At 35.8% G+C, this 230,686-nt stretch carries 220 protein-coding genes, 1 other RNA gene, 6 pseudogenes, 1 riboswitch and 1 other annotated feature (2 of these 229 cut by a window edge); of the genes and pseudogenes, 172 read left to right on the top strand and 55 right to left on the bottom strand.

What is annotated here, in order from left to right:
- The 6 genes from gap (BKP56_RS13555) to eno form a co-directional block, all read left to right on the top strand.
- Positions 1–479, top strand: the 3' end of a protein-coding gene (gap, locus tag BKP56_RS13555; RefSeq protein ID WP_072695861.1) for a type I glyceraldehyde-3-phosphate dehydrogenase. It extends 514 nt beyond the left edge of the window; the window shows 479 of its 993 coding nt (coding positions 515–993); its start codon lies off the left edge, out of view; it ends in the stop codon at positions 477–479.
- A gap of 100 nt (positions 480–579) precedes the next feature.
- On the top strand, positions 580–1,581 hold the full coding sequence (gene gap, locus BKP56_RS13550) for a type I glyceraldehyde-3-phosphate dehydrogenase (RefSeq protein ID WP_072695859.1): 1,002 nt from the start codon (positions 580–582) through the stop codon (positions 1,579–1,581).
- Positions 1,582–1,882: 301 nt separating this feature from the next.
- Positions 1,883–3,070: a phosphoglycerate kinase gene (locus BKP56_RS13545; RefSeq protein ID WP_072695857.1), complete on the top strand. Its 1,188-nt coding sequence runs from the start codon at positions 1,883–1,885 to the stop codon at positions 3,068–3,070.
- Between the two features lie 117 nt (positions 3,071–3,187).
- Entirely contained in the window at positions 3,188–3,943 is a 756-nt protein-coding gene (gene tpiA / locus BKP56_RS13540; RefSeq protein ID WP_072695855.1) for a triose-phosphate isomerase, read from the top strand.
- A gap of 1 nt (position 3,944) precedes the next feature.
- Positions 3,945–5,477, top strand: a complete 1,533-nt coding sequence (gene gpmI, locus BKP56_RS13535) for a 2,3-bisphosphoglycerate-independent phosphoglycerate mutase (protein WP_072695853.1) — start codon at positions 3,945–3,947, stop codon at positions 5,475–5,477.
- Between the two features lie 90 nt (positions 5,478–5,567).
- A complete protein-coding gene (gene eno, locus BKP56_RS13530) occupies positions 5,568–6,869 on the top strand; it encodes a phosphopyruvate hydratase (protein ID WP_072695851.1) in 1,302 nt (433 codons plus the stop codon).
- Between the two features lie 170 nt (positions 6,870–7,039).
- On the opposite strand, the gene BKP56_RS13525 is transcribed toward eno, so the two are convergent.
- Positions 7,040–7,945, bottom strand: coding sequence for a cation diffusion facilitator family transporter (locus BKP56_RS13525; RefSeq protein ID WP_083540593.1), 906 nt, complete (start codon positions 7,943–7,945; stop codon positions 7,040–7,042).
- 113 nt (positions 7,946–8,058) lie between these two features.
- Positions 8,059–9,777 (bottom strand): IS1634 family transposase, encoded by a 1,719-nt coding sequence (locus BKP56_RS13520; RefSeq protein WP_072693564.1) that lies wholly within the window; start codon positions 9,775–9,777, stop codon positions 8,059–8,061.
- Positions 9,778–10,090: 313 nt separating this feature from the next.
- Here BKP56_RS13520 and BKP56_RS13515 point away from each other — a divergent pair, with 313 nt between their 5' ends.
- The 7 genes from BKP56_RS13515 (at position 10,091) to BKP56_RS13485 (ending at position 16,649) form a co-directional block, all read left to right on the top strand.
- Positions 10,091–10,912: a ZIP family metal transporter gene (locus tag BKP56_RS13515; RefSeq protein ID WP_072695849.1), complete on the top strand. Its 822-nt coding sequence runs from the start codon at positions 10,091–10,093 to the stop codon at positions 10,910–10,912.
- Positions 10,913–11,035: 123 nt separating this feature from the next.
- Positions 11,036–11,266: a preprotein translocase subunit SecG gene (gene secG / locus BKP56_RS13510; protein WP_072695847.1), complete on the top strand. Its 231-nt coding sequence runs from the start codon at positions 11,036–11,038 to the stop codon at positions 11,264–11,266.
- A 205-nt stretch (positions 11,267–11,471) separates the two neighbouring features.
- On the top strand, positions 11,472–12,221 hold the full coding sequence (locus BKP56_RS13505; protein ID WP_072695845.1) for an alpha/beta hydrolase: 750 nt from the start codon (positions 11,472–11,474) through the stop codon (positions 12,219–12,221).
- Complete coding sequence (rnr, locus tag BKP56_RS13500; protein ID WP_232226904.1) at positions 12,218–14,521, top strand: ribonuclease R; 2,304 nt, start codon at positions 12,218–12,220, stop codon at positions 14,519–14,521. Before BKP56_RS13505 ends, rnr begins: the two co-directional genes overlap by 4 nt.
- Positions 14,522–14,547: 26 nt before the next feature.
- Positions 14,548–15,009, top strand: a complete 462-nt coding sequence (smpB, locus tag BKP56_RS13495) for an SsrA-binding protein SmpB (RefSeq protein ID WP_072695843.1) — start codon at positions 14,548–14,550, stop codon at positions 15,007–15,009.
- Between the two features lie 156 nt (positions 15,010–15,165).
- Positions 15,166–15,846 carry a histidine phosphatase family protein gene (locus BKP56_RS13490; RefSeq protein ID WP_072695841.1) on the top strand — a complete coding sequence of 227 codons (681 nt, stop codon included), beginning with the start codon at positions 15,166–15,168 and terminating at the stop codon, positions 15,844–15,846.
- A gap of 26 nt (positions 15,847–15,872) precedes the next feature.
- Positions 15,873–16,649 (top strand): Cof-type HAD-IIB family hydrolase, encoded by a 777-nt coding sequence (locus tag BKP56_RS13485; protein ID WP_072695839.1) that lies wholly within the window; start codon positions 15,873–15,875, stop codon positions 16,647–16,649.
- Between the two features lie 84 nt (positions 16,650–16,733).
- Here the strand turns inward: BKP56_RS13485 and BKP56_RS13480 are convergent, their stop codons facing one another.
- Both BKP56_RS13480 and BKP56_RS13475 read right to left on the bottom strand, forming a co-directional pair.
- Complete coding sequence (locus tag BKP56_RS13480) at positions 16,734–17,234, bottom strand: hypothetical protein (protein WP_072695837.1); 501 nt, start codon at positions 17,232–17,234, stop codon at positions 16,734–16,736.
- A gap of 115 nt (positions 17,235–17,349) precedes the next feature.
- Entirely contained in the window at positions 17,350–17,754 is a 405-nt protein-coding gene (locus BKP56_RS13475; protein ID WP_072695835.1) for a YolD-like family protein, read from the bottom strand.
- A 258-nt stretch (positions 17,755–18,012) separates the two neighbouring features.
- Between BKP56_RS13475 and BKP56_RS13470 the strand changes: the two genes are divergently transcribed.
- The 3 genes from BKP56_RS13470 (at position 18,013) to BKP56_RS13460 (ending at position 19,395) form a co-directional block, all read left to right on the top strand.
- The gene (locus BKP56_RS13470; RefSeq protein ID WP_072695833.1) at positions 18,013–18,450 is read left to right on the top strand and encodes a VOC family protein; all 438 of its coding nucleotides are present in this window, start codon (positions 18,013–18,015) and stop codon (positions 18,448–18,450) included.
- 36 nt (positions 18,451–18,486) lie between these two features.
- On the top strand, positions 18,487–18,909 hold the full coding sequence (locus BKP56_RS13465) for a GNAT family N-acetyltransferase (protein WP_072695831.1): 423 nt from the start codon (positions 18,487–18,489) through the stop codon (positions 18,907–18,909).
- Between the two features lie 228 nt (positions 18,910–19,137).
- Positions 19,138–19,395 carry a hypothetical protein gene (locus BKP56_RS13460; RefSeq protein WP_072695829.1) on the top strand — a complete coding sequence of 86 codons (258 nt, stop codon included), beginning with the start codon at positions 19,138–19,140 and terminating at the stop codon, positions 19,393–19,395.
- 340 nt (positions 19,396–19,735) lie between these two features.
- Here the strand turns inward: BKP56_RS13460 and ssrA are convergent.
- Positions 19,736–20,106, bottom strand: a transfer-messenger RNA (tmRNA) gene (gene ssrA / locus BKP56_RS13455).
- Between the two features lie 172 nt (positions 20,107–20,278).
- On the opposite strand from ssrA, the gene BKP56_RS13450 reads away from it, so the two are divergent.
- A complete protein-coding gene (locus tag BKP56_RS13450; RefSeq protein WP_072695827.1) occupies positions 20,279–21,010 on the top strand; it encodes an NAD-dependent protein deacylase in 732 nt (243 codons plus the stop codon).
- Between the two features lie 57 nt (positions 21,011–21,067).
- On the opposite strand, the gene BKP56_RS13445 is transcribed toward BKP56_RS13450, so the two are convergent.
- Positions 21,068–21,418: a hypothetical protein gene (locus tag BKP56_RS13445; RefSeq protein ID WP_072695825.1), complete on the bottom strand. Its 351-nt coding sequence runs from the start codon at positions 21,416–21,418 to the stop codon at positions 21,068–21,070.
- Between the two features lie 565 nt (positions 21,419–21,983).
- On the opposite strand from BKP56_RS13445, the gene BKP56_RS13440 reads away from it, so the two are divergent.
- The 9 genes from BKP56_RS13440 (at position 21,984) to BKP56_RS13400 (ending at position 33,312) form a co-directional block, all read left to right on the top strand.
- Positions 21,984–23,210, top strand: a complete 1,227-nt coding sequence (locus tag BKP56_RS13440) for an amidohydrolase (protein WP_072695823.1) — start codon at positions 21,984–21,986, stop codon at positions 23,208–23,210.
- 46 nt (positions 23,211–23,256) lie between these two features.
- The gene (locus BKP56_RS13435; protein WP_072695821.1) at positions 23,257–24,441 is read left to right on the top strand and encodes an amidohydrolase; all 1,185 of its coding nucleotides are present in this window, start codon (positions 23,257–23,259) and stop codon (positions 24,439–24,441) included.
- Between the two features lie 48 nt (positions 24,442–24,489).
- Positions 24,490–25,440 carry an ABC transporter permease gene (locus BKP56_RS13430; RefSeq protein WP_072695819.1) on the top strand — a complete coding sequence of 317 codons (951 nt, stop codon included), beginning with the start codon at positions 24,490–24,492 and terminating at the stop codon, positions 25,438–25,440.
- Between the two features lie 17 nt (positions 25,441–25,457).
- The gene (locus BKP56_RS13425; protein ID WP_083540592.1) at positions 25,458–26,414 is read left to right on the top strand and encodes an ABC transporter permease; all 957 of its coding nucleotides are present in this window, start codon (positions 25,458–25,460) and stop codon (positions 26,412–26,414) included.
- A gap of 149 nt (positions 26,415–26,563) precedes the next feature.
- A complete protein-coding gene (locus tag BKP56_RS13420; protein WP_072695817.1) occupies positions 26,564–28,237 on the top strand; it encodes an ABC transporter substrate-binding protein in 1,674 nt (557 codons plus the stop codon).
- A gap of 97 nt (positions 28,238–28,334) precedes the next feature.
- Positions 28,335–29,429, top strand: a complete 1,095-nt coding sequence (locus BKP56_RS13415; RefSeq protein WP_072695815.1) for an ABC transporter ATP-binding protein — start codon at positions 28,335–28,337, stop codon at positions 29,427–29,429.
- Positions 29,413–30,393 carry an ABC transporter ATP-binding protein gene (locus BKP56_RS13410; RefSeq protein WP_072695813.1) on the top strand — a complete coding sequence of 327 codons (981 nt, stop codon included), beginning with the start codon at positions 29,413–29,415 and terminating at the stop codon, positions 30,391–30,393. The genes BKP56_RS13415 and BKP56_RS13410 overlap by 17 nt, the downstream gene beginning before the upstream one ends.
- A gap of 174 nt (positions 30,394–30,567) precedes the next feature.
- Positions 30,568–31,935 carry a M20/M25/M40 family metallo-hydrolase gene (locus BKP56_RS13405; protein ID WP_072695811.1) on the top strand — a complete coding sequence of 456 codons (1,368 nt, stop codon included), beginning with the start codon at positions 30,568–30,570 and terminating at the stop codon, positions 31,933–31,935.
- A 12-nt stretch (positions 31,936–31,947) separates the two neighbouring features.
- A complete protein-coding gene (locus BKP56_RS13400) occupies positions 31,948–33,312 on the top strand; it encodes a M20/M25/M40 family metallo-hydrolase (protein ID WP_072695809.1) in 1,365 nt (454 codons plus the stop codon).
- A gap of 104 nt (positions 33,313–33,416) precedes the next feature.
- Here BKP56_RS13400 and BKP56_RS13395 read toward each other — a convergent pair whose 3' ends face one another.
- Positions 33,417–34,694 (bottom strand): MFS transporter, encoded by a 1,278-nt coding sequence (locus BKP56_RS13395; RefSeq protein WP_072695806.1) that lies wholly within the window; start codon positions 34,692–34,694, stop codon positions 33,417–33,419.
- 550 nt (positions 34,695–35,244) lie between these two features.
- On the opposite strand from BKP56_RS13395, the gene BKP56_RS13390 reads away from it, so the two are divergent.
- A complete protein-coding gene (locus BKP56_RS13390; RefSeq protein ID WP_072695804.1) occupies positions 35,245–36,969 on the top strand; it encodes a Na/Pi cotransporter family protein in 1,725 nt (574 codons plus the stop codon).
- Between the two features lie 55 nt (positions 36,970–37,024).
- Here BKP56_RS13390 and BKP56_RS13385 read toward each other — a convergent pair whose 3' ends face one another.
- Positions 37,025–37,924, bottom strand: a complete 900-nt coding sequence (locus BKP56_RS13385; protein ID WP_072695802.1) for a fumarylacetoacetate hydrolase family protein — start codon at positions 37,922–37,924, stop codon at positions 37,025–37,027.
- Positions 37,925–38,100: 176 nt separating this feature from the next.
- Between BKP56_RS13385 and BKP56_RS13380 the strand changes: the two genes are divergently transcribed.
- The 16 genes from BKP56_RS13380 (at position 38,101) to BKP56_RS13305 (ending at position 51,448) form a co-directional block, all read left to right on the top strand.
- The gene (locus tag BKP56_RS13380) at positions 38,101–38,331 is read left to right on the top strand and encodes a DUF2969 family protein (RefSeq protein ID WP_072695800.1); all 231 of its coding nucleotides are present in this window, start codon (positions 38,101–38,103) and stop codon (positions 38,329–38,331) included.
- A gap of 209 nt (positions 38,332–38,540) precedes the next feature.
- Positions 38,541–39,563 (top strand): YihY/virulence factor BrkB family protein, encoded by a 1,023-nt coding sequence (locus BKP56_RS13375; RefSeq protein WP_072695798.1) that lies wholly within the window; start codon positions 38,541–38,543, stop codon positions 39,561–39,563.
- 132 nt (positions 39,564–39,695) lie between these two features.
- The gene (locus BKP56_RS13370) at positions 39,696–40,070 is read left to right on the top strand and encodes an arsenate reductase family protein (protein WP_072695796.1); all 375 of its coding nucleotides are present in this window, start codon (positions 39,696–39,698) and stop codon (positions 40,068–40,070) included.
- The gene (locus BKP56_RS13365) at positions 40,067–40,426 is read left to right on the top strand and encodes a glycine cleavage system protein H (RefSeq protein ID WP_072695794.1); all 360 of its coding nucleotides are present in this window, start codon (positions 40,067–40,069) and stop codon (positions 40,424–40,426) included. Before BKP56_RS13370 ends, BKP56_RS13365 begins: the two co-directional genes overlap by 4 nt.
- 69 nt (positions 40,427–40,495) lie before the next feature.
- Positions 40,496–40,757, top strand: a binding site (T-box leader).
- A gap of 114 nt (positions 40,758–40,871) precedes the next feature.
- Positions 40,872–41,903 (top strand): methionine ABC transporter ATP-binding protein, encoded by a 1,032-nt coding sequence (locus tag BKP56_RS13360; protein ID WP_072695792.1) that lies wholly within the window; start codon positions 40,872–40,874, stop codon positions 41,901–41,903.
- The gene (locus BKP56_RS13355; RefSeq protein ID WP_072695790.1) at positions 41,896–42,597 is read left to right on the top strand and encodes a methionine ABC transporter permease; all 702 of its coding nucleotides are present in this window, start codon (positions 41,896–41,898) and stop codon (positions 42,595–42,597) included. The genes BKP56_RS13360 and BKP56_RS13355 overlap by 8 nt, the downstream gene beginning before the upstream one ends.
- 47 nt (positions 42,598–42,644) lie before the next feature.
- Complete coding sequence (locus BKP56_RS13350; protein ID WP_072695788.1) at positions 42,645–43,502, top strand: MetQ/NlpA family ABC transporter substrate-binding protein; 858 nt, start codon at positions 42,645–42,647, stop codon at positions 43,500–43,502.
- Between the two features lie 163 nt (positions 43,503–43,665).
- Complete coding sequence (locus BKP56_RS13345) at positions 43,666–43,845, top strand: 2-hydroxymuconate tautomerase (RefSeq protein WP_072695786.1); 180 nt, start codon at positions 43,666–43,668, stop codon at positions 43,843–43,845.
- A gap of 188 nt (positions 43,846–44,033) precedes the next feature.
- On the top strand, positions 44,034–45,455 hold the full coding sequence (locus BKP56_RS13340; RefSeq protein WP_072695784.1) for an SLC13 family permease: 1,422 nt from the start codon (positions 44,034–44,036) through the stop codon (positions 45,453–45,455).
- Positions 45,456–45,747: 292 nt separating this feature from the next.
- Positions 45,748–46,659, top strand: coding sequence for a substrate-binding domain-containing protein (locus tag BKP56_RS13335; RefSeq protein ID WP_072695782.1), 912 nt, complete (start codon positions 45,748–45,750; stop codon positions 46,657–46,659).
- A gap of 289 nt (positions 46,660–46,948) precedes the next feature.
- Entirely contained in the window at positions 46,949–47,788 is an 840-nt protein-coding gene (gene pstC, locus BKP56_RS13330; protein ID WP_072696214.1) for a phosphate ABC transporter permease subunit PstC, read from the top strand.
- 2 nt (positions 47,789–47,790) lie between these two features.
- Positions 47,791–48,606, top strand: a complete 816-nt coding sequence (pstA, locus tag BKP56_RS13325; protein ID WP_072695780.1) for a phosphate ABC transporter permease PstA — start codon at positions 47,791–47,793, stop codon at positions 48,604–48,606.
- Positions 48,607–49,371, top strand: coding sequence for a phosphate ABC transporter ATP-binding protein PstB (pstB, locus tag BKP56_RS13320; RefSeq protein WP_072695778.1), 765 nt, complete (start codon positions 48,607–48,609; stop codon positions 49,369–49,371).
- A gap of 40 nt (positions 49,372–49,411) precedes the next feature.
- On the top strand, positions 49,412–50,089 hold the full coding sequence (gene phoU, locus BKP56_RS13315; protein WP_072695776.1) for a phosphate signaling complex protein PhoU: 678 nt from the start codon (positions 49,412–49,414) through the stop codon (positions 50,087–50,089).
- Positions 50,090–50,206: 117 nt separating this feature from the next.
- Entirely contained in the window at positions 50,207–50,884 is a 678-nt protein-coding gene (locus BKP56_RS13310) for an alpha/beta fold hydrolase (RefSeq protein WP_072695773.1), read from the top strand.
- Positions 50,885–51,031: 147 nt separating this feature from the next.
- Positions 51,032–51,448 (top strand): GNAT family N-acetyltransferase, encoded by a 417-nt coding sequence (locus tag BKP56_RS13305; protein ID WP_072695771.1) that lies wholly within the window; start codon positions 51,032–51,034, stop codon positions 51,446–51,448.
- 101 nt (positions 51,449–51,549) lie between these two features.
- Here the strand turns inward: BKP56_RS13305 and BKP56_RS13300 are convergent, their stop codons facing one another.
- From BKP56_RS13300 to BKP56_RS13675, 3 genes are all read right to left on the bottom strand, one after another.
- Positions 51,550–52,299: a gamma-glutamyl-gamma-aminobutyrate hydrolase family protein gene (locus tag BKP56_RS13300; RefSeq protein ID WP_072695769.1), complete on the bottom strand. Its 750-nt coding sequence runs from the start codon at positions 52,297–52,299 to the stop codon at positions 51,550–51,552.
- Positions 52,300–52,431: 132 nt separating this feature from the next.
- Entirely contained in the window at positions 52,432–53,667 is a 1,236-nt protein-coding gene (locus BKP56_RS13295; RefSeq protein WP_232226903.1) for a cation:proton antiporter, read from the bottom strand.
- 44 nt (positions 53,668–53,711) lie between these two features.
- Positions 53,712–53,783, bottom strand: a riboswitch (Fluoride riboswitch).
- A 426-nt stretch (positions 53,784–54,209) separates the two neighbouring features.
- Positions 54,210–55,366 (bottom strand): IS3 family transposase gene (locus BKP56_RS13675; RefSeq protein ID WP_232226902.1). Its coding sequence is split into 2 segments (ribosomal slippage): positions 54,210–55,081 and positions 55,081–55,366, totalling 1,158 coding nucleotides; the frame shifts between segments, so codons are not numbered across the junction.
- 1,112 nt (positions 55,367–56,478) lie between these two features.
- On the opposite strand from BKP56_RS13675, the gene sufC reads away from it, so the two are divergent.
- The 19 genes and pseudogenes from sufC (at position 56,479) to BKP56_RS13185 (ending at position 78,997) form a co-directional block, all read left to right on the top strand.
- Positions 56,479–57,255, top strand: a complete 777-nt coding sequence (gene sufC / locus BKP56_RS13270) for a Fe-S cluster assembly ATPase SufC (protein ID WP_072695758.1) — start codon at positions 56,479–56,481, stop codon at positions 57,253–57,255.
- Positions 57,256–57,274: 19 nt separating this feature from the next.
- A complete protein-coding gene (gene sufD / locus BKP56_RS13265; protein WP_072695757.1) occupies positions 57,275–58,573 on the top strand; it encodes a Fe-S cluster assembly protein SufD in 1,299 nt (432 codons plus the stop codon).
- Positions 58,570–59,817 (top strand): cysteine desulfurase, encoded by a 1,248-nt coding sequence (locus tag BKP56_RS13260; RefSeq protein WP_072695755.1) that lies wholly within the window; start codon positions 58,570–58,572, stop codon positions 59,815–59,817. The genes sufD and BKP56_RS13260 overlap by 4 nt, the downstream gene beginning before the upstream one ends.
- The gene (sufU, locus tag BKP56_RS13255; protein ID WP_072695753.1) at positions 59,804–60,280 is read left to right on the top strand and encodes a Fe-S cluster assembly sulfur transfer protein SufU; all 477 of its coding nucleotides are present in this window, start codon (positions 59,804–59,806) and stop codon (positions 60,278–60,280) included. The genes BKP56_RS13260 and sufU overlap by 14 nt, the downstream gene beginning before the upstream one ends.
- Before the next feature lie 58 nt (positions 60,281–60,338).
- Positions 60,339–61,730, top strand: coding sequence for a Fe-S cluster assembly protein SufB (gene sufB, locus BKP56_RS13250; protein WP_269466213.1), 1,392 nt, complete (start codon positions 60,339–60,341; stop codon positions 61,728–61,730).
- A gap of 518 nt (positions 61,731–62,248) precedes the next feature.
- On the top strand, positions 62,249–63,178 hold the full coding sequence (locus BKP56_RS13245) for a hypothetical protein (RefSeq protein WP_072695749.1): 930 nt from the start codon (positions 62,249–62,251) through the stop codon (positions 63,176–63,178).
- A 173-nt stretch (positions 63,179–63,351) separates the two neighbouring features.
- On the top strand, positions 63,352–64,746 hold the full coding sequence (locus BKP56_RS13240; RefSeq protein ID WP_072695747.1) for a hypothetical protein: 1,395 nt from the start codon (positions 63,352–63,354) through the stop codon (positions 64,744–64,746).
- Between the two features lie 611 nt (positions 64,747–65,357).
- A complete protein-coding gene (locus BKP56_RS14075; protein WP_232226901.1) occupies positions 65,358–66,431 on the top strand; it encodes an SIR2 family protein in 1,074 nt (357 codons plus the stop codon).
- 131 nt (positions 66,432–66,562) lie between these two features.
- Positions 66,563–68,539: a hypothetical protein gene (locus BKP56_RS14070; RefSeq protein ID WP_232226900.1), complete on the top strand. Its 1,977-nt coding sequence runs from the start codon at positions 66,563–66,565 to the stop codon at positions 68,537–68,539.
- Between the two features lie 255 nt (positions 68,540–68,794).
- Positions 68,795–69,079 (top strand): annotated as a pseudogene (locus tag BKP56_RS13230) (SufD family Fe-S cluster assembly protein); the annotation flags it as partial.
- Positions 69,080–69,368: 289 nt separating this feature from the next.
- Positions 69,369–70,607, top strand: a complete 1,239-nt coding sequence (istA, locus tag BKP56_RS13225; protein ID WP_072695742.1) for an IS21 family transposase — start codon at positions 69,369–69,371, stop codon at positions 70,605–70,607.
- Positions 70,597–71,334 carry an IS21-like element helper ATPase IstB gene (gene istB, locus BKP56_RS13220; RefSeq protein WP_072693368.1) on the top strand — a complete coding sequence of 246 codons (738 nt, stop codon included), beginning with the start codon at positions 70,597–70,599 and terminating at the stop codon, positions 71,332–71,334. Before istA (BKP56_RS13225) ends, istB (BKP56_RS13220) begins: the two co-directional genes overlap by 11 nt.
- Positions 71,335–71,436: 102 nt before the next feature.
- Positions 71,437–72,051 carry a YdhK family protein gene (locus tag BKP56_RS13215; RefSeq protein WP_072695740.1) on the top strand — a complete coding sequence of 205 codons (615 nt, stop codon included), beginning with the start codon at positions 71,437–71,439 and terminating at the stop codon, positions 72,049–72,051.
- A gap of 319 nt (positions 72,052–72,370) precedes the next feature.
- Complete coding sequence (locus BKP56_RS13210) at positions 72,371–72,844, top strand: CopY/TcrY family copper transport repressor (RefSeq protein ID WP_029486057.1); 474 nt, start codon at positions 72,371–72,373, stop codon at positions 72,842–72,844.
- Positions 72,845–72,847: 3 nt separating this feature from the next.
- Positions 72,848–75,307, top strand: coding sequence for a heavy metal translocating P-type ATPase (locus tag BKP56_RS13205; protein ID WP_072695738.1), 2,460 nt, complete (start codon positions 72,848–72,850; stop codon positions 75,305–75,307).
- Positions 75,308–75,323: 16 nt separating this feature from the next.
- Positions 75,324–75,587, top strand: a complete 264-nt coding sequence (locus tag BKP56_RS13200; RefSeq protein ID WP_072695736.1) for a hypothetical protein — start codon at positions 75,324–75,326, stop codon at positions 75,585–75,587.
- A 75-nt stretch (positions 75,588–75,662) separates the two neighbouring features.
- Positions 75,663–75,866 carry a heavy-metal-associated domain-containing protein gene (locus tag BKP56_RS13195; RefSeq protein WP_072695734.1) on the top strand — a complete coding sequence of 68 codons (204 nt, stop codon included), beginning with the start codon at positions 75,663–75,665 and terminating at the stop codon, positions 75,864–75,866.
- A gap of 294 nt (positions 75,867–76,160) precedes the next feature.
- Positions 76,161–78,272 (top strand): annotated as a pseudogene (locus BKP56_RS13190) (copper-translocating P-type ATPase).
- Positions 78,273–78,505: 233 nt separating this feature from the next.
- Positions 78,506–78,997: a hypothetical protein gene (locus BKP56_RS13185; protein WP_072695732.1), complete on the top strand. Its 492-nt coding sequence runs from the start codon at positions 78,506–78,508 to the stop codon at positions 78,995–78,997.
- 72 nt (positions 78,998–79,069) lie between these two features.
- Here the strand turns inward: BKP56_RS13185 and BKP56_RS13180 are convergent, their stop codons facing one another.
- Positions 79,070–79,816, bottom strand: coding sequence for an ATP-binding protein (locus BKP56_RS13180; RefSeq protein ID WP_072693383.1), 747 nt, complete (start codon positions 79,814–79,816; stop codon positions 79,070–79,072).
- Positions 79,806–81,368, bottom strand: a complete 1,563-nt coding sequence (gene istA / locus BKP56_RS13175; protein WP_072694271.1) for an IS21 family transposase — start codon at positions 81,366–81,368, stop codon at positions 79,806–79,808. The genes BKP56_RS13180 and istA (BKP56_RS13175) overlap by 11 nt, the downstream gene beginning before the upstream one ends.
- Positions 81,369–81,509: 141 nt before the next feature.
- Between istA (BKP56_RS13175) and BKP56_RS13170 the strand changes: the two genes are divergently transcribed.
- On the top strand, positions 81,510–82,244 hold the full coding sequence (locus tag BKP56_RS13170; RefSeq protein WP_072695730.1) for an IS4 family transposase: 735 nt from the start codon (positions 81,510–81,512) through the stop codon (positions 82,242–82,244).
- A gap of 150 nt (positions 82,245–82,394) precedes the next feature.
- Here BKP56_RS13170 and BKP56_RS13165 read toward each other — a convergent pair whose 3' ends face one another.
- Together BKP56_RS13165 and BKP56_RS13160 are read right to left on the bottom strand one after the other, a co-directional pair.
- Complete coding sequence (locus tag BKP56_RS13165; protein ID WP_232226975.1) at positions 82,395–82,964, bottom strand: TIGR01906 family membrane protein; 570 nt, start codon at positions 82,962–82,964, stop codon at positions 82,395–82,397.
- A gap of 64 nt (positions 82,965–83,028) precedes the next feature.
- Entirely contained in the window at positions 83,029–83,238 is a 210-nt protein-coding gene (locus BKP56_RS13160; protein ID WP_072695728.1) for an adhesion protein, read from the bottom strand.
- 450 nt (positions 83,239–83,688) lie between these two features.
- Between BKP56_RS13160 and BKP56_RS13155 the strand changes: the two genes are divergently transcribed.
- From BKP56_RS13155 to BKP56_RS13140, 4 genes are all read left to right on the top strand, one after another.
- The gene (locus BKP56_RS13155; protein ID WP_198033957.1) at positions 83,689–84,765 is read left to right on the top strand and encodes a murein hydrolase activator EnvC family protein; all 1,077 of its coding nucleotides are present in this window, start codon (positions 83,689–83,691) and stop codon (positions 84,763–84,765) included.
- A 125-nt stretch (positions 84,766–84,890) separates the two neighbouring features.
- Complete coding sequence (lgt, locus tag BKP56_RS13150; RefSeq protein ID WP_072695724.1) at positions 84,891–85,730, top strand: prolipoprotein diacylglyceryl transferase; 840 nt, start codon at positions 84,891–84,893, stop codon at positions 85,728–85,730.
- Between the two features lie 47 nt (positions 85,731–85,777).
- Entirely contained in the window at positions 85,778–86,011 is a 234-nt protein-coding gene (locus tag BKP56_RS13145) for an amino acid acetyltransferase (protein ID WP_072695722.1), read from the top strand.
- Between the two features lie 59 nt (positions 86,012–86,070).
- The gene (locus BKP56_RS13140; RefSeq protein WP_232226899.1) at positions 86,071–86,466 is read left to right on the top strand and encodes a NusG domain II-containing protein; all 396 of its coding nucleotides are present in this window, start codon (positions 86,071–86,073) and stop codon (positions 86,464–86,466) included.
- 156 nt (positions 86,467–86,622) lie between these two features.
- Here the strand turns inward: BKP56_RS13140 and BKP56_RS13135 are convergent, their stop codons facing one another.
- The 5 genes from BKP56_RS13135 to BKP56_RS14095 all read right to left on the bottom strand — a co-directional run bounded on the left by BKP56_RS13135 (position 86,623) and on the right by BKP56_RS14095 (position 90,599).
- Positions 86,623–88,161 carry an IS1182 family transposase gene (locus BKP56_RS13135; RefSeq protein ID WP_072695719.1) on the bottom strand — a complete coding sequence of 513 codons (1,539 nt, stop codon included), beginning with the start codon at positions 88,159–88,161 and terminating at the stop codon, positions 86,623–86,625.
- 160 nt (positions 88,162–88,321) lie between these two features.
- Entirely contained in the window at positions 88,322–89,626 is a 1,305-nt protein-coding gene (locus BKP56_RS13130) for a sensor histidine kinase (RefSeq protein ID WP_232226897.1), read from the bottom strand.
- 88 nt (positions 89,627–89,714) lie between these two features.
- A complete protein-coding gene (locus tag BKP56_RS13125) occupies positions 89,715–89,999 on the bottom strand; it encodes a winged helix-turn-helix domain-containing protein (protein ID WP_232226896.1) in 285 nt (94 codons plus the stop codon).
- Positions 89,966–90,343 carry an ATP-binding cassette domain-containing protein gene (locus BKP56_RS14100; RefSeq protein ID WP_250637458.1) on the bottom strand — a complete coding sequence of 126 codons (378 nt, stop codon included), beginning with the start codon at positions 90,341–90,343 and terminating at the stop codon, positions 89,966–89,968. Before BKP56_RS14100 ends, BKP56_RS13125 begins: the two co-directional genes overlap by 34 nt.
- 43 nt (positions 90,344–90,386) lie before the next feature.
- On the bottom strand, positions 90,387–90,599 hold the full coding sequence (locus BKP56_RS14095; protein WP_198033956.1) for an ATP-binding cassette domain-containing protein: 213 nt from the start codon (positions 90,597–90,599) through the stop codon (positions 90,387–90,389).
- Positions 90,600–90,953: 354 nt separating this feature from the next.
- On the opposite strand from BKP56_RS14095, the pseudogene BKP56_RS13115 reads away from it, so the two are divergent.
- The 24 genes and pseudogenes from BKP56_RS13115 (at position 90,954) to BKP56_RS13820 (ending at position 112,548) form a co-directional block, all read left to right on the top strand.
- Positions 90,954–92,273: pseudogene (locus BKP56_RS13115) on the top strand (IS1380 family transposase).
- A gap of 1,079 nt (positions 92,274–93,352) precedes the next feature.
- Entirely contained in the window at positions 93,353–94,357 is a 1,005-nt protein-coding gene (gap, locus tag BKP56_RS13110) for a type I glyceraldehyde-3-phosphate dehydrogenase (RefSeq protein WP_072695717.1), read from the top strand.
- A 31-nt stretch (positions 94,358–94,388) separates the two neighbouring features.
- A complete protein-coding gene (locus BKP56_RS13105; RefSeq protein WP_072695715.1) occupies positions 94,389–94,583 on the top strand; it encodes a DUF308 domain-containing protein in 195 nt (64 codons plus the stop codon).
- A 268-nt stretch (positions 94,584–94,851) separates the two neighbouring features.
- Entirely contained in the window at positions 94,852–95,742 is an 891-nt protein-coding gene (locus BKP56_RS13100; protein ID WP_072695713.1) for a fructose bisphosphate aldolase, read from the top strand.
- A 560-nt stretch (positions 95,743–96,302) separates the two neighbouring features.
- Entirely contained in the window at positions 96,303–96,758 is a 456-nt protein-coding gene (gene tcrY, locus BKP56_RS13095) for a copper-responsive transcriptional repressor TcrY (RefSeq protein ID WP_072695711.1), read from the top strand.
- 12 nt (positions 96,759–96,770) lie between these two features.
- A complete protein-coding gene (locus BKP56_RS13090) occupies positions 96,771–99,239 on the top strand; it encodes a heavy metal translocating P-type ATPase (RefSeq protein ID WP_072695709.1) in 2,469 nt (822 codons plus the stop codon).
- 24 nt (positions 99,240–99,263) lie between these two features.
- Positions 99,264–99,527: a hypothetical protein gene (locus BKP56_RS13085; protein ID WP_072695707.1), complete on the top strand. Its 264-nt coding sequence runs from the start codon at positions 99,264–99,266 to the stop codon at positions 99,525–99,527.
- Positions 99,528–99,603: 76 nt separating this feature from the next.
- Positions 99,604–99,810 carry a copper chaperone TcrZ gene (tcrZ, locus tag BKP56_RS13080; protein WP_062532177.1) on the top strand — a complete coding sequence of 69 codons (207 nt, stop codon included), beginning with the start codon at positions 99,604–99,606 and terminating at the stop codon, positions 99,808–99,810.
- 138 nt (positions 99,811–99,948) lie between these two features.
- Positions 99,949–102,117, top strand: coding sequence for a heavy metal translocating P-type ATPase (locus BKP56_RS13075; protein WP_072695705.1), 2,169 nt, complete (start codon positions 99,949–99,951; stop codon positions 102,115–102,117).
- Between the two features lie 119 nt (positions 102,118–102,236).
- Positions 102,237–102,857, top strand: a complete 621-nt coding sequence (locus tag BKP56_RS13070) for an adenylate kinase (RefSeq protein WP_072695703.1) — start codon at positions 102,237–102,239, stop codon at positions 102,855–102,857.
- Between the two features lie 71 nt (positions 102,858–102,928).
- Positions 102,929–103,774 (top strand): prolipoprotein diacylglyceryl transferase, encoded by an 846-nt coding sequence (gene lgt / locus BKP56_RS13065; protein WP_072695701.1) that lies wholly within the window; start codon positions 102,929–102,931, stop codon positions 103,772–103,774.
- Positions 103,775–103,779: 5 nt separating this feature from the next.
- Positions 103,780–104,130, top strand: coding sequence for a hypothetical protein (locus tag BKP56_RS13060; RefSeq protein WP_083540588.1), 351 nt, complete (start codon positions 103,780–103,782; stop codon positions 104,128–104,130).
- A gap of 356 nt (positions 104,131–104,486) precedes the next feature.
- Positions 104,487–105,740 carry a murein hydrolase activator EnvC family protein gene (locus BKP56_RS13055; RefSeq protein WP_072695699.1) on the top strand — a complete coding sequence of 418 codons (1,254 nt, stop codon included), beginning with the start codon at positions 104,487–104,489 and terminating at the stop codon, positions 105,738–105,740.
- Positions 105,741–105,923: 183 nt separating this feature from the next.
- Positions 105,924–106,460 (top strand): hypothetical protein, encoded by a 537-nt coding sequence (locus BKP56_RS13050; protein ID WP_072695697.1) that lies wholly within the window; start codon positions 105,924–105,926, stop codon positions 106,458–106,460.
- A gap of 89 nt (positions 106,461–106,549) precedes the next feature.
- Positions 106,550–107,395 (top strand): prolipoprotein diacylglyceryl transferase, encoded by an 846-nt coding sequence (gene lgt / locus BKP56_RS13045; RefSeq protein WP_072695695.1) that lies wholly within the window; start codon positions 106,550–106,552, stop codon positions 107,393–107,395.
- Between the two features lie 16 nt (positions 107,396–107,411).
- Positions 107,412–107,621: an adhesion protein gene (locus tag BKP56_RS13040; protein WP_072695693.1), complete on the top strand. Its 210-nt coding sequence runs from the start codon at positions 107,412–107,414 to the stop codon at positions 107,619–107,621.
- A gap of 65 nt (positions 107,622–107,686) precedes the next feature.
- Entirely contained in the window at positions 107,687–108,280 is a 594-nt protein-coding gene (locus tag BKP56_RS13035; RefSeq protein WP_442914834.1) for a TIGR01906 family membrane protein, read from the top strand.
- A gap of 98 nt (positions 108,281–108,378) precedes the next feature.
- Positions 108,379–108,510 (top strand): glyceraldehyde 3-phosphate dehydrogenase NAD-binding domain-containing protein, encoded by a 132-nt coding sequence (locus BKP56_RS14065; protein ID WP_232226895.1) that lies wholly within the window; start codon positions 108,379–108,381, stop codon positions 108,508–108,510.
- Between the two features lie 166 nt (positions 108,511–108,676).
- Positions 108,677–108,805 carry a hypothetical protein gene (locus BKP56_RS14155; RefSeq protein WP_257786579.1) on the top strand — a complete coding sequence of 43 codons (129 nt, stop codon included), beginning with the start codon at positions 108,677–108,679 and terminating at the stop codon, positions 108,803–108,805.
- Between the two features lie 96 nt (positions 108,806–108,901).
- Positions 108,902–109,264, top strand: a pseudogene (locus BKP56_RS14060) (hypothetical protein).
- Positions 109,265–109,540: 276 nt separating this feature from the next.
- Positions 109,541–110,077, top strand: a complete 537-nt coding sequence (locus tag BKP56_RS13025; RefSeq protein WP_072695691.1) for an adenylate kinase family protein — start codon at positions 109,541–109,543, stop codon at positions 110,075–110,077.
- 69 nt (positions 110,078–110,146) lie between these two features.
- Positions 110,147–110,845 carry a response regulator transcription factor gene (locus tag BKP56_RS13020; RefSeq protein ID WP_072695689.1) on the top strand — a complete coding sequence of 233 codons (699 nt, stop codon included), beginning with the start codon at positions 110,147–110,149 and terminating at the stop codon, positions 110,843–110,845.
- Positions 110,846–110,903: 58 nt separating this feature from the next.
- Positions 110,904–112,202, top strand: a complete 1,299-nt coding sequence (locus BKP56_RS13015) for a sensor histidine kinase (RefSeq protein ID WP_198033955.1) — start codon at positions 110,904–110,906, stop codon at positions 112,200–112,202.
- A 181-nt stretch (positions 112,203–112,383) separates the two neighbouring features.
- On the top strand, positions 112,384–112,548 hold the full coding sequence (locus BKP56_RS13820; RefSeq protein WP_156849256.1) for a hypothetical protein: 165 nt from the start codon (positions 112,384–112,386) through the stop codon (positions 112,546–112,548).
- Positions 112,549–113,124: 576 nt separating this feature from the next.
- On the opposite strand, the gene tnpC is transcribed toward BKP56_RS13820, so the two are convergent.
- The 4 genes from tnpC to BKP56_RS12990 form a co-directional block, all read right to left on the bottom strand.
- Complete coding sequence (tnpC, locus tag BKP56_RS13010; protein WP_072695685.1) at positions 113,125–114,420, bottom strand: IS66 family transposase; 1,296 nt, start codon at positions 114,418–114,420, stop codon at positions 113,125–113,127.
- Between the two features lie 99 nt (positions 114,421–114,519).
- A complete protein-coding gene (gene tnpB / locus BKP56_RS13005; RefSeq protein WP_072695683.1) occupies positions 114,520–114,879 on the bottom strand; it encodes an IS66 family insertion sequence element accessory protein TnpB in 360 nt (119 codons plus the stop codon).
- A gap of 284 nt (positions 114,880–115,163) precedes the next feature.
- Positions 115,164–115,655 (bottom strand): DUF305 domain-containing protein, encoded by a 492-nt coding sequence (locus tag BKP56_RS12995; protein WP_072695679.1) that lies wholly within the window; start codon positions 115,653–115,655, stop codon positions 115,164–115,166.
- On the bottom strand, positions 115,656–116,180 hold the full coding sequence (locus BKP56_RS12990) for an O-acetyl-ADP-ribose deacetylase (RefSeq protein WP_072695677.1): 525 nt from the start codon (positions 116,178–116,180) through the stop codon (positions 115,656–115,658). It lies immediately after the preceding gene.
- Positions 116,181–116,704: 524 nt separating this feature from the next.
- Here BKP56_RS12990 and BKP56_RS12985 point away from each other — a divergent pair.
- The 9 genes and pseudogenes from BKP56_RS12985 to BKP56_RS12945 form a co-directional block, all read left to right on the top strand.
- Positions 116,705–117,403 (top strand): annotated as a pseudogene (locus tag BKP56_RS12985) (HAD-IC family P-type ATPase); the annotation flags it as partial.
- 113 nt (positions 117,404–117,516) lie between these two features.
- A complete protein-coding gene (locus tag BKP56_RS12980; RefSeq protein WP_072695675.1) occupies positions 117,517–118,518 on the top strand; it encodes a type I glyceraldehyde-3-phosphate dehydrogenase in 1,002 nt (333 codons plus the stop codon).
- A gap of 471 nt (positions 118,519–118,989) precedes the next feature.
- The gene (locus BKP56_RS12975) at positions 118,990–119,628 is read left to right on the top strand and encodes an IS4 family transposase (RefSeq protein WP_072695673.1); all 639 of its coding nucleotides are present in this window, start codon (positions 118,990–118,992) and stop codon (positions 119,626–119,628) included.
- A 259-nt stretch (positions 119,629–119,887) separates the two neighbouring features.
- Entirely contained in the window at positions 119,888–120,070 is a 183-nt protein-coding gene (locus tag BKP56_RS12970) for an SHOCT domain-containing protein (protein ID WP_072695671.1), read from the top strand.
- Positions 120,071–120,081: 11 nt separating this feature from the next.
- Complete coding sequence (locus tag BKP56_RS12965; protein WP_072695669.1) at positions 120,082–120,345, top strand: SHOCT domain-containing protein; 264 nt, start codon at positions 120,082–120,084, stop codon at positions 120,343–120,345.
- 37 nt (positions 120,346–120,382) lie between these two features.
- Positions 120,383–120,769, top strand: coding sequence for a DUF302 domain-containing protein (locus BKP56_RS12960; RefSeq protein WP_072695667.1), 387 nt, complete (start codon positions 120,383–120,385; stop codon positions 120,767–120,769).
- Positions 120,770–120,960: 191 nt separating this feature from the next.
- Entirely contained in the window at positions 120,961–122,340 is a 1,380-nt protein-coding gene (locus BKP56_RS12955) for a multicopper oxidase family protein (protein ID WP_232226894.1), read from the top strand.
- 31 nt (positions 122,341–122,371) lie between these two features.
- Positions 122,372–122,599 carry an SHOCT domain-containing protein gene (locus tag BKP56_RS13945; RefSeq protein ID WP_072695664.1) on the top strand — a complete coding sequence of 76 codons (228 nt, stop codon included), beginning with the start codon at positions 122,372–122,374 and terminating at the stop codon, positions 122,597–122,599.
- 91 nt (positions 122,600–122,690) lie between these two features.
- Complete coding sequence (locus tag BKP56_RS12945) at positions 122,691–123,320, top strand: class I SAM-dependent methyltransferase (protein WP_072695662.1); 630 nt, start codon at positions 122,691–122,693, stop codon at positions 123,318–123,320.
- A gap of 194 nt (positions 123,321–123,514) precedes the next feature.
- Here BKP56_RS12945 and BKP56_RS12940 read toward each other — a convergent pair whose 3' ends face one another.
- The 4 genes from BKP56_RS12940 to BKP56_RS12925 all read right to left on the bottom strand — a co-directional run bounded on the left by BKP56_RS12940 (position 123,515) and on the right by BKP56_RS12925 (position 127,215).
- Positions 123,515–124,834 (bottom strand): IS1380 family transposase, encoded by a 1,320-nt coding sequence (locus BKP56_RS12940; protein WP_056947192.1) that lies wholly within the window; start codon positions 124,832–124,834, stop codon positions 123,515–123,517.
- A gap of 120 nt (positions 124,835–124,954) precedes the next feature.
- Positions 124,955–125,524 carry a hypothetical protein gene (locus tag BKP56_RS12935; protein WP_072695660.1) on the bottom strand — a complete coding sequence of 190 codons (570 nt, stop codon included), beginning with the start codon at positions 125,522–125,524 and terminating at the stop codon, positions 124,955–124,957.
- A gap of 355 nt (positions 125,525–125,879) precedes the next feature.
- A complete protein-coding gene (locus BKP56_RS12930; RefSeq protein WP_072695658.1) occupies positions 125,880–126,740 on the bottom strand; it encodes a DUF6414 family protein in 861 nt (286 codons plus the stop codon).
- 253 nt (positions 126,741–126,993) lie between these two features.
- The gene (locus BKP56_RS12925; RefSeq protein WP_072695656.1) at positions 126,994–127,215 is read right to left on the bottom strand and encodes a hypothetical protein; all 222 of its coding nucleotides are present in this window, start codon (positions 127,213–127,215) and stop codon (positions 126,994–126,996) included.
- A gap of 307 nt (positions 127,216–127,522) precedes the next feature.
- Between BKP56_RS12925 and BKP56_RS12920 the strand changes: the two genes are divergently transcribed.
- The 13 genes from BKP56_RS12920 (at position 127,523) to BKP56_RS12855 (ending at position 139,713) form a co-directional block, all read left to right on the top strand.
- Complete coding sequence (locus BKP56_RS12920; protein WP_072695654.1) at positions 127,523–127,783, top strand: transposase; 261 nt, start codon at positions 127,523–127,525, stop codon at positions 127,781–127,783.
- A gap of 68 nt (positions 127,784–127,851) precedes the next feature.
- The gene (locus tag BKP56_RS12915; RefSeq protein WP_083540586.1) at positions 127,852–128,667 is read left to right on the top strand and encodes an IS3 family transposase; all 816 of its coding nucleotides are present in this window, start codon (positions 127,852–127,854) and stop codon (positions 128,665–128,667) included.
- A gap of 898 nt (positions 128,668–129,565) precedes the next feature.
- Positions 129,566–130,366, top strand: a complete 801-nt coding sequence (locus BKP56_RS12910; protein WP_072695650.1) for an SDR family oxidoreductase — start codon at positions 129,566–129,568, stop codon at positions 130,364–130,366.
- 11 nt (positions 130,367–130,377) lie between these two features.
- Positions 130,378–132,231: a BglG family transcription antiterminator gene (locus BKP56_RS12905; protein ID WP_072695648.1), complete on the top strand. Its 1,854-nt coding sequence runs from the start codon at positions 130,378–130,380 to the stop codon at positions 132,229–132,231.
- Entirely contained in the window at positions 132,231–132,713 is a 483-nt protein-coding gene (locus BKP56_RS12900) for a transcriptional regulator GutM (protein ID WP_072695646.1), read from the top strand. Before BKP56_RS12905 ends, BKP56_RS12900 begins: the two co-directional genes overlap by 1 nt.
- Positions 132,714–132,715: 2 nt before the next feature.
- Positions 132,716–133,267: a PTS glucitol/sorbitol transporter subunit IIC gene (gene srlA, locus BKP56_RS12895; RefSeq protein ID WP_072695644.1), complete on the top strand. Its 552-nt coding sequence runs from the start codon at positions 132,716–132,718 to the stop codon at positions 133,265–133,267.
- Between the two features lie 25 nt (positions 133,268–133,292).
- Positions 133,293–134,303: a PTS glucitol/sorbitol transporter subunit IIB gene (gene srlE, locus BKP56_RS12890; RefSeq protein ID WP_072695642.1), complete on the top strand. Its 1,011-nt coding sequence runs from the start codon at positions 133,293–133,295 to the stop codon at positions 134,301–134,303.
- A 36-nt stretch (positions 134,304–134,339) separates the two neighbouring features.
- Positions 134,340–134,696 (top strand): PTS glucitol/sorbitol transporter subunit IIA, encoded by a 357-nt coding sequence (locus BKP56_RS12885; RefSeq protein WP_072695641.1) that lies wholly within the window; start codon positions 134,340–134,342, stop codon positions 134,694–134,696.
- 56 nt (positions 134,697–134,752) lie between these two features.
- On the top strand, positions 134,753–135,400 hold the full coding sequence (locus BKP56_RS12880; protein ID WP_072695639.1) for an HAD family hydrolase: 648 nt from the start codon (positions 134,753–134,755) through the stop codon (positions 135,398–135,400).
- 14 nt (positions 135,401–135,414) lie between these two features.
- Positions 135,415–136,083 carry a fructose-6-phosphate aldolase gene (locus BKP56_RS12875; protein ID WP_072695637.1) on the top strand — a complete coding sequence of 223 codons (669 nt, stop codon included), beginning with the start codon at positions 135,415–135,417 and terminating at the stop codon, positions 136,081–136,083.
- A 668-nt stretch (positions 136,084–136,751) separates the two neighbouring features.
- The gene (locus tag BKP56_RS12865) at positions 136,752–137,060 is read left to right on the top strand and encodes a hypothetical protein (RefSeq protein ID WP_072695633.1); all 309 of its coding nucleotides are present in this window, start codon (positions 136,752–136,754) and stop codon (positions 137,058–137,060) included.
- A 119-nt stretch (positions 137,061–137,179) separates the two neighbouring features.
- Positions 137,180–138,616: a hypothetical protein gene (locus tag BKP56_RS12860; protein WP_072695631.1), complete on the top strand. Its 1,437-nt coding sequence runs from the start codon at positions 137,180–137,182 to the stop codon at positions 138,614–138,616.
- Positions 138,613–139,713: a hypothetical protein gene (locus tag BKP56_RS12855; protein ID WP_072695629.1), complete on the top strand. Its 1,101-nt coding sequence runs from the start codon at positions 138,613–138,615 to the stop codon at positions 139,711–139,713. Before BKP56_RS12860 ends, BKP56_RS12855 begins: the two co-directional genes overlap by 4 nt.
- 1,027 nt (positions 139,714–140,740) lie before the next feature.
- Here BKP56_RS12855 and istB (BKP56_RS12850) read toward each other — a convergent pair.
- Together istB (BKP56_RS12850) and BKP56_RS12845 are read right to left on the bottom strand one after the other, a co-directional pair.
- Positions 140,741–141,477 (bottom strand): annotated as a pseudogene (gene istB / locus BKP56_RS12850) (IS21-like element helper ATPase IstB).
- The gene (locus tag BKP56_RS12845; protein ID WP_072695627.1) at positions 141,467–141,655 is read right to left on the bottom strand and encodes a hypothetical protein; all 189 of its coding nucleotides are present in this window, start codon (positions 141,653–141,655) and stop codon (positions 141,467–141,469) included. Before BKP56_RS12845 ends, istB (BKP56_RS12850) begins: the two are co-directional and overlap by 11 nt.
- A 307-nt stretch (positions 141,656–141,962) precedes the next feature.
- Here BKP56_RS12845 and BKP56_RS12840 point away from each other — a divergent pair, with 307 nt between their 5' ends.
- From BKP56_RS12840 to BKP56_RS12830, 4 genes are all read left to right on the top strand, one after another.
- Entirely contained in the window at positions 141,963–143,222 is a 1,260-nt protein-coding gene (locus BKP56_RS12840; protein WP_198033954.1) for a chromosome partitioning protein ParB, read from the top strand.
- Positions 143,219–143,737, top strand: coding sequence for a phospholipase D-like domain-containing protein (locus BKP56_RS14055; RefSeq protein ID WP_232226893.1), 519 nt, complete (start codon positions 143,219–143,221; stop codon positions 143,735–143,737). Before BKP56_RS12840 ends, BKP56_RS14055 begins: the two co-directional genes overlap by 4 nt.
- A gap of 630 nt (positions 143,738–144,367) precedes the next feature.
- Positions 144,368–145,891, top strand: coding sequence for a DEAD/DEAH box helicase (locus BKP56_RS14050; RefSeq protein ID WP_232226892.1), 1,524 nt, complete (start codon positions 144,368–144,370; stop codon positions 145,889–145,891).
- A gap of 388 nt (positions 145,892–146,279) precedes the next feature.
- Positions 146,280–147,137, top strand: coding sequence for an HNH endonuclease (locus BKP56_RS12830; RefSeq protein WP_072695623.1), 858 nt, complete (start codon positions 146,280–146,282; stop codon positions 147,135–147,137).
- A 92-nt stretch (positions 147,138–147,229) separates the two neighbouring features.
- Here BKP56_RS12830 and dcm read toward each other — a convergent pair whose 3' ends face one another.
- The 3 genes from dcm to BKP56_RS12815 all read right to left on the bottom strand — a co-directional run bounded on the left by dcm (position 147,230) and on the right by BKP56_RS12815 (position 151,248).
- Positions 147,230–148,513, bottom strand: coding sequence for a DNA (cytosine-5-)-methyltransferase (gene dcm / locus BKP56_RS12825; RefSeq protein ID WP_442914821.1), 1,284 nt, complete (start codon positions 148,511–148,513; stop codon positions 147,230–147,232).
- A 644-nt stretch (positions 148,514–149,157) separates the two neighbouring features.
- Positions 149,158–150,669 (bottom strand): MutH/Sau3AI family endonuclease, encoded by a 1,512-nt coding sequence (locus BKP56_RS12820; protein ID WP_072695621.1) that lies wholly within the window; start codon positions 150,667–150,669, stop codon positions 149,158–149,160.
- A gap of 147 nt (positions 150,670–150,816) precedes the next feature.
- A complete protein-coding gene (locus tag BKP56_RS12815) occupies positions 150,817–151,248 on the bottom strand; it encodes a very short patch repair endonuclease (RefSeq protein ID WP_072695619.1) in 432 nt (143 codons plus the stop codon).
- Between the two features lie 537 nt (positions 151,249–151,785).
- Between BKP56_RS12815 and BKP56_RS12810 the strand changes: the two genes are divergently transcribed.
- The 5 genes from BKP56_RS12810 to BKP56_RS12790 all read left to right on the top strand — a co-directional run bounded on the left by BKP56_RS12810 (position 151,786) and on the right by BKP56_RS12790 (position 155,963).
- Positions 151,786–152,280 carry a hypothetical protein gene (locus BKP56_RS12810; RefSeq protein WP_072695617.1) on the top strand — a complete coding sequence of 165 codons (495 nt, stop codon included), beginning with the start codon at positions 151,786–151,788 and terminating at the stop codon, positions 152,278–152,280.
- Positions 152,281–152,355: 75 nt separating this feature from the next.
- On the top strand, positions 152,356–153,270 hold the full coding sequence (locus BKP56_RS12805) for a protein kinase domain-containing protein (protein ID WP_198033953.1): 915 nt from the start codon (positions 152,356–152,358) through the stop codon (positions 153,268–153,270).
- Between the two features lie 74 nt (positions 153,271–153,344).
- Positions 153,345–154,415, top strand: a complete 1,071-nt coding sequence (locus BKP56_RS12800; RefSeq protein WP_072695615.1) for a S66 family peptidase — start codon at positions 153,345–153,347, stop codon at positions 154,413–154,415.
- 339 nt (positions 154,416–154,754) lie between these two features.
- A complete protein-coding gene (locus tag BKP56_RS12795) occupies positions 154,755–155,159 on the top strand; it encodes an Rrf2 family transcriptional regulator (protein WP_072695613.1) in 405 nt (134 codons plus the stop codon).
- Between the two features lie 165 nt (positions 155,160–155,324).
- Positions 155,325–155,963, top strand: coding sequence for an NAD(P)-dependent oxidoreductase (locus BKP56_RS12790; protein WP_072695611.1), 639 nt, complete (start codon positions 155,325–155,327; stop codon positions 155,961–155,963).
- Positions 155,964–156,189: 226 nt separating this feature from the next.
- Here the strand turns inward: BKP56_RS12790 and BKP56_RS12785 are convergent, their stop codons facing one another.
- The gene (locus BKP56_RS12785; RefSeq protein WP_072695609.1) at positions 156,190–156,528 is read right to left on the bottom strand and encodes a transposase; all 339 of its coding nucleotides are present in this window, start codon (positions 156,526–156,528) and stop codon (positions 156,190–156,192) included.
- A gap of 200 nt (positions 156,529–156,728) precedes the next feature.
- Here BKP56_RS12785 and BKP56_RS12780 point away from each other — a divergent pair, with 200 nt between their 5' ends.
- A complete protein-coding gene (locus tag BKP56_RS12780) occupies positions 156,729–156,950 on the top strand; it encodes a hypothetical protein (protein WP_072695607.1) in 222 nt (73 codons plus the stop codon).
- Positions 156,951–156,952: 2 nt separating this feature from the next.
- Here the strand turns inward: BKP56_RS12780 and BKP56_RS12775 are convergent, their stop codons facing one another.
- Positions 156,953–157,150 carry an isochorismatase family protein gene (locus BKP56_RS12775; protein ID WP_072695605.1) on the bottom strand — a complete coding sequence of 66 codons (198 nt, stop codon included), beginning with the start codon at positions 157,148–157,150 and terminating at the stop codon, positions 156,953–156,955.
- Positions 157,151–157,824: 674 nt separating this feature from the next.
- Here BKP56_RS12775 and BKP56_RS12770 point away from each other — a divergent pair.
- Positions 157,825–158,007 (top strand): hypothetical protein, encoded by a 183-nt coding sequence (locus BKP56_RS12770; protein WP_072695600.1) that lies wholly within the window; start codon positions 157,825–157,827, stop codon positions 158,005–158,007.
- A 242-nt stretch (positions 158,008–158,249) separates the two neighbouring features.
- Here the strand turns inward: BKP56_RS12770 and BKP56_RS12765 are convergent, their stop codons facing one another.
- Positions 158,250–159,440, bottom strand: coding sequence for an IS256 family transposase (locus BKP56_RS12765; RefSeq protein ID WP_072695598.1), 1,191 nt, complete (start codon positions 159,438–159,440; stop codon positions 158,250–158,252).
- Positions 159,441–159,535: 95 nt separating this feature from the next.
- Here BKP56_RS12765 and BKP56_RS13940 point away from each other — a divergent pair, with 95 nt between their 5' ends.
- The 4 genes from BKP56_RS13940 (at position 159,536) to BKP56_RS12745 (ending at position 162,060) form a co-directional block, all read left to right on the top strand.
- Positions 159,536–159,784 (top strand): class I SAM-dependent methyltransferase, encoded by a 249-nt coding sequence (locus BKP56_RS13940; protein WP_232226891.1) that lies wholly within the window; start codon positions 159,536–159,538, stop codon positions 159,782–159,784.
- A 59-nt stretch (positions 159,785–159,843) separates the two neighbouring features.
- Positions 159,844–160,155: a hypothetical protein gene (locus BKP56_RS13935; RefSeq protein ID WP_232226890.1), complete on the top strand. Its 312-nt coding sequence runs from the start codon at positions 159,844–159,846 to the stop codon at positions 160,153–160,155.
- 199 nt (positions 160,156–160,354) lie between these two features.
- Positions 160,355–160,801, top strand: coding sequence for a hypothetical protein (locus BKP56_RS12750; protein WP_072695593.1), 447 nt, complete (start codon positions 160,355–160,357; stop codon positions 160,799–160,801).
- Positions 160,802–161,070: 269 nt separating this feature from the next.
- Positions 161,071–162,060, top strand: a complete 990-nt coding sequence (locus tag BKP56_RS12745; RefSeq protein WP_072695591.1) for a metallophosphoesterase — start codon at positions 161,071–161,073, stop codon at positions 162,058–162,060.
- A 62-nt stretch (positions 162,061–162,122) separates the two neighbouring features.
- Here BKP56_RS12745 and BKP56_RS12740 read toward each other — a convergent pair whose 3' ends face one another.
- Together BKP56_RS12740 and BKP56_RS12735 are read right to left on the bottom strand one after the other, a co-directional pair.
- Positions 162,123–162,956: a metallophosphoesterase gene (locus tag BKP56_RS12740; protein WP_198033951.1), complete on the bottom strand. Its 834-nt coding sequence runs from the start codon at positions 162,954–162,956 to the stop codon at positions 162,123–162,125.
- 102 nt (positions 162,957–163,058) lie between these two features.
- Positions 163,059–163,337 carry a DUF3884 family protein gene (locus tag BKP56_RS12735; protein WP_072695589.1) on the bottom strand — a complete coding sequence of 93 codons (279 nt, stop codon included), beginning with the start codon at positions 163,335–163,337 and terminating at the stop codon, positions 163,059–163,061.
- Positions 163,338–163,647: 310 nt separating this feature from the next.
- Here BKP56_RS12735 and BKP56_RS12730 point away from each other — a divergent pair, with 310 nt between their 5' ends.
- The 7 genes from BKP56_RS12730 (at position 163,648) to BKP56_RS12700 (ending at position 171,410) form a co-directional block, all read left to right on the top strand.
- A complete protein-coding gene (locus BKP56_RS12730; RefSeq protein ID WP_072695587.1) occupies positions 163,648–164,529 on the top strand; it encodes an ROK family protein in 882 nt (293 codons plus the stop codon).
- Between the two features lie 269 nt (positions 164,530–164,798).
- Positions 164,799–165,224, top strand: a complete 426-nt coding sequence (locus BKP56_RS12725) for a MarR family winged helix-turn-helix transcriptional regulator (protein WP_072696198.1) — start codon at positions 164,799–164,801, stop codon at positions 165,222–165,224.
- A 25-nt stretch (positions 165,225–165,249) separates the two neighbouring features.
- On the top strand, positions 165,250–166,962 hold the full coding sequence (locus BKP56_RS12720; protein WP_072695585.1) for an ABC transporter ATP-binding protein: 1,713 nt from the start codon (positions 165,250–165,252) through the stop codon (positions 166,960–166,962).
- Positions 166,886–168,760: an ABC transporter ATP-binding protein gene (locus tag BKP56_RS12715; protein ID WP_083540585.1), complete on the top strand. Its 1,875-nt coding sequence runs from the start codon at positions 166,886–166,888 to the stop codon at positions 168,758–168,760. Before BKP56_RS12720 ends, BKP56_RS12715 begins: the two co-directional genes overlap by 77 nt.
- Before the next feature lie 136 nt (positions 168,761–168,896).
- Positions 168,897–169,277 (top strand): PH domain-containing protein, encoded by a 381-nt coding sequence (locus BKP56_RS12710; RefSeq protein WP_072695583.1) that lies wholly within the window; start codon positions 168,897–168,899, stop codon positions 169,275–169,277.
- A 132-nt stretch (positions 169,278–169,409) separates the two neighbouring features.
- Entirely contained in the window at positions 169,410–170,132 is a 723-nt protein-coding gene (locus BKP56_RS12705) for a CBS domain-containing protein (protein ID WP_072695581.1), read from the top strand.
- 144 nt (positions 170,133–170,276) lie between these two features.
- A complete protein-coding gene (locus BKP56_RS12700; protein ID WP_177206385.1) occupies positions 170,277–171,410 on the top strand; it encodes a Fic family protein in 1,134 nt (377 codons plus the stop codon).
- A gap of 163 nt (positions 171,411–171,573) precedes the next feature.
- Here the strand turns inward: BKP56_RS12700 and BKP56_RS12695 are convergent, their stop codons facing one another.
- Entirely contained in the window at positions 171,574–173,061 is a 1,488-nt protein-coding gene (locus tag BKP56_RS12695) for a WD40/YVTN/BNR-like repeat-containing protein (protein WP_072695579.1), read from the bottom strand.
- Between the two features lie 129 nt (positions 173,062–173,190).
- On the opposite strand from BKP56_RS12695, the gene pgeF reads away from it, so the two are divergent.
- The 3 genes from pgeF (at position 173,191) to BKP56_RS12680 (ending at position 175,059) form a co-directional block, all read left to right on the top strand.
- A complete protein-coding gene (pgeF, locus tag BKP56_RS12690; protein WP_072695577.1) occupies positions 173,191–173,916 on the top strand; it encodes a peptidoglycan editing factor PgeF in 726 nt (241 codons plus the stop codon).
- 215 nt (positions 173,917–174,131) lie between these two features.
- A complete protein-coding gene (locus BKP56_RS12685) occupies positions 174,132–174,407 on the top strand; it encodes an autorepressor SdpR family transcription factor (RefSeq protein ID WP_072695575.1) in 276 nt (91 codons plus the stop codon).
- Positions 174,400–175,059 (top strand): SdpI family protein, encoded by a 660-nt coding sequence (locus BKP56_RS12680; protein ID WP_072695573.1) that lies wholly within the window; start codon positions 174,400–174,402, stop codon positions 175,057–175,059. The genes BKP56_RS12685 and BKP56_RS12680 overlap by 8 nt, the downstream gene beginning before the upstream one ends.
- A 45-nt stretch (positions 175,060–175,104) precedes the next feature.
- Here the strand turns inward: BKP56_RS12680 and BKP56_RS12675 are convergent, their stop codons facing one another.
- Entirely contained in the window at positions 175,105–175,935 is an 831-nt protein-coding gene (locus BKP56_RS12675; RefSeq protein WP_072695571.1) for a hypothetical protein, read from the bottom strand.
- Between the two features lie 208 nt (positions 175,936–176,143).
- Here BKP56_RS12675 and BKP56_RS12670 point away from each other — a divergent pair, with 208 nt between their 5' ends.
- The gene (locus BKP56_RS12670) at positions 176,144–176,416 is read left to right on the top strand and encodes a hypothetical protein (RefSeq protein ID WP_072695569.1); all 273 of its coding nucleotides are present in this window, start codon (positions 176,144–176,146) and stop codon (positions 176,414–176,416) included.
- Between the two features lie 49 nt (positions 176,417–176,465).
- Here BKP56_RS12670 and BKP56_RS12665 read toward each other — a convergent pair whose 3' ends face one another.
- Genes BKP56_RS12665 through BKP56_RS12655 form a run of 3 tightly spaced genes read right to left on the bottom strand, consistent with a single transcriptional unit; the run spans position 176,466 to position 178,933 of the window.
- Positions 176,466–176,936, bottom strand: coding sequence for a PH domain-containing protein (locus BKP56_RS12665; protein ID WP_198033950.1), 471 nt, complete (start codon positions 176,934–176,936; stop codon positions 176,466–176,468).
- 1 nt (position 176,937) lies between these two features.
- Positions 176,938–178,458 (bottom strand): PH domain-containing protein, encoded by a 1,521-nt coding sequence (locus BKP56_RS12660; RefSeq protein WP_072695565.1) that lies wholly within the window; start codon positions 178,456–178,458, stop codon positions 176,938–176,940.
- Positions 178,451–178,933 (bottom strand): PH domain-containing protein, encoded by a 483-nt coding sequence (locus BKP56_RS12655; RefSeq protein ID WP_072695563.1) that lies wholly within the window; start codon positions 178,931–178,933, stop codon positions 178,451–178,453. Before BKP56_RS12655 ends, BKP56_RS12660 begins: the two co-directional genes overlap by 8 nt.
- A 529-nt stretch (positions 178,934–179,462) precedes the next feature.
- Between BKP56_RS12655 and BKP56_RS12650 the strand changes: the two genes are divergently transcribed.
- The 3 genes from BKP56_RS12650 (at position 179,463) to BKP56_RS12640 (ending at position 183,276) form a co-directional block, all read left to right on the top strand.
- Entirely contained in the window at positions 179,463–180,842 is a 1,380-nt protein-coding gene (locus tag BKP56_RS12650) for an FAD-dependent oxidoreductase (protein WP_072695561.1), read from the top strand.
- A 315-nt stretch (positions 180,843–181,157) separates the two neighbouring features.
- On the top strand, positions 181,158–182,354 hold the full coding sequence (locus BKP56_RS12645) for an IS110 family transposase (protein WP_072693656.1): 1,197 nt from the start codon (positions 181,158–181,160) through the stop codon (positions 182,352–182,354).
- 502 nt (positions 182,355–182,856) lie between these two features.
- Positions 182,857–183,276, top strand: a complete 420-nt coding sequence (locus tag BKP56_RS12640; protein WP_072695559.1) for an RDD family protein — start codon at positions 182,857–182,859, stop codon at positions 183,274–183,276.
- A gap of 84 nt (positions 183,277–183,360) precedes the next feature.
- On the opposite strand, the gene BKP56_RS12635 is transcribed toward BKP56_RS12640, so the two are convergent.
- A complete protein-coding gene (locus tag BKP56_RS12635) occupies positions 183,361–183,912 on the bottom strand; it encodes an NADPH-dependent FMN reductase (RefSeq protein ID WP_072695557.1) in 552 nt (183 codons plus the stop codon).
- A gap of 139 nt (positions 183,913–184,051) precedes the next feature.
- On the opposite strand from BKP56_RS12635, the gene BKP56_RS12630 reads away from it, so the two are divergent.
- Together BKP56_RS12630 and BKP56_RS12625 are read left to right on the top strand one after the other, a co-directional pair.
- On the top strand, positions 184,052–184,651 hold the full coding sequence (locus BKP56_RS12630; RefSeq protein WP_083540582.1) for a TetR/AcrR family transcriptional regulator: 600 nt from the start codon (positions 184,052–184,054) through the stop codon (positions 184,649–184,651).
- 109 nt (positions 184,652–184,760) lie between these two features.
- Positions 184,761–185,714: a CorA family divalent cation transporter gene (locus BKP56_RS12625; protein WP_083540581.1), complete on the top strand. Its 954-nt coding sequence runs from the start codon at positions 184,761–184,763 to the stop codon at positions 185,712–185,714.
- Positions 185,715–185,756: 42 nt separating this feature from the next.
- Here the strand turns inward: BKP56_RS12625 and BKP56_RS12620 are convergent, their stop codons facing one another.
- Positions 185,757–186,701 (bottom strand): aldo/keto reductase, encoded by a 945-nt coding sequence (locus BKP56_RS12620; protein ID WP_072695553.1) that lies wholly within the window; start codon positions 186,699–186,701, stop codon positions 185,757–185,759.
- A 159-nt stretch (positions 186,702–186,860) separates the two neighbouring features.
- Between BKP56_RS12620 and BKP56_RS12615 the strand changes: the two genes are divergently transcribed.
- The 3 genes from BKP56_RS12615 (at position 186,861) to BKP56_RS12605 (ending at position 189,194) form a co-directional block, all read left to right on the top strand.
- Positions 186,861–187,034 (top strand): PspC domain-containing protein, encoded by a 174-nt coding sequence (locus BKP56_RS12615; RefSeq protein WP_072695551.1) that lies wholly within the window; start codon positions 186,861–186,863, stop codon positions 187,032–187,034.
- Between the two features lie 93 nt (positions 187,035–187,127).
- On the top strand, positions 187,128–187,568 hold the full coding sequence (locus BKP56_RS12610) for a GNAT family N-acetyltransferase (protein ID WP_072695549.1): 441 nt from the start codon (positions 187,128–187,130) through the stop codon (positions 187,566–187,568).
- A 303-nt stretch (positions 187,569–187,871) separates the two neighbouring features.
- Positions 187,872–189,194 carry a glycosyltransferase family 2 protein gene (locus BKP56_RS12605; protein WP_072695547.1) on the top strand — a complete coding sequence of 441 codons (1,323 nt, stop codon included), beginning with the start codon at positions 187,872–187,874 and terminating at the stop codon, positions 189,192–189,194.
- 75 nt (positions 189,195–189,269) lie between these two features.
- On the opposite strand, the gene BKP56_RS12600 is transcribed toward BKP56_RS12605, so the two are convergent.
- Together BKP56_RS12600 and BKP56_RS12595 are read right to left on the bottom strand one after the other, a co-directional pair.
- Positions 189,270–190,289 carry a 2-hydroxyacid dehydrogenase gene (locus BKP56_RS12600; RefSeq protein WP_072695545.1) on the bottom strand — a complete coding sequence of 340 codons (1,020 nt, stop codon included), beginning with the start codon at positions 190,287–190,289 and terminating at the stop codon, positions 189,270–189,272.
- Positions 190,290–190,338: 49 nt separating this feature from the next.
- Entirely contained in the window at positions 190,339–191,388 is a 1,050-nt protein-coding gene (locus tag BKP56_RS12595) for an AEC family transporter (protein WP_072695543.1), read from the bottom strand.
- A gap of 334 nt (positions 191,389–191,722) precedes the next feature.
- On the opposite strand from BKP56_RS12595, the gene BKP56_RS12590 reads away from it, so the two are divergent.
- From BKP56_RS12590 to BKP56_RS12570, 5 genes are all read left to right on the top strand, one after another.
- Entirely contained in the window at positions 191,723–192,919 is a 1,197-nt protein-coding gene (locus tag BKP56_RS12590; RefSeq protein ID WP_072695541.1) for a Spo0B domain-containing protein, read from the top strand.
- An 83-nt stretch (positions 192,920–193,002) separates the two neighbouring features.
- The gene (gene istA / locus BKP56_RS12585; RefSeq protein ID WP_072695539.1) at positions 193,003–194,241 is read left to right on the top strand and encodes an IS21 family transposase; all 1,239 of its coding nucleotides are present in this window, start codon (positions 193,003–193,005) and stop codon (positions 194,239–194,241) included.
- Positions 194,231–194,968, top strand: a complete 738-nt coding sequence (istB, locus tag BKP56_RS12580; protein WP_047927680.1) for an IS21-like element helper ATPase IstB — start codon at positions 194,231–194,233, stop codon at positions 194,966–194,968. Before istA (BKP56_RS12585) ends, istB (BKP56_RS12580) begins: the two co-directional genes overlap by 11 nt.
- 211 nt (positions 194,969–195,179) lie before the next feature.
- Entirely contained in the window at positions 195,180–195,527 is a 348-nt protein-coding gene (locus BKP56_RS12575; protein WP_072695537.1) for an ATP-binding protein, read from the top strand.
- Complete coding sequence (locus BKP56_RS12570; protein WP_072695536.1) at positions 195,520–196,263, top strand: response regulator; 744 nt, start codon at positions 195,520–195,522, stop codon at positions 196,261–196,263. Before BKP56_RS12575 ends, BKP56_RS12570 begins: the two co-directional genes overlap by 8 nt.
- A gap of 19 nt (positions 196,264–196,282) precedes the next feature.
- Here the strand turns inward: BKP56_RS12570 and BKP56_RS12565 are convergent, their stop codons facing one another.
- A complete protein-coding gene (locus tag BKP56_RS12565; protein WP_072695534.1) occupies positions 196,283–197,194 on the bottom strand; it encodes an AEC family transporter in 912 nt (303 codons plus the stop codon).
- A 131-nt stretch (positions 197,195–197,325) separates the two neighbouring features.
- Here BKP56_RS12565 and BKP56_RS13930 point away from each other — a divergent pair, with 131 nt between their 5' ends.
- Positions 197,326–197,526 (top strand): ClbS/DfsB family four-helix bundle protein, encoded by a 201-nt coding sequence (locus BKP56_RS13930; protein WP_072695532.1) that lies wholly within the window; start codon positions 197,326–197,328, stop codon positions 197,524–197,526.
- A 221-nt stretch (positions 197,527–197,747) separates the two neighbouring features.
- Here BKP56_RS13930 and BKP56_RS12555 read toward each other — a convergent pair whose 3' ends face one another.
- Positions 197,748–199,508, bottom strand: coding sequence for a methyl-accepting chemotaxis protein (locus tag BKP56_RS12555; protein ID WP_083540579.1), 1,761 nt, complete (start codon positions 199,506–199,508; stop codon positions 197,748–197,750).
- A 585-nt stretch (positions 199,509–200,093) separates the two neighbouring features.
- On the opposite strand from BKP56_RS12555, the gene BKP56_RS12550 reads away from it, so the two are divergent.
- The 10 genes from BKP56_RS12550 to BKP56_RS12505 all read left to right on the top strand — a co-directional run bounded on the left by BKP56_RS12550 (position 200,094) and on the right by BKP56_RS12505 (position 213,043).
- Positions 200,094–201,281: an L-lactate MFS transporter gene (locus BKP56_RS12550; protein WP_072695530.1), complete on the top strand. Its 1,188-nt coding sequence runs from the start codon at positions 200,094–200,096 to the stop codon at positions 201,279–201,281.
- 313 nt (positions 201,282–201,594) lie between these two features.
- Entirely contained in the window at positions 201,595–202,449 is an 855-nt protein-coding gene (locus BKP56_RS12545) for a phytoene/squalene synthase family protein (protein ID WP_232226889.1), read from the top strand.
- Positions 202,450–202,492: 43 nt separating this feature from the next.
- Positions 202,493–204,001 carry a phytoene desaturase family protein gene (locus BKP56_RS12540; protein WP_072695526.1) on the top strand — a complete coding sequence of 503 codons (1,509 nt, stop codon included), beginning with the start codon at positions 202,493–202,495 and terminating at the stop codon, positions 203,999–204,001.
- Positions 204,002–204,077: 76 nt separating this feature from the next.
- Positions 204,078–205,208 (top strand): glycosyltransferase family 2 protein, encoded by a 1,131-nt coding sequence (locus BKP56_RS12535; protein WP_072695524.1) that lies wholly within the window; start codon positions 204,078–204,080, stop codon positions 205,206–205,208.
- A gap of 17 nt (positions 205,209–205,225) precedes the next feature.
- Positions 205,226–205,720, top strand: coding sequence for a hypothetical protein (locus tag BKP56_RS12530; RefSeq protein ID WP_072695522.1), 495 nt, complete (start codon positions 205,226–205,228; stop codon positions 205,718–205,720).
- Between the two features lie 66 nt (positions 205,721–205,786).
- Positions 205,787–206,668, top strand: coding sequence for a VOC family protein (locus tag BKP56_RS12525; RefSeq protein ID WP_072695520.1), 882 nt, complete (start codon positions 205,787–205,789; stop codon positions 206,666–206,668).
- Positions 206,669–206,700: 32 nt separating this feature from the next.
- On the top strand, positions 206,701–207,165 hold the full coding sequence (locus BKP56_RS12520; RefSeq protein WP_072695518.1) for a glutathione peroxidase: 465 nt from the start codon (positions 206,701–206,703) through the stop codon (positions 207,163–207,165).
- A 164-nt stretch (positions 207,166–207,329) separates the two neighbouring features.
- Positions 207,330–208,739 (top strand): cryptochrome/photolyase family protein, encoded by a 1,410-nt coding sequence (locus BKP56_RS12515; protein ID WP_072695516.1) that lies wholly within the window; start codon positions 207,330–207,332, stop codon positions 208,737–208,739.
- A 785-nt stretch (positions 208,740–209,524) separates the two neighbouring features.
- Positions 209,525–212,389 carry a sigma 54-interacting transcriptional regulator gene (locus tag BKP56_RS12510; protein ID WP_072695514.1) on the top strand — a complete coding sequence of 955 codons (2,865 nt, stop codon included), beginning with the start codon at positions 209,525–209,527 and terminating at the stop codon, positions 212,387–212,389.
- Positions 212,390–212,557: 168 nt separating this feature from the next.
- On the top strand, positions 212,558–213,043 hold the full coding sequence (locus tag BKP56_RS12505; protein WP_072696188.1) for a mannose/fructose/sorbose PTS transporter subunit IIB: 486 nt from the start codon (positions 212,558–212,560) through the stop codon (positions 213,041–213,043).
- A 121-nt stretch (positions 213,044–213,164) separates the two neighbouring features.
- On the opposite strand, the gene rpoN is transcribed toward BKP56_RS12505, so the two are convergent.
- Together rpoN and BKP56_RS12495 are read right to left on the bottom strand one after the other, a co-directional pair.
- Positions 213,165–214,445 carry an RNA polymerase factor sigma-54 gene (gene rpoN, locus BKP56_RS12500; protein ID WP_072695512.1) on the bottom strand — a complete coding sequence of 427 codons (1,281 nt, stop codon included), beginning with the start codon at positions 214,443–214,445 and terminating at the stop codon, positions 213,165–213,167.
- Positions 214,446–214,721: 276 nt separating this feature from the next.
- Positions 214,722–216,185, bottom strand: a complete 1,464-nt coding sequence (locus BKP56_RS12495) for a PTS transporter subunit EIIC (RefSeq protein ID WP_072695510.1) — start codon at positions 216,183–216,185, stop codon at positions 214,722–214,724.
- A gap of 249 nt (positions 216,186–216,434) precedes the next feature.
- Here BKP56_RS12495 and BKP56_RS12490 point away from each other — a divergent pair, with 249 nt between their 5' ends.
- Positions 216,435–218,132, top strand: coding sequence for a M3 family oligoendopeptidase (locus tag BKP56_RS12490; protein WP_072695508.1), 1,698 nt, complete (start codon positions 216,435–216,437; stop codon positions 218,130–218,132).
- Between the two features lie 51 nt (positions 218,133–218,183).
- On the opposite strand, the gene BKP56_RS12485 is transcribed toward BKP56_RS12490, so the two are convergent.
- Both BKP56_RS12485 and BKP56_RS12480 read right to left on the bottom strand, forming a co-directional pair.
- The gene (locus tag BKP56_RS12485) at positions 218,184–219,230 is read right to left on the bottom strand and encodes a GNAT family N-acetyltransferase (RefSeq protein ID WP_072695507.1); all 1,047 of its coding nucleotides are present in this window, start codon (positions 219,228–219,230) and stop codon (positions 218,184–218,186) included.
- Positions 219,231–219,240: 10 nt separating this feature from the next.
- Positions 219,241–219,999, bottom strand: a complete 759-nt coding sequence (locus BKP56_RS12480) for a GNAT family N-acetyltransferase (RefSeq protein WP_072695506.1) — start codon at positions 219,997–219,999, stop codon at positions 219,241–219,243.
- A gap of 510 nt (positions 220,000–220,509) precedes the next feature.
- Between BKP56_RS12480 and BKP56_RS12475 the strand changes: the two genes are divergently transcribed.
- From BKP56_RS12475 to BKP56_RS12450, 6 genes are all read left to right on the top strand, one after another.
- Positions 220,510–221,820, top strand: coding sequence for an ABC transporter substrate-binding protein (locus BKP56_RS12475; protein ID WP_072695504.1), 1,311 nt, complete (start codon positions 220,510–220,512; stop codon positions 221,818–221,820).
- Positions 221,821–221,824: 4 nt separating this feature from the next.
- Entirely contained in the window at positions 221,825–222,691 is an 867-nt protein-coding gene (locus BKP56_RS12470; protein WP_072695502.1) for a carbohydrate ABC transporter permease, read from the top strand.
- The gene (locus BKP56_RS12465; protein ID WP_072695500.1) at positions 222,691–223,515 is read left to right on the top strand and encodes a carbohydrate ABC transporter permease; all 825 of its coding nucleotides are present in this window, start codon (positions 222,691–222,693) and stop codon (positions 223,513–223,515) included. The genes BKP56_RS12470 and BKP56_RS12465 overlap by 1 nt, the downstream gene beginning before the upstream one ends.
- A 459-nt stretch (positions 223,516–223,974) precedes the next feature.
- Positions 223,975–225,357, top strand: coding sequence for a M23 family metallopeptidase (locus tag BKP56_RS12460; protein ID WP_083540578.1), 1,383 nt, complete (start codon positions 223,975–223,977; stop codon positions 225,355–225,357).
- A gap of 108 nt (positions 225,358–225,465) precedes the next feature.
- Positions 225,466–226,224 carry a TrmH family RNA methyltransferase gene (locus tag BKP56_RS12455; RefSeq protein WP_072695498.1) on the top strand — a complete coding sequence of 253 codons (759 nt, stop codon included), beginning with the start codon at positions 225,466–225,468 and terminating at the stop codon, positions 226,222–226,224.
- A gap of 218 nt (positions 226,225–226,442) precedes the next feature.
- Positions 226,443–226,967, top strand: coding sequence for an HD domain-containing protein (locus BKP56_RS12450; protein ID WP_072695496.1), 525 nt, complete (start codon positions 226,443–226,445; stop codon positions 226,965–226,967).
- Between the two features lie 265 nt (positions 226,968–227,232).
- Here the strand turns inward: BKP56_RS12450 and BKP56_RS12445 are convergent, their stop codons facing one another.
- On the bottom strand, positions 227,233–228,099 hold the full coding sequence (locus BKP56_RS12445; RefSeq protein WP_072695494.1) for an SDR family oxidoreductase: 867 nt from the start codon (positions 228,097–228,099) through the stop codon (positions 227,233–227,235).
- A gap of 25 nt (positions 228,100–228,124) precedes the next feature.
- Positions 228,125–228,529 carry a hypothetical protein gene (locus tag BKP56_RS12440; RefSeq protein ID WP_072695492.1) on the bottom strand — a complete coding sequence of 135 codons (405 nt, stop codon included), beginning with the start codon at positions 228,527–228,529 and terminating at the stop codon, positions 228,125–228,127.
- Between the two features lie 580 nt (positions 228,530–229,109).
- Between BKP56_RS12440 and mgtE the strand changes: the two genes are divergently transcribed.
- Both mgtE and BKP56_RS12430 read left to right on the top strand, forming a co-directional pair.
- Entirely contained in the window at positions 229,110–230,471 is a 1,362-nt protein-coding gene (mgtE, locus tag BKP56_RS12435; RefSeq protein WP_072695490.1) for a magnesium transporter, read from the top strand.
- Positions 230,472–230,597: 126 nt separating this feature from the next.
- Positions 230,598–230,686 carry the 5' end (the start) of a winged helix-turn-helix transcriptional regulator gene (locus BKP56_RS12430; protein ID WP_072696184.1) on the top strand. Its footprint extends 253 nt past the window's final position, so the window shows 89 of its 342 coding nt (coding positions 1–89); its start codon is at positions 230,598–230,600; the stop codon falls past the right edge of the window.

Genomic DNA, 230,686 nt, shown 5'->3' with positions numbered 1-230,686 from the left:
ACGGATTGATGAGTACAGTACATGCTTATACTTCAACTCAGTCATTACAAGACTCACCAGGCGGACGTAAAAGTCGTGCCGGAGCACAAAATGCAATTCCTGCTTCAACTGGAGCGGCTAAAGCAGTAGGGAAAGTTATCCCAGAAGTTGACGGAAAAGTCGACGGAACAGCCGTCCGCATCCCAACAGTTACAGGATCAATGGTTGAATTATACTCTGTATTGAATAAAAAAGTTTCTGTTGATGACATCAACTCAGCAATGAAAGAGTACTCTTCAGATGCATACTTGTACAATGAAGATGAAATTGTTTCTTCTGATATCATCGGAATTCCTGCTGGATCAATCTTCGATGCAACTCAAACAAAAATCATCGAAGGCGAATCAGGCCAGTTAGTTAAAACTGTAGCTTGGTACGATAATGAATATGGCTTCACAGGAAACATGGTCAGAACGTTAGACTTTATGGCTAACCTATAAAAATCAACACCTAACTTAATGTATTTAAGACTTAATTGACTCGCTTCAGTTAAGATTTAAAATAAAAAAGTTTTCAATTTTCTAAGGAGGAAATTGTATTATGTCAGTAAAAGTAGCTATTAACGGATTTGGACGTATTGGACGTTTAGCATTCCGTCGTATTAACGATGTTGAAGGATTAGAAGTTGTTGCAGTAAACGACTTGACAGATCCAAATATGTTGGTTCACTTGCTTAAATACGATACAACTCAAGGACGCTTCAATGGTGAAGTATCTGTCGGCGACGGCAAATTCACTGTAGACGGACGTGACGTTAAAGTATTAAGCGAACGTAATCCTGAAGATCTTCCATGGGGAGAGCTTGGAGTAGATATCGTCCTTGAATGTACAGGATTCTTTACTTCTCAAGAAAAAGCTGGATTACACCTTAAAGCTGGAGCAAAACGTGTAGTTGTTTCTGCACCTGCAACTGGCGATGTTAAAACAATTGTTTATAACACAAACCACGAAACTTTAGATGGATCAGAAACAGTTATTTCTGGAGCTTCATGTACAACTAACTGTTTAGCTCCAATGGCTAAAGCGTTAAACGACAAGTTTGGAATCGAAACTGGTTTAATGACTACTATTCATGCTTACACTGGAGACCAAATGACTCTTGATGGACCACATCCTAAAGGAGACTTCCGTCGCGCTCGTGCAGCTGCTGCAAACATCGTGCCAAACTCTACTGGTGCTGCTAAAGCAATCGGTCTAGTATTACCTGAATTACAAGGTAAATTAGATGGAGCAGCTCAACGTGTACCAGTTCCAGCTGGATCATTAACTGAATTACAAGTTATTCTTTCTAAAGAAGTAACTGCTGAAGAAGTTAATGCTGCAATGAAAGAAGTAGCTAACGAGTCTTATGGCTATACTGAAGATCCAATTGTTTCTTCTGACATTTTAGGAATGACTTATGGTTCATTATTCGATGCAACACAAACAAAAGTTATTTCTGCTGGCGGAAAACAATTAGTTAAAACTGTTTCTTGGTATGACAATGAAATGTCATACACTGCTCAATTAGTTCGTACTCTTGAATACTTCGCTTCTTTATAAGAAGAAAAGTGTTAAGCTACACTAACTGATCATTAACTGAACAGAACATGAATGAATAAGCGGGGGAGCACTCACTCTATGCGATAAACTATGGTAAAGAAAATGTTTGACGATTTGAATCGTTTTAACTGAAATCTTTTCATAATCTATCGATTTAGTATCGCGCTTCCCTGCTTTTTATTTTGTTCAAATAAACTTTTAGAGTGGCTGCTAGTTTTATTGACGTAATCTACTATAGACTATTATAGTTTTTTATTTGAATTACCTGAAAATAATTTAATCAAAGGAAGGTAGACTATTAATGCCTAAAAAAACAGTAAAAGATCTAGCACTTAAAGGTAAAAAAGTATTAGTGCGTGCTGATTTTAACGTACCGATGAAAGACGGAAAAATCTCAAACGATAACCGTATCCAAGCAGCTTTACCTACCATCAAATATGTATTGGAACAAGGCGGAAAAGCTATCGTATTTTCTCACCTTGGCCGTGTGAAAACTGAAGAGGACAAGGCTGGTTTATCTCTAGCACCTGTTGCTGAGCGTCTAGGCGAATTATTAAACAAAGACGTTAAATTCGTAGCGCAAACTCGTGGAGAAGAATTAGAATCTGCTGTTGACGGACTTTCAGAAGGCGAAGTGTTAATGTTTGAAAATACTCGTTTTGAAGATGTAGACGGCAAAAAAGAAAGCAAAAATGATCCGGAATTAGGCAAATACTGGGCTAGCTTAGGTGACGTATTTGTAAATGATGCATTTGGTACAGCACACCGTGCTCATGCTTCTAACGTTGGAATTGCTTCTAACGTTGAATCAGCAGCTGGTTTCTTAGTAGAAAAAGAAATCAACTTCATTGGTGGAGCAGTTGATGAACCTAAACGTCCATTTGTTGCAATCTTAGGTGGCGCGAAAGTTTCAGATAAAATTGGTGTAATCGAAAACTTACTTTCTAAAGCTGACAAAGTACTGATTGGTGGCGGAATGACTTATACTTTCTATAAAGCTTTAGGGAAAGGTATCGGTAGTTCGCTTCTAGAAGAAGACAAAGTTTCTTTAGCAAAAGAACTGATCGAAAAAGCTGGAGACAAACTAGTACTTCCTGTTGATTCTGTTGTCGCTTCTGAGTTTTCTAACGATGTAGAAACTGAAGTAGTAGAAGGAGACGTTCCTGAAGGGAAAATGGGATTAGACGTTGGACCTAAAACAGTTGAACTATTCGCTAAAGAACTTGAAGGCGCAAAAACAGTTGTATGGAACGGGCCAATGGGCGTATTCGAAATGTCTAATTTCGCTAAAGGTACAAGTGATATCTGTGAAGTCTTAGCTAAACTGGATGATGCTACAACAATCATCGGTGGAGGAGATTCTGCAACTGCCGCTCAACAATTAGGATTTGAAGATGATTTCAGTCATATTTCTACTGGTGGAGGAGCTTCATTAGAATATCTAGAGGGCAAAGAATTACCAGGAATCGCTGCTATTTCAGATAAATAATTTAGTTTAAAATGGAACCATTAAAGAGTACAATAAGAGTAACTGCGGTAGTGAAAATTACCGCAACACTCTTTCTGATATTGATCAGAAAATACTAATCGAAAGAAGGAATGTAATATGCGTAAACCTATTATTGCTGGTAACTGGAAAATGAACAAAACGGCTACTGAAGCTGCATCATTCATCGAAGAGGTTAAAAATAATATCCCTTCTTCAGATAAAGTAGATGCTGTAATTGGTGCACCTAACTTATATACCCAAAGCTTACTTGATATGACTGCTGATTCAGAACTGAAAATTGCAGCTCAAAACTGCTATTTTGAAGATGAAGGTGCGTTCACTGGAGAAACTTCTCCTGCTGCCTTAGCTGATTTAGGTACTCAATATGTCATCATTGGACACTCTGAACGTCGTGAATATTTCGGCGAAACAGATGAAGATGTGAATAAAAAAGCTCATGCAATCTTTAACCATGGTATGATCCCGATTATCTGTGTTGGAGAAACATTAGAACAAAAAGAAGCTGGACAGACAAATGAACTGGTTTCTGGTCAAGTAACAAAAGCATTAGAAGGTTTATCTGATGAACAAGTTAAAACTTCTGTTATTGCTTATGAACCAATCTGGGCTATCGGAACAGGTAAAACAGCTACTGCAGAAGATGCGAACAGCACAATTTCTGTAGTCCGTCAAACTGTAGCAAAACTTTACAGTGATGAAGTAGCGGATGCAGTTCGTATTCAATATGGTGGTTCTGTAAAACCGGCTAATATTGCTGAATTGATGGCACAACCTGATATTGATGGTGCATTAGTTGGGGGAGCTAGTTTAGAAGCAGATTCATTCTTGAAATTATTGGAGGCGGCTAAGTAATATGAGTAAAGCACCTGTAGCAATCATCATCCTAGATGGATTTGGATGGAGAGAAGAGTCATACGGGAATGCTGTAATGCAAGCGAATAAGCCTAATTTTGATCGTTACTGGGAAACTTATCCACATTCTACTATGCAGGCATCTGGACTTGCTGTAGGACTTCCAGAAGGACAAATGGGGAATTCTGAGGTTGGACACACTAACATTGGTGCTGGCCGAATTGTATATCAAAGTATTACTCGTATCGACAAAGCGATCGAAGATAAAGAATTACAGACAAATGAAGCATTAAATGGTGCGTTCGATCATGTAAAAGAAAATGATTCAGCACTACACTTTTTTGGATTAATCTCAGACGGTGGTGTGCACAGTCATTCTCGTCATCTAACTGCTTTATTAAAAACAGCAAAAGAAAAAGGCATCAGCAAAGTATATGTTCATGCATTTACTGATGGACGAGATGTTGCCCCTGATTCAGGAGCTGGATTTATTCAGGATCTGCAAGATGTTATGTCAGAACTTGGCGTAGGTTCTGTAGCTTCTGTGTCTGGACGTTTTTATGCGATGGACCGCGATAATCGCTGGCCGCGTATTCAAAAAGCTTATGATGCAATTTTCAATGGTGAAGGTGTTAAAGCAACTGATCCAGTCGAAGCTGTTAAATCAAGCTATAAAAACGAAACAATGGATGAATTTATCGTGCCTACTGTTATCGAAAAAGATGGTAAACCAGTGGCAACTGTTCAAGATAACGATGCAATTGTGTTCTTCAACTTCCGTCCTGACCGTGCAAGCGAACTTTCACGTGCAATCACTGAACCGGACTTTGATGAGTTTGACCGTAAAAACACACCAAAAAATATCAAATTCATTACGATGACACAATACACTGCGGATATGAAAGCAGATGTTATGTTCCCACCAATACACTTGAAAAATGTTATTGGAGAAGTATTAGCTGATCATGGATTAACTCAACTTCGCATTGCTGAAACTGAGAAATATCCACACGTTACATTCTTCATGAATGGTGGTACAAATGATGAATTTCCAGGAGAAAATCGTATCTTGATTCCTTCTCCAAAAGTTGAAACTTATGATTTGAAACCAGAAATGAGTGCTTATGAAGTAACAGATGCATTAGTTGAAGATATTCAAAATGATAAGCACGATGCAATCATCTTGAATTTTGCAAACCCTGATATGGTAGGCCATTCTGGTATGTTAGAACCGACTATCAAAGCGATAGAAGCAGTTGATGAGAATCTTGGTAGAGTAGTAGACTTGATTTTAGAAAAAGGTGGATCAGCAATTATCTTTGCAGACCACGGAAATTCTGATACTGAGTTGACTCCAGAAGGTAAGCCCCATACAGCTCATACTACTGTACCAGTTCCAGTCATTGTAACTAAAAAAGGACTACACTTGCGTAATGACGGTAAGTTAGCAGATGTATCCCCTACAATGCTTGATTTATTAGGGATTGAAAAGCCTGAAGAGATGACAGGGGAAAGCTTAATCATTAACGATTAATATTTTCATCGTCTCGACATTAATGATGTATTTAACCACTTAAAAAGTGAGTATAAATAAAAAAACAAAAGTCAAAGGAGATAATTATAAATGCCATATATTACAGATGTACTAGCACGTGAAGTATTAGATTCTCGTGGTAACCCAACTATTGAGGTAGATGTATTTACAGAATCAGGCGCTTTCGGACGTGGAATGGTTCCTTCAGGTGCTTCAACTGGTGAACATGAAGCTGTTGAATTACGTGATGGAGACAAAGATCGTTATTTAGGTAAAGGTGTTACTAAAGCAGTTGAAAATGTAAACAATACAATCGCTGAAGCAATCATCGGCATGGATATCCGCGATCAAATGGGCGTTGATAAAGCGTTGATCGAATTAGACGGAACTCCAAACAAAGGTAAATTAGGCGCTAATGCTATCTTAGGCGTATCAATTGCTGTTGCTCGTGCAGCTGCTGATTATTTAGATCTTCCTCTATACAGATATTTAGGTGGAACGAACACTAAAGTGTTGCCAACACCAATGATGAATATCGTTAATGGTGGATCTCACTCTGACGCACCGATCGCATTCCAAGAATTCATGATCTTGCCTGTTGGAGCTCCAACATTCAAAGAAGCTTTACGTTGGGGAGCTGAAATCTTCCACGCACTTAAAGCCATCTTAAAAGACCGTGGACTAGAAACTTCAGTTGGTGACGAAGGTGGATTTGCTCCTCGTTTCGAAGGAACTGAAGACGGCGTTGAAACAATTCTTGAAGCAATCAAAAAAGTTGGTCTTGAGCCAGGTAAAGATGTATACCTTGGATTTGACTGTGCTGCTTCTGAATTCTACGAAGATGGCGTATACAACTATGCTAAATTCGAAGGTGAAGGCGGAGCAAAACGTTCTGCTGCTGAACAAGTGGATTACCTTGAAGAATTAGTAAACAAATATCCAATCCTTTCAATTGAAGATGGAATGGATGAAAATGACTGGGATGGTTTCAAACTATTAACTGAACGCTTAGGCGACAAAGTTCAATTAGTTGGAGATGACTTGTTCGTTACAAACACTGAGATCCTTAAACGTGGTATCGACAACAACATCAGTAACTCTATCTTAATCAAAGTTAACCAAATCGGTACATTGACTGAAACATTCAATGCAATCGAAATGGCTAAAAAAGCTGGTTACACTGCCGTAGTATCTCACCGTTCAGGTGAAACAGAAGATTCTACAATTTCTGATATCGCAGTTGCAACAAATGCTGGACAAATCAAAACTGGTTCATTAAGCCGTACTGACCGTATCGCTAAATACAACCAATTATTAAGAATCGAAGACCAATTAGGCGACTTAGCTGTATACGAAGGTCTAGATGCATTCTACAACCTAAAAAATAAATAATTTAATCTTCTGATCAACGGATCAAGAAAATTCGATAGCCGCTTACTGGAGACTCCAGTAAGCGGCTATTTTTTTAACTAAGCTAGTCGTTGAAATTTAACAGATGACTAAATAAAGAAATTTGCTTTACTATAGTAAAATAAATAGAGAAGCTTGTTTTCTCATATCTTTTAACTATGCTTTCGTAAATCTTCTTTGTCAGTTACAAGTTCGATTGTAGAGTGAGTTACATTATAATCCTGTAACTGGTTACGTACTTGTGTTTTGATTTTTGATGCATCTCCCATGTTTTCAGAAGAGACGAGTAAAGTTACTGAAAAAGCATTCTCTTGTCCATCAATAGACCAGAAATGAAAATGTGAAAAGTCATCAATCTCTTCGATGGCAAGAATATTTTTTTCTAATTCATTCAAATCTACTCCTTTTGGCACACTTTCTAGAAAAATCGTTAAAGTATTATAAAACTTTGGAACAGCTTGAACAAAAATGTAAATGGCAATACCAATGGATAGTATAGGATCTAATATATATAAGTTTGAAAACTCCATAATGATACTTGCAAGGAGAACACCTATCCAACCAAGAACATCTTCTAGCATATGCAGATTCAGAAAACTTTCATTTTTGGATTTTCCTTTGCTCATAAGCCAGGCAGCATATCCATTGATTGCAATCGCAAAAATTGAAATCCACAGCATTCCAGATGAATTGACAGGTTGCGGATCGAAGAGTAAAGGAATGCTCCTAAAAGCGACTAGAATGGATCCAGCTAGTAAAACGACTGCTGTAATCAAGGCTCCTAGTAAAGAAAACCGTTGATAACCGAAACTGAATTTATCATTGCTTTTTTTGGTAGAATATTTCTGGAAAAATAAGGCAAGCCCTACTGAAACAGAATCTCCTAGATCATGTACAGCATCCGATAAAATAGCTGAACTGTTGAAAATGAATCCAAAAATAAATTCTAGACCAGAAAATACAAGGTTTAAGATAAACACTATTCCAATGTTTTTGACAATTTTGTCATTTTTAGTAGTGAAATGGGAGTCATGGTTATTTTTATTTTGAATAGGCAATTTGATTCCTCCGATATATGATCTCGAGTTTGACACTTAATTAAAACAAAAACTCTCTAACCCCTTATTTTTCAGGGATTTAGAGAGTTTTTTTGCTTTTGAAAAAGTGAGTACTATTTTGCTTTTCTGGATAGCTTTAAATTATTTTTCATTTTTTTAATGGTATTGATTTCATAATCCGTTCGAAATCCAAATATCTCATGTAATTGATCTGTTAAATGTGTTCGTTCATAGAGCGGTATGTAGCCATCTCCCGATGTTTTCATCACATTCATTTCCCTTAAAGTTTTAATGATTTTTTGACAAGAAAAATTGTTATCCAGCTTTTGTTCTAAAATACGATAAATCAATAAAGAGAGAAAACAGGTTAAGAAATGGGCTTCAACCCTATCATCGTTTCTTACGTAGATTGGTCGCGATTTCAACTCTGTTTTCATAATTCTGAAGCTCTCTTCTATTTCCCAGCGCTGTTGATTCACACGAATCAACTCTAAAGGATCCGATGTCAGATTCGTACAAATACCGTAGAATCCATCATATTGTGCTTCCTTCTCTATAACGGACTCATCAAGCGTTACATGCATATTTTCGGCTATTTCTCCGTCTGTTGTTGCGTGTTTAACTGTAACGAATCGTAATGGATCATTGGCACGTTTCTTTTTTAATGATGAAGGATTTTCAACTTTCTTCAATGCGCGTTCTATTTGGCGCTTCCGAATAGTTTCTTGATAATGCTTATACTTCGGTGAGAATGTTACAAGTAGGCGTTGTTCTAAATCATTTTCCTTAATCCATCTTTCTTTGTAATAGGTTTCTTTGTTGTTTTCAATATTTTTAATACTTGTTAAATTAATGGGTTTATCACTTGCTTTTGTTCGCCATCCAGAAGGGTCTAGTGCCCATTCTTTGAGGTGCTTTTTTAATTTTTTGATGGATTGTGTGGTGATAAATCCGCGACTACCTAATGTATTGTAAATGCGATTATTTTTAGAAGATAAGCCTGCGTCTGTACAGACAACGATCTCAGACAACTCAAAATCCTTCAGGATTTTCTTTTCTAACGGTTTAAGAGATGTTTGTTCATTTTCATTCCCACCAAATATTGAAAAAGCAAGGGGAAGGCCGGAAGCATCCATAAATAAGCCCATTTGAACAATAGGATTTGGGCGATGTTCTTTTGACACTCCATACCTTTTCAAGCCTTCTTCCTGTTCCATTTCAAAATAGAAATTTGTGCAGTCGTAATACAAGATTTTCTTGTGTCGTTGAACTAATTTCAAACTGTTTTTGTAGACAGCAGATTGAATATTATCTGATTCTTTCTTAAGTATATCTAAAGCCCGGTACATTTGATGTGGCTCACATTGAATACCTTCGAGTAATTGTTTTGCTTGTTCGAACGAACTCCGCTTGGAGTTCGGGTGTAAAATGCGCATATAGATTAATTTAGATAATATTTCGTTTAAGTCATACTCGAATTTATATTTAGATTGAATATCTTGCGTAATTTTAGAGAGGCCAAGTTGATAATAAAGCGACTGTAAAAAGAGATAACCAACGTTGAATGAACGCTGTTCATCAGCGTCGATAAGTTTCTCTGCATTAAATTTTATGATGCTAGGTTCTCGTTGACTCTTTTGTTCTTCTGTTAGTTTCTTGGCGTATTGACGTGCCCATTCCTCAGGATCAACACCTGGGTGTTTTTTACGAATTTCTTGTTCATTTCCCAAGGCTTCTATAACGCGCGTGGTTGATTTGCCGTTAATATCTCGAACATTTTCAATGACAGAATAGGAAATGGAATTTTTAGAAACACTCTTTTTTATACGCATAATCAACGCCTCGATTCAGTATTAGTTACTCTTATTATAACATAGTACTAAATAGTACTCAATATTTAAAGTAGAAATTTGACAAAAAAATAAGCCATATCAAGGCTTAAGAGTGTTTTTAGAGAAATGAAGTGTCAAACTCCCAAAATGGGAGTCATGGTTATTTTTATTTTGAATAGGCAATTTGATTCCTCCGATATATGATGTATAGTATACTAGTAGTAACCAAATTCTTACATTAATTATACTGTTCCTTGATTGTGGAACAAAATTATAAGAACTACAGAAATTTATTTAAAAGGAGAAAAGTAGCATGCTTGAAACACTTAGTTCATTTCACCCGGTTCTACAAGCTTTATTAGCGGGACTTTTTACTTGGAGTTGTACAATATTCGGTTCTGCATTTGTTTTCTTATTTAAAGATATCAACCGAAAATTCTTAGATGTGATGAATGGTTTTGCAGCCGGAGTTATGATAGCAGCATCTTTCTGGTCTCTATTAGCTCCGTCGATTGCCAATGCGGAAGATAGTGGGTATGGGATCTGGGCTTTTGTACCAGCTGCTGTTGGATTTATGGTCGGAGGATTCTTCTTAAGACTAATTGATGTAGTGATTCCGCATTTACATTTGAATGAACCAGAAGAAAATAGTGAAGGACCAAAAACTAAAGCTTCAAAGAACTTGCTTCTTTTTCTAGCTATTACCATACATAATATACCAGAAGGTTTATCAGTTGGTGTTGCATTTGGAGCTATCGTGGCAGGTGCAGCTAACGGAGATGCTTTTTTAAGTGCTGTGGGATTAGCTATCGGGATCGGAATTCAAAATATACCAGAAGGATCTGCTTTGTCCATGCCGATTAGAGCGGCAGGCAGTAGTAGACTTAAAGCGTTCAATTATGGTCAACTTTCAGCAATCGTTGAACCAATTGCTGCAGTTATCGGGGCAGTTGCAGTTATTTCAATGGCAGCTATTTTACCGTATGCATTAGCATTTGCAGCCGGAGCTATGATTTTTGTCGTAGTAGAAGAGCTGATTCCAGAATCTCAGACGAACGGAAATAAAGATATTGCTACCTTATCACTAATGGTCGGCTTTGTGATTATGATGATCCTGGACGTTGCATTAGGGTAAGTTTAGAATATGTTGAGTAAAGAGGTATTCACAAATACGGATCTACTAATCCCTCTAGTAATACGAAAACGTTTGTGCTATATTAGGTAGTGAGAGACTTATGAAAGGGAGGTCAATTCCGAGATGTATGATATATTATTAGGATTTATGCTCGTATTATCAGTATTTATTATAATCGTAGTTGCAATGCAGCCAACAAAAACGCAGAATGCGTCTAATGCCTTTTTAGGTGGGGCAAGTCAATTATTTGGAAAACAAAAAGCACGAGGGTTTGAAGCCGTTTTGATTAAAACGACAATCGTCTGCATTGTACTTTTCTTTATTCTTGCAATAGCCCTGACTCGATTCTTTTAATTGATTTAAAATACAAACTGATCAAGGAGCAAATCCAAAGGACTTGAGCATAGCGATCCAGCATGCTTGAGTGAACAATGGGATTGCTCTTTTTATTTTGACTTATCAGCGGTGAAAGAGTGGCAATTTGGCAGGCATTGTATTTTGGTATTAAAAAAGAATCAAGTAAGGTAAAATAGAGGTATAGATTTAAGGAGTGAAAAGAATGAGAGATAGAACAATCTTTTTAGAAAAAGGACCGCGAGCCGTTTTGCTGTTTCACGCATTTACAAGTACGCCAAATGATGTGAGAAGTTTAGCACGTGCCTTAGAGCGGGCCGATTATACAGTTTATGCACCGACTTTATCTGGTCATGGAACAGAAAATCCAGATGATTTATTTAATTATGGAATTGAAGACTGGAAAGAAGACGGTGAAAAAGCTTATGAATTTTTAAAAGGAAAAGGATATGAAGAAATTACGGCTTTTGGACTTTCACTAGGAGGTGTTGTTGCTACACATCTTATGCTAACAAAAGATATCTTAGCGGCAGGAACTTTTTCTTCACCAGTGATTGACAATCAAGAGAGCCATGTGCCGAAGAACTTTATGATCTGGTATGAAAATATGAAGGAACAAGCAGGATATTCTAGAGAAGAAGTTGCTGGATTAAAAACAGCGGCAGAACCTCAATTGAAAATAATTCTAACAGGACTAAACGATTTTATTCAAACGATGGTACCGCAATATAAAAATGTCAAAGGAAATGTGTTTATAGGTCAAGGCGGAAGAGATGAAATGATTAATCCTCATCAATCTGGTGAGTATAGAGACGCCTTAATCAATGCAAATGTAGATTTTCATTGGTATGAAGAAGGTCCGCATAGTATTACAACGGGGCCAACAGGTAAACAATTACAAGTAGATTTATTATCATTCTTATCTACATTAGAATGGAATGGAGGCAATACATGAGTAAGGAAATGAACGAGGAAGTAAACGAAGAAATAGAACAATTAAAGCAAAAAGTTTTAACCTTTATTGAAAAAAGTGAATTAAACAGTGTGGAAGTCAATGATATCAGTGAAGGACTAAACAGTACGGGCTCTAAAGATTTTAAAAAACTGGTCAATGCCATAGCAGAATTAGAACGTGAAGGGAGAATTATACTGACACAGCAAGGGCGATTTAAACTTAAAGAGGCAGAACCAGTTATGCAAGGGGTATTTAGCGGAACAGATAAAGGTTTTGGATTTGTCCCTCTCGAAGAATTTGAAGAAGACATCTTTATTCCACCGCATGAGACAAATTCTGCCTTGAATGGCGATTTAGTTACGATTGAAGTGACCAAGGAAGCTGTTCCATGGAAAGGCAAAGGACCAGTCGGAAGGGTACTTGAAGTAGTTGAACGTGCGACGAAATCACTTGTTGGAGAATTTCATGCGTATACAGATGATGAAGTAGAAAAATTTGGTCTATTTGGATATGTTAAGACACAGAACAAAAAGCTGCCAAGTATGAAACTTCAGATTACTGCTAAAGGAATTCGACCGGTCGAAGGCAGTATCGTTCAAGTTGAAGTAACACAGTACCCGAGATCAAGCGAAGAAGACATGTACGGAATCATTATGCGTACAATCGGACATAAAGATGAACCAGGCATTGAAATTTTAACAATTGTAAACAAATATGGGATTCCATCTGAATTTCCAGAAGAAGTCATTGAAGAAGCGGAAGCTGTACCAGAAAAGATTGCAGAAGAAGACTTAGCGGGTAGAAGAGATCTGCGAGACGAAGTAATCGTAACGATTGATGGAGCAGATGCAAAAGATCTAGATGATGCAGTGGTCGTCAAGAGACTTGAAAATGGGCATTTCCACTTAGGCGTTCATATTGCAGATGTTTCTCATTATGTAAAAGAAGACAGTCCTATGGATCAAGAAGCATTTGAACGTGGTACTAGTGTCTATTTAACTGACAGAGTTATTCCAATGCTGCCACAGAGATTATCAAATGGAATCTGCTCCCTCCATCCAAATGTTGACAGATTGACACTTAGTTGTGAGATGGAAATTGATCGTTCAGGAGACGTTGTCAGCTATGAAATATTCCCAAGTGTGATTCGGTCTTATCGTCGGATGACTTATTCAGCTGTGAACGATATACTCATGGAAAAAGATCCTGCAGCAATGGAGGAACATGCTGACCTTGTAGACTTGTTTGAAACAATGGGAGAACTTCACCATATATTGGAGAAGAAAAGAGAACAACGAGGTTCCATTGATTTTGATTCGATAGAAGCAAAAATCGAAGTGGACTCTGAAGGGAATCCAACTGATATTGTTATTCGTGAACGTGGTGTGGGGGAACGATTGATTGAATCATTCATGCTTGCCGCAAATGAAACTGTATCAGAATATTACGCAAAACGAGATCTACCCATACTTTATCGTATCCATGCTCGTCCAGACGAAGCTAAAATGCAGCGATTCCTGGAATTCGTTACTAGTTTTGGAATCAATGTAAAAGGAACAAAAGACAGTGTTTCTCCTAAAGACTTACAAGCTGTAATGAAAGAAGTAAAAGGAAAACCGGAAGAAACGGTCATCAGTATGCTGATGCTGAGATCAATGCAGCAAGCTAAGTATGATGTAGATCCTATTGGACACTATGGATTAGCTGCTGATTATTATTCCCACTTTACTTCTCCAATCAGACGTTATCCAGATCTGATTTTACATCGTCTGATTCATTACTATGATGAAATAGCTAAAGATGAAAAAGCACGTAAGAGATGGGAGAAAAAACTCCCTGAAATCGCGGAACATAGTTCCAAAACGGAACGTCGTGCAGTAGATGCTGAAAGAGAAACAGACGAGTTGAAGAAAACAGAATTCATGGAAAGTAAGATTGGTGAAGAATTTGAAGGTCTGGTTACATCGGTTACAAACTTTGGAATGTTCGTCCAATTACCCAACTCTGTTGAAGGATTAGTTCATATTTCAAAAATGAATGATGACTATTATGAATTCAGCGAACGTGGACTTCTATTGATTGGACAACATACAGGTAAAATCTTCCGAATTGGAGAACCTGTAAAAGTCAAACTGGTAGCAGCGAATAAAGAAGGATATCAGATTGACTTTGAATTAGCTGATTTACCAGAAGGTGAAAAGCCCAAGAAAAAGAAACAAGATAAAAAAGCTGATCGTAAAAATCAGCATACACAAAGGCGGAAAACAAAGAAAAAGAGAACCGGCAAACGTAAGAAATAGCCTTAAATAGAAGGAGGGTGATATAGGTGCCTAAAGGAGAAGGCAAACTGATTGCTCAAAACAGGAAAGCTAGATATGAATATAGCATATTGGATACAGTTGAAGCTGGAATTGTACTCAACGGGACAGAAATAAAGTCTATCAGAGCTGGAAGAATCAATCTGAAAGATGGCTATGCAAGTATCCGAAATGGTGAGATGTTCTTATATAATGTGCATATTGCGCCATTTGAAAAAGGAAATCAGTTCAATCATGATCCATTAAGAACACGAAAGCTGCTGATGAAAAAGAAGCAGATCGACAAGTTCACTGGAGAGGTGAAGCAAGGTGGAGTGACGATCGTTCCACTAAAAGTCTATATTAAAAATGGATATGCTAAAGTACTCATCGGACTAGCTAAAGGGAAGAAACAATATGACAAACGCGAATCAATCAAACGCAAAGATCAGAAACGTCAAGTTGAACGTGCGTTGAAGGATTATCGTTAATTAAGGTTAAAAGCATCAGAACATAATTGTTCCGATGCTTTTTTATTCTAAATATACTCAACTTTAATATGAACTTTACCTCATTCTCTTAGCATCCGTCATATAAGTCTGTTACAATAAATAAGAAGACATAAATTGGAAGGAGCAACACTAATTATGACTACTAAAGGTGTCACGATTTATTTTGTTCGTCATGGAGAAACCTATTTGAACCATTACGGACGTATGCAAGGATGGAGCAATGCTCCATTAACGGATAACGGAATTGAAGATGTTCGCCGCTGTGGACGCGGATTATCTGATGTGAAATTTGATGCAGTATATACAAGTGATTTAACACGTACTCAAGATACAGCTTCTATTATTCTAGAGGAAAATAAACAGACTGATAAAATGGATATGGTTCAAATGCCTGAATTTAGAGAAGTGTTTTTTGGTTCATATGAAGGCATGCCCGGATCAGAAGCATGGGGGAAAGTCGCTGAACATATGGGATACGACACTTCACGCGATATGTTCTTAAATACAGAAATTCCTGATCGAATGAATGCATTTCGAGAAGCAGATCCTTATCATGATGCAGAAAACTTTATGATGTTCTGGAATCGTGTGGAAAAAGGCCTAATCAAATTGATTGATAAACATCGTGATACCGGAGAAACTTTGTTACTAGTTGCTCACGGCGGAACGATTCGTTATATCTTGCAGAATCTGATCCCGGATTTAACAGATACAAAAGCATTGCTGAACGCAAGTGTATCTGTAGCGGCTTATCACGATGGTAAATATCATCTTGACCGTTACAATGATGTTTCTCATTTTAGAGATGAAGAATAAAATTAGTTAGATTTGAGGATAAAGTATTGAAACCTAAAGCATTAGTATTTTTTGATCTAGATGGAACACTGTTAAATAATCAGTCAGAACTAGACCAGGATGTTATTGAAGCACTGGAAAAATTAAAAGTAAATGGTGGAGTGCCTTTTATTTCTACAGGTCGTAGCCATCTGCAAGTTGAACATGTTTTAAAAGAGACCGCTATTGATTCCTTTATTTCTTTAAATGGACATTATATTCAATATGAAGGTGAAGATGTCTATGAAGGCATTTTTGAGCAGAGTCTTTTAGATAGAATCCAATCTAAAGTTGATAAAACTGGTATTTCAGTTGCTTATTACAGTAAAAATGGATTCAGAGTTACTAGAAAAGACAAGAACTCCACTAAAGCATATGAATTTATTCACACTGAAGTTCCAGAAGTCGATCAAGAATATAAGGATCATCATGAAATTCTGATGGCTTTACTTTTTACAGAGCATACAGAGCTGGATTTAGAATTTCTAGAAGAGTTTCCGGAATTATCATTCTACCGGAATTCGCCTTTTTCTATCGATACAATCCTAAAGGAAAACTCAAAAGCAATTGGAATAAATCGTTTAGTTAAAAAATTAGGATTTGAAGATGTACCGACATATGCATTCGGAGATGGTCCAAACGATCTGGAGATGCTTAAAGAAGTTGATTACAGTGTAGCAATGGGAAATGGCACAACTGAAGTAAAAGCAGTTGCTGATTATATTGCAAAGAGTAATATAAATGGTGGCATCGTAGATGGATTGAAACATTTTGGATTAATTTGATTGTAAATAAAAAGCGCACATTCCAGTTTCATTTTTTGTTTAAATGAAATCGGGATGTGCGTTTTTGTTATTTAAGTATATGTTTCATTCATCGTCTTCTACTAAAGAAACAGGATGAAATTCTTTATCTTTGCAAAGTAGAAAATTCAATTCAAAATCATTATGGTATCCTTGAAGATTATATACGATATTTTCACCATTCTGCAGTCGATCTTTACGGAACAAAGAAGGATGCAACTTTTTAACCACATCAATCAGAGCAAGCAGCAGCATATCTGGTGTTTTTAATAAATTTCTAAAATCGTCATCGCTAAGTCGGTAACTTTTAAAGAATTCTTCGGTAAAGTCATTATCTGGTCGAAGAGCAGATACAAAGCGAAGGCTGGTGGGAGTCATATAACGTAACTTAAAGGAATCACTCTCACGATCATAAATAATAAAGTCAGCAGAATAAAGCTCCTGATCCATTTCAAAAAGCAACTTATATTTCTTGATATCAATATCATTTAACTTTGGATCTTCATCAATCATTGTGTTGAATTCTTTTAATAAACTATCCAGTATTCTCATCTGGTCAAAATTCATTTATCGCACCTCCTTTTTCAAATTCATTATAGCATTATCAAAATGCTTTCGCACATCAAACCCTATTTAATGAGAGAATCATAGAAGGCAAAGCCTATTGAATAGTAGAATAGAATTAATTCGTTCTTTTATTATGCCATTTTAATACATTAAAGACTTCCACATTTCTAATCAGATCTATACTAACTCTTTTAACTCGTCCATCTTTTAGTTTCAGTATGATCTTGTCACCTAAATATCCCATAACTAAGCAATTAACGTCCGGGTAGAATCGCCCGTTTCTTAGTACATTCGCTTGGATTGCAACGGGAGATTTTGTAAGATAAGCCTCATAAAGTACTGTAGAAATTTCTTCCATAGTCATTTCTTCTTTGGCTGGGATGTCGCTCTTCTCGTCTTCTGCTTTCATCTTTTTTAATGCCTCAGAGTGATCTGATAGCATCATGCCCATCCACTTCATTTTTCCTCTATCTTTATATCCTAATTTATCTGGATTGAGTAGAACTACTTCTTCCGCCATATTGATTCCTCCTGAAACGAATATATGTTTGTATATTTTAATAATAGGAACAAACGTTCCATAAGTCAAGTGGAATAATTTGAAATACTTTATATTTCTTAATAATGATTTAAACTATTCTACTAACCGCTAGAGTCCGTATGATGAGAATAAATCATTTTATAGTTTAGAAGAAGAGTTCCAAAGACAACAATTGTATTAAAATTATTGTTCCACTATACTATGGGTAAATGAAGACAGAATAAGGAGGAGTCTAAAATGAATAGAATTAATCTTATTGCAATAGGCGTTAAAAATATGGAAAAGGCACTAGCGTTTTACAAAGGAATAGGATTCAAATGTTATGATGATTCTCCAAATCCACCTATAGTATTTTTTGATAATCAGGGAACAAAATTAGAGTTATTCCCTTTAAACGAGTTGGCACAAGATATTAATGCGAAGAATCCACCTGCTATTACGAACCAGTGTTTTAGTGGAATCACTTTTGCTATTAATACGAAAGAAAAAGAAGAAGTAGATGAACTAATGGCATTAGTAAAAGAAAATGGCGGTGAAATTGCAAAAACACCTGAAACGGTATCGTGGGGTGGATATAGTGGTTACTTTCAAGATCCCGATGGTTATTATTGGGAAGTGGCCTATGCAGATAGCTGGAAGTTTGATAAGGACAATATGCTGGTGATCGAACCATAATGTATGGGGAAAATTTTTGATAGAAGGTGAATAGAAATGATAGAAATGAAAAGAGTAGAATCAGCAACGTTAGATGCAATGATTGAACAAGTTTTTGCTGAACAAGATATTAGTCACTTTGGAAATATAGTGGAAGAAAATAAAGAAAAAATAGCCATAGGTGCATACTTAGACAAGAAGTTAGTGGGAGGAATCGTTGCTGACAAAGAATACCAGACTATTCATGTTTCATTATTAGCGATTACCCAAGGCGCTAGAGGATTATCAATAGGCAGTAAATTACTGCGTGAAATTGAAATAATCGCAAAAGAAAAAGGCATTATCCATATCACCCTTACAACGAGAAGCTATCAGGCAGTCGACTTTTATAAAAAGAATGGCTATACAGTTTTTGCTGAATTAGAAGATATGCCTATAGAAGGCGTAACGAAATATTATTTTGATAAAAGACTAAACTAAACAAAGAGTCAGTTTTTTTTAATAGCTTCAATCTCTTCTGGTTGAACCTGTCAAAGTTCATATGTATATGATTTTGAGTGGGACAAATATGCTGGGTTTGCCGGAAATTGTGCAAAAGCTATGGAAACCGCTGGTTATATTAGACCTTACAATATTTATATTTCATATGTAATGAATTAACAACTCGTAAATCTTTAAAGAATAGGATTCAAAAAGAAGGTTAGAATTATGAAAACCAATGGCGATAAATTATTAATTATAGGCTTGATCGCTTCGATTTTAAGTATAATAATTGGCTATCTCCTTTGGGATATTTTGATACCTATCCAAGATTATAACTTATCGACTAAGGAGCAGTTGCTAGAAGCGCAAAAAGAAGCAGCTATAAATCCCACTTTAGGAAGATTTCTTCTATATTTTGGATTTGTCAGATTAGCGATTACAGCTATAGGATATATATGGATGTACATTCAATCTAAACGTTAAAAATAAAATTTTTAAATAAGATACAAGTATGCCGTAACCAAATGAGTTATGGTGTACTTGTATTTTGATCTATAGAAAAAATCAGCGATTCAGGATTGACCATTTATCATTATATTAAATCATACCTGAATTATAAATAAAATTAGATATTTTCTGCTTCTAACGCTTAATTCTATAAAGAATATATGGTAGACGCCTAAGAACAGAAAAATTGGTTTGCTCTTTTTTCGTTAGAATTTGATTCTCTTTCTCTTTAGCTTATAGCATTTATCATAAACAAAAGAAGAGGAATGCCAGTATATCGGCGTTCCTCTTCTTTATTCTTCCTATACGGATGTTTTAATGGAGTTGAGGGGAGTCGAACCCCTGTCCAGACACATTGGCACTCAAGCCTCTACGTTCATAGTTACACTATTAGATTTCGCTCAACACTAGCCGTATAACAGGCATCATGTGTCGCTAGTCTGATAATCTCTTCTTATTCTTACAGACGGAAAGAATAAGCGTATCCCACTTAATTATAGGACCCAAACGTGACACGTGGGCGATGCCAGTTCGGATCACGCTAATAAGCTGTTATTACGCAGCTAAAGCGTAAGTGTTATTGTTATTGTTTGCAGTTATATTTAACTGTGACGTTGATATGCAGTCTCGTCACCTGCAGAACGCAACTCAAGCTCAATCTATGCCTGTCGAATCCGTAACAACCCCGATATAGAGTATAACTTGATAGCAAATGGATTGTATAAACCATCCATTTCTAAAAATAGTATAGCACAAATGTCTCGAAAATGAAAGTCTGTTCGCTTATAGGACATTAACCGTGTGATTCAAATGACCACTTGTTATAATAGTTTAAAACAAGCGAAAGGTGTACAGAAAAATGGATTCAAAAATATTGCAATTAAAAGATTATATACACGAAGCAGAAATAGTCGTCTTTTTTGGTGGAGCGGGTGTTTCTACTGAAAGTGGTTTGCCAGACTATAGATCACGAAATGGTCAGTATACTGAAATGGAAGAACAGAATTTAGATCCTAAAGTAATCATGAGTCGTAAATATCTGATAGAGAATCCAGAAGCCTTCTTTAATAGACCTAAAAAAAGTGTGGCTATACCAGAACCAAATGATGCCCATAAAGCATTAGCGAAAATGGAACAAGCTGGGAAAGATACACGTGTGATTACACAGAATGTAGACGGTCTTCACCAGAAAGCAGGGCATCGATTTGTACTGGAATTACATGGGCATAATCGAACCTGGTACTGTATGGAATGTTCAAGAGTCTACGAGCCAGAAGAAGTTGAAAGAGATGAACGGCATATACCAAGATGTCCAATTGAACAGGGAATCGTCAGGCCAAGTATCGTATTATTTGGAGAGAACCCAGATAAAGGAGTATTAGAGAAAAGTAGAGAGACGATCCATAAAGCAGATCTACTGATTATTGCCGGGACTTCACTAACTGTAAATCCAGCTAAAAACTTAATCCATCGATTTAAGGGAAAACGAGTAGTAGTCATCAATAATGAAGAGATAGATACCGGAAAGTTAAAAGTTGACCTTTATATAGAAGGAAAAGTAGGAGAGACCCTTAAGGCTATAAATGAATAATAAAAAATACGTTCAATATATAGAGAATAAGCTTCTTTATATACTGAGCGTATTTTTTTAATAATTCATAATTCTATTTGAGCCTTCGTCAGAATCATACTGATAGTGTTCATACATTTGAGCTAACAGCATAGGGTCTGAACTGACCTTATAAAGAAGATTGGCAGCGGCCTGCAGCGACTGATCTTTCTTTGCGGCTCTAGCTGCATCTGCTTTTGTACATATAGTCAGATCATCTAATACATTATGAAAATCTTTAAGGAAATTCTTGAAGCCATGACTGTCTTCTAACAATACAGTCTTTACAGATTTATTTTTCCGATGAAGATAAACAAGATAGTCCTCTACCGTCATCCCCAAATTTTCAGCGAAGGTTATAATTTCTTTATATTCCATATTTTCATTCATCCAGATATACCTCTACATTCTTCCATTAATACATTGATAAAATATTAACGAATTTATATTCTCAGTATTAAATCTATTACAATTCTAAAAGGTCTGAGCCAGTTTGTAAATAAAAAAAGTGAATTATTAGAAATCTATAATAAATAACAGTAACAATTACACAGAAGTTGTTAAAAGTGAATATAAGTATAAAATGAGAAAATAATAATGTATAAAATGCTGAATAAAATTCCAATTAGTGAATAAATTCATTGAATATTCGATTAGAAGTAATATATGGAAAAAAGAGAGCGTAAGTTAAAAAAAAAGAAAAACCTTATTATTAATATAACTAAATTGTTCAAAAAGATGTCACAATTATTTGTAATCGATTCCAAACTCTAAATTATCAAATGCATAAATTATTAATTAATAACAATAAGTAAATTATTTTAAATTTACTGACAATTACCATTGACTTTATCATTTAATAAAGATAAGATTTGAAAAACATTATAAAAATGTGTTTATTCTAATTTTGAAAAAATGAGCACTTGATTCATTGGGTAGAAGGAGTGGATGATAAATGGGGTACAAAGTTTGGGAAGAAGCATTAGCAGCTAATTATGAGGCAACTGTTTCATGGAGAAGACATTTACATGAAAATCCAGAACCTTCTTTCGAAGAATATGAAACCCGTAAATATATTGCCGAGAAATTAAGATCATTTGGATATGAAGAAGTTGAAGAAGGAATTGGTGGTGGAGGAATTGTTGCTTACCTGAGAGGAAAGCATGATGGACCGACAATTGGATTTAGAGCTGATTTTGATGCTTTGAAGATCCAGGAAGCAACCGGATTATCTTTTTCATCTAAAAATCCCGGTGTTATGCATGCATGTGGACATGATGGGCATACAGCAACCTTGCTTAGTGTAGCCAAGGTAATGAAAGAATACCAGTCAAGTTTATCAGGTACAGTGAAATTTATATTTCAACATGCAGAAGAAGTTTTACCGGGTGGCGGCAAAGCAATGGTTGACGCAGGTGTACTGGACGATGTGGACTTTGTATATGGACTTCATCTGAGATCGCCACTTGAATACGGTAAGGTTACTTATTGTTCAGGCTATGCTATGGCAGCTCCAGATTTCTTTGAGATTAAGATTCAAGGTAAAGGTGGACATGCAGCACATCCTGATTCAACAGTGGATTCAGTTGTCGTAGCTTCTTATGTAGTGAACCAGCTTCAATCACTCATTAGCCGTAAAAAAGATCCTGCTAAATCAGGCGTACTGACATTCTCAACGTTTAAGGCGGGAGACGGAGCACATAATGTTATTGCAGATACTGCTTTGCTTAAAGGAACAGTTCGTACATTTGCTCCGGAAGTAAGAGATATGATAGAAGAAAAAATCAAATCCATGACAGAACAAATCTGTAAAGCACATGATGCAACGTGTGAAGTCAATTATGGACGTGGTTATCCAGCTCTTTATAATCATGAAAAAGAAACTGAACTAATTGCTGATATATTTAAAGAAACATTCGGAGATGAAACGGTCGAATCAACCCCGTTACGTATGGGTGGAGAAGATTTTGCTTATTTCTTGGAGGAAAAGCCTGGTTCATTTTTCTTCGTTAATTCAGGTAACGAAGAAAAGGGAATCATTTATCCTCATCATCATCCAAAATTTGACTTTGATGAACGTGCGCTCTTGTTAGGTGGCAAGTGCTTTTTAGCCATCATCGATCATTACTTGACCAAGAAAGAAATCAATAAAGTCAAAGAATCAGCAGTAGTTGGAGAATAGCTCACTTGTACTAAATGAATAAAGTATAGAAAGAAGGAGAAGGATCATGGCATACCAAACATGGGCAGATGAATTAAAACAAAATTTTGATGAAACCGTCAGCTGGAGAAGACATTTACATGAGCATCCAGAACCTTCATTTGAAGAAAAAGAAACAGCACAGTTTATTTTGACAAAATTAAAAGAATTCGGCGTAGAAGACATTCAAACGAATGTAGGGAATGGTTATGGAATCGTTGCAAAAATTAAAGGAGCCCATCCCGGACCTACTATTGCTTTACGCGCTGATTTTGATGCCTTAAGAATTAAAGAAGAAGCGGATGTCCCATTCAAATCAAAGAAAGAAGGATTCATGCATGCTTGTGGGCATGACGGACATACTGCTTCACTCTTAAGTGTCGCAAAAGTATTAGTCAATCATAGAGACGAATTAAAAGGCAATGTCGTGTTACTTCATCAGAATGCTGAAGAAGTATTACCTGGGGGAGCCAAGTCAATGGTAGAAGCAGGAGCCTTGAACGATGTGGATTATGTATTTGGAATACATTTGGGGGCAACGCAGGAATTAGGAAAGGTTTATTATAATTATAGTTTTGGCTCAGCAAATTCAGATACATTTACATTAAATATTCAAGGAAAAGGTGGTCACGGGGCAGCTCCACATGATACTCATGATGCCCTGACGATCGGAACACAAATCGTATCGAGCTTACAGCAGATTGTGAGTCGCCTGACTGATCCGGTTAAGCCGGCAGTTTTGACCTTTGCAGGGTTTAATGCGGGTGGAGAAGCATATAATATTATTGCAGACACAGCTGAGATTAAAGGAACGATTCGAACCATGCATAAAGAAATACAAGACCTGATGGAGAGCAAGTTAAAGTCTATCAGTGCCGGTATTGCAGAAGCCTTTGATGCTACCTTAGCTGTCGATTATGTTAGAGGTTATCCATCTATTCAAAATGATCCAGCACAAGTAGAAAGAATCAAACAAAAATTTTCAACCGTATTTGATGAAGATATTATGGAAGAAGTTGAAGGATCTATGGGCGGAGAGGATTTTGCTTACTTCTTAAAGGAAAAACCGGGGGCATTTTTAAGAGTAGGTGCACAGTTTCCTGATGATGATTCTCCATACCCGCATCATCATCCTAAATTTGTTATTCATGAAGATTCTTTATTAAGATCAGGAGAAGTATTTTTAGCCATTATAGATGAATATCTTAGTTGAAAATTCAAAGTATAAGGTGGACTTGTACGAAGCAAAGGGGAGGAAAATATGCAAAAATTTATCACGAAACGACTATTAACAGCTATTCCAGTGTTGATTATGATTTCGATGGCTGCATTTTTAATGGTGAATTTAACGCCTGGGAATCCAGCTGAATTATATGTTATGCCGGATGCTACTGCAGAACAGATTGCCGCAACTGAACGTGCTCTAGGGTTAGATCAACCAATGCCGATTCAATATATTCGCTGGTTAGGAAGAGCATTAACACTGGATTTAGGCAATTCATTTTCAACTAGATATCCAGTACTGCCCATTATCCTTTCTAGATTGATTCCGACAGTTGTTCTGATGGGTTCAACATTGTTGTTTTCATATATCATTGCGATTCCACTGGGGATTATCAGTGCTAGAAAACAGGGTACATGGATTGATAACCTGCTGACTGGTGGATCATTTATCGGTGTCTCAATTCCTAACTTTTTCTTGGGACTTGGACTGATCTATATCTTTGCTGTTCAGTTAGGATGGTTGCCGACTGGCGGGATGACAGAATTAGGTGGAGATGGTGGGTTCTTTGAAGTCATTAGACACCTCATACTACCTGTTATTGTACTTTCAGCATTTTATATAGCGAACATGTCAAGGTATATGCGTTCAACGATGATACAAGTTTATGGAGAAAACTATATGCGAACCGCTACAGCAAAAGGGTTAGCTTCAAAAACAATTTTAACAAAGCACGGATTAAGAAATGCAATGATTCCAGTTATTACAATTATTGGAACGGATCTGCCTAGATTGGTTGGGGGAGCAATCGTTACAGAGCAGATCTTCCAGTGGCCGGGTTTAGGACGATTAACAATAACAGCGATCCAGCAGCGGGATTATCCGATTTTGATGGCTGTTACGATGTTATCTGCTGTAGTCGTTTTAGTCGCGAACTTGTTAGTAGATATTATGTATGCTGTAGTCGATCCGCGAATCAAATATAACTAATGAAAGGGAGAGAGTAGATGGCTCAAAATGTAGGTAGAAATAGTAAGTCAGAGTCACTTTTTCACTTAGCAGATACTGCTGAACGTGCAAATTTCCCTGGAAGTTCGGCAGAACAGGTAGTTACTAATGGAGATAGTTACGTTAAGACAATTGCTAAGCGATTTTTCAAAAATAAAGTAGCTGTCGTAAGTTTGGGGATCTTTATAACCATGATTTTAATTGCAGTCTTTGCGAATCAGCTTGCACCGCATGCCAGAGACGCTTCTGTGGGAAGATTTCAAGCTGCTCCTTACGATAATTTCTTTTTAGGAACAGATGATATTGGTAGAGATACCTTGACCAGGTTGATTCACGGAACACAAGTATCTATGATTGTCGGGATTTGTTCGGTTGCTATCTATGTAGTAATTGGAACATCTCTAGGATTAGTGTCAGGTTACTTTGGTGGATTCATTGATGCCACAATCATGCGAGTGACAGAAGCCTTTATGTCGTTTCCGTTTTTCTTAGTCATTTTGACCTTGGTTTCACTCCTTGGCTCAGGAATATGGGTGGTAACGATTGTCTTAGGAGTGTTGAGTTGGCCACCGCTGTGTAGGCTGGTTCGTGGACAAGTGTTGACATTGAAAGAACAGGATTTTGTCTTGGCAGCAGAAGCTACAGGATATTCAACATTTGGAATTATGTTTGTACACATCTTGCCGAATGTTATTTCTCCTATTCTGGTTAATGCTACTTTTGGGATTGCTACAGCCATTCTAACTGAAGCATCACTTAGTTTCTTGGGGGTTGGAGTGCAGCCGCCTAGACCCAGCTGGGGGAATATCTTGTCTCAGGCACAATCCATTCGAGTATTGACTTCCGAACCATGGCGATGGGTACCAGCTGGTATTCTGATTTTCGTGGCAGTACTTTCTATCAACTTTATTGGAGAAGGTTTAAGAGAAGCAATCGAAGGAGAAAACAAAGGATAAGAGATAAGTTGATTTAGTGATTCAAAAGCTTTTATAAAAATAGATTTATACGGAATTCAGTTCATAGTAGAAAAAAGATTTATAGGCATTCAATTCATAGTAGAAAAAGATTTACACGGGGAAAGTCTATTTAAAAGGGGAGAAATTTCATGTCAAATTGGAAAACAAAATTAAAATTTGGAGCAACGATTTTTGCTTCAACGATGGTTCTTGCAGCGTGTGGGGATTCTGCAGTTCCTGGTCCAGAAGATGCAGCAGAAGGTGGAGCTGAAGGAGAAAGTAGTGTTCCGCAAGCAGAAGAAGGCGACACCAGTACACTAATGGTGGGGATGACCAATGCACCAGACAGTTTTAATCCGTTCTATGCTCCAGGTATTGCTGGGAAATGGATTCAACGTTTTATGTATGACAGCTTACTCGTCATGCCAGAAGCAGACTCATGGGAAAGTGCTTTGGCATCTAGCTTTGAAACTGAAGACAATCAAGTATTCAGCATTGAAATTGATCCTGATGCTAACTGGACAGATGGAGAACCTGTTACGGCAGATGACGTAGCTTTCACGTTGAATGCTATTGCTAATCCTGAAGTTGAAACATCTTTAGGTACACGTATCGCAATGATTGAAGGGACAGATGATTCAGGTGTCTTGGAAGAAGGCGCAGAAGAACTTTCAGGAGTAGAGGTAACAGGCGATAAGTCATTAACCATTACAACAAAAACTCCTGTCGATGTCGCTTTAATGAAAGAATTCGTAGGATTTGATGTTCTGATTGCACCGGAACATATTTTTGGAGAAATGGAACCATCAGAAATTTCAAACTCTGAAGCAGCAACACAACCCTCTGTATTTAGTGGACCATATAAATTCGTAGAATATGACAATGATAACTATGTTCAGCTCGAAGCAAACGAAGATTACTATAGAGGCGCACCGAAAATTGAAACAATCTATGGAAGAATCATGAATGGTACAGCGATGGTTACTGAATTCCAGGCAGGTAATTTACACATGGCTGCAGGTGGTGGTATCGGAATGGTTCCAATTCAAGATATTTCACTTTTAGAAGATATTGAAGGTTTAGAAGTACAAGAAAATCCAAGTTTCAATGGTCAATATATGATCATCAATAATGAAAAATTCCCGGATCCAGAAGTGCGTAAGGCATTCATTCACGCAATCGATCGTCAATTGACTGTAGATAACTTGCTAGAAGGACGGGGAGAAGTATTATCAAGTATGTATACTTCAGCTAGCCCTTACCATTCTGATGAGATCGAACCGTTGGAATATGATCCAGAATTAGCAAAACAAATGCTGGAAGATGCTGGTTTTGATTTCAGTCAGACACTTAAATTTGGTGTTCCAACTGGAAATGCCGTCAGAGAACAAAATGGTAACTTGATCCAACAAGCACTAACAGATATTGGAGTCAAAGTTGATCAACAGAATTATGACTTCCCGACATGGCTGCAAACAGCTCAAGACTTGGATTATGATATAGGTCTAATGGGATTTGGACATACAGTGGACCCAAATGTTTCAAGCTATATCCAAACGGGCGCCTCTTCCAATAATACAGCAACTGCTGACCCAGTGATTGATGACTTATTGGCTCAAGGTAATGAAGCAACAACCTTTGATGAAAGATATGAAATCTATCTAGAATTACAACAATATATGCAAGACCAGGCTGTAATCGTTCCGTTGTACTCTGATTCTCAATTCTCAGTTCAAGTGGACTACTTGAATGGTGGAATTAATGAGTACTGGGCAGGATCTCTATACAATGTCCATGAATGGACATTAGATCCACAAGAGTAATCGAATGTGAAAATAATTAGTGGTAATTATGATAGGGCGTAAAGAATGTCTGCGCCCTATTATAATAGTAGGAAAAGGAAAGATAGAGGTGAACAAAATGGATAACACAAATGTGCTGGAAATTAAGGATCTGGCTATTTCTTTTAAAACCTTTGAGGGGAAAGTCCAAGCTGTTCGAGGGGTGAATTTTGAACTGAAAAAAGGAGAAACATTAGCAATCGTTGGCGAGTCAGGTTCAGGTAAATCTGTTTCTACCAAAGCAGTTAACCGATTGTTACCTAAAAAAAATTCGATTATCGAAAGTGGTCAGATACTATTTGAAGGCAAAGATCTATTAACCATTTCAGATAAAGAAATGCAAGAGATTCGCGGTAATGATATAGCCATGATTTTCCAGGATCCAATGACCTCTTTAAATCCAACAATGCAAGTGGGTAGACAAATTGCTGAACCGATGATCAAGCATCAGCATTTATCAAGTGAAAAGGCTAGAAATAAAGCTATAGAATTAATGAGACTAGTAGGAATCAAGAATCCGGAACAAACACATAAACATTATCCGCATCAGTTTTCTGGTGGTATGAGACAGCGGGTTATGATCGCTATCTCGTTAGCTTGTGAACCTAAAATTTTAATTGCTGATGAACCAACTACAGCATTGGATGTAACGATACAAGCGCAGATTTTAAGCTTGATGAATAATCTGAAAAAGGAACTGGATACATCAATCATTTTTATTACGCATGATCTAGGGGTAGTAGCCCAGATGGCAGACCGAGTTGCGGTAATGTATGCAGGCCAAATTGTTGAGATCGGTACAGCAGATGAAATTTTTTATAATCCAATGCATCCTTATACTTGGGGCTTACTAGCATCTATGCCGACCTTGGATGTTAACCAGACGGATCTCTATAATATTCCAGGCTCACCACCGAACTTACTGCATCCACCAGTTGGAGATGCATTTGCTTCCAGGAATGAATTTGCTTTAGCCATTGATTTTGAACAAGAACCGGAAATGTTCAAAGTCACTGATACCCATTATGCAAAAACGTGGTTATTGCATAATGAGGCACCGGATGTAACCCCTCCAGCAGAAGTCGTTAGACGTAAAGCAAAATATCAGCGTTTATTTGCTGAAAAAAAGATCAATAATCAGGTAGGAGGTGAAGTAGTTGGTAGCAGAGGTTAAAGAAAAACAGTCGATTGTTGAAATTTCCGGATACAAGCAGTATTTTAACGAAGGCAAAAGAAATGAAGTTAGAGCCGTAAATGACGTTAGTTTTAATATATATAAAGGAGAAACTTTTGGATTAGTTGGAGAGTCTGGTAGCGGTAAATCAACAACTGGTCGAGCATTGATTAAGCTGGGAGATATTACTGGTGGACAAATTCTGTATAAAGGACAAGATATCACCAAGATCAAAGGACGACGGAATCTTTTAGATTTTCGTAAATCCATGCAGATGATTTTTCAAGATCCTTATGCATCACTTAATCCGAGAATTACAGTGAAAGATATTATTGGTGGCGCCCTAAAAGTTCATGGTCTCTACAAAAATAGTAGTGAACGCAATGAAAGAGTGTATGAATTGCTTGAACAAGTAGGCTTGAGTAAAGAATTTGCTAACCGCTATCCAAAAGAGTTTTCTGGAGGACAGTGTCAACGTGTAGGGATTGCCCGGGCACTAGCAGTAGAACCTGATTTTATTATAGCAGATGAAGCCATATCAGCTCTTGATGTATCGATTCAAGCCCAAGTAGTAAATCTATTAAAAGAACTGAAAAAGGAAAATAACTTAACTTACCTATTTATTGCGCATGATTTATCTATGGTGAAATATATTAGTGACCGGATAGGTGTAATGAATAGTGGTCGAATACTTGAAATTGCTGAGGCAGATGAATTGTATCAGGCGCCGCTTCATCCGTACACTGAATCTCTTTTATCAGCTATACCCACTCCTGATCCAGAATCGGAGCGAAATCGAATCAGAACAGAATATGATCCTAAGTATCATCAATACGAAGATCTGACTAAAGTTGGGTTACACGAAATTGCGCCAGAGCACTATATCTATTGTCATCAGGACGAAGTAGAATTGTATCGCAAAAAACGTGAAAAGTTACTAAGAGAAGGACAGAAATACGCATAAACATAATAATAAAAAATTATATGGAGGCTGATTTTAAGTAAAATCTTAATGAAATCTAGGTTTAATTCTAGAATTTAAAAGATTACTTAAAGTCAGCTTTTTTTGATATTGAGCAAGTCTTGGAACATATTTACTTTTACTATAAACATTATCAGAAAGTAGGAAGTAACACTCATGGATACATTAAAAATGAAATTGCAAGATGTGATTGATAGCAGGATGGATGAATTTTATGACTATCTGAGACTGGATTCAGTCTCAACCCAAGATAGAAAGATTCCTGAAACAGTGGAATATGTTAAAGGTATGCTGGAAAAAACTGGTGGAGAAGTACAAGTTTTAGATGATCTAGGTGGAAATCCAGTCGTATATGGATTCTTCCCAGCGGGTAAGGGAGGCAATAAAGATAAAACATTACTTTTTTACAATCATTATGATGTTCAACCAGAAGACCCAATTGATGAATGGGAAAGTGCACCTTTTGAGCCTACAGTAAAAGACGATATCCTTTATTGTCGTGGAGTAGCTGACAATAAAGCAAATTTGATGGTAAGACTGAATGCGATCCAGGCCTTACTGGATTCTGAAGAAGGTCTATCTTGTAACGTAAAATTTTTGATTGAAGGAGAAGAAGAGAATGGAAGCCCGTCTTTAGGCGGATACTTGGAAAAATATGCTGATTTATTCAAAAGTGATGCTTGTATCTGGGAGTTCGGTGGCAAAGATGAAGATGAAAATTATGTTATCGAAGCCGGGATTAAAGGAATGGCTTATTTTGATTTATATGTTGAAAGTGACGATGTTGATATTCACTCTTCAATTGGTGCGGTAGTAGATAATGCAGCATGGAGATTAACTCATGCATTGGCAAGTTTGAGAAATGCAGATAATCAAGTCTTAGTAGAAGGTTTTTATGATGATATTACACCGCCTACTGACTTTGAAAAAGAAGTCGTTGCCCGGAAACCATTTGATGAAGAAAAGACAAAGGAACTTTATGGATTAAAACATCCACTCATCACAAAAGATTTAGAATGGACACCAAATGAAGCTTTAGCCTTTTATCCGACAATGACAATCTGTGGATTTATTTCCGGTTATACTGGTCCTGGATCTAAAACTGTTTTACCTAGAGCTGCTTCAGCCAAGCTGGATTGCCGTATTGTTCCTGGTCAAGATCCAGAGAAGATCCATAAACTGATTAGAACTCACTTAGACAAAAATGGATTTGAGGATGTTAAATTAGATCTTATTAAAGCACAAAAAGCATTCCGATCAGATTTGAAAAACAATTTTGTCGATATAGTTGTTGAATCAGCCAAAAAAGCTTACGGAGAAGGAACAGATGTTGTATTGTCACCTAACAATGCGGGGACAGGACCGATGTATAATTTTGATAAATATCTGAACTTACCTGTTTTAAGCAGTGGCTGTGGTTGGGCTAATTCAAAAGCACACGCACCAAACGAATCTGTTCGTCTTAAAGATTTCTTTGAAGGAACGGCTCATATGGCGTATTTATTACAAGACTTTGGAAAGTAAAGGAGGAATATAGTGAAAGAGATACCGAAGACTAAGTTTAAGGAAACAGCTGAACAGAATCAGAAACAATTTTTTGACTATTTGAGATTAGAATCTGTCTCAACGCAGGGAAGAATGATTTCAGAGACAGCCGAATTTGTAAAAAGTTTAATTGAAGAATTTGGTGGTAAAGCTGAATTATTGAATGATCTTGGTGGTCATCCAATCGTTTATGGATTTTTTGAAGCAGGACAAAAAGGAAATGCTGAAAAAACGTTACTCTTTTACAATCACTATGATGTTCAGCCAGAAGACCCATTGGATGAATGGAAGACCACTCCTTTTGAGCCTACAATTATTGATGAGATCCTTTATTGCCGGGGAGTATCTGATAATAAAGCAAACTTTATGGCACGATTGAATGCTATCCAGTTGTTGAACGAATCAGAAGAAGGTCTGCCTTGTAAAGTGAAATTTCTAGTCGAGGGAGAAGAAGAAATTGGTAGTCCGAACATCGATTTGTATTTAGAGAAATATGCAGATTTATTCGAAGCTGATGCTTGTATCTGGGAATCTGGAAGCAAAGATAGTGAAGAACGTTTTACTATTGATGCCGGAATTAAAGGAATTGCTTATTTTGACGCCTGGGTAGAAAGTGCTGATGTTGACATTCACTCTTCAAAAGGTGCCGTAGTAGATAATGCAGCCTGGAGACTGACACACGCACTAAGTTCGCTCAGGACAAAAGATCATCAGGTCACCATTGACGGTTTCTATGAGATGATGAAACCACCGACCGAACTGGAAAGATCCTTTGTTGAAAAGATCCCTTTTAATGCGGATAAATTAAAAGAAAACTATGGGCTGAAAAATCCTTTGATTGTAGAAAAAATGGATAGAACACCTCAAGAAGCATTGATCTTATATCCGACCTTAACCATTTCTGGGTTATTATCTGGTTATATAGGTCCAGGATCCAAAACGGTATTACCAAGAAAAGCACAAGCTAAGATTGATGTGCGCTTAGTACCGGGAATGGATCCGAATGACGTTTATAAAGTCATTAGAAAACATTGGGATAAAAATGGGTTCAATGATGTTCAGCTAAAATTATTGACGGGAGAAAAATCTTTTCGAACGGACTTGAGTGATCCCTTTGTAGACATAGTACTTAATTCAGCAAAGAAAGTTTATGGTGAGGATGTTGTCTTAAATCCTAATTCTCCAGGAACTGGGCCAATGCATGGATTTGGAAAGTACTTAAAGGTTCCTATTCTTGGAAGCGGAACAGGATGGGCTAAATCAGGTGCACATGCTCCTAATGAAAATGTCAGGTTAAAAGACTTTTATCAGGGAATAGAACATATGGTAACTTTATTGAGCAATTTTGGCTCATAAAAATAAACAAAACGAAAAGACCCTTAGAGGCAGATAAAAATATCTGATCTTAAAGGTCTTTTTCGTTTCTATCAGACTAAATCATTTGAATAAAAAGCTTGAAATCAGATAGATTCTTGAATAGCATCGCTGTTGGTCTCTGATTCAGGAACTTGAGTTAAAACAAAGAACCCGACGAGGAATAAAATAATCAGACTAAATACTCCATAATTGGATTGTCCAGTGGCTTGCGTGATAACCGCAACTAATGCTGGGCCGATGATGGAAGCGAACCGACCGAAAATATCATAAAGTCCGAAAAATTCACTTGCTTTATGTTTAGGGATGATTCGTCCAAAATATGCTCGACTTAAAGCTTGGATTCCCCCTTGGGAAGTGGCGATCAACATAGCTAGAATCCAGAAATCTGTCAGTGTATTCATAAAGAAAGCATAAGTACAAACACCTATGTACACAATGATTGCTACATAGATCATCGTCTTTCCCGGGAAGCGGTCAGCTAACCGACCATAAAGAATAGCGAATGGAGCAGCTACGACTTGAACAGCGAACAAAACAACCAGTAAGTCAGTGGATGCCAAACCTAAATCTTTTCCATAAGCAGTAGACATTGAAATGATCGTTCCAACACCATCAATGTAGAACATATAGGCAATCAGAAAAGTGAAAGCTGCCCGGTAATGCTTAAGTTGTTGAAACGTACTGAATAATCTTTTAAAACTACTTTTGATTAATCGTGGTCTGCGTGGAACACCATGAATCTGTTCTACATTTCGAATCATTGGTAAACTGAACAATCCCCACCATAAGGCAGTCAAGACAAAAGCCAGACGAGTAGCATTGACAGTAGAAATAGGAATCACTTCATTCTGGGCAAGTAAAATAAATCCAATACTAATAATAAATGGAATACTACTTCCGATATAGCCTAAGCTGAATCCCCTTGAAGAAACGCGGTTCATCCTGTCAGGTTCGGTCACATCTACTAGAAAGCCATCATAAAAGACATTAGCCCCAGACGTTCCGATTGAAGCAATTGCATAACCAATCAGTAAAAATATCCATGATGTGTGAGGAACCAATGCAAGACTTAAAGTTCCTAATACTCCAAGTGAAAAGAAAGTAAGGAAAAAGCGTTTTTTGAAACCTTGAATATCTGCTATTGTGCCCAGCAAGGGCGAAAGAAGTGCTACGATAAAAGTGAAAATAGATATCGTATAGCCTAAATAGGCTGTAGAGTTTGCATCAGAAACTCCCGATAATTCTGCAGCGCTGCTGTAGTATATTGGAAACACAGCAGTCGTCACGATAATGGAAAAAGCTGAACCAGCCCAATCATAAAACATCCAGCTATGTTCAGCTTTTGTATATTTCATTTTCATAGTAGATCCACTCCTTTTGACGTAGTTAATTTATTCTACCAAAAATCGTTATTGAATATAGAAAATCAATCATTTTTTAGCTTGAAATTTACATAAGAAAGGTGTTTAAACAGAAAGAATAACAAGTGTAAAAGAGCAGCCATTAATGAACAAACTAAATTGTTAACTTTATGTGAACATTTTGTAAAGAACAGCGAAAATTGTTAGAATTCAGATGAGCGAATTTAAAGATAATGTAAGCGGAATCTTTTTGTCGTTTCCATGTGTTTTCCGAACAATAAAATAGCTGAATAATGGTTGGTTTCGGAAATAAGACATACTGAGGAAATTGAGATCAGTATCGAATGCAAAATACATTTTTTAAAGTCTATAAGTGAGATTAAAATACTCTAATTTGTAAATTTTTTGTTCATTTATTGTAAATTAACATTTAAGATAAGATTGGAAACTCTGAATTCGATTGTTACGGTACTGGTGAAATATACAGTATGTGTAGCTTCAAGTTATCCATAACCAAAATATGTAACGACTATACGGAGGGTATAAAATAGTGGATGTACAACAAATCATTTTTCAGTTCTTAGGCGGACTTGGTATTTTCCTTTTTGGATTAAAATATATGGGAGATGGCCTGCAAAGATCAGCTGGAGATAATTTGCGTGATATTTTAAATAAATTTACATCAACACCATTTCGAGCGGTTCTAGCTGGAATCGTTGTAACAGTCTTGATTCAAAGTAGTAGCGGAACTACTGTTTTGACAGTCGGTCTGGTAAGTGCCGGATTCATGAAGTTGAAACAGGCAATTGGAATCGTGATGGGCGCAAATATTGGAACGACAGTCACGGCTTTTATTATTGGGTTTGATATAGGAGCTTATGCTTTGCCAATTATCGCAGTAGGTGCGCTTTTACTCTTTTTCTTCAAACGACCGTTTATTAATAGCTTAGGACAAGTAATTTTCGGGTTCGGAGCATTATTTTATGGGTTGGAATTAATGGGAGACGGCTTACGTCCGCTTGAAGATTTAGAAGTCTTTACAAATGCGATGGTAACTTTATCGCATAATCCAATTCTAGGTGTAATTTCAGGGACGTTATTTACATTTATGCTGCAAAGCTCATCAGCAACAATTGGAATTCTTCAAGAGTTGTATAGCCAAGGAAGTATGAGCCTGGATGCAGCGCTGCCTATCTTATTCGGAAGCAACATCGGAACAACGATTACAGCAATTTTAGCCGCAATCGGAGCAAGTGTAGCTGCTAAACGGACATCAGCTTCTCATGTAATATTCAACTTGTCTGGAACGGCCATTATTCTATTGCTGCTCAGTCCATTTACAAGTCTAGTCAGTTTCTTATCCACTCAATTCAGCTTAAATGCAGCAATGCAGATTGCATTTGCGCATGGTATGTTCAATGTGTTCAATGTTCTCGTCCAAATGTGGTTTATCAGCCAGATTGCTGCTCTAGTGACTAAGCTTGTTCCAGGAGATGATGCATTGATTGAATATGATTCTTCTAATTTGGACTATTCAATTATTCAAACAGCTCCTTCAATTGCCTTGAATCAGGCAAAACTTGAAATTGAACAAATGGGTGAATTCGTTTCAGAAGAATTCAAATCTATGTTTGATTATTATAAAAATCAAGATGAGAAAAGTCGATTGAATACGTTGCAACTTGAGGAAGTTGTTAATAAAATAGATGGATATCTGACAGAATATCTGATGCTTATATCTGTTGAAGACCTTCCATTACAGAACTCAACGGAACATGCCAAATTAGTAGATGTGACTAAATATCTTGAACGTATTGGAGATCACTCTGAAAATGTCATTAAAAACATTCAAGAAGCTGTGAGGGCTAATAAAAAGCACAATAAAAATAATAAAGAAAAAGTTGATAAAGTCTTTTACGATGATGATTTGGTAAAATTATTCGAACTAGTTGAGCAAAACATTAAAGATGCAGTTGCCTCTTTCTCTAAGGATAGTTATTCACTAGCCGGAAAAGTGTTAAAACGGGAAAAAGATGTTAATAAACTTGAAGATGATATCCGCAGCAAATTTATTGAGCGATTGAATAAAGGCGTTGGTTTACCGTCAGATGGTATTCTTTTTGTAGATATTGTATCCAACTTGGAAAGAATGTCTGATCACTCAACAAAAATTGCCAAACATACTTTAGGCATGCGTTATCCATTCCAGAAACAATCAAAAATACCAAGACATGGCTATATAAAAGAAGTAGCAGAGCCAATCGAATTACCTTAATGTTATTAGAAAAAGCAATGTATTTCCTGAGAAGGAAGCATACATTGCTTTTTCGTTACTTTATCTGATTACGCAATGTACCAATATTGGATATGGTAGCTTCGACTAAATCATTTTGAGACAACCAATTTTGTTCATCAGCTGGCTTAGCTAAGATGACACCTTTTGGCGTTCCAGTAAAAATTAAATCCCCAGGTTTTAAGGTGAGATGTTTAGATAAATAACTAAGAATTGAGGGGATATCAAAAATCATATCTTTAGTATTTCCGTTTTGAACAATTTCGTTATTCACTTTCAAAGTAACATACAAATTATTTAGATTAGAAATTTCATCTTTTGTGACAACATTAGGTCCGATAGGCGCAAAATAATCTAACGTTTTCCCAAGCATCCATTGTGAAGATTTCTTTTGAAGTTTACGGTCAGTTAGATTATTTCCAACCGTATATCCCAATACGCAATCAAATACGTTTTCTTTCTGAACGTTTTTCATTATTTTTCCAATAACAACAACGAGTTCAGCAGAATAATCTACTTGTCTGGCTACAGGCGGAAGTGGAATATCCTGTTTGTGAGCAGCTAGTGTATTGTTAAATTTATTATACAAAATAGGATTTAAGGGAATTTGTCCATCCATTTCTTTCACATGATCCAAATAATTCATACTAACACAAATAATTTTCTCTGGATTTTGAATCACAGGAAGATAAGTTATTTGATCTTTTCGTTCAATAAACTTTTCAATTTTAATTTCTGAAGATTCTATTTTTTCGATCCATTTTTGTAACTGCTCTAATTGACCATCACTATCTATAATGACTGCTTCCATTGTGAATTCACGACTTTCTTTAAAATACTCACATAATAGTTTTACACTGACCAAACCATGAAGGGTCTCAATTCCAAGTCGTGTAGTTAGTGCAGAAGTTTTCTTATAATATTGAACAAGTTTCATTGATCTGCTCCTCCTGTGAAGCGTTTTTATGTTCTGTCAGATAATTATATCGAAAAGGATTCGAATATAAAATTATAATGAACTAGACATCGAATTTTTCTTGCTCATAGCCTTAGTTTGAAGTATGCTAAAGAGAAAGAATAAGTATAGGTAAGATTGAAAAACGGAGGATTCAAATGGCTAATAGAAATAAAAACATTGAAGTAGAAATCAAGGAAACCACTAATCAGTCAGACTCATTAACAGAACTTGAAGTATTAGTGAAAAATAAGGTTATCGGAACAGTTAGACAACTCTTAGATGAACAAGTAACTGTCTTGTACAAGGCAGAAAAAGAAATGACAGCTAAAACGATTGATGAAGGCATTCAAATGATTATTGCAGAATACAATTTACACGATCAGTAAAACAAGATATCAGCCTTTTAAGGAAGAGTCTGCTTGACCATGAACGGGTGTGGTTAGAGCACGAGGACCTTGCCTTGAGAAGGCTTTTTATTTTGCCCTCTTTTCTGTGTGTGGCTTTAATGCATTTCAATATTACTTAGAGGGCACTCTATGATATGATAATATAAAGAACTGTTGAGTACTTAACAGAATAAGGAAGTGAATTAAAAATGGAAAAGTTTGAAGAAAAGATTCCGCATAAACAAAAGCTGATTCGTTTGATCCATGTACTGCAGTCAAACTGGCAGCGAGCTGAAGTTACTCAGAGTGCCGCTGAAATGGCTTATTTTTTGCTATTATCTTTATTACCCGTTTTGCTGGTTATCGCAAATATTATTCCATTGCTGCCTATGGCAACTAGCGATGTTTTAAGTTTTATGTCTGATCTGATTCCTGCTGATATTTATAAGGTATTGGAACCGACGATTGAAAGTTATCTGCAGAGTGCTAGTGGAGGAGCCATTTCTTTTGGTTTGCTGGCAGCTATATGGTCATCTAGCCGAGTGATTAATACCTTAAGAAACAACTTGAATGATGTTTATGGTGTTGATCAAGAAAACAACTTTATTGTAGCTAGAATTATTTCCGTATTAGTCATGATGGCCATTTTAGTCGTCATTGGTTTGACCGTGTTTCTGTTTGTATTTGGAGAACAGATACTGAATCTTGTACAAGATTTTGTAGGAATAAGCATGCCGTTTATTCGGGAATTTTTAGTTTTAAGATATGTTGTTTTAATTGTTATTTTGTTTGCTGTTTTCTTCATAGTCTATCGATTTGTTCCGAATCATAGTTTATCTATCAAATATTCTTACCCGGGGGCGTTATTTACAACGATTGGCTGGTTAACTTTTGTACAAGGTTTTTCATTCTATCTTAATTTTGCTGGTGGAGATGCTGTAGCAAATGCAACGTTTGGAGCTTTCATCGCCCTAATGCTATTCTTGTATCTGTCTAGTATAATTATTTTATTGGGCGGGTTACTCAATGTGATTATTTTTGAATGGCAGCAGCATAAATCTGTACCAGAATATGAATCAGAGCTGAAACATCAAGAACAGCTCGAAGATACTTCTTGGGAAGGTTATCCTAATGAAGCAGATACAGTAATTATGAAAAGAAAGCTGTACAAAGTTAACCGTTTAAAAGAAGATGAATTAGAGGAAGTCTATGAAAAAAGAGAAACGGAATAAACTAATCGGTATTAAAAGAATGAAAATGAAGTGGCTGTCAGAGCTTGCTTCATTTTTGTTTGCCCTCTTTTTCTTTTAGATCAAATAGATTATAATAGTAAAAGACGATTTCAGCGGGAGGAACAATCTGTAATGAAGTTTTATTGTCATCCAACATGCACAACGTGTAAAAAAGCTCAAAAATGGTTAGAAAAACAGAATATTGCTTATGAATTTATCAATTTAAAAGAAACAGCTCCGGCAAAAGAAGAACTAATCAAACTGATGACACATTCAAACCGACCACTAAAACAATTTTTTAATACGAGTGGACAACTCTATCGAGAATATGAGCTAAAAGACAAAGTATCAGATATGTCGATAGAAGCAGCAGCAGAACTGCTTTCAGAAAACGGTATGTTGATCAAACGTCCCTTAGCTATAAAACAAGATAAATGCACAATTGGATTTAAAGAAAATGAATATGAAGAAGTATGGATATCAGGAGAAAAGGAGAACACAAAATGACAGTTAAATATCATGAGTCAGGGATATGGATCGAAAAAATAGGAGAAAATCATAGAATTGGTTTATCTGAAAAAGGACAAGATGATATTGGTGAGGTTATGTTTGTAGATCTTCCTGAATATGGTACAAAGTTAGAAGCGGGAGATGTGCTATTAGGCGTTGAGGGAGCTAAAGCTGTTACCGAACTGACCATACCAGTAGCTGGAGAAGTGAAGGCAGTTCATGAAGAAGTAGAAGATGAGCCGGAATTACTGAATTCACCTGAAAAAAAAGAGAATTGGATTATTGAATTAAGTGGAGTAGATCAAGCCTTTGTCGAAACATTTTCAAACGATCCCTGGGAAAGTAAAAAATAAGCTTGACATCTAAAGTACAGACTGATAATATAAAAATCACTTAAAACAAATAAATTATGTTAATAGAAGTTAAATGCGATGAAAAGAAGAGTACATCCAAGAAACATTCAAAGAGAGCTGTGATTTGGTGAAAAGCGGCAATGCAGGCGGGATGGAAAATGATCTTTGAGCAGATCAGGTGAATGATAACTCACAAGCTTGGTCCGGATGCATCCGATATCGTGCCGCAGTATACAGATTAAGGAATTGTCTAAGTACTGGATGAGGTGATATACGCGAGTATATGACGAATAAAGGTGGTAACACGAGAGCTGAAGCTTTTGTCCTTTGGAATCTATGATCAGATTCTATAGGACAGAAGCTTTTTTTTTCTGATTTTATAAGTTGAAAAGCAGACAAATGAATAATTTACTCGTTTATCACCACTTTTAAAGGAGGAAGCAGCATGATCGAATTAAAAGAAATCAAGAAAATCTATAAAACCAAACAAGCTGATGTTGCGGCATTAGACAATGTAAATATAGCTATTCAAGACGGAGAAGTTTATGGAATTGTGGGATACTCAGGTGCTGGAAAAAGTACTCTGCTCAGATTGCTGAATGGACTGGAAAAACCGACAAGCGGAGAAGTATCACTTGCAGGAAAAGCATTAAATACTTTGAAGAAATCCACATTACGTAAAGAAAGACAGAAAATCGGGATGATCTTCCAGCATTTCAATTTACTCTGGAGTCGAACGGTATTGGAAAACATTCTTTTTCCTCTGGAGATTGCGCGTGTACCTAAAGCAAAACGAAAACAACGCGCACTTGAATTGATCAGATTAGTTGGGCTCGAAGGAAGAGAACAGGCTTATCCTTCCGAGTTGTCTGGTGGTCAAAAGCAGCGTGTTGGAATTGCCAGGGCACTGGCCAATGACCCTACCGTACTCTTATGTGATGAAGCAACCAGTGCTTTAGATCCGAAAACGACAGAAGATGTCTTAGAGCTTTTGCTTGATATCAATAAAAAGTTGAATTTAACGATCGTATTGATTACTCATGAAATGCAAGTCATTAGAAGGATCTGCGACCGAGTAGCTGTAATGAGTGACGGTAAAGTAGTAGAAGAAGGTCAAGTAAAAGAAGTGTTCAAAAATCCTAGAGAAACGATTACGAAACAGTTCATTCGACAAGATACGAATATCGATTCAGAAGACACCATAACAATTTTACATGAACTGGCTCGGAAATACCCAGAAGGTAAAGTAGCCCGGCTGGTCTTTTTGGAAGATCAAGTCAGAAGTCCTTTTATTTCTAGAATATCAAGAGAATATGATGTGGACATCAATATCATCCAAGGAAGTGTCCAAGAGTCACAAGATACTTCATTAGGCTCATTATACGTGCAGATTACCGGTAGTACTGAATCAATAGAGCAGGCTTTGCAGAAAATTAAAGCGTACCATATAGAAATCGAGGTGATCGATTATGCGTAAAGAAGAGAGTTTTATAGAAATTATACAGTCCTATACGAACTGGGAAGAAGTGGAACCAGCTAAATTATGGACGAACACATTGGATACGCTATATATGACGTTCGCTTCCCTTGTTGCTGTATTGATTCTAGGGTTGATTTTAGGACTGATTCTATACGAGACAAATAAAAGAGAAGGCAAAGTTGCAAAAGCTATTTATTATATTACGACACTTCTTGTCAATGTATTTCGTTCTATTCCATTTATTATACTAATTGTTTTACTCATTCCATTTACACGGGCACTTTTAGATACAATGACTGGCCCTACTGCCGGCCTGCCGGCACTGATTTTATCGGCAGCGCCATTTTACGGCAGATTAGTTGAAACTAGCTTTAGAGATGTAGATAGAGGCGTTATTGAAGCAGCCGAGGCAATGGGTGCCAGTAAACTGGAAATTATCACTAAAGTGCTGATACCAGAAAGTTTGCCATCACTAATCTCAGGAATTACCGTAACAGCTATTTCGCTGATCGGGTTCTCAGCCATTGCAGGAATTATTGGTGCTGGCGGGTTAGGAAATATGGCTTATCTGGATGGATTCCAGCGAAGTCGTAATACGGTAACGCTAGTGGCAACAGTTACGATTGTAGCAATCGTTTTTGTACTTCAAGCTACAGGGGATTTCATCGTTAAGAAGATTGATAAAAGGTAATATCTAACTATTGGAAAAAACTAAAAAATTATTTGGAGGAAAATCAAATGTCAAAATCATTACTAAAGAAAGTTTTATTATCTGCAGGAGCGGTAGCGTTGTTAAGTGCTTGTGGAAACGAAAGTGATTCATCTAACGAGGAGTCTAGCGAAAGTTCAGGTTCAGAAGAAACAACAACTTTAACAGTAGGGGCAACGAACACACCTCATGGAGAGATTCTAGAGTTTGTTAAACCGACACTAGAAGAAGAGGGAGTAGACTTAGAGATTGTAACGTACACCGATTATCCGCTGATCAATCAGGCACTTGCAGATGGAGACTTAGATGCGAACTACTTCCAGCATGTTCCTTATTTTAATGCAGAAGTAGAAGAAAATGGGTATGACTTTGTGAATGCTGGTGGAATTCATATTGAACCAATCGCAGCTTATTCACAACGTTATGAAAGTCTGGAAGACCTTCCCGAAGGTGCAGAAATATTAGTCAGCAGCAACGCACCAGATTATGGACGTATTTTAGAAATTTTACAAGATCATGGGTTGATTACACTTAAAGAAGGTGTAGATATTACAGAAGCAACCTTTGATGATATCGCTGAAAACGAACGTAATCTTGAGTTCCAGTACGACTATGATCCAGCGCTTATGGTTCAATTATTGAATAGTGATGAAGGAGACGTTGTATTTATTAATTCAAACTTCGCAGTAGATAATGGCATCAACCCGGTAGAAGATTCTATCGCAATCCAAAGTGAAGATTCTCCTTATGCCAACATTATTGCCGTACGTTCAGAAGATGCTGATAGCGAAGCAGTTCAAAAATTAGTAGATGTTTTGCATAGTGAAGAAACACAAGATTATATTTTAGAAACATGGGGCGGAGCTGTTGTACCTGTTTCTGAATAATCAAAACAACATTTGGGAAGATGCAAAATATTAATTGTAATATTGAATGGTTCACTTTTTAAAATTAAGCATTTTGACAAAATACTTTTAAAATTTTAGCCAGCTGTTTTCCAAATATGAAGTATGCTATGATTGAGTGAATTAAACATAAGGAGTGAGTTCTATGCCAATCGTTCACGTGGATATGATCAAAGGGCGTACTGATGAACAAAAAAAGGGACTAGTAGAAGATATTGTTAAAGCTGTTGAAACGCATACAGGTGCTAGTAAAGATGCCATAACGGTCATTATTAACGATGTTGAGAAAAACAATATTGCAACTAAAGGCGAGTACCAAGGATAGTAGCTTAACCTTTTTGACTCGCTGGAAGTTGTTTCAATAAATATACTTGAGCTTAAACTCTGTTTAATAAGTAAATAAGGTAATTAAGAAATAGTGCATCTCAGAATGTTTATTCTGAACGTGCACTATTTCGTTGTTTAAGCAAGAGTGAAAAATCGTATGATAATCAGATTTAAGGAGTGGTTACAATGCAATTCAATTTAAAAAAAGCAGGCTTAATACTGGGACCATCATTATTTTTCCTATTATATTTTATACCTTCCATTACCGGTTTAGAGAATTCGCCGCGAGCAGTACTTGGCGTTACTGCATGGGTAGCAATCTGGTGGATTACTGAAGCTCTGCCTATACCAGCAACGTCACTTTTACCCATTATTTTACTCCCGTTGACAGGTGGAGCAGACCAGGCTACTGCAACAATGGCTTATGGAAACCCTATTGTATTTATGTATATGGGTGGCTTTACCATTGCAATAGCCATCGAGAAATGGAATTTACATAGAAGAATCGCCATGTCGATTATCTCTATTCTAGGAACAAGCAGCAACCGGATTATTTTAGGTGTAGGACTTGCAACAGCCTTTTTATCCATGTGGATCTCAAATGCAGCAACAGCTTTGATGATGCTGCCGATCGCGATTGCATTGATTACAGAAATCAAAGAGAAAAAATTCTTTAATGAAAAATCACTTCAGAACTTCTCAAAAGGATTATTACTGATGGTTGCCTATTCAGCGTCTATTGGCGGACTAGCTACCATCGTTGGTTCAGTTCCTAATGCCGCCTTCGTTGCGGTTGCAAACAGTATGCTTAACCAGGACATTACATTTTCTGATTGGTTTTTGTTTGGGATTATAGTGACAACAGTTTTAATGGTTGTATTATATTTTTACATTACAAAAATCAAGTTTCCAGTTGAACAAAATGGAGAAATTTCTTCGGATTTTGCCAGACAGCAGTTAAAAGATCTTGGACCAATGTCTATAGAAGAGAAAATGGTTTCAGTTATCTTTTGTCTGATTGGCTCTTTGTGGATTTTTGGCGGCTTTTTGCCTTTTGCATTATCTGATACGACGATATCTATGACTGGAGCAGTTCTGTTGTTTATGATTCCGAGTTCAAAAGGTGGCAGAATACTAGACTGGATCGATATGAAACATTTGTCTTGGGGATTACTATTATTGTTTGGTGGCGGCCTGTCATTAGCAGCAGCATTTGAATCTTCAGGGCTGACAAGCTGGTTCGGCGATGTCTTATCTAATCTGGAACAATTTAATTATCTGGTCATCTTAATTATCCTGACAGCTACGATTTTATTCATGACAGAAATCATGTCTAATACAGCAGTATCGAATATGCTGATGCCAATCAGTGTGGGGCTAGCTGCAGGTATTGGGGTAGCGCCTTATGGCATCATGGCAGTGGTAGCGCTGGCTTCTTCCTGTGCTTTCATGCTTCCGATCTCTACACCGCCTAATGCAGCAGTATTCAGTACCAATGAATTAAAAATAGAGGATATGGTTAAAGCTGGATTCTGGATGAATATAGTCAGTGTTGTAGTAATTGTACTGGCCGTTTATTTCCTGCAGCCTATCATACTGAATTTTTAAAAATAAACTATAGTAAAAGAGTTCTGAATATCTATCTTTACTTAAAAGGATTATTTGAGTAAAAAGATGTTCAGAGCTTTTATTTTTTACAAAGGAGATTTAGTCCAGATGCTTTTAGGTAAAGGGTTTTTAAAAGGTAAATAAGAAAGCGAATGATATATTTACAAAAAATTTACATAAGTTTACATTAAATACACATAAATTCAGTAATGAATCAACATTCAGCTTGTAATATAGGAACCGAGGACAAGATCGACTGTCTATCACATTATTAAATCAAAGGAGATTTAAAATGAAACTTAAGTACGCATCAAAATGGATTATGGCATTAAGCGCAACTGCACTACTGGCAGCATGTGCAGATGGAGGATCTGATTCAGAAGGTACTGGAACAGACGAAGCTTCAGGAGATTTCGATACTTCTGGAACAATTACTGTAGTAGCTCGTGATACAGCTTCAGGTACTCGTGGAGCATTCAACGAAATTACTGGAGTATTAGTAGAAGATGGCGACACTGAAACTGACAACACTGCTCAAAGCGCAATTATCCAAAGTGGTACTCAAGGCGTAATCACTGCCGTATCTGAAGATATTAACGGAATTGGTTATATCTCATTAGGTTCTTTAAATGATACAGTTAAAGGCGTAATGATTGATGATGTAGAACCAACACATGATACAGTAGCTGATGGCACTTATCCAATCGCTCGTCCATTCAACATGGCTTACGGGGAAGACTTAACTCCACAAGCACAAGAATTCTGGGACTTCATCTTTAGTGCGGAAGGTCAAGCACTTGTTGAAGAAGAAGGTTACATCCCTGTAGAACCTGATGCTGCTGCATACGAAGAAGCTGAAGGTATCGAAGGAACAATCAGTCTTGCAGGATCTACTTCAGTAGAACCCGTTGCTACAGTAATCTCTGAAGCATTCACAGAAATTTATCCAGATGTTACATTTGAAATCTCTGCTACTGGTTCAAGTGCTGGGGTAACTGCTGCACAAGACGCAACTGCAGATATTGGGATGGCATCTCGTGAATTGTCAGAAGAAGAAGCTGCTAGTTTAACTGTTGAAGCGATCGCTAATGATGGAATCGCAGTGGTTGTAAATAACGACAACCCTCTAGAAGGATTGACTTTAGATCAAGTTCGTCAAATCTTCGTTGGAGAAATCACAAATTGGGATGACGTAATGGAATAATCTTTATTCCTGCATTGATATGAGATTATCACTTAATAAGTCTCCCCTTGTTATCGATCTTATAAAGTGTGTAGTCAGTAGTCTACAATTAAATAATTTGAAATGAGTAATAGAGGGGTGGAACCGGATTGAGTTCAATTCGGTTCCATACCTTTTTTGCGTGTATATTGTACAGTTTAGATAAGTAAGTGTATAGCGTAGATTTTGTCGATCTTATTGGTTATTATGAACATAAACGTACTTATCTTTACTCTGGAAAGGATGCTTAATATTGAAAAATAGTAAAGAAATGGTTATGAAGGGAATCTTTTTTCTTTCGGCTTGTTTCTCTATAGTTGCACTATTATTAATTGTAATATTTATTTTTGCTAACGGTGTTCCGTTTATGCTTGATTATGGATTTTTCAATTTTATTTTTGGCATGGAGTGGACGCCTACTAATGCACCAGCTTCATATGGAATTTTTCCAATGATTATTGGATCTATCTATGTTACTATAGGCGCTGCAGTTGTCGGGGTGCCGATTGGAGTACTGACAGCAATTTTTATGGCAGAATTTTGCCCGTCGTTTTTATATAAAATATTAAAACCAGCTGTAAATTTAATGGCTGCCATTCCTTCAATTGTCTATGGATTCTTTGCTTTGCAGGTTTTCACACCACTGATTAGACAGTATTTTGGCGGAAATGGGTATAGCGTACTTACTGCCTCGATTCTACTAGGAATTATGATCCTGCCGACGGTAATCAGTCTTTCTGAGTCTGCTCTGCGTGCTGTACCGCGTACTTACTATACAGGTAGTGTAGCTTTAGGTGCTACCCATGAAAGAAGTATTTTCAGGGTGTTACTCCCTGCTGCCAAGTCTGGAATTATATCCAGTATCATTTTAGGAATCGGTCGTGCGATCGGGGAAACAATGGCTGTCGTGTTGATTGCCGGAAATCAGGCAATCATACCTGATAGTCTTCTTTCAGGCGTTCGAACCTTGACAACGAATATCGTTATTGAAATGGCATATGCAACTGGTGAACACAGAGAAGCACTAATTGCTACAGCTGTTGTATTATTCGGCTTTATTTTACTGATCAATTCAATTTTTCTTTACTTTAAAAATAAGGAGGCAAAATAGTTATGAGCGCAAAAATCATAAGAGGGTTCGTTTATCTTTCAGCGGCTATAACGTTTGGAATGCTGGGATATGTCATTATCTTTATTCTAATAAACGGAGTAAGATTTCTTACGCCTGACTTATTTGCCTGGAATTCCACTTCCCAAAACGTATCTATGATGCCGGCAATCATTACCACTTTATATGTAGTTGGAGGAACCTTGCTGGTTACAACTCCAATCGGTGTCTTTACAGGTTTTTATCTAGTTGAATATGCGAATCGTAAAAATCCTATTGTAAAAGCTGTTAGTATGGCGACAGACACATTAGCTGCTGTTCCTTCTATCGTATATGGTTTATTTGGTTTTTTATTCTTTGTAACTTTCTTGAGTTTCCGACTTTCTCTGATTGCAGGGATTTTGACATCAGTGATCATGTCGCTTCCTTTAATCATTCGAGCAACTGAAGAAGCCCTGATTTCTACTGGGCGCCCGATTAGAGAAGCTAGTTACGCTCTGGGTGCCGGCAAATTGAGAACGATCTTTACAGTTGTGCTTCCAGTTGCCATGCCGGGAATTCTATCAGGAATTATTTTAGCTACTGGACGTGTAATCGGTGAAACAGCAGCACTCCTTTATACATTAGGCTCTGCTTCTAATATTCCAGGCGGCTTGTTCAGTTCAGGTAGAACACTCGCACTGCACATGTTCGTATTGTCTAACGAAGGGTTCCATGTTGATCAAGCCTATGCTACAGCAGTTGTCTTATTACTGTTTGTCTTAATCCTGAATGGCTTATCTACATTAGTTAGTGCCCGTTTATCTAAAGGAGGAAAATAGATGTCTACACCAACATATAAAATGGAAGTAAAAGACTTGAAATTATGGTATGGAGATTTTCAAGCCTTACATGGATTGGACTTAGCCATTCCCGAGAAAAAAATCACAGCATTTATCGGACCATCCGGTTGTGGTAAATCTACTTTTATTAAATCACTAAATAGAATGAATGACTTGATCGAGACTTGTCGGATCGAAGGAACCATTGAGTTAGATGGTAAAAATATTTATGATCCTAAAACAGATGTCAACCAACTCCGTAAAAAGGTAGGAATGGTGTTCCAACAACCAAACCCCTTTCCAAAAAGTATTTATGATAATATAGCATATGGACCACGTACACATGGAATCAAAAACAAAAAAGAACTAGATGAAATTGTTGAGCGCAGCTTAAAACAAGCCGCAATATGGGATGAAGTGAAAGACTATTTAGATCGAAATGCCCTTTCTATCTCAGGAGGACAACAACAAAGAATCTGTATCGCTAGAGCCTTGGCAGTTGGACCAGAAGTCTTGTTAATGGACGAGCCCACTAGTGCCTTGGATCCAATTTCTACAGCTAAAATCGAAGAATTGGTTTCAGATTTGAAGTCAGAGTATACGATCGTTATGGTCACACATAATATGCAGCAAGCTTCCCGTGTCTCTGATGAAACAGCCTTTTTCTTGAATGGTCATATCATTGAACATGGTGATACCCGTAAAATCTTTACAAACCCAGATCAAGAAGAAACAGAAAATTATATTTCTGGTAGATTCGGATAATAGCAGGTAACAGCTTTTTATTAATAGGAGGGAATGGATTATGAGAAGAGCATATGATGAAGAATTAGAACAATTGCACCGTAAGTTTTATCAAATGGGATGCAAGGTAAATGAAGCAATTTATAAATCTATCAAAGCTTTTGTCAATCACGATAAAGAACTGGCTAAAGGCGTTATTGAAGAAGATAAAGAAATCAACCAGTTCGAACATGACTTGGAACAAGCTTGTATTGAATTAATTGCTTTGCAGCAGCCAGTAACGACGGACCTTAGAAAAATTATTACTGTAATGAAAGCTTCCGCAGACTTAGAACGTATGGGTGACCATGCTGTCAGTATTTCAAAATCTACTATCCGTGTTAAAGGAAACAAAAGAAACAGCATGATTGAAGGTATGATTTCAGATGCCGGAGAAAAAATCAAAAAAATGGGGGAAGAAGTGATCACTGCCTACATTGAATATGATACAGAGAAAGCTGTTGAAATTGCGAATTATGATTATCTAGTAGATAGTTTGACGCATGACATCAAAGAAGCTTGTATTTCAGAAATGAAAAAAGATCCTGAATTAGTGCTTGGAGCTACGGACTATATTATGGCAAGTACGTACATTGAAAGAATTGGAGACTACATCACAAACATTTCTGAGTGGATTGTATACTTCCAAACAGGTGAAATTCAAGAATTAAATACGCATCATAGTTATGATGAGCTCTAAGAAGTTTATTGAATCAGGTTATTTTTCTCTTAAAATAACCTGATTCTTTTTTTATTTCGAAAAAGCATTAAAATGGTTTATACTTAAAGAAATGAACTGAAAAAGGAAATAGAAATAATGCTGGTAAATATTAGAAATGGAATGGATTTAAATGTAGAAATTAGTGGTCAGGGACCGCCTATGCTTTTGTTGCACGGAAATGGAGAAGATCATCATATTTTTGATACAATTGCTGAAAAGTTACAACAGCAATTTACACTTTATGCGGTTGATAGCCGAGAGCATGGAAAAAGTACAAAAACAGGGACAACGTTTAATTATGATGATATGGCTGAAGATATTCATTTATTGATTAATCAGTTAGGACTAAAGGAAGTCAATATCGTTGGATTCAGTGATGGCGGGATTATCGCCCTCCTCTTAGGAATCAGACAAGAAGTGTATTTAAATAAAATAGCCAGCTTAAGCCCAAACCTGTCTCCAAAAGACTGGAAGAAAAAACCATTGCAGTATTTAGAACAGAAATATAAAGAAACTAAAGATCCAGCATTCTATCTGATGTTGAATGAACCAAATATTGATCCGAAAGCATTGAAAAAGATACGGATCCCCTCATTAATTACAGCAGGAGAAAATGATCTGTTCTATAGATCAGTGTACCGAACGATTGAAAAACAAATTCCAGATGCCACCTTGAAGATTATAAAAGAGCATGATCACAGTTCTTACATCATTGATACGGATCTCTTATATACTGATTTTATGCAGTTTTTTGAAGATGAAAAAAATAAGTAAGAAAAACGATTATGATAGTACAGGCTATAGGTCTATATAATCAAAGGCTCAATTTGAATTTTAGTTCAATAAATTTTATATGACAATATAATTTAAATCAGCTAGGATGCTTATAGTAAATAACTTAGTTTTGTGAGGAGTCAACCTATGTCAATTGAACAAGCACCTTATAAAGAAAATAGAGAAAAAACCTTAGCGGGTATTGAAGCATACACTAAAGAAAAAATGCCTGATCTGGATATGCGCTATGAAGAAGTTAGTTTTGTCTATAAAGAAGCGAATAAAGTATTGGGAAGAATCGTCGGTCATGTCCACTGGGATCATTTATCTGTTGAGCTCTTCTATATAGAAGCGAATACCAGAGGGAAAGGCGTAGGAACAAAATTATTAGAAGAAGTTGAAAAGATTGCTTTAGAAAAGCATTGTAAATATGCATTTCTAGAGACAATGAGTTTTAATGCCCCTGTGTTTTATCAAAAGAATGGATATAACATTCTGGCTCAAATTGAAAATTCTCCTGCTGAAGGAGAAACCAGATATTTCATGAAAAAAGATTTCTTATAGAGCCGCCGAGTACAATTATTAGCTTTTTAAAGTTGAAAAAAGAACAGTCAAGAGGGAAGATTAAATCTCCCTCTTGACTGTTCTTTTATAAATAATTATTTCTATAAATGTGATGCTTTTGTTTGTGACCAGTTCTTAACAGTTTCTACGTAAGCATCGAATAATCCTTGCGCCGATAGATTATGTCTGATCATCAATTCAGGATGCCATTGTACGCCAATGGTAATATGCTGATCGTCTTTGCTTTCAAAGGCTTCAATAAGCCCATCTTTCGACCAAGCTACTGGCTGTAAACTAGCTGCCAACTCTTTAATGGCTTGATGATGGTAGGAGTTGACGTTAGCTTGAGCTCCATATAATTGACCTAACCAAGAATCTTGCACGATATTGACAGAATGAGCAGCCGTTTCTGGCGTGGAGACTTGTACATGCTGGACAGCCAAGTCGGGATACATAGAGACATCTTGATAGAGTGTGCCACCAAGAGCCACGTTGAAAATCTGTAAGCCACGGCAGATAGCTAATACAGGTTTGTTTTCTGCCCAAGCTTCTTTAATGACGGCCATTTCAAAACGATCACGTTCGAGGTTGGTATCTTGCAATTTGATATGAGGTTCTTCACCGTAACTTAAAGGAGAGACATCTTGCCCACCAGCTAGAACAATGGCATCGACACTTTTGACATATTGTTTAGCATTCTCTTCATTTGAAATTGGGAAAACAATAGGCAAAGCACCAGCCCTATGGAGTCCTTCCACGAATCCTTGAGGCGTGTAAGTAATTGGAAAGCTCTCATACCGTGGACTGAAATTCGTCAATATATTTCCAGGAATTCCGATAACTGGTTTCATTTTGTCTCATCCTCTCAAAAACCATTCATAAGTGTATTTAGTATACCTTACTTATAAATTGTATGACAAATAGATTTTCCATAATAAATCGTTTTCTTGAGTAATGACAAATATTAAAAACAAATGATGGGTTTAGTTCAATTCCTTCCGTTCGAGAAACCTTTTAAAAGTATGTTCAATAATAAAAGCACCGATGGGAGCAGTAATCAAAATTGAAAGTACAGCTACCGTCACGATTAAATGCCCACTGGCTAGCCCCATGGCAAGAGGTACACCACCAATGGCAGCTTGTACAGTTGCTTTGGGGGTATAAGCAATCATCGTGAACAGTTTCTCTTTGTTGTTCAAAGTAGAAGGTGTCAAGCTGAGATAGACGCCAAGCATTCTGAAGACTAAAGCACCAAGAACCAAGATTATCGCAGCAACTCCAGCAGAAAGGGCGTAGCTTAAATCGACAGTTGTTCCGACTAATACAAACAAAAGGATTTCTGCGCCAATCCAAAGTTTTGAATACGTTCCAGATAGTCGCTTGGAGAGATCAGGGTACAATTGATTCAAGACAATCCCCATACTCATAATGCTAAGCAGTCCGGATAAAGGAATAGTACCTGCTAACCAGTCCTCTAAAGCCAACAAGAAAAACGAAGTGCTGAGCAGTACAAGAACTTTTACGGAATTATTCATTCGAATGAGCGTAAAGAACTTCCCAATGACAAAACCAGTCAAAACACCTACCAGAATACCGAGTACGATGGATACAGGAATCGTTAAAAAGTGTCCTGCAGATACAACGCCCCCAGAAGCCAGGGTCAAGAAGGAAGTGAACAGTACGATAACAAAAATATCATCTAAAGAAGCGCCAGCTAAAATAAGCTGGGGAATACCTCTTTTCTGTCCATAACCAGAATCTTTTATTCTTAACATTAAAGGCACAATAACAGCCGGTGATACAGCTGCAACAACTGATCCCATCAGCGCTGCCTCTATATAAGTCAGATTAAACAATAAAGGTGCTAGTAACGTAATGGCACCAATCTCAAATGATGCTGGAACAAAGCTCATGAGTATGGCAGGCCAGCCAATCTTTTTAAGTTCAGCCAAATTCAAAGAAAGTCCCGCACGGGTTAAAATAATAACTAAAGCAATTTCTCGTAAATCAGCTGAAATCGAAAGCAAAGAATCGTCCAGTATATCTAATGCATACGGGCCCATGATGACACCCGCAATAATCATTCCGATCAATGCTGGCAAAGCGATCTTCTTAAATATCCCTCCTAAAGCTAAACCAGCTATAAAAATTAAAGCAAAACTCGTTAACATGTTCTTCAATCCTCTCAGATAATATGATGAGATGAAAGTTCGATCCAATCTATCAAAGCATAGAAAAAAGCCGAGACTCCTGGATGAAGCATTTCATCACAGAAGTCATCAGCTTTTCAGCAGTTTAGGCTACGCCTTGGGAGACATTCATTCCCATATGAGACACTAGTATAGCATATAACGGGCGTCTTTTCTACATAGGATCATTTAATTCAAAAGAAAAAACTTAGTTCAAGTTTAATAAAAACTTGCTAGCTTTATTTTAAGGGAAGTAGTATTCTTTTCCTTAGAAGCGAGATATAAAAAGGTATCAGGAAGAGGATTTAATATCGGACTTCCATCAAAATGAAGAACAGGGAGAATAACTTGAAAAAATATATTAAATACTCAGGGGTAGCATTTATCGGGATAGCAGTGTTCACGGTATTGAACTTACCTAACATGATCTATCCAATAATTGATGATGGAGTAATGGATACAACACAATACAACCTTGAAGTGACGATAAATGTCATATGGTATGTCAACACTTTTTTGAACAAAAATTATAAGGTGTAAATGACCATTCAGTTTAAGTTCCTTTCCCTCACTCAACTGATCGGTGAAGGACATGTAAGCTTTCTTTCAGACTGTTCCTGTTCCCAACTTCTTCGATAATCGATAGGCGTTTCGTAGTCCAATGATCCATGTGGCCGGAAATGATTCCACCAATGAACATAGTCCATCAGTTGGACTTGCAGTTCATAGAGTGTATGGAATGTGTTCTCGTAGACAAATTCAAACTTAAACGATTTATACGTGGACTCCGCTACGGCATTGTCGTAAGGATTCCCTTTTCTACTTAACGAACGCACAATATCAAAGGTGTCCAGTAACTCATCAATGGTATGGTTGTCGAATTCCTTTCCCCGGTCAGTATGGGACACGTTGACCGTATGTAGATCTCCTTTAACTGTAGCGAGAGCCTGTAGGACCAAGTCAGCTGTTTTGTTCGGTCCTGCGGAATATCCAATAATCTCGCGGTTAAACAGGTCTAAAATAAAACAGACATAGAACCACTTGTTGGCAACTTTTACATAAGTCAAGTCCGTGACGATCGCTTTCATCGGCTGCTCTTGATCGAACTCTCGGTTCAATGTATTTTCAATCTTCGCTTGATTGACGCCACTCTTTTGCGGTTTGTATGACGGTTTATCATATTTGGATACTAGATGAAACTTTTTCATAATCCGTCCAATTCTACGACGGGATACGGTAAATGCCCGCTTCTTCAATCGGTTCTTCAGTTTACGTGTGCCATAAGTGTTTTTACTTTTGCTAAATTCTTCGATGATCGCTTGTTCAAGTTCCGCATCACTTTCTTTCTTTATTACTTCATAATAATAAGATCCTCTACTGATCTCAAGGGCACGGCACATCGCTGATATAGAATATTTATGTTTATTGCGTTTGATTACTTCGACTTTCGCCCGAATATCAGCGCCGCTTGCTTTAAAATATCATTTTCCATTTGAAGCTGGGTATTGGCTTTTCTTAATTCTTTCAATTCTTTCTGTTCCGGTGTTAAATTATCTTTTTCTTTGAATGACCCGGTTTGATTATGTTGACGTACCCATTTGTCAAAAGTAGATCCTGTAAGGTCATATTCTTCTATGATTTCTTTTCTTGATTTTCCTGCTTTGTGTAAATCAACAATTTGCTTCTTGAATGCTTCTGTATAAGTTCGACGTGGACGACGAGTAGACATGATCCATTCCTCCTGTGTATGTTGTGTTTAGTATACACACCTTATCTTTTCTGTCCAACTCAGTGTAACCTATCCAGTTTTTTTGGACTTGAAACCTGCATTTTTTGAATTTAAGCTCTAGATTTCTATATACGAATCATCTACATTGGATAGGAATTACTTAAAATAATAGAAAATAGATAAAAGTGAATATTACGGATGAATAGATCTGAAACCCCATGTAGCTAAGTATGTCCCACATAATCATAGATTGTATTTTCTTGCGTAGTTGCAAAAACACTTTATAAATAGCACTTTAATTTTTATTGTATTTTATGATACTATTTTAACTAATAAGTCATATGGATTGATGTATTGTTGTATATATTTTTTAAAAGGAGGTGTGAGATTAATGAAAGAGAATAAAGATACAAAGTTATTTATAATAACAATAATCTTACTGGTATTGTCGTACATTATTCCACTAGTAGGTGTCTTGTTTTCTATATTTATACTAGTACATTCTCAAATGAGAAAATATAATAAATGGGTTACTATACTTTCTATAATTGCTATAGTTTATCAAATTCCATTTATTTTGGGATGGATAACTTGGATAACAAATTAATTTAAAAAGGAAATTATCATCAAATACATAGATAATCATTTTCAGTTAGAATCTTGCCTCCATTTTAATGCTTTTTGATCTCTCCGTGTAAGACCCTACCGAAAATGAGACAATATGATTCCTTTTTCTTCATAATAAATTCTATACGAGTGGATTATAATAAACACGTCTTCAAGATTTCCTGATGCATAAGGGGGGTAAAGAGGCGTTTTTATTATGGAGTGAGATATGAATAGGACTTCAAATGAATAGTCGAAGGTGCAGTACATGAAGTGTATTGAAAAACATCTTAGCGAATATTTTTGTCCTATTTACTAGATAATAATTTTTATAATCTGAAAAAGCCTATACCGAAAACCTTTCTACATAGCTCCTCATTTTAAGAGACGTATTCGCCTTGATATGCATTCTCAATTACATTAAAATAAAGGAGTATATGTAACGGGTAAATACGTTTGCATAGTTCTATTCCTAATAAAAAACACATAGAAAAGGAAGGTACATAATGGCAGTATTAGAGATCAAGAACCTACATGTATCCATTGAAGGTAAAGAGATTTTAAAAGGTGTCAACTTAACAATGAAAACGGGAGAAATCCACGCGATCATGGGACCGAACGGAACAGGGAAATCAACACTTTCTGCAGCGATCATGGGGCATCCGACATATGAAGTGACGGAAGGGGAAGTTCTTTTAGATGGCGAAAACATCCTCGAAATGGAAGTGGATGAACGAGCTCGCGCCGGTCTGTTCTTAGCCGTTCAGTATCCAAGTGAAATCGCAGGGATTACCAATGCAGAATTTATGCGTGCCGCAATCAACTCAAGACGAGATGATGACAATAAAATGGGCGTAATGGAGTTCATCAAAAAGCTGGATGAAAAAATGGACTTACTAGATATGCCGGAAGAAATGGCAGAACGCTACTTGAATGAAGGTTTCTCAGGTGGAGAGAAAAAACGGAACGAGATTCTGCAATTATTGATGATCGAACCGACTTTTGCCATCTTGGATGAGATCGACTCAGGCCTAGATATCGATGCCCTTCAAGTCGTTTCTAAAGGGGTCAATGAAATGCGTGGAGATAACTTTGGCTCATTGATTATTACGCATTATCAAAGATTATTAAACTATATCACTCCAGATGTTGTCCACATTATGATGGATGGACATGTCGTGAAAACCGGCGGCGCAGAATTAGCACAACAATTAGAAGCAGAAGGTTATAAAGGTTTAATGGAAGAATTAGGAATTGAATATAACGTGGAAGAACACGAATAAAAAAGAGGAGGCAAACCATATGGTAACAAAAGAAAAGCAGTATGTAGAATATGCAGATGCCCTTACAGCCTTCTCAAAAGGACTAGGTGAACCAGAATGGATGACTCAGTTACGGTTAGATTCCTTAGATAAAATAGACGAATTAGACCTTCCTGTAATCGAACGTCTGCGGTATAATCGCTGGCCGATCTGGCAAGTCCCTGACCTGACAGGTGCGCCTGCTCAAAAAGCAATCGACATCACTGAATTTATAGAAGATAAATCAGATGCCGCAAGAGTCGTTCAAGCGGGAAATGAATCTGTAATTGAAACATTACCAGAATCGTTAAAAGAAAAAGGCGTCATTTTTACCGATATCAAGACTGCTTTAAAAGAACATCCTGATCTTGTCAAAGAAGCCTATATGCATCAGGCAGTGAAAGCAGATAAGAATAAAGTCACTGCTTTTCATGCGGCATTTATGAACTCGGGGTTATTCTTATATGTGCCAAAAAATGTAGTCGTTGAAGAACCATTAGAAGCCATCTTCATTCAAAATAGTTTAGTAGAAGACAGCTTTATCAAGCATGTTCTGATCTATGCGGATGTGAATTCAAATTTCAATTATGTAGAAAAATTCCTAACCGCCGGACAAGAGAAAAACGCAGCGAACATATTAGTCGAAGTCGTGGCCAAACAAGGGGCACAAGTCAAATTCTCCGCTGTGGACCAATTAGGCGAAAATACTACAACCTACTTTAACCGTGCCGGACATACTTTCCGGGATGCCTCAATCGACTGGGCACTCGGTGTAATGAATAATGGAAGTACCATTGCTGATTTTGATACGAATCTAGTTGGAGACGGTTCTCAGTCAGACTTGAAAGCTGTAGCAATCAGCAGCGGCAAACAAATACAAGTAGTCGATTCAAATATTGTCAGCTACGGAAGCCACACTACCGGGAATATCTTCCAGCATGGCGTAATCTTAGATCGTGCTACCTTAACCTTTAATGGGATCGGACATATCATCAAAGGCGCTAAAGGATCTGATGCGCAGCAAGAATCCCGTGTCCTCATGCTTTCAGATAAAGCACGCGGAGATGCAAATCCGATCTTATTAATCGATGAAAACGAAGTAACAGCGGGACACGCTGCTTCAGTTGGGCGAGTGGACCCAGAAGAAATGTACTATCTGATGAGTCGTGGAATCGCCAAAAGCGAAGCCGTAAGACTAGTCATAAGAGGATTCCTGGGATCAGTGATCTCAGCAATTCCACTGAAAGCCATCCGAGATGAATTGGTCGAAACAATCGAAAGGAAGCTGACCAGCAGATGACCGTTCCATTCGAACAGTTTGAACAGTTAAAAAATGATTTTGCCATCTTAAATCAAATCGTCAATGATGAACCATTAGTCTATCTGGACAATGCCGCAACGACGCAGAAACCAGAAGCTGTACTGCAGGCACTGGAGACCTACTATCATACCTCCAATGCCAATGTTCACCGGGGTGTGCATACACTAGCTGAACGCGCAACAAGTCAGTATGAAAGATCACGAGAAGTCGTTCGGGCATTCATCCATGCCAGTGAAACCGCTGAAGTCTTGTTCACTCGAGGCACAACGACTTCCTTGAACTGGGTAGCCAGAAGCTTTGGGGAAATGATCGTTGAACCAGAAGACGAGATTCTGATCTCTTATATGGAACATCACTCCAATATTATCCCTTGGCAACAGTTAGCCAAGAAAAAAAAGGCTAAACTTGTATATATTGAGTTAACGGAAGACGGACAGTTGGATCTGGAAGATGTTAAAAATAAAATCACTGATAAAACAAAGATTGTTTCCTTAACACACGTGTCAAATGTCCTCGGTGTCGTGAATCCGATCAAGCAAATTTCCGATTGGATTCATGAACAAAACGGCTATTTGGTCGTCGATGGTGCTCAAGCCGTTCCGCATATGCCAGTGGACGTACAAGCGCTGGATGCAGACTTTTATGCTTTCAGTGGGCATAAGATGCTGGGACCTACTGGCATTGGTGTATTATATGGGAAACGTGCATTACTCGAACAAATGGAGCCGATCGAATTCGGTGGTGAGATGATCGATTTCGTTGAAGAACAAGATAGTACATGGAAAGAACTACCCTGGAAATTTGAAGCGGGCACGCCTAATATCGCCGGCGCGATCGGATTAGCGGCAGCGATCCGTTACCTGAATAACATCGGTATGGACAACATCATGCAGCATGAACGGGAAATCGTAGAATACATTATACCGAAATTAGAAGCCATTGATGGGTTGACGCTTTTTGGACCCAAAGATGTTGCACACAGAACAGGTGTTATTTCATTCAATATTGATGGTATTCATCCCCATGATGTCGCAACGGCGATGGATATGGAAGGAGTCGCTGTCAGAACAGGACACCACTGTGCACAACCTTTGATGACGTATCTGAACCAGCCGGCAACAACCAGAGCGAGTTTTTACTTGTACAACACGAAAGCCGATGCAGACAAATTCGTAGAAGCGATTATTGCCACGAAGGAGTTTTTCTTAAATGGCCTTAACTAAACTAGATCAATTATATCGAGCAGTCATATTAGATCATTCTCAGTCACCGAGAAGAAGGGGCGTACTGGATGAAACGACCACCCAAATCGAACTGAGAAATCCGACTTGTGGAGATGTCATTCAAGTCCAGCTCAATGTCCAGGACGGTATCGTAAAAGATGTCCGTTTTGACGGCAGCGGCTGTACCATCTCCATGGCCAGTGCCAGTATGATGACCGAGGCAATTATTGGAAAGCCTGTTGAAGAAGCACTGAAGTTGTCAGAAGAGTTTTCGCAAGTCGTCCAAGGCAATGATGTCGAGCATGAACAAGAACTAGGAGACGCAATGATGCTGTCAGGCGTATCCAAATTCCCAGCCCGAATCAAATGTGCCACACTATCCTGGAAAGCCCTGGAAAAAGCCTTGGCAAACCAAGGTACTGGTGTGGACGGTCAGCTAAAGCACGAAGATATGACTGAATAAAACTGATGAACGAATACTTACAGAGAACAACCAATCACGAGAGGGGAACGCACACATGGTGAATGTACCAGAAAAAAGCGAATACCAATACGGGTTCCACGATGATATCGAGTCGATTTACGATACCGGTAAAGGACTGACCGAAGACATCATCAGAGACATTTCCAAACGGAAAGAAGAACCGCAATGGATGCTCGATTACCGTCTGAAATCCTATGACCACTTTTTGAAACGCCCAATGCCAGAATGGGGCGCAGATCTGTCAGAGGTGGATTTTGATAACATTACGTATTACCGCAAATCCAGTGAACGACCAGAACGCAGCTGGGATGATGTACCAGACAAAATCAAAGAAACTTTTGACCGTCTAGGCGTTCCTGAAGCTGAACGACAATTCCTAGCCGGATCCGGCGCACAGTATGAATCAGAAGTGGTTTACCACAACATGAAAGAAGAATATGAAAAACTGGGCATTGTTTTTACCGATACGGATTCAGCCTTAAAAGAATATCCGGAAATCTTCAAAGAACACTTTGGAACCGTTGTACCACCAACTGACAATAAACTGGCAGCACTGAACTCTGCTGTCTGGTCAGGTGGAACCTTCATCTATGTACCAAAAGGCGTGCGCTGTGACGTACCGCTGCAAATGTATTTCCGTATCAATGATGAAGCAATGGGGCAATTTGAACGGACGCTGATCGTCGTAGACGAAGGGGCAAGTGTGCATTATGTAGAAGGCTGTACTGCACCAACCTTTTCAGAAAGTTCCCTACATGCCGCAGTTGTTGAAATCATCGTTAAAAAAGATGCGTACTGCCGTTACACAACCATCCAGAACTGGTCAGATAACGTGTATAACCTGGTAACCAAACGGGCCACAGCCGCAGAAGGCGCAACGGTTGAATGGATCGATGGAAACCTGGGTGCCAAAACAACCATGAAATATCCAAGTATCCACCTAAACGGACGCGGCGCTCGTGGAACGACTATGTCTATCGCCATGGCAGGAGAAGGACAAGTCCAGGATACAGGCGCGAAAATGATTCATAATGCACCGAATACATCCAGCTCGATCGTATCAAAATCCATCGCCAAAGACGGCGGAGAAGTGAACTACCGTGGACAAGTGACCTTCGGAAAAAATTCCGGCGGATCAATCTCGCACATCGAGTGTGACACGATCATCATGGATGACAAGTCGAAATCTGACACCATTCCGTTCAACGAGATCCACAACGCAAACGTCGCCCTGGAACACGAAGCAAAAGTCTCTAAAATATCAGAAGAACAACTCTACTACCTCATGAGCCGCGGACTAGATGAAGAAACCGCCACAGAAATGATCGTCATGGGATTCGTAGAACCCTTCACCAAAGAACTTCCAATGGAATACGCAGTCGAATTGAATCGATTGATCAGTTATGAGATGGAAGGGTCAGTGGGGTAAGTCAAATGTTATAAGCTAGAAATACCTGTTTGGAGGTATTTCTAGCTTTTTTTGATTTTGCATGAGGAAAGTAACACCAAAAGTAGCACCAATGGGGAATAAATCCAATTTCGAAGAAAACTATTGATTAACGAATATTCTTGGATAAAATAGTATTATTAAGAGCTTTATCAAACAGATTTAATTAGAAAAGAAATTGGATGAACAGAATCGATTAGAGAGTTATAACTCAACAAAATCGGTATGACAAGAAAGCAATTGGTCGAAATTGTGGGAGGGAGGTAACATCTTAAGTTGAACCACCTAAAAATAATTAAGATCATTCAGCAGATAACATACGAACTTGACTATGAGTAGTCAAGTAAGGGTACAATATTTGTTTTACCCCCTTATGTTACACATATAAATATTGGTATAATGAGATAAAGAAAATGTGATACTAGGGTATAGGCATATGTTACATGTTACATTGTGATTTAGAAAATAACTTATATTCTAGTAGTAGGAGATAATAATTCATGAAAAAGGATACAATATTTTTTTTGACAGATTTTGATGAGACCGAACTAAAAAGTAAGATTGAGGAATTATTATCTGTAATCAGCGAATCTGATAAAAAAATATTTTCGAAATATGTCGAGTTAACTCGTCATATTATAGAACTAGATAAACTATTTTATGTATTCAGATATAATTTAAAAAATTTGCTTGATCACTTCACACTTTACACCAATGATTTGATTGAAAGATTAGACAACGACTTAACGGAAGACCAGTATTATTATCAAATAAATGCTTTAACAATAAATTTGATTAGTTCGGCTAAAACTTTAACTGAATCAATAGAAGTTTGTATGAAAAATTTCTTACCCAAAGAAACCTTTGATTCATTTAAACTTAGAATTCTGAGTAAGCCATACGATGAATGTTTCTCATATAGATTTTTATTGCATTTGAGGAATTACTCTCAACATGGTCATTTGCCAGTAAATATTCATGATCAAAGAGCTTATTTTGATTTGGATGACATATTATCAATGCCTCATTTTGACCTCAAAAAATCATTGAAAGAAGAGATAAGGGAATTAAAGGTAGATATATATAATGAATTTGGACATTTACCATATATTTCTTATGTTCATACAATTGCTAAATTCAATTTGGTAATAACTGAAATATATTCAAATTATTTAAATGAAATTAAACCAGTTTTAATGGGGTTAAACGAAGAAAAAAGTGAGCTGCTACATGATACTAAATTTCAGTTAATTAATCTTGATAGAAGTATAAGTAATACGGTTTTTTACGACTTTGATGGTGAGAATTATCATTGCTTTAATCGCAATGACAATAGTATTGCTACGTATGCAGGGATGAAAAAAGAAGCAAAGAAGATTTTAAAAAAAGAAACTCAATATTATAAAGAAATAGAAATCAAAAATCGTTAACAGTATCAGTTTATCAAGGTTAATTTACACCAATAAATCATAAAATTATTTTACAAATTTGGGAATTTTGAAATCAAAGAAGGTGATGGCATATTAGTGAGCAAGTTGTTGAATATTTATATTATCCTAAAAAAGATAGCATAGAAAATATTGATAAAATATTTCTAGAAATTTTGGCTCCTTATATTAAGGGATCAGTTTTAGAGTATTATGATCGAAAGAAAGTTTTTGAAATTAACTTCGATGTAAAACCCTATAATGATTCGTTACATGTAATATTTATATATAATAAGCCAAATAGAATAGGAATAAAAGAGGTAGCAACCTTTCAGAAATTTTTAGGTGAAATAAACATTTGTGCAAGTAAATCAAAGTTAAATTACACAACTCTTTTAGATACAAATGCGTTGTTTTTTTCAAAAAGATTATTATCACACTTGCATAGTTACGAATGGGCTTTAAGGAAACTAATTTATTTATTATCTCCGACATATTTTTCTGATAACTGGGTAGAAGAATCTATTCCATCGGAAGTTATTTCGACAATAAAAAGAAAACAAAAAGGGAAGTATGACTTAAAAAATTTTTTGCAATGGATGGATCTATTTGATTTTGAAGAATATCTTTTTGGTGAAAATTATATTTTGGTTACAGGAGAAAATGAAGAAAGTGTTGTAAGGTATAAAGAAATGTCTCAGGAGAAGCTTTTGAGTTTATTTCAGGATAACAGTCTTACTATATCTGATCCATATTCCTTATGGAGTGAAGTCTTTAGCAAATATATGGACGTTAAGTTAGAAGAAATTCAATTGGATATGAGGCTAATTAGAGAAGGTAGAAACATTGTAAGTCACAACAAAGAAATCAAAGTTTCTTTATATCAAGAGTTAGTAAAAAAACTGAAAAAATATACAAATCAACTAGAGGAAGCTTTTCAAAAAATATTGGTTGGAGAAATTACTAACCAAGCTCTTAATGATATGACGGATGACTTTGAAGGGTATATAGGCAATCAGTTCAGTAATATTAATGTAGCAAGTGCCATTAGAGCTTCAGAATCAACAAAATCAGCTTTAGAAGGATTAAGAGAGGCTTTTTCAGCACAACAAGGCTTGGTACAACAAATGGCTATGCCAAAATCAGCTTTAGAAGGATTAAGAGAGGCTTTTTCAGCACAACAAGGCTTAGTCCAACAAATGGCTATGCCAAAATCAGCTTTAGAAGGATTAAGAGAGGCTTTTTCAGCACAACAAGGCTTGGTACAACAAATGGCTATGCCAAAATCAGCTTTAGAAGGATTAAGAGAGGCTTTTTCAGCACAACAAGGCTTAGTCCAACAAATGGCTATGCCAAAATCAGCTTTAGAAGGATTAAGAGAGGCTTTTTCAGCACAACAAGGCTTGGTACAGCAAATGGCTATGCCAAAATCAGCTTTAGAAGGATTAAAAGAAGTCTCATTGGCACAAAGAAGTATGACTCAAGAAATATTAAATTCTGAGTTGGCAATTGAACATCAGGTCAAAGAAAATGAGACGATAGACAGTGGAGAAGACGAATCAAATAAATAAGGGGTAATTATATTTTGAAGATTAATCCCATAAAAAACACACCACTCAACTTGAATCCGTTTTTGAATACGCTAAGTAAATCAACCAATAAAAACTACAATCAATAAATTAATGAACTTGACTTTCAAACTATTGAAATATCAACTATCCTTAACTATCGGCCAGGAACATAATTTCATGGCCAAATTTGAACAATTTGATTCCTCAAATAATTTCTCTACCTGTTATTATTGGATACGTTCGATTTGATAGTACTTATTACCAAAGGCTATCGCTTAATAATAATTGTATGAACACAATCCTTCTATAATACCTATTCTTTGGTTACGAGTCTTAAAAGAGTCATTGGAAGGGTCAGTAGGAAAAGCCAAATATTATAAGCTAGAAATGCCAGTGTGAAGGTGTTTCTGGCTTTTTCTGTTTGAGTATTAGGAAAGCAGCTTGTAAAGTATCACTAATAAAGAACTTTTTGAAAAAGTATTGCACAAATAGTTTCTTTGATATAATAAGAACGTGTACACCGTTAATAAAAGTATTGGAGATTCTGGTGGAAACATATTAATATAATTTGTAAAAAACTTTTTATTTATACGATAAATTAGGAGAAGATTATGAAGAATTATTATACGGAAAATGAATTTAATGAGTTGGTAGATTCATTAGTAAATGCAGTTGAAAATTTTAACTTAGTTGTTTTTATAGGAGCGGGTATTTCACTTTCTCAGGGTTATCCAAATTGGAATGGCTATATTGAGAAACTAATTCATTTTTGGCAGTTCAATATCCGTAATTTCCCAGAAGCTCAGGGTAAAATAGATAATAGGTTGTTATCTAGCTTTGATGGAATACTGCAATCCAATAATACCAATAAAAGAAAAATTGATTTACTGCACACTTTACTACACGATATTTTGGGTGAAAAATTTTTTGATGTAAAATTAGATTTTGAAAAGTATTTTTTTAACAATGTTGCGCCAGACTATATTGAAAATAGTATTTTAACAGATTTGATAAAATTGAACCCGGTCTTTATTACCTCGAATTATGATTTTGAAATTGAAAGACACTTAAAAAGATCTAAACAGAAGGGAACATTCAACCCCATCAATAATATTCATGAATTAACAAATTTGAATAATGTTCTACGCTCAAATGATATCTTGCATTTGCATGGCACAACCGATGGCGATTGGGACTTTTTTGTCAATTCATCCAATGACTATTCTCGTCAATATTTGAAACAATCAGAAGAATTTAACAAATTACGACTATGGTTTGAAGAGAAAAATCCTGTAGTTTTATTTCTTGGAAGTAGTATGGAAGAAGATGAAATTTTGTCGTTACTTCCTGCTACTACAAAAAATTTTGCACTGATGAAAGCAAATTTAAACGAAACTCAAATGTTTAGAAGTATATATAATAAAACATATCAAAAGAATAATAATACAACTATATTTTGGTACGGAGATAGTCATGATGATTTGCCTAAAAGATTAAATGAAATTGTAACTGCAGTTCAAAGCAAACTGGAAGTGCCTGAGAGCATTGATGACTGGAATACTTTGCATACAATAGCGACTGATAATGAATCATACAAGAAAACTCTTGAGAAATATCTTGAGGATGACCGTTTTCTATTTGATATTTTTAAAACGGAGGATCTCGAATTAGAAAAAAAATATTAAGAACCGTATTTAATAGTGAAGTTTTATTTGGAAAAGTTATCAACATTAGTAGCTTTTGGACTATGCTCAATAATAATTTTGATATTCTAGATAGATCACAAATTAATTCGATAATACTAGGTTATCAAAATATGAAACTGAATATTCATTGGACTGAAATTTTTAATATTTTTGAAAAATTAAAAAATTTGGAAGAAATTAAACAGGAAGATTTAGATAATATAAGGATAAACTTTTCTCATCAGCAAGAACTTGTGAGGACATCTTTTTCAAGCGATGCTTGTCTGATGGGGTACTGGTTGATTGAGCAACTCCAATCGGGTAACTCGTATTACAGAAATATTTTCTATGGTGATAAGATAATTTCAATAAAAATTAAAACAGAAATGATTCCACTAATTATTGAATCAATAAATGATGAATTTAGCTATCGGTATTCGGTATTTAAAGATATTATATCTGATGATTTGATAAGAATAATATATGAATCATTTTATAATGAGAAGTTTTTTCTTAATGACAAACAAATTTTAGAAAATTTCCCTGAATCTTTTCTAGAAACTCGACTATTACAAAGAATATTGGTAAATATTGACAATGAAGTAGGTCTCAACAATAGTCTTTTGAATAAATTAATAAATAAAATCGATTTTTCTGATGCCATTTTTGGTAGTGAACTAACTGATTTTATAAATAACCGTAAAAATATTATTGAAGAATTAGGAATAGAAGTTTTAGAGGATTACTATGATGGAATTGGTGGAGGCGAATCCGGGATAGTACATCCAAAATCGTTTATTGATAAAAATCAGATTCTTAATGAAGACATAAAAACACTTGCGCAAATATTATTAACTAGTAAAGATGAATCATTTTCCAAAAGAGAAGATTTTTTTTCAGAAAAGACATATCAAGAGACGTCAAATTTCTTAATAAGTTCATTAAATCGGAAGGATAAAATTTCTGAAAAAGTACAGCAGTTAATAATTGATAATGGATTGCAACTATATCCGAAATATGAAAAACTTTTTGTAGAATTGATTATTAAGGACGATTATGCTTCTGAATTAAAAACTAAAGCTTTAAATGTATTCCTGCAGAATTATCATTTTGATCGTTTTAGTTGGGAAGAGAAACATCTTTTTAAAGAGCTGATTGATAAAGAGAAATTTGATCATCCAGCTTTTTGTAAATTATTGAAAGTAGATGTTAACAAACTTAATTACGAGTACGTTTATGCGAATAAAAAAAGACCTGAATTACTTGATATTAATGATTTCATCAACACAGAATTAGGTAGATTTTTAGACGTACTTATACAACTTAACAAAAAGGCACCTTCAAAATATAGTGAAATTAAAAGTATTGTATCCATTATAAAAGAAAATCAGTTTAAAGAATTTACACAAGGAGCATTAACAACTGTTGAAAGTTCTATAGACATAGACAAGATTACTATTAATACATTCCAAGGATATTGTTATTCAATATATGGATTTAAAAAAGAAGAATTTGAAAAATTTGTACCTGCTGGAAAAGAGCTGTTAAGAAAAGGATATGTTAATGATTTTAACAAAAATAACCTTTTTATATTATCGCTGTCCATGATAAATCCTAGTAATACGGAGGTTAATTGGACTGATATTAACTTTTCCCAAATGATAGATGTCATTCTTAAAACCAACATGAAATATCAATATGAATATCAATGGACAGAGGAAATTATCTTAAATGATAAGGATGGAGAATATGGAAGAAGAATTGTATATTCATTGACTAACGAGGATGCTTTAATAGATAAATCCGAAGAAATTCTTGAGATATTTCAAAAGTATAGTGTCAATTATATAGGTAAAATTAATATCGATTTATTGCCTGATAGAATAAGTGGACAGGAAGATATACAAAAAAAAGAATTATTTATTAGACTATTTTTCATATTATTAGATAATGCTAATATCGAAAGAAGTTATTTTGGAAGTAGGAGTTTGGGTAAGCTTATAAAGCTTCTTAATTTAGATTTTAAAAAGAAGCTTATTAACCATTCTAAACTTTCCACAGTTTTGTCCCCGTTGGAAATAGAAAATTTGAGGAGAGAAATTGATTAATACCAATAAAAAATTTTTAAGTGAAATTTTAACTGAGTTATATAAGTCAATACTTAAGAAAAGGTTTTTTGTTAATATAAGAAATCAGAACTATTTAGATACTACTTAATGGCTTAGGAATTAATAGTTTTTGAAATATTAACTATTAATGATAGTTGAAAAAGATTTGTTCAAAGTACTTTTTGAAAGAAAGATAGCTGTGAGTCAGTATACTATTCTTGAAAATCGTTATTTAATATTTGTAAAAAATAAATAATTGAGTACGATATGTTCATAATGTATTACAAGTCGCAATCAGATTCAATTCCTTATAACGAAATCCAAAACCCCAATGTCGCACTAAAACAGGAAATAAAAGGCTCCGAAATACCCGAAGAACAACTCTACTACCTCGTGAGCCGTGATCAGAACGAAAAAATAGCCACGGAAATGATCGTCATAGGATTCGTAGAACCCTTCACAAAAGAAGAAATTTCAATGGAATATGCGGTTGAATTGAACCGATTGATTAGTTATAAAATGGAAGGATCAGTGAGGTGAAAATGATAGTAATTCTCACAATAATCAACTACTATAGTTTCAAAAGAGATCGTCTATAAAAGAGTAGACGGTCTCTTTATACTTTTAGATTCTATATATATTTTACATAGAAAAGCGTCCTTACATTAGACTTGTAAGGACGCTTATTTATTATGATAAAATCAAATCTTCGAAATTCAATTGTAAAGAACAGTTATAAAATGTAGGAAAATGACAATGTAAAATTGTTGGTTTTCCTACATTTTTTATATACTCTTCTTATCCCCTATAGAATTGGAGTGGAATAGGAATGAGAAGAGATATCAGAGAAGGAGTGAAAAAACATATGATTGATGGCATAAAGCCCAATTATACTGCGTTAGCGGAACAATACGGATGTGACTATCGTACGGTTAAAGCAGCGTATGAAGAAGCGTTAGAAGGTAACAAACCTAAAACAAGGAGGACATATCCGAGTAAATTAGATTCATTCAAACAAATCATAGATACTAAGTTAGAAGATCAATGTACCGCTAAAAGTATCTTCAAATTCATACAAAAGAAAGGGTTCGATGGGAGTTACAGTCTTGTTAGAGACTATTGCCGTGGAGTGAAAAAAGAACGGATACAGAAAGCAACGGTACGCGTCGAATATACGCCTGGTCTTTCAGCACAAATCGATTGGAAAGAAGAAATGCGACTGATAAGCAGTCAGGGAGAAGTCTTCCGCTTTAATATTTTTCTTTATATATTGCCCTACTCAAAGAAGAAATTTATTACGCTTACCTTTGATCGTAAACAAGATACATTGTTTGAGTGCATGAATGATGCCTTTTATCACACCGGTGGTGTTCCAGAAGAAATATGGTTCGATAATATGAAAACTGTCGTCGACCGGTCACGAACTCAATTCTCTCAGGTTCATTTAAACGATCGCTTCTATTCTTTTAGTAAAGATGCAGGGTTCAGAACAATGGTCTGTCGTCCTTTTCGCCCCCAAACAAAAGGCAGCGTAGAAGCTCTCGCTAGAACAATGGACCGGTTACGGGTTTACAATCATAAATTTTATGATTCGACAGACCTCATTCGAATCGTTGACGAACTTTGTGATGAATTAAATTCGGAAGTGTCTCAAGCAACGGACGAGATTCCTGATATACTTTGGAAAATTAATGAAAAAGAGCACCTCCATAAGCTAAAAGATGACTTGTTAAATCCTTATTTTGAAGACTCTATTCGCCGTAAAGTCACAAAGGAAGCAATGGTCATTTTCCGCAAATGTAGGTACTCTGTAGACCCTCGTTATATCGGAAAAGAAGTTGACTTGGATCTTTCCGAAAACGAAGAGCACGTGCACATTTATTATAACGGAGAACAGATTTGTTCGCACCCACTTACCACAAAAAGATTGAACTATAACCAAGAAGATTTGGTTCAGATACTTAAATCAGATGTCATGAGCCACAAAGAAGAAGATGACATCCAAGAACATATTAAACGAAGTTTAAAGCAATATGATTTACTGGAGGTGCCTTCGAATGAGCAGTAACTATCAAAAGCTATTAAATAATCTAGAGGCCTTGAATTTAAAACATATGAGAGAATATGTGCCAAACTATGTTGAAATTGCCAATCGGGATGAGCTTTCTTTAACAGAAGCTCTTTTAGAATTAACTAATCAAGAATTAGACTTTCAAACGAATCAGACTGTGGAACGTGTCATCCAGCGCGCACACTTTCCCAAACGAACATCACTTGAAGAATTTGATTTCAACTTTCAACCAAGCGTTAACAAAAAAGAGATTCTAGACTTGAAACATATGGCTTTTATGGAGAAAAAAGAAAACTTAGTTTTCATTGGAAACCCTGGTGTAGGGAAAACACACCTTGTCATTGCATTAGGCATTGAAGCATGTCATCAAGGCTACCGTACGCTGTTTATCAGTTGTCATGAATTACTTTTACGTCTTCGTTCTGCCTTTGAAAAAGGGACCGTCGATCGTGTTCTGAAACGATATGCCAAATATGATCTTTTGATCATTGATGAAATAGGTTATTTACCAATTCAAAAAGTTGAAGCTAACCTCTTCTTTCAACTATTAACGATGCGTTACGAAAAGAAATCAACAATGATTACGACAAATATTATCTTATCTCGATGGGGGGAGCTATTTCAGAATTCTGAAATAGCCGCCGCCATTCTTGATCGCCTGGTTCACCATGTTAAAGTCTTCAAGATTACTGGAAAATCATATCGTATGAAAGGGAAAATATAAATGGACTTCTAAATTAGACTGTCAAAAACCTACATTTTTATTCTGTCATAAACCTACAATTTTATAATGTCCTTGACAGCTATCAAAGAGGAGGACACATAAATGACAAAACAATTACTTTTAAAAGGACTATTAACAGTTTCTTCAATAGCGCTTCTGAGTGCTTGCTCACCTGAAGAAAACGATACTTCTACCTCAGAATCTTCAACTATGGAATCTAGTATGATGGATAACACTGAAAGCACTGAATCAGGGAATGGAGGGATGGAAGATATGGAAGGTATGATGCATGATGATTCCGGGGAAATCCCAACTGGCTTAAAGGAAGCTGAAAATCCAACGTATGAAGTAGGAGAAGAAATTATTCTCCAGCAAGGTCACATGGAAGGTATGGAAGGCGCAGAAGCAACTGTTGTGGGTGCCTTCGATACAACAGCCTATGAAGTATCTTATGATCCAACTAACGGAGGAGAAAGAGTAGAAAATCATCGCTGGGTGGTTCATGAAGAAATTGCTGATGCAGGTGAAGAATCCTTCGAACCTGGAGCAGAAGTGACGCTAGAGGCTAAACATATGGAAGGCATGGAAGGAGCAACTGCGACAATCGAAGATGCTGCTACAACAACTGTTTACATGGTAGATTACAAACCAACTGATGGTGGAGAAGTCGTTCGTAACCATAAATGGCTCACCGAAGAGGAATTAGCTCCGAAATAACTAATTTGAGAAAATTATTTGTATAAAAGATACGATTTTTCAATTTTGTAGAAAATAATAAACGTAGAAATAGAATCATTGTGTAGAGATGCTTTAAGCATTTTTATACAATGGTTCTTTTTCTAATATATAAGTATTTAGGTTAGTCAGGCTATGTTAGGTAGCCAACGCTTCTTTTGAGTTTACTCTTGATTCAGCCGTTTTAAGGAGACAAAAACTTTGATTTTTTTATAGAAATAAGTTGTTGACAAATTGCGTTTACACATGTAAAGTGATCTTATAATAAACAGTTTACGAATGTAAATGAGGAGGATGAAAGATGGTTGCTACAGTCTTACCGCCCCACGTAACAGATGCTGAATGGGAAGTCATGCGCGTGGTATGGGCAAATAAAAAAGTCACCAGTAAAGAAGTTATCGCTATTTTGGAAGACAAAATGAATTGGAAACAGGCTACAATCAAAACGCTATTAGGCCGATTGGTAGAGAAAGGTGCATTGTCTACTGAGCAAGAAGGGAAGAAGTATATCTATTCCGCAAAAATTGAGGAAAATGAGACCATAAAAGATTACACAAATGATGTTTTTAGTCGGATTTGCAATAAAGAGGTAGGTTATGTAATTGAAGGTTTAATTGAAGATCACATCTTGAGTTTCGATGATATACGGCGCTTGGAAAAAGCTTTGGAAATGAAAAAAAAATCTGCTGTAGAAGAAGTTAGTTGCCACTGTGCGCCAGGGCAATGTGAATGCAATATGAAACACCATGGAATGAAAATGAGAGGAATGGAATAAAAGATGGAAAATAAAACATTTACCATAGAAGGCATGACTTGTGCTTCTTGCGCCCAAACAGTAGAAAAAGCGACCCAGAAGTTATCAGGCGTAAAAATCGCTAATGTGAATCTTGCAACGGAAAAAATGAGCATTCAGTTTGATGAGGCGTCACTTTCGGAGGCTGACATTCAAAAAGCCGTTTCAGATGCAGGATATGCTGCAATACCTAATACCGTAAGGAAGACTTTTAATCTTGAAGGTATGACTTGTGCTTCTTGTGCACAAACCATTGAAAAAGCTACTCATAAACTTACCGGAGTAAATACGTCATCGGTAAACTTAGCCACGGAAAAAATGGTGGTAGAGTATGATCCAAGTAGGTTAAATATTTCCGATATCACTCAGGCCGTATCCGATTCGGGATATGAGGCACATGAAGAGAGAGCAACTGCGGACACGGTGGACTTAGACCAAGAAAAGAAACAGAATGAAATCAAGAGCCTCTGGAAGAGATTTTTGATTTCGGCCATCTTTACAGCCCCATTACTTTATATCGCAATGGGTCATTTGGTAAATGCGCCCCTACCTGCTTTTATCGATCCGATGATGAATCCGGAAAATTTTGCTATCATTCAAATCTTGCTGACGCTTCCGGTTGTCGTGGTCAATAAAAAAATTTACCAGACTGGATTCAAAGCGTTGTTTAAGGGACATCCCAACATGGACTCATTAATCGCTTTGGGAACAAGTGCCGCTTTCCTTTACGGTGTATTTGCAACGGTCATGATTTTCTTGGGAGAGGCATCTTATGCCAACGAATTGTATTACGAAACAGCGGCTGTTATTCTAGCCTTAATTGTTCTAGGGAAGTATTTAGAAACCCTGACTAAAGGGAAGACATCTGAAGCCATTAAGAAACTGATGGGATTGGCTCCAAAAACAGCACTGGTAGTACGAAACGGAAAGGAAATAGAGATTTCGATTGATGAAGTGGCAGTGGGTGACATCGTTGTTGTGCGCCCAGGTGGAAAAATGCCTGTGGACGGTATGGTAACAGAGGGGTTGACGTCGGTAGACGAATCCATGTTAACTGGTGAAAGTATCCCCGTAGAAAAATCGGTAGGGGACGCGATTATTGGAGCAAGTATCAACAAAAACGGTACGATTCATTATCGAGCTACAAAAGTTGGGAAAGATACCGCACTATCTCAGATTATTAAACTAGTAGAAGACGCGCAAGGATCTAAAGCTCCGATTGCTAAGATGGCAGATATTATTTCCGGTTACTTCGTACCAATCGTTATTGCGATTGCAATCCTTTCTGCGCTTGCGTGGTACTTTGCTGGACAAACAGGGGTATTCGCGTTGACCATAGCCATTTCGGTACTGGTGATTGCGTGCCCATGTGCACTCGGGTTAGCTACCCCTACAGCAATCATGATTGGAACAGGGAAAGGTGCCGAACATGGCGTATTGATTAAGAGTGGGACAGCATTGGAAACAACTCATAAACTGAAGACCATTGTTTTTGACAAGACAGGAACCATTACAGAAGGAAAGCCTAAGGTAACAGATATTATTACTGCAAAAGGGATCTCTCAAGAGGAACTCTTGATGTTGGCAGCTTCCGGTGAGAAAGGTTCTGAACACCCACTAGGGGAAGCAATAGTTAAGGGTGCAGAAGAAAAAGGATTGTCTCTGAAGAAAACTGAAGCTTTTGAGGCGATTCCGGGTCATGGAATCGAGGTAAAAATCGACGGAGCTACCCTTTCGTTGGGTAACCGAAAACTGATGGATGAGCGAAATGTCCAACTAGGCAAGTTGGCGAAGGTATCCGATGAATTGGCTAGTCAAGGTAAAACGCCAATGTACCTTTCCAGAGGTAGTGAAATTCTCGGAATCATTACGGTCGCCGATACGGTAAAAGAGAGCAGCCTACGAGCCATTGAAAAGTTGCATAAGATGGGCATTGAAGTAGCCATGATTACTGGTGACAACAAACGAACGGCAGAAGCAATTGCAAAACAGGTGGGAATCGACCGTGTATTGAGCGAAGTTTTGCCGGAAGATAAAGCTAACGAAGTGAAAAAGTTGCAGGATGAAGGCAAAAAAGTAGGTATGGTAGGCGATGGAATTAATGATGCTCCTGCACTTGCGCAAGCCGATGTAGGAATTGCCATTGGATCTGGTACGGATGTAGCGATGGAATCAGCAGATATTGTCCTAATGCGTAGTGACCTCATGGATGTCCCTACGGCTGTGGAATTGAGTAAATCTACCATCCGAAACATTAAGGAAAACCTGTTTTGGGCATTTGCGTACAATATTTTAGGTATTCCCTTCGCGATGGGTGTAGTTTATGCCTTTGGCGGTCCATTGCTTAGCCCGGTTATTGCGGCAGGGGCAATGACTTTTAGTTCTACTTCTGTTTTATTAAATGCATTACGCATAAAACGATTCAAACCATCTGTCATGAAATAAAAAATGAGGCTATAAGATGAGCATGAATTTAACGGTTAAAGGAATTACTTGTTTGACTTGCTTACAGTTAGTAATGGAAAAAACGGGACAAAATCCATTGGTTAAAAAAGTAAAGATCAATAAAAGTACTAAAACGGCTCTTATCCAAGCAGAAAAAGAAACAAATCAAGAAGATTTTCTAGACATCTTGTCTAATACACCAGATATTTTGACAAGTATCAGTGAATCAGCTAACTGTCATTGCTGCACAGAGTTTTATTTTAACCTGGTGTTAGACTAAAAAAACGGTTTAAAACTTCTTCTGAAAGAGTGAAGAAGAAATTAAATAAAACAATAAAGAAAAGAGGAAATAATGATGAAACAAGATATATTAGTAGAAGGCATGAAGTGTCAAGGATGCGCCAACACTGTAATAGATAGGTTTGAATCCTTGGAAGGAGTAGAATCAGCTTCTGTAGATTTAGAGAACAAAAAAGCTACTATTCAAACATCGGTTGCTATTGATAGAACAGAATTGGACTCTGTACTAGAAGACACAAAATACTTTGTAGCAGAGTAGAGCAGTTAGTAAATAGCATATAACTTAGAAAAATTTTAATAGGTTTGTTTTATGGGTCTCAGCTTTATCCTTTTCAATTAGACATTAGGATTATAAGCTGGGACTCTATTTTTTTAAGAGGTGCAGTTATCTATAGTATAATAGCGGTGTAAATAAAATAGGTTGATTGGTTGCAATGTAGCTGTTTATTTGGATTCAAACTCTATTCGGTGAACTTCAGTTTTATGACTTCATTAAAAACAGAGGAAAAAATGTAAATTATCCCTTTAGCGAAGGCACAAGGAGGAGAGATTTATGAACACCAAGCAGCATAAAGAAAGAAACAAAGCAACGGACCATAGCAAGATGGATCATGGTGACATGGACCATAGTAAGATGGATCATGATGACATGGACCACAGCAAGATGGATCATAGTGACATGGACCATGGTGGAATGAACCACGGCGATATGGGACATGGCAATCACCACGAACACATGGTAGCCGATTTCCGGAAACGTTTTTGGGTAGCCTTGGTCTTTACCATTCCAATTACACTTCTTTCTGAATTCATGATGATGCTTTTCAATTATGAAATCAGTTTTGTAGGAGATAACATTCTACTATTTCTCATGTCCTCTTTCGTCTTCTTTTATGGTGGAAAGCCATTTCTAACAGGTGCGTGGAGCGAGTTCAAGTCTCGCACACCGGGAATGATGATGTTGATTTCACTAGCCATTATTTCCGCATATATTTACAGTAGCTTAACTACTTTTTTCATTCAAGGAATGGATTTCTATTTTGAATTAGCTACGCTAATCCTTATTATGTTGCTAGGTCACTGGATTGAAATGAAGTCACAGATGGGGGCTTCCCGAGCATTAGAGGAACTCATTAAGCTGATGCCCAAAGAGGCGCACAAACTTGATAAGGCAGGCAACATTGTCGAAGTCTCCGTCGAGGACCTGGTTCCCGGAGATCGCATTCTGGTAAAATCTGGTGAAAAAGTTCCCTTGGATGGAAAAATTTATGAGGGCCAATCTACCGTAGACGAATCCATGTTGACCGGAGAGTCCGTTCCAGTTGAAAAAGGCCCAGGATTAGATGCCATCGGCGGATCTATTAATGGTAGCGGAGTTCTAAAAATCGAAGTAGAAAAAACAGGTGGGGAAACGTATCTGGCTCAAGTCATTCAAATGGTAAATGATGCACAGCAGCAAAAGAGCCGCTCCCAAGGACTCGCTGATACCGCTGCAAAATGGCTCTTCTATATTGCTTTGGTAATTGGAGTCATTACCTTTGTTTACTGGATATTCGCTGCGGACTTACAGTTTGCCTTAGCTCGAATGGTGACCGTATTTGTCATTGCCTGTCCACATGCTCTTGGATTAGCCGTTCCGTTGGTAAATGCTGTGTCTACCTCCATCGCTGCCCGTAAAGGCTTGCTTATCCGTAATCGGACCCAATTTGAAGATGCCCGAAGAATTGACCGGATTGTCTTTGATAAGACCGGCACTTTGACCGAAGGAAACTTCGGCGTAACAGATATTATTGCTACTGATGGGACCACAGAAGAGTCAATCCTTTCCTTAGCTTACTCGGTAGAGAGCCAATCGGATCACCCGATTGCGAAAGGGATTGTTCGCGAAGGGGAGAAACGGCGCGTCGATTTATAATCCATCAGCGATTACCAGAATCTCACTGGAGAAGGCCTGCAAGCAATAGTAGATGGATCCGAGGTGGCAGTAATCAGCCCAGGTGGTATGGAAAAACGAGGTCTTGAATATGATCATGAGCGTTTTGATTATTTGGCTCAGCAAGGAAAGACGGTAGTTTTTGTGTTAAAAGATAACATCCTGCAAGGAGTCATTGCTATTGCCGATATCATACGGGACACTTCCTATGAAGTCGTTCGAGCCTTGAAGGAACAAGATATTGAGTCTATCATGATGACAGGTGACAACAAGCGTGTCGCTAATTATGTGGGTGATAAATTAGGATTAGCACAAGTCTTTGCAGAAGTACTCCCTGACGAGAAATCCAAAAATGTCCGGTCTTTAAAAACGGATAACAAGAAGGTGGCCATGGTAGGTGACGGTATCAACGACGCCCCCGCCTTGGCGGAAGCTGACTTGGGTATCGCCATTGGTGCCGGTACAGATGTGGCAATCGAAACAGCTGATGTAATCTTGGTGAATAGTAATCCGAAAGATGTACTGAACATTATCAAACTATCCAAGGCAAGCTACCGTAAAATGGTGGAAAACTTAATTTGGGCAGTAGGTTATAACGTAATCGCCATTCCGTTGGCTGCAGGTGTCTTAGCTGATCAAGGTTTTTTGGTTACTCCAGCCATGGCGGCAGTGGTAATGTCCATTAGTACAATAGTATGTGCTGTGAACGCTAGACTCTTAAAAATTGATTAGTAGCAAAAGAGTAACATAGATGCAAAATGGCTCCTATCTTTTTCAGATAGGAGCCATTTTTAAAGATACGTGATTGTATTATTCGCTCACCAAGAGTAGCGATTCTTTTTTTGTAATAAAATAACCTATAACACTAGTGTTGCATTAAATAATTTAACTGTTTCAACACATAAAAAAGTCCTTTATAATGGGGTTGGATGACTTATCCAAGACCAAAACAAAGGACTTATAGCATGGATAAGTATAAAACAAAAATGACCATAAATAAATGGTTTTCGTACATTTCTTTAGAAAAATTAAGTGAAACGTCTCGACAGGTTATCGGTCAGTTTAATCGCTATTCAAAAAAGTTAACGTTTAAGAAAGTACTGAAACTCTTTCTCTATGCGATTAATGATGAAACCGATAGCCTACGGCATTTGGATCAACAGTTGGTCAACCCAAAATTAAAAAAAGTGATGGGTATTGAGTCTATTAGCTATTCTCAATTGTCACGTGCCCTGCGAAAGATGGAACCCTCCGTATTGATGGATATTTTCACGCAATTACTTTCACTGGTTCATGAAAAAACAGCGGTGCAATCAAAAGAAAGAGTGTTCTTAATTGATTCGTCCACTTTTTCACTGAATAGAATGCGGTATCCCTGGGGCACGTTTCGCCCGACTGATTATTTCGTGCTTTCAGGACCTCCTTTTCGAAGTATTGAGTCTTACAATATCCAATAGCAGTCCATCAGTCCGTGCTTTGAGTCCGCTAAATAGCCACGCTGTGTGAGAGCGTGGCTAGTGAGTCATACTTTATTGATGATTATTTTGAGCAAGCTGTTCTCTCATATTTAATTGTCCAGTATCGAACCAGACTGCATTGTGAACGATTCTGTCCATGATTGCGTCCGCATGGACGCCTCCTCCTAATCTCTTATGCCAGTCTCCTTTACGAAATTGTGTACAGTAGATGGTGGAACCGGAGTCGTATCGACGCTCAATAATCTCGAATAAAAATTTTAGATCTTCTTCCGATACGTCGTCTAGCAGCCATTCATCAATAATGAGCAGACTATAATTGGAGAATTTAGTAATGAGGTTCGTTACACCTTTAGGTTTAAGCGTCGCTTCGTCTCGCTCAATTAACAAGTCAGGCAAGCGAATATAACGTGTACGGATCTCTTGCTTACAGGCTTCTCGTCCTAGAGCACAGGCGAGATACGTTTTTCCGGAACCTGTAAATCCTTGAAATATGATATTTCTTCTGTGGGTGACATAATTACAGGTTGCCAATTCTTGAAGTGTATGACGATCGATCTCTCGCTGTTCATAATAAACGGCAGAAAAATGAGCATCTTGAATGCGGAATTTAGATCGCTTGATCAATCCTTTTACTCGGCTATTGTATTTCTCTTGATACAGATAATCTATACTGAGCTGCAATCGTTCATCAAATGACAGGTAACGGGTATCATTCTCTATTTCTTGCATTTCTAAATGATCGACTAACTCACTTAAGTCCATTTTTCTTAATTTTCTTATGGATTCGTTATTTATCATTGTGTTTTCCTCCGTAGTAGTCTGCCCCTCTAACAAATCCCATGGATTCCGTATAAGTACTTTGAGCGTTTTCCATGGTCTTATTATTGGCAGGATTGGTTAATATAGCATTCAGCTGGCGATATTTTGGAGAGTAGACTTTCTCTAAAGCAACCTGGCAAGCTGTCTCTAAAGCAGCGTTCGAATATTTTTTAGATAGATTAAGAATAGATAAGCAAGACTGATATCCTTGTTCTTTGAGTAATAAATTCTCAAAGACACGCTGGATAACTTTGTGCGTATACGGACCAATCTTAAGGCCCCAATTTAACAACCGTTGGTCATTCCACTCGAGTTGGTTGAATTGGTCGGGGAGATGTTCTGGGGAAGTAGAGAAAGCATATTCTTTGTACTGAGGGAAACGTTTATGAGTCGCGATTCGTTCATCTTGGAAATAGATTTCTAGAAAATGATGGGTTACTTTTAAATCTACTTTCTTTTTAACGTATTGATAGGGGCAAGAGTAATGATTCTTTTGGTAAGAGATATGACAGTCCAATTTCACTTTTCTTCCATAAACCCATTCTGCAATTTCATAGGGGACAAGTGGCAATGGACGCAATTTAGCCTGTTCGGTTTCAGCAAAAATAAGCTGTCTGCTTCCTTCACGTTTTTGAAAAGGTGTTTCATTAAAAGCCGTCATTTTTTCGCGAATTGCGATCTTTAGATCACCCATAGAAGTAAATAGTTCATTCCTTAAAGAAGCAATAACAGCCGTTGCAATTTTACCCACTGCGCCCTCAACAGCTGCTTTTTGTTTTGGTTTTCGTACTTGAGCAGGCATAACAGCCATCACATAGTGATTCGCTAAGGCTTCATACTGCTCATTTAAGATAATGTCTCCTTCTTTTGGGTGGCTAATGACCCCTGTCTTCAAGTTATCACAAATCAATCTAACGGTTGTCCCACCAAAAAAGGCAAACATATTCATGTGACAATGAAGCCATGTGTTACTTTTCATATCGAGAGTGGGTTCAACATAGGTGTACTGACTATAAGGAAGGGTTCCTACAAATAAATAGACTTTCCTTAATTCGCCAGTAGCCGGATCCAATAATTGCATGGTAGCTCCACTCCAATCGACTTGAATAGAAACACCCGGCTTATGTGTTAAATGATTCGTTAAACGGTACTGGTCAATGTGCTTTTGATAGTCTTCACAGAATTTTGTATAACCTACTGCAATACCGTTGGTATCGTTACACTGATCGACGTATTCTTGCCATAGAAGCTTGAGGGTAACCCCTACACTCTGAAGCTCCTTATGGATTTTATCGTATTCAGGTAGTGTGTATAACACTTCTGATTGATAGCGTTCAGGAAAGAATAAGCGATACGCTTCCTTGTCAGACAATTCCTTAATGTCTTCATATGAGAGATTTAGTTCATCTGCTCGTTTAAAGACATCACTAACTGAACTGCGACCTACTTTCTGAGTTTTAGCAATCATGTTTCGAGAAAATCCTTGATCTCGATACTGAATCACTCGTTTAACTGGGATTTTTCTAGCCATTAAAAATAGCCTCCTTCATGTATTTTAGAAGTAAGAACTTCTAAATTTACTATACACAAAAGAGACTGAAAAGTGGTCTTGAACTGCGAAATAGTGGTCTTGAACCGCGAATTTGATTAAAAAATAAGGTGGACTCAGTTCGTGAAACAGTGGACTCGAAATGGATATTCATGGACTCCAAAACGCGAAATAATCACGACTAAGTCGGGAATCAAACTGCACTTAAAAGTCTGTCATATGAAAGAAGGATGGGTGCACCCTGAACAATTCGAACTGTCCAATGCCTCTGAACACGACCATGATCACTTGAACGTCTTTATTAATGAGAAACGGGCGACCTATGTTTTTGATCGCGGGTATCTGGATTTCACTCAGTTTGATCAAATGAACTGGGAGGGCTACTTTTTCGTCTCCCGCATTAAAAAGAATACAGCCGTTCATGTTCAAGCGCACTTGGAAGTGTCTCATGAATCAGGGATTATCAGTGACCAATTGGTTCAGCTGGGCAAATCGACCTACCTGACGGGGTTGTTTCGTTTAATAACGATTGAACGTAAGCATCGATCGAATCTGCGTATCCTGACGAACCGAATGGATCTTTCAGCAGAGGACATCGGAAAAATGTATCAATCAAGATGGCAGATCGAGTTGTTTTTCAAGCATATCAAACAACATTTGACCATTAAAACGTACTATTCACAGTCTGAACAAGGTGTAGAGAATCAGGTGATTCTTGCGATGATAGTCTACTTATTGACGTTACTGATGAAACTTGAATTAAGGTTGAAATCAAGCCTCTTCACAATTTTGAGACAAATCAGAGCGTTACAGTATGAACCGTTTGAGTGTTTCAAAGCATCGTTCGCACCTGGTTAAGTGAAAGAAAGTGCAAATAGACTAAGCGACAACTGAATAACCCTAAAAATTTCTGGAAAAAGTCATCCCTTGCGCCAGCAATTGACTTTTTTGGAAATTTTAATGAAAACTACTTGTGATTAAAGTAACAATGTATAAAAATCATTTATTCTAAGTTTTATGCAACACTAGTGAACCTATAAGGAGAAATACTTCAATCAATCCAAAGGCAAGAATAAAGCTATGCATAAAGAACTCAGCTGGTAACGCTAAAATGATAGAATCTGTTGCTGGATTGAAAAGCCAAGCATCGTTGTTAAAGAATACCTGATGAAATAACACAAACAGCGTATCAAAACTGATCAAGAGGGCAAAAAGTATAGCAAGTGGGATAAGCATTCCCCACTTAAAGTATCGATTAAGCTTCTGGTATTGATTGGTTCTTTTCATATACCGTGAAAACCAGAAGACACATATTCCAGAAACGATTAGAATCAAATAGTCTAGCATAAATAACTTCTTCACTTCAAAGAAGTGGAACAGCCCACTAGCTGAGCTGGAGAAATTAGGCATGTTTAATTGGGTTACCCAGGGGAAATTTAAGTAGTCCAGTAAAATACGATAATTAGTTAATAGTTGTTCTTTTGGCATGTTTACGTATTCTGTTATATTCAAGTAATTAATATTGAATGAATATAGGGGGGAAAAGTTAATTGTGATAGCTATTGCTAAGGATAAGATGAAAAGGGACAAGGCGATAAAACCAGAAAAGTGAATAATTTTTTGTTTCAAAGCAGATCAGTCCTCACCATTCGTTTCGATTTGAATTTGACTTGAGTATGTTTAAATCTTCTTTTAATTGCTTGTTTTCCTCTTCAAGAGCTTCCATATCTTTAGAATTGTTTTTTGTATGACTGTGTTCCTTATGGTTGTGTCCTCCATGCATACCGGGCATAACAAACATCATGAGCATGTGTCCTACGACCATAAGCACTAAAAATAGAATTAATTCCATCTCCATTCCTCCTTTTTCTTTTTTTATTAGGCATCGAAATAACGTATTGGCTATCGATAAGATAAAAAATACTGAAAATGCTATTTTAACTCTGGAAGTGACCGCTATTTTTTACCTTTCTGTAGCGATAATAAAGAAAAATTATGTAGATTTTATGTAGATTAAATAACTCCATAAAATCTACATAATTCATTGTTATATTGATACACGATAAAGGAAGAAATAAGTTGTTTCAAGCAGTCAATACTAACTATATACATAGGAGAAGGAAGAATGAAGAAAAAGTACCTCTTTCCTATAGCAACGACAATCTTTTTGATGACACCGATGTTTAGTTCTTTAGAAGTAAAAGCCGCTTCCGAAAAAACGGAAGAATTAAAATAACAAGAGCAAGAATTAGGTAAACAATCAGAGTTGCTAAACGAGGAAATTAAAAGTAAAGAACAAGAGATGGAATCTTTAGAAGAAAAAAAAGAGCAGATAGAAGGAGAAGTGGCAGGATTACAAAAGGATATTTCTACATTGATAGAAAAAATTAAGCGCAAGGAAGAAGAAATGAATCAAATTGAGGAAGAGATTAAGAAACTGCAAAAAGAGACGGTTCAATTACAAGATAAAATTAACAGCAGAACCGCTCGTTTAGAATCCCAAGCAAGATCGGTTCAAACGCAGGCAAATCCTCAAGATATTGCTAGTCTATTAGCTTCTTCAGAAAACTTATCTGATTTTCTTGGACGTATTAATGTAATAGGTCAGTTGATGGATGCAAATCAAGATATTATGAAAACCCAAATAGATGATAAGCGAACATTAGAAGATAAAGAGCGCCAATACAAAAATAAACAAGAAAAAATGCAAGCCATCAGAAATCAGTTGGAAGTAGACCAAGAGAAATTGTCCACTCAACGTAGTACATTAGAGAACAAAATTATACAAATAGTCGAACAATACAATTTAACTGCTACTGAAAGAGAAGGAATTATTAACGAACAAACTATTATTGCAAAACAAACGACCGCTTTAACCCAAAAAATTCAAGAAAAAAATCAAAAAGTACAGGTTGAAAAAAAAGTTCAAGCAAACAAGGACTTAAAGACTGTTAATCCGCCAGAACCAAACAATGATAAGGAAACGAATGTTAACTCTAGATGGATTTTGCCAGCAAATGGAATAGTCACTTCTCGATATGGCTGGCGGACACATCCCGTTTTTGGTAATCAGAGGTTTCATAAAGGCATAGATATTGCTGGGAGCGGATCTATTATAGCTTCGCGTTCAGGTAAAGTGATTACGGCATCTTACAATAACGGCTTAGGATATTACATAGAGATTGATCATGGGGATGGATATAAATCAGTTTATTCTCATCTACAACCGAATATGTTGGTTTCATCGGGACAAGAAGTTGCTCAAGGGCAACCAATTGGAATCATGGGGACAACAGGCGTCTCGACCGGTGTACATTTGGATTTTCAAATATATAAAAATGGCTCAACGGTGGATCCTTCTCAATACCTAGGAATATAAAAAAAGAAAGGCTCATTAATTTCAATTGAAAAAAGTGCGTAAAAGAATTTAAAATGAGTCTACGCACTCCTTAGTTTTATCAACTCACAAACAGAAGATAAATATATATTTACAAGGAGAAAAACATGGACATGACAACAGAAACAATCGATCGCGTCGCCTTTTCGTTTGGTCCATTTACCGTCTATTGGTATGGAATTATTATTGGTGTAGCTATGCTTCTCGCTATCTCATTAGCGTCAAAAGAAGGGAAAAAGAGAGGCTTTGAAGAGGATACGCTAATAGATATGGCACTATGGGCTATTCCTATTGGATTAATAGGAGCCCGAATTTACTATGTACTATTTGAGTGGGATTACTATATACAAAATCCCCTTGAAATCATCGCCATTTGGAACGGTGGTATTGCCATTTATGGAGGCTTGATTGCGGGAGGATTAACCGTTTACTGGTACGCCAAGAAAAAGGAAATTCCAGTTGCTTTAATGCTTGATGTATTAGCCCCATATGTTCTCTTGGCGCAGGCCATCGGTAGATGGGGAAACTTTATCAACCAGGAAGCTCATGGAGGAGAAGTAACTCGTACCTTTTTAGAAAACTTGTATCTCCCAGACTTTATCATTAACCAGATGCAAATTAATGGCGTGTACTATCATCCGACATTCCTATACGAGTCCTTGTGGAGCCTTTTAGGCTTCGGTCTAATCATTTTTATTCGGAACCGCAAAGGTTTATTGCGGCAAGGGGAAGTGGCACTTAGCTATGTAATCTGGTATTCAGTAGGAAGATTTTTTATAGAAGGCATGCGAACCGACAGCTTATGGATTGGTGATTTACTCCGGGTGTCACAAGGGCTATCTTTACTTCTATTTATTGGTGCCATCGGCATTTGGATATACCGCAGAAGGGATTACCCCGCTAAATCTTACTATTTAGAAGGATGGCGACTCAAAAAGGAACAATAATAAATAGAAACCGGCATAGATGAATTATAGAAAAGGGAGTGTTAAACATGTGGGACTGTGCGAACTTATTTACACAAGGAGGAATGGGTTGGATGATGTTGATGGGACTATTTTGGATTGTACTGATTGTTGTAATAGTGTACCTTGTTATTAAGCTCCTTTCTGACCGGACAGATAATCGAAGTGGAAAAGAGACTCCCTTAGAACTTCTTCAAAAAGAATTTGCTAGAGGAAATATCACGGAAGAAGAGTACTTGAAGAGAAAAAAACATTTGGAGTAACCATTAAAAACAGAGGATAACAAATGAGGAGGTCATTCCCGATAAAAAAGTATCTGAAAATGGTAAAACCTTTTGATATTATTATTGTTTCTCTGTTGATTGTTCTTTCTTTTTCCCCAGTTGTGGTCTTTGCGATGAAGAACACAAGCAGTGAGAGCAGTGATTTGTATGCAGTAATCTCGATTAATGGAGAGGTAGTAGATCGGTTTCTCCTGACAGGAAATAAGGAGCATCAGCTCATTACCTATTACCCCGCCCCAGGACGGTATAATATTATTGAGATTGATGGTGAGCGGATTCGTAATAAAGAAGATAACAGCATGCACCAAGTTGCGGTGAGGACAGATTGGATTCAATCTCCTGGAGAAACCAGTCTTAACTTGCCTCATCGCTTGCTAATCGAAATTGTATCCGACAATCCTGAACTGACAGAGATTGATGTCCTGGTGCAATAATAGTAAAGATGGATAATATTATACTGCGTGTATGAGACTATGATTAACCACTCAAAAGAGGCTGGGACAAAAGTCTCTGAAAGTCTTTAAATATAGAAAACCCCTGAGAAAATTGTAGAATACAATTCTCTCAGGGGTTCTACTTACTGAATGATTCTATTTCTTCTTTCTTTTATTATATTTTCGTAGATTATTGGCCATGAAGATCAGATTCGTTTCATTTTCTACACTCGACTTCCCACGAACTGAAAATCGAGTGAACCTCAAATTGGCCTTCACCTGTCCGAAAGTTGGCTCTACATCAATTTTACGCTTACTGTAAAATTGAATTCCTTCTTCTGATGAAAGCTTTTCTCTAATCGTTAATTTTTGTTCCTCATATTCATAGTTAATGGAAAAGGATTTTCTCCCATTTTTGTAATTTGGATCCGTTGATTGGTAAATATGGGACAATCGTACAAATCCAGAATCTGTTTTTTGCTTACTAACATAACCGTACGCATAGAGAGTTCCATCAGGATGGGTATAGGTATTTTGAGCTTCATCGTGAATCCAATTCTCTCTATTTCTATCCGAAAGTCTGTATTTCTTTTTCTGTTCCTTTTCGTACATGCCGTATTTAACCAAGCCAGTCCATCCGGACCGTTCTAAATATTCTAAATTTTCTTGGCTACCATACCCTGCATCTGCGACAATATAAGTGGACGGTTGAATGGGCTTAGGAAGCGAATGCAAAAACGGGATAAGGGTTCTTGTATCCGTTGGATTAGGATAGACTTGCGTATGCAAAACAAACTGGTTTTCCGTTGCGATTTGGATATTATAGCCTGGCTTTAATTGGCCGTTTCTCATATGATCGTCTTTCATACGCATGAAAGTAGCCGTTTTGTCTGTCTTAGAGAAGCTATTTCGACCGTCAAATGTGCCGTAGTAATCTTCATATTTCTGTTCTCTAGGTATAAAGTCCTTTTTCAATCTATTTCTATGTTTTTTCAAGGAACGACGCTTTTTCTTCTTTTTCATAAGTACTTCTTTTTCGTTTGCCTGATTAATTTCTGTTTCAATCTTTTCCAGCTCTTTTTGAAGAAGTTCATATAGTTCTTCGATTTCTTTTTTAGTAAACGCCTGATTTTGATCTTTTTCGACCGCTTGATCGATGAGTGGGGCGATCTCTTCTTCATAGTAGTGAATTTCTTTTTCTTTTAAAGTAGAGTAGAATTGATCCGTGGCTTTCTTCCAAACAAATGTATATTTATTGGCGTCTGCTTCGAACTTTGTACCATCTATAAATAACGCTTTTCCTTCAATCAGTTTTTCTTCTTTTAAACGAAGAGAAAACGTGCAATAGAGATCTTGTAAAATAGCCTTAGTCACTTCTGATACTCTGAATCGATTAATTGTACGATAAGACACTAACGTTTGACCTGTTAACCATTGCATCGCTATATTTTCTTGCATCATTTTCTCGATTTTTCGACCGGAAAAGATCCCTTCTGAATAGGCAAATAGCAGCGCTTTGAGTAATACTTTCGGGTGATAAGCCGGGCGACCAAAGTCGTTTTCAATTAAGTGATATTGCGAGTCATCTAAATCTTCCACAACTTGATGAATAGAGTAGACGATATGATTTTCTGGTAAGTAACAGTTCATTTCTAATGGCAAGGTTGTTTGGTTCATGGTATATTGAGTATACATAAGGAGCACCCTTTCTATGATTTGTTGTGGTGACTTTATTATATCAAAGCCGTGCTCCTTTTGCTTACATAAACAAATAAGATCCACTGAAATCTCAAGTAGATTTTCAGCGGATCTTATTTGTTTGTTAAGACTTTTGTCCCAGCCTCTTTGTACGCTTCTATTTATTTTTAGGAAGAGTAATCGTAAAAGTTGTACCCTTTCCATAGACACTATCTACAGAAATAGTACCATGATGGGCATGGATAATACTTTTTACAATGGAAAGCCCAATTCCCTGTCCACCCAGCTGACTATTTCGAGATGGTTCCGCCATATAGAAACGTTCAAAGATTTGACTTACCTCGTCCGGAGGGATTCCTTGTCCATTATCCCCTATTCGAAAGGAAACAGTGGCTCTACTTTGCGAAACATGAATGTCAATTTTCCCACCAGAAGGAGTAAATTTAATAGCATTGAATAAAAGATTGGTTATGACCTGATGCATTTTATCTCGATCTGCGGAAACAAGAACAGAATTCCCACTAATGGAACAGTGAATCTGTCTCTCGATTAGTAATGCCTGAAAATTATCCCAGATTTGCTGAGATAGTTCCTTTAAGTCAAAGGTGGACTTTTGTAGCTGGGACTCCTGACTTTCAATCTCATTGATTCGATCGATTTCTCCAATTAGACGAGTGATGCGGTTCACTTCCTCATAACAACGATAGAGACGCTCTTCTGATACTTCCCAGACACCATCTATCATGGCTTCAATATTTCCCTTTAACGTCGTCAAAGGGGTCCTGATTTCATGGGCAATATCGGAAGACAAACGGTTTCGAATCTCCTGCTGGCGTTGAAGTTGCAGAGAGAGCTCGTTTACTGCATCTCTAAGATCGTCAATCTCTCGAATTCCCGATTCTTCCAAAGGAAGACTACTGTAACGTCCTTTCGCAATTTCCGTGGTGAAATCATTGATTGCGACAATAGGTGCACTTAGTTTTTTGGCTACTAGTACCGCAAAGAAGAAAGATATAAGAAGAGAGATAATGGCCACCAGAATCAAGATATTTCTCATATCAGAAATGAAGAAAGCTTCATGTTCCGTATAAGCGAAAGGACCTCCGAACTGTATCTCTACCAAGCCCACTTCTTCGCTGCCATTATAGAGCGGAATACGGGATTGCACATAGACTCTATCCACATTTCCCATTATTTGCTCCATATGCAGTAGATGATTCTGAATCTTGTCCTCGGCTTCTTTTTCCTCAGAGGGAGACGGGCCCCATAATAGCTGTCCATCTTCGTCATATATATTCAGAATCACTGCGTGTTGAAGAGCATTTCGACCCAAACTTTGGATTGCTTGTGAATCCTCTTCCCAGGTGCCATCTTCTCGATAAAGAGCCTCTAATTCAGAGGTGTATTCTTTTAACTCTGATTCCTGCCTTTCCTTCACATAGTCAGCAAAATGGCTTTCCATTAAGTTCAATGTTATCCAGCTGAACCCCCTACAAGAATAAAAGAGAGAGAAATAAAGGAAAGGAGGAGTTGCCATTTTATCGTTCGCTTCATTTTTGACCACCAAATCGGTATCCCGTTCCATATGCTGTCAGAATATAGTGAGGGTTTCGTTTATCGCCCTCTATTTTTTGTCGTAAATTCTTAATGTGAGTGTCTATGATTCGATCCGTTCCGTCAAAATCTAGCCCTTTGACCGCATCTAGCAGCTGGTCACGGGAAAATAATTGTTTAGGATGAGAGGCTAATAGGAATAACAAAGCGTACTCCGTGGGCGTAAGGTCGACCTCTACGCCTTTCTTTAAGACTTGTTTCCTATCCGGGTAGATTTCCAACAGACCTTCCTCAAGATAGTCGTGCCTGCTTTATTCAATGTTAATATTTGTTCCCAAAGGATAGCTCGGTAAGCGGGGTCTAACCCTGTTGTCGGTTCATCTAAAAATAAAATATCTGGCTGGTGAATGATTGCTCGAGCAATTTTTAAACGTTGTGCCATTCCACCGGAATAACTTTTGACATAATCATGTTGGCGATCTTTCAATCCAAACTTTTCGAGATATTCATCTGCTCTTTGATTGGCGGTGGAATCATCTAACCCGAAATACTTAGCATGGTAAGTGAGATTTTCTCGTGCTGTCAGTCCTTTATCAAGATTATTATGTTGAGCAACGACACCAATTTTTTTGCGAGCCCGAGCAGGATTTTCTAAAATCTGTTGATTATTAATGAATGAATATCTCTCCAGATGTTGGTTTACTCTGGGTCGTCAGCATACTAATCATGGTACTTTTCCCTGCACCATTAGGTCCTAGAAAGCCAAATATTTCTCCCGCTTGAACTTCTAAATTGATTCCTTTAACGGCTTCAATCTTTCGAGATTTAGAAAGAACAAAATCTTTTTTTACATTTATTGCTTTGAGTATAGTGTCTGCCATTCTGTTCTCACCTTCCTATTTTAAATTCTACTTCATTATATAGTCTGTAGTTAGGTACGGGGTCAAGAATTATAGCTTTTCTATAATAAAAACACACTTATTTACTTAAGTGCGTGAAATTTAATGATATTATGTGTTATATATTCTCTTCATTGCTTTGGAAAAAGAACTTGCAAGTGCACTTGCAAGTTTATTATATCCTGAATAATTCATACTTTTAATTAAAACCATGTGAAACTGCCTCACGGCACCTTACAATTACTTTTTCATTTTTACCTGTTAAGTGATGAAAAAAGAACCCCATTCTGATATGGTAAAGGTGTCTAAACCAACCATAAGAAAGGAGTTCTCTTCATGATTAGCTTACACAAAAACCAGGTAAAATTCAATTCAAACATTATCATTTCGCATACAGGTGGTCGTTTATCGAGTGATTCGGGTTTAGTCTTAGTTAAAGAAGTAATGGATACCTTCAAGTTTTCTGATTTGGCAAAATCACTTCTGGACATTAAAGATAACCGTGCTTACTACACGCATGATAATTTAGCGATATTAGAACAGCTCATTATGCAACTGATTGCTGGTTATTCGGCAGACTCGTCAGCTAATCTGTTACGACATGATCCAGTCTTTCAAATGGTGTTAGGCAGAAAACAATTAGCCTCACAATCGTCAATTTCACGGTTTCTGGATCGTTTTACCACGGAAAATGTGGGTCAATTACAATCATTAAATCAGTCGCTCATTGATAAAGCGCGTTTGATTCGCAATGACACCGAGTTAATCATTGATCTCGATTCCACTCATTCAGATACCTTTGACCATCAAGAACAAACAGATTATAATGCACATTATCAAACCTACGGCTACCACCCATTAGTTGCCTTTGACGGACTGACTGGAGATTTCTTAAAAGCTGAACTGCGTTCAGGTAATCAGTACACATCTAAAGGGGTGAAAGCCTTTATCGACCCATTGTTACACCACTACAATGAATCCATACCGAATACTGACATATTGGTTCGTGGGGACAGCGGCTTCGCAACACCAGAGGTGTATGAGTCTTGTGAAGAAAATGAAAGTCAGTATGTGATCCGATTAAAGAACAATCGGAGGTTAAGTCAATTAGCTGAGCAATCCGTTCTTTACGGGGATAACCAAAAATGGGAAGATCGGGAAGTTCAGTATTTTCCAATGCCTTATCAAGCATAATCATGGTCGAAACCCCGTCGAGTCTGTATACGTTCCGTTCGTGAAGCAGGAGAACTCCTCTTTCACCACGCATTCATTGTGACTAATCTATCCAATAATGTCTCACCTGAAGTCATATTCTCTCTTTACGGCAAACGGGGTACAATGGAGAATTTCATCAAAGAAGCGAAATCAGGCTTTTATTTTGACAAAACAGATAGCCCGCTCTTCCTGGAAAATCACGTTAGAATGATGATCAGTGTCCTGGCTTACAACCTCGTCAATTTTTTAAAGAACATTGGATTTGAACAAGTGAATCGGGGGATGACGATTCATTCTATACGATTGACATTGCTCAAAGTTGCCGGAAAACTCATTAAAACAGGTAGACAAGTCTATCTCAAACTGTCGAGTTATCATGTGTATCAAACTGAATTTTATAAGGTTTTTGAACGCCTACTGCGATCTAGGCAATGGATTTAGGCTAGTTATCGTAAAAATTTTTAACCTATTTTTCCAAGGGGTCAGTCTGCCCTTAAATAGACAAATAATTTTTATTATAGCCTTCTTCCGTAGATATCCTGTTCGAAAACACATTATTTTGGAAGAATGTATCTGCCTAATTTAAATATAGGCACTTTGTTCAAAAAAATAGCTTAAATTTAGAGCTATGAATTATTCAGGTCGAATACTATATTCATGACAAAGTGATATTAAGAATTATCTGGAACTTTTTGAAGTCCGGTCTGTTTTGGGATCGGACTCCTGAATTTTTCCCATTTCCGTCCATACTTGGTCAAGAACTGTTCTTTATCCGTCTCTCTTAAAGATCTCCATAATTCGGGCAGTACATCGTCGAGCTGATGAATGATGGATTGGCATTGTCCATTTCATTCAGGCTCTCCATGTCACGTTTTTATCTTTTAATGGTTCCTTCTCCGTAAGTGTGCCACATTTTTTTGAGCGCAATTCCATGCAGTTTCACTTCTTTCTTAGACCAGTCCACCATTGTTTCCAGAGGAATAAATCCATAGTATTTTACACAAGATTATGGGCTTGACTGAACTTGTAAAAGAAGCCCTCTAAAACAATTAAAATAAAACTTAGTGAGATTAATAAACGATTTAAAGACGATCTAACGAATAATTACTCTGTTTTTAATTTCTAGGACGGTCTACTTCTTTATTGTAGAACCGCTTCTCAACTATTGAAAAAATGGTAAACAGACATAAGTCTTTACTTGTAATTAATAAAAAATCGAAATGTTTGACAATGTAGATAGACAGCCATAAACTAAGAACATAGTCTATATCTATTGTTCATTTATATAACTTCTATCAGATATTTTAAGAATCTCGAAGACTTGTAAGAGTAAGATCACGAAAAAAACTATTTTAAAAATACTCTTGACAACTATCATTTACTAATGTAAACTCAAGTCAGCTTATGGTTTACACGAGTAGACGTAGAGGAGGGGTTAATGTTAAACTTTGGCTGCTAATTAAGGATAACCAGCACATATTCATCAAGAAAAATAGTACAAAATTAAATGGAGGAATATAATGACTACTAAAATAGCAATTAATGGGTTTGGTCGTATTGGACGCTTAGCATTTCGCCGTATTAAAGAGTTGAGGGACTCAGAACTACAGGTTGTTGCAGTAAATGATTTAACAAATAATGAGGATTTAGCCTACTCTTTAAAATACGATACTGCATATGGGATTTTCCCTTATGATATCGAGGCAAGAGGCGATTCAATTCTGGTTGATGGCAAAGAAGTTAAAACATTCGAAGAAAAGGATGCCAAAAAACTACCATGGTCCGATTTGGACATTGATATCGTTTTGGAATGTACAGGCTTCTACACAACTAATGAAAAAGCACAGGCACACATAGACGCTGGAGCTAAAAAAGTAATTATTTCAGCACCAACTAAAGATGAAGAAACGAAAGTCGTTGTCTTTGGTGTCAACCAAGAAATTTTGAGTCCAAGTGACAAAATTATTTCCGCCGCTTCCTGTACGACAAATGGTTTAGCCTTAATGACAAAAATATTAGTGGACGAGTTTGGGATTCAACGAGGCCTGATGACAGGATCGCGTGCCTATACAGCGACACAAAACATGCAAGATGCTCCCGGGGGACGTAAAAGTCGCGCAGGTGCTCAAAATGTTATTCCTGTTACGACTGGCGCTGCCAACGCATTAGGAAAAGTCATTCCAGAGGTTAAAGGGATCATTACGGGTACCACCACACGGGTTCCTGTCATTACTGCGGGCTTTGTAGAACTGTTCTCGGTGTTGGATAGAGAGGTAACCGTTGATCAGATTAACGAAGTGATGAAGGCAGCCGCGAATGATTCATATGGGTACACTGAGGATGAAATTGTTTCCTCCGATGTCGTGGGGGTTACACATGGATCCGTTTTTGATGCAACGTTAACAGAAGTATTAGATGCAAATGGGGGACAATTGGTTAAAACAGTTGCTTGGTACGATAACGAATATGGTTTTGTTTCTAATTTGGTGCGTTTAACAGAATATGTTTCTCGATTAAATAAATAATTAAAAAATATGCATAAGGAGAAGATAAATCATGAGTAATACAACTGGGCAATGGTTAGGATGGATTGGAATTCTTGTAGGGATAATCGCTTTCTTTTGGCAACCGGTATGGATGGGAGTAGCTGCAGTCGTTCTAGGAATCATCGGGCTATTTTCCCCACAGAAAGGACTCAACTGGACAGCGATTATTATTGGGGCAATTGCGTTAGTCCTGCCACTTTTATAATCAGAAAATGTAATAACAGCGATAATAGGCAAAGAAGACCTGTTATTTAGAATGTTTACCCCTTGAGCCTGTAAGGCTCAAATTTGTAATAAAAATGAAATCGGCGGATAGAAACCCCCTACAATAGAATTTCTATCCGTCGATGTTCTGAAAAAGCTTATTTTTGGTATTTTTTTAAAAAAGTGGTATAGGATGAAAATTTTTAATAAACTAATTAGTGAAGGATAACTATGGGAATTTCAGAAAATCTATGGAGGAGAATTTATCAATGAATCAAGAACATTTTGATACTATAAAGAATAAAGACGGCTTTATCGCGGCACTTGATCAAAGCGGTGGTAGTACACCAAAAGCTCTGAATGATTATGGGGTCAGTGAAGACCAGTATTCAAATGACGATGAAATGTTTGATCTTGTTCACAAAATGCGTACACGAATCATCACATCTCCATCTTTTACTCCGGATAAAATTATTGGCGCGATTTTATTTGAACATACGATGAATAATAGGATAGAAGGTCAGTATGCTGGAGATTATTTAAGCGATAAAGGAATTGTTCCGTTTATTAAAATAGATCAAGGACTTGCAGATGAAGAACATGGTGTACAATTAATGAAGCCAATTCCAGGACTTAATAATTTACTTCAACAAGCAAAAGAACAAAATATGTTTGGTACAAAAATGCGTTCAAACATTCTTTCATATAATGAAAAAGGCATCGATGATGTAGTCACCCAGCAGTTTCAAGTTGCTCAAGAAATAATTGATGCTGGCTTAGTTCCTATCGTTGAACCTGAAGTGAATATTCATTCTGAAGATAAAGAACAAATTGAGGAATATTTAAACCAATCCATTAAAAACCATTTAGATGCATTAGCTACTGATGATTATGTGATGTTGAAATTAACTATCCCAACGAAAGCTAATTTATATCAAGAATTAGCCGATCATTCACAAGTTTTACGTGTTGTTGCTTTATCAGGTGGTTATGAAAGAGACGAAGCGAACGAAATACTTAGTCAAAATGACAATGTTATAGCAAGTTTTTCACGGGCGCTTACGCAGGACTTATCTGTTAATCAAAGTAATGCAGACTTTGATGCAAAACTAAAAAAAGCAGTGGATTCTATTTATGAAGCTTCTGTTGTAAAAAACTAAATCTTTGCAAAAAACTTCCAATATTCATATACTAGAACTTACATTCGAGTTATAGTATAGACAGAGAGTAGCATATCATTCTCCTAGATTTTAAGATGGTACTCCCCAATGAGCTACTCATACAATTATAGTCCGATAAAGACGCAAAAAGGCAGGGCTCTCACCTTACTTTTTTTGTGTTTAAAGCTGAAATAGTTTGTAGATGAATAATTTGCGATGCTGTGACCCCTTGAGCCTGTTAGGCTCAAATTTGTAATCAAAATGAAATCGGGGGATAGAAAACCCGTACAGTGGGATGTCTATCCGCCGACATTCTGAAAAAGCTTATTTTCGGTGTTTTTTTAAAAGAGAAGTGTCCGACGAACCAATCCCTAATTAATGAACTAAAACACAATCCATATTTTCGTCAGGCGTGTCGCATCGAAACGAAAGTTAAAAAGTTATAAAAAATAATACATCACAAATTATTCATTTACATAAACTCTTGACAATAATCGTTTACTAGTGTAAACTCTATTTAACATTAATGTTTACGCACGAAAACGAAAGAGGGAGAGAATATGAGTACTATAGCTGTAGACCTTCATATAACCGATGCTGAATGGGAAGTCATGCGTGTAGTCTGGGCGAATACCCAAGTGACTAGTAAAGAAGTCATTTCTACATTGGGAGAGAAAATGGACTGGAAACAAGCGACAACCAAAACGCTCTTAGGTCGACTCGTGGAAAAAGGCGTACTGAATACAGAACAAGAAGGTAGAAAATATATTTATTCGGCAAATATCGAAGAGAAAGAAGCGGTAAGAAGTTTTACAAACGATATTTTCGATCGTATTTGTCGAAAGAATGTCGGGAATGTAATAGAGAGTATCATTAAGGATCATACTTTAAGTTTCGATGATATCCAACGGCTAGAAGAAATATTAGAGATGAAAAAAGCTTTCGCAGTAGAAGAAGTTGATTGTCAGTGTGCAGAAGGGCAATGCGATTGCCATTTACATCATCATGGAGAATGAGGAGCGAAAAAATTGGAGAATAAATCATTTGCCATAGAAGGTATGACCTGTGCGTCTTGTGCACAGACAGTAGAAAAAGCAGCAAAAAAGGTTCGTGGGGTCACACAGGCTTCCGTAAACCTAGCAACAGAGAAGTTAAGTATTGAGTACGATGAACCAACTTTTTCGGTAGAAAATCTACAAAAAGCGGTGGATAATTCAGGGTATGAACTGATTGCCCAAGAGGGAAAGACGCAAACCTTTGCAATTGAAGGTATGACCTGCGCATCCTGTGCACAGACAATTGAAAAAGCCGTCGGAAAGTTGTCGGGCGTAGATAAAGCTTCCGTCAATTTAGCGACAGAAAAAATGCAAGTTTCCTATAACCCGTCAGCAATTTCAGTATCTGATGTGACTGGTGCTGTATCCAATAGTGGTTATGCAGCCGTATTAGAGACTACGGATACTCAAGATAATTCACGAGCAGAGAAGCGTGAGAAAAAAGAAAAAAGAATAAAGCAACTTCTAAATCGTTTTGGGATATCCATTATATTTACAATCCCTTTATTAATTATATCCATGGGTCATATGGTAGGTATGCCTCTACCAAATATCGTTGACCCAATGATAAATGCATTTAATTTTTCTCTTTTACAACTTATTCTGACTTTGCCGATAATGGTAGTAAGCTGGGAATATTTCCAGAAGGGATTTAAAAGTTTATTTAAAGGTCATCCAAATATGGATTCCCTGATTGCGCTTGGTACGGCGGCTGCATTTGTTTACAGCCTTGCTGCGACAATCGGAACTGGCTTAGGTTATGGTAATTTTTCAGAGGTACTTTATTATGAAGTGACCGGTGTTATCTTGGCGCTCCATACTTTAGGACTATTTTTAGAAGACCGCTCAAAGGGGCAAATGTCCTCAGCTATTGAGAAATTAGTTAGCTTGGCTCCTAAAACAGCTCGAGTGATACGTAATGGTGAAGAACAGGAAATTGCTGTGGAAGCTGTCGCTATAGGAGATATCATTAGAGTTCGTCCGGGAGAAAGAATGCCTGTAGATGGTGTTGTTGTTGAAGGACGTACTACAGTTGATGAATCGATGCTGACAGGAGAAAGTATTCCTGTTGAAAAGCAAGATGGAGACGAGGTTATTGGGGCGAGTATAAATAATAATGGTTCCATTGAATACCGCGCCACTCGAGTGGGAAGTGATACAACCCTATCCCAAATTATAAAAATGGTAGAAGATGCACAAGGGTCTAAAGCACCCATTGCTCGAATGGCCGATATCATTACAGGATATTTCGTACCGATTGTTATCGGATTAGCCATTTTAGCAGGAGTTGCTTGGTTAATTGCAGGTCAAACAGGTATATTTGCTTTATCCGTTATCATAACAACCCTTGTCATTGCTTGTCCATGTGCCTTAGGTTTGGCGACTCCAACAAGTATTATGGTTGCAACCGGAAAAGGGGCAGAACATGGTGTCTTGATAAAAAATGGTGAGGCGCTAGAAACCACTCATAATCTAGAGACGATTGTATTTGATAAAACAGGAACCCTGACAGAAGGTAAACCTATCGTGACGGATATTTTAGTGACTCCTTTGATTACTGAAGAAGAGCTTTTATATTATGCAGCTTCTGGTGAAACTGGATCTGAACACCCATTAGGCGAAGCCATTGTACAAAAATCAAAAGAAGAGAATATGTCATTAACTAAGCCGGATCATTTTGAAGCCATTCCTGGACACGGTATTAAAGTAGAAATTGATGGCAAAAATATGTACATTGGAAACCGCAAGCTGATGGTAGAGCAGAATATTGATTTATCAAGCATGGAAAAAGAATCCGATCGTTTAGCAGACGAAGGAAAAACACCGATGTATCTCTCTATAGACGGAGAATTGGCTGGAATTGTCGCAGTAGCGGATACATTAAAAGAAAATAGTATGAAGGCTGTTAAAGAACTTAAAAAACGTAACATCGAAGTCATTATGATTACTGGAGATAACAAACGTACAGCCAAAGCGATAGCTAAGCAAGCGGGTATTGACCGCGTATTAAGTGAAGTATTACCTGAAGATAAAGCAGAGGAAGTCAAAAAACTACAAGAATCAGGCAAAAAGGTCGCAATGGTTGGGGACGGCATTAATGATGCACCAGCATTGGCTCAAGCGGATATCGGAATTGCAGTTGGATCAGGTACGGACGTGGCGATTGAATCAGCTAATATTGTCCTCATGCGTAATGATTTAACAGCTGTATTGACTGCGATTGATTTAAGTCATACAACGCTACGAAACATTAAACAAAACTTGTTCTGGGCTTTTGCTTACAACCTTGTAGGTATTCCAGTTGCAATGGGTCTCTTGTATATTTTCGGCGGCCCGCTGATGAGCCCGATTTTTGCGGCAGTCGCAATGAGTTTCAGTTCGGTGTCGGTCTTGCTCAATGCTTTACGGTTAAGACGATTCAACCCTTCGCCTGTTAAGTGAAACAAATGTTAAAGGAGGACAAAGATGAGACCGGGGTTGATTATTGAAGGGATTGGTTGTGTTAAGTGCGCCGAAGCAATAGAAGAGGAGTTTATGGCCAAATCGACCGTTGAAAAAGTATTTAGCGGAATACACAAAAAAATGATTTTCGTCCATATAAGTAAGAATGTCACGCGAAAAAGTTTCCTTTCTTCGCTGATGGACGTGCCTCTGTTGTTAAAGGGAATCATTGAAGCGGCTCACTGTCACTGTTGTAGAGAAATCCACTTTGACTTTCCGACCGGTTAATTATTTATTGGATTTATTTTTGACCTTCTTCGATTTGAAGAAGATAAAAAAATTAAAAGAAAAAGGAGAATGAATGATGAAAAAAGAAGTCTTATTAGATGGCGTAAAATGTGCAGGTTGTGCCAATACAGTGCAAGAAAAATTTTCAGCTATTGAAGGGGTTGAATCTGTAGAGGTTGATTTAGCGACTAAAAAAGCAGTACTTGAAAGTCAAACAGAGATTGATACCGAAACGCTCAATGCTGCTTTAGCAGAAACTAACTATTCAGTATTAAGTGCATAAAGTACGAATACCATTTATTCATAGATAATAGATATAGATAAAGTATAGAACCCTTTTCATGAGAATTATATGCAGTGTTAGATGAGAGGGTTCTAAAACTTTAAAATCAGTCTCTAATCTAATAAGGAGGAATTAAAAATGAGTAATAACAAAAAACATTCGTCACATAGTCATCATAATCACGGCGACATGGATCACTCAAAACACAACCATAGTGAAATGGAACATCACGGAGACCATAATCATCAACATGACGAACATGTTGGTCACGCTTATCATGAAGAACAGGTAGAAGAAGGGGCTCACGGGGGGCACCACGATCATCATGCTGGTCATGACCACAGTGGGCATGGCGGGCACGAGCATCACCATCACGGTAGCTTTAAGGAGATTTTCTTGAAGTCACTCCCATTAGGAATCATTATTATGTTATTATCCCCTATGTTTGGGGTCCAACTACCATTTCAGTTTACATTTCAGTATTCTGATATACTCGTGGTTCTTCTTTCTACGATTTTGTACATTTATGGCGGTAAACCTTTCTATATGGGAGCAGTGGATGAGTTTAAAGAAAAAGCTCCTGGAATGATGGCTCTTGTCACTCTTGGTATCTCGGTTTCCTACTTTTACAGTGTTTATGCAGTCATTGCTGGATATGTGACTGGTGAACATGTGATGGACTTTTTCTTTGAATTTTCTTCATTAGTATTAATCATGTTGTTAGGTCACTGGATTGAGATGAAAGCTGTTGGAGAAGCCGGAGATGCACAAAAAGCATTAGCTGAATTGGTACCGAAAGATGCTCACGTTGTATTGGAAGACGATTCAATTGAAACACGTCCAGTTGCTGACTTGCAAGTAGGCGATTTGATTCGTGTTCAGGCTGGAGAAAATGTTCCAGCAGATGGAACCATTCAGCGCGGCGAATCACGTGTAAACGAAGCGCTTGTGACCGGGGAATCGAAACCAATTGAAAAAAATCCCGGAGATGAGGTCATCGGTGGATCAACCAATGGTGCCGGAGTCCTCTATGTGGAAATAAAGCAGACGGGCGATAAGTCCTTCATTTCTCAGGTTCAGGCATTAATCAGTCAAGCTCAAAGCCAACCATCTCGAGCAGAAAATCTTGCACACAAAGTTGCAGCATGGCTCTTTTATATTGCGGTTATTGTAGCGCTTATTGCCCTTGTCCTATGGATGGTTATAGCTGATGTACCAACGGCAGTTATTTTTACAGTCACCACATTAGTTATTGCTTGTCCGCATGCCCTGGGTCTGGCTATTCCATTGGTGACTGCTCGTAGTACCAGCTTAGGGGCCAGTCGGGGATTATTAGTGAAAGACCGGGACGCTTTAGAGTTGACTACAAACGCAGATGTTATGGTTTTAGATAAAACGGGAACTTTAACAACTGGTGAGTTTAAAGTATCAGATGTTGAACTCTTTAATGATAAATATACGAAAGATGAAATTGTTGCCTTATTGGCAGGTATCGAAGGCGGATCTAGTCACCCTATCGCTCAGTCAATTATTAGTTACGCAGAACAGCAAGGGATACGTCCAGTAAGTTTTGATTCGATTGATGTTATTTCTGGCGCTGGTGTAGAAGGTCAAGCTAACGGACATCGTTATCAATTAATCAGTCAAAAAGCATATGGACGTAATCTGGATATGGATATTCCAAAAGGAGCAACCCTCAGTGTCTTAGTAGAAAACGACGAAGCAATCGGTGCTGTAGCTTTAGGGGATGAATTAAAACCAACAAGTAAAGACTTAATACAAGCCCTTAAAAAGAACAAGATTCAGCCGATTATGGCAACGGGTGACAATGAAAAAGCGGCTCAAGGAGCTGCAGAAATTTTAGGTATTGATTATCGAGCTAGTCAATCTCCTCAAGACAAATATGAATTAGTTGAAAAACTTAAAGCAGAAGGAAAGAAAGTTATCATGGTCGGTGACGGGGTCAACGATGCACCTTCTCTTGCATTAGCAGACGTTGGTATAGCTGTTGGTGCCGGAACTCAAGTAGCATTGGATTCAGCCGATGTCATCTTGACACAGTCAGACCCTGGCGACATTGAATCCTTTATCGAGTTGGCTCAGAAGACCACACGTAAGATGAAAGAAAATCTTGTTTGGGGAGCAGGGTATAACTTTATCGCGATCCCAATAGCTGCAGGAATACTAGCACCAATTGGTATCACATTAAGTCCAGCGATTGGAGCAGTTCTTATGTCGGTGTCAACGGTTGTTGTCGCAATCAACGCTTTGTTCCTAAGGTTAGATCCTAAATCAAGTGTCGATTAACATGTCGAATAATTGAATCACCTTAACGTGTAAAAATACAATAGTTTCACAGGAAAGGAAGAGATGGAATAATTTAAAAAATCATCTCTTCCTTTTTTAGTTTATAAGGAGGAAAAATTATGAGGCTGGTCCTTTTAGGGTTACCCGGTGCTGGGAAAGGCACTCAAGCTAAAAGAATCGCAGAGAAGTACCACCTGACGGCTATTTCAACTGGTGAAATGTTACGAGAAGCAGCCACGGAGAAAGATACATTCGGACTCAGAGTGCAAGAATATATGAATAAAGGAGAGCTAGTTCCAGATGAGTGGATAAACTCATTGGTTAAGAGTCGCTTACAAGCAAAAGATGTTGAAAATGGCTTTGTTCTCGATGGTTACCCACGTACCCTACAGCAAGCAAAAGTGCTCGAAGCTTACCTACAAAGTCAGAATCAGAATTTAGACGCTGTTTTCTTTTTAGATGTAAGTCAGGATACGTTAAGTCATCGGTTAGCGCAACGAGGGAATCTTCGTTCAAAAGAAAAACAAGGAAATTCCCAAATCGAAGCAAAAAGTGAAAAAATTCGACTGGATGACAAACCAGAAGTGATTGAAAATAGGCTACACATTAATAAGGAATTAATGGAATCACTTATTCACTTCTACAAGGAGCGAAATCTGCTTTACGTTATCAATGGTGAAGGGGATTTTGACAATGTGTTTGACAATATAAATGAGGGTTTATTGTCTGTAAACAAATAACTACACAAATTGAACTTAAATTATGTGATTTAAAACAATTAACTAATGTAAGCTATGAAGGGGATTGAAGAATGAATGTTTTACTTAGTGTAATCGATCCAGTTGCTATTTCAATTGGCCCGATAAAAATTAATTGGTACGGAATTATTATTGCTCTAGCGATGCTGATCGGCATTTCATTAGCTACAAAGGAAGCTCAAAAACTGGGACTTGAAGAAGATACCATGGTAGATATGGCATTATGGGCCATACCAATTGGCTTTATCGGTGCCCGACTTTATTACGTTTTATTCAAATGGGACTACTATATACAGAATCCGGGTGAAATCATCGCAATCTGGAATGGTGGAATTGCCATTTATGGGGGGCTAATTGCGGGTGGTCTCGCAGTATACTGGTTTGCAAGAAGAAAGAGAATGACGCTAACTCTTTTACTAGACATACTGGCACCTAGTGTCCTCCTAGCTCAATCGATTGGTCGCTGGGGAAATTTCATCAATCAAGAGGCACATGGCGGTCCAGTCACCCGACAATTTTTAGAAAACTTGTACTTACCGGAATTCATCATTAACCAAATGAACATCAACGGAACCTATTACCATCCCACTTTTCTTTATGAGTCTTTATGGAGTTTAGTTGGTTTCGCCTTGTTGCTCCTTTTGCGGAACAAAAATCAATTCCTTCGCCAAGGAGAAGTGGCGCTCAGCTATGTCATTTGGTATTCAGCAGGAAGGTTTTTTATTGAAGGCATGCGGACAGACAGCTTATGGATAAGCGATTTCTTACGAGTTTCACAAGGCTTGTCCCTCGTTTTGTTCGTAGCAGCAATGGGTGTTTTGATGTATCGCAGGTACTATACCTATCCGCCAGTACCCTATTATAAGGATGAGACCAAACTGTCCAAAGCAGCAAATTAAGCATTATGGGACAAATGAATTTGATCAGTGGAATGCTAGCAGGAGTTTTAGCTTTATCAGGTGGACTGAGTATGTCAGGTTTTGCTGAAGAAGATACGACGAACCAGGAGACCGTTGGTGCAGAGAACAGTATCGATCATCACTATATGTCAGACGTGATGGACGCAGAAGACTCTGAGGATATGGAAACTTTAATGGAAGAGGGAATAATCAACTTCGGCCAAATAAAAATGCATATGAGTGAAATGCATCCTGAGTTAACTAATCAGCAGCTAAGAGAACATTACAAAGAAATGCATGGAACTGGCGGATCCTCTCAAACTAATAATTTCAAAGGTATGGACAGCATGTATTAAAGGTTAAATTAGAAATGAAGCCACAAGCAATACTTAGTGGCTTCTTTATATTTGGTTATATCAGATAACTAATCACGTGCTACTTTTGCATGTACACCACACATATCTTGGATTATGATGATAATAAAGTTATTTTGTAATATAAGTTAAATATGTCATACAAATAAAACATAACTTTGGCAGTGTTTATGCTATACTATTTTTTGACAAAGAAAAAAGTAGAAATCACTTAGCCGTAAAGAAAATATAAAAATGTACTATCAACCTAAACAGATATCAAAGGACAAGGAGCTACATATCGTGAAAAAAAACACATTTTAACATTTATAGCATCAGTAATTCTCGCAGGACCTTTAATGCAGCCGATAGAGGTTGAAGCCTCTCAAAAATTAGAAGAACTGGAAATTCAGCAGCAGGAACTGGAAAGTGAATCACAAAAAGTAGGTAATGAGATCCAGAACCGTGAAGAAAAAATGCAAGCACTTGAAAATGAAAAAATCCAACTGGAAGAAGAGGTTGCAGTACTTCAAGCTGATATTGATGACCTGATTATTGAAATCAGCGAACAGGAAAAGGAAATTGACCACATTAAAGAAGAAATCGAACAATTGAAAGTTGAAATTGCTCGATTACAAGAACAAATCGATAAGCGTAATGAACAATTAGAATCACAGGCACGTTCAGTTCAGACTAATGCTAATCCTTCTGATATCGTCGATTTATTAATGTCAGCAGAGAGCTTGACTGACTTAGTCGGACGTATCGGGGTCGTAAACAAATTGGTTTCTGCTAACCAGGATATCATGGCAGCTCAGATTGCTGACCAGAAGACACTGGAAGAAACGGAAGCACAAGTAAAACGTGAACAGGAAGAAGTGGAAAATGTAATGGTTCAGCTTGAAGTCAGTCGCAGTAATCTGGTCAATCAGCGTGGAGCCTTGGATGACAAGATCATTCAGATCGCAGCACAGTATGAAATGACAGATAAAGAAAGAGAGTCATTCATCAATGAACAATCGATCATAGCTGAACGGACTAGCACGTTAACTGAAGAAATGAAAGTTGAAAAACAGCGGATATTAGAGGAAGAGCGAGCAAAACAAGAAGCAGCTGCAAAAGCCAAGGCAGAGGCAACGGCACAAAAAGAAAAAAATAATAACTCTCAAGTTACAATATCTTCAAATAATGCAAGTTCGACTGAGGCTTCATCGAATGTCGCTCCAACAAGTAATGGATGGACAAGACCCGCTAGAGGGAGAATATCGTCACCCTATGGCTGGCGAACACACCCTGTTTATGGTGGTCAGAGATTTCATAAAGGGGTAGATATTGCGGGGAGTGGACCCATTATAGCGGCTCGATCCGGAAAAGTAGTCACTGCGACTTACAACAGTGGTTTAGGTTATTATGTAAAAATCGATCATGGAGATGGCTATCAGTCTGTTTACTCACATATGCAACCGAATCTTTCTGTGTCAGTGGGACAAGAAGTGTCTCAAGGACAGCAAGTTGGTATTATGGGAACAACTGGGACTTCTACGGGCGTTCATTTAGACTTTCAAATCATTAAAAATGGAGAAACCGTTGATCCGATGAACTATATCAATTAGTAATTTCAAAATTTAGTACGTGTCAGTGTAAAATTATGACGTCAGTGGATGAACAGTCGCTGACGTCTTTTTTTTGAGCAAATTACTAATTAGCAAACAAAAAATTATAAAAAATGCTATCTCCATTTTTTCTCCATAATTCTTATTTATACTAAAAGTACAGAATAAGAGGAGGTGGAGAAAATGAAAAAAGGAAGAAAATATATCGCAAGTTTATTGGCTATTGGAGGACTGGCTGGAGTTAATCTATATAGCAATGAACAGATCAATGTTTCAGCGCATGGGAATCAGGAGCAGTCACAAAATACGGATCGAAACGAGGATGACGAGACGATGTGGGGACATATGGAAACCATGCATGGAGGCTCTTATCGAAATAGAGAGAACAGCAGTCCAGACGAGGATGACGTTGAAAATAACACTGACCAAAGTGAAGATGATGAAACCGACAGCTGGAATGACTGGCACAATAGAATGTGGGAATTTAGAGATGAAAATATAGATGATAGCTCAGATGATCGTGAGTCGTTTTTTGGTGATATGAGAAATCATATGAGAGGATTTAACGACTTCTCCTTTAATGGCATGTTTGACTGGATGGGCGAGATGCACCGTTCATTTAACTTTAATCGAGGGATGATGGATTGGAATGAGCGGGAGTTAGACAATAACGAAGGAAGAGAATTTATGGAGAGATTAAATTTCCTTAATTCCAATTAGTATAGAAAAAGTTAAGTGTGAATACAACAAGGATCGATGACTCATCCTGTTGTATTCGTTTCTTTTAAATAGAATAGGAGAATGTTTATATGATAGAATTGTTCAGTATCGGACATTTTAGTATTTCTTTATTGGGCGTGACCAGTGCCCTGGGTATGATTATTGGATTATTGCTCATTCAAAAAGAAGGAGAACGTAAACGGCTGGATAAAGACAAGCTGATGGATTTAGGCCTGTATACCGTTGTATTTGGGATATTAGGTGCGAGATTGGGATACATAGTATTTTTTGATCCAGTTTATTACATGGAAAATCCAATGGCTGTGTTCAGGATCACTCAGGGTGGCTTATCTATTCAAGGAGCCATTCTGGTTGCCGGATCGTTTGCATTCTGGTTTATGAAAAAGAAGAAAATGGCTGTCTGGAAAACAGCAGATGCAATCGTTCCAGGGGTTATATTAGGTCAGGCGATAGGCCGTGTCGGCTGTGACGTTTTCGGTGTGCCGATGAGCAGAAACTGGCCATGGGGAGTCATGGTAGGTGGCGAACTGCTGCACCCGGCCCAGCTCTATGAAGTAGCGTTAAACTATATATTGTTTCTGATTATATGGAGAAGAAGACAAACAGCCCAATTTGACGGCGAATTATTCTTCATATATGTCATCGGTTTTGCTTTCAACAGATTTATTGTAGAGTTCTTCAGATCAAATCCGCTGGTCATCGGGTCATTGAGTATTGCTCATGTAATAAGTTTGCTGATTATTGTTTTAGGCTTGCTGTTATTAATGTTCATGCGAAACAAGCATAATGATCAAATTGAATATACCAGCGAAGCGGGTACATTGAAAAATGCAATGGTCTATGGAATTATAGCGTTAGGCTTTATTGTATCAGTAGTATTCTATTACGGAATCCATTTTATATACAGTCGATAACAAAGGAGAAGAATGAATGGAAACAATACTATTTATCATTGTTATGATTATTGGTCACTTGCTTATGATGTATTTGATGCCTGGTATGCACGGGGGCCATTCTCACAAAAAAGTTAGTGATGCTGATAATAGCTTATTAGAAAAAGAAATACTAGAAGAAAAAAACAGAAAGTTAAAAGAAGAATTACATGAGCTGAAATCTAGAGTTGGACATAAGGAAAGGTGAGGAGCATCGTGTTGAGGCAAAGAGTTATAAAAGCATTAGGATATATCATGCTTTCGCTATTCATTATGTCCGTATCAATAGCTTTTACAATTAATTTTACTCCTTTATATATGTTTGATATTGATTATTTGAACATCACAGATTATGTAAATATATCTAAGGAACAAATTATATTAAATTATCGAATACTATTGGATTACTTGAATATACCTTGGATAACAGATTTGGCAATGCCTGATTTTCCAAGTTCCGAAAGGGGACTGTTTCATTTCTATGAAGTGAAAAGATTATTCATGTTTAATTACCTTATTCTTGCTGCTGCGGGATCAGGGACGTATTTTTTTATGAGGTATATAAAAAGTAGAAATTTATACAAAAGTTTGCTTATATATTTTAAAAATGGGATTTTTCTATCTTTAACAGTTATATTGGGTATTCTGATTAGCTTTGATAGCTTATTTCTATTATTTCATCAGTCATTTTTCAACAATGATGCGTGGTTATTCAATCCTACTACAGATCCCATAATTCTGGTTTTACCGGCTGAGTTCTTTATGCATAGTTTTTTGTTAGCTTTTGGATTGGTTGAAATCTTACTGATAACTGGCTACGTTTTGACAAAGAGAAAAACGAGAGACAAAAGTCTATTGTCGAAATAGAAAGAGTTAGGAAAACAGGTAGTCTTTGAGTAGGAGATGTTTGCAAATAACATAATATTCGAGATAGATTAAAATAATAAGAAACTGGAGGAATTAAAATGTCTACAAAAATCGCAATCAATGGATTCGGACGCGTTGGAAGAACAGTACTGAGAAGATTATTAGATACAGATTCAGATTTGAAGGTTGTGGCTGTTAATGATTTAAGTGATATTGAAAACTTAGATTAACTGATGGAATTTGACACAACATACGGACGTTTAAAGCATGATGTCCAGGTTCGGGAGAATACTTTGGTTATAAAATGGGCATGAAATCAACTACTATCAGGAATCAGAAGAAGGGAATTTACTGTAGGAAGATTTAGGGGTTGACATAGTAATAGAAGCGACGGGAGTGAATGCAACGGCTGAAAATTCGCAGGAACACATCAAAGCTGGTGCGAAAAAAGTTATACTTACGACTCCGGCTGATGAGGAAACGAAGATCATTGTTTTTGGAGTTAATGAGGATATCATTACATAAGACAACAAAATCCTTTCTTCCGGTTCGTGCACAACAAATGATTTGGCACCTGTTGCAAAAGTTCTGAATGATAAAGTTGGAATCGAAACCGGTTATATGACGGTGGTTAAGGCATACACATCTTCGCAGTCATTACACGATAGCCCCAACTCTTCGGTTATGCGTCGGGGTAGAGCGGGAGCCATGAAGGCTATCCCTACTTCTACCGGGGCGGCCAAGGCGGTCGGGTAGTTCATTCCTTCTATAGAAAACAGTGTCGATGGATCAGCAACTCGAGTGCCATTTCCTGATGCTGCAATAGTGGAGTTTTATACTACTCTTAAAAAGAAAGTGATGATTGAAGAAGTGAATAAAGCAATGAACGAAGCCACCGATTCTTCATTCGAATATTCTGAAAACCGATTGTATCTTCGGACGTTATTGGTACTTCTGCAGGAGGAATATTTGACGCCACGTTAACGGATATTATAAAAAATAAAGATACTCAACTTATTAAAACAGTTTCATGGTATGACATTAAGTATGGTTTTGTTTCCAATCTTGTTCGTTTGATAGAATATGTAGCTGAATTATAGAGAAGCAGACGGAAAAAGAGTTGATGAAAAATATCGGCTCTTTTTAAATCTATTATCATAAAATCCAAAGAGATTTCGGTATTACGGTAAAAAATTAAACTACTGGTGATTCTATTGCAGGAATATTCAATGTATAATAAGTTTACAAAAGGAGTTCGATATGATTATTATTTTAGTTGGCGCCCCGGGATCGGGTAAAGGGACAGTGGCAGAACGCATTCAAAACAAGTATGAATTTCCCATTGTATCCTCGGGGGAAATATTGCGTAACGAAATGAAACAGGAGACGGCAATTGGAAAACAAGTCTTAAGTTATGTATCTTCAGGAAAATTAGTGCCGGATAGAATAATCACCGCACTTATTAAACAAAAAATAAGCAAACATCAGCATAAATGCTCGGTTGTCTTAGATGGTTATCCTCGCAATTTAAACCAGTCATTAGCTTTGGAGGATATAACCCAGACAAAACAGAGAGTATTCTATCTGGATGTTCCAAAGGATATCTTAAAAGAGCGGCTTATAAATCGTGGAAGAACAGACGACACCGAAAAGGTAATCGAACAGCGTTTTGAAGTTTTCTTAAACGAGACCCGACCGATTTTAGATTACTACAAAAGAAGAGATACATTAGTTAGAATAAGTGGAACATCGTCAGATGAAATCTTTCGAAAAATCGATGCACTTTTATCGAAGTAGAGCAGTGCAGTATAATGTATTGCGGATACATTTCTTTCTGATGAATAGTGGATAAAGGGGACCAGGTGAATGAACATATTAGTTGTTGATGACGAGCAGTCGATTCTGGAAATCGTCCAGGCTTATTTAAATGCTGACGGCCATGATGTTTATATAGCATCTACTGGTGAAAAAGCATTTGAAACATTTTATAATCACAGCATTGACTTTATCATCTTAGATATTATGCTGCCGGATTATACTGGCTGGGAGATTTGCGAGAAAATTAGAGAATCGTCGGATGTACCTATTATCTTGCTGACCGCTAAATCGAATGAATCAGACGTTATCAAGGGACTGAAACTTGGGGCAGATGATTACGTCACGAAGCCTTTTAGTCCTAAAGAACTGCTTGCCAGAATCGTAACAGTAATGAGAAGGATGAAAACAGTCAATAATGAGGATAAACTGACTTTTAATAAAGGTGATCTGGTCATCTTCCCTAATACAATGGAAGTAGTTGCGCATGGAGACAATGTGTTATTAACTCACACAGAATTTGAACTTCTGGAGATCATGGCAAGAGAACCGCGTCACGTCTTTTCTCGTGATCAATTGCTTGAAAAGGTAAAAGGACTGGAAGCCACGGCAATGGACAGAGTGATCGACTCCCATATAAAAAATTTGAGAGCAAAAATCGAGAGAGACCCTAAAATACCGATGTATATTGAAACTGTACACGGCAGCGGTTACCGTTTTGGAGTGAATTATGAAGAGAACCTTATTTAGTCATTTATTCATTTATATTCTAAGTGGAAGTATACTCATGATTTCTTTATTCAGTTTTTTGACCTTTCAACTTACTGAAAACAGATTTAATGATTACTTGAGTGACCGTTTTATAAATGAAAGAGAAACAGTCATCGAAACCATCGAAACAGCATATGACGGTGAAAGTCAGTGGGACCGGGAAATACTTTCTGGCGCTATTCAGAATGCCATGCATTCGCATATGTTTGTGCGGATCGTGGATGCAGACGGTAATGAAATAATCAGTCAGTCCTCCCCGATGGGACAGCATATTCGGGGCATGCAAATGATTGAAGTGCTGCCTGGGGAAGACTGGTTTGAAGAAGAAGTAGACTTGTTTTCAGGTGAGAATAATATCGGGACAGCATTTATCACTTACCCGGGGTTTCAGGACTATACTTCTGAAGAAGAAGAGTTCATTGAAGATCTGATCATTTTGATTGCATTGATGGGTCTGCTAACTTTTGTTATTGCCGGGGTTATGGCCTACCTCATATCCAGACGTTTGAGCAGGCCAATTGCAGCGACCAGCGAACGGACACAGCAAATCGCTCAAGGACGGGATATTGGAGAAGCTGAAACCAAAGATGAAAAAATCAGCGAGCTCTTCCAGCTGCAGCAGAGCGTCAATGTTCTAGCCGCTCGGTTAGCCGAGCAGAAAAGAATTCGGAATCAGATGGTTTCGGATCTGGCTCATGAGGTGAGAACGCCTTTGACTACGCTGCAGGGGAATGTTGAGGCCATGCTGGACGGTGTCTGGGAGGTCACGCCTGAACGGCTAAATAGCCTGAATCGTCAGGTCATACGTCTCGCTCATTTAGTCCAGCTGATTGATCAGCTGGACGATACAGAAAACACAAATAAGCAATTGAATCTCGAAACGTTTGATATCAAAGAACTGCTATCTAATATCTCCATCTCATTTGAACCGCAGGTTAATGAAAAGCAGGTGACTCTAAATCTAAAAGCACAGTCGGAAATGATTGAAGCGGATAGAAATAAGCTGGAACAGGTGATAACAAATCTATTAGCCAATGCAGTTAAATTCACACCCGAAGGTGGGGAAATCAGTTTAATATCCAAACGCATCAAGAATGAAATTATAATAATGATTCAGGATAACGGGAAGGGGATACCAGAAGATAAGTTAGACTACATTTTTGAGCGCTTTTATCAAGTAGAACCTTCACGGAACAGTAAACTGCAGGGTCAAGGAATCGGTCTGGCAGTTGTAAAAAGCATTATAGATGCACATCAAGGGGATATTAGAGTTGAGAGTGATGAAGGAAGAGGAACTACCTTTACGGTCGTCCTTCCCGAAAGTCAGAAAATATAAAAAGATTGAACTGATATAGAAAAAGGAAGTAGTTTAAAAAACAAACAGTTCTAGGACAAAGTATACTGTTTATACTGATGGGATGTACAGGTAATACGAATCTAACGGGTTCAAAAGTTAAGATAGATATATTAGAAAAAGACGGTAATGAAGTTATTCTGGATGTGGAACAGGACAAGGCATGCCGGAAGCGGTTGTAGTAATAGAAGAAGTTTATACTATAACGGTTGACGCCGTCGACTGTACATCAAATACTGATGTTGGAAGAGTAACTAATCTTATGCTGGTCATAGAAGTCGAACTAAAAACACCTAAGGATCGAGATCTAACGATCATCGTACAATAGTTGTTGGAATAAAAAGAACTCAATGAGTGCTGATTTCCGGCGTATTAATTTATGTATCTATCTAACTTGTAAAGTAACTATTTAAAGTTGCCGGATAATAAATTTCTATCTTACCTCTTAAGTATGCAATACCGCATTTTATTGCAAACAGTTCGATAAACAACTAGTAGTTGAGAAGGAGCTATTGTGAAGGTATCTGTTTACTCAAGGCACGTAATGTTCGAGTGTGCTGATAAAACCACTGTAGGGATCTTCAACTAATTTTTTCATCGTAGCTATCTTTGAATAATCCATAGATTTATTCTACCTTCTTTATCATCGATTTTTCAAACGATATCCAGGACGCTACCCTCAACGACAATGATAATTGAACCTGACAGTTCATACTTTCTGTAATATTTAAAACGATCCGGAGGGCGACGTGATGTAAACGTTGCCCTCCGGATCGGTTTTCATTTTTTTTTAAAGATGAGAAGTCTTTATTACAAAGTAAGCGATGAATAGCTGAGTACCTACAAATAAAAATCGGACACCTCTATAATGAGAAATGTCCGAAGAGTATAATATACTGAATGTCTAGCGACATTCCATCTGTACCTTTGGATTCCATGGCAAATAAGCCTCCAAGGGTGTATTTTGTCGATTTGGAAGGTAAGTTAAGAGGTAGTCCAGATATTTTCGTGGATGTAATCCGTTGGATTTGGCCGTCTCGACGAGGCTCAAAATAGTCGCAACGGCATGAGCACCCTCAAAAGATTTTGAAAACAGCCAGTTCTTTCTGCCCATAACGAGTGACTTGATGCCACGTTCGGCTAGATTGTTGGATAGCACGAGACGGCCGTCATAGAACTTCCGTCTGATATGCGCCAGACAGGCAATCATCGTCATCCCTGGAAGATTGTTGTACCCGGAGAACCCATCACTATGTAGATAGCCAGTGTACTCCTCTAAGAAATCTCTAGGGACAGAGCCGATGCGTGATGGACCAAGCTTGTAGATATGTATGGCACGTTCGCTGTATTTGCCGGTACTGAATAACCACATATAGGACTTTTGTCGGTCTTTGTCATTCAGTACTTTGAATGTCGTTTCGTCAGCGTGTAGAACCTTCTGGTTCAACAGTTCTTGTCGCATTACAGCCACCAGCGCTTCGAAATAATACTGGGACGTTTTAATGTGCCAGTTCGCAATGGTATGCCGAGGGATCGGATAGCCAAGCAGATTCCAAAAAGCCTCTTGGCGATAGCCCGGGACTTTTTGCTCGAATTTTTGATACATGGTTTCCGCTATCGATGACGCAGAAGCGACTGTGTTATTTAAAGGAAGTCTGGGGATTTCAGATTTCGCAAACGGCGTGCGCGTTCCGCTTTTCTCACAGTTCGCGCAGGCATATGTTTTCTGGAAATGTCTGTGGTTTTCAACTCTCGCCGGGATAAATTTAACTTCCTGACGAATAAGTTGCGTGCTGATTTCTTTCATTGCTTCCTTGCATGTTGGACACGTACAAGATGCAAGTTCATGAATGTGGTCAACAGTAGGAAGAGATGACAACTGCTGGTCTTTTAATCCTTTACGTTTCTTGCGGCGACGTTTTGTTGTAATAATGACTTCATCTTCGTCGCTTTGGTCACCAGTCTGCTCTGGTTCGCTAAAAAGGCGATCGTTGAAGAGGTTGCCCTGGTTAGGATCATCCTTCAATGTTTCCTTCTTTGAGCCGTACAATTTCTGAGTTAAAAATTCGATTTGTTCTTTCTGTAAGGAAAGCTCATCATCTTTCTGAGCGAGTAGGGTCTTCAGTTGTTTGTTTTCTTCTAACAGCTGGTCCAACTTTTCTATAATCACTTCAAACTGTTTTTCACTCTTGATAGACATGTCTGCTTCTCCTCACATAAATAATACTTAACTTTTACACTAATCAGGAAAAGAAAACGAGAGAGCCATTGATTTTTTTATCAATTTCTCTCTCATTTCTTAAGCTATACTCCCTTTAACCGCAGGTTTTATAGAAACATTTTGATTAACAGATAATCCTTCAAGCAACCAACGCAGCTGTTGCGCACTTAACTTTTGAATCTCGTTCTGGTTACGCGGCCAATTCAATTTCCCATTCTCTAAACGCTTGTATAAGAGAAGGAAGCCGTCGCCTTCCCAATAAAGTGCTTTGAACCGATCTTTCTTTCCACCACAGAAGAGAAAGAGGGCCTCATGATAAACATCCATATCATATTCTTCTGTAATCGTCGCAGCTAATCCGTCAATTTGACGGCGCATATCCGTCTTTCCACACACAATAAAAATATTCTCTACTTGAGTAAAGTCAACGAGTTTCATTGAATGGCATCTCCGCGAGGAGAACTCTCAATGTCGAGGGTTTGATCCCCTCGTATATAAGTAGTTCTGTCTGACTATTTTTTAAATGTGCCACCATCTTCTGTGAAAGGACCTTCGAAATGTGTTGGCGATCAGTTTGATCGTCATGCAGGGTTACCGGTATGATAGACTGTTCATTCTTTTCCAAAATAAAACCTCCTGTGTACTTAAGATATCTCAAGTTTAACAGGAGGCCGCGAGGACTCACAGGTACCTAGCTATTCATCGCTTACAATACAAATATCTCAATTTCCTGTTAATTCATCTAAAGGTTGCAGTTCTTCCTCGTCTCCGTCTTCCAGCTCTTCGATATACTGATTCATTATAGCGATTTCTTCTTCCTGTGCCTTGATGATCTCGTCGGCTAGTTTTCTAACTTCCGGATTGGTGATTTCTGCCCGTTCACTTGTAAGGATGGCGATGGAGTGGTGCGGGATCATCGCTTTCATCCATGAAACCTGGTCCACGAGTGCCTGACTTCTTACCAGATACAAATTTGCGCCGAAAACGACCGCGGCACCTGCCAGGATCATTGCATTCACCTTTTTATTGTCGTGCATATGCCACATGAAGAGCAACATGATGATCGCCATGACCGAGCCCATGATCAGCGTCATATAAAGACGTGTCTCGCTGTACGTGAAATGTTCGATCTCAAGAATATTGAAGTACATTAAAAAGTACATGATGACGGTTGAAGTCAATATCATAATTCCAAAGCGTATATAATTTTTCATTTAGTCATTTTCCTCTCTGTGTATTTTTTCTAATTTATCACTTAATACCGATTCTGTCTTATCATCAAAGGCAACGAAGAGGACCTTATCGATCGTGTCATCGTCCTTTATTAGTTCATAAACCGTACGGATGGCGATCTCACTGGCTTCTTCAAGCGGGTAGCCGTAAATGCCGGTACTAATGGCCGGAAAAGCGATGGAACTTATGCCTTTTTCCTTAGCGATTTCGATGCTGTTCCGGTAGCAATTTTCCAATTCTTCTGCTTCGCCGTGTTTACCATCCCGATAAACCGGGCCCACCGCATGGATGACGTAATCAGCTGGCAGATCGAAGCCTTCGGTCAGTTTGGCTTCACCGGTCTCTGCACCACCCAGCTTTCTGCATGCCTCTTTCAACTCCGGTCCGGCCGCGCGGTGGATGGCTCCGTCAACACCTCCACCACCCAATAATGATTTATTAGCGGCGTTGACGATCGCGTCGACTTCCAACTCTGTGATGTCGCCTCTATGCACGTTCCACTTCATAGACGTCCTCCTTTAGATAAATATGATAACTCGGTCTGCTCCATGATCGTCAGCTGGTCTCCCATTCAAATTTTGGGTCCGGTTAATGCCCGCTGAAAACGATCACGCCTGTTTCTTTGTGCCTCTCTTATCAATATGGTATACCTCAGGTTAATTTTAGGCAAATAAAATGCTTAGTCCACATAGCTACGTGTAGAAAGCCGGGAATCGGCATTCACACTATACTATAGGACTAAGCTATATTAACTGTTATTCGTTTTCTGTGATGTTGTCTGTGGTGTCGATTTTCTTGCCAAAGATATAAATGACAGCAACGACGGCTATCAAGGCTGCAGAAGCCCGAAAAGTCCGGCCAAAGCAGAGGGTGAGCTCAGTTGATTGGATTCTTTTTTCATTGTAACTCTCCGTTCTATTTATTTTATTAAAAATACAAAGGTCAAATTTCATTTCCACTTTTAATGATGTATACAGTTTATCGCAAAGGCAAGACGCGCATTCAGGTTTGCATAGAAGTTCGAAAAAAAGGTGCTAGGGTAGAAGGTCATGCTAATAATCGTAAATATAAGTTGATTAGTCAGAAAGCATTTGGCGACGAAATAGCGATCGATATTCCAAAAGGGGCAACATTAAGTGTGTTGGTTGAGGATGGTGAAGCTATTGGTACGGTAGCCTTAGGTGATGAATTGAAAGGAAAAAGTAAAGAATTGATTCAGGTATTGAAGAATAACAATATTAAACCTATCATGGCTACCGGAGACAATGAAAAGGTTGCTCAGGGAGTGGCCGAAATTTTAGGTATTGAATATAGAGCCAACCAGTCTCCACAAGACAAATACGATTTAGTTACATCACTGAAAAATTAGGGAAAAACAGTAATAATGGTTGGTGACGGTGTTAATGACGCTCCATCACTTGCTATGGCAGATGTCGGTGTAGCCATTGGAGCAGGAACCCAGGTAACTATAGATTCTGCAGATGTAATTTTAACTCAATCCGATCCCGGAGATATTGAAGCATTTATAGAACTGGCAACTAAGACAACAAGTAAAATGAAACAAAATCTTATTTGGGGTGCGGGTTACAATATCTTTGCTATTCCGATAGCGGCAGGTATACTGGCACCGATAGGTATCACAATCACACCTGCGGTAGCAGCAATATTAATGTCAATGTCTACAGTTATCGTGGCCGTTAATGCAATGACATTAAGACTAAACAACTAGTTACCTTAGAGTAATTAAACGAAGGCGATATATCGATAGTTCATTTATTCGACCATTTTAATGAAAGCAATTAATACAGGTTTCAAATCAATCCAAAGGAGGCTATTTTAGTAATGACAGTAAAAGTAGCAATTAACGGGTTTGGCCGTGTTGGCAGACTTGCTTATCGTCGTATTCAAGAGTTAAACAGTACAGAGTTAGAGGTGACTGCAATCAACGATTTAGTTAGTAAGCAGGAGTTGGCTTATCTGCTGAAATATGATACAGCACAGGGACCTCTGCCATATACTGTAGAAACTGATGGAGACTCTATATTTATCGATGGTAAAGAGGTCCAGACATTTGCAGAAACCGATGCCAGCAAATTGCCATGGGGACAGTTGGATATAGATGTTGTATTGGAATGTACTGGTTCTTATACGTCTGCAGATAAATCCCGGACCCATTTGGAAGCCGGAGCTAAAAAGGTAATGATTTCTGCTCCACCTAAAGATGAAGTTACTAAAATTGGGGTATATGGAGTTAATGAGAGTACTCTGACTAAGGATGATAGAATCGTTTCTGCTGCTTATTGTACAACAAATGCGCTAGCTTTGATGACAAAAATTTTAGTGGATGAGTTCGGTATTCAAAGAGGATTAATAACCGGTTCGCGTGCATACACGGCATCGCAATCTCTTCAAGATGCCCCTGGAGGTAGAAAGAAACGAGCAGGCGCACAAAATATTATTCCCACAACAACTGGTGCATCGAGCGCAGTAGGCAAGGTTATTCCAGAGGTGGATGGAATCATAACAGGGACTTCAACGCGTGTTCCTGTTATTACTGCAGGCTTTGTAGAACTTTATTCAGTACTCGGCCGGCAGGTTACAGTGGATGAAATAAACAGAGTAATGAAAGGTGCTGAAAGTGATTTTTATGGCTACACCGAGGATGAAGTAGTGTCTTCTGATATCATTGGTGATACTCACGGTTCGATCTTTGATGGAACATTGACCGAGGTAATGGATGCAAATGATGGGCAGCTTGTAAAAACTGTTGCCTGGTACGATAATGAATATGGTTTTGTTTCAAATATGATTCGACTTTTGGAGTATTTCTCACATCTGGGTTGATTCAGTAAGCGAAGGGTTCAAAACCTCATACCAGATAGGAAATGTAAAAAATGAAAACATGGATATCTATTAAAGGAACAGCGTATGCTGTCTGTTCAGAAGAGATTGAGACGGAAATTCGAAATGCAAATACGGTGGAGAATCTATTTAATGGTTTATACTACTAGGGTTACATTAAAAAATTAAAAAAGTTAACTCTTTCAACATATAAAACATATAAAACTTTATGATTACTTCTCAAACTATAACAGGATAGAAAAACCTTTTTATTCTATAATGATCTCAAGAAACTCTAGTACGACTTTTTAATGGGTTATGCCGAACCTCAACATAAAAATCGATGATCGTCTTATCTTTTGCAGTAAGCCAAATACATCAGTGAATGTGGAAATGAAATTACAGTAGTTTGTAAGACGGACTGTTTCCTAGTTTATAGATGGAGGTTTTCATCATGGAAGGGATGATTAAAACATGTCGTGGTATCGATGTACATCAGAAATCCATCGTCTGTTTTATTCTGGACGTTCCCTTCATGATCACTTGAACGTCTTTATTAACGAGAAACGGGCGACCTATGTTTTTGATCGCGGGTATCTGGATTTCACTCAGTTTGATCAAATGAACTGGGAGGGCTACTTTTTCGTCTCCCGCATTAAAAAGAATACAGCCGTTCATGTTCAAGCGCACTTGGAAGTGTCTCATGAATCAGGGATTATCAGTGACCAATTGGTTCAGCTGGGCAAATCGACCTACCTGACGGGGTTGTTTCGCTTAATAACGATTGAACGTAAGCATCGATTGCATCTGCGTATCCTGACGAACCGAATGGATCTTTCAGCAGAGGACATCGGAAAAATGTATCAATCAAGATGGCAGATCGAGTTGTTTTTCAAGCATATCAAACAACATTTGACCATTAAAACGTACTATTCGCAGTCTGAACAAGGTGTAGAGAATCAGGTGATTCTTGCGATGATAGTCTACTTATTGACGTTACTGATGAAACTTGAATTAAGGTTGAAATCAAGCCTCTTCACAATTTTGAGACAAATCAGAGCGTTACAGTATGAACCGTTTGAATGTTTCAAAGCATCGTTCGCACCTGGTTAAGTGAAAGAAAGTGCAAATAGACTAAGCGACAACTGAATAACCCTAAAAATTTCTGGAAAAAGTCATCCCTTGCGCCAGCAATTGACTTTTTTGGAAAATTTAACGAAAACCACTTGTGATTAAAGTAACAATGTATAAAAATCATTTATTCTAAGTTTTATGCAACACTAGTGAATTCAGGTATATTCGTGAATCCATAAAATCTCCATAACTTGGCAGTAAAGTTAAGGTAAGCAAAGAAGGAAAAGGAGGAGACTATATGGGAATCATATTGATCGTTGTAGTTGGTTATTTCATTTATAAATACATGGAAGATAATCAGGGGGGAGCAAGTACTTCAAGAAAACAGAACAGTGCACTGGACATTTTAAATGAACGCTATGCCAAAGGTGAAATTGAAGAAGAAGAATACAGGAACAAAAAAGAATCATTGAATAGATAAGGAGGGATTAGATGCACGGCTATTGGGGTAACGGTTTTGATAACATGATGAATTTTGGCTATGAAAACAGCTGGTGGTTTATGGTATATGATGGATTGAAATTTCTAGTCATTATCGGCGCTATAGTAATTATCGCCAAATTATTAATGAACCGCTCAAGTAACAATCGATCGTCACAGTCGAACCACGCCATAGATATTTTAAAAGAAAGATACGCCAGAGGAGAAATATCTGAGGAAGAGTATAGAGATAAATTGAAAAAATTAAGTGAGTAATTAAAATAATAACTTGAAAATCAAGGAGGGGATAATAATGAACGTCGTATATGAAAAAAAGACAGACAAAGAACTGAATGAGGCTATTGAATCTTTAACTGAACACTTAAAGGAAAATGGGTTTGGCGTTTTGTGGCAGCTGAATTTCAAAGATAAATTAAATGAAAAAGGGTTGGACTTTGAAAATAACTACGTTGTATTAGAAGTATGTAACCCTAAAAAAGCAAAAGAAGTGCTGGATAAAAACAGTCATGTAGGCTATGTCCTGCCATGTAAAATGATTGTTAGAGAAGAAAATGGTCAGACTTATATGGGCATGACCCGACCAGAAGCTCTGATTGGTTTATTTGATGAGCCCGGCTTAATAGATATGGCTAAAGAAATCGAAGAGATCCTCAGAAAATCAATAGATTTGGCGCTTTAAAAAAAATCAAAGCCATCTTAAATTTTATTTAGGGTGGCTTTTTTCCTGAGTAATAAGGATAGAGCGAAAAGGATAAGGATGATTAAATGAATAAGAACAGAAAGTGGTACGCGGTCATAGTGATTGCCATAATCCTGCTTATAATGTATATCGGTTACTTTTTCGTGAATTCAAGGAGAGGTTTTGAAACGATGGAAGAACAAAATAGGCCGTCAGTCGATATAGAAAATACAAATGATAGAGCTGATGAAGAAAGAAATAAATTACCTATTCCGCCCCTTTTAGAGGATAAAAATCCTGAAGAAGGAAAAGCTGAATTTGATTTGAATGTACAATATGGAAAAAAGGAATTTATTGAAGGTAAAGAAGCCGAAACCCTAGGATATAATGGTGATTATTTAGGCCCTATTATCAGAGTGAATAAAGGTGACGATGTAAAAATCAATGTGAACAACACATTAGATGAGCAGACAACAGTTCACTGGCATGGTTTGGAGGTGCCGGGAGAAATGGATGGTGGACCGCATCAAGTGGTGGAACCAGATACCACTTGGGAACCTTATTTCACTATAGACCAGCCTGCCGCCACACTCTGGTATCACCCACATCTGCTCCATAAAACAGGCGAACAAGTATACAAAGGATTAGCTGGCCTTTTCTATATCGAAGACGAAAAGTCAAAAGCATTGGATTTGCCGAAAGAACATGGTGTCAATGATATTCCTCTTGTCGTACAGGATAAACGATTTACACAGGATGGGCAGATTCCTTATGACTTAGGCATGAGAGATGTGATGGATGGATTTAAAGGAGATACCATATTGGTCAATGGAGCGATCTCGCCTGAATTGGATGTGAAAAGTGAAGTCGTTCGACTCAGATTGTTAAATGGTTCAAATGCGCGATCCTATGATTTTAATTTCAGCGATAATCGTGCGTTTCATCAAATTGCGTCTGATGGAGGATTTTTAAAAAACAGTATAGAAATGCAGGAAGTGTCGCTGGCGCCGGCTGAACGAGCAGAGATACTGGTAGATTTCAGAGAATATAGTGCAGGAGACCAAGTCGTTTTAAGAGACGGCGACTATGAAGTAATGAGGATAAATATCGTTGAAGAAGCACAGCAATCAAGTGGTATACCTGAAGAACTGGTCGATATCGTTCCATATGACAGAGATGACGTCGTTATAACCCGAGAGTTTGTGATGAGTGGCATGGGGCCAATGGTCGCAATCAACGGTAAACAAATGGATATGGACAGAATCGATGAAACCTTGAATTTGAATGAACTGGAAGAATGGGTCGTAACTAACGAATCATCAGGAATGGGAATGATGATGGGAGATACACCGCATCCATTTCACGTCCACGGTGTTCAATTTCAGGTGATTGAAAGAAATGGCGGTGAACCGCCTTTAAATGAACAAGGCTGGAAAGATACTGTGATGGTGGAAAGCGGCGAAGAAGTAAGGCTTTTAGCTAAATTCAATAAAAAAGGACTATTTATGTACCATTGTCATATACTGGAGCATGAAGATTCAGGCATGATGGGGCAGTTTTTAGTTGAATAGAACAAAAAAATAAAGTAATGGAGAGGATAAAATGTACGGTAGCGTTTGCTCAGGAATAGCAGGTAGTGGATTCTTTTGGCCGATACCAGCGGTCCTGCTGTTAGTAATTGTTTTGTCAGTGATCATGATTTCAAAAAATAATCAGCACAAAAATCAATCGGGAAAAAGCTCTTCACTTGTCGCATTGGATGAAAGATATGCCCGTGGAGAAATCGATGATCAGGAGTACAGTAGACGTAAAAAGAATTTAGATCTGTAAGCCGAATTACACTAATTAAGTAAGAAATGTCAGAACAATATGACTATAGGTTGTATAAAATATTGGATCAAAATTATCAGGAGGTGAGAGATTGACTGACCAGAACACTAAAATAAAAAACAGATACAATCGAATATCCAAAGTCTATGATCTCATGGAAAAACCAATGGAATCTATGATGATGGATGATTGGAGAAAAGAATTATTCGAAAAAATAGAAGGGAAAAAAATATTGGAAGTCGGTGTGGGCACAGGTAAAAATTTAGAGTTTTATTCGACAGATAAAGAAGTCACCGGAATAGACTTCAGCGAAAAGATGTTAGAAAAGGCTAAAAATAAGAGTAAAGATAAGGATCATGTCACGTTAATGGAAATGGATGCAGAAAACATGACTTTCGAAGATAATACATTCGATACAGTGGTCACCTCCTGCGTGTTTTGCTCTGTTCCTGATCCTGTTAAAGGATTAAAAGAAATACGAAGAGTCTGCAAGAATGGCGGCAAGGTTATTATGTTGGAACATATGCGAAGCAACAAGCCAGTTGTTGGAAAAATTATGGATCGTATCAATTTTATCCCCCTGCATATTTGGGGCGCAAATATCAATAGACAAACCTTGAAAAATTTACAAGAAGCAGGCTTCAATAAAGAGGATACTACCTATAAGAATGTATGGAGCGACGTTGTAAAAATTATAGAAATAAGGAATAAACCTGAATAATTCATAGATCTAAATTCAAGCTTTTTTTTTTGAAGAAATTGCCCATTTTTAAATTAGGCAGATACTTCCTTCCAAAATAATGTGTTTTCGAACAGGATGCCTACGGAAGAAGGTCATAATAAAAAAATTTGTCTATTTAAGGGCAGACGAATCCCTTGAAAAAAATCGGTTTAAAAATTTGTGTGATAACTAGTCTAAATCCATTGTTTGGATCGCCGCAGGCGTTCAAAAACCTTATAAAATTCAGTTTGATACACATGATAGCTTGACAGTTTGAGATAGACCTGTCTCCCAGTTTGAACAAGTTTACCGGCTACTTTAAGCAATGTCAGCCGGATGGAATGGATCGTCATGCCCTGGTTCACTTTATCAAAACCAATGGTTTTTAAAAAATTGACGAGGTTGTATGCAAGGACACTGATCATCATTCTGACATGATTTTCTAAGAAACGCGGGCTATCTGTTTTATCGAAGTAAAAGCCACCTTTCGCTTCTTTGATGAAATTTTCCATTGTTCCACGCTTGCCGTAAAGAGAAAATATGACTTCAGGCGAGACGTTGTCGGATAGATTAGTCACAATAAACGCATGATGAAAAAGCAATTCTCCTCCTTCACGGACGGAACGTATACAGACACGACGGGGTTTCGACCAGGATTGTGCTTGATAAGGTAGTGAAAAATACTGCACTTCTCGCTCTTCCCATTCTTGATTGTCCCCGTAAAGAACAGAGTGTTCAGCTAACTGACTTAACCTCCGATTGCTCTTTAATCGGATAACGTACTGGCTTTCAGTTGCTTCACAAGACTCATACACCTCTGGTGTGGCGAAGCCGCTGTCCCCCCGAACCAATATCTCGGTATGAGGTAACGTGCTCTTGTATTGGTATAACAGCGGGGCGATAAAAGCTTTTACCCCTTTAGATGTGTACTGATTGCCTGAACGCAGTTCAGCTTTTAAGAAATCTCCGGTCAGTCCGTCAAAGGCAACTAATGGGTGATAGCCGTAGGTTTGATAATGGGCATTATAATCTGTTTGTTCTTGGCGTCCAAAGGTATCCGAATGTGTGGAATCGACATCAATGATTAACTCGGTATCATTGCGAATCAAACGCGCTTTATTAATCAGCGACTGATTTAATGCTTGGAGTTGATCGATGTTCTCCTCGGTGAAACGATCCAGAAACCGTGAGATTGACGATTGTGAGGCCAACTGCTTTTTACCGAGTACAGCTTGAAAGACTGGATCCTGTCTTAATAGATTAGCTGATGAGTCTGCCGAGTAACCAGCAATTAACTGCATAATAAGCTGTTCCAATATCGCTAAGTTATGATGGGTAAAATAAGCCCGATGATCTGTGATATGGAGCCATTGTTTAGCTAATTGTGAAAAGCCGAAGGTATTCATCAATTCTTTAACCAGGACTAACCCCGAATCACTTGATAGACGACCACCAGTATGTGAAATAGTGATATTTGAATTGAATTTAACTTGATTTTCGTGTAATCTAGTCATGAGAAGAACTCCTTTCTTATGGTTGGTTTCGTCACCTTTACCATAGCAGAATGGGGTTCTTTTTTCATCACTTAAGGGGTGAAAATAAAAAAGTAATTATCAGACTGCCGTTAGGCAGTTTCAGACGGTTTCAATTAAAAAGTATGAATTATTCAGGTTAAGTAGTTCTTCGGTTTTAATAGATCCTTTACTGACGACACTAATCAACTCTTTAACAGATTTCTTCTTATCTTCTCCGTAAACAGTTTTTAACCTCTCAAAGCCATCCCAGATTTTTTCTAAAGCAATTTGTTTTTTATCAGAATCATTGTCTCTTATATAAACCTTTGACTCTTCTATTTTTTTGTTTCCAATCTCGTCTGCTGATTCAGAAGTACTTTGACTCAATTGTTCACTTGCTTTGTTTTCTATCTTTTCGTTTGATTCTTCTTCTACTGGGTGAACGATGAGATATGCTAATATGGCTTCTTTTAACTGTGTAAGCTCTGGTCGGAAATCTGCCTCTAGACCCACTGAGCTGACTTTTGCTGATTGTCTTACGTGTGCCATTATACCTGGTAGCAAAATGGGGTATTTACTCTTGAGTTTAGTCCACAAGTTCCATGAACCATTTCTGGAAGACATTGCTTGTTCTATCTTTGGAAGATCTTTCTGTATTTCTTCGTAAACCTCTTTTTTGATTTGTCTCATATAATCATTCCTCTTATTGGTGTCTTATGTATTACTATTTTATCACATACTTATGAAACTAAGTAAGGAGACCCTAAAAGTGTTGACAGAATAGCACTCCATTATACGTTCCAAAACTGTTAAGTTATGGAACGGAATTTACTTCCAAAAAATTTGATTATATAAGAATCGAATTCTGTGTATGTTTATTAGGCTGAAGAGAATTGCCTTTAGGAGTCAATAATAAATTGGGTTTAAATCCAAAAGAAACTGCTCTTTATATTGAGAGCAGTTTCTTTATTGCAATCTATGACTGATCATTGATGATATGATTATATCGTTTCTGGATAATCGTACTACTGCATGTAGACGTTTACTACAAATCCATCTTTTTATAAACAGCAATAGGTTCTACTGAAATATTAGGATATGAAACAGATGAAAACATATCATTAACTTTACTAAATTCTGTAACTATATCATTCATGAAAGCATTCATTGATTTTGCTTTACTTAAATTAGTACTATTTATGTCTTTACCAAAATTCTCAAAAGAATTCTCTAGGGTTTCACCATTATTTTTAGGTATATTAGTTATTTGACATATCATTTCCCAATCACCTTTAGGGTTACCACCATATTTAAAGAGTAAGTTCCTCATTGTTTCCCTTAAGTAACTTGTATTGATTGCTCCTAAGAACTTGATTCCTTTTTTATTAGTAATTTCAAGTGCTGTGAGTCCTTCGTAGGCAGTTTTAATAAAATCTGAAAATTTAATCATGGCCTCATCACTAACAGTTTCATCATTAAATAATGAAGATATGATATTGAACCTCTCAATTGTTCTTGCAAGATCTTCATAATCGTATAGAGCAAAACTTCCTCTTACTTTCACAAATAGTCTTTCTTTTCCCGTTTTAAACGCTTTTCTCTCGAGTGAAGAAACATCATTCAAAGATAATGAATCAAGTAGTTCTGTTAACGCAAAGTCGTGTAAGGCCTTTTCTTCTTGTAGTCCTTTATTCCTAGTATACTTATAGCTCCCTTCAGCAGCGACAGGTAGCTGCAATAAGAGTTCCAAAATTTTCCCTGTTTTTAAACTACCTTCACCAGTGTGCTCTGATTCATTAGACTCCACCATGGAAGTTAGTAAACCTTTATTCAATTGCGATAATATAGACTGGACTTTATCGGTATCAAAATAGATTATATCTCGATATATATTCTTTTCAGACAAAATCATTTCTCCTTTCTTATATAAGTTAACAATTTGTTATAATATCTGTTGAAACGAAGAATAATAAATTTTCAAGTTCTTAGAAACTTTTTAGTTATGGAGCTTAATAAATCGTGTCATTCTAAAACATGACTAAAAGTATAGTAAATCCCCATCATTCATAAAAGTAAGCAGGAAGTACTTTACTCTCTATTATTGATATATTTTATCTGGCTCAAAGAGGGATAATAGACACCTTCTCGTGGTCCCTATATTAACTCTCAGCATAAGCCTCGTCAAAGCTATTGAGATCAATATCATACCCAGGGACTTGAATCCTTTGAACTAAAGTAATTAATTCTTGACGATTAATTACTTTATCATCACCTAGTAATCTTAAGAGTCTAATTAGACCTTCTGTCCCAATATAATATTTCAGGTGATTTCCAGGAGTATCACTCTTATCCTCTTGGAAATTTCTTTGCTCATCATACATACAATCATTCGTATGATGAACTATATGAAAATCATAAATCTCATTAGTGCCAGTTTTTCTCAGCCATTCAACATATCCATTTAGTGTTATCCATTATAGCCGCTTGGTCTATATTAGTTATTAGATTTTTACGGAAAAATTAACCAGTAACTCAAGTAATTCTTTATCATCTCTGCTTACACCATTAGACATTGTATTAACTCGACATGCTAACATGAGGGATACTTTTGCAATAGGAGTTGATGTTAGTATGAAATCCTGGACACGTTTTGATAGAATATAAACTATCGAAAAGGAGTGTCTATCGATGTCAAACCAAAGAACCTATGATGTCGACTATAAGAAAACACTAGTCAGTTTGTACGAAAATGGTCATTCAGTAAAGAATTTAAGTGAGGAACATGGCATAGCAGAACAAACCATTTATCGGTGGATCAAAAAATATTCCACGGATGAAAAAACCGGGTATTCTGAAGCAGATATCGAAAAAATCAAAGCAGAGAATGCCCGTCTTAAGACAGACAATGATATCCTAAAAAAGGTCTTAGCCATGTTCACTCAAAAATAGACCGCGATGACTTTATTTTCGAACTCAACGCAATTAAAGACGACATCAATTTAAAGCGAACACTGGAATTGTTTGAGATTCCACGCTCAAGTTTTTATGAACGTATTAATCGCGAGGAATCGCATAGAGATCGTGAAAATCGGCGTATCCTCAAAAAAATTGAACGCATATGGGAATCAAGTGGGCGTGTGTATGGTGCCCCGAAAATTCATGCAATCTTGGTTACTCAAGAAAACGAAGACTGCAGTCTCAAACGTGTTCAAAAACTGATGCATAAACAGGGCATTCGTTCCATTACACAAAAGAAATGGCGGCCACATAGGTCCGCTGATCCTGTGCCAGACGATCGGGTAAACTTATTACATCAAGATTTTTCTACCACTGGATTGAACCAAATATGGGTAACGGATATAACCTACATTTGGACAGGGAAAGATGAATGGAGTTACCTCTCCACGATCCTTGATTTATATTCACGGAAAGCCATTTGGTCATTTAGCCGACAGATGACTGTGGATCTGGTCTTAGATACTTTAACCAAGGCAACCCAACGATACGGTGCGGCCGAAGGCCTCATTCTCCATTCTGATCTTGGTTCACAGTACACAAGCGAAGCGTATGAATCTGCGTTGGAAAAACAAGGGATTCGTCATAGTTTCAGTCGGAAAGGGAGTCCTCACGATAATGCCGTAATCGAATCCTTTCATTCTATCGTAAAAAAGGAAGAAGTTTATCAAAAAAATTATCCTGATTTCGATACGGCTTATAGAGAATTATTTCAATACATTGAAGCCTTCTACAATCGGAAGAGAATCCACTCGGCACTTGGGAACCGAACGCCCCTGGCCATTGAGCAAGCATACTTAGATCAAGCAGTCATTTAAGTTAGACGGAACCACAGGACGGTTAAATAGAAAGACTTTAGCTATCCTCATGGTTTCGGTAAATGTTCTAAAAAGCGTCAGCGGTTAGAACGTTTACCGAAACCTTGAGGCCTCAAAACGGGTCCATGTTTCATTAAGAAATTCTCTTAAATCGTGTCCAAGATATTGACGTAATACCAATTTATGTATTCGATAAAATATATACTGGAGAAAAAAGTATTGAAGACATTGAATGGGTAAAGAGTGTAATGAATTCTAAATTGTCATCTGACTTCATTAACAATGTGACATCTATCGTAGAAAAAACAGGGAGGGGGGGATATACTAAAGACTTGGATAAAGTGATTAGCTTAATACAGTCAACATTTGTAAAGTCAAAAGGATAAACAAATATAAATGGAGTAGCTAAACCATCGATCTATTACCAAATATTCAGTAACTTATATTGTCTCCATTGAAATGATCATTCTGAGACTTATATAACCCTTTACCAAGAGATTTCTCCTGAATATGTAGTTGAATTGATTGATTAGTTATGAGATAGAAGAGCATGTTGGTGATAAGAAAAGTTGTCAATGTTTTATTGAAAATATTTAAGTTAATAAACACAAAAAGATCGTCCATAATAAGTGGATGGTCTTTTTATGTATTTAGAAAGTTGCAAAAGTGTATATACTATTTTTGAATCCGAGTTAGAAGAGTAACAAAAAGAAAAACTAAGTATCAAGAAAACGGAAAAAGAATAATGGAATCCTATTTTCCAGACATTATGAACATCTTTCATTATCTTAAATCTATTAAACTAAATTTTTAACCGAACCTCAAAATATCCTTGTATTAATTATATTGTAAGTGCTTGCTATAATGACCTCAACTTACAAGAGAGGAAGATACAGTAATGACAGATTGGTTAAACATCGATGGAAAAGTAGTAATTGTAACGGGGGGGTCTTCTGGGATTGGTGCTTCAATGGTTAAAGAATTATTGAAAGTTGGTGTAAAAGTTGCGAATTTTGATATAGAAAATAATGAATTAGAACATGAAAATTTAATGTTTATTAAAACAGATGTCACTTCACGTCAAAATGTCGAAGAAAGTGTTCAAAAGGTTATTGATGAATTTGGTACAATTGATGGAGTTGTTAATAATGCTGGAATTAATATACCTCGCTTATTAGTTGATCCAACAAATCCTCATGGACAATATGAGTTATCAGATGATGAATTCGACAAAATGTTAGCGATTAACCAAAAAGGTGTATATTTAGTTGCTCAAGCAGTTGGTCGCATTTTGGTTGAGAAAAAACAAGGTGTCATTATTAATATGGGATCTGAATCAGGATTAGAAGGGTCTGAAGGTCAAAGTCCATATGCGGGAACAAAAGCAGCGGTATATAGCTATACTCGATCATGGTCAAAAGAATTAGGAAAGCATAATGTGCGTGTTGTAGGTGTGGCTCCAGGAATAATGGAAGCAACTGGTCTTAGAACACTTGAATATGAAGAATCATTATCTTATACACGTGGAATTACAGTTGAAAAACTTCGAGAAGGATATTCTAGTACTAGTACAACCCCAATGGGTCGTAGTGGCAAATTAAGTGAAGTATCAGATGTAGTTGCTTATTTATTATCTGATCGGTCTAGTTATATTACTGGTGTAACAATCAATGTTGCTGGAGGTAAAACAAGAGGATAGGGAGTGAATGAATGGCGCTTGTAGATAGATGGTATAAAATATTGAATATATTAGAAACAAATTCTAATATTTCACAAAATGCATTGGAAGATTCGTTAGGAACAAGTCGCCAGACTTTGAAAAAAAACATACAATTATTAAATAAAGAGCTGAACGGAATAGCAAGAATAACTTTAGATAACCATCAATATAGTTTATCAATTATTCAATTTGAGGAGTATGAAAAAATTCTTTCTGGGAAGTTAAAAAAAGAAAGTGATTTTAATTCATCTAGCAAAAGAATAGCTTATATTTTGAAAAGACTCATAGAGTATGATGCCCCAATTACTATTAATGATTTATCTGAAGAGCTCTCCGTAAGTAGAGGGACAGTTACGAATGATATTAATAGTATTAGAGATGTTATTCAATTATATGAAGTTAAGATAATTGGGGTAACGAATAAAGGCTTAGTTATTTCTGGATCTGAATTAAATTTACGACTACTTTATATAAATATTGTATTAGATTATTTTTCTATGGAAAGAGTCAATGAAATAATAAAGCAAAAAATATTGTCAAAATGTCGAGATTTAAAAGTTCCGAAACAATCAATAAATTTATTAATTCGAGTAGTTGAAACTTCCTTTATGAGAATCGCACAAGGACATAATTTGATTGACGAAATTAAGTACTATCAAAATTTCATTTCAAATACTGATGTTTTTGAACAGTTCATAATTTTTCTTGAGGAAGAATATGATATTACACTTAGTAGTAATGAAAGGGATTTCATTGGTTTTCCATTTAATATATATAATCAAGGTAATGAACCGCAGAAAGAATATAACTTTGATATATCAGCTTATATTTTTTCAGCTATGATGAAGAAGATACATGGACTTTTTATCATAGAATTTGATGAAAATAAGTTATATGAAGAAATAAAAGTTCACCTATCACACTTGATTAATCGGTTACTAATGAGAATAAAAGCTAAAGATTTATTCTCGATTCAATTGGAGGCAAAATACCCACTTTCAAATGCTATGGCTAAAGTAGCTGGTCAAGTTATTGAGAAGTTAATAGGAAGACCTGTGCCAGATGTGGAAATCAGCTATTTAACACTTTATTTTGAAATGGCATTAAATCGCGGTAGTGATAGCTCAAACAAAGATATTGCAGTTATTTGTCATACTGGCCGAGGAACTGCCAAAATGATAAAACAGCAATTACAAAGAGTATTGGGAAATAATGTAAATATCTCTGTTTATTCTCAAAATGAGGTAAACAATGAATTACTCGAAAAATATTTTGCTATATTCACCACAATTCCTTTACGACAAGATGCAATAACGATACCAGTTATCCAGTTAAGCACTATTTTTGATGATAATTACGTTCGTGAACAATGGGAGAGAGTTGAGCGGAATAAAACAATTGATAGCGCTTATATAAAAGTGTTAGTAACTAATTTAGATGACACATTAAATTATAAAGAAAATTTAAAGAAAATGACTGACACATTAGAGCAACACTTATTGACTGATCCGGATTTTGTAAAGAGGATTTTTAAAAGAGAAGAAATTAAAAGTACTGTATTTGACAATGGGATAGCAATGCCACATGCCATTAATAAAAAAAGCAATAAAGTGGTTTTAAATGTAGGGAAATTTGAAGCACCGTTTCTAGTTGGAAGTAAAGAAGTTGAGATTGTTTTTATGATTGGGATACCTGAAGATGCTCCGGCAGTAATTGAAAATGTATTATTAGAAGTTTATGAATTTTTCTTTATGGTGGTAAATACACCTGAGATAAAAGAAAGATTATTAAACGCAAAGGATAATGCTGAAGTAAAAGAATTAATTCGAAAAGAGGTGATTTAATGAGTTTTGTTTATATATTTGGAGCATTTGCGATTGCCGCATTTATTTTTCAGACAATATTAGGCTATTTTCAAATCAAACATTTTAATACAATTTACCAAGAATTAAGAAATAAAGGGAAAGTGGCTATCGGAAGACGTTCAGGAAAAATTAGAGCAGGAACGATCATTTTCTTTGCGGTAGATAATAATGCTAAAATACTTGATGCGCGATTGATGCAAGGTGTGACTATTTGGTCAAAATTCAAGATGAAAGAACAATATATCGGGCAGGATATTCACTTTATTGATCATTGTCATCCATTAGTTCAAAAAGAAAATAAACTTACACAACTTGCAATGGAAAATGCTCGAGAGATATATTTACGTGTGGAAATTGGCAACTATACAGAAGAAAAACCAAATTCACTATTACAAAACGTATCAACATCATTGAATATAATGAAACATAAAGTTTCAACTAAAATAAAAGGAAGTGTATAGATATGGATTTTATAGTTAAATTAGCTGAAGGGTTTATGAACCTATTCCAAGAGGGTGCAGATGTATTCATTGGATGGATGGGTTCAATTGTTCCACTAGTATTAATGTTATTGATTGCAATGAATACACTCATTAACATATTAGGTGAAGAACGAGTAACAAAATTAGCCCATGTTTCTGCAAGGAACCCCGTTACAAGATATATGGTACTACCATTTGTATCAGCATTTATGTTAGGAAATCCAATGTCGATGACAATGGGTCGGTTCTTACCAGAATTCTATAAACCAAGCTTTATTGCAGCCCAAATGCAGTTCTGTCATACAAGTAATGGAGTTTTTCCACATATCAATCCAGGGGAACTGTTCGTGTGGTTAGGGATTGCTCAAGGCATAATAAATTTAGGGTTAAATGAGATGGAATTAGCTATTAGATACTTGTTGGTAGGATTAGTAATGAACTTTGTTGGTGGATGGGTAACTGATTTCATCACTGAAAAGTTATGCAAACAACAAAATGTTGAATTAAGTAAAGAAGTAGAAACAGTAGTTTAATCATACTAATAAAAGAGGGATAAAAATGACAAAGTATAATAGTATAAAAGTTACAAAGGGAAGCGGTGGTTTTGGTGGACCACTTGTGATTACGCCTACGGAAGAAAAGCATAAGTTTATTTATGTAGTCGGTGGTGGAGAAAAACCTGAAATTGTAGATAAAATTGTTGAATTAACAGGTATGGAAGCAGTAAATGGATTTAAAACATCTATTCCAGACAATGAGATTGCGCTAGCCATTATTGATTGTGGTGGAACATTACGTTGTGGAATTTACCCTAAAAAAGGAATTCCCACTATTAATATTATTCCTACAGGAAAAGCTGGTCCATTAGCGCAATATATTACTGAAGAAAATTATGTATCTAATGTAGGTAAAGCACAAATACAATCAACCGATGCCAATCCAGCAGAGTCTCCTACGAATAGTACTGAAGAAAAATCCTCTCAAAAATTGGAAAAGACACCTAAATATGATACTAGTAAAAAAATGACCCAGCAGGGGGGAGGTAGTATGATTGCCAAAATCGGTATGGGTGCAGGCAAGTTCATATCTACTGTAAATCAAGCTGCTCGTGAAGCGGTTCAAACGATGTTGAATACAGTTATACCATTTATGGCTTTTGTATCATTAATTATTGGACTAATCGAGGGCTCTGGTGTAGGAAATTGGATCGCTAATACGATGGCTCCTTTGGCTGGAAATATCTGGGGCTTAATGTTGATCGGTTTTATTTGTTCCGTACCTTTCTTATCACCGCTCTTAGGACCTGGAGCAGTTATTTCACAAGTTATTGGTACTTTAATCGGAGTTGAAATTGGTCGAGGTAATATCCCACCACAATTAGCCTTACCAGCATTATTTGCAATTAACACACAAAACGGTTGTGATTTCATCCCTGTAGGGTTGGGGTTGTCAGAAGCTAAATCAGAAACAGTAGAGGTAGGAGTACCTGCAGTTCTCTATTCTCGTTTCTTAAATGGGCTTCCACGTGTAGTAGTAGCTTGGCTAGCGAGTTTCGGTTTGTATAGTTAAGTCGTTTGAATGAATAGGAAGGAATAATTTATTATTATGACAGTTTATAAAACAAAAGTAAATAACATTGGAGAAGAAGCAGAATTATTTCAAGAAGAGAAAATGGTTATATTGTTTGGAGAAAATGCGCCTGCAGAACTAGCAGAGTACTGCTACAATATTCAAGTTAATCCAATAGAAGGCCATATTGCTGTTGGTCAGCATGTATATTTTGGAGATGTTCCTTTTGAAATTACAGCGGTTGGGGATGTAGTAGAAAAGAACTTACAAGATTTAGGTCATATAACTATTAAATTTAACGGAGAAAGTATTGCTGAATTAGGTGGAACTCTATATGTTGAAGATAAAGAGATGCCAGAAGTTAATATTGGAACAAAAATCTCAATTCAATGAGAAATCATTAAGCCGTTCCACAATTGTGGGGCGGCTTAAATAATACAGGAGATCATATGAATACGATTATATTTGACATGGATGGTGTGTTGATTGATTCGGAGTATACATATTTTGAATCAAAAACAAATATATTAAATGATGCAGGATATGATGTAGGTGTAAGTTATCAATATCAGTTTATGGGAACAACTTATAATTATATGTTGCAAACTATGAAAGATGAATTGAAATTGCCGCTCGAAGTTGAAGACTATATCAAGGAAATGAATCAAAGACGAAAAGATATAGTTGAGAAAGATGGTGTTAAACCTATTAAAAACATTCAAAAATTAATCAAAAGACTATATAAATCAGAATTCAGAATGGCCGTTGCATCATCATCTCCGAAAATCGATATAGAATTTGCTATAAAATCATTAGATTTAAATCAATATTTTGAGTTTTTAGTGAGTGGAGAAGAGGTAGAAAATTCCAAACCAGAACCAGATATCTTTTTATATGCGGCGTCTCTGTTAGAAGTTTGCCCAAATGAATGTATTGTTTTCGAAGATACCAAAAATGGAAGCAAGGCAGTAAAAGCAGCGAATATGTATACTATTGGATTCGCAAATCCAGATTATCCTAAACAAGACTTATCAATTGCCGACGAGATTATTACAGATTTTTCAGAAGTAAATATACAAGAACTGAAGAATAAGTGAAGGAGTTTATATAAATGAAATTAATTATTGATTCAGCCAATACTGAAAAAATTAGTGATTATTTAACCTATTTGCCAGTTGAAGGTGTGACGACGAACCCCAGTATATTGAAAAAAGAGGGGAACATTGAATTTGTTAACCATATGAAAGAAATCCGTTCCTTAATTGGAAAGGAAAAATCACTGCATATCCAAACGATTGCCGAAGATTACGAAGGTATGATTAAGGATGCTCGTAAAATTGTCGATTTAATTGATAGAGAGGTATATATAAAAATACCTGTATCAAAAGATGGATTAGCTGCGATTAAAACGTTAAAAGCAGAAGGGTTCAATATAACAGCGACAGCTATTTATTCTGAGATTCAAGCGTTACTAGCCACTGAGTTAGGAGCAGACTACTTGGCGCCATACGTCAATCGTATGAGCAACCTAAACACAGATCCATATAAAATGATTAGTAATATCTATCGTAATATATCTGCTACAAACAGCGATACGCGCATCCTAGCAGCCAGCTTTAAAAATGTAGATCAAGTTTTAAAAGCAGTTCAATCTGGTTCTACACACGTAACCGTAGGAACAGATGTGATTGATGCTTTCTTAGCAAATGCAAATATCACCATAGCAGTAAGTGATTTTGGAAATGATTGGGAATCTGTATATGGGAACTATGAAATATAAATTATATTAGCGTAAAAATTATTGGAAAAATCAACTTATCAATACATTAACTTTTGAAAGTTAAATAGAAACATAAATTTCTGAAGTTGGTGTATATGTTCTTATGAATCGGATGTGCATGTTATCTACTCCTAGTGATGTTAATATTTTGGGTAATAACATTTTGATTACTTTTTGACATCAGGTTCATGACTGTAACAATCCCTTAGAAGATGTATTTCTTATAAGAGAATCAATGCAACGGAATGTTTCTACTTTTCATCCGCTGTCTGGATTCAATTTCATCTTTTAATTCACACTCCAAGGTGAAATTGTTTTTTATTAATGTCTTTTTGTACCCACATTTCGCACACGAATATTTGTAAAATCCCCAATATGTTCGTTGTTTTTTCATTTTACGATAATCATGGATGCAGTATGGTCCATCAATATGAGTTATATCAACTTCTTGATCTTCCAATTGGTCATTTTTTACATTACTTCGTATGTGGTCAGAATTTAAATTTCCTTTTATTTTCCAAAGAAAACCCGCGTAATTGACTTCACCAGACACGTCGTGATAATAAGGTATAGAGAATATCATAGGAAAAGGCTCTTGTCTTTGATTGATTTTACTTCTAATATGTATTTAAGGAAAGTACAATTAAACAAAATGATGGGGGGTAAAAATGCAGGTAAGTGATTACATAAATTGGTGGGAGGAGAATAAAGAAAAGGGATTAGAGGATGTAAAAGAAACATTCTTATCCCTATTTCCTAAAACAAATTTTTTACCGTCAATTTATCACTCGATTTTATATAAGTATCTTAATAATGACCAGATGAAGCATTGGGATGCTGACATATTCTCACTTTCTAAAAATAAAATTGAAGAGCTAGAAAGCAGTCTTGGAAAAGAAGTGATGTACTCAACTTTATTATCTAATTTCCATACTAAACTATATTGTGCAGATGGGGTCACGTTTCAGAGGCGTTAGTCAGTCTAACAATTTCTAAATGTTATAGATTAAGTCGGAGATTTGTAACCGTAATAACTGTGGTTGTGTCAAAATATACGTTGCCCTACCAAAGACTAAAAGGAAAGGAGACTAGGGTTGTGAATAATACAGAAGAAACAGAGCAATTTGTCTATGGAATAAGTGTTAATGAAAATGGATTTAAATTTACGTCTCCCATCGAAAATGCCTTAATAACTGCAAAAACTGAAATACAGAGACTTGAAGATACTATCAAATCAGTTGAGAGTATTAGACCCGACTGTGATAAATTGGATTATGCTTTAGCTGCAAGTTCAGGAGTTCTGTGTGGAATTATTGATATTTTCATAGTTGGAAAACCCGGAGAGTCTCCAGCAGGTAATATTACTGATAAGTGGTTTTTGAATCGGACAACTGACTTCGCTAAACTTTGTGGATGGGATGGCAAAGGAGATGCATCATCAGCAATTAGATTTCTTGAGAAAAGATTTAAAATTCCTTATGATCAGCGCGGAGCCGGCGATGCTGGAAGTATAATATTTGACTTGAATCCTTCAAATCATCATTTTAAATCACTTGGCCATAATCCGACTTTGCTAGGCTTGTTTTTTTCGATATTAGATCAATTTACAAATCAATCACATTTTGTTTCTGGTGGAGAACTGATATCTTTGCAGAATGCTGATGGGAAATTTGAACTTCGAGGTAGTAGTGTTCCAGCAAAATTGTTTTGCGGTTTTAGCAACTGGTTGGGTCATTTGATTTCTGATGTGTCCGGATCATCGAATAGTAGAGGACGAGGTATGGGAATACCTTCTCCGTTTTGGGCATGGACGAACGATATTATTGCATTAAAGAGTAAACTTAATATTCCTGTCTCACAATTTGACAACACACTAAATGAATTGGCTCTAAGCATATACAAAGAAGGTTACGACATCCGCTTTCAAGCGACCCAGATTATTCCAGTCTTTATAAATGAAATCATTGTCAGGTTGGTATATTCGATAAGACGATTGGTAAAATATTTCGTAACTACAGACAAAGAATACCATTCGGCATCCGTTATGTGGAAAGCCTGTGAGCCGTTTTCAAATCCCACAGTAAAAAGAATGCTTACAGTAGCGCATGGAACCTTTTGCATGATGGATCTCAGTGATGCTACAGTAAGGGCCTTCATAACTGGAGGTGGCACTTTCAACATGACTGAATTTTTTCTTCGTCTTAACATAGTTGGAGTGGGACGTTTCACTATTTCATTGTATGGAGAAGTAAAGCGGGCGGTTGTAATACGAAAAGCTGAGTCTAAAGCTCGATTTTCAAGAAAAGAAATAATAATAGTAGAAAATTACCTGAGTGGACTCACATTGTTATCCGAGTTATACGATGATAAGGAGCTTATAGATTTTCTCGATGATTTTAAGAACAGCGATATGTATGTTGAGGCGTTTCAGAAATCTACACGGTTGGCAAAACTCAGAAAAGTCCCTAATAGTAAGGTGCTCAGGACAAAATCCGATATAGATTCATATTTTAAGGGGGCTAACAGACAATGAGCAAGAAAAAATCGAAGTTAAAACTTGCCCAAAAGCAGGTGGAATTGGTTATCCAAAAAACAAATGGAAAAATAGGCGAGTTAGGCATACATACAAGCCAACTTTATGATGAATTGAAAACTTTGCAAAAACTCTTTGAAGATATAAGAAATGCTCCAATAGATACAAAATTAGAGTATGAACAACTGAAGAGTATACGTTTGAACTGGAAACAGCAAGCAGAAAAAATTGAGTCAGATTCCAAAACTGCCGCCGCAAAGAATGCAGGGAAGGGTGCTGCGGGGGCAGGTGTAGGAATCGCAGTTGCCACCCTTGGCCCTACTGCTGCAATGGGAGTTGCGACAACGTTCGGTGTTGCTTCAACAGGAACAGCTATATCAACATTGAGTGGCACGGCAGCTACCAATGCGGCGTTAGCATGGCTGGGAGGTGGGACGCTTGCGGCTAAAGGGGGAGGAATGGTTGCCGGGAAAGCATTACTGGGTCTCGCCGGACCTGTCGGTTGGGCGATTAGCGGAGTTGCGCTTGTGGGCAGTGGATTTCTACTCTGGAAAGGGAAAAATGATAAGAACCGACTTGAAGATATTTTCACTCTCATCAGCAAGCGTGATGCCAAATCATACGAACTTGCAATCGTAGAATTAAATGAGCGTATAAAACGTATTATAGATGAAAGTCAAAAACTCAGATATTCGATCGAAAGAACAAGAGAATTTGGCTTGGACTACAATAGAATGACAGAAGCTCAGCAGCATGAATTAGGTTCTTATGTAAATCTGATGAACTCTTCTACTCAATTGTTGGTTAATCCAATAACTGGATTGCAGCTAAGATATGACATGAATGATCTGAAGAAATACATTGCTTCTAGCGAAATCAAAGTTGATGATAAGAAGACAAAAATAGTTATTTTTCTCTCAAATCTCCTGTACAAGATAAATTTAGATGAAAAAGACAAGAAGTTATTATGGAAGTTTTTTAAAGGAAACAAGAAATTTTTATCTTCAATAGAAATATCAAAGAAGGATTTTGAGTTTTCGATTATTGAAACGATAAGCGACGCCCTTGAACATAAGTATAGTTCAGTAAGTATTTGATAAGATTGACAGTAGTATACGTTCCTGGTGATAATAAGTAAATATACCTTATTAACATAAATGTATTACAGCTCAAAAGTTTATAAGTTATTTAATCTGCTCTGTAAATTCTTTTGAATTTAGTAATCAATAATAGCAAGCTCTTAGAGCATTTAATATATTTGATTCCAGATGCAGTAAATTATGTAGTATGGCAAGTACTACATCTGTTTTATGTCTGCATGCCTATCATCTCCAATTATATTAAGTCTATCTTTCTAGAGCTTACAGTACTTGTGGAAACCTTGAAATTCCAGTTAAGGGTTTTATAAGTTTTTAAATTTATATATTAGTATATGAAACAATCATAAATGGATTAATCTATCACGCATCATTAAATTTTAGTGGAATATTGTAATTTTGTAACTGTCAACTAGAATTGTTCAATTTATAGTTTAGTATTCGCAATCTATTTAAAAGAGAATTTAATCTTTTTTAATTTAATTTAAATGGCAAATATTTAAACAAAGTGTTTTGTCATAATAGATATTACTAACTATTGGGCTGAACAAAAAATATACGAAATAAAATTATAATCTTTTATAGGATATGAAGAATAGATTTAAGATAAAGGAATGTCGATATACTTACTCAGTGAATATGTAATTTAAATAGATGGGGAATAAACGATGACTGAAAAAATAAATGTAAATATAAATGGACCGATCAATTTTTACTCAATAGAAAAGCATAAGAACAATTCGTTTGAGGAGCATCAAAATGAAATATAAAAGTTGAAAATATTAGCTTTAAAAATTTACTTAATATTTTTAAATTTGTGTTTATTTATTAAAGATAGAGATCAATACTGAACAGTTTGCTGGTTGGTTTGAGTATGCTGGATTTTATAATGAAGTTAGCCAGGTGGCTAACTTCATTATAAAATCCAGCTAATTCTGAAAGTAATAAAGGGTTTGTCAAGGGCAGTTTAAATTTGCAGGTTATGACAATATAAAATGTAGGTCTATGACAATCCCCTTCGCTAAAGTTAGGTTTTCCCTTTCATACGATACGATTTCCCGGTCATCTTGAAGATATTAACATGATGGATCAGCCAATCCAGGATGGCAGCGGCTATTTCCGTGTTTTGAAACAGTTCGCCCCATCTGGATAAAATAATGTTCGTCGTGATCAGGGTTGGTTTCTTTTCATAGCGCATGGTCATGAGTTGGAAGAAAAGATTGGCTTCCACTTTTTGGATGGGCAGATATCTGATCTCATCAATGATCAAAAGGTCGTACCGAGCGTAACGTCTGAGGACACGGTCAACGGTTCCTTTCTCAAAGGCAGAACGAAGACGTAAAAGCAGTTCATGACAGCTGCTAAATAAGGTGCGATATCCTTGATGACAAGCTTCAATGCCGACGGCAATAACGAGATGGGTCTTACATACACCTGGATTGCCAATAAAAACGAGGTTCTCTTTCTTTTCCATAAATCCCATATGCTTTAAGTCGAGAATCTCTTTTTTATTGAGACTCGGTTGGAAGCCGAAGTCAAAATTTTCCAGTGAAGACCGCTCAGGGAACCGTGCCCGCTGAATGACCCGCTCGACTTCTGGTTCTTTTGAAAAGCTAGCTCTTGGTTCGTCAATTCTAATAAAGACGTTGTCAAGGATAGCTCTTCTCGATTCGCTGCTTCGATATAATTTGGAATGTATTCCCGCATGTGCTTCAGGTTCAAGGCGTCTAGATTATTAAGGAGTTTCTGGTAGTCACTGCTCATCTAAAGACACCTCCAGTAGATCATATTGTTTCAAACTTTGTGCGATGTGTTCTTGTATGTCTCGCTCTTCCTTGTGACTCATCACGTCTGATTTAAGGATTTGAACCAAGTCTTTTTCGTTGTAATTCCATAAGATATCCGGTATTTCATCAGTAGCTTGGAAGAATTCTAGATTCAATCCTCACATAAGTCGTCAACAATCAGAATAATATCCGTCGTATCATGAAACTCATGATTGTAAACATGAAGCCGGTCCATTGTACGCGCAAGTGCTTCTACACTTCCGTTTGTCTGCGGACAGAAGGGACGACAGACCATTGGAGTGAATATAGCATCTTTTTATAATTGTCTTCAACAAGTTTGATATTCAGTGGATTTCAAGTTTTTATTTTGAAGGAGAACAGTTATAATAATTATAAGATTTTTAATTTTGATAATTTTATTAAAATACATTAGTAATTACGGAGATATGAAAGGAGAAAATTATGTTGAACTTATTAGAAATGGCTGTGGCCAATCAGTTTAAAAAAACGGGTGAGAAGAAAAAGTTGTCAGTTTCGGGGCAAGTAAATGATAAGTATGATGTTTATGCAATTCCAGTAGAGTATCTTTATTATAATGATCAAAACGGTCGCATTAATACTACATATAAAAAATACAAAACTCAGAACGTAGCTCTAGTACCTGAAGTTGGAGATTCAGAATACAATGATATTTTTGAAAAATTTATTATAGATTCAAATAAGGAAGCGTTGAAAAATACATTACAATCAATTAAAGATAAAACCCAACAAGAACCAGGTGTGGTTTTACCTGATGGGCGGGTAATCGATGGAAACCGTCGATTCACTGCACTTAGATTATACCAAAAAGAAGATGGTATACCTAAAGAGTTTAATGCTGTTATCCTACAGTTAGATGCTCAGTCTAAAACCGATGAAAAAATAATTAAAGAGCTTGAATTAGATTTGCAACTTGGTCGTGAAGAGAGAGTCAATTATGATCCAATTGATCGTATTTATGACGTATATAGTACTATTGAAGTCGAAAAATTAATGACAACAGAAGAGTACAAAAAAGCCTCAGGAGCTAAGAATACTAGGGGAATCAATCGAGATATTAGATTAGCTAATCTAATTCTAAAATTTATTCAAATTGTTTCTCCAGGTAATAACCCAATTGATAAGTTTTATTTAGCACGTGATTTAAAACTTGATGGTCCGATTGAAGAAATTGAAGGAACAATCAATAAGCTGAAATCAGCAGACAAAGAAGCAATAACTGAAGCAGTACTAGTGCACTTGGCAGTGGCAAAGTCTGATGAGAATCAAAAAGATTCAACTCGAATCATGCGAGACTTAAAGACTCATATTTTAAATACTTCTGACACTTTAAGACATTATGTAGCGGCGGTAGATGACAAAGTAGATGTGATTATGGAAGCTTTTGAAGAGAATCCTATACAATCTTCAAATGATATTAAAGTAGTGATTAATCAAGATAAGGAATTGCAATCATCAGTTGAAAAACTTACAAGATCTACAAATCGTTTAATTCATAAAGGTAAAAACGATTCAGAACGAAAAAAAACCCTTATTGAATTAGAAAATATTCGAGATAATCTTGCAGAAATAAATGCAGATGATTTTTCAGAACTTACAGTGGATGAAAACTTAGATGCTAAAGACGTATTGATAGAGATTACAGATGTTTTATATAAACTTAAAAAGGACTTGAAATTATGACATTTTCTGACAAGGTAAAAAAAACAATTCAATCTCAATATACTAGTAATCTAGTAGATGGTTTTTATAGACCATTACTAAATGAAGCGAAATTATACCAACGAGTTTCAGGATATTTTAGTACTGCAGGATTAGACTTATATGCTGATGGTCTTGAAGAACTGGCAAAAAATGGTGGAAAAGTACAATTTATTATTTCAAAGGAAATTAGTGAAAGTGATTATACGAAAATCAAAGCAGGATACGAATTGCTTAATGAATTAAAACCTCTTAAATTAGCGGAACGTAACGATAAATTAACTTCAAAGGCACAGCAACAATTAGGTAATTTAGCATTTATGATTGCTATGGGTCGTGCACGCATAAAAGTAGCATTAACTAGTCAAGGGATTTTTCACGACAAATTTGGGTTGATTTCGTCAGAATCTGAATATGTATTTTTTAGCGGATCAGCTAATGAAACAAAAAGTGGAATTAGTAAAAATTATGAGAGCATAAGTGTAGATGTTTCATAGGATTTTAGTAAGAATGTTAAATCACGTATCCAGTCTAATGTTGAAAGATTTAATCGTCTTTGGAATGATAATGAACCTGGAGTTAAAGTTATTGAAGCTTCTGAATTAGCGTACGAAGAAATAGCAAAGTACCAATCGCAAGCCAAAATTGAAAAGCAAACATTAATCAATGATTGTTTTGACAATTCTACAATTCCTAAAGATGCTATTGGTTTTCAACTGTTCGGTAGCTCAGTTGTACGAATTGATAATACTTCACCAAAATTAACTTCAACTGACAGAAAGTTAAGAATAGGTAGTGATTTATCACATTTTTTTGAGAATGATAATGAAAGAATTAAAGAATTAACAACTTACAAAGATATCGAACGTATTATTAAAGTTACGAGAGAACGTGCAAGTAGAAAAAATATTGAAGTTATAGTTACTGATGCAGTTTACGAATTTTTAGCTCGTAACAAATACTCTATTGAAAAATACAAAATTCTCGGTAATGTATATAAGAGAGAAGTAGGAAAGTTTCCTGAGGATAAAAAAATAAGTTTTTTAGATTTTTCAAAAATAATACAATCTGAAGTAACCAGACCTTTGTATGATTTGCACTTGAGGTCAGCATACTATAAATATGAAATGGCTAATGCTGCAAATTTTTCTGTTCCTGGATCGGGAAAAACTGCTATGTTACTAGGTGTTTTTGCTTACTTAAATCGCAACAGCGCACCTGAAAATGAAAAAATTGATAGAATGTTAGTGATTTGTCCAATTAACGCGTTTGACAGTTGGAAACGAGAGTTTAAAGCTATTTTTGGTGATAAAAAAGAATTGAAATATATAGACTCTCAAAGCGCTAAAGATTTTGAATATGACATGAATGTAAACTGGGGAATAAGTAATCTTGTATTAGTCAATTATGAATCGCTCCCTACGTATATAAATCAATTAAAGCAAAATATTGATGTTAAAACGATGTTAGTATTTGATGAAGTTCATCGTATCAAAAATCCCAATGGAAAACGCGCAAGTAAGGCTTTAGAGTTAGCGAAAATACCCCAGTTCAAATATGTATTAACAGGAACGCCTATTCCTAATACATATAAAGATATTTATAACTTTTTGCATATCCTTTATGGTAATGAATATAATTCCTTTTTTGGATGGGATCCTCAAGCCCTAAATAATCCTAAAATTCGTGAGATAAAAGAAATAAACAAGAAACTTTATCCCTTTTTTTGGAGAACTAATAAAGATGATTTAAATGTCCCAAGAGCTGAATCAGATATAGTGGAAGTTGTGCCTCCTAGTCTAGAACAGCTTGAATTAGCAGAGTCTATACACTTTAATGAATCCTCTAGCCTAGCAAAATTGATTAGACTGATCCAAGCTTCAACAAATCCATCATTAGTGAATGAATCCATCGACTATAATGAATTGATGTCGTTTGATGATGATGGGGATATTAGAGGGATTTCAGAAGAGGACTTCAATGGATTACTCTACGAAAATAATCAGAAAGAGAATAAGAAAAATTATTTAAATTTAAGAACTGACTCCATCGTTTCACCCAAGTTTAATAAAGGAATTGATTTGGTATCTAGTCTTGTTAATGAAGGTAAAAAAGTATTGGTGTGGGGTATATTCGTAAATACAATTCAAAAAATAACTGATAGACTCAGAGATAAGGGTATTAAGGTTAACTTAGTCTATGGAGGAACAGAAAAGACAAGCCGTGATAACTTAATTAATGAGTTTAGAGACGGAGATGTTCAAGTTCTTGTTTCTAATCCTCAAACTTTAGGGGAGTCTATTTCTCTACACCAAAGTGTTCATGACGCAGTATATTTTGAGTATGATTTTAATTTAACATTTATGCTCCAGTCCAGAGACCGAATCCATCGATTAGGACTTGATCAAAATCAATATACACGTTACTATTATTTACAAACCCTTTCTGAAGACGCATTAAGTACCAGACCAGGTTATATTGACGAAAAGATATATGGGCGTTTAAAAGAAAAGGAACAAATTATGTACGGTGCGATTGATGACAGTACATTATCAATTGAATATAGTACTAATGAGATACTAGATGCAATTAGAATTATTGATGAAGAAAGAAAGAGAATAAATACAAATAATGATAAATTCAAAAATTAAGGTTGGCGAAATGTTTGATGGTGTAGGTGGTTTTCATTTGAAACCAACACAAGCAAGTCAAAACTCTAAAATTGATTGGTCAAATCAATATGAACCATCAAGAAAAAACAATTTGCTCTCAATATAAAAAACTTTTTGAATACTAAATCTGTAAATAAAGAAAACAAAGATTTAGATATTCAAATTAAGAATGATGATAGGGATGTATCTTCCAAGTTTAGAAATGAGCACACGTTACCTGGATATTTAAATGGTTTTGACAAACCGAGACTGTACTATAGTGAAAAGTTACAGCCGGAACAACCATTAAATTTATTAACAGAGAAATCTATTCTTAAACAATTTGACATTTTGAATAAATATTATTAATTAGTAATGGAGTGTAACAATGAATCAGTTTAATTTTCACGAAATAACAACAGTAGATGAACGTTATAAGAAAATTCAAGATTTATACAATAAAGAACTTAAAATGTTTAAAAAATTTGCAGATGAGTTAACAATAGAAGCAGGTAAATCTAAAGGAAAAAGTGGGAAAGCAAGTTCATACAGAAGACACCTGATTAGATTGATTCTTGGATATGAGGATATTTATGGAGAAGAGTTAGGGAAATTAACAGAGAAAAACTCACTTAATAAGCTTAAGCAACTATTAGAAGTTGAAGGATTTAAAGAATTTAATAGTGAAACTGGACATTTCTATAGCGCTACCATTTCTTGTTATCAGTCGTTTGTAGTGAAAAAGCAATCAATATCTGAAACGATAGTAGAATATCAGTTCAATCAGAACAGTTACGAAATTGAAGAAAAAGATAATAATAAGTTTATTGTTAATAATAGTATACAGCTAGGACCAGCGCCAAGAAAACAACCTATTATTGTAAATAAGAATCAAATTTACCCTAGGAATATTAAAGAGGCTGAAGAAGCCAAAAATAAAAGTAAAAGACAATGTGAGTATAAAAGTTCGCATAAAACGTTTTTAATGAAAGACGGAAAGCAATATATAGAAGCGCACCATTTAATACCAATGGCTGCACAACAATTTTACGAAAATACTATAGATTTTTCAGATAATATTGTTACTTTATGTCCTAACTGCCATCGGAAAATACATAACGGAATAAAGAATGAGAAAAAAGAAATGATTAATAAACTTTTTGAAAAAAGAAAAGATAAGTATTACAAGTTCGGGATTGAAATCTCAAAAAAGGAACTACTTAATTATTATCAAATTTTAGACTGAAATCGTTAAATGATTATCTGCAATTTGTTATTAAAGTATAAAGGAATAAAAGGGCTTTGAGGATAATATACTATTCCTTAAAGCCCTATTTATCAAATAGATTTTTGTAATTCATCACCAATACGCTTAACGATTTCAGTTACAAGAGCATTCCCCATAAAGAACATACGCATACGATCAGTGACTTCGACAACTTCTCCAGTTGAAGTCTTTTTGTATTTAGTCCAATTGTCAGGGAAGTCTTGTAGTCGTTCAGCCTCTATTGGAGTCAACAAACGGTAACGTCCATTGATGTTTAATAAGTGAGTAGAACGATTGACTGATCCTTCTGACGTCAACATGGTTCTTCCGGGAAGTTCTAAGTTATCGTAAGGGGACATGCCACCTTCAGCGAAAGTATAAGTGTGTCCTTCACTAGTCGTTCTTTCGATTTTTTTTGCGCCACGAAGATACTCGAATTTTTCCAATCTGTCTTTATCTGTGAGGTAATATCTCTCAGATACTTCATTCTCAGGCTGGATGATTTCTCCGAGAGTGATTGGTTGTTCTTCCATTGTAGGTTTAGTATCAATAGTAAAATATCTTCCATGCCTCATGATACCAGTGTTCCAGACTTTTCCTGTAAACTCATCAGAAATCTCAACGATATCATCAGGTAAATCATAATAAGCATGTCTAGATTTAACAGGCGTATCTAAAATAGGAAATTGTCTAGCGAATAAACCATCAGTGAAAATATAATCATCATAAAGTGTCTCATCAAATAATGTATGAGAAGCATGTGATTCATAGTTCGCATCGATTTTCTTAGCGAAATTTGTATCATTACGGTATACAAAAAAGAATACTCGACGACGACGTTGACTACGGCCATATTCAGCAGCATTGATTACTCGCCACTCTACAGAATAGCCCAATTCATTGAAAGAAGCTAACATTATTGCAAAATCTCTTCCTCGTTGTTTAGAGGGAGCTTTAAGTAAACGATCGACATTTTCAAGAATAAGGTATTTTGGTCTAATAATTGTAGTAGCTCTAATGATCTGCCAAAACAGTACGCCTTTTTTGCCTTCGATTCCAAGCTCATTTTTCTTACTTCTTGCAACAGAATAGTCTTGGCATGGGAATCCGCCGACTATCATGTCAGCATCCATTTTCTCAAATTCTTCATCAGATATATCTTCGATATTTTCATTAATATTCATACTGTTTGGGAATCGATAATCGTACACTTCAAATGCATCTTGTGATTTACGGGAAGGTTCCCATTGGTTGGACCACTCAGTCTCAAATAGTTCAGGATTTGAATTTTCTAGACCTATCCTGAATCCACCAACACCAGCAAATAGTTCTAATACTTTAATCTTATCTTCCATTATACGAACGTCCTTTCGATGTAACTAAAAGTATTATACACTAAATTTCAAAAAAGATCAAGATCGAATTAGTAAAATAATCTAATTAATTTTAGAAAAAAGGGATACTGTAAAAAAGGGAATCTTTGACGGAAGTTCATGAGCACGCTCTGTCAGCGGTCGATAAGCCTATTAAATCATTAGTCTTATCAGAAACACTAGCAAAGTATGAGCTCAACCAACAAAACAAAGGCTGGATAGGCAATGCAATAGAGAACGATTGGGTTGGTATTTTTTAACAATAATCATAGAGAAATAGATATACATACCTTACTTAGGAATAGTGACTACTATAAAATAGACAAAAAATGGATTGAGTGACAAATAAAGACTAATGAATATTGCGGATGAATAGAGCCAAGTGCATGGAATTTTGAGTCAGCGAATGTGGAAACTAAAGTAACCTATTGCAGGCTAGAGAGCCATTTAATCAACTACAGCCAACAGATGCACCACCCCGGGTAAAAAAGTATGTAATACTCAATAATCTGTCATACAGTTTACATTTTAATATGGAGTCTATGTATAAAGTGAACGTATAGTATACAACACTTGCTAAAGACTAAAAGCCACCTCATAGTAGGTGGCTTTTCGAAATTGGAAGTTTATATATAATCAATTTCCAAAAGTTTATTAGTTATCCAATGTCCCTTTATCCAATAATTCTGCTTATACATCGCTATACCATTGACGATTTCAGTTTTATCCGAAGAGTCACGTCCAGTACCACGTAAAAATACTGCGTAATCTCTAGATTTTGGAAAATTGATACTAGTCTTTGTTTGTCCATTTTTGTTTATTACAGGGTGTCCTTTTTTAATGCCAGATGTGTAATTAACTACTGTCTTTTCTAAATTATTATTTATGAGTAAATTTCGAGTATCATCCCAAGTTCTTTTTACTTCTTGCTCAATAAATTCATCTGAAAAAGATAAACGTTTGAAACCTAAAAACTTATTGTCTAGAAGTTTATCCTTACTATTTTTTTCTTCGAATATTATAAACAAAAATTGATTTTGACTAAAATATTCGTAAATACTTGAATCTTCGAAATTTATTGTCTCATCTTTCCATTCGGTAAAGTCAATTGGTTCAAGTTTAGTATCCTCTGTACGATAGCCGTTGGTAGTAATTGTAATTGTTTTAGACATTAAACCAATCTCACTAAACAGCTCAATATTTGATATTTTTTTCGATTTGGCCCCAAACATACTTGTTACTATTCGCTCAGTTACATTTTTAGAAACATCTTTCTTAGGTGTTAACTTAGTAGGTATTTTAAGTATATGTAGCAATTCTTTCACTGATTTACCTTTGTATAAAGTTGAAAAATGGTTTAATCGCGCATCTAATTCGCTGAAAGATGTTATTGGATCATTTAGTTGTTCGAAAGCTCTTCCAAAGTATTGTTGAACAATTGTTGAGACAGTTGCTCTTTTTAATCGGAAACGTGGACGATTCGGCCATTTTGGAGCAGTATCTATCATCATTAAATCGGAACGCAGTGCTGACGAAATCCTTGGATATTCGTTAGTAGGTTCAGGATAATTTGCGTGTAAAAATTTTATAAAGTCTCTGACTTTTATCCAATCCTGTTCGAGAATTCCTTTTTCAATTTCATTAAATTCATACAGCTCATATCCTTTGATAGGAAAGTTAGCATAATCAGCTGCTGGGACTGTTTTTTTAGAGTCATATAGATAATACACCAGTAACATATGTTCTAATTTGTGCCAAAACATAGAGCTAAGAAAGTCTTCAAACACAATTTTTTCTGGAGATACGGCAGTAATTGACATAGGTTCTTTTGCTTCATAAATGTTAGAAGTATTCTTCTGCTCTTTAATCCTTATGCCTGTTGTTTTAACTTCTGTTTCTATACCATCAACAAAAATGTCTGCTTCTTGTTTATTATCACTTGGATATTCTAAAACTGATTCTTCTATTACATCACCAGCTATGCCTGTAATTTTTGAATGTTTTATTGTTTTTTTGAATACATTGTTTTTATCTATTTCACCAAGAGTTTTGTTGATTACGCTTCCTAAAATATCATTTATTTCTTTCCTTGTAAAAGTCCTGTCTTGCCTAGTGAATATCTTATCGCCTTGTGACATAGTGCACCTCTTTTTTTAACTATATGATTATATACTAACATAAAAAAGCTTAAGCTTTTAATTTAACTAAGACATAATTAGTAAATGACTACGATAGAGCATTCGCATAGAAATGATATCAACATTAAACATATTACAACTAAAAAACTAGACTGTTTCTTTATTATCGATCAAATCAACAATTTTATTAACGCAATCTTCTAAATTTTTTATAACTTCTTTCTCCCAAAAATGGACCGTCACCCAGCCTTCTTCCTCTAATTTTATATCGTTTCTTTTATCTCTCGCCATATTTTCTTCGATTTTCTCAATCCAATAATCTCTGTTCTTTTTCAAACGAGTTTTTCTCTCTTCCCAATTCTCACCATGCCAAAATTCTCCATCAACAAATACAGCGATTTTATATTTAGTGATAGCAATATCAGGAGAACCAGGAAGTTTTTTATAATTTTTTCTGTACAGAACGCCCATGTGCCAAAGAGCTTTAGCCAAAAGGCTCTCTGCTTTACCCCCTTTTAGTCGAACATTGGACATTCTTTTTGATATTTCAGGAGTAGTTTCTAGTTTTCTATGTTTCAAATATATTGCCTCCTTTTGTATTAGTGAAGGAAAACGTACAGCTTGGTTACATAAACTTGATATATCCAATGGACTTAAACTTAGAAATATATTAGTCTATGTATAGGCATACACAATAACTAAGTTAGAAAAAAGGGGTGTTATGCCATCTAATACGGATTTTATTAACTAACTAGTAGAAGACCGAAAAGCTTCTAATGAACTTAGGTAGTAGCATATTTTTATCGGAAAAATGGTTTGAAGGTATACTACGATTATGCTTTGGAAGAGCACTCTTCTTTACCATTAGACTATGAATCAATGCCTACTTTAAAATTGATATTTTTTGTAACAAAATAATATTGATATAGAAAATAAAAGTATAGATTGATTGTATTAGACATGATGCAATAACTTCAAACGAAAAATACTGAAATCAAAATATTCAATCAAATAGATTTTGCGCGACTGATAAGCATCTAGAAATTATATGAAAGTTATAATCGATTTATCATTATTCACTTGGATTAAATGAAATGTATAATTAGGAGGATTGAAATGAGTAAATTATTATCAGAAAATGATGTATTAAAGCAGCTAGGTATCTCAAATTTTAGACAAGTGACAAAAGATAAATTAATGGAGTTTACTTCTTTATTGAATGAAATGAATCCAGAAGTTGCTAAAAAAGCTATAGAACTGTTTCCTCAATTCGCAAAGATGTCTTTAGAGGCTATGACTGAATATCGAAGTTTACTGGAAAAAACTCTAGATGAAAACACAGAGAGCAGTAAACAAACCTTTAATATCTATGATGAAATAATTGGAACTTTGAAAGATAGTATCGAAAAAGAAAACTTAACATTTGAAGAAAAGCAGTTCTATATTGAGAAGATGATCGAAGTGGCAAAAATGGCCGAGAAGAAAGATACAGAAAACAAGAACTTTAACTGGAAAATAGCTTCCGCAGCTGCTGTGGGTGTTGCAACTGTCTTAGGTGTGAGTGTAAGTGTTTTAGGTGGTAAAACAAAAAAAAGGTCTAACAGCAAATGATATAAAACTATTCTTAACACCTGTATTTAAAAAACTTCATAACATCATATAGAGTAAAAGGAGAATATACTTATATTGGGAAATGACATAGTAGTACAAGAACTAGATGGAGTAGAGTTCAAGTTAAAAGCTAAAGAAGATTTTTCATTTCTAGAACAATTTGGAAAAGTATTTTGCGTCTTTGATCAAAATGATTCTGGAAATATCAGCTTCGGAGTAATAAATGACAATCAGGAAAAATTTTTTATAAAAGTAGCCGGAGCACATACTTTGGAGTTTTCTGGAAGCACCTCTGAAGCAATTGAGAGATTAAAGAATACAGTAAGCATTTATTCTGACTTGAAACATCCTAGCTTAATTGAAATGATTTCTTCCGGAACTCATCAACAGTTATTTTATGTAGTATTTCTTTGGGCAGAAGGAGATTGTTTATATGATCATTGGAACTTTGATTTCTATCAGGATTATCCGGAGGTAAAATCTCCTAAGAAGAAGTTTGCACAGCTACCTGAAGAAGAAAAAATAAATACCTCGAAGAAATTACTCGATTTTATGGCTTTTGTCGAATCAAAAAGTTATGTGGCTGTCGACTTTTATGATGGAAGTATCATGTATGATTTTGAAAAGAATCAATTGACGATCTGTGATATAGACTTATTTAAAAAGGGAAAAGTGATCAATGATATAGGTACAGACTATTGGGGAACAAAAAGAATGAAAGCTCCGGAAGAATATCAATTTGGCGCTGTAATAGATTCAAGAACCAATGTATTTACGGTAGGTGCACTATTCTTCAATTTGTATGGAAATTTCTCAGGAGAGTTATTGAAAAAAATCAATACGGAAAATCGGTTTATACCTTTGAGAGAAGATGATTGGACATTGTCATCAGATTTGTATGACGTAGCACTGCAGGCAGTTAAGTTAAATCCTGAAAAAAGATATCCTACTGTTAAATCATTTCGGGACGCTTGGTATAGTAAAAATTGATTGAGAAACGGATATTTGTTTTAGAAGAAAACAATTAAAGAAAGTAATTACAGTTGTGAAGTAGAGGGAAATATATGAAACCGATGGGATTAAAACAGGGAGATAAAGTAGCCATTGTTAGTCTTTCTAGTGGAATTCTAGGAGAAGCTTTTGCAAAACATCAGGTAGAGATTGCAACAAAACGGTTGAAGTCATTTGGATTGGATCCTATTTTTATGCCTAATGCCTTAAAAGGAATAGAAGTGTTAAAGAACCATCCTGAGATGAGAGCAGAGGACTTGAAAGCTGCTTTTCGTGATCCTTCTATCAAAGGAATCATATGCGCTATAGGAGGAGATGATACATATCGACTGCTTCCTTTTTTAATGGAGGACAAAGACTTTATCCAGAATGTAAAAAATTCTCCCAAAATTTTTACAGGTTTTTCGGACACAACCATTAACCACTTGATGTTCCAACACTTAGGTATGAATACTTTTTATGGACCAAATATTTTAAATGATTTCGCTGAGTTAGGGGAGGAACTGCTTCCTTATACTAGAAAGACCATTTCTGGATTTTTTGAAGAACGAGAACTTAACGGAATTCCTGAGAGTGAGTTTTGGTATGAAGAACGGAATGATTTTTCTCAGGATGCGGTCGGAACAGATAGGAAGAAACATTTAGAAAAACGAGGAGTAGAGGTTCTGCAAGGTACGGGCAATGTTTCGGGCAAACTGCTAGGGGGTTGCTTGGAAAGTTTAGTTGAGTGTCTGACTGGAGAACGGTACAGAGAGCAGGCAGAGATGATTCAGTTCTACAATATCTTTCCTTCATTGGATGAGTGGAAAGGTAAGTTGCTGTTTATTGAAACAAGCGAAGAAAAGCCTAGTCCGGGAAAATTAAGAGAACTGTTAACTGTCTTAAAAGAATATGGACTATTTGATGTTATCAATGGTATTTTAGTTGGGAAACCACAAAACGAAATGTATTATGAGGAATACAAATCAGTTATCCTTGATGTGGTTTCCGATGAAAAATTACTCATTTTATATAATCTTCCATTCGGACATGCCTACCCTAGATGTTTGTTGCCCTACGGTATTGAAGCTGCGTTAGATGCAGAAAAGAAATCAGTGAAATTCAATGAGTCTTATTTTGGGTGATTATATCTAATGCTTTTGAAGAAAATGCCTTGCCGTTAGCACTGTATAAAATCGAAGTGAAAGTAACCTATTTTCAAGAATTTTGAAAATATGACGTTAATGTTTGCTGCCAAGAATAAGGATTATTAAGAGTGATTTTGAGGAACTAAGATGAAATCATAATTAGTCTAAGAGGTTTATACTGTTGTAAAATCAAAGAGTTAGTATGTTACTTAAGACAACGGGGATATTTACGTTTTAAAATATTTAGAGTTAAATTTCAATTAAACAGATTACATGACAAAGTAGATTGACAGAATGCTTATATGTAACTATTATTGTTACGTAGGAGTGATTTATATGATTAATACCCGTCTTTCTGTTGCAATTCATATCTTGGCTTTGATCGCCATTGAGCCCAATCTTTCTTCTAATCAAATCGCTGATAGTGTGACGACAAATCCTGTTGTTATTAGGAGAATTAGCAGCGATCTTAAAAAAGCCGGATTGCTGACTTCTCGGGCTGGAGTTACTGGATCATCATTAACCAAGAACCCTAAAGAAATTACACTTTTAGATATTTATAAGGCAATTAATTTGGAAAGAGAACTATTTTCTATACATGAAAAGCCAAACCCCAATTGTCTCGTTGGAAAAAATATACAGAAAACATTAGATGTGACTTTTGAGGGCGTTCAAAAGTCTATGGAAAATGAGTTAGAACATAATACCTTGCAAGAAGTGATTGATCATCTCTCTACATAAGGGAGATGATCTTTCTTCAAATTTATATGCTTACGGTTGACAAACCAACCTGTAACAATTATGGTTATATTAAGTTGCTAAACAACTTCTGGTTGTAACTGATTTGGTTACAATCGGAGTTTGTTAAAAGTAATTACAAGTTTAAATTTATTAGGAGGCTATATCATGAAAATCGGAATTATTGGAGCAAGCGGAAAAGCAGGAGATCTCATCTTGAAGGAAGCAATCAACCGGAACCATGAAGTGACAGCAATTGTCAGAGATGCGACGAAATTAAAGGAAAAAAATATCTCAGTAATTGAAAAAAATATATTCGACCTTACATCAGCGGATATTAAGGATTTGGATGTGGTGGTAAATGCATTTGGTGCACCTTTAGGAGAAGAACAAGCGCATGTTGATGCGGGACATACTTTGATTGAAGCATTGAAAGGAACAAATACAAGAGCAGTTGTTGTAGGCGGCGCGGGTAGCCTTTATGTAGATGAAGATAAAACCGTTCAATTAAGCGATACTCCTGATTTTCCAGATGAATTCGTACCTACAGCTAAAGGACAGGGCCGCAATCTAGAAGAATTACAGGCAACGCCCGATATCTCTTGGACTTTTATCAGCCCATCTGCCAATTTTGACGCTGATGGAAAAAGAACAGGGTCTTACAAAACTGGAAAAGATAACCTATTGGTCAATTCCAAAGGCGAAAGTTACATCAGTTATGCGGACTACGCGATTGCAGTATTAGATGAAATTGAAAATCCGCAAAATCTAAATGAGCGTTTTACTGTCGTTGGTGAAGAGCAGTAAACAGAGTCTATCTTTATACCCATTATTGTTACATGATCTATAAAAGACTAAAACAATAAAATCGTCAATGACGATGGGGTGAACTGCCTCCTGTCAAGTGAACAGATAAATAAACAAAATGTTTTGTGCCATGAATGGTTACTGTCATTTAGGTTCTCCGTCAAATGAGGTTGGTAGAGAATTTAGTCAACCATGAATAAATGCTGGAAGAGGATGTACAGGCTGCTTATGCGGCCGTACAATCTCTTCCTTTTTCTATTCTGTTGAGCTTGTTTCTGATTGGTTTTAAGTTGAAGTGCAATATAATCCGATTTTTATAGTGAATAAAGTTCCTGTAGACATAGGCTACTCGCTTCAAAACCTTGATTTTGTTATTGATTCCCTTTATTTTTCCATTGTTATAGGGATAGTAGAAGATGTTTTGGATGTGAGGAAAATGGGTTCTCAATGTCTTTAAGCTTGTTTTCATATAGCCGGACAGTTCGAGAGAAGTTGATTGATCCAAAAGCTGTCTTAACTGTTTTGAATCATTGTATTCGACTGCTTTAGGTATTGATTGATACACCCTCTAAGTCTCTTTTAATTCGAATCGTATGCCAACATCTTAAAAATGATTGCTGCTTCTAATCGTTGTCCGAATAAGGGGAAATATTGATAAGCAGTATAAGACACTGCCGATTCTTTCTTCAATAGCTTTTTCCAAAAGCGTTTTAGTCGACTATCACTTTACAGGAGAACTCACTTGTTTTTTATGTTCTAGATACATTGATTTTATTAGGGGCATTAGGGAATGTCGTTGGGGATTATATCGCTAATGGATTAAAATTCTTATTCAATCAGAATGCCGTACCACTAGAGTTGTTTGAGATGGACGTAACGGATTACCAAGAATCTCTGAGACATAGGCGCAAATTGATAGCTTCTAAGGTTAGAGCTTATTATGATCAGTGTAATAAACCAAAGAAGTCTGGCTGCAAGTCATCGTGAAATCACTTGTAATAGCGAACGATAATTGACTCAAATCCAAAATCTCTAACAAACGTAACAGGAACACCAAGTTCTTGAGCTCTGTCGATCACTTTATTGATTGTCTTGATCAATTGTTCTTTCTTATAAACAGGATTCTGTTCACGATTACCTTCTATCAACTCTTGTTGCGCATCGATCACTAGCAAAGTTTGTTTCATTAGTTCCAACCTCCTCGATTTAAAACAGTACATTTTATCACTATTATTACATACAAAGAGCTTAAATCAAATGAAATTAGAGTACTTTATCAGTCTCTCAATTTCACTTCTATACGCGAATTCTATTAATAGACCTAAAGAGAAAATGCAGCCAAACGAATTCCATATGTACACTTTTGCTTTAGAATTTTTAGTGATTAAGTTTCAAAACAGAAAAATCTAGTTCCCTAGTATATATTCATTGGATTTGATATTTTTACAATGTTAGATTTTTTAGAGGTGAAGTTCTCAAGTTTTTAAACAGACATCTAACTATTCTATAAGTCTGACATTTTTAGTATATCGTAATTTAGTATATCGTAATATACTAAAACGATCATGATATTAAGAGATAGTATTCTTTTTATTGGTCGCCAAAAGAAACCGAAAGAATTAAATGAGTGTTTCTTGAGCCAAAATTTGAAATGTTTCCTATTTCTAGTAGACGAATGCGAAGTAAGAAAAGGAAGAGAAGGAACAAGATAAATGAGTGTATTTTGAAAAGATAGGAAGTCCACTTAAAACAGCTGGATTTTCACTCCAAAATAATAGTGAAGTGTTTAAGCATGTTTGTGCGAATACCTGAATGCATACAATCCACATTAAATGTTCTCCAGTAACAATGGTTTCCATCAATGCAGCAAGTATTGCAACTCAAGATTTCAAAAAACGTCTACCTTGTAAAATCCAAGCATGTATCTATCGGAGCAGCTGTGATTATTAAAGCAACAGCTCAATTTATTGAAGAAAATCCCGACAAAAGGCCTGAAGCAATGATTTCTTTTGTTGAATGTTCACGAGCTATCATTTTTAAGTGAGCTTTTATAAAAGAGATTGATAAGATTAAGAATTTAGAATGCATTAACAAGGACAAGAAGTTGAAATATCCTGAAGAATTATCTAAAGTTATAAGAAGTGTTCGGTAACTGAAATTCTATTGAGATAAATTGAGTATATACTATGAAATTTATATAGTACAATTAAAATATTGAATACAGTGAAGACTGAAGTGAGAGCGTCAAGAAGTTTGTGTAAATAAAAAGTTCCTTCTGTAAAAAACTTATCTTTCTTCTAGTTCTCCAAACATTTCCCAAAGTTCTGCTTCAGCTTGTTGGAAACCGCGGTGGCTTCGAGTTAAAAATTTCTGATTGTACAGATCAAAATTTGAGACTAAAAAGCGATCCATAGATTCTTCATTTTGAAATTGCTCTTTACGCCGACTGTATTTTTTAATTTGTTTGTTAAAAGACTCAATCAAATTAGTGGAGTACAAGCTTCTTCGGATTGAAGCGGGAAAGTCATAAAAGGTCAGTAAGCTATCGTTCTCTAAAATAGATTTGGTTACTCTAGGGTAGCGGGTGTGCCACTTCTCTGTGAAATCTAGTCGAGCTTCGATTGCTTTTTCTCGTGAGTCCGCTTGGTAAACAGCTTTAAAGTCTTCGCATATGTCTCTTCGATCTGCTACGCGTACTTTACTGGCAAGATTGCGAGAAACATGCACACAACAGTGTTGATACGCTGCACTGGGAAATACTTGATGAATGGTATCTTTAATCCCTTTAAGCCCATCAGTCACAAAGAGGAGAGCGGACTGAACGCCTCGACTTACTAAGTCTTCTAGTAGCTCTTTCCAAGTTATGGTTGATTCATTCGGTGCGATGGCATAACCCAGTACTTCTTTAGCGCCGTCTGGACGGATGCCTACGGCAATATGAATGGCTTCTTTATCGACGGTTTTACGTTTTAAAGGAATATAGGTTGCGTCCAGATAAATAGCGGCATAGTGCTTATTTAGTGAACGCTTTTTAAAAGCAGCGACTTCTTCAGAAAAGACTTTCGTCCTATTGGACATCGTCTGTGGCGTATAATGATGGCCATACATTTTCTCAATTAGATCGGCAATTTCGGACATCGTGATCCCCTTTCGAAAAAGATGGATAATCGTTTCTTCCAAGGTCTCATTGGTTCGCTTATAGGCTGGGAAAGTCTGTTGTTTAAATTCACCATTCCGATCGCGTGGAATCTGAAGCTGAAGTTCGCCGTATTCGGTTTTGACCTTACGATCATAGGTGCCATTCCGAGAGTTTCCTGAATGGAAACCGATCCGATCATATTTTTCATAATCCAAAAAGGCAGTCAATTCTGTTTTTAAGAGGGTGTTAACGGCTAATTCTAGATGAGAACGAAAACATTCGTTTAAATCACCTTTTGTGGCTAGAGTCTGTAAGATATCTGTAGTAAGATTGTTCATAGGGAAGTCCTCTTTTCTGTGAATGTAGTGTGGTAACTCTATTCTACAGAAGGGACTTCCTTTTTTCTATTTACACAAGATATTTTACACTCTCAGTGTTAGAAGTAGCCTGTAATATGTGTACAACTTCTATTGAACTGGTTAAAGAGTATCGGTGTCATATTACAGGAATAGATTTAGATAAGCAGGCTTTAAAACAAGCCGAAAAGAATATCCGAAAAGCTGACTTATCTACTTACATACAAGTTGTCCAAGGTAATGCTTTGAAACTTCCATTTGAAGATGCATCATTTGATATAGTCCTCAATGAGGCTATGCTGACAAGGCTAAAGCAAAAGCTTTGAAGGAATATTACCGAGTATTAAAACCGGGGGGACAGTTACTGACGCATGATATTTCCTATATGAACAGAAGTATGGAGCCCAAGCTAAATGAACTGAGAGATACCATTAACATTAATGTAGCGCCTTTACAAAGAGATGACTGGAAAAAATTATTCCTTGATTCAGGATTTACGGAAGTTAAAAGTAAAGGTGGACCAATGTCACTGATGTCACCCGTTGGAATGCTGAGAGATGAAGGATGCTGGAATACAGGAAAAATTATATTCAATGGTATGAAAAAAAAAAATCGAACGAGGTTCAAACAAATGATGCGATTCTTTAATAAATCAGGTAAAGAACTAGATTATATAGCTGTTTCCAGCAGAAAATAAGCGAGTATATAACATTAAGGGCTTTTTGAATTTGAGTTTTAACGAATAAAAGGTTACTGCAGTAATTAGTCAGTATGCTATAAATCTTGTTCCTTAGAAATTTAAGTATAAAATTGAATCTGAAAAGGATAATTCAGTTTTCTATTTGATTCATTTGCTTTAAACTATAAATAATCAATTTATGAATGGAGTGAAGTGAATGGGACAAATTGTGTATACTAATTATTGGCTGAACCGACTTAGTGATGTAAAGAAAGAGCATGGTAGCTACGTAACTGAAGAAGAAGCAATAGATGGGATTAAAGCTTGGTGGGATCTGCACAGTGAACATTATCCACATGCTCAGTTCAATCGAACACAATCCGGAGCTCTAGAAGTCATCTATGATGATGATAATCACTACTATCGTATTGAAAAAAGAACAATAGAAGGCGCATTACCTTCTAAGAAGTATCGATTAAGAAAAGCTGGAGAAATTGAATCTCTGCGCTTTAAACATAGCCTTCACGAAGAAGCTTATCTATTTGATGAATTAGCAGAGCCATTACGAGATCGACTAGTAATTGCAATGGCAGATTCCAAAAAGTTACAAGATTATATTTACGATGAAGATGGTTGTCCAATTAAAAAAATAAATGAAAAATAATAATTGATTCATCAGGTCTCCGAGGGTATTAAAAAGCATCTTCGGAGGCCTTTTTAATAGTTTTTTGAAACTCAGAAATAAAAATCTACTGTAATCAGCTTATAATATTTGTTTCAATCATTAACCTAAGAAGATAAACTAATTGAGACTCGGATGCATTACATAATATTGGTTGGATAATAACTTTGCCTATGCAAATTCTTTCGCAAAGATCTTCAAATAAAGTATACTGATATATAATAGACTAGCTACGGGTGGGAGAATAATGGATGTTTACAGAAAAACGATTGACAGAAGCCTATAAGAATGCCAAAAGAATGTATTATGATGATTATTCTCGTATTGTATTTATGAGTGATGCACATCGTGGAGATGGCAGTGTATCAGATGAGTTTCTACGCAGTCGCAATCTTTTTGTGCATGCTTTAAAAGAGTATTATGAAAGTGATTATACTTTTGTAGAAGTAGGCGATGGAGAAGAACTTTTAGAGTATTCAGAATTTGAACATATTAAAAATGCGCATACAGATGTGTATGGATTAATCAAAAAGTTTTATGATAAAGACCGTTACATTCGTATTTTTGGAAACCATGATATCTTTTTAAAAAAGCAGAAATATGTTGAAAAGAACTACTATATTAATTATGACGAATACAGTGAAGAATATTTTGATTTCTTGAAAGGAATTGATCCATTAGAATCCCTTGTTCTAAAGCATCGCCAGACAAGTCAGGAAATGTTTGTTTTGCACGGACATCAAGGGGATGCACCCAATGATCAGTTCTGGTTTTTTACTATGCTTTCATTGAAATACTTCTGGCGATTCTTACATCGATTTGGAATTCGCAATCCTGCTAGTCCAATTAAAAATGTTTCAAAAAGACATAAAATTGAACGTAATTATAGTAAATGGATCAAGGAAAATAGAAGAATGCTGATATGCGGTCATACACATCGCTTCAAGTTTCCTAAAAATCGTGCAGTTCCTTACTTTAATACTGGGTGCGGGATTTATCCTTCTAGTATTACTGCATTAGAACTTTCTGAAGGAATGATTCGTCTTGTTCGATGGAAAGAAAAAGTGAATGATGATGGATTGCTGTATATCAAAAGGGAAACCATGAGAGGTCCGGAACCTGTTGAACTATTTGATATCCGCAAGCCAAAAGAAGTTGTGGAATATTTAGCTAAACTGAAAATTCAACGAACCAAAAAATCAAGAGAGGAAAGAGCTGCTTTCAGAGAAGAGAAGATGTAAAAATAAAGAGCAGTAAAATAGCCATTCGTCTTTATAAATAGAGAATGGCTATTTTTGTATGATTAATTTTTTAAAGTAACAGTTATCAGTTCAGGTCTGTTATTGATTCGAACAGGAATGATACTGTTTCCTAAACCACGACTAACGATCATATGAGTCTGATTTTCAGTATAGATACCAGCAGTATATTCAGGGAATATTCCTTGATCTGGAGCAATCAGTCCGCCGATGAAAGGAATTCTGAATTGTCCTCCATGGGCGTGTCCGCTGAATACTAACTGGAAATCCTGAGCTGCATAGGTTTCATATAATTCAGGACGATGAGAAAGTAATATTTTGAAACCTTCAAAACGACTAGATAGTGTTTTTAAGGTTTCCTCAGGACTGGAATTTTGGAATGCCGGATCTTGCAGTCCAGCCAACATTATCTGAGAAGAACCTTTACTTATAAAGATAGACTGGTTGTCTAGAATGGTTATTTCTCTTTCAACTAACTCTGCTTTTAATTGAACATACTCCTCACTCCAAGCTTCATGATTTCCCGTTACAAAGTATAAAGGAGCAATCTCCTTAGACTGATCAATAAATTCTAGAGCAGTAGGCAGATCTGTTTTTGACGAATCAATTAAATCACCAGTAAGAACAATAATATCCGGCTCTTCTTCTTGTAGTTTCTCAATAAGTTGGCTGCCCCAGTCTTTGTTATGTAAATCTGAGACTTGAGCGATCTTATATCCGTTAAAGCTTTCTGGCAGTTCCTCATCTTGTACAGTGAAATGAGTGGTTTGAATTGAATAGTTTCCCCAGAGCATCCAAAATATTAGTATAATGGTTATAGTTAAGGTAATAATCAGATATTTATGTTTTTTAGTAAAATTGATAGTTTGCTGTTTCAAGAAAAGGCTCCTATCGGCTACGGGCTTCAAAATATTATTTTCTAGAATTATAACATAGGTTTAGAGATAGTGAATTGAATAAATAGCGTAAGCTGATTAATTTTAGCTTAATGGGGAAATGGCTCCGCCGATACCTCTACCGATACCTCCGTCTGTGATCATTACTTTGTCTTCGTCAATATGGGTAATTTCCAGGAACTGTTTTTTGAATTCTTCTAAGGTAAGATTTTTATTTCGACAAGTCCAGATTTTTCCTGATTTTGAGAACCAAGTAGCTAATTCTTCCAGAGGCGGAAAATCTTGAAAGGTGATAGATGTTTCTTCAAGAAAATGAATTTGAAGAAAATGATATAATTTTGTTTTTTCATTAGTATTTGTCATATTGGGTCCTCCTAAATTAAGTCATTCCTGCATTCATTGTACGAATCGATATATATATAATACAAGTTTGATAAAAAATATCATTCATATGTAAGCGCATTCTAATTGATATAGTAACATAAAATGCAAGATAGAGTAAGCGAAATATTTGTTTCAAGTCAATTAGCTAAGTGTTAAATAATTAGCATTGTCAGAATCAATCAATGTTGTTTTATTTGATAACGAGTCCTAAAAGTATGGTAAACTCAAGGTATCAGTAATCATTTTTACCTTATTAATAAACATAATCAAAATTTATAAGGAGATTGTTATGAAAGAAAAACTATTACTATTTGATATTGGCGGTTCTTCTATTAAATGTGGTATCTGGGAGAACGAAAATTTATTGAATTTAGATAATATACAGACGCCTGATTCTTGGGATGAAATGAAAGAACAGTTTTTAATCGTATTTAATCGTTATAACGATGGACCTTTCAGTGGCGTAGGAATTAGTTGTCCAGGAGCGGTTGATACAGAAAATGGTGTGATTAATGGAATCAGTGCTATACCCTACATCCATCGGTTTCCGATTAAGAAAGCATTCGAAGAATTATTCGGGCTTCCGGTCTCTATTCAAAATGATGCGAATTGTGCTGGATTGGCTGAGTTATGGAAAGGTAATGCTCAAGGTGCTAGTTCTGCTTGTTGTATGATTATTGGTACTGGAATAGGCGGTGCAGTGATTATTGACGGCAAACTTCATAGTGGTCATAATCTCTTTGGAGGAGAATTTGGATATCAGATTATTGATTCAAACAGCTCAACGACTTTAAGTGAAGTTGGGAGCCCCGTAAAAATGGCAAAAAACTACACAAAACAAAAAGCAGACGGCACAGTATATAATGGTGAAGATGTATTTAAGTTTGCTGAAAACGGGGATGAACTAGCTGAGAAAATGAGAAGTAAACTTTTGGATGCATTAAGTTTAGGCATTTACAATTTACTTGTTTCTATCAATCCAGAAAAAATTCTGATTGGCGGGGGCATTTCTAAAAATGCGAGTTTGATACCAGAGCTTAAATTGAGAACAGAGAATTTGCTGAAAGATAAAGGGGCAAAAGAACTTGATTTTGAAATTCAGGAATGCAGATTTTTCAGTGATTCTAACCTGATTGGTGCTGCCTATCAATATGTATTGGAAAACACATAAAAGTGTAAGCAGTATAAAAAAACGAAATGATTAAAAAGAACTTTATGCTATCAAAGTATAAAGTTCTTTTTTCTACGCAAAAAAAACATTAACAGATCAGAATAGTTATCATTAGACTAACTTTAAACAATAATGGATTTATTCCACTCTATTCGTTGCACTCGCAACAAATGATTGATAGAGTAGTCTAATAAGATAAAATTAGAATATGTAGATTCCATAGAAAATAATTAAATTTGATAAGAAGGGAGAAAAAGTCAGTGTCATTAATGCGCTTTATTAATAGAACGTCTCGTCTATCCGAAATGTATCGTAACGAAAAATTGAAAAAGTATGGATTAAGCGGTATGCATCATACCTATATTTTGAATATTTGTAATAATCCAGGAGTTACGCAAGATCAATTAGCAGAAATTATTTTCGTAAATAAAAGTAATGTAGCAAGACAGTTGGCTGTATTGGAAAAAAGTGGGTTTGTAATGCGAGAACCAAATCCAAGTGATGGAAGAAAATTACTTGTATATCCAACTGAAAAAGCTCACACTGTGTATCCAAAAGTAGTGGAGATCTTGAAAGAATGGAATGAAATCATTCTAGATGGTTTTTCATCTGCTGAAAAGGATTTACTGGAGAAAACAATGTCAGATGTTATGAAAAAAGCAAAAACAGCAGTAGATACAATGGAAAAAGAATGAATTATTTAACAGAAGGGTAGTAGACATGAAATTATTTATTCAATACTTAAAGCCTTTATTTAATAGAATACTCAAGGGATTTTCTGTAAAATTTATCGGAACGATTATGGACTTATTTCTTCCTTTGATCCTAGCTTATATTATTGATTCGGTTATCCCCACGGGAAATATCAATCGTGTCCTTTTATGGGGCGGAGCAATGGTTATCTGTTCTATCTTAGCTGTAACCTTGAGTATTAAAGCAAACCGTATGGCTTCAAGTGTTGCAAAAGATGCTGTACAAGTTATTCGTCACGATCTTTATGAAAAGATTTCTTATTTATCAGCTAGTCAATCAGATCAGTATGGGTCTCCTTCCTTAATATCAAGATTAACTTCTGATACATATAACCTTCATCGTACCATCGGATTGATGCAGCGAATAGGCGTCCGAGCCCCCGTTTTACTCATTGGTGGGATCTTAATGACTGTCACTTTAGATCCAGTATTAACACTGGTTATGCTTGGGGTTTTACCATTTGCAACAGTAACAGTGTATTATGTTTCCAAAAAAGGTGTTCCGCTATTTGATCAGCTTCAACAAGAAGTAGATCGACTGGTGAGGACCGTAAGGGAAAACATCACAGGAGCAAGAGTGATTAAAGCATTATCTAAATCAGAATACGAAAAAGTGCGATTCGAAGGTGTGAACCAGAGAGTGGTCAACGCTGAGACAAAAGCAAATCAGACCATGGCCGCTACAACGCCATTAATGAATCTTTTTTTGAACTTAGGTTTAACTTTTGTTGTGCTGACCAGTGCCTACCGTGTAAACGAAGGCTTAACTCAACCGGGTGTGATTATCGCCTTTATGACTTACTTCACTATTATCTTGAATGCGATGCTGAGTATTACCCGGATCTTTGTTTTATTTTCCAGAGGGATTGCATCCGCAGATCGTGTATATGCAATTTTACACACAGAGCCCGATCTAGAAATAGAATCGATTGACCGAAAAGATGACTCTGCACATATCCGTTTTGACCACGTTTCTTTTGGCTATGGGAAGAATCCTATTCTCGAAGATATTGATTTCACTTTAAATAAGGGAGAAACATTGGGAATTATTGGAGCGACAGGAAGCGGGAAAACAACAATAATGAAGTTGCTGCTGAGGTTGTATGATCCAGATGATGGAATTATACGGATCAATGGTATGAATGTAAATAGTATGAATTTAAAAGAGCTTCATACGAAGTTCGGTGTAACCTTTCAGAAAGATTTTCTGTATGCAGATACTTTAAGCGAGAATATTGATTTTGGACGAGATCTATCTCAAAAAGAAATTTTGAAATCAACTGAATCAGCTCAAGCAAAAGAATTTATCGATTCATTAAACAGTGGCTTAAAACATCGCTTGACTCCAAAAGGAACGAACTTGAGCGGAGGCCAAAAACAGCGCGTATTGTTATCTCGGGCTTTAGCAGGCGATCCAGAGATACTCCTGTTAGATGATTCTTCTAGTGCTTTAGATTACAAGACGGATTCCAAATTAAGAAAAGCTTTGACGGAACAGTACCAGGACACCACAACGATTATGATTGCTCAACGTATCAGCTCAATTCAACAAGCCGATCAGATTATTATGCTTGATAAAGGTCGAATAATTGGAAAAGGAACTCATGAAGAGCTGCTGCGAAGCAGTGAGCCGTATAGAGAAATTTATCGTAACCAGTCAGGAGGGGAAGAAATTGCATAGAGGCGGAAGCAGAACAGGATCTTCTGATCCAAAAGCATCAGAAGAATTACAGACAAGTCGTTTGCATGTCTTAAAAAGATTATGGGGCTATTTATTTTATTATAAGTGGATGCTGATTACTGCAACTGTTTTGATGGTTACTAGTAATTCTTTTTCACTGATTGGTCCTTATTTGTCAGGACTAGCCATTAATGCGATCCAGCCAGGACCAGGGAACGTATTATTTCAGCAAGTTTTCTTTTACGTTGCATTAATGATTGGCTTCTTTGTGCTCTCTTCTATATTAGAATATATCATGCAGATGATAATGATTCGACTGACTCAACGAACGATCAGACGGTTGCGAAGAGATGTATTTAATAAAATGTCAGAATTACCTGTGGGATTTTTTGATCAGCATCAAACTGGAGATATCATCAGCCGTATTACTTATGATATTGATACAATCAATCAATCACTACAAAATGATTTTATTCAGATCGTAACGAGCGCAATTACGATTATTGGTTCATTATTGATGATGTTACTGATCTCTCCAGTATTGACTTTAGTGTTTGGAGTAACGATTCCAGTTTCCATTTTTTTGACTAGATACATGGTCACTCGTTTCCGACCATTATTTAAAAAACGTTCAGTTAAACTAGGGGAACTAAATGGTTATGTGGAAGAAATGATTTCTGGTCAGCAAACTATCAAAGCCTATAATCAAGAGGAAAATATGATTTCGCGCTTTGATGAAAAGAATGAAGAAGCTGTGTCAGCTTACTATGATGCAGATTATTATGGAAGCATGGTGGGTCCTTCTATAAACTTTATTAATAATTTATCCCTATCACTTGTAAGTGTAGCTGGTGCTTTACTTTATTTATTTAATTATCTCACTCTAGGAGCTGTTTCGTCATTTGTCTTATATTCTAGACGATTTTCTGGTCCAATCAATGAATTAGCAAATATTATCAGTGAACTTCAGTCTGCTTTTGCAGCAGCAGAAAGGGTATTTTTATTAATGGATGAGCCGTCGGAAGCAGAAGATATCCTAAATGCCCATGTATACGATAGCCCTGAAGGAAATGTTCAGATGGAAAATGTTTCTTTTGGATATACACCAGATAAAATGATTATTCAAGATTTAGACTTTAAAGCTCCAAGTGGAAACGTAATTGCTGTTGTGGGACCTACAGGAGCTGGAAAAACAACGCTCGTAAATCTGCTAATGCGCTTTTATGACCCGAATGCTGGAACGATTCAACTGGATCAGATTGATACGACACATGCTACAAGAGAAAGTCTCCGGTTATCTTATGCAATGGTTTTACAAGATACCTGGCTATTCAGTGGCACGATTTTTGAAAACCTGGCATACGGCAAAGAGAATGTTACAGTTGAAGAAGTGGAAGAAGCAGCAAAAACTGCACAAATCCACGATTATATCATGAGTTTGCCAGATGGATACGAGACAATTATTGATCAGGAAGGTTTAAATATTTCTCAAGGGCAGAAACAACTCTTAACGATTGCACGTGCTATGATCTTGGATGCTAACTTGCTTATTTTAGATGAAGCGACTTCAAATGTAGATACACAGACAGAAATGAAAATTCAAGATGCCATGCAGAAACTAATGAATGGAAAAACATCCTTTGTGATTGCACATCGCTTATCTACTATACGGAATGCCGATACCATACTAGTTGTTAGAGATGGTCGAATCGTTGAGCAAGGCAACCATGAGGAACTGCTGGAAAAAGAAGGTCTGTATTCCGATTTATATCATTCTCAATTTGAAAGTTATGCGTAGCATGGAAAAATGTAAGATTTTGTTCTATTAAAGATGTATCTTTTATTTTTAAAGTATTAAAAACTTGGTTTTTCATTTTTGATTGAATCAGGTAGAATGTAGGTAAGTTAATTATTAATAAAAGGAGTGGGATAAAATGGGACTGTTCAACGGCTTAATGGGGAATGCAACAGATGCTAATCATGATAAGGTAAGAAAAGATTTGGAAAACGTACTTTTACCAGATGAGAAAATTGAATTGGCATATAAATTAGTAAGGGACCTCGTAGTTTTTACGGAGTATAGACTGATTGTAGTAGATAAACAAGGTATGACAGGTAAAAAAACTGATTATAAAACCTTCCCATATAAAAGTATTTCTCGGTTCAGCGTAGAAACTTCGGGACATTTTGACTTAGATGCTGAGTTGAAAATATATATTTCAGGAGCATTAGAACCTGCTCAAACTCTATTGTTTAGAAAAGATGATAGCATCAATGCGATTCAGAAAGCACTGGCAGCTGGAATTATGAAGTAGAGATTGATTATCAGATATAAAAAGCATATTGTTCTATAAAGACGATATGCTTTTTATGTATCATTAGGCATACATAAAAAGCGTATCGTAGCTGTACTCTCAAAAATATTATTAAACGCTAGGAGTAAGAAAATGAATCAAGATAATGTAAGAGAATTTATCCATGTATTCAATGAACTTCAAAAAGTGATTGCTTCTAAGTTAGGAGAAGATGCCGATACAAATTTTGGGTCTTTACTATATGCTGCTAAAGAAAAACAAGATAAAGTGATCATAACGTATAAAAGAAAATTAGATATTTATAGACAGTTCAGGAATATACTCATCCATAGTACGATTAATGAACATGAATCAATCGCTAATCCAAGTCAAGCACTGATTGAAGAAATGAAAGAGGTCACAGAAAAAATTAAGCACCCAAAAGTGGTCAGTGATCTGTTCTTGGAAAAGGTTATCAGTTTTAATCAAAAGGATAAATTGAAAGATGTTTTAGAAACAATTAAAGAAAACCAGATCTCACAGTTTCCAGTCTTTCATGAAAATAAATTAGTAGGACTGATTTCTGAAAATGGGATTACTAATTTTCTTGCTCATTCAATTACTGATGATCTGATTTCAATCAGTGGAACGACTGTTAAAGACATACTGGATAATGATAACGAAAAAAACTCATATGAAATCATACCAGAAAATAAGTCGATTTTTGATATTGAGTCTATTTATTCAAAGAAAATAGAAGAGGGAATTGTGGCTTACTTTTTATTGATTGCTAAAACAGATAATGTGACCAGTCCAAGTGATTTGACCGGAATCATCACACCTTGGGACATGCCGGAAATCATTGAAAATAAATGAAATTATAAAAGGATCATACTCTTACTAGATGTTTATCCTTTCAATATAGAGTAGGTTTGGAAAAAATTATATGATTAATTTCTATCGTAATAATCATATAAAATGATATAATAAATCTAAACTATCTATTAAGGAGGATAAAAAGTGTCAGCGATAAAGGGAATAGACTTGTTACCACCGAAAGTCACAACTGCTCAAGCTTTACAGTTATACAAAAAAGTAGCTCAAATAAAATCAGCTATAGGAAAATTGAATTCAGAGTTAGAGCATTCTGTGGTGAATACTCAACTGATTCAGATGCTTACGCTTAAAGAATCTGTGCAATCAACTAGAATTGAAGGGACACAAGTTACTTTTGCCGATATGATAGAAGAAGCAACTAAGAAAAATAAAAGCAACGATGTAATTGAAGTAGAAAATTATGTAGAGGCTTTATCTGAAGGAATAGATTTAATTAAAAGCGGCATGCCAATATCTTCAAGATTAATCAAACAGCTTCACCGTATATTAATGGGAAAAAATACTAGAGGTACTACATCTTCAGCTGGTGATTATAGAATGATACAAAATTTTATTGGACCAACTAATAAGATCGAAGATGCTGTATACATTCCAATAAATGCTAACGAAATCGGTAATTATATTACTAATTTAGAATACTATATTAATTCAGAAAAACATTTTACATTTACAAAAGAAATCAATGACTCTATTGAAGTACTATTAGATGAAGATTCAGATCCTTTGATAAAAACTGCTATCATGCATGCTCAATTTGAATCTATACATCCTTTTTTAGATGGTAACGGACGTATGGGAAGAATTTTAATAGTTTTGAATACAATGCGAGATGGTTTAATAGATAAGCCTGTTTTTTTCGTAAGTGAAGAACTGGAAAAGGAAAGGATAAGATATTACAATCTTCTAAATGGAGTAAGAGGAAAAGAACCAGATTGGTTTTCGTGGATTGACTTCTTTTTAGATGCCTGTCAGAGAATGGCAGATAATATGCTTGGTAAATTAGAGAGCATTACTTCACTCGCGAAAAAGGGTTTAGAAAAAATCAATAATGACAGAAGTATGACAAACCACATTTATCTAACCATGTTCGTTAGACCTTTTATATCGGTTAGAGAAATGGCAGATAGATTGAATATAGCAATATCGACTGCTCGTAATGGATTGAACTTATTGGTAGAATTAAAATTGATAGATGTTGATAAAACTAAAAGAAAAAATAAAATATATGTTAACTATGATTTACTAAGATTACTATAAATGTAATTGATTATCAAACCGTTTATTCATTTAATTAAACTATATAGTATAAAAATTCAACAAATATCAAATCCATAATACGTCTTTATACTCTGATGTATTATGGATTTGTATTATTTAAAGTAGTATTATTTTATTTGAAACAAGAGTTTCTTAAGGAGCTTTAATTATTTATTTCTTCAACATACTCCCAAGTATGACCTAGATCATCAGATACATAAAGAGCTTTAACCCCGCCATTATAATCTCCATCCGTTCCTTGTCCAACGGTCATGTACAGTTTTTCGTTTTCTATATAAGGCATGTCAGGTAAGTCAAATGGATTATAAATTAAGTCTTCACTTACTGTTACTTCTACTTCAGGAATTTCAATTTTTTCGAAAGTTACTCCACCATCTTCTGTTCTATAGATAAATCCTTCAGATCCACCATTCTTTGAAAGTCCGATGAATCCAAGCTGTTCATCAAAAAAGATGATACCAGAAGAAACTCCAGAACTGGGATAAAAAGGTTCTTGATTGATTCGCTCCCAAGATGCACCTCCGTCAACGGTTTTTTCTAAAGCGTAGTAGCGACTTCCCGTTGCAGCATCAGTAATGGGTAGCTGAAATCCTATTTCTTCGGTTAAAAAATAGGATTCGACTTGATCTTTGTAATTGTACCCTAAGTCAAACGAATTTTTTTCTTTCTCCTGTTTTTCTATATAGTCGTCAGAAAGAGTAAATGAACGATCGATAAATCTTTTAGGTGTAATCGTATCTTCTTTACCAGCTATATAAACAGAAACGGCATATCCAGCGTATTCCTCATCCGAATACGAATCTGGCACACTGATGTTATTGCCTTCATCATTGATCCAGTAGATCCCTTCTGAATTGTTTCCCCAGCTCCTATATCCTTGATAATAAATACTGTAAGTCTCTTCCTCTGACCAATCCATAGTGATTTCTTGGAGCGGTATAGCTTTAATAGTATCGACTAAAGGCTGCAATCGTTTCGTTTCATTCAATTCATAATTTATAATCCCATTTAATCTAACTTGGATTTCGTCACTGCCTTTATCCAGAGTAAGGAGAAAGGCTTCAGTTTCTTCGTTTTGATTTTTCCCATAAATAAGTGTATAGAGTGATGTTATTTTTCCAGTAGAATCATAAGTCAAATTGAGATCAGAAGATACATATAATTCAGCAGGTAATTCAATTTCTGATTGAATATCTGTAAAAATCCCCTCTAAAGAATTTTTAAAGATATTATTATGTTCGAAGGCGATTTTCTTAGTATTGACTAGGTCGTCAATCACCCATGAAAGTTTGCCATTATAGGGTTGAGCACTTTGATAAACAAAATATCCAGTGGTAGCTGTTATACTAAGTAATAAAATTATAGCGGTATAGAACCAGTAAGTACTGATGCTTTTTAAGCGAGTGCTTGCTTCAGTATACTTATTAGTATTTCTATTTCTGAAATATATGAATAGACAGACAAAGAGCCAAATGAGCAACAAAATGGCGCATCCGATTATAATAGGGGCATTTCTTCTTACCCCACCATACATGGACAGGTAATACAGATAATAAGCAGCAATCATATAGATTATCACCACTAATGGATTCAGAACTAAGGCTTTAAATATATCATTCTTCTTTTTCAAAAAAAAACTCCTTTTAGCTTAATGGTATATTTATCAGTATAGATCAAAATAATGATTTATAAAGTATTGAAGTATAGAAAAAGTTATGAGATTATAAAAGTGTGTTTACCACAAGATAGGAGTTATACAGTGCAGTCAAAACTATTATCAAAATATGGCTTACAAAATTATATTGCAGGAACAGGTTATAATTTCCGCTATCAAAAAGTCGGGAGAGCAGTAATAGAGGATGTTCAAAAAGCGATCAGCAAAATGGATATACATCCCAACGAGATTTATACGGGTCAACAGGTACATAGTGCAAATATTACTTATGTAGATGGTGAAAACGGTGAAGCGTTTGTTTTTGGAAAAACATTCAAAGAAACAGACGGATTAATTACTGATCAACCAAATGTTGCCCTCTTGATCAAGTTTGCGGATTGTACTCCTGTGGTATTATTTGATCCAGTAGCACAAGTACTGGCAAGTATTCACTCTGGGTGGCGTGGAACAACTCAGCGTATCTCATTAAATGCTGTTGATATGATGGTTAATGATTTTAAATGTAAAAAAGAAAATATACTAGCATATTTAGGTCCGTCAATAGATATAGATCATTACGAAGTTGGATCAGAAGTCTATGATGCATTTGAAACATTTGGAAATCGTGATCAGTTTTTTAGTCCAAAGGGGAAAAAATATCAATTAAGCATGCTTGATGCCAACCTTGATATTTTAAAGAATGCCGGAATCCGTTCAGAAAATATTGAGATCGAGAAAGCTTCAACTTTTACAGATCCTAGACTTCATTCTGCTCGTGCAGAGGGGTTAGACTATCAGCTGAACGGTATTATAACAATGATGAAACCATAAAATAAATTTTAAAAGCAGCAGTTCAGTAATGTACTATCCTATACCTTGATTTTTTGATCAACATTAAAGGGCATAACATATGAACTGCTCTTTTTTTGAATTCTATTTCGAATATTTTAGAAATAATATTGACAGTTTAATTAGATAGGCGTACTATTTAGATGAAATTAGAAATAGAAAATTTATTAATTAGATAATATAGAAAGGAAAATATAATGGGATTTCCCGAGACCTTTAAAGCTTTATCTGATCCGGTTCGTAGAGAGATTCTGGTATTACTGAAAGATCAGCGGATGACAGTGGGAGAGATAAAAGAACACTTTGATATAGCTGGAGCAACACTATCTTATCATTTGAACCAATTAAAAAAAGCAGATTTGATTCATGAAGAGAAGTATAAAAATTTTATTTATTATGAATTAAATATATCAGTATTTGAAGAAACCATGCTTTGGTTTTCTCAGTTTAGAAAGGAAAATAGAAATGATTAACTTCAGAAAACAGACTTTAATCATTACAACTCTCGTCTGTTTATTACCAATAGTATTAGGGGTATTTATGTATAGAGATTTGCCAGATCAGATACCAGTCCACTGGAACGCTGCTGGAGAAATCGATAATTATATGTCCAAACCGTGGGCTGTATTTGGATTGCCTGTATTTTTTGCTGTCATAAACATCATTAGCATTACAGCCATAACCAATGATCCCAAGCGACAAAATCAATCTAAGTGGATGAAGAGAATGATCATCTGGCTGGTTCCTGCACTTTCAGTAATTTTATTACCTATTTCTTTGTTTATTTCAATCGGAATCAGTATCTCTGTTCCTTTTGTTGTTACGCTATTGATTAGTATTTTATTTATCTTGATAGGAAATTATTTACCTAAATCAAGGCAGAATTATACAATTGGGATTAAATTACCTTGGACATTACATGATGCAGATAATTGGAATAAAACTCATAGATTAGGCGGTGTTTGCTTTATAGCAGGAGGCATTATTATATTTATAAGTAATCTATTTCAGCTAGGAAGTCAACCTGGTTTACTACACTTCATTATCACTATAAGCACAATTATACTCATGATTTTGGTTCCAACTGTATATTCATTTATTTTGTACCGAAAGGATCCATCTTAACTAAATGAACAGAGCTGAACCTTTATAAAGGTTCAGCTCTATTTATTATTCGAATGAGGTTGTCATTTCAAGTGCATCAAGCGGCACTTCAGATGTCATAAGCTGATAGACCATTTCTTGATCCTGCCATCTGATATCAATACTTACTTCATCCCCACCTGCTGGATAATCTACATAGACCATTCCAGTATCATCTGGGGCTGGGAGATAATTTTCTTCTAGAAACTCCACCATCTGCTTAGCAATATCAGGATTATTCATCTGATCTTCACTGGCAGATTCAATTAAGAATTGCCAATTTCCTTCTGACCATCCAAAATATTGAGTACCCGCTGCACCTTCACCATATCCGGTAATATCATGTCCTAGATCGGTACTGTTTTCTTCTATTTTACCAACTGTTTTTCCATCAGTAAAAGTACGCAGTTCTTCATTTGCCAAATCAGAATTTTTATACATTGTTCCTGAGACTTCTACAAAGGACTGATCCTGTTCAGTTAAATATTCTACTGTATATTGGTCTGGATTATTTGTTACAATATTAGTAGAAAGAGAAGATTTCTCCACATCAGGAAAGGTAGTCGGTAACAGTACCTTGCTGGAGTCCATATCTAATTGGATATCGTTTGAGGATGACTGACTATCAGATTCATCATTTGATTCATCTTCACCATTTTCTTCTGTAGAAGATCCATCTTCCTCAGTCGATTCTTCACTTGAATCCTCAGTACTTTCAGAAGAAAGATCTGAGTCCTCAGCAGTCCCGACTTCTTCGGAAGTGGATTCATCACTAGAGCTAGAATCATCAGAACAGCCAACTAACAGTGCGCCAGTCAAGCTAAGTGCTAATAATTTAGATACATTAATTTTGTACATATTAAGTCGTCTCCTTTCGATAATTTAATGATAACAAGACTGATTCAATAACTTAAATGTTTAATCTTAAAATCATAAAATTATCAACAAGTATAAGAAGCATTCATATTTTAGCTTAATAAATTTTTATTATAAGAAAATTTAAACTTAGAGATGTTTATTATGATAGATTTTATATAGAGTTGAAAAAAATAGAAGGGAGAAAATAATGAAAAACCAAATCAATACATACTTGTTTTCAGGAGCTGTTTTTAGTCTAGGTATAATAGTCATTGGTTACTTTTTATGGACGATACTAATACCAATCCAAGACCTCGACATGATGAGTGATGCAGAGCTTTACCGTGTACAACAGGAAGTCGCACTGAATTATCCGCTAGGCAGATTTATGCTTTATTTAGGATTTTTCTTATTTACAATCTTCACATTCGCATTACTATTCAAGTGGATTTACCTTAGACTGAAAGGAACTGACTATTGATAAAATAACTAAACCCATACTCGTAATCTATGCAGAGTATGGGTTAAATTTATATGGTTTTCTGAATAATTTGTTGAATCCATTTTTGTAATTTTAAAGCTTCTTGAGAATTTATCTCAGGTAATTTATAGGTAGTTGATGCTGTTGTAATGCGCAAGGAAGTCAAATTGAATTTTTTTGCAATCGGTCCGACATTTGATTCTATATTTTGGATACGAATCATAGGAATCGTTACTTTATTTCGAAACCATACACCGGTTTTTAACATGATTCGATCATTATCAAAACTATACCTCCAATATTTTCCTTTTAAATCAGGAAGTAGAAAGATGAAGAAAATTGAGCTGATGAAAATAAGAGATAAAGCCACAATTATCATCCATCTGGGAATCATTAATTCGGCAAAGAAATGTAAGGACCCTAAAGCTGCTAAAACAACTATAGAAGAAGTGACTACCTGTAATACAGCTTTTATTCGCCAAAGTTTGATTACTTTAGAATCGACTTTTCGTATATCCATATCAATTAATTCCTCCATTTCTAAACCATTCAAATATTTTAAAGGCATCTTTTTCTTCAATATACTTTAATTTGAATTCCTTTGAAGCTATACCATGAGCAGTACTGAAATTAGTTTTCATTAAGTTGGCTCTTTTCAAAAAAAGATTTTGCTTAACTTGTAAATTTAAAATTCTATTCTTTGGTACATATGTCTTAGTCAGTGCAAATAGTGTAGGCGTTTGTACTGTAATTTCATTTTCACAAAGATGATATCCCGTCAGCTTGTATGAACGATATCCATAAAAACCGTAAAAAAGAATTAATATAAGACCAGCAATCCAGGCATATACCCAGAACATTATGCTGATAGTAGCAGCGATGATCAGCCAGAATAATACGGGAAATTGAATAAATCTTCTGATTGATCGCACTGGAACAACATTTTCAACAGGAGATAATACAAACTCTGGGAAACATTGTTTTACTAGTGGATTCAATTTTTCGGATTTAACGATAGGAAACAAAACGACTTGTCCATCTTCTTTAATTTCTGTTTTGTTTTCATTGTTTTTTTGAGATGAATCACTAGTAAGACCTAAAGAGAAAGTGGTGTAACCAAAAAATTTCATCAGCCAGTTTTGTTTTTCTTCTAATGTTTGAACATTTTTTAGTGGAACTGTCTGACTTTGTGTTTCTAATAATCCTTTTTTTATATTTAAGTGTTCTCCAGACAAGGTTACTTTATAGCCATAGTTTTTAATGATTGAAGCAATAATGCCGATTGTATAAATTAGAATCATTCCGATAAAAATCGAAGCCAATAAAATAATGATAGAAGCACTGATGAAAACGGAGCCTACTTCAGTGAATAAGTCATCTAAAGGCAGGTCAGTAAGAAAATTGAACCCTATTAAAAAAATGAAAAATCCACGAAAAATCGCACCGTTCAATATAGTCATTTTGACTATCTCTCCAACAGATAACTGAAGCAATGTAGTTTCTGCTGGAGCATCTTCAGCTTCTGATCGAATGACTTCTGAGGTGTCATCTACTGCAAGCTTATCTTCAGGAAATTCATCTTCAGTTCTTTTGTTTAATGATATTTTTAATTGGTTCAAGTAATCGGACAACGCTTTATACTGACTGACAGAAAGAGCATCCAGGATAAGACCTTGACCAGGTGTATTCACCGTAATCTTGGTGACTTTAAGCAGTCGATGCACGATATCTTCACTAGTATCAATGCTTTGTATTCGACTGATTTGAATATCTTTTTCTTTTTGTATAAATAAACCGGTTTGGAGTACCAAACGATTACCTTCAATCCAATAATAAGTGCGGAAATATTTTACAGTTTCTACTACAAATAGAAGTAAGGATAAAGCCAAAAAAATGCCTAAAAAAATTAAGATATTTGATAAATCAGGTTCTTGAAAGAAAGCCAATACAATAATGAAAAATGAACCAGATAAAATTCTTACCAGAATATTATAGAATTGAGTGACTAAAGTTAATTTATGTAATCGCTGTTTATTAAACATCTGAATCAACCTCCTTGATCTGGTTAAGTATTTGATCATGTAGAGTTGAAGCTTCTTTTGTCAGCAGCAGTGGGATATCATGAGAAGTACCAGCAGTAAATACTTTTACATCTCGAACATCAAATCTTCTGGATAGAGGTCCTTCTTCAATTAATACGTGTTGAATTCTTTCAATTGGAATAATCTCACGCGATTTAAAAAAAATTCCTTTCATAATTTCTAAGTATAAAGGATGCACTTCATAACGAATTGACCGTAACCGCAGAACAGGGAGTATAAAATAATCTATACTAGTTATGAAAATCAGTAGTATGATATATATTGGAATTAGCCAAGTGTGCCAGTTTAACCAAAGAGTAAACATAATTAAAATACTGCAGATAATTAAACTGATGATAGAATTTGCCAGACTCTGAGCCTTGTCATACTGGACGACTTTCTGATCGAGTTGTTTTGTGGGAGGGGATTGTTCCATTTTATATTCTCCATTCTTGAAAAGTAATAGTTGAATTTTCAAAACATAAATCATATTATAACAATCTTACTTTAATATTTCACTATTTATTCGTAATCAAAAAATTATGAAACTATCCACTGCTTGTAGAATATTAGAACCGATTTAAAAGAATTAATACACAATATTACTTATTAATAATAAGTGTTTGAGAAAAAACCTATAAGTATAGGGATTTCTTATTGAACTAATTTGAGCAATTCTCTTGTATTTTGTTCATTCTGGAGTATAATGATTATGGAAATGACAAAAATGTTATTTTCAGTTGTAACTAGTGCAGTGAATCACCGGGTAAGGGATATTGAAGAAAGCATTCAATTATACGATTGGAAATATTCACTAGTTTAGAATAGAAGAAAACAGAATTTTTCAATTTCTGTTTATAAAACTATTTATTCTGAATTGTGAATTTGGTAACTTTCGGCCTGATATTTCTCTGTTCTTCGTTGTTAAAGAAAACACAATATATTTTCTAGGAGGAAAATTAAGAATGAAAGTAGTAGTAGTAGGTTGTACACACGCTGGGACATCGGCGGTTAAAACTATATTAAGTGAAAATCCTGAAGCAGAAGTAACTGTATATGAAAGAAACGATAATGTCTCTTTCCTATCTTGTGGTATTGCTTTATTCGTAGGTGGAGTTGTTAAAGACCCTGCAGGATTATTCTATTCAAACCCTGAAGAATTAGCTTCTTTTGGTGCTGAAGTAAAAATGGAACATGATGTATTAAACATTGATACTAAAGGGAAAAAATTAACGGTTAAAGATCTTAAAACTGGGGAAGAAACAGAAGATACTTTTGATAAATTAGTTGTAACTACTGGTTCTTGGCCAATTATTCCTCCAATTGAAGGAATCCAAAGCAAAAATGTAGTATTATGTAAAAACTATAATCAGGCAAAAGAAATTATTGCCCGTAAAGAAGATAAAAAGAAAATCACTGTCGTAGGTGGAGGATACATTGGTATCGAGCTAGTGGAAGCTTTCGCTCAAGATGGTAAAGAAGTAACATTAGTTGATGGACTTGACCGTATCTTAAATAAATATCTTGACTCTGAATTCACAACTGTTTTAGAAGATGATTTAAGAGAACGTGGAGTAAAAGTTCAGTTAAATGAAATGGTTCAAGGATTTGTAGATAGTGAAGATGGAACAACTACTACAGTTAAAACATCTGGTGGAGAATACGAATCAGAATTGGTTATCTTGTGTGTTGGTTTCCGTCCAAATACCGAACTTGTTAAAGGACAAGTTGAAATGCTTGGTAATGGTGCAATCATCGTTGATAACTATATGCGTACAAGTAATCCAGACGTATTTGCGGCAGGCGACAGCTGTGCTGTAAACTACAATCCAACTGGTGGACACGCTTATATCCCATTAGCAACTAATGCAGTTCGTATGGGACTATTAGTAGGTAAAAACATCAAAGAACCAACAATGGAATACAGAGGAACTCAATCTACATCTGGATTACACTTATTCGGCTGGAACATTGGTTCAACAGGCGTGAGTGAAGCAAGTGCTCCAGTAATGGGTCTTGAAGCTCGTGCTGTTATGTTTGAAGATAACTATCGTCCGGAATTCATGCCAACTAATGAAAAAATCATGATGAAACTAGTTTATGAAGTTGGAACAAAACGTATCGTTGGTGGACAAGTAATGTCTAAATATGACATCACTCAATCTGCAAACACATTGTCATTAGCAATCCAAAACAAAATGACAATTGAAGATTTAGCTTTAGTAGACTTCTTCTTCCAACCAGTATTTGACCGTCCATGGAACTACTTGAACTTATTAGGACAAGCAGCTATGGCTCACGAAGCTGAATTAGAAAAAGAATCAATGAACGCTGGTTCTAACTAAAACGTTTATTGAATATCCTAAAGAATCTCAAGCACTTGCTTGAGGTTCTTTTTTTGGTTCTATGTCAAACATACTAAGATTAGTAGTGTAATATCCACGACGGTGGATATGCACTACTATTTTTTTATATAGTAGAGGTGAAGATGAGGCCGTCAACGTTAGAAGACCATGAGTCTGCATGTCAAACTGGCCCCTTCACTATCCTTGATTGAATCAGTTTGAAGTATGTTGGTCCTTTGAGATCGTCTATAGGAAAGTGGAATCGTTAAGGCATAGTGGAGTACTTCAATTTAATATAGAAAGGAGCGAAAATAAATGAGAGTCATGGCTTTAGATGTAAGTAAAGGAAAAAGTTATGTTGTTATTTATGAAGAAGAATTGTGTGTTGCAGAATGGGAAATTAAGCACAATCAAGAAGGGTTTAACCAACTTAAAAGCCAGCTTTGTAAAGAAACTACTGAAGTAGTTTTTGAAGCTACAGGTGTTTATTCTAAACAGATTGAGTCTTTTTTTAAGACTGAGCGGATTTCGTATTGTATCCTAAACCCATTATTAGCTAAAAAACAAACCGATGGTTTGCGTGGCAATAAAACAGATAAAGTAGATGCACATAAATTAGCACAGTCACATTATCGTTTTGATCGTGAAAAAAAGAATCATCAGACCTCAATCTATTCAGAGATACATGAAGTATCTATTTTGTATGATGAGGTTCACGCTAATCTAATAAAACAAAGAGTACAACTTCACGCCGTTCTCCAACAGTGTTTTCCAGAGATAGAGACGCTGTATTCTAGTAACCTATCTAAATATGCATTAAATATTATTGAGCGTTTTCCTCATCCTGCATATATTAAAGAGTTAAGTAAAACAAGGATAAAAAATATAATTCTCGCAAGCACTAAAAAAAATATCTCAAAAGAAGAAGCTCTACTGAAAGCAGATCAACTAATTCATTTAGCAGATGTATCTTATCCAGCAGTAGATAAAGATCATTTTTTAGTAACTAAAGTTCAATACAGAATTAAGCAGATACAACAGTTATTTGATACAAAAGAACGATTATCTAAAAAAATGATTGAACAGTCAAAAAAGCTTAATGAATTTTCAGTATTAGTTAGTATTCCTGGGATAGGCCCTCTAACGGCCGCGTTAATTATTTCTGAATTAGGGGATATCAGACGATTTTCTACTTCAAATCAGTTGAACGCTTATGTTGGAATTGATATACGCACTCATCAATCTGGAACGATGAGAAAGAAAGACCGAATAAATAAACGTGGGAATGCCCGCGCTAGAAAGATATTATTTTTTACTATTCGAAATATGTTAAAAACTCAAAAAACTGCACCCAACCATATTGTTGATTACTATTATAAATTAAAAAAACAACCTTACTCCAAAAGAGATAAAGTTGCTGTAATAGCTTGCATGAACAAGCTGTTAAAAGTTACTCATTATTTAGTTAATAAAAATGAGTTATATGATTATGCTAAGTCCCCACATAGCTAATCTTTATATTAATAGTATACATGCCTAGCTTGTAAAAAAAAAACATAACCGCTAGGTTTATTTAGTATGTAAAAAGGTAACTTAATAGGTGTCAACTTGATACAGATATAAATTAATAAGAGTTATGACTTGACTGCACCTAGGAAATAAGGTTGGTAAAGAATAAAGTCAAACAGTCATAACTATTTGGAAGAGAATGTATCTACTGATAGGCACCTGTTATAAAATAAGGAGCAAGAATGATGAGCTGAAAATAAAATTTAAACCATAGTTGAAATCCAAACTCGATTAAAAAAGCGTCCACTCCTACTCTGCTTGTATCTCAATGACTTCATATATATTATTTAAAGTGAAAAGAGTATTAAAAATCTAGAATTATATCAAACTTATTAAATTATGAACGGACAATTATTCTATATATGTATGCCTCTTACATTAATCGGACTTGTTCGTGGAGGTCAATCGTATAATAATGAAACGAGTTTACATAGGGAGAGATTTCATGAGATTTGCATTTGAAAGAGCAGGATTTGTAATAAGAGCAATTGCCAGTTTGTTGGACTGGATTGTTGTGATCATACCCATTGGAATTATGATTTACCTGTTTACTGGAGAAGCTTCATTCACTTGGACACAAGGGCTAGTGTGGAATATAGTTTATTATTTTTATTTGGTTATCACGCCAGTCTTTTGGAAAGGTTATGTAATCGGTAAAAAAATGATGAATATTAAAATTGAAAAAGTTAATGGCACTAAACTGACTCTTTTGGATATGTTTATACGGGAAGTAATAGGTATATTCCTTTTAGGGGTAGTAACATTTGGATTGAGTACTGTAATAGGTGGACTAATGGTTTTGTTCCGACAAGATAAACGAGGAATCCATGATTTACTATCAGGTACTTTTGTGAAGGCTGAATAAGCGTTTTTAATGTTAATAAATGTACTGGTCTTTTAACAAAAAAAGAGGCCTACCATTTGGTAAACCTCTGTCTGGAAATCGATATCAGTTTCGGATAGCTTTTAATGCTTTTCCCCATGAATTGACTTGGTCAAATAGAGAAGTCATATTTTCAAAGTGTAAGTCAGCTGGTTTGAAAGTTGAGAAATTTTCAAAGTCTGTAAATAATGAGAAAGTTGGATGGGTCCGAACATCAGCTACAAACAGTTCTCCTAAAATTCCACGTAAGTGTTCAGCTGCACGAGCTCCACCAGTTGAACCGTAACTCATAATACCGGCAGCTTTATTATGCCATGAAGTTGGTGCAGCAACGTCTAAAGCATTTTTTAATGCAGCTGGAAGGCCGTGATTATATTCAGCTACTACAAATACAAAAGCATCTAATGAGTTGATTTTTTCAGTCCATTTTGCTAATCCTGGTTCTGTTCCGTCTGTTGTTCCTAGGAAAGGTAAGTTGTATTCTGCGATATCAACGATCTCATAAGTCGCATCATTTCTTTGATCTGCAATTTGTTTTGCCCATTCTCCAACTTGTTCACTTACGCGTCCTTCTCTAGTGCTTCCTAAAATAATACCAATATTTAATTTTTCAGTCATTGTTTATTCTCCTAGTCTGTATTTTATTTTTATTTACTACTGTTGTTTTTCCAACAACTGTTGTATAATCTTATTATAACTTACTTTAAATAAGTAACAACCAACAATTAACTGGTTTTGTTGCTTATCCAACAAATTAATGAAAATGTCGTATAAAGGTGGAACAGCAGGTATGGAAACTACAAAAACGATCGATATTCGTAAAGTCAGAACTAGGCACTCAATTATTGAAGCTTTCATGAAATTGTTACAACAGAAGAGATTTGAAGCAATAAAGATTAGTGATATAACAAATGAAGCAATGATTAATAGAGCAACATTTTACTATTACTTCGCTGATAAATATGAATTATTTGAAATTGTAACGAGAGAAAATTTGTTGAAAAATATTCGAAGTGAGTTAGCCGAGAATAAAAATTTTTGTGAGAATACTTTGAAAAATCTATTTTTATCATTGACTCAATTTCATGAAGAACTTTCTGATATGTGTACGAAAAGTTATGAAGATTTAGCTTCAGGTACTGAAGCGATATTGCGAGAAGAAGTAGAGCAAGTATTACTGCAGGCATTGAAGTCTAGGTATAGCTCTAAAAGTGAAATAGAGATCAGAAGCTCAGCAACTGCTTTAAGCTGGATGTTATATGGAGCAGCCTATGAGTGGAAATCAAATAGTCAGTTGGATGCAGAAGTGTTTTTCCAACAGATGATGGTTTCTATAGAAAAAATCATAAATGAATAATAGAATAATCACTAGAGATCCCAGATAAAAAAGGATATCTAGTTTTTTATTTTCTTTGAACATGCGATAATAGGGTAACTAAAGAAATACAGTTCAATCATCATTCAATATGAAAGGAGCCAAAATGATGATCACTTATTATAACTTTCAAAATAACCAGTTAAATAATAGTCTAGAGGATCTAGCAAAATGGATTGCGGTCAATAATCCAACTAGTCATGAAGTAGAAAAGTTAGGGAAATATTATGATATTCCATTAGATATGTTTGTGACTCAGTATTTTCCAGAGAATATGACTGAAATTGAACATTTCAATTCTGAAACATTAGGGAACTGCGCTTTTCTTGTGCTGATTAATTATAAAACCAGTAAACCGCATTCAATAGAAAAAGGTCTTTATCCGATCACCTTTATTTACAATAAGGAAAAAATGATTTCGATAACAGATAAAAGGGATGTGTCAATCATGCCTTCAATAAAGAAAGATTTATCAGAAGCCGTTCAACCTAGTCAGTTGATTGTTGGATGTATTTTAAATATGTATCAAATATATACTGTAGAGATTAATCGTTTAAAAAGAGCTATTGATGAAATCAGCGAACGAGCACGTTCCACAACTAAACGAGAGGTCTTAACGGACTTAGCGGATGTGGAGAGAGATATGGTCTTTTTAGAACAAACGTTAGTTGATCAGAAAGCAACGATTGAAAAGTTACTTGCTAGTGAGTTGTTCCAAAGTATGACTACGGAAGAGAGGCATGTACGAGAAATAAAACGAAAAATAAAGAAAACAGATAAACTCATTAGTTTAAATAGAGATTTGATTGATACTACGGGTGGGTTGATTTCGGATATGCTCGATAGTAAGTTGAATGGCATTATGGAATATTTGGATTCTGCTCAATTAGTGATTGCGATTCCAACACTGATTTTTAGTTTATGGGGAATCAATACAGGAGGACTAATTGGGAAAGACACGCCTTTAGGCTCTCTATCAGTTGTAATCTTTGCTATATTATTAGGGTGGACAACTTATTTATATTTAAAAAAGAAAGAATATTAAAAACTACCAGAAGGTTGCTTTCTGGTAGTTACTCGGTTTAGCTTATTTTAATTTATAACTTTTTGGAAAAAGTTCTGAAATAAAATTAATTTCTTCTTGAGTAAGCTTGATATTTGCAGCTTCCAGATTCTGTTCCATTTGGTTTCTGTTTCTAGCTCCAGGAATCACAGCATTTATTACATCTTTAGATAAATAGTATGCCAAAACAATATTTTGTATTCCTGTATTATACTGATCAGCCAATGTATTTAGACGATCTACTTTTGAAAGAATCTCACTATAGGTGGGTTCTTGAAATTGTGGACGACTTCTTTGTCTATCACTTAACTGGGTATCTTTATCATATTTACCTGCAAGTAAGCCTGAAGCAAAAGGGAAATAAGGAATAAAGCTGATATTTTTTTCATTATAATAGGAGAAAACAGATGATTCAGCTTCTTGATTCAGTAAGTTATATTCATCTTGAACAACGTCGATATCGTTATGAACATTAGCTTCCTTAATTTGATCCAATGAAAAGTTAGAAACACCGATCGAGCGAATTTTTCCTTGTTCTTTCAAGCGAGATAAGGCACCAATTGCTTCTGCCTTTGGTGTGTCTTCGTCTGGAAAGTGAATATAATAAAGATCAATATAATCTGTTTGGAGTCTTTGTAAACTGTCTTCAACTTGTTTAGTCAGAAAATCAGGAGAATTATTCAATTTGATTTCTCCATCTATAATTTCATGTGCCCCTTTCGTAGCAATTACAATATCCTTGCGAAGATTATGTTTTTTCAAGGTTTCACCAATAATAGACTCTGATTTGCCGTTTCCATATATGAAGGCAGTATCGATGAAGTTCAATCCTTTTTCGATAGCATCTAAAAGAATTTCACCACCGTATTCAGTATTGGTAGAAGGATCAGCGTCACTAATTTTGTTGGCACCTAATCCGATTGGATGAACTTGTAACCCTGATTTACCTAATGTGACTAACTCACTCATGAAATCTCTCCTTTATTAATCGATTCTATTAATAGTATAAACGAATTGAAAAGCGAATAGAAGAATCTTGTGTTGTCTTATGGGTAATTAGTTGATTTTTTCGCTAAAGAACGTTATTTTAAGAGTAACAAAATTATTTATAGAAGAGGTGATTTGAAAATGGGAGGAAAACTTACTAAATCTTCTACCGATAGAGTCTTTTCGGGAGTATGTGGGGGAATAGCAGAATTCACGGGTATTTCAGCATGGGCTATAAGAATTTTATTTTTGCTTTTGCCGTCAAACTTACTGATCTACATTATTTTAGCATTCGTTATGCCAGAAGAGGATTAACAATAAATACTTTCCATTCCTTGTCTAATGGTCTAAATTAGATAAGGTTTTTTTATTAATTAGTTAATATTTATTTGAAGTAGGTGAACCGGTATGGAAAATATGCTCATAAAAAGAATCTCTACACATAATCCTGAATATACGCTTTCACTTAGCTTAAGAGATTTAGTATTAAGAAAGCCCTTAGGTTTGGATATAAAGCAAGATAATCTCTCCCAAGAAGAGAAGGCTATACATTTTGTGGTTATTTCTGGAAATAAAGTTGTGGGAACACTATTTTTAATTGAAACAGATCGAAATAGTTATCAAATGAAGCAAGTAGCTGTTCATCCTGATTACCAGGGACAATCTGTAGGAACTAAATTAGTTTTATTTGCAGAAAAATGGGCACAAGATAATGAAGTACAAAAAATCTGGTTACATGCTAGAATCAATGCGTGGTCATTTTATCAAAAGCTAGGTTTCATATTTACTAGTGATGAATACAAACAAGTGGGTATCGTGCACAAGACGATGGGAAAACACTATTTATAAAATAGAATGCATTGGAATGTTATATAACATTCTGGTGCATTTTTGTTACCCCATAATTGTTTCCATATCGTTCAGTAAAAAGAAACTTATTTAAATAAGCGTTCGATATGTTTATCTGCTATTTGTAAGTAACCGAACTATACGCTCTACAAAGTATAAATCAATTATTTGCTTGATTCATTTTAATGAGAGGAAATAGATTTATAAACTGTTACATTTTGTACATAATATTGATGGATATCCTATTGCCTTAAATCGTTGCAATTAGTATGCTTAATAAATTAAGCAATAGGAGGCTCTTTCATGATCGGTAATAAACCAATAAAGAAACATTATATTTCTATTAATAAAAAGTTTATACTTTCTATAACATTTGCATTTATTTGGCTTATTATTTCTATCTATTTTTCTCTACCATGGGTTCATGATTTAGGAGTGCTAACTACACCATTTATAGCAGTGGTGATTATAGCAGGAATAGGTTATGTTCCGGGATTAATTAACTCTTTTATTATCATGAGTTTGTTACTGGACAGACAGCCTAAGTTTAAAACGATAGATCCAGAAGTGCCTATAACGATTATTATCGCATGCTATAACGAAGAAGAAACTATTGCAAATACCCTTTCTTATATAAAAAATCAAATTTATGATGGGGAAATTAAAGTGATCGTTGTGGACAACGCCTCTACTGATCAGACGGATCAACGATCTATAGAAGCAGGAGAAGAATTAGAGTTGAATTTGCAAGTGATTTATGCAAAAGAACCTGGAAAGTTTAATGCCCTTAACGAAGCGCTTAAAGTTGTAGAGACGGACTATGTGATTACATTGGATGCTGACACATTATTGCATAAATTAGCTGTAAAGCATGTTGTCTCTAGAATATTAACAGCGCCTGCTGATACATGTGCTGTAGCAGGATCAGTACTTGTAAGAAATAGTAGACAAAATTTACTAGCTAGACTACAAGAATGGGAATATTTTTTAGGGATCGCGAGTATTAAACGAATGCAAGGTATGTATCAAGGAACATTAGTAGCACAAGGGGCGTTCTCTCTGTATACAACGGATATATTGAAGCAAGTTGGTGGATGGCCAGATGCGATTGGAGAAGATATTGTACTAACCTGGAAGATGCTTAGGGAAAATAAGCGGGTGTATTTCGAACCGATGGCAGTCGCATTTACAGAAGTACCTAGTAAATTTATTCACTTTTATAGACAGAAAAGCCGTTGGGCAAGAGGCATGATTGAAGGGCTTAAAGCTGTGAAACCATGGGAACAACCGATTAAGTACATTCGTATTTTAACAGGTATCAATTTACTGATGCCGTTTTTAGATATCGTATATACTTTTGCATGGATACCAGGTCTGGTACTGGCATTATTTGGATTCTTCTGGATTATTGGACCTATGACACTTTTGGTTTTGCCCTTAGCGTTATTGCAGAACTATATTTTATATGTATATCAAAAGAAAGTATTCAAAGAGTTAAACTTGAGCATACGGAAAAACAGGTTTGGATTTATTATTTTTGTATTGTGCTATCAACTGATTATGAGTCCGATTTCTATTATGGGATATTCTCATGAAATATTTGCAAAAAAACGAGTATGGAAATAATATGTAAAAATTAAAGCAGTAAATGATTCAGTATAAACTGTTTCATCTACTGCTTATTTTAAAAGTGTTATACGGTCATAGAGTTTTTTCTGGTAGGGCTACATCGTTAGCTGAGTAACCTTGTCTGATTAAACTGTCTAAATTTTCATAACTGGTTTCAATCATGTTTTTTAGAGCTTCATCCGTATTTGAACCGACATGTGGTGTAATCAATACTCTAGGATAAAGATCAACCAGTCCTTGTATGACGGGATCGTCTAAGGATTGATCTTCGTCATACTTCTTAAAGAAAATGGAGGATTCGTTTGCAAAAACATCTGTAGCAATTCCATCTAATTTGTTTGAGTTTATAGCATCTAAAAGTGCCTGATTATCTTGGAGTTCACCTCGAGCTGTATTAATTAAAATGGCTTTATCTTTCATTTTATTGATAAATTCTGAATTAATCATTTGATCATTTTCACCTGGAATATAGGGAACATGTACACTAATGATATCACTTTCAGCTAACACGTCGTCTAAACTTTTAAATTCTACAGTTTCTTTAGCGCTATCACTTTGGTAAACATCATATCCTAGTACATTCGCTCCTAGACTTTTGAATAATGAGGCTTCTGTTTGACCGATTTTACCTACTCCAATAATACCAACTGTACAATTTCTTATTTCTTTACTGAACATAGTGGTATCGATTCTGAAGTCTTTTTTTGCTGTTCTGTTAGTTGTATAGGTTGTATGACGTAATAAAGACATAGCTAGTGTTAATGATAACTCAGCAATGGCATTGGGTGAATATGACGGTACTCTAGCTACCATCATATCGTAATCAGCCGCAGCTTCTAGATCAATATGGTTAAATCCAGCTGTTCTGGTTAATAAATATTTTACGCCATATTCAGCAAATTTTTTAATGTTTTTTCTATCAGCAAGGCAGTTACCTCTGAGAATGATAGCATCCATTCCCATAGCAGCTTCAGCATTATCGTGATTTAGTAATGATTCTACTAAGTTTAATTTATAATGAAAAGTATTTAACTTTTCAAAATATTCTTTTTCATTTGGTCTAACGCCATAACAAACAATTTTGACTGTCATATACATTCTCTCCTTGGAAGTAATAGTAATTTTCGATTTTTGAGTTTAATTAAAAGATACCTAATGAGTCAAGCATACTTATAATCACAATCCATATAGGCATCATTACAACAGCAGATATGGTAGAGAGTAAAGATGCGTTTGAAGCGAGTAGGGCATCCTTATCAAAGCTAATGGCATAAGCTGCGGCTACTGTTGCTGTTGGTGTTGCCATCATAACTACAATTGTTCCTAATCCGACTAGACTGACTGGTAAAATATTTGTTAAAGTCAATATGAGTAGAAACGCAATGTTGATAATTGGAACTAAAATAACTTTGGCAAAGCTGTAAAACCAGGAAGTATTTGAAGCGGCTGCTTTTTTAAAGCTAACTTCACCTAAGGTTGAACCGATGGCTAACCATGCTAGTGGAGAAGCAATTCCTGCTAGATAAGTCATGGGTTGAAACAACCATGGAGCTGTCTGATCAATTCTTAAAAAAGCAACTTCAGTTAATCCGGTTTCGGTTGCTACAGTAACTTGTGGTAAGTATCCTTGCACCAACCATATGAACAATCCTAAAAAAGTAGCAAGAACAATCGGATTTAAAAACATTGATTTAACGTTTTTCATTTCCATTTTTAAGCCACTCATTTTGATGTATCCATATGAATACAAGAATATTCGGTATCCAATATTAAAAATTGAAGCATAAAGCACACCTTCTGTTCCATATATTGCGCCCACAATCGGAATACCGAAAAATGTTGTTGAGCCAAAAATAGTTAGAACACGAAGTGTATCTTGTTCATCACCTTTGAACTTCATGAAAATAGGTTTAGAAAGTACGATCAGAATGATATAAATAGCAATTCCCCAGATTAATACGTTTCTTCCTTCAGCTAATGAACTTGGATCAATATCTTGCATAAATGCTTTAAAAGCTAATGCGGGCAAAGCAACTGTTAACACAACTTTTGAAAGGATTTTCCCAACTTGATCATTGAAAATTTCTTTTTTACGTGCGATGAAGCCTAAGAGAATAATAAAAATTGTAGATGAAATAGCACTTAATATAGTCATGTCAGTAAGAGTAGTATTTAATATATCGAAAAACATGTAATTCCTCCTGTATGTTCGTTTATTCACATATAAATCTAAGTGATAAATTGTCGACATTTACCTTTAAGAAAACTATATAGTTATTTTGTGATTAAATGAACAATATAGAAGTAAAGTAAGTTTCGTAACTTATGTAAGCAAGATATTATTATATGAGATTTAATAAATACTATGATATAAGGTGGATATATTTCTTGAATAAGATAAACCAATATTATTTTCTAAAGTTTAAATTGTTAATTTATGCACATAAAAATCAACTTTACTTGATCTTTATATAATGGTAGGTTTATATTTAATGAGAGTATTGCCTTAAATAAATTTATAAAGAATGGATATTGTGAAAATAAAAATGAATAGACAAAAATGGTTTCGCTTTTTATCTTTGAGATCTTTAATGATCTTATTGATATTGCTTACAGTCTTTTTTTCTCTAGGAGCTTCAGCATTACTAGTGCAAAATTATGTTGTAGACAGAGAATATCAGGTAATCGAAAATAAAATCTCATCCATTGCCAGAATTGTAGCGAAAGATGATCGAGTTATTGGTGCTGTTACGAATGAAGTGATAGATCCAGAGGTACAAGAGTATGCAAATGAAGTTTTAGCAGATACAGATGTAGAATTTATCGTTGTCTTGGATAATAATCTAATAAGATACTCGCATCCAGAGAAAGCGGTAATTGGTGGAAAGTTCTCTAATATTGAAGATGCTAGCCGGGCGTTAGATGGCAGTGAACATTTTTCTGAACATATTGGAATTTTAGGAGCTGGCAGGCGTTTTTTTACGCCAATTATAAACGAAGCTGGAGAACAGGTGGGAATCGTATGTGTAGGAATTACAAATGAAACGATTGCCATTCAAAATCAGGCAGCTCAAGAAAAACTAATTTATGGATTAGCTGTGGGGTTAATGGTTGGATTAACAGGTTCTATTTTATTAGCAAACAAGATTAAAAAAACATTGTTAGGTTTAGAGCCGAAACAAATTGCTACGAGACTGAAAGAACGAAAAATTATTACAGATGCTGTGGTTGAAGGAATTATTGCTATTTCCATGGATAAAAAAGTCTTGCTGATGAACGAGAATGCAAAAGCTATTTTTAAACAAGCTAATCTTCCAGAAATAGTTTCTATGAATGGAGAAGTGAGTGGAGAACTATACACGGTTTTATTCTCAGAGTGCTTTTCTACTAAAGAGACAGTTTCTGATCATTCGCTCGTCCTGAATCATTTAGATATCGTGGTAAATATTTCCCCTATATGGATTAATCAAGAATTTTCAGGGGCTGTAGCGACAGTAAGAGATCAATCGGAAATGAAGCATCTATTAAGAGAGTTGAGTGGCACTGAACAATATATAGACTCACTGCGTGCTCAAAGTCACAATTTTTTGAACCAGTTACATGTTATTTTAGGGTTAATTGAATTAGAAAAATACGAGGAAGTTAAAAGCTATATTTCTATATTAAATAAAGACTACCATGAAGAAATAGGATATATTGTAAAGAACAGTTATAAAATGTAGGAAAATGACAATGTAAAATTGTTGGTTTTCCTACATTTTTTATATACTCTTCTTATCCCCTATAGAATTGGAGTGGAATAGGAATGAGAAGAGATATCAGAGAAGGAGTGAAAAAACATATGATTGATGGCATAAAGCCCAATTATACTGCGTTAGCGGAACAATACGGATGTGACTATCGTACGGTTAAAGCAGCGTATGAAGAAGCGTTACAAGGTAATAAACCTAAAACAAGGAGGACATATCCGAGTAAATTAGATTCATTCAAACAAATCATAGATACTAAGTTAGAAGATCAATGTACCGCTAAAAGTATCTTCAAATTCATACAAAAGAAAGGGTTCGATGGGAGTTACAGTCTTGTTAGAGACTATTGCCGTGGAGTGAAAAAAGAACGGATACAGAAAGCAACGGTACGCGTCGAATATACGCCTGGTCTTTCAGCACAAATCGATTGGAAAGAAGAAATGCGACTCATAAGCAGTCAGGGAGAAGTCTTCCGCTTTAATATTTTTCTTTATATATTGCCCTACTCAAAGAAGAAATTTATTACGCTTACCTTTGATCGTAAACAAGATACATTGTTTGAGTGCATGAATGATGCCTTTTATCACACCGGTGGTGTTCCAGAAGAAATATGGTTCGATAATATGAAAACTGTCGTCGACCGGTCACGAACTCAATTCTCTCAGGTTCATTTAAACGATCGCTTCTATTCTTTAAGTAAAGATGCAGGGTTCAGAACAATGGTCTGTCGCCCTTTTCGCCCCCAAACAAAAGGCAGCGTAGAAGCTCTCGCTAGAACAATGGACCGGTTACGGGTTTACAATCATGAATTTTATGATTCGACAGATCTCATTCGAATCGTTGACGAACTTTGTGATGAATTAAATTCGGAAGTGTCTCAAGCAACGGATGAGATTCCTGATATACTTTGGAAAATTAATGAAAAAGAGCACCTCCATAAGCTAAAAGATGACTTGTTAAATCCTTATTTTGAAGACTCTATTCGCCGTAAAGTCACAAAGGAAGCAATGGTCATTTTCCGCAAATGTAGGTACTCTGTAGACCCTCGCTATATCGGAAAAGAAGTTGACTTGGATCTTTCCGAAAACGAAGAGCACGTGCACATTTATTATAACGGAGAACAGATTCGTTCGCACCCACTTACCACAAAAAGATTGAACTATAACCAAGAAGATTTGGTTCAGATACTTAAATCAGATGTCATGAGCCACAAAGAAGAAGATGACATCCAAGAACATATTAAACGAAGTTTAAAGCAATATGATTTACTGGAGGTGCCTTCGAATGAGCAGTAACTATCAAAAGCTATTAAATAATCTAGAGGCCTTGAATTTAAAACATATGAGAGAATATGTGCCAAACTATATTGAAATTGCCAATCGGGATGAGCTTTCTTTAACAGAAGCTCTTCTAGAATTAACTAATCAAGAATTAGACTTTCAAACGAATCAGACTGTGGAACGTGTCATCCAGCGCGCACACTTTCCCAAACGGACATCACTTGAAGAATTTGATTTCAACTTTCAACCAAGCGTTAACAAAAAAGAGATTCTAGACTTGAAACATATGGCTTTTATGGAGAAAAAAGAAAACTTAGTTTTCATTGGAAACCCTGGTGTAGGGAAAACACACCTTGTCATTGCATTAGGCATTGAAGCATGTCATCAAGGCTACCGTACGCTGTTTATCAGTTGTCATGAATTACTTTTACGTCTTCGTTCTGCCTTTGAAAAAGGGACCGTCGATCGTGTTCTGAAACGATATGCCAAATATGATCTTTTGATCATTGATGAAATAGGTTATTTACCAATTCAAAAAGTTGAAGCTAACCTCTTCTTTCAACTATTAACGATGCGTTACGAAAAGAAATCAACAATGATTACGACAAATATTATCTTATCTCGATGGGGGGAGCTATTTCAGAATTCTGAAATAGCCGCCGCCATTCTTGATCGCCTGGTTCACCATGTTAAAGTCTTCAAGATTACTGGAAAATCATATCGTATGAAAGGGAAAATATAAATGGACTTCTAAATTAGACTGTCAAAAACCTACATTTTTATTCTGTCATAAACCTACAATTTTATAATGTCCTTGACAATATATTACCGAAAAAGTTAAATCTCCTGCACTAGCTGGGTTCCTGTTAGGTAAATCAAGTGAGGCGAAAGAAAAACAAGTTCTGTTAACAATTGATAAAGATTCTTATTTTCCAAACATTGAAGTAAATAGTTTGACTCACCATCTGATTGTGGCAATAGGCGTCTTGTTGGATAATGCTTTTGAAGCTGTACAAACACAAAAAAGAAAAGAAATTTCACTTTATTTGCATTATGATAAAGATGAAGGAATATTGACAATAAAAGTCACAGACACGGGAATTGGAATGAACTCAGAAGAAAAGAAGAGAATTTTTCAAAGAGGATTTTCTACAAAAGGAAATAAAAGAGGGTACGGATTAGATGCTGTTCAAACGATTATCCGCTCTTATAATGGGATTATAGATGTCGAATCTAAAGAGCAAATTGGCAGTAAAGTACTAATTGAATTAGATTATAGGTTGGAGGAAGGTCATGATTGATGTTTTAATTGTTGAAGATGATCCTATGGTAGCAATGTTGAATAAAGAATTTTGTGAACGTATGGAAGGATTAAAGGTAATTGGACAAGCTGAATCGACAGCAGATGCTTGGAGTATAATTGACCAACAAGAGCCAGATTTGATTTTACTTGATATTTATTTGCCTGGTCAGACTGGTCTTGAGTTTGCCGAATCATTAAAGAAAAAAGGGATCTTTATACCGATACTTTTTATTTCAGCAGCGGATGACATAGAATCTGTGCAGCAAGCAGTTTATTTTGGTGCAACCGATTATTTGATAAAACCATTTACTTTTGAAAGATTTCAAGCTTCATTAAAAAAAATAATAAAATTTGATCAGGCATTATCGAAAGGGAAAGTAACGAATCAGAAAACATTGGATCAGTATTTCTGCAACGAACAAATTATACAAAGTGAAATGGATTCTAACAAGCTTTCCAATAGAAGTTCAATAGAATTTCCCAAAGGAATATCAAAGATTACAATGAAAAAAGTAGTCAAACAAATTCTTATTACTAAAGAGTGGTTCACGACTGAGAACATAGCAACTGAAATAGGTATTTCTCGAATTTCCACAAAAAAATATATCCAATATTTGGTTGATTTACAGATTTTGGATGAGGAAATGGATTATAATACGGTAGGAAGACCAGCTATAATTTATCAAATAAATGAGAATAGTGCAGTTGAAATTGAGCAGTTTGTATACAAATAAAAAGCAGAAGCTTTGACATTTAAGCTAACAATGTCAAAGCAATGGTCATAAGTATAAGTGAAAATATGATACTTATAGAAGATAAAAAGCTTGATGTAGATCGCTTGTTTCCATAAACGATCATATTGATTGTTGAGACGGTTCCAACAGGTGCAAGCGTAACTAACACTAGGGAGAAACGTACAATTTCTGGTAATGGAAGAACAAAGTAAAACAATAATGCTGCTGCTATAGCTAGAGTATAACGCACAGATAATAGTTTAGAGATTTTTCTAAGCGAAGATCTATCCATATCTATTTCTAAATAAAGTCCAACCATAAACATAGATAAGAATGCATTACCACTGGCGAATAACTCTACTACTGAAGTAATCGTTACTGGAACAGTAATACCAAGTAAGGCAAGAAGGAACATCAAGGTATAAGTCGTAAAAGAGGGTGAATGAAATAGACGTAAAGCTCTTTTTACATAACTTGATTCTTCTCTTTCTTGACCTAATATTTTATCTACAACCATGGGGGATCCGCCGAACAGCATTAAAGCATTTCCCATATCAAAGCTTCCAATAAATGGAATGGCGGCGGGGAAAAAACCTTGAACAAAAGGAATAGTAAAATTACCAATGTTGAATCCTCCTTGAGAGAACATCATCATTGCGTGATCAACAGGGTCTTTTTTTCGCCAGAATAAACTACCGATTAAAACAAGTACTAGGTTTGTAAGCAGCCCCAATCCAATCATAATAAATAGAATTGCATCAACCTGTACTGCATTAAAACCGACAATAATTGTAGCAGGGAGAGTAATGTTTAAAATGATTTTTTGAAGAATGGTACCATCTGTAGAACGTAAAATTCCGGCTTTTTTAAATAAATAGGCCACCAGAACAACGAGAAGGAAACTTAAAGATCGGATAAGAATCATGGCCATATACAGAAACTCCTTAAATAGTATCATTAAAATAATGTAGTTTTATCATAAGGTGTTTAGCTGATTTGTTCAAGCAATTCCAATATATATAATTAGATGATGAAGGTAATCTAAGGACGGAAAGGAAACAAATGATAATTAGACCCCAGACAAAGGGAGCGTTAGTAGAGGCAGCAGAAAAAGAATTTACTTCTTTATTTTCTTTAATTGATTCAATTCCTGAAGAAAAAAGAATGAAGAATTTTCATTTCGAGGATCGTGATAAGAATATAAGAGACGCATTGATGCATTTATATAGATGGCACTTAATGATGTTGACTGGTATGACGTAGGCATGAAGGATAATGTCCCCCAAACGCCAACAGAAGGATATAGATGAAAATAACTTTCGGCGTTAAACTAGGAAATCTGGGCATAGGTAGTTGTTTTATTTCTAATACACCCAGTCATTATAACTGGGGATGTAAAAAAATGAAATAATTTAGTAAATCTATCAATAATTAGATAAAAAATCCGTCAGCTATTTTGAGCTGACGGATTTTCTTACTTAGTACTAAATTTTGAATCCTTTAAGGAGATTGTCCATATTTTGTGCAAGTTCAACTAATTGAGAGATTTTTCCACCTTCACCAGCGATTTCTTCCATTGAACTGTTGATCTGTTGTGTAGCCGCTGAGGTTTCTTCAACACCTGCTGCAGATTCTTCAGAAACAGAAGCGACTTCTTCAATAGAAGCATTCATCTCATCTGTATTATGTTGCAGCTCAGATAAATTAGTATTGATACCTTGGATATTTTGAGCAACATCATTTAAAGATTTAGATATCTGTTTAAAAGTATCTCCAGTAGCTTTAATTTGTGAAGTTCCAGTTTGTACTTCTGCATATCCTTCTTGAAGTGAGTCACTTACTCCTTTTGATTCCAGTTGGATTGTTTGTACAAATCCAGTGATCTCTGATACTGATACATCAACTTGTTCAGCTAGCTTACGCACTTCATCGGCAACAACGGCAAATCCTTTGCCGTGTTCGCCAGCACGCGCAGCCTCGATTGCAGCATTTAGAGCTAGTAGATTTGTCTGATTTGCTACATTTTGAATGATTTCTACTAATTTTGAAATTTCTTGTGTCTGCATATCTAATTTATCTACTTTTTCAACAGACTGTTTGACAATATCATTAATTTTCATCATCTGATTTTCTGATGATTCCATTAATGTTATACCGTTAGCTGTTTCTTTTAACACTTTATCTGATAAAGTATTGATATGCTGCCCATTTTTATTTGTAGCAGAGACTTTTTGAGAGAAGTCATCCATAATTGCTGATAACTTACTAGCAGTATTTGCCTGGGTTTCTGACCCTTCAGACAATTCCTGCATCGTCATTGCAACTTGGTCGGTTCCAGCCATAACTTCTGCAGAAGTTTCAGATAATTCTTTACTGTTGTAAGATAAAAGATAAGACACTTCTGAAACATTTGATAGAATATCTTTTAGATGATCTTGCATAGTATTAGCGGAGTCTGCCAGTTGTCCTGTTTCATCCTTATTGGTTATCGTCAGATACTCGTTTTTCAAGTTGCCTTCTTTGATATCGTTCATTCTTTCCATCACTTTTTTAACTGGTATTGAGATAGATCTGCTTGTGAGTAAAGCGATGAATACAGCTAGTATTATAACTACAGTAGAGACAATGAGGTTTAACAAAAGACCTGTCTGCCCAATCTCCATAATGTTTTCCCCAGAGTCTTCGATTATTTCTTCTTGATTTCTAGCAGATTCTGCTAGTGTATCCAACATGAAAGTTGTCGTTGGAGCAAGTACATCCATATTAGCAAGTGCTTCTGTCTCATTACCAGCTGCATATACCTCAAATACATCTCTCAACATGCTTTGAGTCCATTCTTCGTGGGTGGCAATAAGTTCATCCACGGTATCTGAATTAGAAAGTTCTCCTAATGTCTCTATATATGGTTGAACAGCTTCAGCGGTTTCTTCAAACATATCTCTGTATTTTTCATCACCTGTCATCAAGTAAGCACGAACATTTGTTGAACGTCTAGCCACTGAAAAACCTACTCGTTCATCAGCAATCATCAGAGGTATTTCATGTGCAACCATTGATTCCGTTTCCTTGTTTGTATGAAATGTAGAAATACTTGTTTCAATCATCAATGCAATTATAAATATAATGACTAAACTGAAGCCAAACAAAATTTTTGCTCTTAAACTTTTGAATTGTAAAAGAGGAATCCTTCTTGATTTATTTTTGACACGATTTTCTTTCTCTTCTTGTTTTACTTGCCTATCCATTTTATATCACTCCTTTGAAATCATTATCGGATGTATTAGTAAAGTGTTTATATTTGTAAAAATTAAATATGAAATCTAGTGATAAATACAAAATAATACAATTTTTTTATGATAAAATTGTATTATAAATTAAATATAACTATGAATAAATCAATTGTATATTTGGTGATTAAAAAAATCGATTCAGTAACAGGCTGTTTGTAATTACAGTTACTAATCTATAAAAAAATTATAAAAAGGGCATATTTATTCTTTTATTTAAATATAATTATTTTTAATATGATTATCTCAAAATCAGTGAATTATAATAAAGTGTACAATGGGTAGTATTGTGAACAAAATTAGACAAACAATAAAATTTGAAAATGCTTTGAATATCAAAATTTTTATTCTGAAGTCAAATGTGTTGGACAATCGACCTATATATAGTTTTTTTGATATATATTTAAGCAAACGTATAATAAAGGACTTACATTTCCATGATAAGTGAAATATTAAAGGAAAATTTCTTTCGAGGGGCAAGAATATTGCATTTGAAAGATCATTCAATATAATGAATAATAGAATGTTAAGGGGGTACCACAATTGAAAATATCTTTTAATAGATGGTGGGTTGTAATAGGCGCTGTATTAGTGCAGCTTTGTATTGGTGGAGTATACACTTGGAGCCTTTTCAATCAACCATTGTCTGATGCATACGGGTGGGATTCCAATGGTGTATATTTAGCCTACTCTATGGTTATCTTCATTTTTGCATTGACGACTATAGTCTCAGGTCGCTTGCAAGATAAGTATGGACCACGAAAAATAGCTACGATTGGGATTATCTTGTATAGTTTAGGCTTGATGCTGACTTCAACGGCAGAGTCATTGTGGCAATTATATTTATATTACAGTGTAATAGCTGGGGTTGGAATCGGATTTGTGTATGTCTGTCCACTATCAACTTGTGTTAAATGGTTTCCGGATAAAAAAGGATTTATAACTGGAATAGCCGTAGGGTCATTTGGACTAGGCGGATTCTTATTTAATTCTTTTATTCAATCATTTATTGCATCTGTTGGCGTATCAAAAGCTTTTTTTTATCAGGGTGTTATTTATATTATTATAGGATTGATAGGTGCACAATTACTTAGACAACCTAAAGTAAATACTGAAGAAGTAAGCAGTAAAATTATTAATGATAATGAATTTACTGTTACTCAGATGATGCAAACAAAATCTTTTTATCTAATTTGGTTTATTTATCTGACAGGTACAATTACTGGGCTGCTTGTTATTGGTCTTGCACGCGACATTGGAATAGATGTAGCAGGACTGGCACCAGCAGTAGCTGCAAATGCAGTAGCTTTAGCAGCTATTTTTAATGCTGTAGGCAGAATTACTTGGGGGATTCTTTCAGATAAATTTGGAAGACTGCGTGTTATCTCAATAATGTTTGTATTAACTGCTATAGCAGTAGGGTTGTTGAGTACAATAACGCCAAATGCTTGGTTATTCTTTGGGATTGTAGCGATGATTGCATTTTGTTTTGGAGGATTTTTAGCAGTTATTCCGCCACTTACAAGCGATTATTACGGTATACAAAATTTTGGTGCAAATTATGGATTAGTGTATCAAGGTTATGGTATTGCTGCTCTTGTAGGTCCTATGCTGATTTCCTTAGTCGGTGGATTTAGACCGGCATTTCTAGTAGCAGCGCTATTAACTATAGTTGGTCTACTTCTATCATTATTTGTAAAACCACCATTGAAATCAAAGAAAACCATTTAAATGATCCGTTACTAAAAAACTTCTGCGTTTAAAATCAGAAGTTTTTTAGTATTTAATATTGAGGTTATGAGATGAGATTTAATAAGGTTTTTTAACAAAATTTATGAGCTAAAACCATATCACACTAATTAATAACATGGATTATGTTAAAATGAATAGAGATAACTTGCTTAGTATATCCAAGTTCATTTAAAATTGACCAGTATACTTATATAATATTATTTAATCTATTATATCTTACATTAATTAGAAATTTCCTGATTAATTTCGAGGAGGAAGTGAAATCGAAAAAGAAAAAAGAAAGCAAAAAAACTTGGAACTAGATTATGAATATTGTGAAGAAATCATAAAAGTACATTCCGAGAGTTTTTATTATGCTTTTTCTAAGTTACCGAAAGAAAAAGCTCAGGCTGTATATGCAATTTATGCTTTTTGTAGACAAGCTGACGATAGTATTGATGAAGCATCATCTCCCTTAGAACAGAAACAAGCATTGGATGAATTAAAAAAACAGTTAGATCTGTTTAGCGAAGGAAATAATCTTGATACACCTATCTGGAGAGCATTGAGGGATGTGTTTGATCGATATGATATGTCACTTGAACCTTTTTATGATCAATTAGAAGGTCAAACAATGGATTATCATTTTGTTCAACCAGATACGTTAAATGAATTAGAAAGATACAGTTATTTTGTTGCAGGCTCAGTGGGGCTAATGCTATTACCCATCATTGCAACGGAAAACCATCAGGAACTAACTGATATAGCGATTTCTCTTGGAGTAGCAATGCAAATTACAAATATATTGAGAGATGTCGGAGAAGACCAGCGTGATAATAATCGCATATATTTGCCTAAAGAATTAATGGAAAAGACAGGATACTCTCGTCAAGATTTAAAAAATCAGACAGTTAATCAATCTTTTATTCTATTATGGGAATTACTGGCTTCTCGATCTGAAGAATTATACAAAATTGTGAAACAGAATCTATTGAAATTCGATTCGGATAGTCGTTTTCCAGTGCTGCTTTCAGCAAATATATATCAAGAAATTTTAAATACTGTTCGTAAGAATCAGTATGACTGTTTTACTATAAGAAATAAGACTTCTTTAATCAGAAAGTTATGTTTATATCGAGAGGCTAATAGAAGTTTGAAAAATAGCTGATTTTTTAAGATGGCTAATAGTTGACTAAAAAGGAGAACTTATTATGGAAGGTGTCGAATCAAAAAAGCAGAAGTCCATTGCAGTAATTGGTGGTGGTCTAGGAGGTATATCAGCAGCTATAGCATTAGCACAAAGTGGGTATAAAGTTGATTTATATGAAAAAAACGAACATATTGGTGGAAAATTAAATCGTTTGGAACGTGAAGGATACGGATTCGATCTTGGACCTTCGATTTTGACTATGCCATTTATTTTTGAAAGATTATTTTTAGTTAGTGGTAAACGTATGGAAGACTATATACCTATTCAAAAAATGAACTTGCAGTGGCGTTCATTTTTTACCGACGGAATCACAATTGACCTATATGAAAAACTTTCAGATATGAAAAAAGCCAACCCTTACTTAAATGAACAAGATTTGATAGAGTATCGTAAATTTTTAGAATATTCCAAGTCTTTATATGAGGTCACTGAAAAAGGATATTTTGATAAAGGATTAGATACATTAGGTGATGTATTAAAATTTCATGGACCTTTATCAGCTTTAAAAGACTTCGATGTTTTTTCTACTATGTCTAGTGCAATTGAAAAAAGAATCACTAATCCGCATATGCAGGAGATGCTAAAGTACTATATTAAATATGTAGGCTCCTCAGCCGATAATGCTCCAGCAATTATGAATATGCTTGCATATATGCAGCATGACCAAGGTCTATGGTATATTCCTGGAGGTATGCATAGATTAGGAGAAGGATTGCGTACCTTAGCAAACGAAGTGGGAGTGTCTATTCATATTGGCAAAGAAGTCGTTAAGTTGAACAATGAACAAACCAAAGAGATTCATTCAGCTGAATTATCAGATGGAAGTCTTGTTGAAGCAGATTATTTTGTCTCGAACATGGAAGTAATCCCGACGTATAAATATCTACTTAATGAAGACAAAAAGATGATTGAACAGCTGGAACAAAAATTTGAACCTGCTGCTTCTGGTATGGTTCTGCATCTTGGTGTAGATCGTCTTTATCCACAATTAGCCCATCATAATTTCTTTTTTTCAGAAGATTCTGACCGAAATTATGAGACAGTCTTTCAGCATCATGAATTACCTGAAGATCCAACGATTTATTTAGTAAATGTCAATAAAACAGATCCTGCACAAGCACCAGCAGGTCATGAAAATATTAAAGTTCTACCACATATCCCTTATATTCAAGACGAACCGTTTACTGATGATGAGTATGCTGCTTTAAGAGAAAGAGTATTAGTAAAATTAGAAAAAATGGGATTGACTGATTTACGAAAACATATCGTATTTGAAGATATGTGGTTACCGGAAGATATTCGGCAAACGTACTACTCCAATCGAGGAGCCATTTATGGGGTAGCTGCAGATAAAAAGATGAATAATGGATTTAAACATCCTAAACATAGCGAACATTACGATAATCTATATTTTGTTGGAGGATCTGTTAACCCCGGTGGTGGAATGCCGATGGTTACTCTAAGTGGACAACAAGTAAGAGATATGATCGTGAAAAAAGATTATAAATAAACTCAGATTCAATCAGCTGGAATGATTGATTTTATTGTTTATTTACTATAAAAAGTCACTATAAAGGAGGGAAAACATGTTCATTTTTTTGTGGATCGGTTTACTGTTGATCATGTTTTCGTTGATTAGTGGCTTTTTTATATTATTTAAAATCCCATATATATCATCTCAAGAATTGGATGATACAGTTCCGATACCAACTATTTCAATTATCATCCCTGTCAGAAATGAAGAAAAAAATATCGTTAATCTTCTTGATACATTAAACAGACAATCGCTTCAGCCGCAACAGGTCATTATAGTGGATGATGAGTCAACAGATCATACTGTTGAGGTAGCTTCCAAGTATAATGTGGAAATCAAAATTAAAAATCAAACGCAAAACGAAGAAGAACTCGTTGGCAAAACAGCAGCTTGTTACAGGGGCGCAATAGGCGCAACAGGGGAGTTGATGATATTTATGGACGCTGATACTTTTTTTGACCATGAAGATGCACTGAGAAACATTATTGCAGAATTTAAAAAGCTTAGTTACTCAGGGTTATTTACGATTCAGCCGTATCATCGTACTGTGAAGTTTTATGAAAAATTATCTGCCCCAATGAATATGGTCGTTATTGCAGGATTGAATTGTTTTACTCCTTTGAAAAATGTATTCAAAACCGGAGGAGCTTTCGGACCATTTCTAATGTGTTCTGCAAAGGAATATACGCTGACCGGAGGACATAAGGAGATACTCGGTTCACATCTGGATAATTTTATGTTGACGAAACTCTTTCAGGATCATAATCTTTCTGTATACAATTTTGGTGGAAAGGGGTCTGTTTCTTTTCGTATGTACCCAGAAGGACCGAAACAATGGTTACTTGGGTGGTCAAAAAGCATTGCAAGTGGTTCAAGCAATACACACCCGCTGATAATGTCAGCTGTAGGCTTATGGATAGCGGGTGGATTGATCATTCCGTTTTCAATAGGGTTCAGTTTACTGATAAATCCTTCTGTCTGGTTACCTGCTTTTATTTTTCTTTATTTTTTTTATGCAGGTCAATTTTTATGGTTGGCACAGAAGGTAGGAAAGTTCTCTAACTGGTTATTCTTGGGTTATCCAATGTTATTGGTATCATTTATTATTGTCTATTCATGGTCATTCATTCAGGTACATATCTTGCATTCTGTATCTTGGCGTGATCGTAAGATAGATGTTTAAGAAAGGAGTTAACTACTATGACACTTTCTCAAACAATGTTGCTGTTACTATTAAATATTGGTATCTGGTTTATTATCCATATGTCTGTATCTATATCGCTGTTGTTTTTGCCTAAAAATCTTTTCTTAACTAATAGTTTGTTCAAATTTCTGTTTAATTCTTATGATTGGGAAAAAAGAGGACAGTTCTACGATATAGTCTTTCTAGTAAAAAGGTGGAAAGATAAGTTGCCAGATGGCGCTTCCCTTTTTAATTTAGGTTACAGGAAGAAACACTTACATTCTTCTAATAAAAAAGATATCGAAGAATTCATCATGGAAACTAAGCGTGCTGAACTGACGCACTGGTTGATCATGCTATTAGTTCCGCTATTTTTCTTGTGGAACCCCTCTTGGGCAGCTTGGATAAATGCGATTTATGGAGTCAGCATCAATGCGCCATTCATTGTGATTCAACGATACAATCGACCAAGATTGGAACGAATCAAGCGACTTAAAGAACAGAGGATATAAGGGCAAGATTAATCATGAGATATTTATTGTCAGAATGCCAAAATAAATCTATGTAGGAGTAAGTATATGAATCAGTTATTTAAGATTGATCAATCAATTTTTATTAGAACAGTTACATTAAAAGTTAAAGATCTAGTTAAAGTAGCTGACTATTATGAACGAATAGGGTTAAAGCGATTAACTGAGACAGAGCGAGAAATAACTTTAGGAATTAGTGAGTTAAAACCGCCACTATTGATTTTGAAGAAAGTGCAAGAGCCTAATCCACCAAGAAAGGTTGCAGGTTTATTTCATACTGCATTTTTACTTCCTGAAAGAAAGGATTTAGGTAATGTATTATATCATTTACTAAGTGAACAGATACCGATAGAAGGTGCTTCAGATCATGGGTATAGTGAAGCTGTTTATCTACGAGATCCTGAAGGAAATGGAATTGAAATTTATAGTGATAAACCAAAATCGAAATGGGATATCAAGCCAAATGGTAGAATAGCTGGAATCACGATCGAAATGGATACTGAAGGTGTTTTAGCAAGCAGAGATGAAAATGCTGCTGCCTTATTTCCTGTGCAAACGATAATTGGTCATGTCCACCTGTCTGTTTCAAGCTTAGAGGCGACACAAAATTTCTATGAGAAAATTTTAGGAATGGATTTAAAAGATAGATTTGGTGAACAGGCAAATTTTTTTGCAATGAATGGTTATCATCATCATATTGGAACAAATATCTGGTTAGGTAGAAACCTGCCAGCACCAAGTGAAAAGGATTTGGGATTAGAGGGATTTTCAATTATTGTTACCTCGAAAGAATATTGGCTTAATTTAAAAGAACAACTAAAATCCTGCGGAGTAAATGTTATGGAACAAGGTGAAAATAGGTTTGCGATTATAGATCCTAATGGTATAAAAATTAAATTTTTAAAAAATAGTCCAGATAATAGCCTATAAAATTGATTTTAGAAAAGAAAGGATGAAATGATATGCCGATTACAGATTATACAGTGACAGATATGTCAGAAAATGAAATTTCTCTATCTAAGTATGCTGGAAAATCATTATTGATTGTAAATACCGCCAGCCAATGTGGACTTGCATCTCAATTAAAGGATCTTGAAAATTTGTACCAGGACTATAAAGAGAAAGGATTTGTAGTCTTAGGATTTCCCTGTAGCCAGTTCATGAATCAAGAACCGTTAGAAGGAGAAGAAATAGCAGAATTCTGCCAAATGAACTATGGAGTTTCTTTCCCACTGTTTGATAAGATCAAAGTTAATGGAGATGAGACGCATCCTCTGTTTAAGTATTTAAAAGATCAGACAGGAAATAAAATGATCAAATGGAATTACACAAAGTTTTTGATTGATGCTGATGGAGAAGTAGTAAATCGGTATGCTCCTACGACTAGTCCAAAGAAAATAGCAAAAGATATTGAAAAATTACTTTAAATTGAATTGCTTAAAACAAAGATAGTTTACTAAGCAGAATATCTAGTCTGTTTAGTAAACCTTTTTTGTAACTATTATTTCAGGTTAGATATCAAATATAGAAAAACGAATTGTATTTATATAAAAATATAAAGTGTTTATATTAGAAGAGAAAGGGCAGATTTATGGTTTCAGTAATGTGGTTTAGAAGAGATCTAAGGTTAGAAGATAATATTGCACTTGCGAAAGCATTTGAAGAAGCGGAGCAATTGATTCTGGTTTTTCATATTAATCCAGAACAATTCTTGGAAAATAGCTTGAATCATGATGCTTTTTTTGCGAGTGTATGGCATTTTAAAGAAGTACTGAAGAAAAGCGGACTACATTTACAAATATTATATGGGGATATAACAAAGAGTTTTTCTGATCTGAAAAAATCATTTCCTAACTGGTCGGAAATTTATTTTAATAAGGATGAGAGAGGTTATGGAAAACAAAGGGACGATAGAATGAGAGAGTTTTTCAAAAAACATGAGATAGCCGTTCACTCTTATATGGATCATTACTTACATGGAGCGTATGAAGTACAAAATAATTCTGGAGATCTTTATAAAGTTTTCACTCCTTATTATAATAAGTGGATTGAACTAGAAAAACCGACCCCTATACAGGTGATGATTAATCCGAAAAAGGTACTTAAAGAAGTTTTATTCAAAGAGAACGAAGAAAAATTAGAAAAAATGGTAAAAGAATCTAGCTTGAATATTCACTATCTGCCTGGAACTGAACAAGCAAAGAAGCAGTTAAATAAGTTTATTGAAGAAAAAATTGACAAATATAAAAAAGCAAGAGATTATCCTTTCGAAGATAATACAAGTCGATTATCTCAGTATCTGAGAACAGGGGAGATCAGCATACGTACTGTCTGGAATGCAGTGCAAAAAGAAACAAGCTCCGAGAGCCAGAAAACTTTTTTAAAAGAATTATGCTGGAGAGATTTCTATCATATGATTTATGTAGGTAACCCAGATCAGAAAATGAAGCCAATAAAAACTCAGTTTTCAAATATTCAATGGAATAATGATAAGGAACAATTTGAAAAATGGAAACTTGGTCATACAGGTTATCCACTCGTAGATGCAGCTATGAGACAATTGAACGAAACCGGATGGATGCATAATCGGTTGCGCATGATTGTTGCATCATTTTTAACTAAAGATTTACTGATAGATTGGCGTTGGGGTGAAAGATATTTTCAGAAAATGCTGATTGATTATGATGCTTCAAGTAATATAGGAGGCTGGCAGTGGGCAGCTTCGACAGGTACAGATGCAGTGCCTTATTTTAGAGTGTTTAATCCCACGACTCAGTCTGAAAAATATGATCCTTCAGGTAATTTTATCCGTAAATATGTAACAGAGTTAAGTGCTGTTAAAAATGAGTACATCCATGACCCGGAGAAAATGAGCAAAGAAGAACAAGAAGCGGCAGGTGTAATAATGGGTGAGCATTATCCTTATCCTATAGTCAATCACTCTGAAGCTAGAAAAAGAGCTATATCCGTTTTTGAAGAGAGTAAGGATATAGTTCAATAAATAGGAAAGCCAATGTGCTCGTAGAAGTGCATTGGCTTTTTTTCATCTATATCTTTTCCCGATGATTATCATAATAAAATTACGAATTTTTATTACTATCTTTTGCCATGATACAGCAGTCTAAGATTACTCGAATTCGTACTATGTGAAGATTCTCTTTAAAAAAATAAAAAGAGCAACAGAAAATCAAACAAAAAAAGCTTACTATATAGTAGTTTTTGAATAAAATAAAAAGAGAAGGAAAAGAAATCTGAATAAATTGTTGACTATTTCACAATATTATTATATAGTTTTAAGTGTAATGAAACGGAGAAGAAACATCCTATTTTAGTGCATTCTCTCCTTCTTCTCCTCCTTTCATTAATATAATAATATCCAGAGTTCAGTTCATAGCTTTTCTATATACTTATACTTAGTTAGCGATATAGCAAGTTTATTGATAATGAACTCTTATAAAGATAGATCTGCACAAGTTCAGTGACTTCTAAACTTGTGTATTCATAACGGGTATCCCTTACCGGGTGATAGCTGAGAAGTGAAGGTGTGGCCCTTCCTTCTCGCTGCACTCTAATTACTTAGTGTATTTAATTTTAAAAGGCAATTACATAGTTACAGCAGTAAAAGAAAGTAATTAAACATAGAGATTTCAAGAATTTTAACACACTATAATAGAACAGTCCTGAATAATTTAGACTGTTTTGTTCTAGTGTGTTTTATTTGTGTATTATCTAGTGTATACTAACGGTGAAGTTTCAAGAGCCATTATCTTGAAAGGAGAACAGGAAATGAAAAGAATAGAGCGTATCTATGAATATGTCATTAACAATACTAAATACTACTCAAAAAAGGAGTTAGAATTAAAACAAGGTATTACGACGAAAGAAATTTCTGATGCATTAGATATCCAGCGGAGTAATGTCTCAAAAGACTTGAACCTATTGGTCCGAGAAGGAAAACTTTATAAAGTTGAAGGTAGACCGGTTAAATATATCGATATCAAATTAATGCAGCATAAACCATTTTCAAAGTATGTATCTAGTTATAAAGAGACACGACCTGAAGATATTGAAACAGATCAGGGTATTCATGACTTTGCTTTTTCTTCAGATGAAGATATCTTTCAGACCACTATTGGGGCTACCGGTAGTATGAAGAACGCCGTTGAACAAGCCAAGGCAGCAGTTTTATACCCTCCTAAAGGTTTAAATACTTTAATTACTGGACCTACTGGTTCTGGTAAATCATTTTTTGCACATGCAATGTTTAGATTTGCTCAATCAAATGGAATGATTGATCATTCAAAAGAGTTGATTGTATTTAACTGTGCCGATTACGCTCATAATCCTCAATTATTGATGAGTCATTTATTTGGTTACTCAAAGGGTGCTTTTACGGGCGCAATGGCCGATAAATCAGGACTTATTCAACAAGCCGATGGGAGTATGCTGTTTTTAGATGAAATTCACAGACTACCTCCTGAAGGTCAGGAAATGATTTTTTATTTCATGGATCACGGAACATATAATAGAATGGGAGAAACAGGAAAAGCAAAGCAAGCATCTGTAAGAATTGTAGGAGCTACAACAGAAGATCCCGGATCTGCCTTATTAGATACTTTTATGAGACGAATTCCAATCAATATTCATCTGCCTTCTTTCAAACAAAGACCAGCTAATGAACAAATCGATTTAGTGAAGCTGATGGCAGGTATTGAAGCAAATAGAATACAAAGAAGAATCAGTTTAACAGAAGATGTTGTTAAAGCATTGATCACTAGTGTGAATTACGGGAACGTAGGTCAACTAAAGTCGAATATCCAATTAGTTTGTGCAAGAGGATTTATGCATCAAATGCAGAAAGAAGAAGTGAATTTAACAGTTAATGATCTTCCGGATGGTATCAAAGCAGGATTGATCCAACTTTCTTCTGATAGAAAAAGGCATACTGAACTATCCAAGTATCTTGAGCCTGAGATTAGTGTTTCACCTAATGAATCTTTCGTAAAAATGACAACAGACGCTTATGAATTGCCTTATAATCTTTATGACATAATTGGGGATAAAGCTGCGCTCTTAAAGGCTGAAGGATTAGATCAGGAATCAATTAATCATTATATATCAACGGATATTAATGTTCATTTAAAGTCTTATTATAGAAATCATGGTTTCTCTTTTAACACAGAATCAAAATTGGCAGAATTTGTTAATACTGAAGTTATCCAATTGACCAGAACTTTATATGATTTAGTAAAACGAAGATTAGGTGCTGAATTTCAGCAGAATTTTATTTATGCAATGAGTTTGCATATTAGTTCTTTTCTGAAAAAGATTTTCTTAGGTGAAGAGCGTAATATAAATCATAATATTAAAGAAATGGCAATTGATTTCCCGGCAGAATATGAAGTAGCAAAAGAAATCAGAAAAATTATTTCTGATGAAATGCATGTAACGATTCCGGAAAATGAAGTATATTATCTTACCGTTTTACTCGTCTCTTTGAGAGATGAACAAGCCCAGGGGAAAGTGGGCGTTATTGTAGCAACACATGGACAATCTACAGCTAGCAGCATGACTAGTGTGGTAGAAGAGCTTCTTGATATTGAGAAAATCAATTCAATTGATATGCCCTTGGACATGCCGCCGCAAACAGCTTATGAACGGATCAAGCAAGCTGTAATAGAAGTAGATGAAGGAAATGGAGTACTGTTGCTGGTAGATATGGGTTCACTTTCTACTTTTGGTGAAAAATTGATGGAAGAAACAGGTATTTCCGTAAGAACAATTGATATGGTATCAACCGCTGTAGTACTTGAAGCGGTTCGGAAAGCTTCTCTTGTGGATACAGATCTGAACACATTATTTGAATCACTCAAAAAATTTAGAGGTTATGTCGATACAGTAAATAACAAACCATATGATCTATCAATAAAAAATAAAAAGAAACAAATTATTTTAGCTGTCTGTGCAAGCGGTGAAGGGACAGCCCAAAGAATCAAAGAATTAGTAGAAAGTGCACTTGATAATAATCTGGAAACGAATCTAAGTGTTATAGCTTGTTCAGTTGCTGAATTAAAAGAAAAAAGAGAAAAGTTGAAAAAAGATTTTTCAATTGTAGCAACTACTGGTATTCTGAATCCCAAGCTGGATGCTCCCTTTATTCCATTAGAGCAGTTTATTGAACAAGATGTTGAAGTTGTTTTGAAAGATATTATTTCTCAAAACAGCATAGTATCATTCACTCCAGAAGTAGACGAAGGAAACGCTAAAAGACTATGTCAGAATTTTATAGAAGAAAGTTATACATTTATAAATCCCGCGAAAGTAATTGATCCATTATGGATATCTGCAAAAGAATTTTATGATCTTTCTGATGAGAGAGAAGGGAATTATGCTTTTCATATTAATTTAATTATGCACCTAGCAGGTGTAGTAGAGCGAACCGTTTTAAATGAGACACTAACGATAGATTCAGACTTAGAACAGATAAAGAGACATCCACTATATTCTGAAATAAAAAAGGTTATCATAAAACTTGAAAAGCAATTAAATATTAAAATTGCATATAGTGAGTACTATTATCTTTATCATTATCTGGAAAATGGTTCTATGGTAGATGAATTAGATGAAATTGATTCAATTATTGAAGACTAAAGATAAATGTAGAACCAGCATTCATACAGATAGGGAAAGCCGATACTAGTCAGGCAATCCGATTTTTAATTAGTGTTTAATATTTGATTATATCAAATTAGTATTAACTGGGAATTTTAGCAATAAAAGAGACCAGCTGATTTTTGGGAAGGAATATAAAAAGAAATGATGGATATAAAATTAGCCCGGATTGACGATCGCTTGGTTCATGGGCAAGTTGTAACAACATGGACAAAGATCACAGGGATCAGTAGAATTTTAGTTGTAAGTGATGAAGCAGCAGGTAGCGATCTAAGAAAATTTCTACTTAAACAAGCTTCACCTCCCGGTGTAAAAACGAACGTGATGACAGTAGAGAAGCTTATAGAAATTTCAAATCATAGCTTACTGGATAACGTAAAAGTTATGCTGTTATTTACTAATCCGACTGATGTATCACAGCTGGTCAAGGCTGGTCTGCCAATAGATAAAGTTAATATTGGTGGCATGAAATTTTCACATGGGAAAAAGATGATTACAAATTTTGTTTCAGTGGATGAAACAGATATTGAAGCATTTAAATTTCTTAGCCAGCAGGGGATCGAATTAGAAATCAGAAAAGTACCAAGTGACCGAAAAATAAACTTGATAGATGTGTTGAAAAAAACAGAATAGAAAGACTAGGTGCGAAACGGGTACTGACATATTTTTAGTATCATACTTGTGAAATAGACTGTTTTAGCCATATTTAAAAGCTATGCCCTCTTTTTTAGGAGGACATAGCTTTTTTGTATCACTAGTCATATCGTTTTCTTTTGGAAGAAGCAGGAATATCTAATTGTTTACGGTATTTTGTTACCGTTCTTCTAGATAAATCAAAGTTTTCTTTTTTTAATAGATCAGCAATTTTCTGATCTGAAAGAGGCTTCTGTTTATTTTCATGTTCAATTAATTTTAACAGATGCTGCTGTACAGAATGAGTTGAAAAGGAAGTATCCTCATCAGTCTGATGATTTCTGGATAGGAAATATTTAAACTCGTATGTTCCAAAATCAGTTTGAATATATTTTCCGTTAATGGTGCGGCTAATTGTTGATTCATGTAAATTAAGCTCTTCAGCTAACTCTTTAAGTTGTAAAGAGACTAAAGAATGACTTTTACCAAAAAAGAAAGATTTTTGTTTCTGAATGATAGCAGTTCCAACGCGCAATATTGTTTCTTGTCTTTGCTTTAGATTTTCTTGAAGACTTTTATATTCTTTCTGTTTATCTTTTACATAATTTAAGACTTCCTTATTGTTATGCTCTTTAAGTTCAGTTGCATATCCCTGGTCAAACTGAAGTATGGGAGTGTTCTGTTTAGCTTCCCTTATAGTAAGTTCTTTTCCGTTCAGTTGGACGATGAGATCGGGTCGGATCGTATAATCTAACGGATTAGAAAAGTCATCTCCGGGGCTTGGGTTTAACTTTTTAATATAATCAAAGACTGATTGAATCTCTTGTAAAGTGACATCATATCTCTTAGCTATCTCTTTCCACTTGCGATCAATAAGATCGTTAAAAGATTCTTCTAATATAATGTAAGCTGTCTCTGGTGCATTTTGATCCCGTTCAGTCTGGAGCATCAGGCATTCCTGTAGAGATCTAGCAGCGACTCCAGCCGGTTCAAGTTGCTGAAGCAAAACTAATGCATCTAAAAGCAAAGTTTCATCCGTATTAGTTTCTTTAGCGGCTGTCACAAGTGTTTTTGAACAGTATCCCCGCTGATCTAATTGGTTGATCCACCAGAACATCATTTCTCTTATCAGCGTGTCTCTATAAGTCATAAGAACTTGCTCAATTAAGTAATCACGTAAACTGCGTTTAGTATCGGCGATCCAGCTCATGTCTTGACCTGCACCAATTGAATGCATTTTTGATTCTGGCATTTTGACTTCTAAAAAAGGATTGTCTAGCATCTTTGAATTTAGAAATGTAATCAGTTCATCTTGATTAAAGCTTAAAAGTTGGATTCTTTGAAGTAATAAAGGACTTAACTGCTGCTTTTGAGATAAATCATATTGTTGACTGAATCCCATTTATAAATACTCCTTTCTTGAAATGTAAAATATATATATTATTTTGTGGCCTTTCTGTCTCTATAGTTTAACACAAATGAATAAAAGACAGCAGTAGGGATAAGATATCAATACAACAAAAAAGTGGATGGGACAAAACTAGTTAAAAAGTAAAACCCCGTCAAATCAAGGATTGAATTTTCTTGATTTGACGGGGTTTTTTAATTGTTCTATACTTCAAATTCTGGCTCAACGGAGACTTTTGTCCCGTCCTCTTTTTATTTAATTGATTATATATTATAAAGAAACACTAGAGGGTTCCATTGCCTCTTTTGGTACACCGAATAGATAAGTAGCTACAAAGCCACCAGCATAAGCAGCTAATAATCCGAGAACATAAGCCCACCATAAATTATTGACGATCAAGGGAATAAGAGCTACACCACTTGGACCAATCGCGCTAGCTCCAACACCACCGAACAGACCGATGACTGCACCGCCGATTCCGCCACCAATACAAGCAGTAATAAACGGTTTGCCAAGCGGAAGAGTAACTGCATAAATTAAGGGTTCTCCAATTCCTAAGATACCTACAGGAAGAGCTCCTTTAATCATAGTAACAAGCTGTTTATTTTTTCGAACTTTGACCCATAAAGCTAATGCAGCTCCGACTTGTCCTGCTCCAGCCATTGCAAGGATGGGAAGCAATTGGGTAGACCCAGTTTGTTCAATCATAGTAACATGTACAGGTGTTAAGATTTGGTGTAATCCAAACATAACCATTGGTAAAAATAATGAACCTAGAACAAAGCCGGCAAATGCTCCACCTACACTTAAAATCCAAGAAATAAATCCAACTAAGTTAGCAGAAACAAATCCTGCTAGAGGCATGATTAGAAAGATCGTTACTAATCCTACTGTTAGTAAGGTAATTGTTGGTGTAATAATAATGTCTATTGAATTTGGAATAAACTTACGTAATTGTTTTTCAACAAGAGAGAGAATCCATACAGCGAAAATGACACCTATAATACCACCTTGGTTTGCTGTTAAAGCTTCCCCGGTAAAAATATTTGGAAGAGGCAGATCTTCGCTTATACTAGTTAAATAAATCATTCCTCCAACAATCCCGCCAAGTCCTTCAGTAGCTTTGAAAACTTTTGCTGCATTTATACCTACATAAATATTTAAAAATCCGAATAATGCCCCTTGTATTAGACCTGCTATGGAGACCATATACTCCCAGTTTTCTCCAGCAATTACTCCAGCCGTTAAAAGATTAGTAAAAATTGACGCAATTCCTCCGATTATCCCGGCTCCTACAAACGCGGGGATCAATGGTATGAAAATACTAGCAATAGATCTCAGAACTTTTTTGAAAGGAGACTGTGGATTATGTTTGCCTTTTTGTGCTGCTTTATTTTCAGCAGTTAGCTGATCAAGGTTATTAATATCTTTAGAGAATAATGCTTGATCCTCAGATGGAGAACCTTCTTCCTCTACAGCTATATCAGCTAGTGTTCCCATTTCGTTTGCTACTTTTGCAGCTAGACCAGGCCCTAAAATGATTTGATACGTATCTTCTTTAACTGTTCCAAGGACCCCATTAACTTGCTTAACTTTTTGGTCATTCACTTGACTAAAATCTTTGACGTCTATTCTTACACGAGTCATACAATTGATCAGTGAATTGACATTATGAGTACCGCCAATTTGTTCATAGATTTCCTTGGCGATTCTTTTTTCATCTTGCTTTACCATGCTATTCCTCCTATTGTAAATTTTATGTAATTCTTCCTACGATATAATCGTATCAGATAAAAAAAGAAATGCAATAAAAAACCTTTTCATTTTTGTTTAAAATTTAATGAAATAATATTTCATGATTATTTTTGATTTAACTTAATATTCTAAAGTGGATTTTAGATATAAAGAAGATAATTAGGAGAGTTAATTTATTGGGCTGTGATATACTAATTTTAAACAAATACATAAGTGGAGGTTAAAATAGTGAAATTTCAAGAGTATACGTATAAAAGACCGAGTTATGATCAGTATAAGAAACAAGCCGCTGTGTTAATTGACCAGGTTAAGTCATCAGATTCAGCAGATGCTGAAATTGTGGCCGTCAATCAAATGTCGGATTTAATGTCTTCCGTAGAAACGATGATGACATTAGCTTCTATTCGGCACTCAATTGATACAAAAGATGATTTTTATGAAAAGGAAGATCAGTATTGGAATGAGTACCTGCCGCTTTACCAAGAAATCGATACAAATTTTTACAGAGCAGTAACGAATTCTAGATATTATGATGATATTAAAAGAACTTTCCCTAAAACATTTATAAAACATATGCAATATGAGCTACAATCTTTTGATAAGTCTGTTATTGATTTGCTTCAAAAAGAAAATCAACTGAGTAGTGACTACCAAAAGCTAATTGCATCTGCACAAATTGACTACGATGGTCAAAAATTGAACTTATCTCAATTCGGTCCTTACTTACAGGATACGGATCGTTCGATTCGAAAATCTGCTTCAGATGCACAATGGAGTTTTTTTGAAGAGCATGAACAAAAAATCGATGAATTATATGATCAACTAGTGAAAACAAGAAACCAGATAGCAAAGAAATTAGGGTTTAAAGATTTTGTGGAATTAGGTTACGTTAGAATGAAACGTTATGACTATAATCGGGAGATGGTCGAAGTTTATCGTAACCAAGTCTTAGAATATGTTGTACCTGTAACGACTGATTTAGCTGAAAAACAAGCTAAGAGAATTGGTCTGAAAAGCATGAAACACTATGATACTCCCTTACAGTTTTTAAATGGAAATCCTGTACCTAAAGGAAATTCAGATGATATTATTGATCAAGGAAGAAAAATGTACCACGAATTATCCTCACAAACAAAAGAGTTTATTGACTTCATGTTTGATCATAACTTGGTAGACTTACTCGCGAAAGAAGGGAAAGCAAGTGGAGGGTACTGTACTTATCTTCCGGATTTCGAGTCTCCATTTATTTTTGCTAACTTTAATGGTACATCTGGTGACATAGACGTTTTGACTCATGAAGCTGGGCATGCCTTTCAAGTATTTCAATCCAGATGGATCAATCAGCCGGAGATTGTCTTTCCAACTTATGAAAGTTGTGAGATCCATTCAATGAGTATGGAATTTTTTACTTATCCCTGGATGGAACTATTTTTTAAAGACCAGACAGAAAAATACAAGTTTGATCATTTGAGTAGTGCGTTACGCTTCCTGCCATATGGAGTACTTGTAGATCATTTTCAACATGAAGTATATGAAAATCCTGAGTTGACACCTGATGAGCGAAAAGCAGTCTGGAGGAGACTTGAAAGACAATATTTACCTGAGAGAGATTTTTCAGAGAGTGAATTTTTAGAAAAAGGAACGTTCTGGTACCGACAAGGGCATATTTTTGATTCTCCATTCTACTACATTGATTATACTCTAGCGCAAATCTGTGCGCTTCAGTTCTGGAAACGGGCACTAGTTGACGAAGATGATCAAGCATGGAACGATTACCTTGAAATCTGTCGAGTAGGTGGAACACAAAGCTTCCTTGAAATTATCGAAACAGCACACTTACGCTCGCCTTTTGAAGAAGGATCTCTAAGAGGTGTTGTTGAGACGATTGCCAGTGAATTAGATAAAGTAGACGATACCCGACTATAATTTTATAAATAAAAAGCGTTGCTTTCTTTTAATTAAGGAGCAACGCTTTTACTATTGATCAAGTTCATCTAATGATTGTTTAAGATTCTCAGTTTTTTCTATTTTTTTATCCAGTTCAACTTCTAATTCCTTTAGTTCATTTTCTATAAATTCTAATGAATTGTATGCTTGAGATAGATCAGTAGTCAAATTTTCTGATTCCTTCTCGTGGTAAGCATTAGGGTTAAAAGTACCATATAACCACCATGAAAATGATAAATCAAATGGATGATTTTCAGGTAGTTTCTTTATTTTCTCTTCTGATAAGTCGATCCACATTTGAGTTTCAGGTTTATTTCTTCTAGTAATAGAAAGCTGTTCATCAACTGTTTCCCAAAAGCCGGTTTGTTCCATAAAATCAGTCCACGGATAAGTCACATGGAGGTAATGATCATCTTTATCTTCTTCCCAAAGTATGAGATAGCGAGTTTGATCTTCATTTTCGTAAAAGTTCCATGATTCTACTAATTCATCTTTGAATAATGATTCTGAAACTGGAAAAGGATAGTAAGCCTCAAAAGGAAATATAGTTACTGGGAATTCTTCATTTAAGTAAGTGCGCTTGATCCATTCCTGTTTACGACCTAAATCATCTATCTTAGACCAGCTGGTCGTTTCTGCAGAAGGATTTTGAGATGAGATAAGGGATGAAAGATCTTGAGTTTGTCCCTCATATAAAGTTGTCAAGTGAGTCATACTGATTTTTTTTATTACTTTTTGAGTAGAATAATTATCAGATTGAGTATTGGCTCCTACAAACTCGACATTCGGTAATGCTAATGCTTGCTCCATAGCGTATTGGAGTATCTCTGTACCGTAATTCCGACCTCTGAAACGAATGTCACTTCTCAAACGACCTAGCATCACCTGATGATTTGCAAAAACCGTATATCCTGCAGTACTTACAAGTTGCTCATCTATAAATAAACCAAATAATCTGCTGCCATCATCTGTTAATCCTGGATAAATATTAAGCATATAATCTTCTTTTAAACCAGTTTGCATTGATTTGTATAGGTTAAAATCTGATTTAGTCAATAGTCTGATTTCTTTTGTCATGTTTTGCCTCCTACTTTGCGAAAACTTTCTGTGCACCTAATCGAAAACCAATGCAGGTGTAATTCTGTTTCAAATACATATCCTTCGGTGTATCGTCACCGTCTGCAACTAAGATAACTTGTTTTGAATTTTTTTGTGCAAAAGTCATCACTGCTTCTTGCAAAGCAGTTGCGACACCTTGTTTTCTTAAATGTGTAACGGTCAATAAGTCATCGATTTCCACAGTCTCCTCTCCGATAACAGAGATTAAAGACCCGGCTGGTTCGCTATCTACGTAGGCAATGTAAGGGATAATAGATGGATTATCAAGCATTTGTTCATACATATTTTTTTTCATATCGGCGAACTCTTTACCGAAAATCAGGTCGTTTGGATAATTGATACGTTTGAAATCCACTAAATTTTCTTTAGAAAGAGAATAGACTTTTATATTGCTTGTTTGTTTATCAGATTCAAAATTTTTCGGATCAATTGTATAAAGTTCTAGCATTTCAATTGCATAATGTTCTTTTTCAAAGTAAGCCATGATTTCAGATGTGAAGCCTTTATTCTCTGGCCAATAGAATTTCATATGCTTTAATCCTTCATTTGCATGGAACTGGTATTGCATTTCTTCAATCAACTCAAACTCCGACAAGGTGGGCTGATATTTTAATTGAAAAAAGTTAGAATCATATCTTAAAGGTAAGTCGGGATTATAAAACTGTTTGAAGAATTCGTTTTCATCAATTAACTCACTATAGCACTCAATATTTCTGAAACTTAACATGGACAAGCTCACTTCCTATCATTATATAACCAGTATCTTGAATAAAAATGGTTAACAGTTAGTTCAACGTCTCACTGCTATCAGTATTATACTTGAAAGACAAAAAAAGTTGCAATCAAGTCTCATTTATTTTGGATAAAAATTTATAACGATGCTTCTTTAATCAATTTTAAAAAAATTTTAATGTAGATGAGAATTAGTTAATGTACATATTTAATAATAACCAATAATTATAAAAATAGATAAATCGAAAATACAGAACAAAAATTATGCTAAGTCGAATGATAACACTGAATATATAATGTTTGAAATTTAATAAGGAAATATTGATATATTATTGATAATAATATGATATTAATTAATTTACAAATTTCTAAGGCTATATAGTACATGGTTTGAAATCTATTATGTTAAAATTAAAAAATAAAAAGTCTTTAAAAGAATAATTATGCATAACAAGAATTATAAATAATTTATTTTTAGGACTTTAAAAATAGAGGAGTGAATTAAATGGAAAAAAGATATAGTACATTATTGACCCCCCTTTTCGCAGTTCCATTTCTTTTATCAGGTTGTGGAACTGGTGGTACAACATCGACACCGGCTTCAGGAGACAGTGAAAGCGGTGTAAGTGATGGAGTAGTGACAGTTGATTTTTTCAATCAAAAACCAGAAATCACTGCACAATTAGAAGAACTTGCAGATATGTATAGTGAAGAGACCGATGGGAATACTCGAGTTACGATTACAACAGTTGGTAGTGGAGAAGGCTCAGCAGGGTTGCAAGCGCGCTTTTCTTCTGGTGATGAACCGGCATTAATGATGCTGGGAGGGCTTCCTGAAGTTGAACGTTACAGTGACTCATTGATAGATGTATCTGAATTAGAGGTAACGGATACTCTTATTGACGGAACTTTAGAAGGCGGTACCATTGATGGTGTTCCTTTAGGTATTCCGCTTAATCTCGAAGGATTTGGCTGGATGTATAATCGAGAAATATTTGAAGAGGCTGGGATTGATCCGGATTCAATTCAATCTTATGATGATTTTGCAGAAGCCGTTGAGACGTTAGATAGTCAAAAAGAAGAATTAGGCATTGATGAAGTATTTGCGTTTAGTGGTGGAGAAAATTATATAGCGAATCAGTTTTCTGCAAATTTCACAAGTCCTGAATTTAATGAAAGTATTATCGAATCATATGAAGCAACAGAGTTGAATTGGGAATATGGAGACCAAATGAAAAAATATACTGATCTTTTTAACCAGTATAATGTACAGCCCATTCTAACAGTTGACTATAGCCGATCAGTCGAAGAACTATTTGTTAATGATAAAGTAGCTATGGTTCATCAGGGGATTTGGATTGTTCCTACGCTTAATGATATCGATCCAAGTTTTGCAAAAGAAAAATTAGGGTTATTGCCAGTTTATGGAGAAAGTGATACAGAAGGCAAAATTATTGCTGGAGCCCCTTTTTATATTGGTGTAAATAAAAACCTAGATGATGCAGTAGTAGAAGAAGCAAAAAATTTCTTAGACTGGATGTATACCTCTGAAGAAGGTAAAGAAATGATTACTGGAGATCTGGCTTTTGTACCAGCTCAAAAAGGTTATGAGCCTGAAGATATTTCAGATCCGGTTTCGCAAGAGTTGTATCGTGCTTTATTAGCGGGGGAAACAGGCGCTATGACGCATAAACAGTATCCAGATGGATGGTTCCAGCAGGTACTATATCCAGAATATCAAAAATATTTGAATGGCGATCAGACTTGGGAAGATTTTGAAACGAATACAGCAGAAGCCTTCAAAGAAATGCGGTGATTGAATGAAAGGAAAACATAATACTGCTTATTACTGGGCGTTTATTTTACCCTCAGTTATAGCCATATCGATTATAATACTGATTCCGTTATTGTTAGGGATTGGTACATCATTAACCAATTCGGACGGATACCAAGCAGTATTTACGGGATTGGAAAATTATCAACGCCTTTTTAAAGATAAACAGTTCTTATCTAGCTTATGGTTCACATTAAGATTTTCATTTGTTGCAGTGATACTGATCAATGCAATTGGATTAGGGCTGGCACTTTTAGTTACACAAAAATTAGGAAAAATCAGTACAATATTTCGAACGATTTTCTTTATGCCTAATCTAATAGGTGGAATTATTCTAGGATTTATCTGGCAATTTATATTTGTCAGAGCTTTTGAGGGGATTGCATCTGCTACAGGAATCTCATTTTTCAGTTCTTGGCTATCAGATTCTACGACAGGATTCTGGGCTTTGGTCATTGTTTTTTTGTGGCAGATGAGTGGGTACATCATGATTGTTTATATTTCGTTTTTAGCAAATATTCCCGGAGAGCTTTTAGAAGCAGGTCAGATGGATGGAGCTAATAACTGGCAGGCATTTTGGAAAATAAAATTCCCCATGTTAGCTCCAGCATTTACAATCAGTTTATTTTTAACCTTGGCTAATGCATTTAAGGTTTACGATGTAAACTTGGCTTTAACAAACGGGGCACCTTATGGATCAACTGAAATGGTTGCCATGAACATTTATAACACAGCATTTTACCAGTATGAACAAGGTTATGCCCAAGCAAAAGCTATCGTATTCTTACTCCTTATAGCAGCGATCTCCTTAACTCAAATTTTTCTAACGCGGAGAAAAGAGGTCGATTTATAATGAGTAGTGTAAAAAGACATAAAGCACTTGTTGCTTTACTAGGTATTATCGTTTCTCTGACATGGATATATCCGTTTGTCATTATTTTCTTCGGATCCTTTAAGAACAGGTCAGAAATATTTACAAACACACTCTGGATACCAGAAGAGGTGGTAAGAGATAATTATCCTACAGCCTATAATAATTTAGATTTTACAAGTAGTTTCTTAAACTCATTGTTGATTACAACAGTCAGCTTGGTTGTAATCGTGATATTTTCATCTATGGCAGCCTATGCGTTGGCTAGGAAAAAAAGTAAGATTAGTACAGGAATCTACTTCTTATGTGCTTTGACCATGTTGATCCCCTTTCAGTCAGTTATGATTCCTTTGGTTAGTATGTTTGGTCAAGTTAACTTATTGAATCGTTTCGGCTTGATTATTATGAACTGGGGTTTTGCAACAAGCATGTCGATTTTCTTATATTATGGTGCAATGCGATCAATCTCAGTATCATTGGATGAAGCAGCTTATTTAGATGGAGGAAATCCATTACAGATTTTCTGGAGAGTGATATTTCCGATTCTAAAGCCTACAACTGTTACGGTCATTATTTTAAATGCAATACGATTATGGAATGACTTTTTATTACCTTCTTTGGTAATCAATCAAGAAGGAATGAGGACGATTCCCCTTAGAATGTATTATTTCTTTGGAGAGTATACAGTACAGTGGGAGCTAGCGTTAGCAGGCCTTGTCCTTGCCATAATCCCCATCATACTTCTATATATATTTTTACAGAAGTATATTGTTGAAGGGGTAACAGAAGGCGCAACTAAATCTTAACAAACTGTATAGAGTCTGAGTCAAGACTAGCTAAAAAGAAAAAAGCCGTCAAATTAAGGATGTTCAATCCTTGAGTTGACGGCTTTTCAATTTGTGTAATTTTATAGTAAATTTATAATTAGAGACTATTTTTCCAGCCCCATCTAATATGATTGAAAATTAATAGGCAATATGGATTTGTCAATTTTTGTTCACGATAGTTGACAGAAGATTCTAGTTAAATCAAGGTGTTTTTTTATTTTATTCCTGTCATATCAGGATTTGTTGTTATTATAGTGTTCAAAAAGTGTTCAAATAATACAGTTATATAACAAAGTGACACAGAATTTGTCATGGAAATAAAATATTATTATATAAAACATCATGATATTATGTGGTTAGTGGTCAAGCAGAGAGTACAGTGGTCATGCCACCTATTTATAAAAGTTAAAATTCAAATTAGAATCAGGAGTATATAAATTGATTAAAAAAAGATTATTAGTAGCTGTTGCTGCAACAAGTTTCGCCTTACCAGTATTCATACCACAAAACGTATCCGCTCAGTCTAATCGTATAGAAGAGCTGAAAAAAGAACAAGAAGAATTAAATAACCAAAATAGTCAGTTAGATGAAAAGATCAATGAAAAAGAAGAGCAAATGAAAAGCTTGGAAGAAGAACGTAATCAGTTGGAAGAAGAAGTTGCCGGTCTTCAGAAAAATATAGATGAATTGATTTTAAATATTCAAGAACAAGAAAAAGAGATCGAAAGAATTGAACAGGAAATCCAAAAGTTACAAGATGAGATTACTAGACTTGAAAAAATTATTGAAGAAAGAAACGATCAATTAGAAACTCAGGCAAGATCGGTACAAACAGAAGGTAATACGACAGATATTATTGATATGATTCTCTCAGCCGAGAATCTATCGGATCTAGTTGGTCGAATAGGGGTCGTCAGTAAGATTGTTTCTGCAAATCAAGATATTATGCAAGCTCAAATAGATGATCAGAATGCTTTGGAAGAAGCTGAAAAATCAATTCAAAATGAACGTGAATCAGTCGAATCAGCGAAAGCACAGCTTGAAGTTGATCGGAATAATTTAGTTGCACAGCGTATGGAATTAGATGATAAGATTTTACAAGTTGCCGAGAAATTTAATATGTCTGAGCAAGATAAAGAAAGTTTTATGAATGAGCAATCAGTAATTGCACAGCGTACAAGTACACTTTCTGCAGAAATGCAGAAAGAACAACAACGAATCATTGAAGAACAAAAAAGAATTCAAGAAGAACAAAGATTAGCTGAAGAACAACGTCAACGTGAAGAAGCGGAAGCTCTAGCACGAGCTGAAGCGGAAGCGGCAGCAGCTGCTAAAGTGAAAACTTCAACTTCTAAGAGCAACCAAACTTCAGGGTCTACTAATAGTGGATCAAATACTAAAACAGAAGTAGAGAAAACTCCAGTACAATCTAATTCTGGATGGACACGTCCAGCCAGTGGAAGAATCACTTCACAATTTGGATATAGAACTCACCCTGTAACCGGAGAAAAATCATCACTCCATAATGGTCTTGATATTGCTGGAGGTGGTCCGATTGTCGCGGCTAAAGCAGGAACAGTTACTCAAGCTACTTTCTCAGGAACATATGGATATATGGTACTAATTGATCATGGAAACGGCTTATCTACTCGATACGCTCATATGCAGCCGGGCTTGAAAGTCGCTCCAGGCCAGAGCGTCTCACAAGGACAACAACTGGGTATCATGGGAACTACTGGTAGATCGACTGGTGTACATTTACATTTCTCAGTATTAAAAAATGGAACTCCAGTTAATCCTATTTCTTATATTGGTGGATAACATATCCTTAAAGGAGATGCCTAGGTGCATCTCCTTTTTCTGTATATAGAAACTTTTTCCAATGTGGTAAACTGTTATCTAAAAGAAACTGTGAGAGGAAGTCTTTAAGTGGAGAGAATCGAATCCATCAAAAATAAGAAAATTAAAAGCTGGAAAAAGCTGTTAACAAAAAAAGGTAGACAAAAGTCGCAGAAATATATTATTGAAGGTTTTCATCTAGTAGAAGAAGCAATCAAAGCTGATGTTCAGATCGATTATCTACTGATAAGTGAAAACTTAAATCAAGATGATTGGCTGAAAAACATTACAGTTGAAAGCATCGAATTATCAGAAGAAGTATCAGCTGAACTTTCAGATACTGAAACTCCACAAGGAATTTACGCTATACTACCGTTTCCCGAACCAATAAATTATAAGGAGATTGACAGACCATATCTCTTTTTGGATGCCGTTCAAGATCCGGGTAATGTAGGCACACTCATTAGATCTGCAGATGCTGCTGGCTTTGGAGGTGTTGTTTTAGGAGAAGGATCAGCTGATTTATTTAATCCCAAAACCTTAAGATCAGCTCAAGGTAGTCATTTTCATTTGAACATTTACCATGGAGATCTAATTTCTTGGATTAGACGATTTCAATCTGAAGAAAAAATAGTTTATGGAACAGCACTGGATGAGAGAGCTGTCTCATACATTGGAGAGAAGCCAGAGACAAATTTTGCTCTGATCGTAGGTAACGAAGGTGCTGGAGTAAATAGTGAAGTACTTAAAGAGACGGATAAAAATTTATATATTCCTATTAAAGGCCAGGCAGAATCTCTAAACGTGGCTATAGCAGCGAGCATATTAATGTTTTCTTTATATCAATAAATGAAATTCAGTTAAAGAATTTTTCATAAATAAAACGAAAATTTGACAATTTAGTGTAGTTTGCTTTATAAACAGTAATAATTAGATTTTCAACTTTAATTTTTTCATTTTTAGGAGTAAGATAGAAAACAGATATTAATTAAAGGATTATGAATATCAAAATTACCTTGAATCTATTAAAAACAAGTCTAAACTGTAAGGCACAAAGGAGAAGTTTCATGGAATTTGTTCAATCTATCTGGGAACATGACCAGGAATATATGGCTTTGATCAAAGATTTAATTCAAAATGAAGAACTTTTAAAATTAGATACTATTACACACCATCACTACACGACTCGCTTAACTCATTCCTTATTTGTATCTTATGTGAGTTACCGTCTCGCTAAAAGATTTAATTTAAATGTGAGAGCTGTCGCTCGAGCAGGATTATTGCATGATTTTTTTCATGAAGGAAGAGAAGAAATAGCAGCTATGGAACAGGGCTCACATAATTGTGTACACCCTAAAATTGCGGTCGAAAACGCTGCTAAAATTACTCCATTAACTGATTTAGAACGCGATATCATCTTGAAGCATATGTTTTTATGTTCTAAAGTCGGTATGCCTCGCTATAAAGAGAGCATGATCGTAACATGTGTAGATAAATACTGTGCAATTAGTGAAGTATCCAAACCTTTGCGTGAAAAAACGAGAATTAAAGTTTCTGATTGGATTGCTAAAGTTCGATTAGTGCATGCATAAAAAAGTGAAACGTATCAGGAGCAGTGTTCTCCTGATACGTTTTTATTTTTGCTTAAAAGAAAATCATTGTATATCACATCAGAATAAGTGATTTTCTTGGGTTAACTAGTAAAGGAACCAATAATGAAAGAAAAGTTTGTCAACTTATAAAAGACTGAAGTGTTATGGAAGCAGCTCTAAATAGAAAAGTGTCCTCGATAGCTAAAAACTAACGAAGACACTTTTTTAATTAGTACTAATAAAAAATAAAAGGAGCATATGCTGATTAACCGTTTACGATTGTACCACCATTGATATGAATGGTCTGTCCTGTAACATAACTTGAATCTTTTGTTGCTAAATATACATAAGCAGGAGCCAACTCGGATGGTTCGCCAGGTCTACCCATCGGTACGCTGCCATGTTCTTCGTATTCACTGCCAATAGTAGCTGGAATAAGAGGAGTCCAGATAGGACCTGGAGCAACGGCATTTACCCGAACCTTTTTATTTAAAACTTCTGTATTCTGTGAAAAAGAACGAGTAAATGAAATAATGGCTCCTTTTGTTGCGGCATAATCCATTAACCCGGGAGAGCCTTTATAGGCAGTGACAGAGGACGAGTTGATAATTGAGCCATTTTCTGTCATATGAGGAAAAACTTCCCGAGCCCAATAAAACATGCCGAAGATATTTGTTCTAAACGTACGATCTAATTGCGCGGCAGTTATATCCATAATACTTTTTTGTGGATGCTGTTCTGAAGCATTGTTCACTAGTACATTGATCTGACCCCATTTTTCAACGATTTCCTTAACAGTATCTTTAACAAAAGATTCATCTCCAACATCGCCAATGTATAGTAACGCATTTACACCTAATTTCTCGATTTCCTGTTTAATTGTCTGAGCATCTTCTTTATCTTCTAAATCCACTAATGCAACGTTGGCCCCTTCTTTAGCATATGCGATTGCAACAGCTCTTCCGATTCCACTATCTGCTCCAGTTACAATTGTATTAAATCCTTTCATTTTACCGGCAGCTTTATAATCTGGATCATCTACTTTAGGAGTAGGTTCCAGTTTTCCTCTATCATCGGGCATTAGATAATCTTTTTTTGGCGCTTGAGTTTTTATTTGTTTGTCGTTATCCATCTTTTTCTCCTTCTTTCTAAAAAGTTTAAATTGGTGTATTCAACAATAATTCATTTTCTCTTAAATCAATTACTTTGAATCGATTATCTTCTTTAATGTAGATAGTTTTAGAGACTTGCTCATCATCCTCTAAAAATATGATTACTCTAACAGCTGTATTATCTTCTACTGCATAGGTCTCGAATTGAGTAGGATCAAACACATCTTGCTCTTTGAATTCTTCATAGTCAGATAAATCAGTGATCACTTCGGCATCTTCTAACTCTGAATCGGATGCAGGGGCCATTTCTTGATCGGTTGCCACAGTATCTGAAACTTCTTCTTCGACTGCTGCCTCTTCTTCTGTCGTGATAGTTTCACTACCAGAATCACCTTCGGTACAGGCACCTAATAAAGCAGTTGCTAAGAATAAACTTAAAATTTTCTTCACTCAATCCCTCCTGAAGTTTCATGATTAAATTTCAGTATACAAAATAAGACTTTTAATAACAAAGATTAGAACTGAACTAATTAATAAACTCTTTTTATTGATAAAACAAGGATATTAAGGTAAAGTTAATATGTAAGATCTATCTAGAATGATAAACGATCATAAGTTAAGATAAGAGTGAGATGGATAACCATTTCACATTTGAAGCCCTCTAGAAGTAGTTAAACTGACTGATTATAGTTTTAATTCCAGTAGTTTGTATTAAGTTTAAAAATTGGATAATGTGGATATTCGCAGTTACCAGTTTAGAGGTGCAGTATTAATGACTAGTAATTCATTTTGTTTGCATGCTCAAAGGCGTGTTTTTTTTATGGAAAGAATTAAAGAGGTGTTCAATCTCTGGAGTCTTAAAAAAATCAAGAAACTAAATTAGTCATTTTGTAATTTAAATTTTGGAGGTGAGGCATATGGATAGTGCTCCCAGTTCGATATTATTCTTTGAATTAAAACATAGTTTGTTAAGTGGACATCTAGAATGTATGTCTTCTCAAAAATTTAAACATGAAATGAGTGACTAGTAATGAGAATAGTTAAAACAACAGAACAAAAACATTACAATAAAATATTTCAAGCAGCAAAAAAAAATGACCGGGAAAAATTCAGAAAATTATTTTTACAATTACATGATAGAGATCAGCATGCAATCTTTCATCTATTATATCCGGAAAAAAAAGCGAAAATAGCTGATTTCCTTACTCCAGAAGAATTTTCAGAGATTTTTGAATGGATGGATACAGAAGATCAGGAAGATGCTGTTCAATACTTGCCTGATGAGTATATGGCAAAAGTATTCAACCATATGGCGGCCGATGATGTTGCTCATTTTTTGACAAATAGTGATGAAACAGATAATCAGTTACTGTTATCGATGATGGATAAGCGAGAAAGTGATAGAGTACAAGAATTACTTTCCTATGCTCCGGAGACCGCCGGTTCGATCATGACGAAAGAATTTATTTCTATTAATTATAAAGCCACTACTAAAGAAGTTATCAGGAGATTGCGTCAAATCGGACACCATGCTGAAACAATTTATTATTTGTATGTGGTAGATGAGAAAGAACATTTACTGGGCGTACTTTCACTAAGAGATTTATTATTGTCTTCTGAAGAAGAGACAGTGGAATCTTTGATGTACTCCCAAGTAGTTTCTGTACGAGTAGATGAAGATCAGGAGCGTGTTGCACAAATCATACAGGATTATGATCTACTTGCGCTTCCTGTTCTAGCCTATGATGGTTCTATGTTAGGGATCGTAACAGTTGACGATGTAATGGATGTTATCCAAGATGAGGTTACGGAGGATTTTAATGAATTTGCTGGTATCCGCAGAGGAACGGATGATAAAAAAATGTCTCCATTCAAAGCTGCAAAGTCTAGAGCACCTTGGATCATTATTTTATTATTCTTAGGATTACTTACAAGCAGTCTGATCAGTTATTTTGAAGAAACTTTAGAATCTGTAGTGATATTAGCTGCATTCATACCAATGATCATGGGAACTGCTGGGAATGTAGGAACACAATCATTAGCGGTGGCTGTTAGAAATCTTACGATTGATGACAAAGATAAAGATAGTTTTTTTAAAACTGTTAGACAAGAATTTACTGCTGGAATGATGATCGGTATTTTAGCAGCAGTCGTAATGATTGGAATTGTTATGGTCATTTATGGGAATCCTGTTTTAGGAGTTATTATTGGGGCTTCTATTTTCTTATCCGTCAGTTTGGCTTCAGTTACTGGTTCCGTTATTCCAGTTATTATCAACAAGTTCAATATAGATCCAGCGGTTGCATCAGGACCTTTTATCACTACGTTGAATGATACAATGGGACTGATTGTGTATTTTACAATAGCAACTTCTCTTATAAACTATCTATAAATAATAAAATCTTGCAATTTTTGAACAAAATAGATAAAATGTATGGAAAATAATTATATGTTCTTACAATAAGTAAAAAATGGTGGTATACTATTAATTGTCTGAAAGTAGAGGTGAACATACATGATTGAAATAACACAAGATAAAATCATTTGCCCTAAATTTGAACAAACTTTTTCTATTTTAGGGAAAAAATGGACCGGACTTATAATCGA

The sequence above is a fragment of the Marinilactibacillus sp. 15R genome (assembly GCF_001895285.1).
GTDB classification, from domain to species: domain Bacteria; phylum Bacillota; class Bacilli; order Lactobacillales; family Carnobacteriaceae_A; genus Marinilactibacillus; species Marinilactibacillus piezotolerans.
Note: the sequence above shows the minus strand (reverse complement) of the source record. Positions and strands in the feature narration are given on the sequence as shown.

What these genes read in the sequence shown, in the direction of transcription:
- tnpB (WP_072695683.1), bottom strand. Translation starts at nt 114,879, where the DNA reads ATGAAACTCGTTGACTTTACTCAAGTAGAGAATATTTTTATTGTGTGT.
- BKP56_RS12810 (WP_072695617.1), top strand. Translation starts at nt 151,786, where the DNA reads ATGAGTAAATTATTATCAGAAAATGATGTATTAAAGCAGCTAGGTATC.
- BKP56_RS12525 (WP_072695520.1), top strand. Translation starts at nt 205,787, where the DNA reads ATGAATCAGTTATTTAAGATTGATCAATCAATTTTTATTAGAACAGTT.
- BKP56_RS13435 (WP_072695821.1), top strand. Translation starts at nt 23,257, where the DNA reads ATGGCATACCAAACATGGGCAGATGAATTAAAACAAAATTTTGATGAA.
- BKP56_RS13340 (WP_072695784.1), top strand. Translation starts at nt 44,034, where the DNA reads ATGCAATTCAATTTAAAAAAAGCAGGCTTAATACTGGGACCATCATTA.
- BKP56_RS12570 (WP_072695536.1), top strand. Translation starts at nt 195,520, where the DNA reads ATGATTGATGTTTTAATTGTTGAAGATGATCCTATGGTAGCAATGTTG.
- BKP56_RS12510 (WP_072695514.1), top strand. Translation starts at nt 209,525, where the DNA reads ATGAAAAGAATAGAGCGTATCTATGAATATGTCATTAACAATACTAAA.
- BKP56_RS12990 (WP_072695677.1), bottom strand. Translation starts at nt 116,180, where the DNA reads ATGAAGTGGAACGTGCATAGAGGCGACATCACAGAGTTGGAAGTCGAC.
- BKP56_RS12555 (WP_083540579.1), bottom strand. Translation starts at nt 199,508, where the DNA reads ATGGATAGGCAAGTAAAACAAGAAGAGAAAGAAAATCGTGTCAAAAAT.
- BKP56_RS13085 (WP_072695707.1), top strand. Translation starts at nt 99,264, where the DNA reads ATGAGACCGGGGTTGATTATTGAAGGGATTGGTTGTGTTAAGTGCGCC.
- BKP56_RS12610 (WP_072695549.1), top strand. Translation starts at nt 187,128, where the DNA reads ATGGAAAATATGCTCATAAAAAGAATCTCTACACATAATCCTGAATAT.
- BKP56_RS13185 (WP_072695732.1), top strand. Translation starts at nt 78,506, where the DNA reads ATGGATAAGTATAAAACAAAAATGACCATAAATAAATGGTTTTCGTAC.
- BKP56_RS13070 (WP_072695703.1), top strand. Translation starts at nt 102,237, where the DNA reads ATGAGGCTGGTCCTTTTAGGGTTACCCGGTGCTGGGAAAGGCACTCAA.
- BKP56_RS13820 (WP_156849256.1), top strand. Translation starts at nt 112,384, where the DNA reads ATGCCGGAAGCGGTTGTAGTAATAGAAGAAGTTTATACTATAACGGTT.
- lgt (WP_072695724.1), top strand. Translation starts at nt 84,891, where the DNA reads ATGGACATGACAACAGAAACAATCGATCGCGTCGCCTTTTCGTTTGGT.
- istA (WP_072694271.1), bottom strand. Translation starts at nt 81,368, where the DNA reads ATGGCTAGAAAAATCCCAGTTAAACGAGTGATTCAGTATCGAGATCAA.
- BKP56_RS13375 (WP_072695798.1), top strand. Translation starts at nt 38,541, where the DNA reads ATGGAAAAGTTTGAAGAAAAGATTCCGCATAAACAAAAGCTGATTCGT.
- BKP56_RS12995 (WP_072695679.1), bottom strand. Translation starts at nt 115,655, where the DNA reads ATGAAAAATTATATACGCTTTGGAATTATGATATTGACTTCAACCGTC.
- BKP56_RS12605 (WP_072695547.1), top strand. Translation starts at nt 187,872, where the DNA reads ATGATCGGTAATAAACCAATAAAGAAACATTATATTTCTATTAATAAA.
- BKP56_RS12645 (WP_072693656.1), top strand. Translation starts at nt 181,158, where the DNA reads ATGAGAGTCATGGCTTTAGATGTAAGTAAAGGAAAAAGTTATGTTGTT.
- BKP56_RS12765 (WP_072695598.1), bottom strand. Translation starts at nt 159,440, where the DNA reads ATGAACAATCTTACTACAGATATCTTACAGACTCTAGCCACAAAAGGT.
- BKP56_RS12910 (WP_072695650.1), top strand. Translation starts at nt 129,566, where the DNA reads ATGACAGATTGGTTAAACATCGATGGAAAAGTAGTAATTGTAACGGGG.
- BKP56_RS12865 (WP_072695633.1), top strand. Translation starts at nt 136,752, where the DNA reads ATGCAGGTAAGTGATTACATAAATTGGTGGGAGGAGAATAAAGAAAAG.
- BKP56_RS13355 (WP_072695790.1), top strand. Translation starts at nt 41,896, where the DNA reads ATGCGTAAAGAAGAGAGTTTTATAGAAATTATACAGTCCTATACGAAC.
- gap (WP_072695717.1), top strand. Translation starts at nt 93,353, where the DNA reads ATGACTACTAAAATAGCAATTAATGGGTTTGGTCGTATTGGACGCTTA.
- BKP56_RS12675 (WP_072695571.1), bottom strand. Translation starts at nt 175,935, where the DNA reads ATGTACAAAATTAATGTATCTAAATTATTAGCACTTAGCTTGACTGGC.
- dcm (WP_442914821.1), bottom strand. Translation starts at nt 148,513, where the DNA reads ATGGAAGATAAGATTAAAGTATTAGAACTATTTGCTGGTGTTGGTGGA.
- BKP56_RS12565 (WP_072695534.1), bottom strand. Translation starts at nt 197,194, where the DNA reads ATGGCCATGATTCTTATCCGATCTTTAAGTTTCCTTCTCGTTGTTCTG.
- BKP56_RS12495 (WP_072695510.1), bottom strand. Translation starts at nt 216,185, where the DNA reads ATGGTAAAGCAAGATGAAAAAAGAATCGCCAAGGAAATCTATGAACAA.
- BKP56_RS12590 (WP_072695541.1), top strand. Translation starts at nt 191,723, where the DNA reads ATGGATATTGTGAAAATAAAAATGAATAGACAAAAATGGTTTCGCTTT.
- BKP56_RS12745 (WP_072695591.1), top strand. Translation starts at nt 161,071, where the DNA reads ATGTTTACAGAAAAACGATTGACAGAAGCCTATAAGAATGCCAAAAGA.
- BKP56_RS12470 (WP_072695502.1), top strand. Translation starts at nt 221,825, where the DNA reads ATGAAAGGAAAACATAATACTGCTTATTACTGGGCGTTTATTTTACCC.
- BKP56_RS13365 (WP_072695794.1), top strand. Translation starts at nt 40,067, where the DNA reads ATGACAGTTAAATATCATGAGTCAGGGATATGGATCGAAAAAATAGGA.
- BKP56_RS12905 (WP_072695648.1), top strand. Translation starts at nt 130,378, where the DNA reads ATGGCGCTTGTAGATAGATGGTATAAAATATTGAATATATTAGAAACA.
- BKP56_RS13335 (WP_072695782.1), top strand. Translation starts at nt 45,748, where the DNA reads ATGAAACTTAAGTACGCATCAAAATGGATTATGGCATTAAGCGCAACT.
- BKP56_RS13430 (WP_072695819.1), top strand. Translation starts at nt 24,490, where the DNA reads ATGCAAAAATTTATCACGAAACGACTATTAACAGCTATTCCAGTGTTG.
- BKP56_RS12970 (WP_072695671.1), top strand. Translation starts at nt 119,888, where the DNA reads ATGGGAATCATATTGATCGTTGTAGTTGGTTATTTCATTTATAAATAC.
- BKP56_RS13055 (WP_072695699.1), top strand. Translation starts at nt 104,487, where the DNA reads ATGCAGCCGATAGAGGTTGAAGCCTCTCAAAAATTAGAAGAACTGGAA.
- istA (WP_072695539.1), top strand. Translation starts at nt 193,003, where the DNA reads ATGAGAAGAGATATCAGAGAAGGAGTGAAAAAACATATGATTGATGGC.
- BKP56_RS12595 (WP_072695543.1), bottom strand. Translation starts at nt 191,388, where the DNA reads ATGTTTTTCGATATATTAAATACTACTCTTACTGACATGACTATATTA.
- BKP56_RS12615 (WP_072695551.1), top strand. Translation starts at nt 186,861, where the DNA reads ATGGGAGGAAAACTTACTAAATCTTCTACCGATAGAGTCTTTTCGGGA.
- lgt (WP_072695695.1), top strand. Translation starts at nt 106,550, where the DNA reads ATGATAGAATTGTTCAGTATCGGACATTTTAGTATTTCTTTATTGGGC.
- BKP56_RS13395 (WP_072695806.1), bottom strand. Translation starts at nt 34,694, where the DNA reads ATGAAAATGAAATATACAAAAGCTGAACATAGCTGGATGTTTTATGAT.
- BKP56_RS13930 (WP_072695532.1), top strand. Translation starts at nt 197,326, where the DNA reads ATGATAATTAGACCCCAGACAAAGGGAGCGTTAGTAGAGGCAGCAGAA.
- secG (WP_072695847.1), top strand. Translation starts at nt 11,036, where the DNA reads ATGTATGATATATTATTAGGATTTATGCTCGTATTATCAGTATTTATT.
- sufU (WP_072695753.1), top strand. Translation starts at nt 59,804, where the DNA reads ATGGCCTTAACTAAACTAGATCAATTATATCGAGCAGTCATATTAGAT.
- BKP56_RS13300 (WP_072695769.1), bottom strand. Translation starts at nt 52,299, where the DNA reads ATGAAACCAGTTATCGGAATTCCTGGAAATATATTGACGAATTTCAGT.
- tcrY (WP_072695711.1), top strand. Translation starts at nt 96,303, where the DNA reads ATGAGTACTATAGCTGTAGACCTTCATATAACCGATGCTGAATGGGAA.
- BKP56_RS12885 (WP_072695641.1), top strand. Translation starts at nt 134,340, where the DNA reads ATGACAGTTTATAAAACAAAAGTAAATAACATTGGAGAAGAAGCAGAA.
- BKP56_RS12650 (WP_072695561.1), top strand. Translation starts at nt 179,463, where the DNA reads ATGAAAGTAGTAGTAGTAGGTTGTACACACGCTGGGACATCGGCGGTT.
- BKP56_RS12750 (WP_072695593.1), top strand. Translation starts at nt 160,355, where the DNA reads ATGGGACAAATTGTGTATACTAATTATTGGCTGAACCGACTTAGTGAT.
- BKP56_RS13490 (WP_072695841.1), top strand. Translation starts at nt 15,166, where the DNA reads ATGACTACTAAAGGTGTCACGATTTATTTTGTTCGTCATGGAGAAACC.
- BKP56_RS13020 (WP_072695689.1), top strand. Translation starts at nt 110,147, where the DNA reads ATGAACATATTAGTTGTTGATGACGAGCAGTCGATTCTGGAAATCGTC.
- BKP56_RS13345 (WP_072695786.1), top strand. Translation starts at nt 43,666, where the DNA reads ATGCCAATCGTTCACGTGGATATGATCAAAGGGCGTACTGATGAACAA.
- BKP56_RS12685 (WP_072695575.1), top strand. Translation starts at nt 174,132, where the DNA reads ATGGGATTTCCCGAGACCTTTAAAGCTTTATCTGATCCGGTTCGTAGA.
- BKP56_RS12955 (WP_232226894.1), top strand. Translation starts at nt 120,961, where the DNA reads ATGGAAGAACAAAATAGGCCGTCAGTCGATATAGAAAATACAAATGAT.
- BKP56_RS12445 (WP_072695494.1), bottom strand. Translation starts at nt 228,099, where the DNA reads ATGGATAACGACAAACAAATAAAAACTCAAGCGCCAAAAAAAGATTAT.
- BKP56_RS12515 (WP_072695516.1), top strand. Translation starts at nt 207,330, where the DNA reads ATGGTTTCAGTAATGTGGTTTAGAAGAGATCTAAGGTTAGAAGATAAT.
- BKP56_RS13195 (WP_072695734.1), top strand. Translation starts at nt 75,663, where the DNA reads ATGAAACAAGATATATTAGTAGAAGGCATGAAGTGTCAAGGATGCGCC.
- BKP56_RS12660 (WP_072695565.1), bottom strand. Translation starts at nt 178,458, where the DNA reads ATGTTTAATAAACAGCGATTACATAAATTAACTTTAGTCACTCAATTC.
- BKP56_RS12630 (WP_083540582.1), top strand. Translation starts at nt 184,052, where the DNA reads ATGAAAATGTCGTATAAAGGTGGAACAGCAGGTATGGAAACTACAAAA.
- BKP56_RS13445 (WP_072695825.1), bottom strand. Translation starts at nt 21,418, where the DNA reads ATGAATGAAAATATGGAATATAAAGAAATTATAACCTTCGCTGAAAAT.
- BKP56_RS12475 (WP_072695504.1), top strand. Translation starts at nt 220,510, where the DNA reads ATGGAAAAAAGATATAGTACATTATTGACCCCCCTTTTCGCAGTTCCA.
- gpmI (WP_072695853.1), top strand. Translation starts at nt 3,945, where the DNA reads ATGAGTAAAGCACCTGTAGCAATCATCATCCTAGATGGATTTGGATGG.
- BKP56_RS13470 (WP_072695833.1), top strand. Translation starts at nt 18,013, where the DNA reads ATGAATAGAATTAATCTTATTGCAATAGGCGTTAAAAATATGGAAAAG.
- pstC (WP_072696214.1), top strand. Translation starts at nt 46,949, where the DNA reads ATGGTTATGAAGGGAATCTTTTTTCTTTCGGCTTGTTTCTCTATAGTT.
- BKP56_RS13475 (WP_072695835.1), bottom strand. Translation starts at nt 17,754, where the DNA reads ATGGCGGAAGAAGTAGTTCTACTCAATCCAGATAAATTAGGATATAAA.
- BKP56_RS12935 (WP_072695660.1), bottom strand. Translation starts at nt 125,524, where the DNA reads ATGAGACAAATCAAAAAAGAGGTTTACGAAGAAATACAGAAAGATCTT.
- BKP56_RS13935 (WP_232226890.1), top strand. Translation starts at nt 159,844, where the DNA reads ATGAACAGAAGTATGGAGCCCAAGCTAAATGAACTGAGAGATACCATT.
- BKP56_RS13050 (WP_072695697.1), top strand. Translation starts at nt 105,924, where the DNA reads ATGAAAAAAGGAAGAAAATATATCGCAAGTTTATTGGCTATTGGAGGA.
- BKP56_RS13945 (WP_072695664.1), top strand. Translation starts at nt 122,372, where the DNA reads ATGTACGGTAGCGTTTGCTCAGGAATAGCAGGTAGTGGATTCTTTTGG.
- BKP56_RS13025 (WP_072695691.1), top strand. Translation starts at nt 109,541, where the DNA reads ATGATTATTATTTTAGTTGGCGCCCCGGGATCGGGTAAAGGGACAGTG.
- BKP56_RS13135 (WP_072695719.1), bottom strand. Translation starts at nt 88,161, where the DNA reads ATGTATACTCAATATACCATGAACCAAACAACCTTGCCATTAGAAATG.
- tcrZ (WP_062532177.1), top strand. Translation starts at nt 99,604, where the DNA reads ATGAAAAAAGAAGTCTTATTAGATGGCGTAAAATGTGCAGGTTGTGCC.
- BKP56_RS13075 (WP_072695705.1), top strand. Translation starts at nt 99,949, where the DNA reads ATGAGTAATAACAAAAAACATTCGTCACATAGTCATCATAATCACGGC.
- BKP56_RS12465 (WP_072695500.1), top strand. Translation starts at nt 222,691, where the DNA reads ATGAGTAGTGTAAAAAGACATAAAGCACTTGTTGCTTTACTAGGTATT.
- pstA (WP_072695780.1), top strand. Translation starts at nt 47,791, where the DNA reads ATGAGCGCAAAAATCATAAGAGGGTTCGTTTATCTTTCAGCGGCTATA.
- rpoN (WP_072695512.1), bottom strand. Translation starts at nt 214,445, where the DNA reads ATGGGATTCAGTCAACAATATGATTTATCTCAAAAGCAGCAGTTAAGT.
- BKP56_RS13160 (WP_072695728.1), bottom strand. Translation starts at nt 83,238, where the DNA reads ATGGAATTAATTCTATTTTTAGTGCTTATGGTCGTAGGACACATGCTC.
- BKP56_RS12505 (WP_072696188.1), top strand. Translation starts at nt 212,558, where the DNA reads ATGGATATAAAATTAGCCCGGATTGACGATCGCTTGGTTCATGGGCAA.
- BKP56_RS12540 (WP_072695526.1), top strand. Translation starts at nt 202,493, where the DNA reads ATGGAAGGTGTCGAATCAAAAAAGCAGAAGTCCATTGCAGTAATTGGT.
- BKP56_RS13260 (WP_072695755.1), top strand. Translation starts at nt 58,570, where the DNA reads ATGACCGTTCCATTCGAACAGTTTGAACAGTTAAAAAATGATTTTGCC.
- BKP56_RS12960 (WP_072695667.1), top strand. Translation starts at nt 120,383, where the DNA reads ATGAACGTCGTATATGAAAAAAAGACAGACAAAGAACTGAATGAGGCT.
- pstB (WP_072695778.1), top strand. Translation starts at nt 48,607, where the DNA reads ATGTCTACACCAACATATAAAATGGAAGTAAAAGACTTGAAATTATGG.
- BKP56_RS13035 (WP_442914834.1), top strand. Translation starts at nt 107,687, where the DNA reads ATGTCCGTATCAATAGCTTTTACAATTAATTTTACTCCTTTATATATG.
- BKP56_RS12980 (WP_072695675.1), top strand. Translation starts at nt 117,517, where the DNA reads ATGACAGTAAAAGTAGCAATTAACGGGTTTGGCCGTGTTGGCAGACTT.
- BKP56_RS12730 (WP_072695587.1), top strand. Translation starts at nt 163,648, where the DNA reads ATGAAAGAAAAACTATTACTATTTGATATTGGCGGTTCTTCTATTAAA.
- BKP56_RS12520 (WP_072695518.1), top strand. Translation starts at nt 206,701, where the DNA reads ATGCCGATTACAGATTATACAGTGACAGATATGTCAGAAAATGAAATT.
- BKP56_RS13370 (WP_072695796.1), top strand. Translation starts at nt 39,696, where the DNA reads ATGAAGTTTTATTGTCATCCAACATGCACAACGTGTAAAAAAGCTCAA.
- BKP56_RS12450 (WP_072695496.1), top strand. Translation starts at nt 226,443, where the DNA reads ATGGAATTTGTTCAATCTATCTGGGAACATGACCAGGAATATATGGCT.
- BKP56_RS12725 (WP_072696198.1), top strand. Translation starts at nt 164,799, where the DNA reads ATGCGCTTTATTAATAGAACGTCTCGTCTATCCGAAATGTATCGTAAC.
- istA (WP_072695742.1), top strand. Translation starts at nt 69,369, where the DNA reads ATGAGAAGAGATATCAGAGAAGGAGTGAAAAAACATATGATTGATGGC.
- BKP56_RS12715 (WP_083540585.1), top strand. Translation starts at nt 166,886, where the DNA reads ATGAAGAGCTGCTGCGAAGCAGTGAGCCGTATAGAGAAATTTATCGTA.
- BKP56_RS12855 (WP_072695629.1), top strand. Translation starts at nt 138,613, where the DNA reads ATGAGCAAGAAAAAATCGAAGTTAAAACTTGCCCAAAAGCAGGTGGAA.
- BKP56_RS13440 (WP_072695823.1), top strand. Translation starts at nt 21,984, where the DNA reads ATGGGGTACAAAGTTTGGGAAGAAGCATTAGCAGCTAATTATGAGGCA.
- BKP56_RS12480 (WP_072695506.1), bottom strand. Translation starts at nt 219,999, where the DNA reads ATGTTAAGTTTCAGAAATATTGAGTGCTATAGTGAGTTAATTGATGAA.
- BKP56_RS13060 (WP_083540588.1), top strand. Translation starts at nt 103,780, where the DNA reads ATGGGACAAATGAATTTGATCAGTGGAATGCTAGCAGGAGTTTTAGCT.
- BKP56_RS13180 (WP_072693383.1), bottom strand. Translation starts at nt 79,816, where the DNA reads ATGATAAATAACGAATCCATAAGAAAATTAAGAAAAATGGACTTAAGT.
- BKP56_RS13105 (WP_072695715.1), top strand. Translation starts at nt 94,389, where the DNA reads ATGAGTAATACAACTGGGCAATGGTTAGGATGGATTGGAATTCTTGTA.
- BKP56_RS13520 (WP_072693564.1), bottom strand. Translation starts at nt 9,777, where the DNA reads ATGCGTATAAAAAAGAGTGTTTCTAAAAATTCCATTTCCTATTCTGTC.
- BKP56_RS13405 (WP_072695811.1), top strand. Translation starts at nt 30,568, where the DNA reads ATGGATACATTAAAAATGAAATTGCAAGATGTGATTGATAGCAGGATG.
- BKP56_RS13415 (WP_072695815.1), top strand. Translation starts at nt 28,335, where the DNA reads ATGGATAACACAAATGTGCTGGAAATTAAGGATCTGGCTATTTCTTTT.
- BKP56_RS13140 (WP_232226899.1), top strand. Translation starts at nt 86,071, where the DNA reads ATGGTAAAACCTTTTGATATTATTATTGTTTCTCTGTTGATTGTTCTT.
- BKP56_RS13545 (WP_072695857.1), top strand. Translation starts at nt 1,883, where the DNA reads ATGCCTAAAAAAACAGTAAAAGATCTAGCACTTAAAGGTAAAAAAGTA.
- BKP56_RS12600 (WP_072695545.1), bottom strand. Translation starts at nt 190,289, where the DNA reads ATGACAGTCAAAATTGTTTGTTATGGCGTTAGACCAAATGAAAAAGAA.
- BKP56_RS12535 (WP_072695524.1), top strand. Translation starts at nt 204,078, where the DNA reads ATGTTCATTTTTTTGTGGATCGGTTTACTGTTGATCATGTTTTCGTTG.
- BKP56_RS13425 (WP_083540592.1), top strand. Translation starts at nt 25,458, where the DNA reads ATGGCTCAAAATGTAGGTAGAAATAGTAAGTCAGAGTCACTTTTTCAC.
- BKP56_RS13385 (WP_072695802.1), bottom strand. Translation starts at nt 37,924, where the DNA reads ATGAAACTTGTTCAATATTATAAGAAAACTTCTGCACTAACTACACGA.
- BKP56_RS12940 (WP_056947192.1), bottom strand. Translation starts at nt 124,834, where the DNA reads ATGACTAGATTACACGAAAATCAAGTTAAATTCAATTCAAATATCACT.
- BKP56_RS12840 (WP_198033954.1), top strand. Translation starts at nt 141,963, where the DNA reads ATGTTGAACTTATTAGAAATGGCTGTGGCCAATCAGTTTAAAAAAACG.
- srlE (WP_072695642.1), top strand. Translation starts at nt 133,293, where the DNA reads ATGACAAAGTATAATAGTATAAAAGTTACAAAGGGAAGCGGTGGTTTT.
- BKP56_RS12620 (WP_072695553.1), bottom strand. Translation starts at nt 186,701, where the DNA reads ATGAGTGAGTTAGTCACATTAGGTAAATCAGGGTTACAAGTTCATCCA.
- BKP56_RS12920 (WP_072695654.1), top strand. Translation starts at nt 127,523, where the DNA reads ATGTCAAACCAAAGAACCTATGATGTCGACTATAAGAAAACACTAGTC.
- sufC (WP_072695758.1), top strand. Translation starts at nt 56,479, where the DNA reads ATGGCAGTATTAGAGATCAAGAACCTACATGTATCCATTGAAGGTAAA.
- BKP56_RS14065 (WP_232226895.1), top strand. Translation starts at nt 108,379, where the DNA reads ATGTCTACAAAAATCGCAATCAATGGATTCGGACGCGTTGGAAGAACA.
- BKP56_RS12800 (WP_072695615.1), top strand. Translation starts at nt 153,345, where the DNA reads ATGAAACCGATGGGATTAAAACAGGGAGATAAAGTAGCCATTGTTAGT.
- srlA (WP_072695644.1), top strand. Translation starts at nt 132,716, where the DNA reads ATGGATTTTATAGTTAAATTAGCTGAAGGGTTTATGAACCTATTCCAA.
- BKP56_RS13450 (WP_072695827.1), top strand. Translation starts at nt 20,279, where the DNA reads ATGGATTCAAAAATATTGCAATTAAAAGATTATATACACGAAGCAGAA.
- BKP56_RS13215 (WP_072695740.1), top strand. Translation starts at nt 71,437, where the DNA reads ATGACAAAACAATTACTTTTAAAAGGACTATTAACAGTTTCTTCAATA.
- BKP56_RS13310 (WP_072695773.1), top strand. Translation starts at nt 50,207, where the DNA reads ATGCTGGTAAATATTAGAAATGGAATGGATTTAAATGTAGAAATTAGT.
- BKP56_RS12830 (WP_072695623.1), top strand. Translation starts at nt 146,280, where the DNA reads ATGAATCAGTTTAATTTTCACGAAATAACAACAGTAGATGAACGTTAT.
- BKP56_RS12485 (WP_072695507.1), bottom strand. Translation starts at nt 219,230, where the DNA reads ATGACAAAAGAAATCAGACTATTGACTAAATCAGATTTTAACCTATAC.
- tpiA (WP_072695855.1), top strand. Translation starts at nt 3,188, where the DNA reads ATGCGTAAACCTATTATTGCTGGTAACTGGAAAATGAACAAAACGGCT.
- BKP56_RS13145 (WP_072695722.1), top strand. Translation starts at nt 85,778, where the DNA reads ATGTGGGACTGTGCGAACTTATTTACACAAGGAGGAATGGGTTGGATG.
- BKP56_RS12820 (WP_072695621.1), bottom strand. Translation starts at nt 150,669, where the DNA reads ATGTCACAAGGCGATAAGATATTCACTAGGCAAGACAGGACTTTTACA.
- BKP56_RS13305 (WP_072695771.1), top strand. Translation starts at nt 51,032, where the DNA reads ATGTCAATTGAACAAGCACCTTATAAAGAAAATAGAGAAAAAACCTTA.
- istB (WP_072693368.1), top strand. Translation starts at nt 70,597, where the DNA reads ATGAGCAGTAACTATCAAAAGCTATTAAATAATCTAGAGGCCTTGAAT.
- BKP56_RS13130 (WP_232226897.1), bottom strand. Translation starts at nt 89,626, where the DNA reads ATGGAAAGCCATTTTGCTGACTATGTGAAGGAAAGGCAGGAATCAGAG.
- BKP56_RS12680 (WP_072695573.1), top strand. Translation starts at nt 174,400, where the DNA reads ATGATTAACTTCAGAAAACAGACTTTAATCATTACAACTCTCGTCTGT.
- eno (WP_072695851.1), top strand. Translation starts at nt 5,568, where the DNA reads ATGCCATATATTACAGATGTACTAGCACGTGAAGTATTAGATTCTCGT.
- BKP56_RS12975 (WP_072695673.1), top strand. Translation starts at nt 118,990, where the DNA reads ATGTCGTGGTATCGATGTACATCAGAAATCCATCGTCTGTTTTATTCT.
- BKP56_RS12770 (WP_072695600.1), top strand. Translation starts at nt 157,825, where the DNA reads ATGCAGCAAGTATTGCAACTCAAGATTTCAAAAAACGTCTACCTTGTA.
- BKP56_RS12670 (WP_072695569.1), top strand. Translation starts at nt 176,144, where the DNA reads ATGAAAAACCAAATCAATACATACTTGTTTTCAGGAGCTGTTTTTAGT.
- BKP56_RS13100 (WP_072695713.1), top strand. Translation starts at nt 94,852, where the DNA reads ATGAATCAAGAACATTTTGATACTATAAAGAATAAAGACGGCTTTATC.
- BKP56_RS14075 (WP_232226901.1), top strand. Translation starts at nt 65,358, where the DNA reads ATGAAGAATTATTATACGGAAAATGAATTTAATGAGTTGGTAGATTCA.
- phoU (WP_072695776.1), top strand. Translation starts at nt 49,412, where the DNA reads ATGAGAAGAGCATATGATGAAGAATTAGAACAATTGCACCGTAAGTTT.
- BKP56_RS12635 (WP_072695557.1), bottom strand. Translation starts at nt 183,912, where the DNA reads ATGACTGAAAAATTAAATATTGGTATTATTTTAGGAAGCACTAGAGAA.
- BKP56_RS13465 (WP_072695831.1), top strand. Translation starts at nt 18,487, where the DNA reads ATGATAGAAATGAAAAGAGTAGAATCAGCAACGTTAGATGCAATGATT.
- BKP56_RS13505 (WP_072695845.1), top strand. Translation starts at nt 11,472, where the DNA reads ATGAGAGATAGAACAATCTTTTTAGAAAAAGGACCGCGAGCCGTTTTG.
- BKP56_RS12795 (WP_072695613.1), top strand. Translation starts at nt 154,755, where the DNA reads ATGATTAATACCCGTCTTTCTGTTGCAATTCATATCTTGGCTTTGATC.
- BKP56_RS13210 (WP_029486057.1), top strand. Translation starts at nt 72,371, where the DNA reads ATGGTTGCTACAGTCTTACCGCCCCACGTAACAGATGCTGAATGGGAA.
- BKP56_RS14055 (WP_232226893.1), top strand. Translation starts at nt 143,219, where the DNA reads ATGACATTTTCTGACAAGGTAAAAAAAACAATTCAATCTCAATATACT.
- BKP56_RS13420 (WP_072695817.1), top strand. Translation starts at nt 26,564, where the DNA reads ATGTCAAATTGGAAAACAAAATTAAAATTTGGAGCAACGATTTTTGCT.
- BKP56_RS12925 (WP_072695656.1), bottom strand. Translation starts at nt 127,215, where the DNA reads ATGTATGATGAGCAAAGAAATTTCCAAGAGGATAAGAGTGATACTCCT.
- BKP56_RS12655 (WP_072695563.1), bottom strand. Translation starts at nt 178,933, where the DNA reads ATGGAACAATCCCCTCCCACAAAACAACTCGATCAGAAAGTCGTCCAG.
- BKP56_RS14050 (WP_232226892.1), top strand. Translation starts at nt 144,368, where the DNA reads ATGGCTAATGCTGCAAATTTTTCTGTTCCTGGATCGGGAAAAACTGCT.
- BKP56_RS14070 (WP_232226900.1), top strand. Translation starts at nt 66,563, where the DNA reads ATGAAACTGAATATTCATTGGACTGAAATTTTTAATATTTTTGAAAAA.
- gap (WP_072695859.1), top strand. Translation starts at nt 580, where the DNA reads ATGTCAGTAAAAGTAGCTATTAACGGATTTGGACGTATTGGACGTTTA.
- BKP56_RS13460 (WP_072695829.1), top strand. Translation starts at nt 19,138, where the DNA reads ATGAAAACCAATGGCGATAAATTATTAATTATAGGCTTGATCGCTTCG.
- tnpC (WP_072695685.1), bottom strand. Translation starts at nt 114,420, where the DNA reads ATGTCTATCAAGAGTGAAAAACAGTTTGAAGTGATTATAGAAAAGTTG.
- BKP56_RS12900 (WP_072695646.1), top strand. Translation starts at nt 132,231, where the DNA reads ATGAGTTTTGTTTATATATTTGGAGCATTTGCGATTGCCGCATTTATT.
- BKP56_RS12880 (WP_072695639.1), top strand. Translation starts at nt 134,753, where the DNA reads ATGAATACGATTATATTTGACATGGATGGTGTGTTGATTGATTCGGAG.
- BKP56_RS12705 (WP_072695581.1), top strand. Translation starts at nt 169,410, where the DNA reads ATGAATCAAGATAATGTAAGAGAATTTATCCATGTATTCAATGAACTT.
- sufD (WP_072695757.1), top strand. Translation starts at nt 57,275, where the DNA reads ATGGTAACAAAAGAAAAGCAGTATGTAGAATATGCAGATGCCCTTACA.
- lgt (WP_072695701.1), top strand. Translation starts at nt 102,929, where the DNA reads ATGAATGTTTTACTTAGTGTAATCGATCCAGTTGCTATTTCAATTGGC.
- BKP56_RS12775 (WP_072695605.1), bottom strand. Translation starts at nt 157,150, where the DNA reads ATGAAACAAACTTTGCTAGTGATCGATGCGCAACAAGAGTTGATAGAA.
- BKP56_RS12530 (WP_072695522.1), top strand. Translation starts at nt 205,226, where the DNA reads ATGACACTTTCTCAAACAATGTTGCTGTTACTATTAAATATTGGTATC.
- BKP56_RS13360 (WP_072695792.1), top strand. Translation starts at nt 40,872, where the DNA reads ATGATCGAATTAAAAGAAATCAAGAAAATCTATAAAACCAAACAAGCT.
- BKP56_RS12665 (WP_198033950.1), bottom strand. Translation starts at nt 176,936, where the DNA reads ATGGATATACGAAAAGTCGATTCTAAAGTAATCAAACTTTGGCGAATA.
- BKP56_RS13245 (WP_072695749.1), top strand. Translation starts at nt 62,249, where the DNA reads ATGAAAAAGGATACAATATTTTTTTTGACAGATTTTGATGAGACCGAA.
- BKP56_RS12625 (WP_083540581.1), top strand. Translation starts at nt 184,761, where the DNA reads ATGAAAGGAGCCAAAATGATGATCACTTATTATAACTTTCAAAATAAC.
- BKP56_RS13515 (WP_072695849.1), top strand. Translation starts at nt 10,091, where the DNA reads ATGCTTGAAACACTTAGTTCATTTCACCCGGTTCTACAAGCTTTATTA.
- BKP56_RS12965 (WP_072695669.1), top strand. Translation starts at nt 120,082, where the DNA reads ATGCACGGCTATTGGGGTAACGGTTTTGATAACATGATGAATTTTGGC.
- BKP56_RS12720 (WP_072695585.1), top strand. Translation starts at nt 165,250, where the DNA reads ATGAAATTATTTATTCAATACTTAAAGCCTTTATTTAATAGAATACTC.
- BKP56_RS13200 (WP_072695736.1), top strand. Translation starts at nt 75,324, where the DNA reads ATGAGCATGAATTTAACGGTTAAAGGAATTACTTGTTTGACTTGCTTA.
- BKP56_RS12640 (WP_072695559.1), top strand. Translation starts at nt 182,857, where the DNA reads ATGAGATTTGCATTTGAAAGAGCAGGATTTGTAATAAGAGCAATTGCC.
- BKP56_RS12875 (WP_072695637.1), top strand. Translation starts at nt 135,415, where the DNA reads ATGAAATTAATTATTGATTCAGCCAATACTGAAAAAATTAGTGATTAT.
- BKP56_RS14095 (WP_198033956.1), bottom strand. Translation starts at nt 90,599, where the DNA reads ATGGCAGACACTATACTCAAAGCAATAAATGTAAAAAAAGATTTTGTT.
- BKP56_RS13040 (WP_072695693.1), top strand. Translation starts at nt 107,412, where the DNA reads ATGGAAACAATACTATTTATCATTGTTATGATTATTGGTCACTTGCTT.
- BKP56_RS13350 (WP_072695788.1), top strand. Translation starts at nt 42,645, where the DNA reads ATGTCAAAATCATTACTAAAGAAAGTTTTATTATCTGCAGGAGCGGTA.
- BKP56_RS12735 (WP_072695589.1), bottom strand. Translation starts at nt 163,337, where the DNA reads ATGACAAATACTAATGAAAAAACAAAATTATATCATTTTCTTCAAATT.
- BKP56_RS13380 (WP_072695800.1), top strand. Translation starts at nt 38,101, where the DNA reads ATGGCTAATAGAAATAAAAACATTGAAGTAGAAATCAAGGAAACCACT.
- BKP56_RS12790 (WP_072695611.1), top strand. Translation starts at nt 155,325, where the DNA reads ATGAAAATCGGAATTATTGGAGCAAGCGGAAAAGCAGGAGATCTCATC.
- rnr (WP_232226904.1), top strand. Translation starts at nt 12,218, where the DNA reads ATGAGTAAGGAAATGAACGAGGAAGTAAACGAAGAAATAGAACAATTA.
- BKP56_RS13205 (WP_072695738.1), top strand. Translation starts at nt 72,848, where the DNA reads ATGGAAAATAAAACATTTACCATAGAAGGCATGACTTGTGCTTCTTGC.
- BKP56_RS13480 (WP_072695837.1), bottom strand. Translation starts at nt 17,234, where the DNA reads ATGAATTTTGACCAGATGAGAATACTGGATAGTTTATTAAAAGAATTC.
- mgtE (WP_072695490.1), top strand. Translation starts at nt 229,110, where the DNA reads ATGAGAATAGTTAAAACAACAGAACAAAAACATTACAATAAAATATTT.
- BKP56_RS13155 (WP_198033957.1), top strand. Translation starts at nt 83,689, where the DNA reads ATGGAATCTTTAGAAGAAAAAAAAGAGCAGATAGAAGGAGAAGTGGCA.
- istB (WP_047927680.1), top strand. Translation starts at nt 194,231, where the DNA reads ATGAGCAGTAACTATCAAAAGCTATTAAATAATCTAGAGGCCTTGAAT.
- BKP56_RS12710 (WP_072695583.1), top strand. Translation starts at nt 168,897, where the DNA reads ATGGGACTGTTCAACGGCTTAATGGGGAATGCAACAGATGCTAATCAT.